The organism is Streptomyces sp. NPDC020299 (genome assembly GCF_044387825.1).
Taxonomy (GTDB): domain Bacteria; phylum Actinomycetota; class Actinomycetes; order Streptomycetales; family Streptomycetaceae; genus Streptomyces.
This window is the reverse complement of record NZ_JBIRWL010000020.1, coordinates 1,538-201,096: the sequence shown is the minus strand read 5'-3', so window position 1 is coordinate 201,096 and position 199,559 is coordinate 1,538. Positions and strand designations below refer to the sequence as shown.

The window sequence follows — 199,559 nt, the reverse complement described above, 5'->3', positions numbered from 1 at the left end:
GCTGGAACAGCTCCCACAACTCGTCTGGCACCAGCCGCTCAACAATCCCCACCACGGCCCACAGCATAACGACTCGGCCAAATGAGATGACCTCTTAGGCAGCCACTTTGGCGCGAGCCTCGAAGATCATGGCCCCAACGTCGTGCTTTACCGGGCAGGACCACGGACTGCCCGACGCGCCGGAAGCTTACGGGGCCATGATCACTCGCGCCAAAGCAGCTCCAGCCCAAAGCCGCTCCGCCGACCTACTCAGTAAGCTCACCGCTGTTCAGGACTCTTGTCGCAGAATCGTCATGATTCTTTCCTCGGCCGCCTTCAAACCGCCGGCTGCTTCAACCCCCTCCTCTGTGCGCATCTTATCTAGGGAATCCCTGATGCCACGCCGGATGAGTCGCTCACTCCTGCCGGCCAACTGTTCCCTCAGACTGTCGGCAAGTTCCACAAGACTCTTAGGGAGATAGTCATACTTCGAAACGTCAACAAGCAATGGCAAATTGATACGCTCTTCACGCTCGATATTGGTACGCAACGGCCCCAACCTCAGAAACTGAGAAAGAAAGTCGGGACTGAGCACTGGAGAGGCTGGTGCATTTTCGAGCCTACTCGAAAGCTCCCACTTCAGACGGAAAGCGACTTTATCCAGGGTCACCAACCAATACTTATCCCCCATAGGAGAAGAAGCGCCACGATTGCGCAGTTCAATGATGCCGACCGTGTTTTCCACGTCGTGGGCGACAAGCCGCTGCTTTATGGCAGGGTCCCATTCGGGACTTGCCTGTGTCTGCTTACGCCGCCTTTCGTGTGCCTCATTCCAGACTTCTTGCACTGCAGCCCTCAGCTCAATCGGCGCTGACCCTGCCTCTTCAGTGAGGTTTCTGTTCTTGATGGAGAGCTCTTCCTCTAGATAAAGAAGCACATCCTCCACCGGACGCACTGTTCCACGGAAGTTCTCGATCCACTCAAAAAATCCGGAGCGCGCACGCCCACTCAGGGCGTATGCGGCGTAGAGGAACGGTACCGAACCGTTCCACAAACGCACCTCTGTGCGACTAAATTGAAGGCATCTGTTTAGATGACGCTCCACTTCTTCGACAATGCCATCCGTAACGAATAGTCGGATTCCAGCGTCAGCCGCCGCCTTGAAGATAGTCGTATAGTGCCGCTGTGACGGATCTTCGATCAGCGTCTCTGCAATAAGCGGCAGAATCACTGACGTGTCGATCCAGAAATCACCTTCTGAGAAGAGATTTATAACTACCTTCTGCACGTCGGGGGTTTGCCGAAGGAATGAAAATAGGGTGTAGCCGTCGGCCAACCTACGCAGATGTGTCCGGACCTCTTCCGTAGGAGCGTCCAAGACATGCGCAAGGACATCAGCCACAACTTGTGTTCGGAGTTTATGATGCTTCCTGACCGGTTCGTCTCGTAGTATCTGCTCCACTCCCTCCCGATCAGCGTGGCTCATCTCGCCTGTCCGCACGGCCTCGGCAAAAGCTTCTCCTCTTTTCAGCAGAAGCCATTCCAGGCTGGCGCGAAGCTCAGAGGCTGCCCCGGCCTTTTTGTTACTGACGATCTCTCCGCCGTAGAACTCAGCGGCCTCGATCAGTTGCTCCTCCAAACACCGCTCACCCTGCACAAATTCTGCGGTCCTCTCTCGAAGACGTTTGCGCTCATCGTGCGCGAGGCAGAACAAATCCTCGGTTTTATGGTGCTTCACTCTTCCTTTTTTCCCGGAAAGCCGAAGGAGTGCCCCGTCAACCTGGCCATCCACCTGTTGCGCATGGCCGGCCGGGAGAAAGGAAGAGACCCGATCGTGCACTTGCTTGCGTGACAGCAAATTTTCGGGCGAGGTGTCATGCAATGCTGAGAGAGTCAATGATTCAAAGGATTCGCGAGTAAGCCCCTTTTCGCTGGCCTCGTCTTGGTTCTGCAGTGAGAGGTGCAGGAGCCCAAGTCGCGCCTCCTGTTCGTTAAGCGCTAGACCTACTTGCGAAGAAATTTTTTCCTTTCGCAGCAACGGATCCACAATTCGTACGCACAAGTCTTCGCTGGCGCTCGCCCTCTGTGGACTCGTTTCTCTTCGTTCCAGAAACCAGTTAGCGTCTCTAATGTCGACAACCACACCCTTTTCTCTAATGGTAGTGCCCACTAGGTCGTCCGCGGCTGGGCCGATCTCTTGATTTGTCGCGTAGATCAGTCTTCTGACATCCTGAAAGTTCTCCGCCAGTCGTTTCAGCGTTTGATTGATCTTTGACTTCCAGTCTTGAGTGACCGAGTACTGCACCATATCAGTGGGCTGTTCGTCCGGGATGAAGAGTTGCCCGTCCCGCCCCTTGTCTCCTTGGGTGGCAGCCATTGTTCTTAGGCTGGGATATTCAACTGCTAGAAAATCGGCTGCAAATTCCTCAAATACACGCCAGTCGCCGGCATCAAGGGTCTTCAGTGCTAGCCGCAGTCGCTGCCTACTCATGCGCAGAGGCTAGCTGCGCACCTCGTCATCTGTCTCGCTCTGCGCGAGAAAAATGATGGCCGTTGTGCCGAGAGGGTCACCGCTCGGCCGTCACGCGACGCGAACGCACATCAGCGTAGGGAACTCCCACGAGGGCGGCGCAACCGAGCATCGGCAAGCGCCCGCGTGCATCCGAGTGACCGGTGCACTCCCTCCCAGCTGACGGCCAGTTAGTCCGTGGTGCTAGCGGCCTCATGTTCCAGGGGTTTACGGGCCGTGAACAGGAGAGACAAGCGGCGAGGCGAAGCGAAGTCTGCTACGCCACCCCAAAGCGGACGGGCAGTGCCAGCGAATGGCGGGACTGGCACCTCCAGGTGCGCCAGCATCGAGGCCCGTGGTCGGCCAGCCCCGCGCACGAGTACCCCTCCGGGCCGTCTTGGAGGCGCTGTTGGTCTGCTGTGCCGATCAAAGGATCCCAATAGGCTTTCTACGAGAGCGCGCCCAGGCTCCGAGTGGGACTGGGCGCGCCGTTCGTGAGTGCCGACCTTCCTGGCGTCCGAATCGTTCGTACGGTGCGGCATTCTGTCTACGTGTCAGAGACCGGGCCCACTCCACAGCATGTGGGTCGACGGGCAGGCTTGATGGGAACTGGGAGCGCAGCCGTACAACGACCTGGCGGTCGTCGTGGAACAGGTCGTGATCGGCCAGCTCACCAGAGCACGGACGGCGGCCTCTCTGCGGCGGGCAGTCTGGCCTTAGCCGCAAAACTCTTTCAGTCGCCCCCACAGTCCAGCCGCGTCCTCGACGTCTTGCTCACCGGCGAGAAGGTACTTCCAGGTGACCCCTTGGACTTGTGGTGATGAGTTGGCTGTATTGGCCCATTTCTTCGCTGCGCGCCGTTTGGCCTGGACTTCCGCAGTCGACATGTCCTTATCGCTCTTCGTCTCCACGAGCCACCCGAAGCGTTTGCCGTCGATCTCCTCGATAACGACGAAGTCCGGATTGTAGTTCCTGCCGTCCGTAGTCCACTGAATCGGCACATCGTTGTTGTGCAGGCGCGCCCAAACGATGACAGAGCTGCTGCTGTCGATCAGACCGGCCGCCTGGAACTCCGGAGTGCTGTCGAACCAGGCGTGGCTGTATAGATTCTTCTGCCATCCGTTAAACGCCAGGGCCTTGTCGAACGTGCCGTCTGCGTGTCCAGCTTCCTGTTTCCGCTGCGCTTTGCGGATCTTGTCGATTGCCAACCATTCGACATCGTCTGTATACATGATCTGGGTAGGGTTGAATTCCCGGAGCGTCTTGCTGATCTGCCGGGCGAGTCGCTGTCCGCACACCTCGACAAACGCTGACAGGCACTCCTGGGCCCCGTCGCCCATGGCCTCGATGACGCAGTCAACGATCCGCTCTGCGGCCCCAAGTTCGTTCTTACGGTTCGGCACGTCCTTGGCCGACATGACGCGGCGAATCAGCGCTTTGCGGGTTTCCGAGAGCGGGATGTCCAGAGGGAGAGCGGCCTTTATGGAGTCTCGGGCAGTCTCCGCGCGAACCTGGGCCTTTTGCCAGTTGTGGCTCGCAGACAGTTTAGTGCGCCGCAGCTCCTCGGAGTGCTCGGTGATCAGAGCTCGTCCGAGGCGCTGGAACGGCCCGTAATCCTCCGGATCGATGTCGTTCAGGCTCACAATTGTCGGATGGGGTACGGACAGGAGTCGCGGGATCACGATCGGCTCCCGGTCCGGCAACGGCGGATATTCGATGATCGTGTCCGACTGCGCTTCCTTCCTCGCCTGGCGTGCCCGGTTCTCCTGGTCAACGATCTCGACGAGGGGAACTGCGTCTGTCGATGCTGTGGTTTGTTTGAGATCGCCTGGCTCTGGCGACAGCAAGAACCCCTCGCTTGTAGCAACATCTGCGGTCTGGGCCGTCGTGGAAGGTCGTGTGGCCGGGATGATCGGACTCGGCGCGGGGATGGCCGTCTGGCGGACCTCCAAGCTTCCGTCGGCCGCTCGCCGCAGGTGCGCGTAGGTGCCGTAGTCGATGAACGCCTCGTTGAGGACACTGCGCTTCTTCAGCAGATCGCCGTACTTCTCATGGGCTAGGACCTCGAGGGTGTCGAGGAACTCCACATGCGTATAGCGACCGAAGGGGAGCCGCATGCCGCGGCCAAGGGTCTGCTCAGTGAGTACTGTCGAGACGGAGGCGCGCATAGATGCGATGACGTAAACGTTCTTGACATCCCAGCCCTCCTTAAGCATCCCTATGCTGATGATGATCCGCACGGCCGAGTCGGGTTCCTCCACCGCCTGCAGGTCTGCGAGGGCTTTCTCCTTTTCATCGCCTTTCAGCTTCGAATGCACGAGCAAGGTCGTACCGACCCAGGCGCCACCGTCGAAGGAGCTGGAGTCAAGAACGTCTTGGTACTCCTTCGCTTCCTCGATAGACCCGGCAATGACCAGCATGACCGGGTTGACTCGCGGCAATCCGTGCTCGGTGCAGTACGCGTCGGCTGCTGCGCCCTTGTACCGCAAAAGGTTGACGCCGTCGAGGAGTTTGGTCTCCGTGTCTGTGCGGTCGTCACGACGCGCGACCATCACCGGGGTCTTCACCAATTCGTCCGCGATGGCTGCAGCAAGGGGGTACCTAAATGCGACCAAGTTTTCGTCGGCCCTGACGGGTGTGGCGGTCAAACCGACAACGAGTTGCGGCTTAAGGTCGGTGAGGGTTCGAGAGAATGCCGGTCCGCGGTAGCAGTGATGCTCATCGGCAAGGATCACCAGGTCCTCAAGACGAGCGAGACGCTCGAAGAACGAGGCGCCTAGGTTCTCGGAGTGAACATGGGTGGCGCGCCCCTCGCCTGTGGACGTAGTCAGCGCTTGAACGGTTAAGATGTACAGCTTTGTGACACTCGCGTCGTCCATGGCCACCCTGGTGGCCGGCGCGTTGAAATTGTCGGCGGTTACGACATACGGGGTCGAGCGCATCACGGGCCGCAGTGACTTGCGGTTTCCAGGGGTGAAGTTTTGTACCGACTTGTCGCGGATAGTGCGGCCGGGCGCCAGCAACAGGAAGTTCCGTGCCGGACTCTCGGCGCCTGCCAAGTATTCCATGAGCCCGGCCATCACATAGGTCTTTCCGACACCAGTCGCCGAGTCGACGATGCATTCGAATGGGTCGGATCTCTCTTGGATGTCGTAATGATCGGAGGCGCGGAGGATTACCGACTCGACGGCCTTGCGATTGGGTTCACGCAGGTCGAGACGGTGTGCTACCTCGTCGAGGAGATCGGCCTGGAATCGCAATTCCCCCATCAGACACTCTCCCTCTTCACCCCAGCGGGAACGGAATCGCTTGTCTCCGTCGTTGTACGAGGTGGCGGTACGGTATAGCCGGCCCCGAACGAGGCTTTCGAAGCTGACGTACGGCGGTAGTTGTCCAGGACCTTGTCTGGGATCAGCTCAAGCTTGGAGCCGGGTCGGCCAGTCCTCAGTGTCTCGGCTGCCTCGCTGTCGATCTGGGTGGCCCAGATCTCGACGACCTCACCCTCGGGCAGTCGGTCAAGAACGGACGCGATGGTCCCTTTCCCGACCATCCCATCGATCACGAGATAGCGGGTGCGGCCCTGGCGCCCAGCGAAGATGTCGTCGGGCTCGTAAGAAACGGACAGTTGAGCGCACATCGCTTCGGCGAGCGCCCCCTGGGTTGCCCAGTCGGCGAGCACCACGATGCCGGCAACCTCCTCGAACATGGACTCCCCGACGCGCAGGTGCGTGAAGCCGCCGCCTCCGTGCCAGTTCAGGGTCGTGGCGTTTCTGGTCTTGGTAGCGGCCTTCAACGCCTTGATGGTCTTCTCATCGAGGTTGGCTGAGTTCGCCTTGACCACTTTGCTGAGCACCCGGTTGAACTCCTGCGCGTTCTCCGGAGAGACCCCCTCGGGCAACTCCATATCGTCTTCGTCGTCACCGGCGACCGCGGCTATTCGCTCGGTGATGCTGGTGACGCCTCCGGGATCCTCTCCCTTGACTACCTTCGTCAGGCGAGGGCGCAGGAATCGGCTCACGTTTGCGGAGACCAGCTCACAGGTCACCCAACGGCGTCCCATCTTGTGTGCAACGGCCGCTGTCGTGCCGGATCCACCGAAGCAGTCGAGAACGATGTCGCCTGGGAGCGACCCGATATGAACAATGCGAGCGATTAGCTGCTCAGGCTTGGGGGTGGCGAACGGGTGCTCGTCCGGGAAGAGAGCCCTAACCTCGTTCTTCCCACGCATATTGCCGCCGACCTCGCTGCCCAGCCACAGGGTTTCCGGTACGCGACCTCTATCCTCAAGGTGCTTCTTGCGCTGGATCTGCTCCCCAAGGCCGAGCATGACAAGGTCCGGCCAGTGACCGGCGTCGTACCGCGCCCGGGCCTGCGCGGCAGCCTCGTCGAGCGGTATAGAAAGCATGATCGCGGGGACCCCGGGCCTTACCTCGTCCGCTGTGATGCCGCATCTCCGGGCCCGCTCTACCTCGTCACCGATGTCGCGAAGTTCATACGGTGCGTACTGCGACAGCTGTTCGAGCATCCATGACTGTGCCTTAGCCCAGTGGCGGCCTTCCCGCGGATAAATCCTCTTCCCGGTGACCGGGTGCTCAATCGCGTAGACCATCGACTGGTGCGTAGCAGCGCCGCTTGCCGTTGCGTTGTCGTCGCGCCACGGGATCGGGTCCCCGTCCCGGGACTTGTAGCGGGACGTGTTTGAGACGGCAAGCCTCGGCATGCGGTTAGGGGTCCAGGACTCGCTCTTGCGGTACACGAGGATGGTGTCCTGCGACGTCGAGAGCCGCTTGGTGTCGTTCTTGGGCGAGTCAGCCTTCTGCCAGGCGACTTCCGCGACGAAATTGTGCTCGCCCAGCTCTTCGTCCAGGACCACGCGGCAACGGTGGGACTCCGTGTGATCCAGATGGACCCACACAGAGCCGTCCTCGGCGAGCAGTGGCCTTATCTGACGGATGCGGTCTCGGAGCAGGGTGAGCCAGATCGAATGCGCGATGCTGTCTTCGTAGTGCGGGAACGCCTGCCCGGTGTTGAACGGCGGATCAATGTAGACCAGCTTCACCTTGCCGAGATACCGGTCGGCGTAAGCCGGGATCTTTGCCAGGGCATCGAGGACGTGCATAGCGTCGCCGGTGACGAGGAGGTTGTCTTCAGTCGGTTCCGGCAGCTCCGCCGGCCGCTCCTGGGGCGTGGCGGCCGTGAACCGACCGACCTCGTGGAGTAACCGAACCTCGGAGACGCGGTAGTCCGAGGAGTCGACGAATGAGTAGTCGTACCTACCGTCACCCGTGGACAGGAGAGTCTTGTCCTTGTTCGTCCAGGTGAGTTCGAGTCGTCCGCGATGACGGGACGTCAAGTATGAGGCCATGCACAGTCCTTGGGGATCGAGTCGTGATCTCATCCTGGCGCAAAGATCGTGCTGGGTACACAGGAATCATCACGTCCTCTCGAAGATCTCCGTTCTGTCGATCCGAGTGACCCGCCTGCTCGCATCGCTGCGACTCCGCTTCCTGGCAGGACGGTTGGACGTCACCAGGTGGTCTCTGATGCTCATCGGCGTCCTTCGAGAGGTCGTTGGCGAGGGACTTGTGGCCGGTTGCGAGCGGGTCGGGGTCGGCGAGTATCAAGTGGCCGTCGGCAAGACTCGTCCCACGCTGAACGCGGCGGGCAATGCTCGCAAGAGGCGCACCGCCTACCGAGAGGCGTGGGAGAGGCCCCCGCAGTGCTGATACCGCGAAGTTGGCTCAGGCCGGCGCGCTTCAGCGCCTCGCACGAAGATGCGCGTACGCTCGGACACGTCACCTAGCCGCGGGCGGATGCTGCATCCGCTGCGGCTGCCAGGCTGCTCGCCCGTTTGGAAGATCTGCCCCCGAAGGGGCAGTGCGGCCTCTCAACAACCTGGGACAGCACCCGCCCTCAACCGTCTGGCCTGCCGTGGACCATTTGTGGACGGGGAATCTTGCAGAAGGCCCTAGGGAACCCTTGACCTGCGAATATAAGAAACACGGCAGGGCCCTCCGGAGCCGTGTGCGCAGGTTCGAATCCTGCCGGGGGCACCTTGCATGAGGTGCCTAGAGACCCCGTGAACAGCGGAAACGCTGAGTACGGGGTCTTTGCTTATGTGTCAGGCGCGCGGAGCGCTGGATCGAGGGGCCCGGACGGCGAGGCCCGGGGCTGTGCTCCTATGGCCGCCTTCGTAAGCCTTCGCCATCGTAGAAATCCTCTCCAGGATGCCGACGAAGGCCCGTACTGTCGCAGAAGGGGTCCTTCCCAGGCTGCCTGAGCATCCCTACCGAGTCACGAAAGGCTTCTCCGGGCCGCCTAAGAAGTCCCTCATAGTCGTAGTACCCGTCCCCGGGTTGCCTTCGGTACCCCTTGCCGTCGTAGTAACTCTCAGTGGTGGAGTACATCCACACCTCCTGGAACAGCCACGGCGCACGGAACAACAGCAAGTACCCGGTTCACTACACCATGCCAGAGCAGTAAGAGGGTGCCCCCCATGCTCCCCCGCCATCACAAGGGCGCCCCTCGCCGCAGGGCACGCTTGGAAGCCGAGCAGATGGCCCGCCGATCATTGCCATAACGGCTTATGCGGCGGCCAACTCGCACCACACGACCTTGCCCCGGCTGCCGTCTCTGGTCAGCGGCTGCCACCCCCACAGGTCGGCGCAGGCCCGGACCAGACCCAGCCCCCGCCCTTCCTCGGCGTCGGCGACCTGTGCGAGCGGTGCGGGTGGCTCCGGTGGTTCGGGGTCGGCGTCCCAGGCCGCGATGCGGAGTACGCCTGCCGTCCAGCGCACGCGTAGTGCGGCCGGGCCTTTGGTGTGGCGTACGGCGTTGGAGACCAGCTCTGTCGCGAGGAGTTCGGCGGTGTCGACCAGGCTGATCAGGCCGTGCATGGTGAGGATGAGGCGGAGGGTGCGGCGGCTGATGGTGACGGCACGTGGATCGTTGGGGATGTAGAGGCAGTACTCCCAGGAGTCGGCCAGGGTTTCGGGCATGCGTCAGCTCCGTTTGTGGCAAGTGGGGTTGAGGGCAGGCGGTGGCATTGCCGCAGCCGTCGGGGCAGGGCGGAGCGGTGCGCTTCCGCTGCGCGTTCGTTACGTCACTGACGGTAGACCTTTATTTACATACCTAGCAAGCTGGTCGAGTAATCTCTCCCCGAACGATTTGCGTTCGCAGGCGCGTTGGATCGAGGAGCAGTTGATGGGCTTGAGGCGCGAACCAACGGCACGTCAGACGCGCCTGGGGACCGAACTGCGCAGACTTCGCGATGCCGCAGGCCTCAAGGCTCGCGAAGCGGCGGAGCTGCTCGGGGTGAGTTCCGTCCAGATCAGTCAGATCGAGTCCGGCTTTTCGGGCGTGAGTGAAGAGCGGCTGCGCCGCCTTGCGGCTCACTACATGTGCACAGACGAGGGCTTGATCTCAGCTCTTGTGGCTATGGCGACGGATCGGACGCGCGGCTGGTGGGAGGAGTACCGGTGGTCGTTGCCGAAGCCGTTTCTCGACCTGGCTGAGTTGGAGCACCACGCAGCGCTGTTGAGAGAGGTGCAGTTCCTCTACGTCCCCGGCCCGTTTCAGACAGAGGACTACGCTCGCGCCGTCTTCTCCTATCGGGTCCCTGGACTACCCCAGGATGAGGTTGAGTTGCGTGTTCGTCATCGGATGCAGCGCAAGACAGCCCTCGGAAGCACTCCGTACGAGGCAGTCATCCATGAGGCGGCACTACGCATCATGGTCAGTGATCGCACCGCCTCCCGGGTGCAGCTCTCACACCTTCTGGAACTCTCGGAAGCGGAGCACGTCACCGTGCGTGTCATCCCCTTCGACCTGGAGGGGTTCGCCGGCGCCGCGAGTGCCATGACGTACGCGGAAGGCGCCGTACCGCGGTTGGACACAGTTGTACGCGATGGTCCTCATGGCGCGGCCTTCATCGACTCCGAAGCCCAGCTCGGCGCCTTTCGAGCGCTCTTTCATAATGTGGAGGCCGTATCGCTCGCTCCCGAGCGGTCGCGCGACTTCATCCACAGGTTGACGAAGGAGCTGTGAGGCACACCATGGACACCCCCGACACGTGGCGGAAGTCGTCCTACTCAGGGCCCGGCGACGGCGACTCATGCGTGGAGATCACCAACCGCCGGACGCACATAGCCATCCGCGACTCCAAGGACCCGGCCGCCGGCATCCTCACCTTCCTGGCCGGGTCCTTCGCCCCCTTCATCGAAACCCTGAAGGACCGCGCCCTCACCGACTTCGCCAGGTTCCGCGGCTGATCCACTTCGTCACCCGAGCCATAGCCAGCTCACACGCGAACAGCGGCACTGTCGTCGCCAGCGGTGGCGGTCGCACTGTCACCACGGCGCCGAACAACGAGCGACAGGTTCGCAGCATGGCGGGAAGTGGAGAGTAAGGTCCACCTGAACCATATTTGTTTAGGTGCACCTAAACGGAATCGGGGTAGCTGTGGCTGGACAGATTCACAAGCCGGGGCGGCTGCTGGACCGCGATCACGAGTGGGCCCTCCTTAACGAGTTTCTCGCCGATCCAGCCACCGAGCTGCGGCTGGCCATCGTGTCGGGGCGTCGGAGAAACGGGAAGTCGTTCCTGCTGGAGGCACTCGCGGAAGCGGTGGGCGGGCTGTACCTGACCGCCGTGCAGGAGGAGGGCCGGGTGCCGGCGCTGCGCCGGTTCACCGAGGCGATCGCCGCGCACGCGGGTGTGCGGCCCGGGGCGATGCGGCTGGAGGACTGGCGGGATGTGCTCACCGCCGCTCTGGAGGTGGTGAACCGGACCTCGGGGGTGCCGCTGATCGTCATCGACGAGCTGCCGTACCTGCTGCAGCACTCACCGGAGATCCCCGGGTTTCTGCAGCTGCTGTACGACCAGTCGCAGTCCGGCAAGGCACCCGGCGGCCGGATCGTGCTGTGCGGCTCGGCGATGAGCGTGATGTCCGAATTGCTGTCCGGGACCAAGCCGCTACGGGGCCGGGCCGTACTGGACCTGCGCCTGCCGGCCTTCGACTACCGCACCGCCCGCACCCACTGGGGGATCGCAGACCCGGCAGTGGCACTGCAGGTCGACTCCGTGCTGGGCGGCGCCCCCGGCTACCGGCCACTGGCCGCCGGACAACCCCCGCAGAGTGAGGCCGAGTTCGCCCCCTGGGTGGAACGCACCCTGCTGGACCCGGGACGGGCCCTCTACTCCCGGGTGGAGGCGGAGTTCCTGCTGCGCGAGGACCCGCGGATCACCCACCGCACCCTGTACTACGACGTATTGTCCGCGGTCGCCCGGGGCGCCTCGACCCCGGCGAAGGTCGGCTCGATGCTGGAACGGTCCCGCTCCGCCATGGTCGCCCCGCTGGAGGTGCTCGAGTCCACCGGCTACGTCCGCAAGGAACAGGACCTGCTCAAGGCGCGGCACCCGGTCATCAGCGTGGCGGACCCGGTGATCCGCTTCAATCAGCTGATCACACTGCCCATGGTGGACATGGTGGAACGGCGGCGCGGCGCCCAGGTGTGGCAGTCTTCCCGGCCGACGTACCACTCGAAGATCCTCGGCCCGCATTTCGAGGAGACTGCCCGCGAATGGGTCCGCTCCTTCGCCATCGACGAGACAGGGCTGTCACTCGGCGCGGTGGGCACGGCGGAGATCGCCGATCCGGCGGCACGGACCAAGCACGAGGTCGACCTGCTCGCCCTGGCCCCCGGCGAACGCCCCCAGAACCCGCGAGCCGCCATCGCCCTGATCGGTGAAGCCAAGGCCACCGTCCAGCCCCGAGGGCTCAAGGACCTCGAGCGCCTCGAGCACATCCGAACCCTGCTCGCCGGCCAGGGGCACCGGTCCGATGAAGCGACGCTCGCCCTGTTCTCCCTGCACGGCTTCCACCCCGATGTCATCGACGCCGCCGGACACCGTCGCGATGTCCTCCTGGTCGACATCAGCGCGCTGTACGGCGACGGACCTGTCCGCGGCCTGACATGACATGCCCCAAGGTCACGTGACTCACCGGGCGCCCTGGTGCTGACCTCGCCGGCCGGGGCGGTATCGACTTGACTACCGGTAGAAGACAGCCACGCCGCCGTGATGTGAGCAGGCCCCCTGATGGTGTGCGGCGTACGAGTACGTACCGTCGTTGCACAGAGCCGTCGCTCCGCCGCCCGCAGAGCTGGAGCCGCCCGACGAGCTGGATCCGCCGCTGGACGACGAACCACCAGACGTCGAACTGCCGCCCGTTCCCGAACCCGCGGCAGCGGCGTGCGCGGTGACGGTCACCTTCACCTTGACCTTGACCGTCTTCGTCACCGTCGGCGCCGGCTTGGGCTTCGCGGTCTCCGTCGCCGTGGCTGTGGCTGTGACCGTAGCCGTGGCCCTCGGTTGCGCCTTGTCGTTAGCCACCGACTTTGTCGCGTTCGGGTTCTGGCCGTCGGCGCCGGCGCTGCCCACACCGATGATGAACGCGAGGCCCAGAGCGGGCAGCACGAATCGCTTACGGGCCCACTTGGGAGCGCGGCGGACGGGCGGCGGTCCAGGCGGAGGCTGGAACGGCGGCGGTTGAGGCTGGTAGTGGCTCATGGGTCCCCCCTACTTAAGTACGTGAGGGGTGAAACTACCTGCGCCAGTGCGCCAGATGTGAGGGATTGATGAAGAAAGTGATTCAGTTGTGACGTCGCGCCTCGCAACTCCCCCGCAGGTGGTCATCCGCACGCTCGATCCGCCACCGGGTGGAACACATCTGCCGATCATTGCCTATCGCTCACTCCCGAGCGGTCGCGCGGCTTCATCCACAGGCTGGCGAAGGAACTGTGAGGCACTCCATGGACACCCCGACACCTGGCGGAAGTCGTCCCACTCCGGACCCGGCGACGGCGACTCATGCGTGGAGATCGCCAACCGCCGTGCGCACATAGCCATCCGCGACTCCAAAGGCCCGGCCGCTGGCATCCTCACCTTCCCGGCCGGGTCCTTCACTCCCTTCATCGGAACCCTGAAGGACCGCTCCGCCCTCACCGACTTCGCCAGGTTCCGCGGCTGATCCACTTCGTTCACCCGAGCCATAGCCGGCTCACACGCGAACACCTCAAGCGGCACTGTCGTCACCAGCCGTTGGAATCACACCCGCTCGTCGCACTCGACTCTCCGTTGCCGCAGCAGCGGCTTTGACGACGCGGTACGGGCGCCTGGTCCTCTCGTCACCCCGGGGTGGGGAGGGTAAGACGAAGAACACCACTGCTGCTCGTCGTCACCACCCTCGCCGACCGCCAGCGCGTCGAGCCGTATCCGCCCGACGGCAAGACGGTCTCGGCTGAATGCGCCTGCGAAGCCTCGGCCTTGACGTGCGCGACGGACGAACCCGCGTGACAGAGGGTGGTGTCACCCCGCATCCGACCATTCCTCCGGGAGTTCCGGCGGGCCTGGAGCCGCTTGCCTCTCCGCTCGCCGGGCGTTCTCGCCCCGCAGTGTCGTCAGCCACGGCCAGAGGTCCGGCAGCGGTTGCCCCGAGCAGGCCAGTCGATGCTCGACACGGCACCGCTGATGCGGATCCGGCGGACACACCCCGTACACGGTTACGCATCCGTCGGACAGCACGATCCACCGATACTCCGCCGGCACCGTATGGGCCAGCGGAGTCATGTCCGGCTCCAAGAGCACCCAGTCCTGCTCGAGAGTCAGCACCCGATCCTGCAACAGCCCGCAATAAGGGCAGCGCAACTGCCCAACGTCCAATCGATGCGGCTCCTGTTCGAAAACCCCCATACCGTGAGAGTCGACAGCTCAGCCGCGTATGCGTAGACCGCGAACCGGACGGGACGCCTGAGGCGGCTGTTCGCCGGTGAAACGGGACGCGACGCGGCAGGTGCAACCAAACAACCAACAGCCGCCGGCACGCGGCTGAGAGATGACGAAGCACGGGCCCGCGCGGGCTGGGGCTGCTGTGCCTTTGTGCGTGATCACTCGTAGAGACGGGGGCGGGTGAAACCCGAGGGCAGTGGGCCGCTCCGGCGGCGCGCACCCCGCACCACCTTGTACTACCGTGTACTACATGGAGACGACCGCCCGCGAATTCAACCAGAACGCCTCGAAGATCCTCGCTGCCGCAGAACGCGGCGAGCGCGTCACGGTGACCAAGAACGGGCGGCCCGTCGCCATACTCTCTCCGGTGGCCGACGCGGACGTCCCCGTTTCCGCGTATCCGACCGATCCCATGGGTGAGGACGACGAGGCTCCGGTGTTCCGCAGCGGGGCACCCGTGGACTGGTCGGCGGGGCGCGGCCACTACCTGGAGGGGTTCGGAGCGTGACGGTACTGATCGCCGGCACGTCGGGTCTGTTCGCGTACTACGACGGAACAGACCCAGAGCACAAGGAGTGCCGCGCGGCGGTGTCCTCCGCTGCCCACCTGGTGGTGACGCCCCTGGTGCTGGCCGAGCTCGACCATCTGCTGACCACGAGGATCGGCCCCGACGCCGCGCACGGGGCGCTGGCCCACATCCGTGACCGCGTCGCCATACGACGGTACGCGGTGCCCGAGATCGAGCCGCACCTGTCGACCGCGCTGGTCACGATGCGCCGTTACCCACAGATCGGTCTGACGGACACCATGAACGTCGTCATGGCGGCCGAGTACCGCACGGACGCCGTTCTGACTCTGGACCGGCGCCACTTCCGGGCCGTACGGCCACTGACCGGGCACACCGCCTTCCGTCTGTGGCCCGCCGACCGATGATCGCCGCCCGCCCTGGAGGGGGCACCACCGGATGTGGTCGGTGACCTACCGGCCGTAGGCCCGGGTGAGGTCGGTCATGGTCTCACCCACCCGGTCGGTCTCCCCGTAGAGGCGGACGGAGGCCGGTTGTTCCGCGGCCTGTTCCGTCGTCCGGGCGCGGCGCCCGGCAGGCCGTGTACCGCCGGTTCTCGCAGTGGCTTGCGCACGGGCCGCTGCCGCGCTTGCCACTGCCGCTCTGCTTCGCACTACGAAGTATCGTATAACGTAGTAGCCGCAAGCGATGAAGGAGGTGCCTGATGCCCCGTCAACGGGACCGTGTCGGATGGGCCGAACCCGCGCTGTTGATCCTGGCCAGCCTGGCCGACGGGCCCAAGCACGGCTACGCGATCACCAAGGACGTCGAGGAACAGACGTCCATCAAGCTGGGGCCGGGCACGTTGTATGCCGCCATCGCGCGGCTGGAGGAACGTGGGCTGGTCGCGCCGCTGGACGAGGACGAGCGGCGGCGGCCCTACTGCCTCACGGCGGAAGGTCAGACCGTGCTCGACGACAAACTCCGGGCGATGGCCCGCTTCGCACGCACCGGGTTGACCCGGCTGGGGGTGGCAAACGCGTGATCAACATGGCGGGCCGGTTGGCCTTGCGGGCGTATCCTCCCTCGTTCCGGGAGCGCTACGGTGGCGAGCTTGAAGCACTCGTCGAGGACACCGGCGGTGGCCCTGGCGTCGTCGCGGACCTGCTTGTCGGTGCGCTGAAGGCATGGCTTCGCCCGGTGATGCCCGACGGGTCCGCCGAAGGGCGCCGTCGCCGTATGCAGGCGAGCGTCGCCACCACCTGGGTCACCTGGTGCGCCGCGCTGTACACCCTGCCGATACTGCACTTCATCCTGTCCGAGGAACCCTGGCCGACTCCGGGCCTGGTGGGCGGACTGGTCGACGTCGCGCAGTTCGCCATGTACGGCGCCGGGCTCGTCCTGCTGGTCGGCGCCCTCGCTCTCCTCGCGGACACCTCCAGGACCGGCAGCTGGGACGCGTGGCGCCCGCTGGTGGTTCTCATTCCGACGCTGCCCACATGGGTGATCGCGCCGTTGCTGCTGATGTTCGCCTCCATCGACCCGTTCTCCTATTGGGTCGGGGCCCTGGCGGTGCTCGGGCCGGCAGCATCCCTCGTTACCGTGGCGGTGACGCCCGCCGTCGTCGTCACCCGGTGCCAGCCATCTGCCAAGGTCCTGCGGCTACTTGCCCTGTCCGGGGTTGCGGTGGCGCTCGCCGTGACGATGACAGGCGTCGCCTGCGTCGCGGTCGTCACAGGGGTGATCATGAATACCGGGGACGCGGCCCATCTGGTCACGATGCCCATGCTCGCCGTGGCCGTCGCCATTTCTGCGGCAGCCGTGGTCAGTTCGGGGCGCGGAGCCAGGGCAGCGCTCCACAGGGAGCATCCGGTGGATCTTGGCGTTGACGTGTGAGTGGCGTGGCTGTGGCCGGTTCGGAGTCTGTGAGTGAGTGGCTGTTGTGGGGGCGAGCTACCGCCGGACGGAACCAGCGGTAGCGTGCGGGGCATGAGCGAGGCTGCCCGCACGGACTCGATCACGATGCTTCAGCTTCAGGAGGTCGCTGAAGCCGCCCGCGCTCGGAGTGGCCCCTCCGGGCTGTCTGCCTGTGTGGCCGCCCCCGTCGCGCGGCAGATCGAGCGCGACAATCTCACCGAGCTCATCCAGGCCGCGGAGGCAGAACACGGCCGCATCACCGAGGATGAGGTGCAGGCCCTGCGCGATCAGCTCAGGCATACGAGAGCGGCCCACCTCCCGAACACACGGTGAGCCGCTCTCGGTCCCTCAGGCGGGGCCAGGATCGAAGATCTCGTGTCCGCCTACCCTGCGCCAGATGACGTGCGGCTCGCCTGGACGGAGTTCATCCCCGTACTGCCAGGTGGCGCGTCCGTCGGGCGCCCAGGTCATTTCCATGAGGGGACGCTCGCCGTCAGGGAGTCTGACTCCCTGGACCGGCTTGACCCGGAGGCCGGGCCGAAACTGCCCAGTGGTCACGTCCGGTACGAACTTGTCCCGGACGGCGTCCTCGAACCGCTCCCGCTCCTGGGGAAGGAGCTTCTTGAAGTCGCGGTCGAAGCGGGCAGTCGTCGCGAAAGTCGGCAATAGGGCCTCCAGGCGAGTGGGGGTCAGTTCTCCTTGCTGAGGTGCGCGAACATGCTGTCCGCGTCCTCGTGGCGGGTCGTGCGCCCAGCCGCGATGTCCTCGCTGGCTTCGCGCTCACCGGCCTGCCACCGCTCCGTCCAGAACCATGCCTGGTCGGTGCGGATCTTCCTCAGCCCGTGAACCTCGACAACTCCGGCGTCGTTGATCTCGAACTCAAGCTCGTCACCTGGGGAGACCCCCAGCGCCTCGCGTACGCCCGCGGGCAGCGTCAGCTGCCCCTTGTCGCGCACGGTGGCCTGGAACGTAGCCGCAGCCATGGATGACCTCCACTCTCATCTTCCATGTCTCTTTCGCTACTCAGGCTACCCACGATCTAGCTAAATTGCGACTCTCCAACATTCCGACTTTCTCACAGTCTACCATCGGCGCTAGTAGGAGGGGGCATGTCCGACTCCAGCCCCACACATCACCCAGAGGGCGCCGCTCCACTCGGCGCGGCACATGCCGACGAGGCCGTCGTCCGGCTGGACGCGGCCCGCGCCTGTCACTGGCCCACTGACCCCGATGGGGCGGCTACCGGAGTTACGCGGAGCGCTTTCGGGAGGTGGCTTTCTTGGTTGTGGTCTTCTTGGCCGCGGTTTTCTTGTCGGCCGACTTCGCCGTCGTCGTCTTCTCCGCGGTCGACTTGTGGGCGGGCCGCGCCGTCTTCTTCGCCGTGGTCTTTCTGGCGGTGGATGTCGACTTCTTGCCGCCGGCCGCCTTGGGGGAGCCTGCCGCGGCCGGTGCCTCGCCTCGGGATTCCTTCGCGGCGCGGACGCTGTTCTCCAGGGCGGCCATCAGGTCGAGTACCTTGCCGCCCGTCGGGGCGGAGGGGGCCTCCGGTGGGGTCTCGCCGGCCGCCTTGGCCGCGATCACCTCCTCCAGGGCTTCGCGGTACTCGTCGTGGAGGTCCTGTAGGTCCACCTCGCCCAGGGTGTCCATCAGAGCGTCCGCCAGGTCCAGTTCCTTGTCTCGGACCGTGACGTCGACGTCGGGGGCCACGCCCTCCGGGGCACGGACCTCGTCCGGCCAGAGCAGGCCGTGCATGGCGATGGCTGCGCCCACTACGCGCAGCATGCCCAGGCGCTCGCGGCCACGTAGGGCGTACTTGGCGATGGCCACCTTATGGCTGCGCTTCAGGGCCTCGCGCAGGAGTGTGTACGGCTTGGCCGCCGGGGCGCCGCTCGCGGCGAGGTAGTACGCGGCGTCCATCTGGAGCGGGTCGATGCTCTCGGCCGGGACGAAGGCGACGATCTCGATCGTCTTCGCGGTGGGGATGGGCAGGTGGGAGAGGTCCTCGTCGCTGATCGGGATGATCGTGCCGTCCGCGTCCTCGTAGCCCTTGCCGATCTCGGCCTGGCTGACCTCACGCTCCTCCAGCTCGCACACCTTGCGGTAGCGGATGCGGCCGCCGTCCTCGGTGTGGATCTGGCGGAAGGAGATGGCGTGGCTCTCGGTGGCGTTCACCAGCTTGATCGGGATGCTGACGAGACCGAAGGAGATGGCGCCGTTCCAGATGGATCTCACGGGCAGCACCTTTTCGCCGTTTCATCATGGATTAGGACGTTGTGCGTGGGATTGTCATCTTATGACGCCTGTCACAGAGGTGGAGGGGCGGAGAGTCGCGCTCAGCAACCTGGAGAAGGTGCTGTATCCGGCGACCGGCTTCACCAAGGCCGAGCTGTTGCACTACTACGCGATCACGGCCGAAGCCTTGCTCCCTCATCTCCGTGATCGTCCGGTCTCCTTCCTGCGGTACCCGGACGGGCCGGACGGGCAGGTCTTCTTCACCAAGAACGTTCCGCCCGGTACGCCCGACTGGGTCACCACCGCCGAGGTGCCGCGCTCGGAGGGGCCGGCTCGGATGGTGCTGGTGCAGGATCTGGCCTCGTTGATGTGGGCCGCGAATCTCGTTGCGGAGTTTCATACACATCAGTGGCTGATCCAGGATCCGGGTGAAGCGGATCGGCTCGTTTTCGATCTTGATCCTGGGCCACCGGCGGGGGTGTTGCAGTGTTGCGAGGTCGCCTTGTGGTTGCGGGAGCGGCTGGCTGTGGATGGGGTCGAGGTGTTTGTGAAGACCTCCGGGTCCAAGGGGTTGCATCTGCTTGCCCCGGTGCGGGGGGCTTCCTCCGAGCGGGTGTCCGAGTACGCCAAGGGGCTGGCTGTGGAGGCTGAGCGGGCCATGCCTCGGCTGGTGGTGCATCGGATGACGCGGAGTCTGCGGGCCGGGAAGGTGTTCGTGGACTGGAGTCAGAATGCGGCGCGGAAGACTACCGCCACGGCTTACACCGTGCGGGCGCGGGCGGAGCCGTTCGTTTCGGTGCCGGTCACGTGGGAGGAGGTCGGTGCGTGCCGGTCTGCCGAGCAGCTCGTCTTCCGGGCCGGGGACGTCGCGCCGAGGTTGCAGGATTACGGGGATCTGCTGGCGCCGCTGCTGGAGGCCGGGCGGGCGGCCGTCTTGCCGCCTTGAGGGTTTTCGCCCCCGCCGCCCCTACCCTTCCCGTCCCTGGGGGCTGCCGCCCCCAGACCCCCGCTTCGGCCCTGAACGGGCCTCGTCCTCAAACGCCGGACGGGCTGTAATTTTTAGGCCTTCCCCCACGCCCCCCGATCCCGCGCCATCGCATGCAACGCCTCCACATCCGCCGGCTTCAGCACGCCCCCCAGCCGCGCCAGCCCCTCGATCTCGCTATCCCGCAGGACCCGGATCTCGCGCACCGGCACCGGTATCGACACCTCCGTCGGCTCGACCAGGGCCAGCACGGGCCGGACCTCCGCGGTCAGGGCGTGGGACGCTCGGTCGGCGTCCGCGCGGAGGCGGCGTAGCAGTGGGAGCGGCTCGCGGCGGCCGAGGGCGACCATCGGGTCGGTCACGGTGACGCGGTGGCGGCGGGCGTAGAGGGTGTGTACGGCGAAGAGGCCGCCGGGGCCGATGGCCAGGTGGTGGATTCGGTCGCCGCCGGGGAGCGGTACGGAGTGCAGGGTGTGCCAGCCGGCGGTGTCCAGGTGGTCCAGGGCCTCGCCTACCGCCTGCTCGGCCGTGAGGGCTCGGCGGCGGGGGTCGGGGCGGAGTCGGTGGGGTGGGGACGGGTCGCGGTCGAGGGCGACGAGGAGGGCCTCACCGGGGCGGTTGGGGGCCAGGTCGTCGTCGGGGTGGAGGGCGAGGCGGGCCAGTTCGGCGGGGGTCGGGACGGGGGGTGGGCCCACCGTGACGGGGCCGGTGAGGAAGGGGCCGAGGGCTTGGAGTACGTCGTCCCTGCGGTCCTCGCTCAGGAGGTTGACCCGGGCCGACTCACGGTCGTACCAGGCGACGTTGCCGCCGTCCCTTCCGCAGACGTACAGCCGTTCCTGACCGTGCCGCCAGGTCGGCACGACGCGTAGTCCGCTCATGCGCCATCACCCCTCGACCATGGGAACAGGCGGGGTGGTCCAGGGGCAAGCGCTCCGGGGTCTTTGACGGGGGTGGGGGCGACGGAAATGGCCGAAGGGTGGAGGTGCGGGGGCGGGGGCCGGGTGGCGGAGTGATCGTTTCTCCGGGCGAATAGGGTGTACTGCGCCGCCGCGCGGCCGTACCACCGAACGAATTCAGCCACCGTACGTACTCCCTGCCGGCGAACGCAGCCCCCAAGTAGTCCCCGTAGTCACCAAGTAGTCCCCGTAGTCCCCAAGTAGTCCCCAATAACTGAACGAAACCAGCCCCAGGAGCATCGTGCCCCGCACCCGCCCGACCCGCAGCGCCCTCGTCGCCGGGGTCGTCGTCCTCGTGGCGGTGACCGTGGCCGGGTGCGGTGACACGGGTGGGCTGCGCGGGGCCGGGGCGACCCCGACCGCTATCAGTCCCGCCAAGCTCTGGCCCGATCTGCGCCCGGCGTCCAGCCCGGCCTGGCCGTACGACGAGGCGAGCACGGAGACCGTGAAGGGCATAGCCGTGCCGGGCGACGACATCCACAAGGTGGACCCGGTCGCCGTCGTGCGCGCGGAGATGGCGGCGCATCCGGACGACTACGGCGGCCAGGGCGCGTATCACGCCACGGTGGCCCGGATGGACGACTGCGAGGCGGGGGGCGACTCGCGGCGGTGTCCGCTGCTGAGGGCCTACTACCGCGATCTGACCGGGGACGGGCGCGACGACATGACGCTCGGGTTCCGGCTGTATCCGACCAATCAGACGGCCGTGCGGGTGTACACCGTCCAGCACCACAAGCTGGTGCAGGTGCTGGACGACAACGACGCGATCGTCGGGGTGGAGCTGGCCGGGCGGGCCGTGATCGTCCGGTCCCCCGCCGGGATCAGCGGGTACGAGTACCGCACCACCTGGGCCTGGGATCCGGAGCAGCGGGCGATGGTCTTCTCCCGCGACGAGTTCCTGCGCACCGGCAAGCACACCGGTGGCATGCACAAGCACGCCACCCGCACGCCGTCGGCCGGACCCACCCCCGCCTTCTCCCCCTCGGCGAGCACCCGATGAGGCTCGTGCTCCCCCAGTGGGCCGGCGCGCTCGCGGTGAAGGCCGCCGTCTTCATCACGGTGATGTGCTGTTCGCTGGCCGCGCTGCTCGGTGTGCTGGTGCATGTCTCCGTGACCGATCAGACCGTGGGCCAGGCCCGTGACCAGGCGCTGGGGCGGCTGACCGACGCGACCAGGGCCTTCCAGGCGGGTGACGGCCTGTTGCCGGGCGCCGGGGTGGATCCCGAGGGGCTTCCCGCGCCGCTGCGGGCGCTGGCGGTGGCCGGGCAGCGCGGCACGATGGTCGCCACGCACCGCGGGCACCCCACGATGTGGGCGGCGGGCCCCGCCGACGGTGGCCGGGCGCTCGCGGTGGAGGTCGACTACGCGCAGCAGGCGGGCACCATAGCGGGGCTGGACCGGGCGATCCTGTGGTCGTCGGTGCTGGCCATCGGGGCGACGCTGCTGGTCGGGGCGTTCGCGGTGACCCGGGTGACGCGGCGGCTGCACGGGACGGCGCGGGTGGCCCGGCGGATCAGCGCGGGCGATCTGGACGCACGCGTGGGCGACCCCCGTACGCGGGATCGGAGCCGACCGCAGGACGAGGTGGCCGCGGTCGCGGCGGCGCTGGACTCCATGGCGTCGTCGCTGCAGAGCAAGCTGCTGAGCGAGCAGCGGTTCACCGCGGACGTGGCACACGAGCTGCGCACCCCGCTGACCGGGCTGCACGCGGCGGCCGAGCTGCTGCCGCCGGGGCGGCCGACCGAACTGGTGCGCGACCGGGTGGCGGCGCTGCTCACCCTCACCGAGGACCTGCTGGAGATCTCCCGGCTGGACGCCGGCCGGGAGCGGCTGGAGCTGGACACCGAGGAGCTGGGCGCGCTGGCCGAACGGGTGGTGGGGGCGTCGGGCACGGACACCGAGGTGCGGGCCGTGCGGGAGGTGCGGGTGGAGACCGACCGGCGGCGGCTGGAGCGGGTGCTGGGCAATCTCGTCGCCAACGCGCACAAGCACGGGCGGGCACCGGTGGAAATGAGGGTGGAGCCGGCGGCGGACGGGGCCGTCGTCACCGTACGGGACCATGGGGACGGCTATCCGGAGTACCTGGTACGGCACGGCCCGCAGCGCTTCCGTACCGAAGGCGGGGCGAAGGGGCACGGGCTCGGGCTGACCATCGCGGTGGGCCAGGCGGAGGTGCTGGGCGCCCGGCTGACCTTCGCCAACGCGCTGGACGGCGGGGCGGTGGCGACCCTGGCCCTGCCCCAGGCCCACACCCCGTACGACGTCCAGTACGACATTCAGCACGACATCCAGGCCCCGCAAGCTGACACCCCGACAGCGAGCGAGGGACAAACACGACATACGTGATCCCATATGGGTAAGTTCCGGGCATGACCAAGGCCGGATCCACCGTGGCAGCGGCGCAGACCCCCGCACCCGCCGTACACCTCAACCGGCGCCGTGGCATCGAACTCGCCCTGATCCTGCTGGCCGTCCTGCTCTCCGTGTACGGCTACTGCGCCGTCGGCCTGGCCAGATACGGCACCGTCCCGCCCGGTGCCGCCGGGTACGGCGCCGGGCTCGGTGTGCTCGCCCTGGTCGCGCATGTCGCCGTCCGGGTGCGCGCGCCCGGCGCCGATCCGCTGCCGTTACCGATCGGGGTGCTGCTCAACGGCCTCGGCCTGGTCCTGATCTACCGGCTCGACCTGGAGACGCCGGGCGACCTGGCCGCGCCCGCCCAGCTCGTGTGGTCCACGCTGGGGGTGGGCCTCTTCATCGTGGTCGTCCTGCTGCTGCGCGACCACCGGGTGCTCCAGCGCTACTCCTACGTGTGCGTGGCCGCGGCCCTCGTCCTGCTCGCGCTGCCGATCCTCTTCCCGGCCGTCAACGGCGCCCGGATCTGGATCCGGATCGCCGGATTCTCCATCCAGCCGGGCGAGTTCGCGAAGGTGCTGCTGGCGGTGTTCTTCGCCGCGTATCTGGCGGCCAACCGCACCGCGCTCGCCTACAGCGGGCGCCGGGTCTGGTGGATCATGCTGCCCACCGGGCGGGTCCTCGGGCCGATCGTCGCGATCTGGCTGCTGAGCGTCGGTGTCCTGGTCCTGGAGCGCGACCTCGGTACCTCGCTGCTGTTCTTCGGCCTGTTCGTGGTGCTGCTGTACGTGTCGACCGGCCGCACCGGCTGGATCGCGGTCGGGCTGGTGCTCGCGGTGCTCGGCGCGGTCGCGGTGGGCTGGCTGGAGCCGCATGTGCACGGCCGGGTCGAGGACTGGCTGCACCCGTTCGCCACGATCGACGCGGGCGAGGGTCCCAATCAGCTCGCGCAGTCCCTGTTCGCGTTCGCGGCGGGCGGTGTCCTCGGCACCGGGCTGGGGCTCGGCCATTCCATTCTGATCGGCTTCGCCGTCAAGTCGGACTTCATCCTGGCGACGGCCGGCGAGGAGCTGGGGCTGGCCGGGCTGTCGGCGGTCTTCCTGCTGTACGCCCTGCTCGTGGAGCGCGGCTACCGGGCGGGCCTGGCGCTGCGCGACCCCTTCGGCAGCCTCCTCGCGGTGGGGCTCGCCTCGATCCTCGCGCTCCAGGTGTTCGTGATCGCGGGCGGGGTGACCGGTCTGATCCCGCTGACCGGCATGGCGATGCCGTTCCTGGCGCAGGGCGGTTCGTCCGTCGTCACCAACTGGGCGATCGTCGCCCTGCTGATCCGGCTGAGCGACTCGGCCCGCCGGCAGGACGACGGGCAGTACGACGGGCGGGAGGCCCTGTGACGAAGTACATCCGGTACGCCGCCTTCTTCTGCGTGCTGCTGCTGGCGTCCCTGCTGGTGAACGCGGCCCGCGTCCAGGTCGTCCAGGCCGGCTCCTACGACCACAACCCGGCCAACCGCCGCCCCACGATCGCCCGTTACCACCAGCCCCGCGGGAACATCCTGGTCGGCGACGAGCCGGTCACCGGCTCCCGGGACAGCGGGGAGCAGCTGCGCTACGAACGCGCCTATCCGAACGGCCCGTTGTACGCCCCGGTCACCGGCTTCTCCTCGCAGAAGTACGGGACGACGCTGCTGGAGCACAGCCAGGACTCCGTGCTGTCCGGCACGGACCCGATGCTGTCGCCGCTGCCGCTGTGGAACGGCGCCACTCGGTCCCGGAACCCCGGCGGGAACGTGGTGACGACCCTGGACCGGAACGCGCAGGAGGCGGCGTACGAGGGGCTGGGCGCCCGGAAAGGCGCGGTGGCCGCGATCGAGCCGGCCACCGGCCGGATCCTGGCCCTGGTGTCCACCCCGTCGTACGACCCGTCCGAGCTGTCCGGGAACGGCGAGGCGGTGACCTCGGCCTGGGCGCGGCTCAACGACGACCCGGAGAAGCCGATGCTCAACCGGGCGGTGCGGCAGACGTATCCGCCGGGGTCCACCTTCAAGGTGGTGACCGCGGCGGCGGCTCTGGACGCGCGTGTGGTCCGGAACCTGGACAAGCGGACGCGTTCCCCCGATCCGTACACGCTGCCCGGCACCAGGACCAGGCTGACGAACGAGTCCGACGGCTGCGCGGACGCCTCGGTGCGGATGGCCTTCGAGAGGTCGTGCAACACGGTGTTCGCCAAGCTGGGCGTGGACACGGGCGCCGAGCACATGCTGGCCACGGCGCAGGCCTTCGGCTTCAACGACCGGGGCCTGCGGATTCCCTTCCCGGCCGCGCCGAGCACCTTCGACCCGGGCGTGGACCGGGCGCAGCTGGCGCTGTCCTCGATCGGGCAGTACAACACCCGGGCCACGCCGCTGCAGATGGCGATGGTCGCGGCTGCGGTCGCGAACGGGGGGCAGTCGCGGCCGCCGTATCTGGTGGAGCGGGCCACCCGCGCGAGTGGGGAGATCGTGGCGGAGTACGGTCCCCGTCCGGCGCGGCAGGTGATGCGGCCGTCCACGGCCGCGCGCATGCGGGAGCTGATGACCGATGCGGTGCGGGAGGGTACGGGCCGCAACGCCGCGATCCGCGGTGCCACGGTCGGCGGCAAGACCGGCACCGCCCAGCACGGCGTCGGCAACGCCGGTGTGCCGTACGCCTGGTTCGTCTCCTGGGCGCAGGCCGACGACGACCTGGAGCCGAAGGTGGCGGTCGCGGTGGTCGTGGAGGACGCGTCGGCGGACCGCGGCGACATCAGCGGCGGCGGGGATGCGGCGCCGATCGCGAAGGCGGTGATGGAGGCGGTTCTGGGGTTGTGAGAGTCGTTCACTCCGGCGGAGGCGCGACCGACGGTCGGCGGTTGATCGCGGTGAGGTCGATGGTGAGGGGGAACGGAACGGTCAGCTTCAGTCGGTCATGGTGAATGCCGGTGCTGACGTACGTGTTCGTGGACGGATCCAGCTCGTAGGTGAAGACGACCGGAAGGCCGTTGCCGTCCTCCTCCACACGCCAGAAGTACGGAATCCCCGCCGCGGCGTACTTTCGCGGCTTGGCCTCTCGGTCGCGTTCCTCCGAGTCTTCGGAGACGACTTCGACGGCGAGGACGACGGAATCGGAGTGGTGCCAGGTCTGGTGCGGGCCTGTGTCGGCTTCCGCGCGATACACCAGCACGTCAGGCTCCGGCCGGTTGCGCCTGTCGAGCTTGACGCTGAACTCTCGGTCGACGTCGTACGCTTCAGGCGCCTGGCTGAGCAGGGCGTACTCCAGAAGTCGGATAGTACGCAGGTGGAAGCGGGTCTGCGGACTCACGAAGACGAGGCTCCCGTCGATCAGCTCCGTGTGCGGAGGAAGGTTCGGGAGCCGATCCAGGTCGTCAGCCGTCCAGCCGCCCTCCGGCGGACGAGGCCACTCGTAATCCTCGTCCAGCCCGTAGTCACGCGCGGCGCTCATGATTACTCCCATGGGGCGGAGTCTGCCTGGTACGGCCAGCCTACCCAGAGGAATATGCCGATTCGCCCGTCGATCGAGTGATCAACCGCCCAGACGTTGACCCGCCTCGATCGCCTCCGTCACCTCCGCCACCCGCTCCCCCTCCTCCGCCGCGAAGCGCTCCGCGTCCAGTTTCTCGGCGATCTCCTCGTCCTGGGCCATCAGCAGGTCGAGGTTGGAGTCGCCCATCTCGAACACGCCCATGTCGACGTAGGCCTCCTGGAGGCGTTTGCCCCACAGGCCGATGTCCTTGACGCAGGGGACGATGCGGCTGAAGAGGAGCTTGCGGAAGAGCTGGAGGAACTCGGAGCGTTCGCTCAGTTCCTCCGCCTCGGCCTTCGGGATGCCGAAGTTCTCCAGCACCTCCACGCCGCGGAGGCGGTCCCGCATCAGGTAGCAGCCCTCGATGACGAACTCCTCGCGCTCGCGCAGTTCGGCGTCCGTGAGCTGCTTGTAGTAGTCGCGCAGGGCCATCCGTCCGAAGGCGACGTGCCGGGCCTCGTCCTGCATGACGTAGGCGAGGATCTGCTTGGGCAGCGGCTTGTCGGTGGTGTCGCGGATCATGCCGAAGGCGGCGAGGGCCAGGCCCTCGATGAGTACCTGCATGCCGAGGTAGGGCATGTCCCAGCGGCTGTCGCGGAGGGTGTCGCCGAGCAGCGACTGGAGGTTGTCGTTGATCGGGTAGAGCATCCCGATCTTCTCGTGCAGGAAGCGGCCGTAGATCTCGGCGTGCCGGGCCTCGTCCATGGTCTGGGTGGCGGAGTAGAACTTGGCATCCAGGTCGGGGACGGACTCCACGATCCGTGCCGCGCAGATCATCGCGCCCTGCTCGCCGTGCAGGAACTGGCTGAACTGCCAGGAGGCGTAGTGCTGCCGCAGCTCGCCCCTGTCCCGCTCGGTCATCTTCGCCCAGTGCGGGGTGCCGTAGAGGGTCATCGCCTCGTCGGGGGTGCCGAGCGGGTCGTACGGATCGACCTCCAGGTCCCAGTCGATGCGCCGCTGCCCGTCCCACTGCTTGTCCTTGCCCTTCTGGTACAGGGCGAGCAGGCGGTCGCGGCCGTCGTCGTACTCCCAGCCGAAGCGGGCCGCGCCGCTGGCCGGCACCTGCCAGTGGGGGTCGCCGGGGTCCTTGGCGTACAGGTCGTAGGTCGGCATACCTCGCAGGCTCACACGTAGACGCCGAGTCAACAAGTGGTGTGCAGGGGATTGACGCCCTTGCTGACAAGCAGTCTCATAAGAGCGCTAGGGCAAGGATGTTTTTCACTCCGGGCAACGAGGTGGGACAGCGATGACGACCGTGACGGAAGCCGACGCGCTCGCGGGACTGCGCGACGCGCTCGGCCTGCTCAAGGACCGGGAGCAGGTGGCCGAGCGGCTGCTCGTCTCTTCCGCCAAGCACTCCTTCGACCCGGACGAGGAGCTGGACTGGGACGCGCCCTTCGAGGAGGGCAAGTGGTTCTGGCCGCCGGAGCTGGTGTCGCTGTACGGCACCCCGATGTGGCGGCGGATGAGCGAGGAGCAGCGGATCCTGCTGTCGCAGCACGAGGCGGCGGCGCTGGCCTCGCTGGGCATCTGGTTCGAGATCATCCTGATGCAGCTGCTGGTCCGGCACATCTACGACAAGGCGGCGACGAGCGCGCACGTCCGGTACGCGCTGACGGAGATCGAGGACGAGTGCCGGCACTCGAAGATGTTCGCCCGGCTCATAGCGCGGGGGGACGCGCCCTGGTACCCGGTGAGCCGGGCCCACCAGAACCTGGGCCGCCTGTTCAAGACGATCTCCACCACGCCCGGCTCCTTCACGGCGACGCTGCTCGGTGAGGAGGTCCTGGACTGGATGCAGCGGCTGACGTTCCCCGACGAGCGGGTGCAGCCCCTGATCCGGGGCGTGACCCGCATCCACGTCGTGGAGGAGGCCCGCCACGTCCGCTACGCCCGCGAGGAGCTGCGCCGCCAGATGGTGACCGCGCCGCGCTGGTCCCAGGAGTTCACCCGGGTCACCTCCGGCGAGTTCGCCCGCGTCTTCTCGGTCGCCTTCGTGAACCCGGACGTGTACACCAACGTCGGCCTGGACAAGCGCGAGGCGATGGCCCAGGTGAAGGCCAGCGCTCATCGCCGCGAGGTCATGCAGACGGGCGCGAAGCGTCTGACCGACTTCTTGGACGACATCGGGGTGCTGCGGGGTGTCGGCCGGCGGCTGTGGAGGTCGTCGGGGCTGTTGGCGTAGGTGAGCGTGCCCGCCTGGGGGCGCGGGGGGCTGCGCGACCAGCCGCGACGAATCCGCGGCCGTCGGCGTTCCCGCACGCCGACGGCGATTACGCTGCGGAGCATGACCCCGCAGGCCCCCACCCCCGCCTACCGCCGGCTCAGCGTCGAGGAGCGCCGCAGTCAGCTGCTCGAGGCCGCGCTGGGCCTCTTCGCGCACCGCGTCCCCGAGGACGTCTCCCTGGACGACGTGGCGGAGGCGGCGGGGGTCTCGCGCCCGCTGGTGTACCGGTACTTCCCGGGCGGCAAGCAGCAGCTGTACGAGGCCGCCCTGCGCTCCGCCGCCGACGAGCTGGAACAGTGCTTCGACGAGCCCCACGACGGCCCCCCGCTCCCCCGCCTGGCCCGCGCCCTCGACCGTTACCTCGCCTTCGTCGACGAGCACGACGCCGGCTTCAGCGCCCTCCTCCAGGGCGGCAGCGTCGTCGAGACCTCCCGGACCACCGCCATTGTCGACGGAGTGCGCCGGGCCGCCGCCGAGCACATCCTCAGCCACCTCGGCGTCACGGAACCGGGCCCGCGGCTGCGCATGACGGTCCGGATGTGGATCACGGCCGTGGAGGCGGCCTCCCTCATCTGGCTCGACGAGGACAAGCAGCCCCCCGCCGACGAGCTCCGCGACTGGCTGGTGGAGCAGTTCGTGGCCGTGCTGACGGTGACCGCGGGCCGCGATCCGCAGACGGCGGCGCTGGTCACCGGCCTGACCGAGGATGGCTGACACTGGTCCTGTGAAGAGTCAGGACACCCCTTTCGAGGGCGGCCCCATGGACGGGCGCGTGCTCCCCGTGCTGCTGGGCATGACCGGCCACCCCCCGAAGACCTACCGCATCCCGGTCCCGGACCCGCACGGCGGCCCGCCCACGGTCCTCGTCTACCGCCGCGTGCCCCGGGCGCAGAGCAAGCGCACGGGGATGGTGCGGGGATGGAAGTACCAGTACGACCCGGAGCCCGGCACGGGCGGCAGGCTCGCCTGGCCCTGGTCCAAGCCACACAGCACGCCGGCCGGCAAGCCGGACGACACCGACGGGTGACATCGTTGCGCCGAACGGCGCAGACCTCACCACCGGCGCGCGCACTCGCCCCTCATGCTCGCGGTGCGGAAATACGAAAGGCGGATGGTCCGCCTGCCGCACCGGAGGTGATGACGTGTCAGGAAGCCTTCTGCGACTGGTGTGTACGGCCGCGGTGGCGGCCCAGGCCGTCCTCGCACCCGCACCCGCACCCGCACCCGTGGCGGTGGCGTCCACCGCTCCTCAGCCCCCACGGACCGTGGCCGAGCTGCTCACCGACCTGCAACGGCTGTACCGGCAGGCCGAGCAGGCCACCGAGACCTACGACACCGCCGAGGAGAAGCTGAAGACACAGCGCGCCGAGGTGGACCGGCTGGAGGGCGAACTCGCCCGGGCCCGCCGCTCCCTGCACGACAGCCAAGGCGATGTCGGCCGGCTGGCCCGGCAGCAGTACCAGGGCAGCACCGGCATCTCCCCGTATCTGCGCCTGCTCCTCGCCCGCGATCCGCAGCACGCGCTCGACGAGGGCCATGTCATCGGGCAGCTGGCGCGGGAGAGGGTGCGGACCGTGGGGCGGCTGGCCGGCAGCGAGCAGCGGATCGACCGGCTGGCCCACCAGTCCCGCAAAGCACTCGACGCACAGCTCACCCTCGCCGAGCAGAAGAAGAAGGCCCGCGACGACGTACGCGGCAAGCTCGCCGAGGTCGAGAAGCTGCTCGCCTCCCTCACCGCCCAACAGCTCGCCGCGCTCGCCGAGTTCGAGCAGGACGGGATCGCCGGCGCACAGCACGGATTCGTGGCGTCGGGCGCGCTCGGCGGCGAGCGTGCCCCCTCCCCCGAGGGCGACCGCGCGGTCCGCTACGCCGTGGGACAGCTCGGAAAGCCGTACCAGCCGGGCGCGCGGGGCCCGGCGTCGTACGACAGCCCGGGCCTCACCTCGAGCGCCTGGCAGCAGGCCGGAGCCCCGATCCCCCGCACCACCCGGCAGCAGTGGACCCAGCTCCAGCACATCCCCCTGGGCGAACTCCGCCCCGGAGACCTCGTCGTCTACTTCCCCGAGGCCACCCACGTCGCCCTCTACCTCGGCGACGGAATGGTCGTCCAGGCCCTGAGACCCGGCGACCGGATCATGGTCTCCCCGATCGCGACCTATCCGGTACTGGGCGCGGTACGCCCGGATCCGAAGGGAAGTCCCCTGACCCACTACACCCCGCCCGAGGTGACCTACCCAGGGGCGCGGGGCTGAGACATTGTGCGGCTCCGCCGCGTGGGCGCGACAAGCCACGAACAACCCGCAGCCGCCAGCCGCCCACGCCCCCTACGGCGTCTAGGCCCCGGCAACAGACCCCAGGTACGCCCCCGTCTTCTCCGGCTCATAGAAGAAGTTCTCGAAATCGGCCGGGTCATTGAACCCGTTCGCGAACCGATCAGCCACCGGCTGAAGCTGCCCCGCGGCACCGATCAGGTTGAGGATGTGCTCCGGCGGCGGAGCCAGCATCGCGTTGGTCCACTTGGTCACGTGCCGCGCCGTGTCCCAGTACCGCTCGAAGGTCGCCTGCATCCACTCCTCGTCGAAGGGCTTGTCGCCCTGCTCCAGGATGGAGGCGAGGTACGCGGCGGCGCACTTGGACGCCGAGTTGGAGCCCTGGCCGGTGATCGGGTCGTTGGCGACGACCACGTCGGCCACACCGAGCACCAGGCCGCCGCCGGGGAGGCGGCCGACGGGGTTGCGGACGGTCGGGGCGTAGCGGCCGGCGAGGGTGCCGCCGGCGTCGGTCAGTTCGACCCTGGTGGCCCGCGCGTACTCCCAGGGCGTGAACTTCTCCATGAGTCCCAGGGTCAGGGAGAGGTGTTCCGCCGGGTCCTTGACGCCGTTGAAGACGTCCAGCGGGCCGCCGGGTATGCCCTCCCAGAACAGGATGTCGGCGCGGCCGGAGGTGGTGAGCGTCGGCATGACGAACAGCTCGCCGACTCCGGGGACCAGGTTGCAGCGGACGGCGTCGTACTCCGGGTGCTCCGGGCGCGGGCCGAGTCCGTGCACGTACGCGACCGCCAGCGCGCGCTGCGGCTCGCTGTACGGGGACCGCTCGGGGTCGCGGGCGAACATGGACACCAGCTCGCCCTTGCCCGCCGAGACCAGCACGAGGTCGTACGTACGGGAGAAGTAGTCGAGGTCGGAGACCGCCGCGCCGTGGATGACGAGCTGGCCGCCGCGCTGGGCGAACGTCTCCATCCAGCCGGCCATCTTCACCCGCTGGTCCACCGACTGGGCGTACCCGTCGAGCTTGCCCACCCAGTCGATCGCGCGCTGCGTCGGACCGGGGTCGTGCGAGCCGGGGGCGGCCACCGAGACGCCGAGTCCTTCGATCTTCGGAGCCTGGGACTCCCAGAAGTTCAGCTGGAGGTCGCGCTCGTGCTGGAGTGCCGTGTCGAACATGCACTGGGTGGACATGACCCGGCCGGCGCGGATCTCGTCCGCGGTCCGGTTGGACATCAGGGTGACCTCGTACCCGTGCGACTGGAGGCCGAGGGCGAGCTGGAGGCCGGACTGGCCGGCTCCGACGACGAGTATCTTCCGCATGCGGGGTACTTCTCCTACTCGGGGGTTTCGTCGAGCGCGTGGCCGACGAGGGCCAGGAGGGTCTCGATCACCGAGATCCGGCGCCGCGCATCCATGATCATGACAGGTATGCGCGGGGGGATGGTCAGCGCCTCCCGCACGTCCTCCGGTTCGAACAGCTCACTGCCGTCGAAGTGGTTGACCGCGACGACGTACGGCAGTCCGCAGCTCTCGAAGTAGTCCAGCGCCGGGAAGCTGTCTCTGAGGCGGCGGGTGTCGGCCAGCACGACGGCGCCGATCGCGCCGCGCACCAGGTCGTCCCACATGAACCAGAACCGCTGCTGGCCCGGCGTGCCGAACAGGTAGAGCACCAGGTCGTCGTCGAGCGTGATGCGGCCGAAGTCCATGGCCACGGTGGTGGTCAGCTTGCCCGGCGTGGCGGTGAGGTCGTCGGTCTCCTCGCTCGCCTCGGTCATCAGCGCCTCGGTCTGCAGGGGCGTGATCTCCGAGACGGACGTGACCAGCGTGGTCTTGCCGACGCCGAAGCCGCCCGCCACGACGATCTTCGTCGCGACGGGGGCCCGGGTGCGGTCCGTCTGCCAGGACTTGAGGTCCTCGTCGGGTTCGACGAAGGGGGTCCCCGGGGTCTCCCCGAAGGGGGCGACGGCGTCAGAGACGGCGGAGTCCATTCAGCACCCTTTCCAGCAGTGCGCGGTCCGGCCGGCCGACGCCGTGGTTGGTTCCGGTTCCGTACACACGGATCTTTCCCTGGTCCGCGAGGTCGCTCAGGAGTACGCGGACCACGCCGAGCGGCATCTTCAGCAGCGCGGCGATCTCGGCCACCGTGCGCATACGGCGGCACAGTTCGACGATGGCCCGCATCTCGGGCATGACCGCCGAGAGCGGCGCACTCGTCAGCTCCTTGCGCTGCTCGGGAGCCTCGATCGCAGCCGTGGCCGCCACGAACGTCTCGACGAGCAGGACGTGGCCGAAGCGGGTACGGCCACCGGTGAGCGAGTAGGGGCGGACGCGGGCGGGCCTGCGGTCGCCGCCGCGTACCGGGAGCCTGTTCGGCGTGCCGCTGCTCATCGGACGCTCCCCGTCGGGTCGGACTCCATGGATTTACGGAGCTCGCTGCGCAGTTCGGGCGTCAGGACGTGGCCGGCGCGGCCGACGAAGAGCGCCATGTGGTACGCCACCACGCTCATGTCGCACTCCGCGGAGCCGTGTACGCCGAGCAGCGAGCCGTCGCTGATCGACATGACGAACAGGCTGCCCTCGTCCATCGCGACCATCGTGTGCTTGACGCCGCCGAACTTCATCAGCTTCGCGGCGCCGACGGTGAGGCTGCCGATGCCGGAGACGATGGTGGCGAGGTCGGCGGAGGAGCCACGGGGGCCCCTTCCTGGGCGGGCCTGGTGGGATCCCGCCGCCGCGGTGGGGTCGGAGGACAGGAGGAGCAGGCCGTCTGAGGAGACCACGGCGACGGACTGGATGCCGGGGACTTCCTCGACCAGGTTGGTCAGCAGCCAGTGCAGGTTGCGGGCCTCCCTGCTCAGTCCGAAGGTACTGGGCGCGGTCAACTGCTTGCCTCCTCGACTGTGCCCCCCGTGGCTTGTTCTGTTGTGGAGATGTCCGCCGTCTCCGCTTCCGCTCGGCGATAGCCGGCTTGGGCGCCCTGGCGGAAGCCGCCGAGCCTGCGGCGCAGGGCTTCGGCGTCTACGGAGCCGCTGCGTTGGCGTGGGGCCTGGGTGGGGGCGGTGATCTTGGGGGTGCGCTTGGGCAGGCCCTTGGCGGTCAGTTGCTCTTCGTCGGCTGTGCGGGTGTGTTCTTGGGCGGGGCCCGCCTCGGCTTCGCCTTCGGCGGGTTTGTTCCCACCCGCACCACCCGTGCCGCTTTCGTGGTCGGGTGCGGGTGGCCCCTGTGGGGGCTGCGCGCCGACGGCGGCTGCGGGTTCGTGGGTGGGGGTGCGTGGGCCCTGGAACGGCTTCGCGTCGGCGGCGGGTGCGGGTTCGGGGGACGGTTCGGGGGTGGGGGTCAGGTCTGGGAGTAGGAGTTCCATCGTGGACTCCGCGGGGGTTTCCGGGGGCTGGACCGGCTGGTGGTCCGCGGGGGCGGGTACGGGGGGCTCCGCGGCCGGTGCCTCACGTACCGCGCGCTCCGCCAGGGTGACCAGTGGGTCCCCAGACGTGGAGCGGGTGGGCAGGACGTTGGAGTTGGCCTCGGCGTTCGCGCCCGGGAGGGAGAAGGTGTGGGGGCCGCCCGCCGTGGTGGCGGGGGCGGGTACGGATGCCGTCGGCGGGGCGGTCAGCAGGGGCGCGGGCAGGACCACCACCGCCGCGATGCCGCCCTGCTTCTGTTCGCGGAGCTGGACGCGGGCGCCGTGGCGGTGGGCGAGGCGGGCCACGACGTACAGGCCGAGGCCGAGGCCCTCCTCGCCCTCCTCGTCGTAGGGCGACTCGGCGTCGAAGGCGGCGAGGCGGGAGTTGAGGCGCTCCAGGCGTTCGGTGGCCATGCCGATGCCCTCGTCCTGCACGGAGAGCATGACCTCGCCGCTCTCCAGCAGCCAGCCCGAGACCTCGACGTGCATGTCGGGCGGGGAGAACGAGGTGGCGTTCTCCATCAGTTCGGCGAGGAGGTGGGAGAGGTCGTCCGCGGCGAAGCCCGCGACGTGGGCGTGCGGGGGCAGGGCGGCGATGCGGACGCGTTCGTAGCGTTCGATCTCGCTGACCGCCGCCCGGACGACGTCGACGAGCGGGACCGGGCCCGGGTGCTGCTGAACGTGCTCGGTGCCGGCGAGGACCAGCAGGTTCTCGCTGTGGCGGCGCATGACCGTGGCGAAGTGGTCGAGCTTGAAGAGGGTGGACAGGCGCTCGGGGTCCTGCTCGCGGTCCTCCAGGCCCTCGATGACCGCGAGCTGGCGTTCGACGAGGCCGAGCGTGCGCAGGGCGAGGTTGACGAAGGTGCCGCCGATGCTGGTGCGCAGGCGCTCCAGCTGGGCGGCGGAGTCGGCGAGTTCGGCGCGCAGTTCCTCCCGGGCGTCGGCCATCCGCTGGCGCTGGCCGACCAGGTGTTTGCGGTCGGTCTCCAGGGTGGTGATCCGCTCATGGAGGGCGGCGGCATGCGCGTGCAGGGCGTTGACGGAGCGGACGACCTGGGCGAACTCGTCGTTGCGGCCGGTGAACTTCACCGGCTCCGCGGCGGTGGGGTCCTCGGCCTCGGCCAGGCGGGCCGAGCCCCGGCGCAGGACCGACAGCGGGCGGGTGAGGGTGCGGGCCATGGCGGTGGCGATGCCGACGGCGACCAGCAGCAGGGCGCCGAGGACGGCGATCCGGATCTCCAGCGCGGTGACGTCGTCGTCGCGCAGCTTGGCGAGGTCCTTGGTGCGGTGGTCGTAGAGGGCGGACTCCGCGCCCCCCATCAGGTCGACCCGGGCGGACAGGGCCGCGTCGAGCTTCTTGGCGCTGGTGCCGAGGTCGCCGTCGCTCAGCGTCGGCTGGTCGGTGAGGGAGGCGAGGTACTTCTCGGCGGAGTTGACCTCGGGGCCGGTGACGGTGGAGTCGTACGAGGAGACGGCCGTCTTGGGCGCGGTGTCGTGGAAGTCGGCGAGGGCCGCGTCCGAGCGCAGCCTGGCCTGCTGGGCGGCGGCGGTGAGGGCGTCGCGCTGCTTCTTGTCGGCCGCCGAGGTGGTGGTGGTCGTGGTGGGCAGGCCGGTGGTGGGGCTGATGACCGTCTGCTCGCTGGTCGGCACGTTGAGGGCCGCGAGGAGCAGGCCGCGGGCGGCGGCGGACTGCTGGACGGCGGTGTCCAGTTCGGCGAGCGCGTAGGCGCCGGAACCGGCCCGCGGGGGCATCTGCTCGGCCAGCTGGTCGGCGAGCCCGTGGAGTTCGGTGATGGCGGCGGAGTAGGCCTGGTGCGCTTCGAGGGCGGTGTTCTTGCCGCTGAGCGCGGCCCGGCGTACGGCCGCGATGCCGTCGAGGTCGGTGCGCAGGGAGCCGGGTGTGTCGCTCTCGGAGCGCAGGTCCTCGACCTGCCGGTCGACGCGGGCGCTGCGCTGCTCCGAAGGGGCCTTGGACTTGGGGCGGCCGGCCGCGATGTAGGAGGTGACCTCGTCGCGTTCGTCGGCGAGCGAGTGGGCGAGGGAAAGCGCGTCCTGGGTGCGCTGGGCGAGGGTCACCAGCTCCTGGGAGTCGCTCAGCTGCCCGGAGGCGGTGAGCAGGGAGGGCGCTCCCGCCCCGGCTATCGCGGCGGCCACCACGGTGACGGCGACTATCAGCCGGTTGCGTACGTGGGTGGGGCGGCCGGTGCCGACGGGGGTGCGCTCGGCGCCCTCTTCGGAGGCCGTCTGCTTGCCTGTGCGCCGAGGCCGCTTTTTCTGCACCGGTGCTCGCATTCCTGAACTCGTCTACCCATGGGCCCGGGTGGCGCCCCGTCACATCGGTGCCAAGTGGTACTCACACCCGGTACGGTCCGTCCCCCGACCCTCCCAGCGCCGGTGGTCAGTGGTCGGGCATCACCTGGCTCGCCACCCAAAGGAGTGAACATCGGCCGGGAGTTGGCGGGCAAGTTCCGCAGGCGCGTACAGGTACCTTGCGCGGTGGGCCGGTTGGACGCGGGCGGCAGGCTTTGGCAGGATTCGCCACCACGTCTTCCCGGAGGGTGTCATTCCGTCCCAAAACAGGCGCCTGACCTGCGGGGCGGCGGGAATTCCGTGACCGTTGCCAGCCTTTGGCGGACCTTGTGAAGGGGTCGTGCAGACTGGCCGAATGCGTACTGAACTCGTTTCGGAACCCGGTGACGCCACCCGACCCAACGAGGACTTCGCGGCGGTCGGGCTACCGGCCTCCGGGCAGGGTGGCTGCGTCGTCGTCCTGGACGGCGTCACCCCGCCGAAGGGCGGGACGGGGTGTCTGCATTCCGTCGCTTGGTTCACCGCCCGGCTGGGCGGCGCGCTGACCGAACTGACCGTTTCGCTGCCGGATGCGACGCTTACGGAAATACTCGCCCGGGCGATCCGCCGGACGGCCGAGGCACACGCGGCCACCTGTGACCTTTCTCACCCGCGTACCCCGCAGGCGACGGTGGTCCTGGTCCGCTGGACCCCGGACGCCGTCGACCACCTGGTCCTCTCCGACTCCGCCCTCCTCCTGCGGTCCCCGGACGGCACCGTCACCCCCGTCCTGGACGACCGCCTCGACCGCCTCCCCCGCGCCTGGCTGGTCAGCGACGCCGTCTGCGATGCCCGCGCCCGCAACAAGGAGGGCGGCTTCTTCACGGCGGCCGCGGACCCGGACGTCGCCGTCCGCGCGGTCACCGGCAGCCTCCCCCGCCACGAGGTCCGCGCCCTGGCGGCGCTGACGGACGGCGCGACCCGCTGGGTGGAGAAGTTCGGCGAGGGCGACTGGGCGGCCCTGTTCGACGTCGTCCGCAAGGAGGGCGCCCGGTCCCTGATCGACCGGGTACGCGGGCTGGAGGCGGCGGACCGGGACGAGCGGGCGTTCCTCGGGCGCAGCAAGACGCACGACGACGCGACGGTGGCGTACGTGGAGCTCTAGAGGGCCAGGAGTGGTCCCGGCCGCTCGGCCGCTTCTCGCGGCTTGTCTCGCTCGCGGCTACTTCTCCATGACCCCGTTCAGCTCGCGCAGCAGTCGCGCCAGTTCCGCCACCTCTCGCCGGTCCCAGTGGGCGAGCTGGCTGACGTAGCGCGCGCGGCGGGCCTCCCGGACCTTGCCGACCCGGCCGCGCCCCTCGTCGGTGAGGGCCACCAGCCAGGCCCGCCCGTCCGCCGGATCCGGCTCGCGGGCGACGAGGCCGAGCTCCTCCAGGGCGCGCAGCTGGCGGGACATGGTGGCCTTGCCGACGCCGATGTAGGCGGCGAGCGCCGTGGCGCGCTGGCGGCCGTGCTCGTCGAGGCGGACGAGCAGGCCGTACGCGGCCGACTCCAGGTCAGGGTGGACCTCCCGGGCCATCTCGCCCTGGTTGGCGCGGGCGCGCCGCAGGAGCACCGTCAACTCGCGTTCCAGGGCCAGGAACTCCTGGTCCGCACCGCTCGGCGTCACCTCGGCGGCCACGGGTTGCCCGCCGCCGTTCGCGTCCTCGTGCACGTCAGCACTCCTGCTCGGTTTCCCGGTCCTGAAAGTTTCTGCCAGATCTCGTCATCGCCGCAGCTACGTAAGTATTTCGCAGGCGTAGACCAACGGCGGCATCCGGACCCCCTTCCACGCCGTCTTCTACGTGCGTAGCTTCAATGGCAGGCATTCAATGGCATGCCCACGCCAGCGCTGCAGGCGTGGGTCACCGTGGGCCCCCCACTCCCCCACCTCCCCACATCTCCCCCCTCCTCGTCTCGGAGGCGCGTCATGCCCGTGCTCAGATCCGGTTCGGTCGCCGCCGCCCTGCTCGCGGCCCTCTCCCTCACCCTGCCCCTGTCGCCCGCGCACGCCGCGAGCTTCCCCGCCCGCGGCTCCGCCCGCATGGGCATGGGCGTCCTTGCCCACGACGGCCAGGACGGCAGCCCCGCCCCCACCGCCGCCGCCCAGACCGAGGGCGTCGACGTCTCCGCCTACCAGGGCAACGTCGCCTGGTCGACCCTGTGGAGCAGCGGGGTCAAGTGGGCGTACACGAAGGCGTCGGAAGGCACGTACTACACGAACCCGTACTTCGCCCAGCAGTACAACGGCTCCTACAACGTCGGCATGATCCGCGCGGCCTACCACTTCGCCACTCCGGACACCACGAGCGGGGCGGCCCAGGCCGACTACTTCGTCGCTCACGGCGGCGGCTGGTCCAAGGACGGCAGGACCCTGCCCGGCACCCTCGACATCGAGTGGAACCCGTACGGCGCCGCCTGCTACGGCAAGTCCACCAGCGCGATGGTCAGCTGGATCGCCGCCTTCCTGGACAGGTACAAGGCGCGTACGGGACGGGACGCGGTCATCTACACGGCCACCAGCTGGTGGTCCCAGTGCACGGGCGACTACGGCGGCTTCGCGTCGGACAACCCGCTGTGGATCGCGCGGTACGCGTCGGACGCGGGCACGCTGCCGTCGGGGTGGTCCTTCTACACGATGTGGCAGTACACGTCGTCCGGGCCGACGGTCGGGGACCACGACAAGTTCAACGGGGCGCTGGACCGCGTGGTCGCCCTCGCGAACGGCTGACCGGCCGGCTGGCTGACCGGCTGACGTACGGCGAGGGCCCGGGCCTCCCTCACGGGACCCGGGCCCTGCCTTTCCGGACGCGTCCGTCACGCCGCGACCGGAACCTCCGGCGTCGCCTCGCTCGTGGCGGGCGCGAGCGCCAGCTCCAGGACCTGGCGGACGTCGGTCACGGCGTGGACGGCGAGCTTGTCCAGCACCTCGGCCGGGACGTCGTCCAGGTCGGGTTCGTTGCGCTTGGGGATGATCACGGTGGTCACCCCGGCGCGGTGGGCGGCGAGCAGCTTCTGCTTCACGCCGCCGATGGGCAGGACCCGGCCGGTCAGGGAGACCTCGCCGGTCATCGCCACGTCCGTGCGGACCAGCCGGCCGGACAGGAGCGAGGCGAGTGCCGTGGTCATCGTGATGCCGGCGCTCGGGCCGTCCTTCGGGACCGCGCCCGCCGGGAAGTGGATGTGCACGCCCCGGTCCTTGAGGTCGGCGACGGGCAGTTCCAGCTCGGCGCCGTGAGAGCGCAGGAAGCTCAGCGCGATCTGCGCCGACTCCTTCATCACGTCGCCCAGCTGACCGGTGAGGGTCAGGCCCGCCGCGCCCGTCTCGGGGTCGGCGAGGGACGCCTCGACGTACAGGACGTCACCGCCCGCGCCGGTCACCGCCAGGCCGGTCGCCACGCCCGGGACCGCCGTACGGCGCTCGGCCGGGTCCTGGGCGGACTCGGGCACGTGGTGCGGCCGGCCGATCAGAGAGCGCAGGTCGCCGTCGGTGACGGTGAACGGCAGCTCCCGCTCGCCCAGTTCGTGCTGGGCCGCGACCTTGCGCAGCAGCCGGGCGATCGACCGCTCCAGGTTGCGCACGCCCGCCTCGCGCGTGTACTCGCCGGCGAGCCCCCGCAGCGCGCTCTCGTCGAGGGTGACCTCGTCCTTGTGCAGGCCCGCCCGGTCCAGCTGGCGCGGGAGCAGGTGGTCGCGGGCGATGACGACCTTCTCGTCCTCGGTGTAGCCGTCCAGCCGGACCAGCTCCATGCGGTCGAGCAGGGCCTCGGGGATGGCCTCCAGGACGTTGGCGGTGGCGAGGAAGACCACGTCCGACAGGTCCAGCTCGACCTCCAGGTAGTGGTCCCGGAAGGTGTGGTTCTGAGCCGGGTCGAGGACTTCGAGGAGGGCGGCCGCGGGGTCGCCGCGGAAGTCCGAGCCCACCTTGTCGATCTCGTCGAGCAGGACGACCGGGTTCATCGAACCGGCCTCCTTGATCGCGCGGACGATCCGGCCGGGCAGCGCGCCGACGTACGTACGCCGGTGGCCGCGGATCTCGGCCTCGTCCCGGACACCGCCGAGGGCGACGCGGACGAACTTGCGGCCCATCGCGTGGGCCACGGATTCACCGAGCGACGTCTTGCCGACGCCGGGCGGACCGACGAGGGCCAGTACGGCACCACCGCGCCGGCCGCCGATCACGCCCAGGCCCCGGTCGGTACGGCGCTTGCGCACCGCCAGGTACTCGGTGATCCGCTCCTTGACGTCCTCCAGTCCCGCGTGCTCGGCGTCCAGGACGGTCTTGGCGCCCTGGATGTCGTAGGCGTCCTCGGTCCGCTCGTTCCACGGCAGTTCGAGGATCGTGTCGAGCCAGGTGCGGATCCAGCTGCCCTCGGGCGACTGGTCACTGGCCCGCTCCAGCTTGTCGACCTCCTTCAGGGCCGCCTCGCGGACCTTCTCGGGCAGGTCGGCGGCCTCGACGCGGGCACGGTAGTCGTCGGACTCCTCGGCCGAGTCCTTGGAGTCGCCGTTCAGCTCGCGCAGTTCCTTGCGGACGGCTTCCAGCTGGCGGCGCAGCAGGAACTCGCGCTGCTGCTTGTCGACGCCCTCCTGGACGTCCTTGGCGATGGTCTCGGCCACGTCCTGCTCGGCGAGGTGGTCGCGCAGTTGCTGGGTGGCGAGCTTGAGGCGGGCGACCGGGTCGGCGGTCTCCAGCAGCTCGACCTTCTGGTCGGTGGTCAGGAACGGCGAGTAGCCGGAGTTGTCGGCGAGCGCGGAGACGTCGTCGATGGCCTGGACGCGGTCCACGACCTGCCAGGCGCCGCGCTTCTTCAGCCAGCTGCTGGCGAGGGCCTTGTACTCCTTGACGAGTTCGGCGGCCTGACCCGGCAGCGGGTCCGGCACGCTCTCGTCGATCCTCGTGCCCTCGACCCACAGGGCCGCACCCGGCCCGGTGGTCCCGGCGCCGATCCTCACCCGGCCGCGGCCGCGGATCAGGGCGCCCGGGTCGCCGTCGGCGAGCCGGCCGACCTGCTCGACCGTGCCCAGCACACCGGTCTTGGCGTACGTCCCCTCGATGCGTGGCACCAGCAGCACCTTGGGCTTCCCCGGCGCCGACCGGGCGGCGGCCTGTGCGGCCTCCACCGCGGCGCGCACCTCGGAGTCGCTCAGGTCCAGCGGGACCACCATCCCGGGCAGCACGACCTCGTCGTCGAGCGGCAGAACGGGCAGGGTGAGTGGTGTGGACGCCGTGGACTCAGCAGTCATGATCTCCCCTTGGGCAGTCAAATTGAGCTATGCCGACTCAATGCTTGTGAGCCCTTGATTGTTCCCCAAGGGGTGTTCGCTGTGAGCGATCACTTCGTCGGCCGCGACTTCGACCCCTCTTAAAAGCAGTTGCCGCCCGCCCCGGCATTCCCCGTACCGTGCCCCCGATGACGACCGACACCGCGGCGCTGCTCGCCGCCTACGACGCCCAGATACGCGCCGTTCCGCCCGCTCCGCCGCCCGGGATCACGCACGAGTACGACGGCGAACTGCTGCGGGTCGTCGGGGATTTCCGCGGCTTCCTCAGCGCGCCGCGCGATCTGGGCCTGCGCGGGCGGGAGCTGGACGAGCTGATCGCGCGGCAGCGGGACTTCTTCGCGGCGCGCGGCGAGGCGGTGGAGTGGAAGATCCGCGGCCACGACGCCCCGGCCGACCTGACCGACCGGCTGCGCGCGGCGGGGTTCGTGCCCGAGGAGCAGGAGACGGTGCTGGTGGCGCCCGTGGCGGAGCTGGCCGTGCGGCAGCCCGTACTGCCCGACGGCGTCACACTGCGCCGGGTCACCGCCGAGGCGGACATGCACCGGATCGCCGCCCTGCAGACGGCCGTATGGGACCAGGACATGAGCTGGCTCGCCGAGCATCTGATCGGGCGGCTCACGGTCGGCCCGGACGACATCTCCGTGCACGTCGCCGAGGCCGACGGTGAGATCGTCTGCGCGGCCTGGCTGCTCTTCCGCCCCGGTACGGAGTTCGCCGGCCTGCTGGGCGGCTCCACGCTCGCCGAGTGGCGCGGCAAGGGCATCTACCGCGCCATGGTCGCCACCCGCGCCGGCCTCGCCGCCGCCCGCGGCATCAGATACCTCAACGTCGACGCCTCCGCCGACAGCGCCCCGATCCTGCGCCGCCTGGGCTTCTACGCGGTGACGACGACCACGCCGTACGTGTGGTCGCCGGAGGGGCGGGCCTAGGGCCCTAGGGGGTACCTGGCGACCTGGGCCGAGAGGTCAGGAGACCGTGCGGCCCAGGAAGGCCAGCAGGCGGGTGTGTGCGGGGGCGCCGGGGGGTGCCGGGGTCTCCTCGGCGAAGATTCCGGGGACCCGGAAGGCGTCGAAGCCGTCCATCTGCCGCACCGTGCGGAGCAGTCCCTCGCACAGTTCCTCGTCGAGCAGCGCCCGCCGGTCCGTCGCGATGGCCAGGTCGACGCCGTGCACGCAGACCTCGGTGAGGTGGATCTGCGCCGCGAGCGGCCCGGGCACGGCTCCGAACGAGAGCCGGAGGGTGGTGTCGAGGGCGCCGGGCCGGTTCCAGGTCGCGCGGTCCAGCTCGGCCGCCGAGGCGTACGCGGCCTTCGGGTCGTCCGCAAGCCAGTCGGACTCGTGGTCGGCCTCGGGTTCCCTGCCGTCCAACTGGGCGGCGAAGATGCGCATGCCGCCCACGGTGTGGTTGAGCAGGGCGCGCGCGTCCCATTCCGCACACGGCGTCGGCAGCGTCCACTGCTCGTCCGAGACCCCGTTCACCACCCGCCCGGTCATCGTGATCGCCCGCTCCATACGCCGTACCGCCTCGGTCATCCGGGCCTCCCCCGTGCGCTTCCGTCATGCCTTCGCGAGGTCATCGCTACACCATCGGGACGGAGTTCATAGGCAATCCGCTGAGACTGCCGGGGGAGTGACAGCGACTCCAGGGGTCGGTACGCGGGCGGGGCCCGGGCGTCGAGCGGTGATCGCGGGCCGCCGTGGTGGCGGCCGAGGCAGCGTTCCCGGCGGCTGGGAAGACGGGGTGGCGATGGAGCCCCGTCTCGGCGGTCCGGGCGCCGGCCAGGCTACGGCTGGGCGTCGCGGCCCAGCACCTTGGCTTCGTCGACGCCTCCCGTACCGACACCCCGCCCGGTTCGCATACGTCGCCACGTGCAGCGTGCAGTGTGCAGTGCACACGAGGCCACCATCCCGGAGCGGAAGTACGCCCACGCGCGCGTGCCCGAGCGGCCGGGGCCGCCCGTCCCCTTCGAGGACGGCGTCAGGCTGGAGGGAACACCGGCCCCCGGCTGGCCAATCGCCGGCATGGCGCGAGCCCCGCGCAGCGGGAGGCGGCGGCCGGAGTCAGGTGGTGCGGGTCCGCTGCCAGTGTCTGACCAGGGGCCAGGTGGTGACGCCTATGGCCAGGGAGATCAGGTGGCCCCAGTTGGTCATCGGGTCGGTGAAGGCGATCAGGTCCTGGATGATGATGCCGCCGGCCAGGGCGAGCAGGGGCCAGCGCAGCCAGGGGGTGAGGAGGCCGGCCAGGGAGCCGACGCCGGCTGCCACGCCGAAGCTGATGCCGTAGTCCAGGCGGTGCAGGGAGCTGTGCGGCAGGTGCCCGGCGAGGACCGCGAGGCCGACGGGCACCTCGGTGGCGAGGGTGGCCAGTACGTGCCCGAGCAGGAAGATCCCGGCCGCGCGCAGTCCGCCTGTCCGCCGTTCCAGCGCGGTCAGCACGAGCACGAAGGCGAGCGCGTACGGCGAAAGGAGCCCGCCGGCGATCCACAGCGCGCTCGCCAGCAGCACCAGCACGGGCGAGCGCAGCAGATGTGCAACGTCCGTGCTGGAGGCCTGGTGGAGGGCGTGCACGAGGGACGGGTCGGCGTACTCGGTGAACAGCGAGGTCAGGGCGAGCACGGCCGCGTAGCCGACGGTGAACGGCGTTCCGGTGGGGGTGGGCAGCAGCCGCCAGGGGCGGAAGGCGGGGGCCGGGGCTGGGAGCGGGCGCGCGACCGCTGCCGCCGCGGGGCCGCTCGCCGTCGCCGGGACGCGCTGGCGCGGCACGCCGTCCAGCAGTTCGGCCAGTTCGGCGGACGGGCGGCCGTCTTCGGAGAGGGGCGGAAACGGGGCCGTCGTGGCGGCCCTCGCGGTCGGTTCCAAGGTGAGGCGCTCCCTTCCGTTCCGCCCCACCCTTCGCGCCCCACCCGTCGCTGTCTATGACCGACACCACGCGAGGCCGGATTCACAGGAACCTCTCATCCTCGTCCTGCGTCCGCGCGGGCGGCCCGCCTCCCTCTGCCGCGGCTCTCGGCCGGCACCCCGCGGGCCACCCGTAATTCGCCTGCCCGCCAAGCCCCGTTGGGGCAGGATGGCGCCATGGTAGCCACCTACGACATTCCCGTGGTCCTGGACCGTCGCGAGGGCCCGTACGGGGAGGTGGTGCTGCGCCGCCACGGCGAGTTGCTCCAGATCATCGCCAACGGCTGCTTCCTGATGGACACCTCCGACGGCCGCTCGGAGCGGCTGCTCGTGGACGCCGCGTACCGCGCGCTGGACGGCCGGCCGGAGCCGGAAGTACTGATCGGCGGGCTGGGCGTCGGTTTCTCGCTCGCGCACGCGGCGGCCGATCCGCGCTGGGGCCGGATCACGGTGGTGGAACGCGAGCGGGCCGTCATCGACTGGCACCTCGGCGGCCCCCTGTCCGCGCTCTCCGCCGCCGCGCTCGCCGACCCGCGCGCCCGGATCGTGGAAGGCGATCTCCTGGCGCACCTCGGTGAGACATGCGCCACGTACGACGCCCTGTGCCTGGACATCGACAACGGCCCCGGCTGGACTGTCACGGAGGGCAACGAGGGGCTCTACTCGTCAGTCGGACTGGCAGGCTGTGCAAGGGCTTTGAGACCCGGCGGAGTGCTCGCGGTGTGGTCGGCGCGGCCCTCCCCGGAATTTGAAGGTACCTTGCGGAATGCCGGGTTCCGGCAGGTGCGTACCGAAGAGATCCCCGTTGCCCGGGGCGTTCCGGACGCCGTGCACCTCGCCGTACGCCCTGGATAGCAAATGCGACGCCACTCCCCGTAATGTGCTTCCCTGACGCGGATCATTCAAGCGTCAATCGCAACCATGCGCAGACCGAGGAACCACCCCACTGGTTCCGGAAAGCACCTCAGGGGCGGGCGATGGAGCAGACACACACCTCCCACAACGGCGCGGCGGCGGCCACCCAGGGCGCGCAGCGCCGGGTCCTGGTCGTCGAGGACGATCCGACGATCGTCGACGCCATCGCGGCCCGGCTGCGCGCCGAGGGATTCCTGGTGCAAACCGCCGGAGACGGCCCGGCCGCCGTCGACACCGCCGAGGCCTGGCAGCCCGATCTGCTGATCCTCGACATCATGCTGCCCGGCTTCGACGGTCTGGAGGTCTGCCGTCGTGTGCAGGCCGCCCGTCCGGTGCCGGTGATGATGCTGACCGCGCGCGACGACGAGACCGACATGCTGGTCGGGCTGGGCGTCGGCGCCGACGACTACATGACCAAGCCGTTCTCGATGCGGGAGCTGGCCGCACGGGTGCATGTGCTGCTGCGCCGGGTGGAGCGGGCGGCGATCGCCGCGTCCACCCCGCGCTCGGGCATCCTGCGCCTGGGCGAGCTGGAGATCGACCACGCGCAGCGGCGCGTGCGGGTGCGTTCCGAGGACGTCCATCTGACGCCGACCGAGTTCGACCTGCTGGTCTGCCTGGCGAACACTCCGCGCGCGGTGCTCTCCCGGGAGCAGTTGCTGGCCGAGGTCTGGGACTGGGCGGACGCCTCCGGCACCCGGACCGTCGACAGCCACATCAAGGCGCTGCGCCGGAAGATCGGGGCCGAGCGGATCCGTACCGTGCACGGCGTGGGCTACGCCTTGGAGACCCCGACGCCATGAGCGACGGGCCGGCCACGCGGGGAGGTCCCGGGGATCCCTGGGGCGGCGTACGTCCGTTCTCGATCAAGACCAAGCTGGGCGCGCTCGTCGTCACGTCGGTGCTGATCACCACGGGGCTGTCGGTGATCGCGGTGCACACCAAGACGGAGCTGCGCTTCATCACGGTCTTCTCGATGATCGCCACATTGTTGATAACGCAGTTCGTGGCGCATTCGCTCACCGCGCCGCTGGACGAGATGAACACCGTGGCCCGGTCCATCGCGCACGGCGACTACACGCGCCGGGTGAGCGAGAGCCGCCGGGACGAGCTGGGCGATCTGGCCGAGACGATCAATGTCATGGCCGATGAGCTGGAGGCGCAGGATCTCCAGCGCAAGGAGCTGGTGGCGAACGTCTCGCACGAGTTGCGTACGCCCATCGCGGGGCTGCGGGCGGTGCTGGAGAACGTCGTCGACGGCATCGCGGAGGCCGACCCGGAGACCATGCGGACGGCCCTGAAGCAGACCGAGCGGCTCGGGCGGCTGGTGGAGACCCTGCTGGACCTGTCCCGGCTGGACAACGGCGTCGTACCGCTGCGCATGCGGCGCTTCGAGGTGTGGCCGTACCTCTCGGGCGTGCTGAAGGAGGCCAACATGGTCGCCTCCGCGCGCGCGGGCATGGCCTCCGGCTCCGGCAGCCACACCCGTACGGACGTCCATCTGCACCTCGACGTCTCCCCGCCGGAGCTGACCGCGCACGCGGATCCGGAGCGGATCCACCAGGTCGTGGCGAATCTCATCGACAACGCGGTCAAGCACAGCCCGCCGCACGGCCGCGTGACGGTGAAGGCGCGGCGCGGGCCGCAGCCGGAGTCGCTGGAGCTGGAGGTCCTGGACGAGGGGCCTGGGATCCCCAGGTCGGAGTGGCGCCGGGTGTTCGAGCGCTTCAACCGGGGCGCGGTACGCCGCCCGCACGGCCCGGGCAGCGACGGTGGCACCGGCCTCGGCCTCGCCATCGCCCGCTGGGCCGTCGACCTCCACGGCGGCCGGATCGGCGTAGCCGAATCCGAACGCGGCTGCCGAATCCTGGTCACCCTCCCGGGAGAACGCTCCGCCCTGAGCGGCTGATCGCACGGCGGCCGGGTCAGGGGGCCAGGTCCGGGCGGGACCGCCGAACCCCGGGCACCCTCCCCGGAGAACGCCCCGCCCTGAGCGGCTGATCACACGGCGGCCGGATCGGGGGGCCGGATCCGTACCGGGCTGCCGCCCCTTGGTCGGCCGCCCGGGAGAGCGCTCCCCCCTGAGCTGATCCGCACAGCGGCCGGATGGGTGGCCAGATGCGGGCGGGACCGCCGGCCCCTGGCCACCTGCCCCGGGGTGAGCCTTCCCGGCCCGGCCGACCGCTCACCGCCCCCGAGCGCATCCACCGGACCACGCCGAACCCGACACGGGCCACAGCATCCCGGTCAGGCCCCGCGGTCGCCCTCTCCGGGGTGGATCCGTGCCGCGGCTGGAAACCCGGTGGCCGGATTCGGTCGGGGCTGCTGGGTTCTGGTCACCCGTACGGGAGAGCCATCCGTGCCAAGTTGACGTAAAGTTCGAACCGGAGCCACATGATCCACGGGTGTCCGCGCTGACGGACACGTGTGATCAGGGAGAGGCGTGTGACGTGCCGCGCCCGGGACACGGTCGAGGCGTCCCTTTCGCGGGTGAACCACGCTTGTTTCCCGCCATATCAACCCCCGAAACACACTTTTCGATGTGACTTACACGACGATGGACGGGCCCGACCTGACCTTCGCGGTCTTGGGGGCGTAGCCTTTATTCCCGCTGTCCATCACCTTGTGAAGCGGAAGAGGGCGGTTGCCGCCGTGTCGCCACAGTCCAGTAACTCGAGCATCTCGACCGACGACCAAGCCGGGAAGAACCCCGCTGCCGCGTTCGGTCCGAACGAGTGGCTCGTCGACGAGATCTATCAGCAGTACCTCCAGGACCCGAATTCGGTAGACCGGGCCTGGTGGGACTTCTTCGCTGATTACAAGCCCGGCGCCGCCGCCGCGGGGACCGCGGAGACCCCCACCGCTGCCACTCCGGCTCCGGCCAAGCCCGCGGCTCCGGCCGCGCCGGCTGCGAGCGCCCCGGCGCCGGCACAGCCCGCCGCGCCCGCCAAGCCCGCGCAGGCCGCGCAGCCCGCGGCGAGCGCCCCGGCCCCGGCCGCCAAGCCCGCGCAGCCCGCCGCGCCCGCTCAGCCGAAGGCGAAGGCCCAGCCCGCCGCCGCGGCGGCCCCCGCTGCCGCGGACGGCCCGGAGTTCGTGACGCTGCGCGGTCCGTCCGCCGCGGTCGCCAAGAACATGAACGCCTCGCTGGAGCTGCCGACCGCCACCTCGGTCCGCGCGGTCCCGGTGAAGCTGCTGTTCGACAACCGCATCGTCATCAACAACCACCTCAAGCGGGCCCGCGGCGGGAAGATCTCCTTCACGCACATCATCGGCTACGCGATGGTGCAGGCCATCAAGGCCATGCCGTCGATGAACTGGTCGTTCGGCGAGAAGGACGGCAAGCCGACCCTCGTCAAGCCGCCGCACGTGAACCTCGGCCTGGCCATCGACCTGGTGAAGCCCAACGGCGACCGCCAGCTCGTCGTGGCCGCCATCAAGAAGGCCGAGACGCTGAACTTCTTCGAGTTCTGGCAGGCCTACGAGGACATCGTCCGTCGCGCCCGCGACAACAAGCTGACGATGGACGACTTCACCGGCGTCACGGTCTCCCTGACCAACCCCGGTGGCCTCGGCACCGTCCACTCCGTGCCGCGCCTGATGCCCGGCCAGTCGGTGATCATGGGCGTCGGCTCCATGGACTACCCGGCGGAGTTCCAGGGCACCAGCCAGGACACCCTGAACAAGCTCGGCGTCTCCAAGGTCATGACGCTCACGTCGACCTACGACCACCGGGTGATCCAGGGCGCCGCCTCCGGCGAGTTCCTGCGCGCTGTCGCCAACCTCCTGCTCGGCGACAGCGGCTTCTACGACGACATCTTCGAGGCGCTGCGCATCCCCTACGAGCCGGTCCGCTGGCTCAAGGACATCGACGCCAGCCACGACGACGACGTCACCAAGGCCGCCCGTGTCTTCGAGCTGATCCACTCCTACCGGGTCCGCGGCCACGTCATGGCCGACACCGACCCGCTGGAGTACCGCCAGCGCAAGCACCCCGACCTGGACATCGTCGAGCACGGCCTCACCCTGTGGGACCTGGAGCGCGAGTTCGCCGTCGGCGGCTTCGCCGGCAAGTCGATGATGAAGCTGCGCGACATCCTCGGCGTGCTCCGCGACTCGTACTGCCGCACCACCGGCATCGAGTTCATGCACATCCAGGACCCCAAGCAGCGCAAGTGGATCCAGGACCGTGTGGAGCGCCAGCACTCCAAGCCGGAGCGCGAGGAGCAGCTGCGCATCCTGCGCCGGCTGAACGCGGCGGAGGCCTTCGAGACCTTCCTCCAGACGAAGTACGTCGGCCAGAAGCGCTTCTCCCTGGAGGGCGGCGAGTCCGTCATCCCGCTGCTCGACGCGGTGCTGGACTCGGCCGCCGAGTCCCGCCTCGACGAGGTCGTCATCGGCATGGCCCACCGCGGCCGGCTGAACGTCCTCGCCAACATCGTCGGCAAGTCGTACGCGCAGATCTTCCGCGAGTTCGAGGGCAACCTCGACCCGAAGTCGATGCACGGCTCCGGCGACGTGAAGTACCACCTGGGCGCCGAAGGCACCTTCACCGGCCTGGACGGCGAGCAGATCACGGTCTCCCTGGCCGCGAACCCGTCCCACCTGGAGACGGTCGACCCGGTCATCGAGGGCATCAGCCGCGCCAAGCAGGACATCATCAACAAGGGCGGCACGGACTTCACGGTCCTGCCGGTGGCGATCCACGGCGACGCGGCCTTCGCGGGTCAGGGCGTGGTGGCCGAGACCCTGAACATGTCGCAGCTGCGCGGCTACCGCACCGGCGGCACGGTCCACATCGTCATCAACAACCAGGTCGGCTTCACCGCGGCCCCCGAGTCCTCGCGTTCCTCCATGTACGCGACGGACGTGGCCCGCATGATCGAGGCCCCGATCTTCCACGTGAACGGCGACGACCCGGAGGCCGTGGTCCGCGTCGCGCGGCTGGCCTTCGAGTTCCGCCAGGCGTTCAACAAGGACGTGGTGATCGACCTCATCTGCTACCGCCGCCGCGGTCACAACGAGTCGGACAACCCGGCCTTCACCCAGCCGCTGATGTACGACCTGATCGACAAGAAGCGCTCGGTGCGCAAGCTGTACACCGAGTCCCTCATCGGTCGCGGCGACATCACCCTGGAAGAGGCCGAGCAGGCCCTTCAGGACTACCAGGGCCAGCTGGAGAAGGTCTTCACGGAGGTCCGCGAGGCCACGTCCCAGCCGATCTCCGGCCCGGTGTCGGATCCGCAGGCGGACTTCCCGGTGGCCGTGAACACCGCGATCTCCACGGAGGTCGTGAAGCGGATCGCCGAGTCCCAGGTCAACATCCCCGACTCCTTCCACGTGCACCCGCGTCTGCTGCCGCAGTTGCAGCGCCGGGCGACGATGGTCGAGGACGGCACGATCGACTGGGGCATGGGCGAGACCCTCGCGGTGGGCTCCCTCCTGCTGGAGGGCACCCCGGTCCGCCTCTCCGGCCAGGACTCCCAGCGCGGCACCTTCGGCCAGCGCCACGCGGTCCTCATCGACCGCGAGACGGGTGAGGAGTTCACGCCGCTGATGTACCTCGCCGAGGAGCAGGCGCGGTACAACGTCTACAACTCCCTCCTGTCCGAGTACGCGGTCATGGGCTTCGAGTACGGCTACTCGCTGGCCCGCCCCGACGCGCTCGTGATGTGGGAGGCGCAGTTCGGCGACTTCGTCAACGGCGCGCAGACGGTGGTCGACGAGTACATCTCGGCGGCCGAGCAGAAGTGGGGCCAGACGAGCGGCGTGACGCTCCTGCTCCCCCACGGCTACGAGGGCCAGGGCCCGGACCACTCCTCGGCCCGGATCGAGCGCTTCCTCCAGCTGTGCGCGCAGAACAACATGACGGTCGCCCAGCCGACCCTGCCGTCGAACTACTTCCACCTCCTGCGGTGGCAGGTGCACAACCCGCACCACAAGCCGCTGGTGGTCTTCACCCCGAAGTCGATGCTGCGTCTGAAGGCCGCCGCGTCGAAGACGGAGGAGTTCACGACGGGTCAGTTCCGCCCGGTCATCGGTGACGCGACGGTGGACCCGGCCGCGGTCCGCAAGGTCGTCTTCTGCGCCGGCAAGCTGTACTACGACCTCGAGGCCGAGCGCGCCAAGCGCGGCAGCACGGACACCGCGATCATCCGCATCGAGCGTCTGTACCCGCTCCCGGGTGCCGAGCTCCAGGCGGAGATCGCCAAGTACCCGAACGCCGAGAAGTACCTGTGGGCCCAGGAGGAGCCGGCGAACCAGGGTGCCTGGCCGTTCATCGCCCTCAACCTGATCGACCACCTGGACCTGGCGGTCGGCGCGGACATCCCGCCGGGCGAGCGCCTGCGCCGGATCTCGCGTCCGCACTCCTCGTCCCCCGCCGTCGGTTCCGCGAAGCGGCACCAGGCGGAGCAGGAGCAGCTGGTGCGTGAGGTGTTCGACGCGTAGGTCTCCGACGGTTCCACCGCCAAGGGCCCGGCCCCGGGAGTTCTCCGGGGCCGGGCCCTCGCGGTTGCCACGTCCCGTACACGGGCGCTCCCCCGTCAGCGCGGCTTCGGGCCCTCGTCGGTGACGGCGGTCTGCCCCGGCCGGCGCGTCAGCGGTGACGTCGACGACGAGCGCGGCCGGCAGCCCGGCGCGCCGGGAGTCTGGCGCGCCGTGGAACGGGCCGCGCCGGAGGTGCTGTGCCGGGAAGCACGCCGTACCGGGAAGCACGCCGTACCGGGATGGCCTGGGGCCGTCAGGTCGTCTGGGGCTCGAAGTCCCAGTACGGGCGGTTGCGGGAGCGGGCCGAGATGGTGTGGATGTGCTGCTTGCCGAGCGTGGCCTCCAGGTCGGACAGGGCCCCCTGCTCGACCTTCTCGGCCTCCTGGACGTTCCTCAGGCCGCGCAGGTCGGCCGCGTGGGCCACCCGGGCGGACAGGGTGAGGGGGTGGGTACGGCCGAGGGACTCCGTCGCCCGGGTGATGGTGTCCCGGCTGAGCGCGGCGGCCCCCTCCGTGTCGCCCACCAGATTGCGCAGGGCCGAGGCGTTGATGGCGCAGCCCAGGGCGTAGGGGTGGTTCTCGCCCACCGCCGCGCTCATGTCGGCCAGTGCCTGCTCGACCAGCACGTGTGCCTGGTCGCGTTCACCGACCATGCGCAGGATCAGGGCGTGGTTGGCCCGGGCGCCCGCGATGAAGGGGTGCCCCTCGGTGAGCATGTGCCCGTAGCGGGCCAGGACGGCCTCGCTGTCCTCGCGGGCCTGGTCGATGTCGCCGTGCTCGCGGGCGAAGCAGCTCTGGCTGACGGCGGCGGCCAGGGTCTCCGGGTGGCGGTCGCCGACCTTGCGCTCGTAGCGTTCCAGCACCCGCGCCAGCATCGCCCCGGCGGCGGCCCGGTCCCCGCCGCGCAGCCGGCACAGCGCCAGGTTGTGCTCGGCCCGCAGCGTCTGCGGATTGTCGGTGCCCATGACGAGGCGGCACTCACGGACGTTCTTCGTCTGGACCGACTCGGCCTCGGCGTAGCGGCCCAGCAGTCTCAGGCAGGTGGCGTAGGAGGCCTCCGAGAACAGCGCCCACGGGTGCCGTGCCTTGAGCAGGCGGCGGCGCAGTTCCAGGGTCGTCTTGTCGATGTCGAGGGCCTGCTGGTAGTGGCCGAGCAGTCGGTGGGAGAAGCCCAGGTTGTTCAGCGCGTTGAGGGTGCGGGAGTCCTCCTCGCCCAGGAGGTCGCGGTAGGCCGGGTACAGCCACTGGTAGTGCGCGAGTGCCTCCTCGTACCGGCCCAGTCCCCACAGGTTGGCGCCGACGCCGTTGGCCGCCCGCAGATGGTCCAGGTCCCGTTCGCCGCGCTCCTCGCGCAGGTGGTCCATCGCCTCCCGTTCGAGGGGCTCGCTGCGCTCGTAGTCGCCGGTGGCGCGCAGCAGGTTGGCGTACTGGTAGACCAGGTCGAAGACCCTCGGGTGGAACTCGCCGAGCAGCGAGCGCCAGGCGCTCAGGGCACGCGCGCCGAGTCGGACGCCCGAGGTGTACTCGCCGGCGAAGTACATGTAGCGCAGGCAGTTCAGGACCAGGGTCTGCACCCTGCGGTCGTCGCTGTTCAGGACGTCGGCGTACTTCAGGTGCGGCACGATCTCCGCGTACGCGTCCCACAGCCGGGTGTCCGTGGCGCGGCCGGGGTCGGCCGCGGCGAGGGCGCGCCGTACGACGTCGACGAACTCCCGCCGGTCCGCCTCCGGCATGTCGCTGCGGACGATCTGGTGGACCATGCGGTGCAGGTACAGCGACTCGCCCGAGGAGGCGGAGTCGGCGCCCTGGTCGTGGGCCTCCAGGCGCACCACGGAGTACTGGCGCAGCTGGTTGATCGCCCGGTTCCACAGCAGCGGGTCCTCGAGCAGCCCGGTGAGCTGTTCGGGCAGGTCGTCGAGCGGCATCTCCCTGAGCAGTCGTACGGGGATGAAGCCGGGCGCGAAGAAGGTGCACAGCCGCAGCAGGTCGACGGACTCCGGGACGGTCTCGCGGAGTTTGTTCAGCAGTATCGACCAGGCGGTCTGGAAGGCCACGGGGAAGTCGGCGGAGACCCGGACCACGTCCTGGTCGATGCCGCCCTCCAGCAGGGCGATGTAGTCCTCGACGGAGAGGTCGGAGTCGTTGAGCCAGCCGGCCGTCTGGTCCAGCAGCAGCGGCAGGTCCTCCAGGGCCTCGGCGAGCTGGTCGGCGTCCGCCTCGGACAGCCGCGGGGCGCGGCGCCGGATGAAGGCCACCGACTCGTCGCGGGAGTAGACCGGGATCTGCAGCAGCCGGCTGTTGTGTTCGCCCCACTGCGGGTTCCGGGAGGTGATCAGCACGTGTCCGGGGCCGGTGGGGACCAGGTCCCAGATCTGGTCGGGTTCGTCGGCGCCGTCGAGGATCAGCAGCCACCGGGTGAACGGCTCGCCCCGGCGCAGCGCGTCGCGCACCGCGCGCAGCCGCTCGCCGTACTCGGCGCCGGTGGACAGGCCCAGCTTCGGGGCGAGTTCGGCCAGCAGACGGCGGTAGGTCACCCGTTTCTCGGCGTTGATCCACCACACGACGTCGTACTCGGAGCTGAACCGGTACACGTATTCGGCGGCGAGTTGTGTCTTCCCGACCCCGGACATGCCGATGAGGGTGAGCACGCCCGCGCCGGGCTCGCTGCCGTTCAGCAGGTGGTAGGCGTCGTTGAGCAGCGGCTCGCGGCCGGTGAAGCGGGTGTTGCGGCGCGGTACGCCGCCCCACACCTCGGGCATGGCCGACGGGAAGCGCGGTCCGCGGCGGGTCCCGGCGGCCTCGGGCAGCGGTTCGTACGCCAGGTCGAGCCGCTCGACGACACGCCGTTCGGCCTCGTCGGGGCCGGTGTTCACCAGGTCGACGGGCGCGAGGACGGCGGTGGCGGTGGGGATCGACGCGGTGGTCACCGAGACGGCGGCGAAGCGGGACGGGTCCGGCGCCACGACCTCGCGCAGCGCCGCGTTCCACTCCTCGTGGGTGCGCGGGCCGAGTTTGAAGTACCAGTCGCTGATCAGGATGAGGACGCGGCCCTCGGCCAGGCTCAGGTCGCGCAGCAGTTCCACCAGCGGGACCTCGGGAGGCGCGTCCCACCGCAGGTACACCACCCGCAGGCCGCGCCGCTCCAGACGGTCCCCGATCCAGGCCGCCCAGGCCCGGTTGAACCCGGCGAAGCTGATCGTGACGGTCTGCTTCGCGGCCCCCCTCTCGGTTGACCCGAACGGCCTACGACTTCCAGACATGCAGCGGCCTCCCGCTCACGATTTTAGAAGCTGGACCCGGCCCCGGGAAGGTGCGTGCCCGCGCCCGCGCCGATGCTCGTGGACCGCATCCTTTCCCGCCGGCGCATCGATCTCCACCTCCTGACACAAAGGTTGACCACCAGTCAGGGAGTCTCAGTCACGCGAGTGGCGGACATCGGCCGCATGGCGCTGCACCCACAGCCGGCGGGCGGCCCGCACGTACTCGCGGGCCCGGACGGCGTGCGCCCGGGGGACGGCGATGTCACCCATACGGGCGTGCGTGTCGACCATGACCTCGACGAACCGCCGTCCCCGCGCGGTCAGATCGTCCGAGCCGACGAGCGCCGGCAGCGCCGCCGCGACCTGCTCGTGGTAGCGCGCGAACTGCCCCCAGGCCGCGTCGCGCCCCGCGGTGTCGCCTTCGCCGAGCGCGCGGTGCTGGAAGTAGTCCGCGAGCCCGAGATGGGCGTACGCGCCCTGGAGCAGGCCGTCGTACGGCCGCGGCTCGGGACGCCAGGGCGCGAAGTACCGTGCTCGCCCGTCGGAGTGATGCAGCGTCACCATGGTGCCGAGCACGGCCAGCTTGGCGTGCTGGAGTTCGTGCACCAGGGTGGCGGCGAAGGCGGTGGCGTTCGGCGGTGTGCTGCTGAGCACGGCTCCGAAGGCCTCCTGCCGGGTGGCGCTGCACGAGCCGTGGGCGCGGCCGTCCGCCGAGTCCCCCGGCGGCACCGCGAGCGGCACCAGGCAGCGCAGCAGGGCCGACGCCTCGGTGAGCCGTCCCGGGCCGCCGAGCCGCAGCGCCGTGGCCGTGCCCGACCAGGCCTGGAGCCAGCGTTTGCGTTCGGCGTCGTCGAGGGTGACGGGGCCGCTCAGGCCGTAGTAGTGCGGTCCGCCGCCGTGCACGGTGCGGTACGGGTCCAGGTCGTCCAGCGGGATCGGGGGGCCGTCGGGCGGCAGCCCGGGCAGCGCGTACGCCGGGGTCCAGGCCCGGGAGTCGGCCCAGGCGCCGACACCGTCCTCCAGGTGGACGACGACATCGGCGGCGCCCGGACTGCGCAGGGTCAGCCGGCCGCCCCGGTGGACGGCGTCGACCGGCGTCGGCGCCGGTTCGTCCGTGCGCAGCGCTCCGAGGGACGGCAGGAAGAGCGTGCCGGCGTGGGCGGTGAGGCGTACGGCGAAGTGGATGCCGGCGCGGGCGGCGAGCGCCGCGGCCACGGCGCTGAAGTGGTCCAGGTCGGCGGACAGGTCCCGCTGCCGTTCCGGGCCGGCGGCCGAGGCGGGGCCGAGTCCGCGCAGGATGCGCTGGGCCCAGGGGCCGAGGAGGGGGTGCAGGAGGCCGGTGCGGACGGTGGGGGCGGCGGTAGCCGGTGGGCGGGGGTTCGCCGTCGCGGCCTCCGCCTCCTCCAGCAGGGCCCAGTCCTCCCGCAGCCGCCGCGGCGCGTGGGCGGAGCGGGTACGGGCCTCGCCGGCACCGTCGAGGACCGCGCGCAGGACGAGGAGCCGCCGGGTGTCCTGGTCCCGGGCCAGGAGGGCGAGGGTCTCGCTGCTGCCCCCGGTGCGGCCCAGCTCGGTGAGGGCGTGGTCGGGCAGCGACGGAAGTGTCACGGGGTGCCTCCTTCGGCCGAGGAGGCGGCCGGTACGCGTGCCGTGTCCTCGGTGAGCCGTCGCGCCACGTGCCGGATGAAGCGCTGTAGGTCCGCGCAGTACACGGAGGGGTTGGCGAAGCCGTGTCCGGCCCGGTAGCGGTGGGCGTACTGGCCGCCGCCGCACACGCGGAGCAGCGGGCAGGCGCGGCACCCGGCGGCCAGCGCGTCCTCGCCGGTCTGCCGGGCCGCCACCGCCGGGTGGCGCAGTACGTCGTCGAAGCCGTGCCGGAAGACGTCGAGACCGGTCTCGGCCGCGCCCTCGTAGCAGGACTTCAGGGAGTCGACCTGCTCGATCGATCCGTCGGTCTCCACGACGACCGATTCGAACGGCGCGAGGCCGAGGGACTCGGTGGCGGCGGGCATGCCGAGCAGCAGGGCTATGCACGCCTCGAAGAGACGGATTCTCGTCTCCCGCCGTCCCGCGTCCCACCAGCGGTCGAAGACGGCGCACAGCCACCGGCCGTGGCGTTCCTCGCCGAGGTGCGGCGGCGGGGCTGACCAGTTGCCGTGCGGCAGCAGCAGGTCGAGCGCCGGGGGACGCAGGCCGAGCAGTGACTCGTAGGTCTCCACCGGGTCCTGCGTGGGGTCCACGACCGTGAGGATGCCGGCGTACGAGCCGGGGAAGCGGTCGGCCAGCAGGCGGGCGCCGCGCGCGGCGGCGGGCCAGGACGGGCGTCCGGCGTGGTCGACGCGCTGGGCGTTGTGGCCGGGCAGGCCGCCGTCGAGGCTGATGCCGACGCGGACGCCGGCGGCGGCCAGCACGGCGAGGCGGCGCTCGGTGAGGAGGGTGGCGTTGGTCTGGACGACCGGGTGGACGACGGTGCCGGGCGGGACGCTGTCTCGGACCGAGGCGGTGAAGCGGGCCAGGGTGCCGGCGCCGGCCAGCAGGGGTTCGCCACCGTGCAGGACGAGGGCGAGCGCCGTCAGGCCGTGTGTGCTCGCGTGCTCGGCGATGCGGGTCGCGGTGCGGTCCAGGACGGCGGGGGACGCGGCCCGGGGACGGTCGCGCCAGGTGCTGTCGGGCCCCTCGTAGAGGTAGCAGTAGCGGCAGGCGAGGTTGCAGCGGCCGTGCGTCTTCACGATGAACTGCCGGAAGGGGAACGGGGCAACGGGTGCGACGCCGTACGACACTCCGCCACCCCCATGCCTTCGGCCGTCCACTGGCCGCATTCCCGACCGGGCCTCGGGCAAACTGAACTGACCTGTCGTCAAAGGGATTTGACCGGATCCCGACCCTGATCCCGACCCTGATCCCGACCCTGATCCCGACCCTGTCCGGAACGATTCAGAACGCGCTGCCGAACCCCCAGAGCATCTCGCCCGGCTGCGCGGCCCGTTCGCGCAGGTCCGCCAGCACCTCGTGCAGCACGGGGTGCTCGATCGTCCTCAACTCGGCCAGGTCCATGGCCAGTACGTCGGGCAGCGGCTCGCCCGGCCCGGGCTCCGCAAGCTCTGCGGGCTCTACGCTCATGGTCTCCCCCTTGTCCCAGTCGTGCGTCGTCGTTCGTCGTCCGGCGTCATTCCAGCTCCGCCAGCCTGCGAGCCGTGTCCTCGGCGGTGGGCTCGCCCGTGCCGACGGTGTCCTGCGGCATTCGCTGCCACTGCGACCGCGCCGCCCGGTAGGCCTCGCGGGCGGCACGCGGGCGTGCGGCCGCCTCATAGGTCCTACCCCGCCAGTGGTGCGCCTGAGCGTGCAACTCCACGGCCGCCAGCCGGCGCCGCTCGGTCTCGGCCTCCTCCTCGGCGTCCCCCGCGGCCTGGGCGGCGTCCCGGAACACGTCCACCGCCGCGTCCAGCCGGGTGGGCCGGCCAAGGCTCCGGGAGGCCTCGAAGTGGGCCTGCCCGAGCGCCAGCAGGCAGCGCGCGGCGGACAGCGCGTCGTCCGCCTCGGCCGCCGCCAGCCCGAACAGGTGCTCCGCCTCGCGCAGGTCCACCGGGTCGCCACGGGTGCCGTAGCGGGCCATCAGCGCCCGGCCGAGCGACAGCAGCCGGCCCGCGAGCCGGGGGTCACCGGGCGGGGTCTCCGTACGGCACTCGCGCAGCACCCGGATCGCCTGGGACAGCGGGCCGAGGGCCCGGGCGCCGGTTTCCAGGCCGGCGAGCCGCAGCAGCGTCCCGCCCCACTCCGCGAGGACCTCCGCGTGGACGGGCGCGTCCCGGGGCATGCCCAGGGCGGCCTGCTCGAACCGCTCGGCGGCCCCCCGCAGTTCGCGCGGGTCGCCCGATTCGCCGTGCCGTGCCACGCCGATCCGCCCCGAGCGCACCAGCAGCTCCGACCGCAGCGCCCGGTCCCGGGTGAGCCGGAGGGCCTCGTCGACCCGGTCCTGTGCCTCGTCCAGGTCGCCGCCCGAGGTCAGCAGCGCGTCGACCAGGTCGAGCCGGATGCGCACCCGCTCGCGTGGCGCCGGTTCGGTGCCGGTTTCGGCGGCGGTCTCCAGCGCGTCCCGCAGCGACCGGGCGGCCTGCTCGGCGTGGCCGCGGGCCTGTTCGGGGTCGGCCGTGGCGTCGGCCAGCCGGAGCAGGATCCGGCCGTGTGCGAGCGGCAGTTCGGGCGGGCGACGGCGACGGTCCGGCCAGGCGTCCGCGAACGCCTCCAGCATGCCGACGGCGCCCTGCAACAGCGCGCTGTCGCCGCCGAGGCGCCACTGTGTCTCCAGGGCGCGGACACGCTCCAGGGTGAGCTTCAGCGCCTCGGCCTGCCCCAGGTCCGGCGCCGCGCAGGCCACCGCGTACTCGCGGTCGGCGCGGCTGAGCAGGTCCAGCGCGCCGTGCTGGTCCCCGCGCCGCCTGCGGTCGACGGCGGCCGCGTGCAGCACGCGCGCGAGGACCGCCCGTTCGCGCAGCGCGTGCGGGTGCGCGACGGCCCGCTCCGCGGCCTGCTCCGCCTCCCGCAGCAGGTCGGCACCGCCCTGTACCTCCCACAGCCGCAGCGTGGCGTGCGCGTACTCCGCCCACAGTTCCGGGTCGGCGCCGGCGGGCCGTTCGTGCTCGGTCGCGCCGCGCAGCAGCTGTACGGCGTCGATGAGGTCCTGCACCATGCCCTCGTCGTCGAACCGCGCGAGCAACGAGCGGGCCCGGGTGACCGCCTGGTGCGTCGAGCGGGAGCCGGCCGGACCGGGCGTCGTACGGCTGCCGTAGGCCGCGAACTGCTCGGGCAGCGGCATGAACCTCTCCAGCACGCGCACGGCGACCTCCGCGAAGGGCTGCGGCACGAGCGTCGCGTCGCCGCCGTCACCGGGGTAGGTGGCACCGGGGTAGGTGGCACCGGGGTAGACGCCGCCGGGCGCGTACGGCCGTCCCGCGCCGCCGTTGCCGAGCTGGGCCAGGGCGAGGGCGGGGAAGTTCGCGCCGCCCTTGCCGTAGCGCTGCTCGATGTACTCCGAGCAGTGCTTGAGGACCAGCACCGCCTCGTCCCTGCCGAGCGTCGACAGCAGGGCCTCCTGCACGTCGGGCTCCATCTCGTACCACTGGGCGCCGTCGTCGCCGTGGCTGTCGCCCGCGCGCGTGAGGAGGCCGCTGAGCAGTACCTCGGCCAGCTCGGACGGGCCGGAGTCGGGCAGCATCGTGCGCTGGACCAGTTGCATCACCGGCAGGCAGAGCGGGGCGGCCGCCAGGCAGACGGCGAGCCGTCCGGCGGCCGGGGAGGCGGTGGAGCGGAAGCGGCCGAGGCGCTGCACCCAGGAGCGCTGCCCGGCGGGGCCCGCGGCCGGGGCGGGCGGCTGGTCGGGGCGTACCCAGCCCACGGCGCCGGCGACCGGAGCGGCGCCGGCCCCGGACAGCAGCCGGGCCCATGCGCCGAGGGCCACCGGTTCGGGGGGCAGCACGGGCACGGGCAGGGCGCCGCGCTGCTCCACGGGCGTGCCGGCCGGGGTGCGGACCCGCAGCGCGGCGGCGCCGCCCGGGATCGCGGCGCGGGTGAGTTCGCCGTACGTCACGGGCAGCCGGGTGCGGCTCCACAGGCGCTGCGGAAGCGGCTGGAGCACCGCGGCCGGGGCCTGCCGGGCCAGTTGGTGCAGCAGCCGGTGGGCCCGGCCGCTGCGCCACAGGGGGCCCGCGCAGTCGCTCACCAGGAGTGTGAGCCGCCGGCCCGTGGGGTCGCTCAGCCGGTCCCCGGTGTGCAGCGGGGCCGCGTGCGCGTCCGGGCTGCGGCTGACCACCGGCTCACCGTCCGGCCCCTCGTGCAGATGGCTGACCTGGACGTCCCCGAAGGCGCCCAACTGGGCGAAGACCTCGCCGAGTTCGGCGAACATGCGGTCCCACACGCGCATCGACGGGGAGGCGTCGAGCACCAGTTGCAGCCGGGTGTCGCCGCGGGTCACGGCCCGGTGCACGGGCATCACCAGGCCCCCTGCCCGGGCGCTGAGTTCGGCCGTCGCGGTCTCGTCGAGCTCCTTGCGCAGCGGCGGTGCGGCGCTGCGGTAGCCCTGCAACGGCCGTAAGGCGCGCTGGAGTTCGAGCGGTGCCGGCAGGGCGGAGGCGGCGGGCACCCCGACCGACAGTGCGGACGCGGGGCCCGGCGCACGCGCGCGCCGGGCCCCGCCGCGCGTCGGCGGGTACAGGGGCACGCTTCCGTCGGCCCGGACGCCGTACGCCGGCGGTACGAGCGGCTCGGGCGGCGGGGCGTCCTGGTCCGCCGTCACCGTCGGGCCGGTGGGCGAGGGCCCCCCGGTGGGGCCGGACTGCCCTTCCGTACCTGCCTGCGGCTCTCCGTCCGGATCGGGCACCTCCGCCGGCTGTGCCCAGCGGGCCAGCCAGAGGGCGTCCCTCAGCCCCTCGGCATCCGGATCGAGTCCGACCTGCCGCAGCCGTGCGACGAGTTCGGCGATCGGATCACCGGTGCGGTGCGCCTCGGGCATCAGCGCCTCACCTCGGACGGTCGAGTCGCTGGATGAGCAGGTCGGCGAGGCGGTCGCGGCTGGGCGGGGCGGCCGCGTCGGTGAGGTAGATCGCGTTCAGCAGCTGGTCGGCGGCGAGGAGTTCGCTGCGGGAGCGCTCCAGGAAGCGGGTGATCAGGTCGTCGCCCGCGCGGGCCGCCTCGTCGCCGAGGTGGGCGCGTACGAAGGTGGCGAGCCGGTTGTGGTCGGGGCGGCCCAGCTCCAGGTGGATGCAGCGGCGCATCAGCGGGGCGGGGAAGTCCCGTTCCCCGTTGCTGGTGAGGACGACGAACGGGAAGGCCCGGCAGCGTACCCGGCCGTCGCGGACGCGGACCTTGGTGCCGTCGGCGGTGAGCACCTCGGCCTCGCCGTCCGGCAGCCGGTCGGCTATGCGCTGCAGCTCGGGTATCTCGAACTCGCCCTCCTCCAGGACGTTCAGCAGGTCGTTGGGCAGGTCGATGTCGCTCTTGTCGAGTTCGTCGATGAGCAGCACGCGCGGCGTCTCGGAGGGCAGCAGGGCGGTGCCGAGCGGACCGAGGCGGATGTAGCTGCCGATGGCCTCGACGGCTCCGGGGCTGCCCGCCGCCGTGCCTCCCCCACTCTCGGCTTCTCCCCCACTCTCGGCTTCGCTCGAGCGGGGGGACCCCCATGCGCGGGAGGTGCCCCCATCTCCTTGCGCGGCGATCTGGACGTCCTGGAGCCGGGCGATGGCGTCGTAGTGGTACAGGCCGTCCTGGAGGGTGGAGCGGCTGACGATGGACCAGCGCAGTACGTCGCCCAGGCCCAGCTCGTACGCCACCGAGTGGGCCAGCGTGCTCTTGCCCGCGCCGGGGCTGCCGGTGACGAGCAGGGGGCGGCGCAGGTAGAGCGCCGCGTTGATCATCTCCAGTTCCTCGGCACCGGGCCGGTGGAGTTCCGCCAGGTGCCGGTGCGCGCCCAGCCTGCGGTCCCGGGAGCCTTCGCCGTCGCCCGCGGTGTCCCGGCCGGCGAAGTCCCGCCAGGGCGGCGGCGGGGGCAGCCGGCTCATTCCGTCGTGGGGTTCTCCGGCGCCTCGGTAGATGAGCCACTCACTGGATTCGGTCATGGTCCGGTCCTCGTCGTCACTCGTCCGCCATGGCAGCCGCCGAACGTGCATCACGGTATCGATCCGCAGGAAAGCTGGTAAGAGGCCGAGAGGTGCTCGGGGCACGTCGCATCAGGGAGCCTCCAGGAGATCTCCGGCACCGGGCAGGGGCCGGTGCGGATCGTCGTACAGGAGTGCTATTCCATCGGCCCAGTAGGCCTCCGTGAGGCCCGTGTGCCGCTTCACCCGCAGCCCGTGCACCAGGTCGGGGAGGAACACGGCACCCGCCCCGTCGTCGACGACCTGTTTGGTTCCCCGGTGGAACTCCCCGCACACGGCGTCCGGTTGGCTCCGCCGACGGCGCCACAGGACCACCCCGAAGCCGGCGCGCAGGATCCTGCCGAGCGCGGCGGCGTCGTCCTCGTAGCGCCGGTCTCCGTAGCGGCACAGCACCGGGACCGCACGGGGCGGCAGCCGGCGCAGTTCCGCGACGGTCGGCACCGGCTCGCGCACCCCGTCGTCGCAGTCCAGCACCTCGGTCCGGGCGTCGCGGGCGTGCAGCCGGCGCCAGCGGTCCTGGGGTTCCAGGTCCTCGTCCCCGGCCGCGCCCCACTCGGCGCCGGGCACCCCGTACTCACCGTCGCCCGGCAGCTGGTCGCGGTCGGAACAGCGCACGACGACCGGCCGCTCGGCGCCCAGCGGGGGGCCGTCCGGGCGCAGCCGCCAGTCGTCCACGGCCAGGCCGAGCAGCAGGTGCGGCAGGGCCGCGTGCAGGACCGCCGGCCGTCCGGGCTCGTCGCACTGGCGGAAGGCCTCGGCGAGCGGCGCGGTCACCCGGGCCGGCAGCTCCTCCAGCGAGGTCCGCTCGGCCTCGTGCAGACGGATCACGTCGCCCTCCGGGGCGGCCAGGGAGACCGACCAGTCGCAGCGATCGGGCTCCCAGCCCCTCGGCAGCACTTCGAGCAGTACGGACAGCCGGGGCCCGGCATCACCCGGCCGCTGCGGGGCCGGCTTCCCCGGCGGCGACGGGGTGCCGGGGTCGGGGGACGGCGGATCCACCGGGGCGACGACGTGGGGACGGCGGCGCAGCCCCAGCCACTGGGCGCGTCGCCGGGCCAGGCCGCTGCGGTAGCCGCTGTCGAGGCCCGTCGACGTCTGCTTCACCCATTCCCACAGCGCCTGTTCGGCGGCCAGCAGGCTGGGCGTGGCCGGGCGTTCGGCCGCCATCACCTGCATCGCGTAGTCGAGTACGAGCTTCAGCGCCCCGTCGTACCGCGCGCTCTCGTACAGCACGCCCAGTCCGTCCCGCCAGGCACGGGGGGCCGGCACCAGCGTGGGGAGCTGGAAGTTAGGCAGGGAGTCGAGGATGTCGAGCAGGCCGCGGGTGGTGGCAGGCGGCGGCAGGTCGGCGAGCCGGCCGAGCAGCTCGCAGCGTTCGTCGGGGCCGAGTGTCCGTCCCGGGCGGGCGCCGAGCTCCGCCTGGAGGTCGGCCCAGGTGGGGCGCCGGGAGTCCGAGGGCTGCTGCCGGTCGCGGTGGTAGCGGTCGTGGGCGTGGAAGACCGCCTGGTAGACGTCGTCGTGCTCGGTCCGGACGGCGTCCGGCGGCACCGGTAACGTCCGCAGGCGCTCGATCCCGGTGGAGGTGCCCCCCGCCCCGTGGTCGGCGCGCGATTTCAGCACGCCGATGACCTCGCCGCGCGCCGGGTCGATGACGGGGCCGCCCGAGACGCCCGGCGGCAGGTCGTTGTGGCCGAGCCGCATCTGCACCCCCTCCGACCAGCCGCCGATGGTCCCCTGCACGGAGAGGAACCCGTCCAGGATCTGCAGCCGGCCTCCGGTCACCGTCCAGCCCGCGTAGAACACCCTGCCCTCGCCGTAGTGCGCGGCGGGCCGCTCGGAGACGTACACGCAGTCGTGGTCGACGGGTTCACGGAGCCGGACGAGGGCCAGGTCGGGGGCCGGCCAGCTGCCGGACACAGCGCGTCCGACGTGCTCCGGGAGGGTGGCCGCCACCTGGCCGCGGACGGCGGACGGGCTCTGGCCCGGGCCGGTCTGGTAGACCACCGCCACTTCGCCCCCCTCCCCGCCGTTCACCACGTGTGCGCAGGTCAGAACCCAGTTCGGGGCGATGAAGAAGCCGCTGCCGAGAAAGCTGCCGGGTTCGTCCAGGGCATACCCGACACCTGTGCGATGAATGCGCACGGTCGCCGCCATGACGAGTTCACGCAGCGCATGGTGGGCGGCATGGGAACCGCCCGGTGCGCCCCCGTCGTATCCGTGCGTCATGCCCCGCCACCGCCGCGGGCGTCCGGGGCGCCCCCGTGCCCCGGGGCGCCGGTGGACGCATCCGCGCGCGTGGCACCGCCGCCGCCGGGCGGCGATCCGTCGCGGGGCGCACGGGGGGCGGCCGGAGGCGTGGTGGCGCCCGGGTCGTCGGGGTCCTCCGCGCGGTCCTCCGTGCGGGAGGCCGGAGCAGGGGCGGTCCCGGGAGCCGCCGGGTCCGGTGGGCCCCCGCCGTTCCAGGTCAGGGTCACCGTGATGCCGGCCTTGGCCTCCCCGTCCGCCAGCAGTCCGACGACCTTCCCGGCCTTCGCGGTCAGCTCGATCCCGAACTCGACGCTCACCTCGTCCGGACGCACCGCGCGCAGCGGGCCGGCCAGCGAGCCCGCGACCCCGGTGACGAGCGAGTGGAGGCTCTCCACGCTCGCCTCCACCCGTTCGGCGAACCCGGTGTCCGTGTACGACAGCTCTCCCGACGGCACGGCGAGCTCCTCGGCCCCCGAAATCCGGGCCCACACCGGTGTGCCGTCCGGCAGCTCGATCCGCGCCACCCGCGTCACTTCCCGCCCCATGCGACTCCCCCGTCCCCCACCGCGTCCCCTGGCCCCGGCCCGCCCGCCGGACCGCCCGCGGGACCGTCCGCCGGGCAGACCGGCCCGGGGGCCGGCTCCGCCTATCCTTTTCCTGTCCTGTCGTGGCTTCCCGGGCGGGAAGCCGGCGCCTCTCCTTCCCGCAGGGAGAGGGTTCTTCCCGCGCGGGAGCGGCCGTACCCCTGTTCACACCACGGAGCACCATCCATGTACTTCACCGACCGAGGCATCGAGGAACTGGAGAAGCGGCGCGGCGAGGAAGAGGTCACCTTCGAGTGGCTCGCCGAGCAGCTGCGCGCGTTCGTCGACCTGAACCCGGACTTCGAGGTCCCGGTGGAGCGACTGGCGACCTGGCTCGCCCGCCTGGACGACGAGGACGACGAGTAGCAGCGGGTCCGCCGAGAGGCACCCTCACCCGCCACCGGGTCCCCGAGGACGGGGCCCGGTGTCAGCCATGCCCTCGCACGCCCCCGCAAACCCTCGCATGCCCTCAAACGGGTGTCTTGACTTCCCGCAGGCACGATATATCGTGTTTCCCAGAAGACGCGATATGGCGTGTCGCGTCCCTGCGAGGAGGTCACACCCATGTCCGAGTGGTCCGTCGCCGAACCCACCAAGCTCACCTTCGACACCCCCGTCCGCGATCTGCACGTGCGCATCGTCAACGGAACAGTGAACGTCGTGGGTACGGACGAAGGTTCCGCCCGCCTCGAAGTCACGGACATCGAGGGCCCACCCCTGGTGGTCACCCAGCAGGGCGGCACCCTCACGGTGGCCTACGAGGACCTGCCCTGGAAGGGCTTGCTGAAGTGGCTGGACCGGCAGGGCTGGCGGCGCAGCGCGGTCGTCTCCCTCGCGGTCCCGGCGGACACCCGGGTGGAGGTCGGCGTGATCGGCGCCGGGGCCGTCGTCTCGGGGCTCCGCGGGCCCTCGGTGGTCAAGGGCGTCACCGGCGACACCACGCTCGTCTCCCTTGCCGGCCCGGTGCGGGCGGAAACGGTGTCCGGCAATCTCGAAGCCCAGGCCGTCACGGGCGACCTGCGGTTCAACTCCGTCTCCGGAGACCTGACCGTGGTGGAGGGCTCGGGCTCCTCCGTGCGGGCCGAGTCGGTCAGCGGCTCGATGATCGTCGATCTCGACCCGGACGGCCCGACCGACGTCGGACTGACCAGCGTCTCCGGTGAGATCGCCATCCGGCTCCCGCACCCGGCCGACGCCGACGTCGAGGCGAACACCGCGAGCGGAAGCATCTCCAACGCCTTCGACGGCCTCCGGGTGCAGGGTCACTGGGGTGCCCACAAGGTCACCGGACGGCTCGGCGCGGGCACCGGCAAGCTCAGGGCCACGACGGTCTCCGGCTCGATCGCCCTGCTCCGCCGCCCGCCCAGGGACGAAGAGGAGGCTGCCCCACCGGCCGGACCGCAGCACGACTCGGGGGACAATTCCGTTTCCGGCCCGGGCGGCCCCGCGGACAGCGGCGCCCCGGCCGACGGCACGACCGACAAGAAGGTGCTCTGACATGCCTCCCGTCTTCGCCCACGGACGCCTCCGCCTCTACCTGCTCAAGCTGCTCGACGAGGCCCCGCGCCACGGCTACGAGGTGATCCGGCTCCTCGAGGAACGCTTCCAGGGGCTGTACGCACCGTCGGCGGGCACCGTCTACCCCCGGCTGGCCAAGCTGGAGGCCGAGGGCCTGGTCACCCACACCACGGAGGGCGGCCGCAAGGTGTACGCCATCACGGACGCCGGCCGCACCGAACTCGCCGACCGCAGCGGTGAGCTCGCCGACCTGGAGCTGGAGATCCGCGAGTCGGTCGCCGAACTCGCCGCCGAGATCAAGGCCGACGTGCGCGGCGCGGCGGGCGATCTGCGGCGCGAGATGCGGGCGGCGGCCTCCGAGGCCCGACGGGGCGGCAAGGCGGGCGCCGGCGACCACGGCCCCTTCGGGGAGCACGGCGGGCCGGCCGACAAGGAGGCCTGGCGCGTCGCCAAGGAGGAGATGCGCCGGGTCAAGCAGGAGTGGAAGGAGCAGGCGCGCCGCGCCAAGGACGAGAGCCGCCGGGCCCGTGAGGAGGCCCAGCGAGCCCGCCGCCAGGCCCAGGAGGCGCAGTCCCGGGCGCGGGCCCAGGCCCAGGAGGAGATGCAGCGCATCGCCCGCCGCGTCCAGGACCACGTCCAGGACCACTTCGCGCGGGGGGACTGGCCGACCGGGGTCCGGGAGGGCCTCTCCGAACTCACCAAGGAGTTCAGCGAGTTCGGCAAGGACTTCGGCTTCGGACGCCCGGGCCCCGAGACGGGCACCGGCCCGGCGAAGTTCACCCCGGACTACTCCGAAACCCCGGAGGACTTCCCCGCCGACTACGAACCGGCCTGGGCCCATGAGGACCCCACCGGCGACCCCGCCCGCGACCTGGACCGCCTGCTCGACCGATTCCGGGACGACATCCGTGACGCGGCCCGCGACCACGGCGTCACCGCCGACCAGCTCCGCGACACCCGCCGCCACCTGTCGACAGCGGCGGCACACATCGGGGCGATACTGCGGCGGCCCGGGGCCTGAGCGCCGCAGCGTGGGCCGGGGCGGGCGCGGTCAGCCCGCCTTGGCCTCTCCTTCGCCCTCGCCGTACAGCACCCGCGTCAGCGACTCGAAGGTCACACCGTGGTCGGCGAGGACCTCGGCGGGGACGCCCGGACGGGAGGTGAGGGCGAGCAGGATGTGCTCGTCGCCGATGTGGCGATCACGGTGGCCGAGGGCGACCCTCAGGGAATCGGTCAGCAGTTCCTTGGCGCCGCGGCCGAACGGCCGCCGCCCGGATCCGCGCCGCCGCATGCCCGCCAACGCCCCCTGCCCGTGCGCCTCTTCGACCCGGTACACGATCTGTGACAGATCGATGCCGAGCCCGGACAGCGCGTCCGCGTCGGCCCGCGACAGTCCGCCGCGGCGCCGGGCCTCGGCCAGCGCCCGCACCACGCCTTCCCGTCGCCCCGCCGACAACCCGAGCGAGGTCAGGGCGAAGGATCCCCGGCTGCCCTCGCGCTCGAGCAGGGCGAGCAGGACGTGGGACTCCTCGACCTTCCCGTCGTCCAGCCGCTCGGCCTGGGCGACGGCGCCCTCGACCACGGCCCGTGCGTCCTTGGTGAACCTCTCGAACATCACTGCCTCCCGTACTTCTTGTGCACGGCCTGCCTGCTGACGCCCAGTTCGACGGCGATCTCCTGCCACGACCAGCCCTGGTTGCGCGCGCTGCGCACCTGAACCGCCTCCAGCTGCTCGAGCAGCCTGCGCAGTGCGGCGACGGCCCGCAGTCCTACCCGTGGATCGCGGTCGCCCGCACGCTCGGCGAGATCCGTTGCTTCGGTCATGACGTCAACTTAGGTTGACATCCCTCCCTTTGTCAACCATGGTTGACATACGGCGACGGCCGGCCCGGAAACCGGACCGGCCGTCGGAGAGCCGTGCGGATCAGCCTCGGGACTCAGCCGTTGGTGAGGACGATCTTGCCGAACTGGTCACCGGACTGCAGCCGTTCGAAGCCCTCGCGGGCGCGGTCGAGCGGGAGCACCTCGTCGATGACGGGGCGGACACCGGTGGCGGCGCAGAAGGAGAGCAGGTCCTCCAGTTCGTCCTTGGTGCCCATCGTGGAGCCCACGACCTTGAGCTCCAGGAAGAAGATGCGGGTCAGTTCGGCGTGCGAGGGCCGGTCGCCGCTGGTGGCGCCGGAAATGACGATCGTGCCGCCGGGCCGCAGGGACTTGATCGAGTGGGACCAGGTGGCCGCGCCCACGGTCTCGATCACGGCGTCCACCCGCTGCGGCAGCCGCGCCCCCGACTCGACCGCCTCGACGGCTCCGAGCTCCAGGGCCCGCTTCCGCTTGGCCTCGTCCCGGCTGGTGGCGAAGACCCGCAGCCCGGCCGCCTTGCCGAGCACGATCGCGGCCGTGGCGACACCGCCGCCGGCCCCCTGGACGAGGACGGAGTCACCGGGGCGTACTCCCGCGTTGGTGAACAGCATCCGGTACGCCGTCAGCCAGGCCGTGGGCAGGCAGGCGGCCTCCGCGAAGGAGAGCTCCTTGGGCTTGGGCAGGATGTTCCAGGTGGGCACGGCGACCTGCTCGGCGAAGGTGCCCTGGTAGCGCTCGGTGAGGATGGAGCGGGGTTCGTTCGGGCCGACGCCGTGGCCGGTCTGCCCGATGACGGAGTGCAGGACGACCTCGTTGCCGTCCTCGTCGACGCCGGCGGCGTCACAGCCGAGGATCATCGGCAGCTTGTCCTCCGCGAGGCCGACGCCGCGCAGGGACCAGAGGTCGTGGTGATTGAGGGAGGCGGCCCTGACGTTGACCGTGCTCCAGCCGGGACGGGCCTCGGGGGCCGGGCGCTCCCCCGACTCAAGGCCGGAAAGCGGCTGGTCGCGGTCGATTCGGGCGGCGTAGACAGCGAACATGGGCTCGACGATAGGTTCCCGGCGGGGCCGGCGGAACCACAGGGCCCTGTGACACATGCCCTCTTGCCAGCTCGGCCCGATGATCTGCACCCGGGCCCAGCATTCTCAGCCCGTCGTGGGGTCCCCCCGCTCGAGCGAAGCCGAGAGTGGGGGAGTTTGAGGACGAGGCCCCTTCAGGGCCGAAGCAGGGGTCTGGGGGGCGGCAGCCCCCAGATGGCCCCGCCCGAACGGACGGGGCCATTCAAGCTCACCTACGCGCAACGCCCTCGGCACGAGCGGCGGCGGCGACCGCCGCGGTCACCGCGGGAGCCACCCGCTCGTCGAACGGCGAGGGGATCACGTAGTCGGCGGCGAGATCGTCCCCGACGACCGCGGCGAGCGCCTCGGCCGCCGCGATCTTCATCCCCTCGGTGATCCGGGAGGCCCGCACCTGAAGCGCACCCGCGAAGATCCCGGGGAACGCCAGCACGTTGTTGATCTGGTTCGGGAAGTCCGACCGCCCGGTGGCGACGACAGCCGCGTACTTGTGCGCGACATCGGGGTGCACCTCCGGGTTCGGGTTGGCCATCGCGAACACGAAGGCGCCCTTCGCCATGGAGGCCACCGCCGCCTCGGCGACCGTGCCGCCGGAGACACCGATGAAGACGTCGGCGCCGGCCAGCGCGTCCTCCAGCGACCCGCTGATGCCCGCCTTGTTGGTAAACCCGGCCAGCTCGCGCTTGACGGAGTTCAGGTCTTCCCGGTCGGTGGACACCACACCCTTGCGGTCGGCGACCGCGACATCCCCGATGCCGGCCTCGACCAGCATCTTGGCGATGGCGACACCGGCCGCGCCGGCGCCGGAGATGACGGCCCGCAGGTCGCCGATCGACCGCCCGCTCAGCCGCGCCGCGTTCCGCAGCGCCGCCAGCGTCACCACGGCCGTGCCGTGCTGGTCGTCATGGAAGACCGGGATGTCCAGCCGCTCCTGGAGCTGCCGCTCGATCTCGAAGCACCGCGGCGCCGAGATGTCCTCCAGGTTCACCCCGCCGAAGGACGGGGCGAGCCGGACCACCGTCTCGACGATCTCGTCCACGCCCTTGCAGTCGAGCGCGATCGGCACCGCGTCCACGCCGCCGAACTGCTTGAACAGGATCGCCTTGCCCTCCATCACCGGGAGGGAGGCCTGGGGACCGATGTCCCCGAGCCCCAGCACGGCCGTACCGTCGGTCACGACGGCGACCACCGACGACTTCCACGTGTAGTCGTCCACCAGCTCGGGCTTTTCCGCGATCGCGGTGCACACGCGCGCCACACCGGGCGTGTACGCGAGGGAAAGGTCGTCCTTGTCACGGACCGGCACGGTGGCCTGCACGGCCATCTTGCCGCCGCGGTGCAGCGCGAACGCCGGATCGAAGGAATCGAGGGGCTCGGCCCCGCCGTCCTGGTCCGTATTGCTGTCGCTGCGAGGATTGACGATCTCCGCTGCCACTTTGTTTTACCCCTTAAGTATTTACGGTTGAGGGTTGACCACTCCTGGTGAGGGGTGGGCGGGGACGTGTACGGCCCGATTCACTGATACGTACGGGCGTGCGTACACGACGGGCGCGCCGCACACGCGCCCTGAGCCCCGGATGAGGGGTGTAAAGAACCTTCTTACCGGACGGACGGCACCGGCGACGAGTCCATTGGTCCAAGGTCACATCGCGGCCCTCGACGGGGCCCGGTCGTAGCCTCAGGCATCGACCACATCATGGGATGCGCCGAAGATTTTCCGGCCAGATGGCTGGATTCCCGCAGATAGCGGGTGTCGAGTGCCGAGGATGTGCCGACCTGATGTGGTTCGGGGGTCACCCGTTATCCGATTTTGACATAGTCGGTCACCTGACCGGCGTAGTCCGAATGGCAAGATGCCGTAAACCCACTAGGTCGCGACACCCGAAGGTGTGTGTTCTCGTCGACCCATCGGCATCTCCATCCATCCGCCGGAGGAACCCACAATGACCGCAAGCTCCACCCGTCGTACGACCGCCACGCACTCCCGCCTGGCCGCGGTCGGTGCGACCGCGGTCGCGGGCGCCCTGCTGCTCACCGGCTGCGGTGACCAGACCGACAAGGGCGGTTCGGACAACTCGAGCTCCTCTTCCTCCTCGGCGCCCCTCGCCGCCAAGCTCCCCGCGGACATCCGCAAGGCGGGCGTCATCCAGGTGGGTTCCGACATCGCGTACCCGCCGGTCGAGGTCATGCAGGGCGGCAAGGCCGTCGGCATCGACCCGGACATCGCGGACGCCCTCAGCAAGCAGCTGGGCGTGAAGTTCGAGTTCCAGAACGGCAAGTTCGACAACCTGATCGTGGGCCTGCAGGCCAAGCGCTTCCAGGTGCTCATGTCGGCGATGAACGACACCAAGGACCGCCAGAACGGCATCAACTCCGACACCGGCAAGAAGGTCGGCAACGGCGTCGACTTCGTCGACTACTTCACCGCCGGCACCTCGATCCTGGTCCAGAAGGGCAACCCGAAGGGCATCAAGTCGCTCGACGACCTGTGCGGCAAGGTCGTGGCCCTTCAGAAGGGCACCACGTCCGAGGGCATCGCCAAGGCGCAGAACAAGAAGTGCACCAAGGACGGCAAGAAGGCCATCGACCTGCAGACCTTCGACACCGACCCCGAGGCGCTGCTCCGTCTGAAGCAGGGCGCGTCCGTCGCCGACCTGAACGACTTCCCGGTGGCGGCCTACAACGCGAAGACCTCCGGTGGCGGCAAGGACTTCGAGGTCGTCGGCGACCAGATCGAGGCGGGCCCCTACGGCATCGCGGTCAGCAAGGAGAACACCCAGCTGCGGGACGCCCTCCAGGCCGCCATGTCCGCGATCATCAAGAGCGGCGAGTACCAGAAGATCCTGCAGAAGTGGAACGTCACGCAGGGCGCGGTCACCGAGTCGAAGATCAACGGCGGCTCCTGAAACAGCCTCGGGCAACACTGAAGGGCTGTCACTGTGACTGACACCGTCGACAAGGTTCCGGCGCCGTCGCTGCCGCCGGAGCAGATCAAGGCCATTCCGGTGCGGCACTACGGCCGCTGGGTGTCCGGCGTCGTGGTCATCGCCATCGTGGCGCTGATCGGGGTCGCGTTCTCCAACGCGAAGATCAACTACAGCGTCATCCCCGACTACGTCTTCGATCCGGGCATCGTGGCCGGCGCCTGGACCACGCTGTACATCTCCGTGCTGGCCATGGTGCTCGGCGTCGCCCTCGGCGTGATCCTCGCCGTGATGCGGCTGTCGTCGAACCCGGTCACCAGCACGGTGGCCTGGTTCTACATCTGGTTCTTCCGCGGCACCCCGGTCCTGGTCCAGCTGCTGCTCTGGTACAACATCGCGCTCGTCTTCCCCATCCTGAACCTGGGGTTCTACAAGGACGAGATGAACCAGGTGATGACGCCGGTCCTCACGGCGCTGCTGGGTCTCGGCCTGAACGAGGCCGCGTACATGTCGGAGATCGTCCGCGCCGGCATCCAGTCGGTCGACGAGGGGCAGACGGAGGCGTCGCACGCGCTGGGCATGACCCAGGGCCAGACGCTGCGCCGGGTGATCCTCCCGCAGGCCATGCGGGTCATCATCCCGCCGACCGGCAACGAGTTCATCAACATGCTGAAGACCTCGTCGCTGGCCTACGCGGTCCAGCTCCCCGAGCTGATCAAGAAGGCCACCGACATCTCCAGCGCCTCGCTGGCGGTCGTCGAGATGTACTTCGTCGCCTGCATCTGGTACCTGTTCCTGACGACGATCTTCAGCATCGTCCAGTACTACATCGAGCGCCGTTACGCCCGCGGTTCGACGCGCAACCTGCCGCCGACCCCGTTCCAGCGCCTGAAGAAGAACCTCCGCATGTTCGGTTCGTTCCGCCGTCCGGAGGTGGCCCGATGACCAGGATCAGCAAGGACCTCACGCCACCCACCAGTGGCGGGCCGATGGTCAGGGCCGAGGGCGTGCACAAGTCCTTCGGGCTGGCGCACATCCTCAAGGGCATCGACCTGGTGGTGAACCCGCGCGAGGTGTTCTGCCTGATCGGCCCGTCCGGTTCCGGCAAGTCCACCTTCCTGCGGTGCATCAACCACCTGGAGAAGATCAGCGCCGGCCGGCTGTACGTCGACGGCGACCTGGTGGGCTACCGGCAGAAGGGCGACAAGCTCTACGAGCTGAAGGAGAGGGAGGTCGCGGCGCAGCGGCGGGACATCGGCATGGTGTTCCAGCGCTTCAACCTCTTCCCGCACATGACGGCGCTGGAGAACGTCATGGAGGCGCCGCTCCAGGTCAAGCGCGAGTCCAAGGCGGTCGCCCGGGAGCGCGCGGAGCGGCTCCTCGACCGGGTGGGCCTCGGCGACCGCAAGGGCCACTACCCGGCCCAGCTCTCCGGCGGTCAGCAGCAGCGTGTCGCGATCGCCCGGGCGCTGGCGATGCAGCCGAAGCTGATGCTCTTCGACGAGCCGACCTCGGCTCTCGACCCCGAGCTGGTCGGCGAGGTGCTCGACGTGATGCGGGACCTCGCTCAGGACGGCATGACGATGATCGTCGTGACGCACGAGATGGGCTTCGCCCGCGAGGTCGGGGACTCCCTGGTGTTCATGGACGACGGTGTGGTGGTCGAGTCGGGCCACCCCCGGGAGGTCCTGACGAACCCGCAGCACGACCGGACGAAGTCGTTCCTGTCCAAGGTGCTGTGACAAGGGTGCTCTGACGCTGCGCTGAGCGAGAGGGGCGGTACGGGTGTCCGTACCGCCCCTCTGTCACTACCGCCCCGCTGTCACTTCAGCGCCAGCAGCAGGGTGTCCGAGGGCGAGCACCACACCGCGCGGGCCTCGTCGAAGCCCTTCTCCCGCAGGACACGCGCGTGCCACGCGGCGGGCGGCATGTCGCCGTCGGCGTGCTCACCGTAGATCTCGAAGCGGCGGGCGGTCGGCCCGGCCAGGGCCGGGTCCTCGGCCGCCAGCTGCCACCACTCGGCCCAGTCCAGGGCGCCCGCGGCCCTGGCCTGATCCATGCGGGCGTGGCGCTGGGCGCGCTCGGCCGCGTTGATCCGGGGCGTGGTGTCGTCGATCATGTGGTCCGCGTTCATGAAGACACCGCCGTCGCGGACGAGTCCCGCGACCTGACCGTAGAGGGCCGCGAGGGGGTCGCTGTGCAGCCAGTGCAGGGCCGTGGCGGTCAGGACGGCGTCGTAGGAGTCGTACGGCAGTCTCGCCGGCCAGTCGGGGTCCTTGAGGTCGGCCGTGACGAGGGTGACCCGCTCGTCGCCCGCGAAGGTGCCCTCGGCGATGGCGAGGAGGGCCGGGTCGAGGTCGACGCCGACGCTGGTGGCGCCGGGGAACCGGGCGAGCAGCCGGGCGGTGATGCTGCCGGTGCCGCAGGCGAGGTCGAGAACGCGCGGCGCGGTGCCGGCGAGCGCCTCCACCATGTCGAGCATGATGCGGAAGCGTTCCTCGCGGTCCGGCATGTACCACTCCTGCTGCCGGTCCCAGCTCTCCTGCCAGGCCGCCCAGTCGGTTCCGGTACTGGTGGTCATGGAAACCCTGTCTCCCCTCGCCCGCGTAATACCCTGGAAGCGCGACCGGCTGTTACCCGACCGCACGCGAAACCATAGAGCGCCCCCGTAAGGACTACAAGTGGAACTGGCCTATTACTCGGACTACGCCGTGCGTCTCGTCAACAGCGAGGAACCGGTCCGGGGCAAGGACACCCTGACCTCGGTCGACGCGGTCCGCGATCTGTTCGGCGCCAACTCCTCCGCGGCCCGCCGCACCACCGACGCGGACGTCACGCGGTTCCGCTCGGTCCGCGCCCGGCTGCGCGCGGTCTTCGAGGCGGCCGACACCGGCGACGAGACCCTGGCCGTCGACCTGCTGAACTCCCTGCTCCTGGAGTTCCCGGTGAGCCCGCAGATCTCCGGGCACGACCACCGGGACGAGGACGGCCGCCCGCTGTGGCACATGCATCTGGCCGACCACCCGTCGAACGCCACCGCGGGCTACGCGGCGATCGCCGCGATGGGCCTCGCCTTCCACCTCACGGAGTACGGCGTCGACCGCCTCGGCCTGTGCGAGGCGGCGCCCTGCCGCAACGCCTACCTCGACACGTCCACCAACCGCTCCCGGCGCTACTGCTCGGACCGCTGCGCGACCCGCGCCAACGTGGCCGCCTACCGCGCCCGCAAGCGCCTGGAGGCCGACCGGTCGGCGAAGACCGGCCGCGCGGCCGACAACGCCCAGCGGGCCACTGCCAGCGGCGAGCGCTGACCGGCCTTGAGCGGCCGGAACCGCAACCGGACCCGCCCGAGGACCAGCTCCTGAGGCACGGCCCCGTAGTCGGTGCTGTCCCCTCCCGCGTACGTGTTGTCCCCGAGCACCCACCAGCCGCCCTCGCGCAGCTCCACCGCGCGCTTGACGACGAGCAGGTCCTGCTGGAACGGATGGCGCAGGACGACCACGTCCCCGGGCCTGATCCTGGCGCCGTAGTGCACCACGAGCCGGTCCCCGTGGTAGAGCGTGGGCACCATGGACGGCCCGGTCACCTCGGCCAGCCCGAAGGGCGCGGCGGCCCTCCCCCGTTCGGTCTCCTGCGACAGCTCCGGCATCCCCGGCACCTCCCCGGTCCGTTCCTCCACCAGTCTCAGTCTGACCCCGGACTTTTGTCCTAAGCCCAAGGGGGCACTCGCGAAAACCCGTCCCTCAGGGAGTAATGTCCCACCTGAGAAGACGATCACGAGGAAGGAATGCTCCATGCTTTCCCGCCTGTTTGCCCCCAAGGTCAAGGTCAGCGCGCACTGCGACCTGCCCTGTGGCGTGTACGACCCGGCCCAGGCCCGCATCGAGGCGGAGTCGGTGAAGGCCGTCCAGGAGAAGATGGCCGCCAACGACGACCCGCACTTCCAGGCGCGCGCCACCGTCATCAAGGAGCAGCGCGCGGAGCTCGCCAAGCACCACGTCTCCGTGCTCTGGAGCGACTACTTCAAGCCCCCGCACTTCGAGAAGTACCCGGAGCTGCACCAGCTGGTCAACGACACCCTGAAGGCCCTCTCGGCCGCCAAGGGCTCCACCGACCCGGCGACGGGCCAGAAGGCCCTGGACTACATCGCCCAGATCGACAAGATCTTCTGGGAGACCAAGAAGGCTTGATCTACAACTAGGCCGTTTGACCTGCGGTTTCGCGGGTCGCATCGCCTACTTGTCCGCACCCGGTCCGCAGGCCGCCGAGCACGGCGTCCATGACGGTCCGGGTGCGGTCTTCTTCGCCCGGCCACAGATGGGCGTAGATCCGCGGCGTGATGACGGCGGACGCGTGGCCGAGGACCAGCTGGACCTGCTTGACGCTCGCTCCGCCGGCGATGAGGGCGGAGGCGCCGCAGGTCGTGGGTCACCATGTGGGGCAGCTCGACGGGCTCGCGGCCCTCGCGTACGGCTGCCCCGTCCTCCACTGCTTGGAGCGCCCTGCGGGCGCAGTTCCACCCCGTGACCTGTCCGCACGGCAACGGACCAGCCGTCGGCGGCGGCATCGGGGGAACTGGTTCCAGCGGGCCGTCCGCCTGCCCACCGAGCAGCTCGAAGTCCAGCTCGCGTTCCCCGCCGTCCTCGACCCGGTGGTCTGGGGCACCGGGACCTCGATGACCGCAGAAGCTGCCCCGCTGCGGACCCGGCCCGTCCGCAGCGACGAGGGTGAGCTGCGGCAACTCACGTGGATCACGACCACACCCGTACTGCACGCTCGGAACCGTCTTGAGTGGCGGTTCCGGTCCAGGTCCGAACGCGACACAGATCAAGAGGAATTCAAGTGATCGACGTGCGGCCCAGCCAAGGAAGCCCTGGGCGCCCTTGCCATCGAGATCGACAGGAAGCACGGAGTCCGTGACAGCCCACAATGGGATTGAAGGTCATCTGCCCTGATCACGTATGACATGCCACGTTTGGCGTAATGGGCGCATTGGGTTGGTCGGCCGCGTCACTCTGGAAGGGTTGATCACGGTCGTGTCAGGAGCCCTGTGTACGGATCACGTGAGAGGGTCGAGGGGATCGGCCATGGCCGCCGGACGGGCCCGAGCGTGTCCGGTCGGGCGCTGCATCCACGGCACGAGGTCGGCGGAAACATGGTGACCGAGACTTCGAGGACACCGGCGCAGGGGCCCGGCCATGGCACAAGGTGAGCGGCGGCCGGACAACGGCATGACGGACCGTTCGGAAGGGTTCGGTGAGCGGCTGCTGGGGGTGCTGCTGGACCGGGCACACGAGATGCCGCCGCAGCTGATCGCCCCGCTGATCGCGGAAGAGGTGGCCAGGGTCGGTGGCCGCGACGTCTCGATCCTGCTGCAGGACTACGGCCAGCTGGTGCTGGTGCCGCTGCCGGGTCGGCGGCTGATGGTCGGCGAGCCAGAGCCGATCGGTGGCTCTCCCGCCGGCACCGCCTTCCTGCAGGCGACCACTGTCGAGGTGCCGCGGCCCGACGGCGTCCGGATGTACCTACCGCTGCTGGACGGCAGCGACCAGGTGGGAGTGATGGGCCTCACCCTGGATGCCGTCGATGACGACGACCGGCGGCTACTGCGCAGGCTTGCCGGTCTGGTCGCCGACATGCTGGTCACCAAGCACAGCTACACCGACCAGTTCTTCCTCGCCCGGCGTCGCGAACCGATGAGCGTGGCCGCCGAGATCCAGTGGTCTCTGCTGCCGCCGCTGGCGATGTCCGTCCCACAGGCAGCGGTGGCCGGGATCCTGGAGCCCGCCTACAGCGTCGCAGGCGACAGCTTCGACTACGCCCTCAACGAGGACATCCTGCACCTGGCCATGGTCGATGCGATGGGCCACGGCCTGGACGCCGCCACGATGGCGACCGTCGCCGTCGGGGCCTACCGGCACGCCAGACGTGCCGACATCGGTCTGTCCGGGATCTACGCGTTCATGGACCGGGCCATCGCGGAGCAGTTCGGGCCCGAGCACTTCGTCACCGCGCAGATGATGCGCCTGAACATCGCGACGGGCCACCTGCAGTGGGTCAACGCGGGCCACCCCGCGCCACTGCTGATCCGCGACCACCAGGTCGTGCGGCAACTGACGGGCCCGACCACCCTGCCGGTCGGCTTCGGCGGTGAAGAACCCCGGATCAGCGAGCAGATGCTCCAATCCGGCGACCGGGTGCTGTGCTTCACCGACGGCCTGATCGAGGAGCACCAAGCCGGTGAAGCACAGTTCGGCGAGGAGCAACTCATCCACTGGGTCAACCGCATCGAACACACGGAGAAGGGAGTACGCGCGGTGGTGCGCGCACTCTCCCACGCTCTGAAGCAGCAACGGGGCGGCCGCACCAGCGACGACGCGACCCTCTTCCTGATCGAATGGCGCGGGGGCGCCGCCGACCACCTCGCCATCCTGGAGTGAGGCGCCTCAAACCGCCATAAAGGCGGCTTGGTTCAGGCCGGGTGACGCTAGACGGGCCGGATTCGCGGCGCTTCCTGTGCCTTCCGCCGGGGTCGGCACATGGTCATTGACCGCTCTGGCAGGGGTATGTGAGGTCACGGCAGCGGGCGTCATGCCCGCCTTCGGATTCCCAGACCGCCTCCCGCATCGAGTCCGCGTCGGCCTCGTCCTCTGTCATGGCCCGGAAGCTTTCGGCCTCATGCATCAGGCCGCTCGCCGTGCGGTTCCGTGACGGGTCGGTGGCCGTGGCCATGAGCCGGGCCGCGGTGGCCGGCTCCGTCTCCGGTGGAATCACCAGCAGGTCCCAGCGGCCGAAGGTGTAGGACAGCAGCAACAGCTTGTGCGGGTCCTGCCCGGCGTTGGACCAGCCGACGCGCACCATGTGGCCGTGCGCGGGCACTTCTCCCGGAATGACCGGCCAGAACGTGCGGCTCACCGCTACCCGGGTGATCCGCCCCCACAGCGGGTCGAGATATTCGACGAGCGCCGGGAGCTGCTCCGTCAGGTTGCGCGAACGGGGCCACCAGGCACCGTCGATCAGGGCCGGAGGAGCGCCGGCCCGCGCCAGGGTGAGTCGAAGCGGTGAAGCAGAAGGAGCCCGGCCTTCGACCGCGGGTGTGAACGGAATGGTCGCGGTCATGGCGCGGACCCAACCCCGGGCCGGTCACGGCCGGCCCGGTTGTCGTGAATCGCCGAGAACGACGTCAGCGTTGAAGCCGGTGTACGAGATGCTCTCGGTAATCACCAGGATACTCCTCGCCGACGCCCGGCGGGCTGATGGAGAGCGATGTGCTGAACGGAACACGAGGAACACCTCCCACGTGACACAGCCGAGGAGTGCCGGGCCAGGGCATGCGGGCCGTCAGGCGTGAGACCGGTCCGGCAACCGGCATACGTCATGCCCCGCCACCCGCAGCGCGCCCCCGCCGGTATCGACAGCCGCTTCACGGATTGCGGCGTCGTCTCCTCAACCGCCGCGGCGTGTGCGGAGTACCGTGGACACCACCGAGGGCATTTCGCACACCGGCTTCCACGCCGGGGTCGTTCTCGGCGAGAGATGAAGCCCGGGTCGCCGTGAAGGCGGCCCGGAGACGGGTCCGCATCATGTCGGCGACCTTGCACCAACCCCTGCCACACCACGAGCCCGCCGCGGCCCCGGCCGCACGTCTCGCCCTGAAGACCGACGGCATGTCTCGCGGCCTCCTGGACGGTGCCTGGTGGCCCCGCTCCCGGGACCTGCTGAGCGAGCTGCCCGCACTGACCGAAGTACTGGACGCCTTGTGGGGCCGCATTACCCGCATCGCCGTCAACCCGATGTACTGGCCGGTCATCCCGCACGAGATTCCCGTGAGCGGTCATGTCGTCAAGGTCGGCTGGTTCACCCCGGAGATCGACCCGCACAAGCTGCTGCTGCGCTCCTACGGCACCGGCCGCTGGGATCTGCTGGTCGTCCCGCCCGAAACCGAGGCGGAGTCGGCGGCCCGCCTGATGGCGGCCGTGTGCGACTGCGACGGTCCGCCGCTGACCGCAAGCGCTCTCATCGCCGCGGACGAGACCCGGCGTGCCGTCTCCGCTGCCGACCGGCCACTCGAACCGGACGAGGCAGGGAAGTACGAGGGCCGCCCCTCCTCTGCGACCGTTCCGGCACAGACCGGTCGTCCGGCACAGACCGGTCGCGTCAGTCGCCTGATCATCGGCATGTGAGACAGCCGCCATGAACACCTTCCTGACGACCGGCTGCCTCCTGGTCCTCATCGCAGCGGCGGCATTCGTGATCCACCGGCTCGACATCGGGCACCCGGAAGGGATCGCCGTGCACCGGTACAGTCGCGCCCTGCCCGACGGTCCGCGCCGCGCCACCGACGCGGCACGTCCCCCTGCGGGACCACCACTGTCCAAGTCGCCGGCCGTCGGCGGACGACGTGACCACCGTGACGGGGGCCGCGGCCGCTTCCCACCGCGCCGCCGCCGCGACCGCACCACTCACCACGGGTGACGAGGCGGTGTCCCCGCCCCCGCGCACCAACCGTCGGCACGGCCCGTACAGACGGGTTTCGGACCCGCCTCACGAACCGCCGCAGGCACATGCAGGGGTCTCGACCGGCGGGTCCCGGCCCCACGTGGTCCTCGTCCCGAGGAGCAGCACATGCAAGCCCTGATCGTTCTCATCGTCGTGATCGTACTGCTGGCCGTCCTGGCCCTCGCCCTGTCCGTGAAGGTCGTCAAGCAGTACGAGAAGGGAGTGCTGTTCCGCTTCGGCCGACTCGTCGGAACACGCTCCCCGGGGCTGCGGTTCATCATCCCGTTCGTCGACTCCCTGCACCGGGTGTCGCTGCGGGTCGTCACCATGCCGATCCAGTCCCAGGGCATCATCACCCGGGACAACGTGAGCGTGGACGTGTCGGCGGTCGCCTACTTCCGGGTCGTCGACGCCGTGAAGTCGGTCGTCGCCGTCGAGAACGTCAACGCGGCGATCAATCAGATCGCCCAGACCACCCTGCGGAAGGTCGTCGGCCGGCACACGCTCGACGAGACGCTGTCGGAGACGGACCGTATCAACCTGGACATCCGCCAGATCCTCGACGTCACCACCGTCGACTGGGGTGTGCAGGTCACGCTGGTCGAGCTCAAGGACATCCAGCTGCCCGACACCATGAAGCGCGCCATGGCCCGCCAGGCCGAGGCGGAGCGGGAGAAGCGAGCGAAGATCATCAATGCGGAGGGCGAGTCCCTGGCCGCAGCCGCGCTCGGCGACGCCTCGGACACCATGATGGCCCACCCCTTGGCCCTTCAACTGCGCAATCTCCAGAGCCTGGTGGAGATCGGTGTCGACCAGAACACCACCGTCGTCTTCCCAGCCCCCCTCATGAGCACGATCGGCGAGCTCGGATCCTTCCTCGCCCGGGAAACCGCTGCCGCCGCACCCGCCGCGGCAGCGCCACCGGCCGGCACCGGCCGCACCGACAAGTCCCTCAGCCCGGCCGGCACCGCGCCCGGCACCGCGGCGTGACCCGACTACGGCCCGAGCGATCCGTGCCGCCAGGGCGGACTCGTGGCCGACGCCTGTCGCGCGCGTCCTCCGGGCATCGGCTGATGATGGGAGTACGGCCGAACACGCGGAGCTGATCATGACGGGTTGGCGGGTCAGGGACTACACCCAGGACGATCTCGAAGCGGTGATCCGCGTCGACATGGAGAGCAGTACGACCGAGGAGCCGCCGCTCTTCCCGCTCTCGGACGCCGTGACGGCCCTCCAGGCCCGCCACCCGGCTGTGGTGGCCACGGCCGACGACGTGCTGATCGGCGCCGCGGTGAGCAGGGTGGAGGACGAACGGGCATGGGTCCTGCGCATCTGCATGGCGCCCGGCTGGCGGCAGCGCGGGCTGGGCAGTGCCCTGATCACCGCCCTTGAGCAACGGCTCTTCGCCGCCGGCGTCCGAGCGGTGCACGCCGTCCTGCCCGAGGGCGAGACCGGTGCCACCGCCCTGCGCAACAGCGACTACGGCGCCCGCCCCGGGCTGGTCTTCTTCGAAAAGCGCGGGCCGGTGACCCCGCAGTCGGCCGGCACGCTGTCCTCGCTCGGAGCGGAGCTGCCGCCAGGGGGACTGTGGCAGAAGGTCGCGGGCATGCAACGGGAGAAGCAGCTCATCGAGCGGCGCCTGGTCCTGCCGCTGGCCCATCCCGAACTGGCCGCCCAGCACGGAGTGGAACTGCCACGGGCGGTGATGCTGTTCGGCCCGCCCGGGACCGGCAAGAGCACGTTCGCGCACGCGATCGCCGGCCGCCTGGGATGGCCCTTCCTCGAACTGTTCCCCGCCCGTCTGGCCGCCGAGTACGGCCTGGCGACCGGGCTGAACCGGCGCTTCGACGAGATCGCCCGGCTCGACCACGTCCTCGTCTTCATCGACGAGGTCGAGGAGGTCGCCGGCGAGCGCGGTGGCGCGGACGCGACCGCTGTCGGTGTCGTCAACGAACTGCTCAAGGCGATCGTCCGGTTCCGAAGCCAGGACGGACGGCTGCTCGTCTGCGCCACGAACAACGTGACCACGCTCGACTCCGCGTTCCTGCGGCACGGCCGCTTCGACTACGTGCTGCCGATCGGCCCTCCCGACCACACCGCCAGGACCGCGCTGTGGGAGAGCTACCTGGCCCGAGCGGGCGCGCGGGCCGACAGCGCGGTACTCGCGTCCGCCAGCGAGGGGTTCACCCCCGCCGACATCGCCCACGCGGCGCGCACCGTCTCCCAGGCCCAGTTCGAGCGCACCTTCGACACCGGGACCCGGACCACCTCCACCACTGACGACTACCTGGACACGATCCGCGACACCAAGCCCACGGTCAGCGCCGCCATGGCCCAGGAATTCGCCCAGCAGACGGGAAAGTTCGCCCGCATCTAGCGTCCAGGCCAGCGGGGAGTCGATCCCGCCACGGAGGCTTCAGGCCGGCGTAGGTGGCGTGTCGCCGCCCGTATCGATGAGGATCTGTCTGGCCTCGGTGACGTTGTCGGCCCGTACGGCCTTGGCCATCGCGGCGCGTGCCGCGTCGGGCGACGTGTCCGGAGGGACCAGCATCAGGGAGAAATGGTCCCGGTCGCCCCGGGTGATGAGGACGGTGTCGTCACCTACCGGGAAGGAATCGATGTGGACGACTCGGCCGTCGACCATCACCCGGGTCGGCAGTTCGTCCCAGGAACTGCCGTCCAGACCGACCCGGGTGACAGTTCCGAGGTGCTCGGTCAGCGCGGTGATCAGCGAGGGGAGTTCGGCACTGATGCGCCGGGACCGCGGCCACCATGCGCCGTCCAGGATTCCCTCGCGTGCGCGTGTCGTCTCCAGCCGCAGCAGGGCCGTCCCGGGTTTCACCGACCGGTGGACGGCGTCCGGCAGGAGCCCGGGGAGGTCGGGGGTGTCTGAGTCGGCCATGGTGTCCGCCCGTCCGCAGAGAGCAGTGCGACCGCAGGGCGTGCGACCACGATACGACCCTGCTACCTCACGGTACTCCGCACGACGTTCCCGCGAGCGCTTCGCCGCCGGGCGCGGTTGCGGAAACAGACAACGGCTCCGGCGTATACCCGCCGGAGCCGCCCTTCCGGGTCATTGCACGTGAGCGTGCGCCGACCCGCTTTCCAGGTTACGTCAAAGGGATTAATCCGTCGTAAGCAATCCTTGCGAGGGTTCACTTCGGTCCGGGAAGCCGACGCGGCTCAGCCACGCCCTTCCTCTTCCATCTCCATCTGCCGGATCCCCTGGTGCGTCAGCGTGATCATCGCGGGCGTGTTGCCCCTCTCCCAGTCCACGACGACCCAGCCTTCACCTGCCAGGTACATACAGGCAGCGGCCATGTCCTGCTCAGGGATACCCAGGTCGGTGCGGAGCTTCGCCCCATCGACGCCCAGGAGGCGATTGCCCTCGGCGGCTTGGTACAGAGCCTGCATGATCCTCTCGCGGTACGTCTTCCGGTCTCGCAATATCGCCATGACGCGCCTGCCTCTACTGCTCACGGTCGGGCCGAAGTCGATGTCATCCGCGGCCGCCCTCGCGGTGGGGCGCGTCGCAACGGTGGCGTCCACCACCAACCGACGGTGCCTCCGGGGCCGACGCCCGATCCCCGGCAGAACATCGCTGTAGGGGAAGGCTGCGATCCGTTCGTTGTGCTGAGAGTTGAGCTGGTGGATCAGAACGGCTCCGACGGCGATCAGAAGGAGCAGCACGGCCACGGCGATGACTGTCATGGTTCTCTCGCCTCCGCCGACCGGCGGGCCGAAGGCCCTGTCGAGCCGGCGTCGACGCCTTCGCCCGCCATCAGCTGCGCGGCGGCATCCGCACCGGTTTCCGGCGGAATCACCAGGACGTCTCGGTGACCGTCGGGTAGGGAGAGAGTCAGTCTGTGCGGGTCCTGGGCCTCGGTGGACCAGCCCACCTGCACGGTTCGCCCGGCGACGGACACCCAGTGCGGGATGACGGGCCAGTGGGCCGGGTGCACGGTGACACCTGTGATGCGGCCCCAACGCTCGACCAGTGCGGCCGCCAGGGTGGGCAGCTCACGGGTGAGGGCACGGGAGCGGGGCCACCACATGCCGTCCAGCCCGCCCGGCGCGGGCGTCAGGGACAGCCGGGCCGACTGCGGCGGCGCGCGCCTGCTCGATGTCGTACGGTCAATGGTCACGGGCATGGCGCGGACCTGTCCCCGGGCTCGGGTGCGGCCCGGCATTGTCGATCACCGGAAACGGCACCCGCGGCGGAGCGGTACGCGAAGAACTCCCGGTGTCTTCACACTACTCCGCTCACCCGCCCGAAAAGCCGGGGGTGACCAGGTATTTTCCTGCCTTCGGAGCCTGGTCTCCGGCGCCCGGCACCGGGCCGGTCAGAGCCAGTCCTCGGGCTTGAACGTCAGATACAGCACAGCGGACAGGACCACGATGACGGCTGCCGAGGTGATGAATCCGGACTGGCGGCCGAACCCGGGGGAGGGGAGATTCTGGCCGTAGTAGGGACCGACGTCGGATCGGCGAGATGCGCGGCGACGTCACTGGCGGGAAAGTCCTCCAGGACGAGAGTGCCGTCGTGACACAGCCGGGTGCGCGCCTCGATCATCCCACTTCATCCCTATGGCCGGCGCGGCAGGCGCTGCAGATCACCGGCGGTCGGCGCACCCCGCAGACATGCCGGCACCGGCCCGCCGAGGGTCCGGCAGCGTCAGCCGCTTACGCCCCCGGACGGGACAGCAGTCCGCACACAGTCCGCAGGACACCCGATCAGGACCGTCGCACCCCATCGCCGCGCGCGCTCATCGGCGGCAGAGCAGGATGCCGCCCTTGCTGTTGACCGTGAACGCCCCGTTCCGGGCGATGTGACCGTCGAGGATGGCACGGGCCCTGTCGATGGTCGCGTCGAAGGGCACATCGTGCTGGTCCGCCCATGCCCGGTACGAGGCCATGTGCGCGATGACCGGCCCGGGGTCGCGGACCGTGATGGTGCCGGGCAGCTCGATCGTCTCCACGCGGCCGAACTCCGCCCCCAGGAAGGCCCGGGCCTTCTCCAGTGGGAAGCGGGCGCTGAGCGAGATACGGGCCGGGCCGCGTCCGGTGCCGAGGACGTCGCCGGCGGCCCGCTGCCACAACTCGTCGAGTTCGGCCTTGTCCCGGTCGCTGTTGGTGGAGGCGATCACCAGCCCGTCACGGGCGACGACGCGGGACAGCTCCCTGACCGCCTGGGGGATGTCAGGGACGTGGTAGAGCATGTGCAGCGCCAGGGCGGCGTCGACGCTCGCCGTGGCCAGCGGCAGGCGGGTGGCATCCGCCACGGCGACGGGGCCGGGCACACCGGCGAGGATGCCGGGAGCGACGTCCAGGCCGAGCAGGGCCAGATCGGGCCGGTCCGCACGGAGCCGCTGGATGAACCTGCCGTTGCCGCAGCCGACATCGACCACGCGCCCGCGTACGCCGCCCAGCTTCTCGGCGACGATGCCGGGCAGGTCGTGACGGGGCGTCTGCCACTGGTAGAGCGACTGGCGGACGGCCAGGTCCCGGTCGCTGTTGTAGGCGCTTCCCGCGAGGCGGGCCCGGTCGGTGACGGCGGCGGCGTGTGCGGCGGACTGTTCGGTCACGTCGGCAGCTCCGGAGGGTGGGCGGCGGGTGAGGCCGCGAGGGCGACCGTGCGCTGGAGCCGTTCACGCGGGCGTGCGGCCCGCGCGGCTCCACCGTACTGCGGCCCGCCCAACTCCCGCCCCGGCCCAGCAGGTTCACTTCTCGCCGTCGTCGTCCTCCCCGGCCTCCAGGGGGCCGGCCGCCGCGCCCACGACGCGGGGGTCGGGGCGGCCGACGATCTCCGTCCTTGTCGGTGTAGTCGAAACGGGCGAGGACGCTGCGCATGGCCTCGACCCGGGCGCGTTTGGCTGACCGGAGGCGAAGGGTCCGTCGAAGTGAGGCGCACCGTATGCGCATCCGCCGTGCCATGCTGTCCGGGTGACGCGCGAAGACCTCGTCCGCCTGCGCCGGACCCGCGACCGCATGAACCGCGAGTACGCCGAGCCGCTCGACATGGCCGAGCTCGCGCGTACCGCCCTGATGTCCCCCGGCCACTTCCAGCGCAGCTTCCGCAAGGCCTTCGGGGAGACCCCGTACAGCTACCTCATGACCCGCCGCATCGAACGCGCGAAGGCCCTGCTGCGCCGCGGCGACCTCAGCGTCACCGAGGTCTGCATCGCCGTGGGCTGTACCTCCCTGGGCTCGTTCAGTTCCCGCTTCACCGAGCTGGTCGGCGAGACCCCGAGCGCGTACCGGGCCCGCTCGCACGAGGAGACCGCGGTGATCCCGTCCTGCGTGGCCCGCACCTTCACCCGGCCCCGGCGCCGCCCCTACTGACCGCCACTCCCCGCTCGCCCCGCCCTACACTGGTCCTTTCCCAACAGCGTTGCGTAGCAGGGTCATTGAGGAAGTCGGGGGAGCCGTGGTGACTGCACTCATCTCCGTCCGGAGCGAGGACCCGGTCAGGGACGCCGAGTCCCTGACCGACTGGCTCAGAGGCGAACCGGCACTCGCCGGGAAGGTCCGGCTGACCGGGAGCGCCCCGCGGCCGGGACAACTGGGCACCGCCCTGGACACGGTGACCGTGCTGCTCGGGGCAGGCGGCCCGCTGACCGTGCTCGCCTCCTGCCTGCGCACCTGGATCACCCAGCCGCGCCGCAGCGACGTACGCCTGAAGGTCGAGCTGGACGGCGGGCGTGTCGTCGAGATCGACGCCAAGCGGGTCGGCGCCGAGGACGTGGAGCGGCTCCTGCGGCAGGCCCGCGAGGAGGAGCCGGACCAGGACGCGCGGGACTGACGTGCGCCTTCCCGACCCCCACCGCTCCCGGGTCGTGCTGATCGGCGCCAGTCGCTACTCCGACCCGGCGCTGCCCGATCTCCCTGCCGTGGACCGCACCATCACCGACCTGGCCGGCCTGTTCACCGACCAGTACTACGGGCTGGTTCCCGACAGCCACTGCACGAAGCTGCTGGACGAGGGCGACCTCAGGACCGTCGGAGGACGACTACGGGCCGCCGTGGCCGAGGCGGAGGACCTGCTCCTCGTGTACTACACGGGGCACGGGCTGGTCAGCGGCCGACGCCATGAGCTGTACCTGGCACTGCCCGACAGCGAGTGGGCGGCGCCGGAGTTCAACTCCCTCGAGTACGACAAGCTGCGCGACGCCGTGCTCGACAGCCCCGCCGAGACCAAGGTGGTCGTCCTCGACTGCTGTTTCTCCGGCCGGGCCGTCTCCGACTCCCTCTCCGGCGGCGGGGGCGAGCGGATCGGGCAGCTCGAGGTGGCCGGCACCTATGTGCTGACCTCGGCGCAGCGCGACCAGGTCGCCCTCGCGCTGCCGGAGGAGGACCACACCGCGTTCTCCGGCCGGTTCATGCGGCTGCTGCGCGAGGGTGTGGTCGGCGGCCCCGAACTGCTCACGATCGACGACCTGTACCAGCGGCTGCGGGCGATCATGGAGGCCGAGGGCCTGCCCACCCCGCTCAACCGCGGCGCCGGCGGCGCGCACCGGATCGCGCTCGGCATCAACCGCGCCTTCGCCGCGACCGCCGGTCCCGACCTGCGCAGACGGCATGTCGCCGCGGTGGAGCAGGGCAAGGGCGGGGACTGGAAGGGCGCGGCCGGTCAGCTTCAGAAGATCCTCGACGAACAGACCAGGGTCCTCGGTCCCGACGACCCCGACACCCTGCGCACCCGCCAGTCCTACGCGCACAGCCTGGGCGGCGCCGGCACCCCGGTGGAGGCCGCCGGGCTGCTCCGGCACCTGCTCGCCGACCAGCTCCGGCTCCTCGGCCCCGATCACGAGGACACCCTGCGCACCCGGCAGTTCCTCGCCGTCAACCTCGGCGAGGCCGGTCACCGTGCGGAGGCCATCGGCATGCTGCGGGTACTGCTGGCCGACCGGGGCCGCGTCCTGGGCGCCGAGCACCCGCACACCCTGCGCACCCGGCACATCCTGGCCCGCAACCTCGCCCTGACCGGCGCCCGGGACGAGGCGGTGGCACTGCTGCGGCAGCTGGTGGCGGAGCGGGAGCGGGTGCTGGGGGCGGAGCATGCGCATACGCGCAGGGCTCGGGGGGATCTGGCGGCGATGGAAGGGCAGGGGGTGGGCTGATGCCTGAGCGGTTCAAAGGGGACTCGCGGTTCAGCCAGGAGGCGCTGTCGGTCGTGAGTTGCGCGGAGCGCAACGCCCGGACTCTCCGACACCGGAACATCGGCACGGAACACCTGCTTCTCGCGCTGATCGAAGAGGCCGGTCGGGCAGGTACCGGCGAGGACCTCGAGGCATTGCTGGGTGTCTCGTCGGCGCAGATCCGCGGATCGGTGCTGGGGGCGCGTGGCCTGGGCCGCATCAAGCCGCCACAGGCCCTCCCTTACAGCGCCCGGGCCAAGGCCGTACTCGAGCAAGCGCCCCTGGAGGCCACTCTGCTCGGCGCCGCCGACGTGGAACCGATGCACATCGTTCTCGCCCTGACCGCCGTGGACGGCGGCACCGCGGTGGACGTCCTGCGGGCGAACGGGGTGAACATGGACCGCGTACGGCAGGCGGCCATCGAGGGTGCGCGCCCCGGTCCCACCGAGTCCACCGAGTCCGCCGGCCTCCTCGCCGCCCTCACCCGCGTGCTCGTCCCGCGCCCCGTCGTCGGGCGCGCCACCGAGATCGACCGGGTGCTCCAGGTACTCACCCGCCACCACCGCAACGTCCCCGTGCTGGTCGGGGAGCCCGGCGTCGGCAAGAAGTCCGTGGCCGTCGGTGTCGCCTCGGCGATCGCGGAGGGACGCCTGCCGGCGGTGCTGCGGGACCACACCGTCCGCGCGCTGGATCTGGGCACCGCCCTCGCCGACCCGCAGCACCGGGCCCGGGGCGGCGCTCTCATCGCCGACCTGCTCGACGAGTTCAGGAACAGCCCGCACGTCGTCCTCTACCTCGACGGCGCCCTCACCCCCCTGCACCTGCCCGACGGCGTCACCACACCCCTGAACCTGTTCCGCCCCCTGCTCGACACCCCCGACGTCTTCGTCTTCGGCGACTGCGGGCGGGCGCAGTACGAGCGCCGGGTGCCCGATCCCGGCCTCGACCGGCTCGTCCAGCCGGTGCCCGTCGAAGAGCCGTCCGACGACGACGTGCGGCACATCCTCCGCGCCGTCGCCAATCGCGTGGCGAGCCACCACGACGCCGTGTTCACCGTCGACGCCCTGGAGGCCGCCGCCACCCTCGCGCGGGACCACGTGCCCGACCAGTCCCTGCCCGGTTCGGCGATCGGCCTGCTGGACGAGGCCGCCGCGCTGGTGCGGATGCAGGCCGCACGGTCGGACACGCCCGCGGACATGCTCTCGTCCGTCCACGAGAGCGACGTCCGCGCGGCCCTCGCCGCCTACTCCGGCATCCGGACCGCCACGCCCCGCTCCTCCCCCGCACCCGGTCCCGTCCCCACCGAACACGACCCCTACATCTGGGCCATGAGCTGAGGCAGCGCGGCCCGTCGTCCCGAACTAGCGTGAGCACATGGACCTGAAACTCAAGCAGTGCTTCATCGCCGTCGACGACCACGACAAGGCGCTCCACTTCTACGTCGACATCCTGGGCATGGAGGTCCGCAACGACGTCGGCTTCGAGGGGATGCGCTGGGTGACCGTCGGCTCGCCGCTCCAGCCGGACGTGGAGATCGTGCTGGAGCCGCCGGGCATGAACCCGGACGCCTCGCCCGCCGACCGGCAGGCGATGGCCGAGCTGCTCGCCAAGGGCATGCTGCGCGGGGTCATCTTCACCACCCGTGACTGCGACGCCCTGTACGCGCGGGTCGAGGAGGCCGGCGGTGAGGTGCTGCAGGAGCCGACGGACCAGCCGTACGGCATGCGCGACTGCGCGTTCCGCGATCCGGCCGGGAACATGCTGCGGTTCATCGAGCGGCCGGACGCGTGAACATCCGCTGGACGTACGCCTTCGTCGACCGGCCGGCCCGCCGCCTCGACCGCGCCCGGGAGTTCTGGACGGCCGTCACCGGGACCCGGCTGTCCGAACCCCGGGGCGAGCGGGGCGAGTTCGTGACACTCCTCCCCGAGGACGGCGCCGACCCCTGCGTGAAGCTCCAGGGCGTCGGCGCGGGCGCCGGCGGCGCGCATCTCGACCTCTGTGCCGAGGACGTGCCGGCGCTGGTGAAGTCGGCCCGGGAGCTCGGCGCGAATGTGGTCGCGGAGCACGACGGGTGGGCCGTGCTGAGGTCGCCCGCCGGGCATTCGTTCTGCGCGGTGCCGTGGCACGGCGAGTCGGCGCGGCCGGCGGAGGTGGGCGGCAGCAGGCTGGACCAGGTGTGCCTGGACGTGCCGCCGTCCGCGTACGACGCCGAGGCCGTCTTCTGGGCGGAACTGACCGGCTGGGACCTGCGGGCGGGATCACGGTCGGAGTTCCGGGTGCTCGGGCCGCCGCCCGGCCTGCCGGTACGCGTCCTGCTCCAGCGGCTCGGCGAGGAGGGGCCCGCCTCCGGACACCTCGACATGGCCTGCGCGGACATCATGGCCAGTCGCGCACGCCACGAGCGCCTGGGCGCCTCCTTCGTCGCCGACGGCCCGCACTGGACGGTGATGCGCGATCCGGCGGGCGGGATCTACTGCCTGACCGGCCGGGACCCGCGGACGGGCGCGCTGCCGCCCGGGTAGGACGCCCGCGTGGAGCCCCGTCACCCCCAGGGCTCCACCTCCACCACGGCGTCGACCGGCACGGGCCCGTACACGTGGGGGAACTCCTCGCCGCCCGGTTCCATGGCCTCGTACTTCACGGGCACGCCGACCCGGCCGGGGTCGACGACCAGGACGACCAGCTCGTCGGGGCCTTCGTAGGAGCCGTACAGGAAGGCGGCGATGCGCGGGAGCTGGTCGCGGGTGGAGAAGTGGATGAAGCCCTCCTCCTGGAGGGTGCGGCCGCGGGTCGACACCTCGTAGGTGCCGCGCTCGCGGGCCGCGTCCCACAGGGAGCGTTCAGTGATGTGCACGATGTACGGCAGTTTCGTCATACGGCCACGCTACGGGCCGGGTTCCTGCCGCGCCGGATCATTTTCGGGGGGCGCCGGGGGTGTGGGCCGCTCCTCGGGCGCGGGTTCGGCATGCGTGGGGCAGTCGGGGTTGCGGCAGGGCCCGGGCACCCACAGCGGGACCCAGGCGCCCAGCGTCTTGTGGCGCCGGATCACCGTCTCGACAGGCCGTCCGCAGGCCGGACAGACATGCCCCTCGCTGCCCATGCTCCTCAGCCTAGGAGACGAAGGGCGGGGCCCGCACACCGTGGGGATGTGCGGGACCCGCCTGGCCGGAGCCCCCGGTGACCGTGCGGGGTCAGGAGCCGCACGGCCCCAAAGGCTCCGGGGTCTCTTCTCAGCTGCTGCGCCGGGTCACGAACTCCGCCAGCGCCAGCAGACCGCCCGCCGCCTCCGGATCCGGGACGGCCCGGGCCAGCTCCTGCATCGCCCGGGCCATCCGGTCGGCCGCCTGGGCCTGCGCCCAGTCCCGGCCGCCGGCCCGTTCCACGACCTGCGCCGTGCGGGCGATCCCTTCGGTGTCCCCCTCCTCGTACGGCTTCCCGTACAGCTCGGCGAGCTCGGCGGCGGCCGGGGTGCCCGAGGTGAGCGCCGCGACGACGGGCAGCGACTTCTTGCGGGCCGCGAGGTCGGCTCCGGCCGGCTTGCCGGTGCGCGCGGGGTCGCCCCATATGCCGATGACGTCGTCGATCAGCTGGAAGGCGAGCCCCGCCTGGCGGCCGAAGGCGTCCAGTGCCGCCACGTCCTGAGCCGTCGCCCCCGCGTACAGGGCGCCGAGCGCGCAGGCGCACCCCAGCAGCGCGCCGGTCTTGGCCTCGGCCATCACGAGCACCTCGTCGAGCGTGACCTCGCCCGGGGCCCGCTTCTCCATGGCCGTGTCCGCGTGCTGCCCGGCGCACAGTTCGACGACGCAGTCCGCGAGCCGGGCCGCCGCCTGTCCGGACGCCGGATGCGGGTCCCCGGCGAGCAGCCGGAGGGCGAGCGCCTGGAGGGCGTCCCCGGCGAGGATCGCGTCGGCGTCGCCGAACACCGTCCACGCGGTGGGCCGGTGCCGACGGGAGGTGTCGCGGTCCATCACGTCGTCGTGCAGCAGCGTGAAGTTGTGGACCAGTTCCACCGCCGCTGCCGCCCGCAGGGACGCGGCCCGGGCCCCCTGTCCGCCCAGCGCCTCGGCCGCCGCGAGGACGAGCGCGGGACGTATGGCCTTGCCCGCGCCGCCGGTCGCCGGGGTACCGTCCGCGTGCCGCCACCCGAAGTGGTACTGCGCGATCCGCCGCATCGAGCCGGGCAAGGACTCGACGGCGGCACGCAGTTCGGGGTCGACCGAGGCGCGGGCCCGGTCCAGGATCGCCGCTGCCTCGTGCCCGTCGAGCGGGTCCAGCACTCCGGCGGGCCGCGGCGATCCCCCTGGGCGCTGCTTCGTACCCGTCATGAACTCGGCCATGGGTCCCCCTCGTGAAGCCCGCGGACCGTGGCGTTTCCGCCCCGACTGAGCGCGTACCCGGAGGGTCTACCCGTCCCGGCCGACGGGGACACGGCGGCCGGGTGCCGAAACGTCACCTCCAGCGGCCGATCTCGACGTTCTCCAGCACACCCAGCGCGTCCGGTACCAGGACCGCCGCCGAGTAGTAGGCCGTGACCAGGTATTTGATGATGGCCTGTTCATTGATGCCCATGAAGCGCACGGACAGGCTGGGCTCGATCTCGTCGGGGATGCCCGCCTGGCGCAGCCCGATGACGCCCTGTTCCTCCTCTCCCAGGCGCATGGCGATGATGGAGCTCGTCCGTGCCTCGCTGACCGGGATCTTGTTGCACGGGTAGATCGGCACCCCGCGCCAGGTGGGGATGCGGTTGCCGCCCATGTCGATCGTCTCCGGGACGAGTCCGCGCTTGTTCAGCTCGCGGCCGAACGCGGAGATCGCGCGCGGGTGGGCGAGGAACAGCTTGGTGCCGCGCCGGCGACTGAGCAGTTCGTCCATGTCGTCCGGGCTGGGCACGCCGTCGTGCGGCTGGAGCCGCTGGTCGTACTGGCAGTTGCTGAGCAGGCCGAACTCACGGTTGTTGATCAGCTCGTGCTCCTGGCGCTCCTTCAACGCCTCGACGGTGAGCCGGAGTTGCTGCTCGGTCTGGTTCATCGGCTGGTTGTAGAGGTCGGCCACACGCGTGTGGATGCGCAGCACGGTCTGCGCGATGCTCAGCTCGTACTCGCGCGGGCTGGCCTCGTAGTCGACGAAGGTGTGCGGGATGTCCGGCTCGCCGCTGTGGCCGGCCGCGAGGTCGACCGCCTTCTCGCCGTACTTGTTGGTGCGCTGGTGCGGGATCGAACGCTGCTGGCGGACGTGCTCGCGCAGGGAGTCGGAGCGCTCGGCGACCTGCTCGAAGTCCTCGCGGGAGAGGATGAGCACCGTGCAGGCGGTGTCCGCGCGCGCGGTGTACTCCCAGATGGCGTCCGGGTCGAGGAGTACCTGCTCGCCGAAGTACGCGCCGTCGGCGAGGACGCCCAGGACCGCGTCGTCGCCGTACGGACCCGTGCCGACCTTCTCGATCCTGCCGTGGGCGAGCAGGTAGACCTTGTCGGCCCGGCTGCCGAAGGAGGCGATCACCTCCCCCGGGGCGAAGTCCCGCCGGTGGCAGCGCTGGGCGAGCTCCGAGAACACCTCCTGATCGTCGTAGGACCGCAGGGCCGGCAGTTCGGCCAGTTCGCCGGGGATGACCTCGACGCGCTCGCCGGTCTTCACGAAGGTGATGCGCCCGTCGCCGAGCGCGTACGTCAGTCGCCGGTTGACCCGGTACGTGCCGCCCTGGACGTTCACCCATGGCAGCGTCCGCAGCAGCCAGCGGGAGCTGATCTCCTGCATCTGGGGTGCGGACTTGGTGGTCGTGGCCAGGTTCCGCGCCGCCGCGGTGTTCAGACTCTGCTGCGGCTTGTTCTGTTCCTCGCGGACCTCTTCGCCTACCGACATAGAGAATTGCCCTCCCGGTCATGCTCCGGCGCCGAACTGCGCCGGGCATCGATCTCGCAGCCAGACTCTCATCACTCAACGTGTCGACACCATTACCCGAAAGAGCGGGATTGGATCATCGGACTACCGGGCAAACAGAGGGACCGCGCCCACCGCTTGCCGGGAATGCGGGGGTTGTCCTGATCGGCTCGCACAGTGTGCGAACCATGCATACCGGGACGTCCGGTTTCGGTAGAGAAGCAGCTGTACGAGGCGGTCGCGACCGGCTGCCGCCCGGCACAGCACGAAGGAGGCGATCATGGCCTCACCCATGTCCGCGAGCGGTTTCCTCAACGCCCTGCGAGCCGAAGGGCTCACCGTCGTGGAGGTCGGCGACTGGGAACACCACAACCGCGACCACAAGGGGCCCTGGGGCCCGGTGCACGGCGTGATGATCCACCACACGGTGACCAGGGGCAGCGAGCGGACGGTGGAACTCTGCCGGGACGGCTACGCCGAGCTGCCGGGCCCGTTGTGCCACGGCGTGATCACCAAGGACGGCCGTGTCCACCTCGTCGGCTACGGCCGCGCCAACCACGCCGGGCTCGGCGACGACGACGTGCTGCGCGCCGTGATCGCCGAGAAGGGACTGCCGCCGGACAACGAGGCCGACACCGACGGCAACCGGCACTTCTACGGCTTCGAGTGCGAGAACCTCGGCGACGGTGACGACCCCTGGCCCGAGGCCCAGCTGGCGGCCATCGAGAAGGCCGCCGCGGCGGTCTGCCGCCACCACGGCTGGACGGAGCGCTCGGTCATCGGCCACCTGGAGTGGCAGCCCGGGAAGGTGGACCCGAGGGGCTTCACGATGAGCTGGATGAGGGAGCGGATCAGGGCACGCCTGAAGGCGTAGCGACCGGACCGTCCCGGGCGACAATGAACCCGTGACCAGCCCCGACACCCTCCGCCCCCGCCTGCCCTCCCCCCTGCGGGAGGTGACCGACGAGCGGTTCACGAGGCACGGCGTGCGTCTCCTGCTCAAGCGGGACGATCTGATCCACCCGGACCTGATCGGCAACAAGTGGCGCAAGCTGGTCCCGAACATCGAGGCGGCGGCCGGCCGCACGATCGTGACCTTCGGCGGCGCGTACTCCAACCATCTGCGGGCCACCGCCGCCGCGGGCCGCCTCCTCGGCCTGGCCACGGTCGGTGTGGTCCGCGGCCAGGAGCTGGCCGACCGGCCCCGCAACCCGTCCCTGGCCCGCTGCGAGGCCGACGGCATGCGCCTGCACTTCATCGACAGGTCGACATATCGCCGCAAGGCCGAACCCGGCACCCTGGACGCCGTCCTGCGCGCCGTCGGCGAGCCGGACGCCTACGTCGTCCCGGAGGGCGGCAGCAACGCCGAGGCGGTCCGCGGCTGCCAGGCCCTCGGCCGGGAACTGCGCGGCGACGGCGACCTCGGCGATGGAGTCGGTGTGGCCGATGTGGTCGCCCTCGCCTGCGGCACCGGCGGCACCCTCGCCGGTACGGCCGCCGGCCTGGGCCCTGACCAGCGCGCCCTGGGCATACCCGTCCTGAAGGGCGGCTTCCTGGCCGCCGAGATACGGGGCCTCCAGGAGCGTGCCTTCGGCGGCCCCCGGGGCACCTGGTCGCTCGACGACCGCTTCCACTTCGGCGGCTACGCCCGCGTCCCCGCGGGGCTCGAAGCCTTCGCCGCGGACTTCGAGGACCGCCACGGCCTGCCCGTGGAGCGGCTGTATGTCGCCAAGTTGCTCCACGCTCTCGTCACCCTCACCGGCGAAGGCGCCTTCCCACGCGGGACGACGGTCACCGCCGTCATCACCGGCCGCCCCTTCCCATGACCGACCCGTCCCGTTCCCACCCGGTCGCGGGACCAGCCCTTCCCGTGACCGGCTCGTCCCGTGACTGTGCTGCCCCGAGGCCAGCCCGCTCCGACACTGTCCCGCCGCGAGGCCAGCCCCTCCCGTGACCAGCCCGTCCCGTTCCCACCCGTCGCGGGACCAGCCGGCTCGTTCCCGCCTGCCGCGGGAGCAGCCCGTCCCGCGACCGGCCCGCCCCGGCCTCGCCCCGTAGCGGGACCACCCCCCCCCTCGTGACCGCCATCTCCTCGTGGCCGCCCCATCCCGCCTCGCCCCGAGCACCCCATCCCACGCACAGCCCGCCCCGCGAGCGCCCCCTCCCGCGACCAGCCCGCGCCCCGGACAACCCGCGTCGCCAGTGCCTACGCCGCCTCCCGGTAAGCCGCCGCCTCCTCCAGGTCCAGCCTGCGCAGCAGTGTGCGCAGCATCTCGTCGTCGATGTAGCGGTGGTCGCGCAGCCGGACGAAGACCTCGCGCTCGGCGCTGATCATGTCCCGGGACAGGCGGCGGTAGGTGTCGTCGACCGTCTCCCCGGTCACGGGGTTCACCGCGCCGAGCCGCTCCCAGACGGCGTTGCGGCGGCGCTCCAGGACCATGCGCAGGCGGTCGGCGAGCGGCGGGGGCAGGGCGTTGCGCTCGTCCGAGAGGAGTTCCTCGAGGCGCTCCTCGGCGACCCGGGAGGCCTGCGCCTGGGCGTTGGCCTCGGCGAGTGTCTCGGCCTGCGCGTCCCGGCCGGGGAACCTCAGCAGGCGGATCAGCGGGGGCAGGGACAGTCCCTGCACCACCAGTGTCCCGATCACCGTGGTGAAGGTCAGGAACAGGATCAGGTTGCGCTGCGGGAAGGGGCCGCCGCCGTGCACCGTGAGCGGGATGGAGAAGGCGATGGCCAGCGAGACCACGCCCCGCATCCCGGCCCACGAGGTGACCATCGCGCCTTTCCAGGTGGGGTTCGCCTCCCGCTCCCTGATCCGCGACGACAGCAGCCGCGGCACGAAGGTCGCCGGATACACCCACACGAACCGGGCCGCGACCACCACCAGGAAGACGGCCACCGCGTACCAGGTGGCGTCGACGCCCTCGTACTCCCCGAGGCCCTTGAGGACGACCGGCAGCTGGAGTCCGATGAGCGCGAAGACCGCGGACTCCAGGACGAAGGCGACCATCTTCCACACCGCCTCCTCCTGGAGCCGGGTGGCGAAGTCGACCTCCCACGCGCGGTGGCCGAGGTAGAGGGCGACGACCACGACCGCGAGGACTCCGGAGGCGTGCAGCTGCTCGGCGACGCCATAGGCGACGAACGGGATGAGCAGGGAGAGCGTGTTCTGCAGCAGCGGCTCCTTCAGGTGCGTGCGCAGCCAGTGGAGCGGAGCCATCAGGACCAGGCCGACGCCGACGCCCCCGACCGCCGCGAGCAGGAACTCTCCGATGCCGCCGAGCCAGGTGGCGCCCTCGCCGACGGCCGCGGCGAGGGCGACCTTGTAGGCGGTGATCGCGGTGGCGTCGTTCAGCAGGGACTCGCCCTGGAGGATCGTGGTGATCCGCGAGGGCAGGCCCACGCGCCGGGCGACCGCGGTCGCCGCGACCGCGTCCGGCGGCGCCACCACGGCGCCCAGCACCAGCGCGGCGGTCAGCGGCATCCCGGGGACGATCAGATAAACGGCCCAGCCGACGACGAAGGTCGCGAAGAGCACGTATCCCACCGACAGCAGCGCCACCGGCCGCAGCTGGGCCCGCAGGTCGAGGTAGGAGCTGTCGGTCGCCGACGTGTACAGCAGCGGGGGCAGCAGGAGGGGGAGCACCACCTCGGGGTCGAGGGTGTAGTCGGGCATCCCGGGGACGTACGAGACCAGCAGGCCGACCGCGACCAGCAGCAGCGGCGCCGGCACCGGCGTCCGCCGGGCCGCCCCCGCGATCGCGGCACTCCCCGCCACCAGCAGCAGCAGCGGCATCACGTCCATCGTCCTCGCCCGCCCTCGTTTTCCGCGCGGTCACCCGCACGCCCGTCGTAATCTGGCAATCATGAAACAGTGCACGCACGCCGGCGCGCTGCCGCATCCGGAGCCCGAACCGCAGAACGAGACCTGTCCGGAGTGTCTCGCGAACGGTACGCACCCGGTGCAGTTGCGGAAGTGTCTGACCTGTGGCCACGTCGGCTGCTGTGACTCCTCACCCGGGAGGCATGCCACGGAACATCACGAGAAGTCCGGTCATCCTGTGATGCGGACCTTCGAACCCGGAGAGAGCTGGCGCTGGTGCTTCGTGGACCACGTACTCGTGTGACCCTGTAAGCAGGCGCCGGTCCGGACGGTTCGAGCGTCTGACGTCTGGGTACGTCAACCCGGCGCGCGCTCTCCCCAATTGGGACCGCCGACCCTCTAGACACGGAGCGTATCCACAGCTTTACTGTGAGTGACGCCAGGGGGTTGGGGTCCCGGGGACAGGAACGTTCGGAGCGCGATAGCGTCACCGCTGAACCACATATCGCGTTACCCCGAGGGGCGACCCTCGGCCCCCTAAAGCTTGTACCACCATGGAGGTGAGGGTGTCCCAGATCGCAGGCGAGCCCGCGACCCAGGACTTCGTGGAAGTCCGGCTGCCGGCTGCGGGTGCCTACCTGTCGGTGCTGCGTACGGCGACGGCCGGTCTCGCCGCCCGCTTGGACTTCACCCTGGACGAGATCGAGGACCTGCGCATCGCCGTGGACGAGGCGTGCGCGATCCTGCTCCAGCAGGCCGTGCCCGGCTCCGTGCTCAGTTGTGTCTTCCGGCTCGTCGACGACTCGCTCGAGGTCACGGTCTCGGCGCCGACCACGGACGGGCACGCTCCCTCACGGGACACCTTCGCGTGGACCGTGCTGTCGGCCCTGGCGGGCAAGGTCTCCTCAGCCGTCGACGAGGACAGGACCGTGTCGATCAGCCTCTACAAACAGCGCGGCGCGGGACCCGGGCCGGCGTGAGGAACGGGGACGGTCCGGTGCGGGACGAAGAGCGCGGCACACGTGAGCTGCCGGTCGGAGGCGCGAGCTCTCCGGACGGTTTCGCACGCATGCGGGACGGCATCGACGGGATCCCCGAGCAGGCCAGGCCCCACCCGGAGGACCACTCCGCGGAGGCCGGCTTCCCGGACGACGGGCAGCGGGATCGGGATGGTGCCGTGCAGAGCGCGCCTCTGGAGCGGCCAAGCGGGGTGTCCCCGGCCCGGACGGAGGCGAGGGCTCGGGGAAGGGCGACGGGCGGGACGATGAGCGAGCACGAACGGGACGACGACGAGGTGAACGCACAGGCCGTGCCGGTCCTGCGGGGCGCGCAGCACGACCCCCACGACCGCAGCGGGGCGCGTGCGATGTTCGTCGAGCTGCGGGCGCTGAGCAACGGCAGCCCGGAGTACGCGGAGCTGCGCAACCAGCTGGTCCGTATGCACCTGCCGCTCGTCGAGCACCTCGCGCGCCGCTTCCGCAACCGTGGTGAGCCGCTGGACGACCTCACCCAGGTCGCCACCATCGGGCTGATCAAGTCGGTCGACCGCTTCGACCCGGACCGGGGCGTGGAGTTCTCCACGTATGCCACTCCGACCGTCGTCGGCGAGATCAAGCGGCATTTCCGTGACAAGGGCTGGGCGGTCCGCGTGCCGCGCCGGCTTCAGGAGCTGCGCCTTTCGCTGACCACGGCCACGGCCGAGCTGTCCCAGCAGCACGGGCGCTCGCCCACGGTGCACGAGCTGGCCGAGAAGCTCGCGATCTCCGAGGAGGAGGTCCTGGAGGGCCTGGAGTCGGCGAACGCCTACTCCACGCTGTCCCTGGACGTGCCCGACACGGACGACGAGTCCCCGGCGGTGGCCGACACCCTCGGTGCGGAGGACGAGGCCCTGGAGGGCGTCGAGTACCGCGAGTCCCTCAAGCCCCTGCTGGAGGATCTCCCGCCCCGGGAGAAGCGGATTCTTCTTCTCCGCTTCTTCGGCAACATGACCCAGTCCCAGATCGCCCAGGAAGTCGGCATCTCCCAGATGCACGTCTCCCGCCTCCTGGCCCGCACCCTGGCCCAGCTACGGGAAAAGCTGCTGGTGGAGGAGTAGCAGGAGCTACTCCTCAGACTACTCAGGCTGCCCGGACTACTCCGCCCGGCCCGGTCCCTTGATGCCCAGGGCCCTGGTCGTGGCGGGGTTCAGCAGGAGGACCAGTGCGGTCAGCGCGACGGCGGCGAGGGCGATGCCGGCCGGGATCGCGAGGCTGTCGGCCTGGAGGAGGCTGTAGGCGACCGGGAGGGCCATGATCTGTGTGATCACGGCGGGGCCCCGGCTCCAGCCGCGCCGCAGCAGCAGGCCGCGCGCGGCGAGCAGCGGCAGCAGGGCGAGCACGATCAGGGTGATGGCCAGGGTGACGGCCTGCTGCCGGTCGTCCGGGTCGCCGGTGATGCCGAGTACGAGCGTCCACACACCGCCTACCACCAGCGCGGCCCCCTCCAGCGCGGCCAGCGCCGCCGCGTAGGTCAGCCGGCGCGGACGGGGTCCGTCGGCCTCCGCGAGGATCTCGGGGGTGGGGTTCTGCTCACTGCTCACCCCTGCAGGGTAGCCGTCGCCCCGGAGCCCGGGGTGTCCAGGCTCACGTCCCCTCTTCTTACCGGATCCCTACCTCGGTCTTCGCCGAGTACCACCCAGTAGGTAACCTGCAACCCATGCGTGCACTTCTCGTGGTCAATCCGGCGGCAACCACCACAAGCGCACGTAGGCGTGACGTGCTGATCCACGCGCTGGCGAGCGAGATGAAGCTCGAGGCGGTGACCACCGAGTACCGCGGCCACGCCCGCGACCTGGGCCGGCAGGCGGCGGAGAGCGACGACATCGACCTGGTCGTGGCCCTCGGCGGCGACGGCACCGTCAACGAGGTGGTCAACGGCCTGCTGCACGCCGGCCCCGACCCGGACCGGCTGCCCGGCCTCGCCGTGGTCCCCGGCGGCTCCACCAACGTCTTCGCCCGAGCCCTGGGTCTGCCCAACGACAACGTCGAGGCCACCGGCGCCCTGCTGGACGCGCTGCGCGAGGGCCGCGAGCGCGTCGTCGGCCTCGGCCTGGCCTCCGGCACGCCCGGCACGGAGGACGAGGCGGTCCCCTCCCGCTGGTTCACTTTCAACGCGGGCCTCGGGTTCGACGCGGGCGTGGTCGGCCGGGTCGAGCAGCAGCGCGAGCGCGGCAAGAAGTCGACGCACGCCTTGTACGTGCGCCAGGTGGTCCGGCAGTTCCTCGGCGAGCCGCACCGCCGGCACGGCACGATCACGCTCGAACACCCCGGCGGGGACCCCGTCACCGATCTTGTCGTGGCGATAGTCTCGAACACGTCGCCTTGGACCTATCTCGGCAATCGCCCGATGTACACGTCGCCTAAGGCCTCGTTCGATAAAGGCCTCGACGTGCTCGGTCTCAGCCGTCTGTCCACAGCCGCGGTTGCCCGGTATGGCACCCAGTTGCTCACTTCGTCCCCCGAGCGCGGCCCCCACGGCAAGCACGCCGCCTCCCTGCACGACCTGGACGGCTTCACCTTGCATTCGAAGGTGCCACTCCCCCTTCAGATGGACGGCGACCACCTGGGACTGCGTACCAGCGTGACGTTCACAGGCGTACGCCGCGCACTGCGTGTGATTGTGTGAGCGGAACGGGCTAAAGTCCTTTCACTCGAACGTTTAGGCCAGGATCCACCCCATGGAAGTACGGCTGTGACCCAGTCGACACCGAGGAATCAAAAAAAACTTTCCGGAAGGGGTTGTATCCGCCGCTGAGGTTTGCGAGTCTCTACGTGGCGATCAGGACGGCCCGCAACACCGGCCTCCAGTGATCACCGGAACCCCTCTTCAAACATCAGGACCACGCCGGGGAGACTCGACGGTCGGCCCTTCACTTGTTGAGGGATTCGTGAAAGCGTTCACATTCACAAGCAATCTGCATGTAATACCAAGGAGAGGTAGCAGCCATGGACTGGCGTCACAACGCCGTTTGCCGCGAGGAAGACCCCGAGCTCTTCTTCCCCATCGGCAACACCGGTCCTGCGCTGCTGCAGATCGAGGAAGCCAAGGCCGTCTGCCGTCGCTGCCCGGTTATGGAGCAGTGTCTGCAGTGGGCGCTCGAGTCCGGCCAGGACTCCGGCGTCTGGGGTGGTCTCAGCGAGGACGAGCGTCGCGCGATGAAGCGCCGCGCCGCCCGCAACCGGGCTCGTCAGGCCTCCGCCTGACAACCCACCCCTACTGACAGCCTGAGCTTGGCGGCGCGTACAGCGAGTACGCATCTCCCGCCCCCGAGCCGCAGCGCGCAGGACCCCCGATGCGCTTGACAGAGCAGCAACGAGCTTAGGCCCCGGATCACTTGTGGTCCGGGGCTCAATGCTGTCCGGGGTACCTCCGTCGCCTCCGCGCCTACTTCTGCGCCCGCACCGGAATGTCGAGGATCACCCGCGTCCCCCGCTCCGGCGCCGGGACCATGTCGAAGGTGCCGCCCAACTCGCCCTCCACCAGGGTCCGTACGATCTGCAGGCCCAGGTTGCCCGAGCGGTGGGGGTCGAAGCCGTCGGGGAGGCCGACGCCGTCGTCCTGGACGGTGACCAGGAGGCGGGCCTCCTTGGCGGTGCCGCCGCGGACCGCGGAGACCTCGACGGTGCCGGTGTCGCCCTCGCGGAAGCCGTGCTCCAGGGCGTTCTGCAGGATCTCGGTCAGGACCATGGACAGCGGGGTGGCGACCTCGGCGTCGAGTATGCCGAAGCGGCCGGTGCGCCGGCCGGTCACCTTGCCCGGCGAGATCTCGGCGACCATCGCGAGCACACGGTCGGCGATCTCGTCGAACTCCACCCGCTCGTCCAGGTTCTGGGACAGCGTCTCGTGCACGATCGCGATGGAGCCGACCCGCCGCACGGCCTCCTCCAGCGCCTCCCGGCCGCGCTCGGAGTCGATGCGACGGGCCTGGAGGCGGAGCAGCGCGGCCACCGTCTGGAGGTTGTTCTTCACCCGGTGGTGGATCTCCCGGATGGTGGCGTCCTTGGTTATCAACTCGCGTTCGCGGCGCCGCAGTTCGGTGACGTCCCGCAGCAGGACCAGCGAACCGATGCGCGTTCCCTTGGGTTTGAGCGGGATCGCCCGGAACTGGATCACGCCGTCGTGGGCCTCGATCTCGAACTCCCGCGGCGCCCATCCGCTCGCGACCTTGGCCAGCGCCTCGTCCACCGGCCCCCGGGTCGGGGCGAGTTCGGCGGTGGTCGTGCCCAGCTCCTGGCCGACCAGGTCGGCGGCGAGACCGAGGCGGTGGTAGGCGGACAGGGCGTTCGGCGAGGCGTACTGGACGATGCCGTCCGCGTCCAGCCGGATCAGGCCGTCACCGACACGCGGCGAGGCGTCCATGTCGACCTGCTGGTCGGGGAACGGGAAGGAACCGGCCGCGATCATCTGCGCCAGGTCGGAGGCGCTCTGGAGGTAGGTGAGCTCCAGGCGGCTCGGGGTGCGCACGGTCAGCAGATTGGTGTTGCGGGCGATGACGCCGAGGACCCGCCCGTCCCGTCGTACGGGGATCGACTCGACCCGCACCGGGACCTCCTCGCGCCACTCCGGGTCGCCCTCGCGCACGATCCGGCCCTCGTCCAGCGCCGCGTCCAGCATGGGACGCCGGCCGCGCGGGACCAGATGGCCGACCATGTCGTCCTGGTAGGAGGTCGGGCCGGTGTTGGGGCGCATCTGGGCCACCGAGACGTACCGCGTGCCGTCGCGGGTGGGTACCCACAGGACCAGGTCCGCGAAGGAGAGGTCGGAGAGCAGCTGCCACTCCGAGACCAGCAGGTGGAGCCACTCGAGGTCGGAGTCGTCGAGGGCGGTGTGCTGGCGTACGAGTTCGTTCATGGAGGGCACTCTGCGAGCGTACCCGGGGGCTCGGACCTGCCCGAAAAACACCCGCGGGCCGCGGCGCCTGGGAGGGACCCTCAACCCTCCCGGCACCGCAGCCCGGAGCAGCAACGGCCGTGGGGTGTGCGGTCCCGGTCGGCCGATGGATGAGGATCCGGGGCAGTCAGGGCAGAGAGCTCCGGTTCCTCGGTCCGCCTTCCTGTGCGGGGAAGACGGAAGTATGCGTCCCTACGCATTGTGGACTAGACCAGCAGGTGTGTCCATGCGTCGGGAGTTGTTGCAACTTGGCGGTTCGAAGCCTAGCCCGCCCGGGTCACCTACGGGACCAGATGGTCATGGCAATTTCCGGGAACGCGGCCACGGGGGCTCCATGACGAGGTCAGAGGGTACGCGGTACCATTCTTTCGAATGGTCTAAACCACACTGACCGGTAACCACACAGATCGGCAGGCCCAGCGTGGAAGTTGTCATCGTTCCGGACGCCGAGTCGGGCGGCGAGATCATCGCCGAGGCCATGGCACAGCTGCTGCGGCGCAAGCCCGAGGCCCTGCTCGGTGTGGCCACCGGCTCGACCCCGCTGCCCATCTACCGGGCCCTGGCGGCCAGGGTGCGGGCCGGGGCCGTGGACACCTCACGGGCGCGCATAGCGCAGCTCGACGAGTACGTGGGCCTGCCCGCCGAGCACCCCGAGTCCTACCGGTCCGTGCTCCGCCGGGAGGTGCTGGAACCGCTCGGGATCGGGATGGACGCGTTCATGGGCCCGGACGGCACCGACAAGGACGTACAGGGCGCGTCCGAGGCGTACGACCGGGCGCTCGCCGAAGCCGGGGGCGTGGACCTCCAGCTGCTCGGGATCGGCACCGACGGGCACATCGGGTTCAACGAGCCCTGCTCCTCGCTCGCCTCGCGCACACGTATCAAGACGCTCACCGAGCAGACCCGCGTCGACAACGCCCGCTTCTTCGACGGCGACATCGAACAGGTGCCGCACCACGTCATCACCCAGGGCATCGGCACCATCCTGGAGGCCCGCCACCTGGTGCTGCTCGCCACCGGCGAGGGCAAGGCGGACGCGGTGGCGGCGACGGTCGAGGGACCGGTCGCGGCCGTGTGCCCCGCCTCTGCGCTACAGCTGCACCCCCACGCCACGGTCGTCGTCAACGAGGCCGCGGCGTCGAAACTCAAGCTCGCGGACTACTTCCGGCACACCTACTCCAACAAGCCGGACTGGCAGGGCATCTGAGGCCGGCAGGGGGCCGGTCCGAGGCCCGGCGACCGCAGCCATGGACTAGACCAGCGGGGATCACAACGGTATACAGAGGAGATCACGGAGCGTACGGGTGGACCCCCGGCACGCTGAGCCGTGCCACGATGTGAGCCGTGGCCGACGGGCATGTCGGTCGCTTGGGCACCGGGAGCCGGGAAGGCAGAGCATGAGCACCGACGTCAGCAGTGCGGAGAACGAGAGTGGCGCCACCGTCCGTACCGCGCGCGTGCCCAAGTACTACCGTCTGAAGAAGCACCTGCTCGACATGACGGAGACCCAGGCGCCGGGCACCCCCGTCCCGCCCGAGCGCACGCTGGCCGCCGAGTTCGACACCTCGCGCACCACCGTCCGCCAGGCCCTTCAGGAGCTGGTCGTCGAGGGCCGGCTGGAGCGCATCCAGGGCAAGGGCACCTTCGTCGCCAAGCCGAAGGTCTCGCAGGCGCTGCAACTCACCAGCTACACCGAGGACATGCGCGCCCAGGGCCTGGAGCCGACCTCGCAGCTGCTGGACGTCGGCTACATCACCGCCGACGAGCGGCTCGCCGAGCTGCTCGACATCACGGCGGGCGGCCGGGTGCTGCGCATCGAGCGGCTGCGCATGGCCAACGGCGAGCCGATGGCCATAGAGACCACGCACCTTTCGGCCAAGCGCTTCCCCGCGCTGCGCCGCAGCCTCGTGAAGTACACCTCGCTCTACACCGCCCTCGCCGAGGTCTACGACATCCACCTCGCCGAGGCCGAGGAGACCATCGAGACCTCGCTGGCCACCCCGCGCGAGGCGGGCCTGCTCGGTACGGACGTGGGCCTGCCGATGCTGATGCTCTCCCGGCACTCCCTGGACCGCGAGGGCAAGCCGGTGGAGTGGGTGCGGTCGGTGTACCGGGGGGATCGCTACAAGTTCGTGGCGAGACTCAAGCGGCCGCAGGAGTAGGCGAGTCGGCGTCTTCACGCCACGACCCCGAAATCGACATACCGATATGCGGATGAGGTCTTCCGCCGGCATGACACTGTCGCCTAGATTGCCTGCGCATTACACAGGTGATCAGTGAGGGGACGGAGCTGCGGCATGTCCGAAACGCCTGAAGTGAAACCACCGGCCGCGACACCGGTCGTGACACCGGTCCGGGTGATCATCGGCCTGTGTCTCGTCGCGCCCTTCGTGGCGATGCTGTGGGTCGGCTCCTACGCGAAGGCGGACCCCGCCTTCATAGGGATCCCGTTCTTCTACTGGTACCAGATGCTGTGGGTGCTGGTCTCCACCGCGCTGACCATGACCGCCTACCAGTTGTGGCGCCGTGACCAGCGGTCCCGCGAGACCGCGAAGGGGGGTGCGGCGGAATGAAGGACGGCGTGAACGGCGTCGCGCTCGGCGTCTTCATCTTCTTCTTCCTGGCCGTCACGGCCATGGGCTTCCTCGCCGCGCGCTGGCGCAAGGCCGACGACGAGCACAGCCTCGACGAATGGGGCCTGGGCGGCCGGTCGTTCGGAACCTGGATCACCTGGTTCCTGCTCGGCGGCGACCTGTACACCGCCTACACCTTCGTCGCGGTGCCGGCGGCGATCTACGCGGCGGGCGCGGCGGGCTTCTTCGCGGTGCCGTACACCATCCTCGTCTACCCGTTGATCTTCACGTTCCTGCCCCGCCTGTGGTCGGTCTCGCACAAGCACGGCTATGTGACGACCTCGGACTTCGTGCGCGGCCGGTTCGGTTCCAAGGGCCTGTCGCTGGCGGTGGCGCTGACCGGCATCCTGGCGACGATGCCGTACATCGCGCTCCAGCTGGTCGGCATCCAGGCCGTGCTGGACGTGATGGGCGTCGGCGGCGGCGAGAACACCAACTGGTTCGTGAAGGACCTGCCGCTGCTGATCGCCTTCGGCGTGCTGGCCGCGTACACGTACTCGTCGGGCCTGAGGGCGCCCGCGCTGATCGCGTTCGTCAAGGACGGGCTGATCTACATCGTCATCGCCGTCGCGATCATCTACATCCCGATCAAGCTGGGCGGGTTCGACGACGTCTTCGCCAAGGCGGGCCACGCGTTCAGCCAGGTCAACCCGGCGACCGGGAAACCGCGCGGCGCGCTCGTGCCGCCGGAGGCGGGCCAGTGGACGTACGCCACGCTGGCGTTGGGCTCGGCGCTGGCGCTGTTCATGTACCCGCACTCGATCACCGCGACGCTGTCCTCGCGCAGCCGTGAGGTGATCCGCCGCAACACCACGATCCTGCCGCTGTACTCCCTGATGCTGGGCCTGCTGGCGCTGCTGGGCTTCATGGCGATCGCGGCCGGGGTGAAGGTCACCAACGGCCAGCTGGCCATCCCGCAGCTGTTCGAGAACATGTTCCCGGACTGGTTCGCGGGCGTGGCCTTCGCGGCGATCGGCATCGGCGCGCTGGTGCCGGCGGCGATCATGTCGATCGCGGCGGCCAACCTCTTCACCCGCAACATCTACAAGGACTTCATCAAGCCGGACGCCACGCCGAAGGAGGAGACCCGGGTCTCCAAGCTCGTGTCGCTGCTGGTGAAGGTGGGCGCGCTGGTCTTCGTCCTGACCATGGACAAGACGGTCGCCATCAACTTCCAGCTGCTCGGCGGCATCTGGATCCTGCAGACCTTCCCGGCCCTGGTCGGCGGCCTGTTCACCCGCTGGTTCCACCGCTGGGCCCTGCTGGCCGGCTGGGCGGTCGGCATGGTGTACGGCACGTTCGCCGCGTACGGGGTGGCCTCGCCGACGCAAGCGCACTTCGGCGGCTCGGCGAAGGAGATCCCCGGGATCGGCGAGATCGGCTACATCGGCCTCACGGCGTTCGTCATGAACGTCGTGGTCACCGTGGTCCTGACCTTCGTCCTGAAGGCGGCGAAGGCCCCCGAGGGCGTCGACGAGACCAAGCCGGAGGACTACACGGCGGACGCGGGCGACCCGGGCGTCGAGGTGGAACTGCCCCCGGCGACGGCTGGAGCTTCCCACTAGCGGGGCCCACCGGGCAGGGCTGTCGGCGGGCCGTCGGAAAATCCGGCGGCCCGCCGTCGTGTGCGTGGGGCACACTGCGCGCCATGGACATCCGGATCCGCGAAGCGAAACCCGACGAGTACGACGCCCTGGGTGAGATCACCGGCCAGGCATATCTCCAGGACGGTCTCCTCGACTTCGGGGAGAGCGACTGGTACCTCGGCGAGCTGAGGGACGTGGCCAAGCGGGCCGGGGCCGCCGATGTGCTGGTCGCGGTGGCGGACGGGAGCCTGCTCGGCGGGGTCACGTTCGTGCCGTCCGGCGGTCCCATGGCCGACATCGCCCAGCCGGGCGAGGCCGAGATACGGATGCTCGCGGTCGCCCGGGCGGCGCGCGGCCGGGGCGCCGGCGAGACCCTCGTCCGGGCCTGCGTCGACCGTGCGCGGGCCACCGAGGGGTGCGTACGGGTCGTCCTGTCGACCCAGCGCACCATGCGCGCCGCCCATCGCATCTACGAACGACTCGGCTTCGTCCGTGCCCCCGAGCGGGACTGGAACCCGATCCCGGACCTCGACGACATCACGCTCCTCGCCTATGAGTTGACGCTATGAAGCCGAGGCAACACAACATCTGGGGGTGACACCACAGCCCGGCACAAGATGTATGCTCATGCTCGCTGTCGCCGCAGGGGAATCCGGTGCGAATCCGGAACTGTCCCGCAACGGTGTACTTGTGCATGTTCTGTGCACAGGAGTCAGTCCGAGGACCTGTCGACAGCGCGCCCGGCCGTCCGGCCCGGGTGCTTGACGTCCGGGCCTCGTGGAGTGGGCCGGTGGACGCGACGCCGTGCGCGCTCGTGTGCTGCCCCCTGCCCTCCGCCAGGCCCCCTGCCGAGCGAGGGAGTGCCCCACGTGACCATCGCGCCAGCCGACCCGGCTTCAGCCATCCCGGCGACCGAGGCGACCCCGGTGGAGTCCGACGGTCCCGGTGCCGCGCTGTTGCGGACCCTGACCGAGCTGACCGCCGACCTGCCCGACGCCGACCCCGGCCGGGTCGCCGCCGCCGCGTTGCGCGGCCGGTCCGCCCGTGCCGACGAGGCGGAACTGCGCGAACTGGCCACGGAGGCGGCCGCCGGCCTGATCTCCGAGGACCCGGCCTACTCGCGGCTGGCCGCCCGGCTGCTGACGATCAGCATCGCCGCGGAGGCCGCCTCCCAGGGCGTCACCTCGTTCACCGGGTCCGTGGCCGTCGGCCACCGCGAGGGCCTCATCGCCGACCGCACCGCCGACTTCGTACGGCTGCACGCGGCCCGCCTGGACGCGCTGATCGACACCGGCGCCGACGACCGCTTCGGCTACTTCGGCCTGCGCACCCTGCACAGCCGCTACCTCCTGCGGCACCCCCACACCCGCAAGGTCGTCGAGACGCCCCAGCACTTCCTGCTGCGGGTGGCCAGCGGCCTCGCCGAGGACGAGACGGCCCGCGCTGTCGACGAGGTCGCCGCGCTCTACGGCCTGATGAGCCGCCTCGACTACCTGCCCTCCTCCCCCACCCTGTTCAACTCCGGCACCCGGCACCCCCAGATGTCGTCCTGCTACCTCCTCGACTCCCCCAGGGACGAGCTGGACTCCATCTACGACCGCTACCACCAGGTCGCCCGGCTCTCCAAGCACGCCGGCGGCATCGGTCTGTCGTACAGCCGGATCCGTTCGCGCGGCTCCCTCATCCGCGGCACCAACGGGCACTCCAACGGCATCGTCCCGTTCCTGAAGACCCTCGACGCGTCGGTGGCGGCCGTGAACCAGGGCGGCCGGCGCAAGGGCGCCGCCGCGGTCTACCTGGAGACCTGGCACTCCGACATCGAGGAGTTCCTGGAGCTGCGCGACAACACCGGCGAGGACGCCCGCCGTACCCACAACCTCAACCTCGCGCACTGGATCCCGGACGAGTTCATGCGCCGCGTGAACGCCGACGGGCAGTGGTCCCTGTTCTCCCCGGCCGACGTGCCCGAGCTGGTCGACCTGTGGGGCGAGGAGTTCGACGCGGCGTACCGCAAGGCCGAGGCCGAGGGCCTCGCGAAGAAGACCATTCCGGCCCGTGATCTGTACGGCCGTATGATGCGCACGCTCGCGCAGACCGGCAACGGCTGGATGACCTTCAAGGACGCCGCCAACCGCACCGCCAACCAGACGGCCGAGCCGGGCCACGTCGTGCACTCCTCGAACCTGTGCACGGAGATCCTGGAGGTCACGGACGACGGGGAGACCGCGGTCTGCAACCTGGGTTCGGTCAACCTCGGCGCCTTCGTCGACACCGCGACCGGCGACATCGACTGGGAGCGGCTGGACGACACCGTCCGTACCGCCGTCACCTTCCTCGACCGCGTCGTCGACATCAACTTCTACCCGACCGAGCAGGCCGGCCGCTCCAACGCCAGGTGGCGCCCGGTCGGCCTCGGCGCGATGGGTCTGCAGGACGTCTTCTTCAAGCTGCGGCTGCCCTTCGACTCGCCGGAGGCGAAGGCACTGTCCACGCGTATCGCCGAGCGCGTCATGCTCGCCGCGTACGAGGCCTCCGCCGACCTCGCCGAGCGGGGCGGCCCGCTGCCCGCCTGGGAGAAGACCCGTACGGCCCGGGGTGTGCTGCACCCCGACCACTACGACGCCGAGCTGACCTGGCCGGAGCGCTGGGCGGCGCTGCGCGAGCGCGTCGCGACGACCGGCATGCGCAACTCGCTGCTGCTGGCCATCGCCCCCACCGCCACCATCGCCTCCATCGCCGGCGTCTACGAGTGCATCGAGCCGCAGGTCTCCAACCTGTTCAAGCGCGAGACGCTGTCCGGCGAGTTCCTCCAGGTGAACTCGTACCTGGTGAAGGAGCTCAAGGAGCTCGGCGTCTGGGACGCCCGCACCCGTGAGGCGCTGCGCGAAGCGAACGGCTCGGTGCAGGACTTCGCCTGGATCCCGGCCGACGTGCGGGCGCTGTACCGCACGGCCTGGGAGATCCCGCAGCGCGGCCTGATCGACATGGCCGCGGCCCGCACCCCGTTCCTGGACCAGTCCCAGTCCCTGAACCTGTTCCTGGAGACGCCGACCATCGGCAAGCTCTCCTCGATGTACGCGTACGCCTGGAAGCAGGGCCTGAAGACGACGTACTACCTGCGTTCCCGCCCGGCGACCCGCATCGCCCGCGCCGCCCGGGCCACCCTCCCCGTCCAGCAGGCCGCCGACCCCGACGCGGTCGCCTGCTCCCTGGAAAACCCTGAGTCCTGCGAGGCCTGCCAGTAATGCCCAACCAGAATTTGCTCGATCCCGGCTTCGAGCTGACGCTGCGCCCCATGCGCTACCCCGACTTCTACGAGCGCTACCGGGACGCCATCAAGAACACCTGGACCGTGGAGGAGGTCGACCTCCACTCGGACGTGGCCGACCTCGCGAAGCTGACTCCGGCGGAGCAGCACCTGATCGGCCGTCTGGTCGCGTTCTTCGCGACGGGCGACTCGATCGTGGCGAACAACCTGGTGCTGACCCTCTACAAGCACATCAACTCCCCCGAGGCGCGGCTGTACCTGAGCCGCCAGCTCTTCGAGGAGGCCGTGCACGTCCAGTTCTATCTGACGCTCCTGGACACCTACCTGCCCGACCCGGAGGACCGCGCCGCCGCCTTCGCGGCCGTGGAGAACATCCCGTCCATCCGTGAGAAGGCCGGGTTCTGCTTCAAGTGGATCAACGAGGTCGAGAAGCTGGACCGGCTGGAGACGATGGCGGACCGCCGCCGCTTCCTGCTCAACCTCATCTGCTTCGCCGCGTGCATCGAGGGCCTGTTCTTCTACGGCGCCTTCGCGTACGTCTACTGGTTCCGCAGCCGGGGTCTGCTGCACGGGCTGGCCACCGGCACCAACTGGGTGTTCCGCGACGAGACGATGCACATGTCCTTCGCCTTCGACGTCGTGGACACCGTCCGCAAGGAGGAGCCGGAGCTCTTCGACGACGAGCTCCGGCAGCAGGTCACCGGCATGCTGCGGGAGGCCGTCGAGGCCGAGCTGCAGTTCGCGCGCGACCTGTGCGGTGACGGCCTCCCGGGTATGAACACCGACTCGATGCGACAGTACCTGGAGTGCGTCGCCGACCAGCGTCTGACGCGCCTCGGCTTCGCCCCGGTGTACGGCTCCGAGAACCCCTTCTCCTTCATGGAGCTCCAGGGTGTTCAGGAGCTGACCAACTTCTTCGAGCGGCGTCCTTCGGCGTACCAGGTGGCGGTGGAGGGCACCGTCGACCTGGACGAGGACTTCTGATCCGCGGACTCCTCCCGTGCCTGCTGGGCCTCCCTGATCCGACGGTCGACGCGCCGGTCGTGCGCGATGCCGATCAGTGACGGGAGGGCCATCAGGACGAGGATCCCGAGGACGACGAGCATCGCGGTCAGGCCTTGTGTCTGTGCTGTAGTCATGACACCACTGTCGCGCCGGATACTGCTTACCGTGAGTGGCAGGACTGCCGTACACCTTCAAATTCCTGCCACTGCGGGGGCAGACTGGCAGCATGCTGAAGAACGTGGCGGCCGTGCTGCTGGACGGTGTGCATCCCTTCGAGCTCGGCGTGGTCTGCGAGGTGTTCGGCATCGACCGCAGCGACGAGGGGCTGCCGGTGTACGACTTCGCGGTGGTCTCGGCCGAGGGCCCGGCGCTGGGCACGCCCGTCGGCGGGCTGACCGTGTCCACGCCGTACGGTCTCGACCGGCTCGACCAGGCCGATCTGATCACGGTGCCGGCCGGTAACGAGTTCCACCACCGGGAGTACCCGCCCGCCCTCCTCGACGCCCTGGTGCGGGCCGTGGAGCGCGGGGCCCGGGTGCTGAGCGTGTGCTCCGGGGTGTTCGTGCTCGGTGCCGCCGGGCTGCTGGACGGGCGGCGCTGCGCGGTGCACTGGCACCACGCGGACGAGCTGACCCGGCAGTACCCGCGCGCGCTCGTCGAACCCGACGTGCTCTACGTCGACGCGGACCCGGTGATCACCTCGGCCGGCACCGCCGCCGGCATCGACGCCTGTCTGCACATCGTGCGCAAGGAGCAGGGCCCGGAGGTCGCCAACAAGATCGCCCGGCGCATGGTGGTGCCGCCGCACCGGGACGGCGGGCAGGCGCAGTACATCGAGCGGCCACTGCCGAAGAGCTCCTGCGACACCGTGGGCGAGGTGCTGGCGTGGATGGAGCAGCACCTCGACGAGGAGGTCACCGTGGAGCAGCTCGCGGCCCGCGCCCATATGGCCCCGCGCACCTTCGCCCGCCGCTTCCAGCAGGAGACGGGCACCACCCCCTACCGCTGGATCCTGCGCCAACGGGTGCTGCTGGCCCAGGAGTTGCTCGAGGGTACGGACGAGACGATGGACGCGATCGCCTGGCGGACCGGGTTCGGCACGGCGGCCGCGCTGCGCCACCAGTTCGTCCGGGCGCTGGGCACGACGCCGAACGCCTACCGGCGCGCGTTCCGGGGCCCTGAGGCCGCCTGAGCGCGCGCCGGTACCGGCAGGCGTCACACCGGGCGCGTCACCACCGCTCGGGCTTGAGCAGCAGCCGGTGCGGGCGGAGCGTGATGCCCACCCGGGTCGCGTCGCTCGACCCGCTGACCTGCTCGAAGCGGTACCTCGCGGACACCGCGGCGGTGATCAGGGTCAGCTGTGCCATGGAGAAGTGGTCGCTGGGGCACTTGCGGTTGCCGACACTGAAGGGGCTCATCGCGTGCTTGGGCACGTCCTTGGCCCGCTCCGGCAGCCAGCGGTCGGGGTCGAAGCCGAGGTGGTCCGGGTAGGAACGCGCGTCGCGCTGGATGGCGTACGGGCTGTAGACGATGTCCGCCCCCGCAGGAATGCGATAGCCGCCGAGCGCGGTGTCGGTCACCGCCCGGCGCGTCAATATCCATACGGCGGGACGCAAACGCAGGGCCTCGACGACGAGATTGTTCGTGTGGGTCAGCCGCCGCACGTCGTCGAATCCGACGGGCCGGCCGCCGGTCACGGATTCGACCTCGGTGCGCACCCTGGCGGCGTGTTCCGGGTGTTCGGCGAGGACCTGGAGGAGCCACATGATCGTGGAGGCGACTGTTTCGCTTCCGGGGGTGAGTATCGCCACCACCTGATCGTGGATCTCCTGTTCCCCGATGGGGTCGCCATTGTCGTCCTTCGCCTCCAGCAATGCCGTCAGCAAATCGTCCGGCCTTTGACCAGATGCCCGGCGTTCGGCGACGATCTCGTCGACCAGGAGATGCAAATCGGCCAGCGCCCGGTTGAATTCCCGGTTGGCCGGCAGCGGCAGCCGGTAGAGCGGTCCGAGCGGGACGACCATCCGGCGGTACATGCCCCTGAAGACGGTGGCGAGGGCGACGCACAGCCGCTCGGCCCGCTCGTCCATGTACTGGCCGCGCAGCAGACAGCGGGCCGCGATGCGCACGGCGACGCGGAAGGACTCCGAGGTGCAGTCGAGGGTCTCGCCGGGCCGCCAGCGCTCGGTCAGCGCGTGCGCCTCCTCCTCCATGACCGGCCCGTAGGCGGGGATCGCGTCGAGCCGGAAGGCGGGCTGGATGATGCGCCGCTGGCGGCGGTGCCGGGAGCCGTTGGCGGTGGCCACGCCCTCCTTGCCGAGCAGGCCCTCCAGGGACTCCCACAGCGGTCCGGCGATGATGTAGTCGGGGCTGAGCGCCAGCGCGCCGGTGAGCTCCGGCGTGGTGACGGCGTACACCGTCTTGGGGCCGAGCCTGAGGCGTACGACGTCACCGTCGTCGCGCAGCCGGGACATGAACGCCAGCGGGTCGCGGACCAGCTTCCAGCCGTGGCCCAGGCCCGGGACGGCGCCCCCGGCGAGGGGCGGTTCCCGCAGCTCCGGCGCGTCGGGCGTCAGGGGCTTCACGGATTCGACGGTCATTTCTCACCTGCCGCTTCGTTGTTGACGTACGGGGGCGTGGACCGGTCGTCCCAGCTGTCGACCATGTACCGGCCGGACTCGTGGTGGAACCAGTAGACGGAGCTGAACCAGTTCCGCATATTGCCGAGGCAGGCCCGTACGGCGGCGCCGAGTTCCTTTCCCGGCACCGTGCCGTCGTCGAGTCCGTCGGCGAACAGCAGCGCGGTCCGCTCCGCGACCAGGAATTCGTCGACGCATTCCTCGACGCGACGCCTGACTTCTCCGACCGCCTCTTCCAGGGTGAGTTCCTGGTGGGTGATCAGACTGATTCCGAGATTGTGCACCTCGTCGCCCGCTATTTCCTTCGGCAGCGAGCAGAGGTCGTTGTACCACGCGGCGAATTCCTGGCTCAGCAGGGCCGGGCGGCGGTATGCCGGGTGTTTCCGTACGGCGTCCGGGAGTTCGAGTCCCGCGCTCGGCTCCAGCAGGTCCGTCCAGATCGAGTGGGCGAATGTCAGGCGCCTGAGGGCGAGGTATTCCTCGACCTCGGGGACGTGTCCGTCGGTGCGGTTGCGGAACTCCCGGTCGTACGCCTCGATCACCGCGTGGAAGTGCCGGGCGAACCGTGCGTTCCAGGTGCCCGGCAGGAACGAGTACAGCCGCAGCACGCTCTCCGCGAAGCCTGCCACCAGGGGGTCCGGGTGGCGCAGCTGGTGCCTGGGTGAGTCGAGGGCCGTGTGCAGACGGAACCTGAGCCGCCGCCAGTCGCCCGCGCGGCCGTGGACGATGTCACGGTCGTGGCGGTCGTCCCAGACGAAGAACCACGCGCTGTAGTCGGCTATGGCCTGGAGCACCTCGTCGGGCGCGCCGAGGTAGTACCCGGCCATGAGGTCGGTGTAGCACAGTCCGTCGGCATATTCCTCCACCTTGTCCGCCGGCATGAGCCGTTTTTCGAGCAGCCACAGGCGGGTCTTCTCCTGAAGCTTTGGCCAATACGGGTGCAGGTTCCGGGGAAACGCGTCCTCGATCACCGGAAGGGCGAGCGACGGCGGAACCGCGACCGCCGCCGGTGTCGATGTGGTGCCGCGTGGGAAAGCATGCACGAACAAACCCCTCTCCGCCGCCAGTTACGCACGCCCCTCCCGCTGTGCCGGGCGTGCGCCGTTGCGTATCCCCGCACTTCCATTCAGCACCACAACTGACCACTCTGGGAACGGATTTGCCCCACCCATCACCCCAAGATGCCGGAAATCATGCGACGAACAAACGAACGACGCCCGGTCGGGACGGATCCTGACCGGGCGTCGTCGCTGCTCCCGTACGGTCCCCGCAGGCGCGGAGCGGGTACTCAGTCGTTGGCGACCACGGGGTAGCGTGGCTCGTTCTCGGCCATCTGCCGCAGCGCGTCCTTGCGTTCGCGCTTGGAGAGACGGTCGATGTAGAGGTAGCCGTACAGGTGGTCGGTCTCGTGCTGCAAACAGCGAGCGAAGTAGCCGGTGCCCCGCACCTTGACCGGGTTGCCCTTCTCGTCCTGCCCGGTGACCTCGGCGTAGTCGGGGCGCGCGAGCGGCGCGTACGCGGTCGGGACGGACAGGCAGCCCTCGTTGCTGTCGTCCAGCCGGCGCTTGTCGGCGGGCAGGTCGACGACCTTCGGGTTGCAGACCACGCCGACGTGCCGCACGCCCTCGTCGTCCTGGCAGTCGTAGACGAAGACCTTCAGGTCGACGCCGATCTGGTTGGCGGCCAGGCCCACGCCCTCGGCGGTGCGCTGGCTGGCGAACATGTCGGCGACCAGCTGTTCGAGCTCCGCGCCGAACTCGGTGACGTCCTTGCACTCCTTGTGCAGCACCGGGTTGCCGACGACCGTGATCGGCCGCGAGGTGCCGCGCTCGCGCCAGGCGGTCTCGCGCTCCTCACAGTCCTCCGTGTCGACGACGAAGCCCTCCTCGTCGACGGGGAGCACGCCCGCGTGCTGCTGATCGGTGTCCTGCTGGGCCATGACCGACGTACGCCTTCCTCGGAAAAACTGGGGTGCACACCACAGGTGTGGTGCTGATACAGAGTACGGCGAACGCTCAGCAGACCTCTTCCAGATCCCGCCAGTCACGCGAGTCCGGACTGTCCGCCACCCAGCCGTCCAGCAGCCCCCGCACCAGTGCGGCGGGCGCCGCGACGCCACACTCCCGCTCCGGCACCCACAGCTGCCCGTCGGTCCGGTGGCCCAGCGGGCCCGGGTGTCCCGGCTCGCTGTGGTCGTGGGGGTCCAGATGGACACCGTCGCCCTCGTCGGACGGCATCCGGGACTCGGAGCACATCCGGCACAGCAGCCGCACCGACGACGACCAGTCCTCCGCCGCGAAACCGGCGTCGGCGGCGAGCTGCTCCAGGGCGTCCCGGTCGGCCTCGGTGGCGGCCTCCAGGAGCACCACCCAGGTGGGCACCGGCGAGGGCGCCCACAGCTCGATCTCGTCGAAGACGGGGTAGGCGTGCCCGGCGGCCGTGGTCCGCTCGCCGTGCGGCACACCGTCGTGGAGCACTACCTCGCCCCAGCGCCGCCCGGACGAGGGAAGCGGAATCGACAGCACCTCGATCCGCGCCGGATCGAGCCTGCGGCCCCACACGACCTCGGCCTCGCCCTCCGGCGACAGCCGTACGGCCGCGCTGCCCAGGTCCATCCCCAGCGGCTCCCCGGAAGCGGTGGCCCCTCCCCCAGCCTTCGGCCGGGAGGTGCCCCCAGGCACCTTCAGCCCGTAGGCCTGCCAGGCCCGGCGGGCCAGCGGCCAGTCCTGGAGGGCGGTGGCGGCGATGCCCACGTTCCACCAGTCGGGCGCCCCGGTCTCCCGGTCGAGCAGCGCCACGGCCCTCAGGCCCGCCGCCCGCGCCTGTTCCCAGTCGTGCCGGAACTTGTGCAGCAGGGCGAGGTTGAACCAGGACTCCGACAGCCAGGGCTCCAGGTCGGCGGCGCGCGTCAGCAGCTCGCCCGCGTCCTCGTACCGGCCGTCCCCGATCAGCGTGAACGCCCGGTCGGTGGCCTGCCGCCAGGAGGCGGAGGGCCGGTGCCGTCCCTTGCCGAAGATCCTCACGATTCCCGCCTGCCAGTTCCAGTTCCGCACAGTGGGCTGGCTTGTGCCCCCGGACACCCTCTCCCTCGCATCCAACCACGTACGCAGGCCAGGGCGCTCATTACCCATGGGTTACCCAGCCCTCGGCACGGTCAGACAGGCTCCCGCCGCCCCGCTGCTGCCACAGCACCCGTGCGAGGGACTCCACGACCTCGGGCGCGTACTCTCCGGCAGTGCCGAGCCGCAGCTCCTCCAGCGCCTTCAGCGGCCCGCCGGGCCCGGCGTCCCGGGTCTTCTCCTCGTAGGCGTTCACGGCCCGGACGATCCGCGCGGCGAGCGGCTGCTCCGGACAGGGGTCGGCCTGCCGCTCCACGACCACGGCGACCGCCGAGTCCACCCCGGTCTGCCGGACGACGGCCCCGCCGAGCAGCGCGATGCGCCGCTGCTCCTCGGCGGGCAGCACCGCGGTGGCTCCGGCCGGCACCGGGTCGACGAGGCTGAGCTGGCCGATGTCGTGCATGAGGGCCGCGTACTCAAGGACGGTCAGCTCGGGCCGGGTCAGCCCCAGGTCGCGGCCGACGGCCCGGCTGAGCGCGGCGACCCGGTGGGCGTGCCCGGCCGGGGTGTAGCCGGCTATCTCGGTGGCCCGCGCGAGGGAGGCGATGGTCTGCCGGTAGGTGGCGCGCACGGCCGCGTACCGGCGCAGCGACTGCTGGGTGAGCAGCAGGGGCAGGCAGAAGACGGGCAGCGCCCACAGGCCCGCGACGGCGATGGCGAGCGCGATCACCGCGCCCGTCGCGCACACGGCGGACCCGATCCCGACGAGTCCCCGCAGCTCGTCCCTGAGGAGCGGGCCGAACGGCCAGCGGCTGCGGGAGTGCGCCAGCGCCGCGGCCAGCAGGGCGTCGCACAGCGCGGTGAGGGAGAGCAGCGCGATCAGCAGCAGCGCGTAGGCCGGTCCGCCCCAGTTCTCGAACACGCCCCGGTTGTAGAGGGGTTGGAAGCAGACGGCGGCGAAGCCGACGGTGAGGACGCGGCGGGCCAGATGGTCGAGGGTCGGGGTCCGCCCGCTCCAGATGTGCGGCACGCTGCCCAGCAGGGAGGCGGCGAGCACGACGGCGACGACCTGGGGCGCGTCGTGCCGGGTGGCGTGTCCCGCGTCCTGACCGAGCAGCGCGTACGCCAGCGCCCCGGCGGCGCCGATCGGTGCGGCCTCCCTGACCCGGGCGCCCGTCCACCGGCTGAGTTCACCGACCGTGACGAGGACGCCGAAGGCGAGGGCGGCACCGCGTTCGTCCAGGCCGCTCCAGAGGGTGTCGGCGAGGGCGGCGGTGGCGACGAGGGCGGCGGCGGCGTGGATGAGACGCAGCGCGGTCATCGCCGCGCTCCGGTCCGGCCCGCGACGGGTTCGGGTGGTGCCGTGGCGCACTCCGGCTCGTCGGCGGTGACCGCGGGACGCCAGCCGTGCCGTCCCAGGGCCCGGGCCAGCGCGGAGACCATCCGGGTGTCGAACTGCGTCCCCGCGCACCGCTGGAGCTCCTCCAGGGCGGCCGGTACGGGCCGGGCCCTGCGGTAGGACCGGGTGGAGGTCATCGCGTCGAAGGCGTCCGCGACGGCGACGACCCGGGCACACTCCGGGATCTGGCCGCCCACCAGCCCGTAGGGGTATCCGCCGCCGTCCATGCGCTCGTGGTGGTGCAGGATCGCCGCGCGCGCCTCGCCGAGGAAGGAGATGCCGCGCACCATCTCGTGCCCGTACTCGGGGTGCAGTTCGATGATCCGCCGCTCCTCGGGGGTGAGCGGTCCGTCCTTGCGGAGCAGCCGCGTGGGCACGCCGAGTTTGCCGACGTCGTGCAGGATCCCGGCGAAGCGCAGCACCTCGACCCGCTCGTCGTCCATGCCCAGTTCACGGGCGATCAGCACGGACGCCTGTCCGACGCGCTCGCTGTGCCCGCGGGTGTAGCCGTCCTTGATGTCGACGGCCTGCACCAGTGCGCGGATGGTCGCCTGGTGGGCGGCGCGCTCCCGGTGGTACTGGGCGAAGACCCACCAGGACACGCACATCGGCAGCAGTACGAGCAGCGCGGCGACCGGCCCGTACGGGCTGCGCCACAGCACGGCCATCATCAGCCCGGCCAGCCCGTGCACCCCGGTCGGCGCCAGGGACCGCCACAGCAGTCCCCGCCAGGCCCGGCGCGCCGGCACCCGGCCCTCGACGGCGAGCATCCCGCCGTCGAGGGCCGCCAGCACCAGGCAGAACGCCGGCACGGCGGCCACGGCGGGCAGCAGGGCGTACGGGAAGTCGGAGGCGACGACCGCGGCCTGGCCGCCCAGCGCCCAGTGCACCTGGGCCGCGCCCCACACGGCGAGCGCCAGCCGGGCGGCCCGCCAGATCCGCCGCGCGGTCGCGGGACGCCGCCCCACGCGGGACAGCAACGCGCCCGGCAGCGGTACGAGCGCGGCGGCGGCCGGGGGCAGCAGGAACGCCCCGGCGAGCAGGACGGGGTAGACGGGGTGGAACGTGCCCGGGAAACGCCGCCGCACGACGTGCTCGCAGGCCGTGTACAGCGCGGCGAGCAGGGCGACGGCCCACCAGGGGGTGTGGAGTGCCGGCAGCGGCAGCGGCGGCAGCAGCAGACAGAGCGGCGCGAGCAGGGCGACACCGGCCACATAGCCGCGTACCCGTGCCGGAACCGCCTCCATGACCCCTCCCCCGACCATGCCCTTCCAGGCGTTCGGAGCCTAGGGCGGTAGTCGGGGGGTACGGGGGCCTATGACCAGAGGATTAGCACGTTCGGGTGATGACCCGAGGGTAGGGACCGGGTCGGAACCGGGTCAGGACTCCTGGGGCGTGACCGGGGCGGCCGTCACGTCGTGCTGGGGAACGGCCTGCCCGGAGCGGATCAGGTCGAGCCGCCCCAGGACCTTGGCGCGCAGGTCGGTCGGCACGTCGTCATGCCCGCAGCACCGCTTGACCAGCTTCTTCACGGCCTCTTCCAGGCCGTACTTCTCCAGGCACGGCGAGCACTCCTGGAAGTGCTGCTTGAACTTGTCGCGATCGACGTCCGGCATCTCACTGTCGAGGAACTCGTACAGATGGTCCAGGACCTCACTGCAGTCCGTCTCGTGCGGCTCTCCGCAGCTCATGAGCCCGAGCCTTTCGCTTCGTTCGACTCCCCGGCGCCGGCCGGGACCAGCCCACGCTCGCGGGCGTAGTCCTCGAGCATGCCGCGCAGTTGACGGCGGCCCCGGTGCAGCCGGGACATCACCGTACCGATGGGTGTCCCCATGATGTCCGCGATCTCCTTGTACGCAAAGCCCTCGACGTCCGCGAGATAGACGGCGATGCGGAATTCCTCGGGGATCGCCTGCAGCGCTTCCTTCACGTCCGAGTCGGGCAGATGGTCGAGCGCCTGCGACTCGGCGGAGCGCAGACCGGTCGACATGTGCGACTCGGCACGGGCGAGCTGCCAGTCCTCGATCTCCTCGGCCGCGCTGCGCTGGGGCTCGCGCTGCTTCTTGCGGTACGAGTTGATGAAGGTGTTGGTGAGGATCCGGTACAGCCACGCCTTGAGGTTGGTGCCCTCGCGGAACTGGTGGAAGGACGCGTACGCCTTGGCGTACGTCTCCTGCACCAGGTCCTCGGCGTCGGCCGGGTTGCGCGTCATGCGCAGGGCGGCCGAATACATCTGGTCGAGGAATTCCAGCGCGTCCCGTTCGAAGCGCGCGCTGCGCTCCACGGTCGACTCCGCGCCGGCGCCCTGGCCCTCGGGCAGCTCCGCCTGGCCGTTGTCGGTCCCTGCGTCTGTCCCAGTGACCGGACCCACCTCCTCAAGATCGTGCGTGAGGCCGAAACCGGTCCCACTCGATTCGGAGGATAGACGACGACCGGTGCCTGCCGCCGCTCGAATAGGAGCGGTCCTGGCCGCGTGCAGCACTGTCCAGTCCAGGTCAGTACGGCTGCTGCGGCTCGGGCAGATGGTCGAACCCATGCGGCGGACTTCCTCTCCTACGACATCCGTGCTGGTGGTTCAGCACTTCCGTCCGCCACAACAGTGCCGCGGTGCCCCGCATTCCCGGCGGTCAGCCGAGTGACGCGGTCCACTGGACGACCGCGTCACTGATGACCTCGAGTGCCCGCTCCTGGGTGATCTCCGCGCGTTTGGGCACGGCGAAGCCGTGATCGCCGTACGGCACCTCGACGAGGTCCGTCCCGTCCGGGAACTCCTCCGGCCTCCCGAACGGATCGTTGCCGCCCTGCACGACGAGCGTCGGCACCCCGGCGCCCAGCAGTTCGCCCGCGCGGGACTTCTCGGGCCTGCCCGGCGGGTGCAGGGGGAAACTGAGCGCGAGAACAGCGTGCGCCCCCAGCTCTCCGGCCGTACGGCAGGCGACCCGCGCCCCCGCACTCCGCCCGCCGGAGACCACCGGCAGCCCCTGCTTGCCGAGCACCGGCCAGACCCCGCGCCACCCGGCATCCAGCGTCCTGGGCGCGGGCGCCACCTTCTTCCCGGCCACCCGCCACGGCTGCTCGACCAGCGCCACGCTCACCCCGTGCCCCGGCAGCACCCCGGCGAGCACCTGCAGATCCCGCGCCTCGATCCCACCACCGGCCCCATGACCGACGGCCAGCACAAGCCTCGGCTTCCTGGCCGGGTGCCAGGTGATACGGGCGGCCCCGGCATCGGTGTCGACGATCTCGGTACGGGTCACGATCTCCACACCCGCCAGCCTAGCTGCGGGCAGTCGTGCCGCTGGGGCGGCACGGGTGGGCGGAGGGGGTCCCCCCGCTCGAGCGAAGCCGAGAGTGGGGGAGGCACCCCGTAACGCCGGGCTGCGCGACCCCCGCCCCAGCGCCAACCCCGCGCACCCCCGAACCCCGCTCAGAACAGCGTGCCCACCTCCGGCCCCTCCAGCTCCTTCAACAGGTCGGCACCGTTGTTGCGCACATTACTGACGGCAGTCGAAACGGGATACGCCCGCATGAGCCCCGCAGGAGGCGGCACCAGCAGCGACCGCAGATCCTCGACATCGGTACGCGACGGGTCCAGCCACGCGTCCCACCGATCCGCCGTGAGCATCAGCGGCATCCGGGGATGAATCTCCGCCAGCGAACGCGGCCCCTCCGGGGGCGCGACGGCCAGCGGCGTCTGCTCCGCCTCCGTGGTGATCACCGAGCACGTCACCCACCAGGCCCGCGGGTGATCGTCCGGCAGCGTCCGGTCCCGCCAGAACTCGTACAGCCCGGCCATCGCGAAGACCGACCCGTCGGCGGGCAGCACGAAGTACGGCTGCTTGCGCGGCCGCTTCTTCTTCCCCTCGACCTCCAGGTCCCGCTCCTGTGTGCCGGTGACCCACTCGTAGTAGCCGTCGGCGGGCACGATGCAGCGCCGGGCGGCGAAGGCGCGGCGGTAGGACGGCTTCTCGTGCACGGTCTCCGCCCGCGCGTTGATCATCCGCGCGCCGCCCTCGGGCGACTTGGCCCAGGAGGGGACCAGCCCCCACTTGAGCTTGCGCAGCTGGCGAACCGGGCGCGGGGTCTCGGCGTCCTTCACAGGACGGTCCAGGACCGCGTAGACCTCCTTGGTCGGAGCCACGTTGTAATCCGGCTCCAGGGTCTCCTCGGGCTCCCACTTCTCGACTTCAAAGATTCCCGCGAGATCCTCGGGCCTACGACTCGCCGCATACCGTCCGCACATACGTGCCACACTGCCAGACTCCGCACAGCAAGAGGGAGCAACCACCGAACATGGAGAGCACCGCCGCCACCGCGCTGCCCGACGTCTGGGACCGTCTCATGGGGACCCAGCCGGACCCCGATCTGTGGGTGGTGCTCGCCACCCTGGGCGCGGCGCTCGCGGTGGTCGTCCCGCACACCGTGTGGCGTGTCTCCCGCAACGCGATCACCATCGCCCACGAGGGCGGCCACGGACTCGTCGCGCTGCTCACCGGCCGGCAGCTCACCGGCATACGGCTGCACTCCGACACCAGCGGCCTCACCGTCAGCCGCGGCAAGCCGTACGGCATCGGCATGATCCTCACCGCCGCCTCCGGTTACACCGCTCCCCCGCTCCTGGGCCTGGGCGGCGCCGCCCTGCTGGCCGCCGGGCGGATCACGCTGCTGCTGTGGCTGGCGACCGCGCTCCTGGTGGTGATGCTGGTGATGATCCGCAACGCGTACGGCGTGCTGACGGTGGTCCTGACGGGCGGCGCCTTCCTCCTGGTCTCGTGGCTGGCCGGACCCCAGGTGCAGGCCGCGTTCGCCTACGCGGTGGTGTGGTTCCTGCTCTTCGGAGGGGTCCGCCCGGCGTTCGAGCTCCAGGCGAAGCGGGCGCGCGGCGGCGCGGGCGACTCCGACGCCGACCAGCTGTCCCGGCTCACGCACGTCCCGGCGGGTCTGTGGCTGTTCCTGTTCCATGTGGTGTCGTTGTGCTCGCTGATCGGTGGCGGCCGCTGGCTGCTGGAGGTCTGAGGCTCACGCGACCAGCCCCGACGGGCCCGCTGCCGCGCAACACCCCGGACCGTCCCCCACTAAAGTGGGCCCCATGGCCCCGAACGACGCACACACCGCCCTCTGGCCCGCCCCGCACGCGAGCGGAGCCGTCGACGCGACGGTCCACGTGCCCGGGTCCAAGTCGGTCACCAACCGCGCCCTGGTGCTCGCCGCCCTCGCCTCCGAGCCCGGCTGGCTGCGCCGCCCGCTGCGCTCCCGCGACACGCTCCTGATGGCCGGCGCCCTGCGTGCGATGGGCGTGGAGATCGAGGAAGGGGTGGGCCCGGACGGCACGGGCGAGGCCTGGCGCGTGCTCCCGACGGGCCTGCACGGCCCGGCCACGGTCGACGTCGGCAACGCCGGCACCGTCATGCGCTTCCTGCCGCCCGTGGCCGCGCTGGCCGACGGTCCCGTCCGCTTCGACGGCGATCCCAGGTCGTACGAGCGTCCCCTGAACGGCGTGATCGACGCGCTGCGCGTGCTCGGCGCCCGGATCGACGACGACGGCCGGGGCGCGCTGCCGCTGACCGTGCACGGCGGCGGCGCGCTGGACGGCGGCCCGGTGTCGGTCGACGCCTCGTCCTCGTCCCAGTTCGTCTCGGCGCTGCTGCTGTCCGGCCCCCGGTTCAACCAGGGCGTCGAGGTCCGCCACACCGGCGCGACGCTGCCCTCCATGCCGCACATCCGGATGACGGTCGACATGCTGCGTGCCGTTGGCGCCCAGGTGGACACCCCGGAGTCGGGCGGCGAGCCGAACGTCTGGCGGGTGACCCCGGGCGCGCTGCTCGGCCGTGACCTGACCGTCGAGCCGGACCTGTCCAACGCCCAGCCTTTCCTGGCGGCGGCGCTGGTCACCGGCGGCAAGGTGCTGATCCCGGACTGGCCGGCCAGGACCACCCAGCCGGGTGACCGGCTGCGCGAGATCTTCACCGAGATGGGCGGTTCCTGCGAGCTGACCGAGTACGGCCTGGTCTTCACCGGCTCCGGCTCGGTGCACGGCATCGACGTGGACCTGGGCGACGTCGGCGAGCTGACCCCGGGCATCGCCGCGGTCGCCGCGCTCGCGGACTCCCCCTCGACGCTGCGGGGCGTGGCCCATCTGCGGCTGCACGAGACGGACCGGCTGGCCGCGCTGACCAAGGAGATCAACGAGCTGGGCGGTGACGTCACCGAGACGGCCGACGGCCTGCACATCCGGCCGCGCCCGCTGCACGGCGGCACCTTCCACACGTACGAGGACCACCGCATGGCGACGGCCGGTGCGATCATCGGCCTGGCGGTGGACGGCGTGCGGATCGAGAACGTGGCGACCACGGCGAAGACCCTGCCCGACTTTCCCGAGCTGTGGACCGGGATGCTCGGGAGCGAGCGGGCGTAGGGGAGTCACCGCCATGCGCCGCTACGGCAAGCACACCGACGAGGACGACATCCGCAGCCGCCCCAACCGCAAGGGCAACCGACCCCGCACCCACATCCGGCCCAAGCACGAGGACGCGGCCGAAGGCATGGTCCTCACCGTCGACCGGGGCCGTCTGACCTGCCTCGTCGATGGCCGTACCATCATGGCGATGAAGGCCCGCGAGCTGGGCCGCAAGGCCGCCGTGGTGGGCGACCGCGTGGCACTCGTCGGTGACCTCTCCGGGAAGAAGGACACGCTCGCCCGGATCGTGCGCATCGAGGAGCGCGCCTCGGTCCTGCGCCGCACGGCGGACGACGACGACCCGTTCGAGCGGGTGGTCGTCGCCAACGCCGACCAGCTGGCCATCGTCACGGCCCTGGCCGACCCCGAGCCGCGCCCGCGTCTGATCGACCGCTGCCTGGTCGCGGCCTACGACGGCGGCCTCGAGCCCCTGCTGGTGATGACCAAGTCGGACCTGGCACCGCCGGACAAGCTGCTGGAGCTGTACGGCGCCCTGGACATCCCGTACGTCGTCACCAGCCGCGAGGAGCTGGCGGACGGCGGCGCGGCCGATCGGGTGCGGGAGCAGCTGGACGGCCGGATCACGGCCTTCGTCGGCCACTCGGGCGTCGGCAAGACGACCCTCGTCAACGCGCTGGTCCCCGAGGACCGCCGCCGCACGACGGGCCATGTGAACGCGGTGACGGGCCGCGGCCGTCACACCACGACATCGGCCCTCGCCCTGCCCCTGGCGGCCGAGGGGGGCTGGGTGATCGACACCCCGGGGGTACGGTCCTTCGGTCTCGCTCACATCGACCCCTCCCGCGTCATCCACGCCTTCCCGGACCTCGAACCCGGCACGGAGGGCTGCCCGCGCGCGTGCAGCCACGACGAGCCGGACTGCGCGCTGGACGCCTGGGTGGCCGACGGCCACGCCGACCCGGCACGGCTGTACTCGCTGCGCAGGCTGCTGGCCACCCGTGAGCGCACGGAAGGCGACTGACGGCCGCGTTGTTTGGAGGGACCCGAGTCCGGTAAGTGCATAATCGCACCGAGCCGGACCAACGGGAGGACAGCACATGGCGTGGCTGCTGGTCATCGTGGCCGGAATGCTCGAGACCGGCTTCGCCGTGTGCCTCAAGCTCTCCCACGGTTTCACCCGGCTGTGGCCGACGATCGCCTTCTGCTGCTTCGCCCTCGGCAGCTTCGGCCTGCTCACCCTCTCCCTGAAGAAGCTGGACGTGGGCCCGGCCTACGCGGTGTGGACCGGCATCGGCGCGGCGGGCACCGCGATCTACGGCATGGTCTTCCTCGGAGACCTGGTCTCCACCCTGAAGATCGTCTCCATCAGCCTGGTCATCGTCGGCGTGATCGGCCTGCAACTGTCGGGGTCGGCGCGCTAGTACCGGCCACCCGGCCTTACCCCGGAGGTAATCGCCGGGCACGGGCCCTCGTCGCTACGTTCGGCACGCCCTCCCGCGGGGGGGGGCGTGCACGAGCGAGCGAAGGAGCGTGCCGTGGCCGCCTATGGCTTCGCGCATCTGCGCGACCGTCGTCATCACCCGGACGTGCTGGAGTACTTGGAGCGCATCCAGGACACCCTCGACCCCTTCCACGGGCGTTTCGTCATCCACGGCCCGCCGGCCGAGGTGGTGGAGGGCGACTGGCGGGGCAGCATGGTGCTGATCGAGTTCCCCGGGCTGGCCGAGGCGCGCGCCTGGTACGCCTCCCCCGCCTACCAGGCGATCCTCCGGCTGCGGACCGACCACATCGTGGGCGACCTGCTGCTGATCGAGGGCGTCGGCCCGGACTACGACCCCCGGCAACGGGCCGAGAAGCTGCGGGCCGAAGCCGCCTAGAGGACCTCCCGTACCCGTGGGAAGTGGCAGGCCACCCCGTCTCCGTCGCCATCTCCGCCGCCGTCTCCGTCTCTGTCCACGTCCGCGTCCAGCACCGGCACATCGTGGGCGCACCGCTTCCGCTCCTCCTCCGCGAGCTTCGCGTACAGCGGGCAGCGGGTCCGGAACCGGCAGCCGTCGTGGCGGCGGGTGGGGCTCGGCGGGTCGCCGGCGAGCAGGATCCGCGTCCGCCGCCGCTCCCGCTCCGGGTCGGGCAGGGGTACCGCGGACAGCAGAGCCTGGGTGTAGGGGTGCCGGGGGCGGGCGAAGACCTCGTCGACCGGGCCAGCCTCGACCGTGCGGCCGAGGTAGACCACGCTGACGCGGTCCGCGATGTTCCGGACGACGGACAGGTCGTGGGAGACGAAGAGGTAGGCCAGCCCCAGTTCCTCCTTCAACTGCTGGAGCAACTCCAGCACCCCGGCCTGGACCGAGACGTCGAGGGCGGAGACCGGCTCGTCCAGGACGAGCAGTTCCGGCTCGACGGACAGGGCGCGGGCGATGCCGACGCGCTGGCGCTGGCCGCCGGAGAACTCGTGCGGGAAGCGGTCCGCGCGCGCCGGGTCGAGGCCCACCCGGGCGAGCAGTTCGGGCACCCGGCGGGCGATCGTGGCCCGGTCGGCGCCCTGGGTGCGCAGCGGCTCGGCGACGATGTCCCCGACGGTCAGCCGCGGGTCGAGGGAGGCCATCGGGTCCTGGAAGACGATCTGGATCCGCCGCCGCAACGCCTTGACCTGGGCCTTGGTGAGCGTGCCGAGGCGCTGCCCGAACAGCTCGACGGATCCGCCTTCCGGAGCGGCCAGTTCGAGCAGTTCGAAGAGGGTGGTCGACTTCCCGGACCCGGACTCGCCGACCAGGGCGAGGGTCTCGCCGCGCCGGACGTCGAGGTCGACGCCGTCGACGGCGTACACCGTGCCGACGCGGCGTTTGAAGGCGGTGCCCTTGAGGACGGGGAAGGTGCGGGTCAGCCCGCGCACCCGCACCACCGGCTCCCCGGTGGCCCGTTGCGTCCGGCGCGGGGTGTCGAGGCGCGGGACGGCCGCCAGGAGGCGCTGGGTGTACGGCTCCTTCGGGTGCCGGAAGACCTCCACCGCGGTGCCCGACTCGACGACCCGGCCCTCCTGCATGACGGCGACCCGGTCGGCCGTCCGGGCGATCACCCCGAGGTCGTGGCTGACCAGCAGCACTGCGGCGCCGGTCTCGCGCTGGGCGGTGCGCAGGACGTCGAGGACCTGGGCCTGGATGGTGACGTCCAGGGCGGTGGTCGGTTCGTCCGCCAGGATCAGGTCGGGTGCGTTGGCCATCGCCATGGCGATCATGGCGCGCTGACGCATGCCGCCGGAGAACTCGTGCGGGAACGCCCTGGCCCGCAGGGCGGGTTCGGGGATGCCTACGAGGTCGAGCAGTTCGACGGCCCGGGTGGACGCCTGCTCCCGGGAGACGTCCTGGTGGGCGCGGACGGCCTCGGCGATCTGGTCGCCGATCCGGTACACGGGCGTGAACGCGGACAGCGGGTCCTGGAAGACCATCGAGACCCGGCGGCCCCGGATCCGGGTCAGCGCCCGCTCGGGTGCGCCGAGGAGTTCGGTGCCGTCGAGCCGTACGGACCCGCGTACCGACGCGTTGCCCGGCAGCAGCCCGAGGAGGGCGAGCGCGGTCGCGGACTTGCCGGAGCCGGACTCGCCGACCAGACCGAGGACCTGGCCGCGTTCGAGGGCGAGGTTCACCGAGCGGACCGCGGGTCTGCCGTCGAAGTCGACGTCCAGACCTGTCACTTCCAGCAACGGGCTCACCTGGAGGCCCCCTTCGAGGTGGGGTCCAGGGCGTCCCGCAGCCCGTCGCCCACCAGGTTCACGGCCAGCACGAACACGACCAGCAGCCCGGCCGCGAAGAAGAACATCCACGGGTACGTCACCGCCGCGCCCGTCCCCGAGGCGATGAGCGTGCCCAGGGACACGTCGGGCGGCTGCACGCCGAAGCCGAAGTAGGACAGCGCGGTCTCGCTCATCACCGCGCCGCCGACCTGAATGGTGGCGTCGATGATGAGGAAGGAGGCGACGTTGGGCAGCACGTGCCGCCAGATGATCCGGAAGGGCCCCACGCCCATGTACCGCGCCGCCCGCACGAACTCGCGCTCCTTGAGCGAGAGCGTCATCGACCGCACCACCCGGGCGGTGATCATCCACCCGAACACGGCGAGCAGTCCGACGAAGGCGAACCAGCCCCCCGAACGCAGCCGGGGCGAGACGATCGCGATGATCAGGAAGGACGGGAAGACCAGCAGCAGGTCGACGAAGAACATCAGCAGCCGGTCGGTCCAGCCGCCGAAATAGCCCGCCGAGGCCCCGACCAGCGAGGCGAGCCCCGTGGACAGCACGGCCACGAGCAACCCGATGACCAGTGACTTCTGAAGCCCGCGCACGGTCTGCGCGAACACGTCCTGACCGATCCGGTTGGTACCCCACCAGTGGTCCGCGCCGGGCGCGGCGCGCAGAGCCGTGTAGTCGATGTGACTGTACGACCACGGGGTGACGTACGGCCCGGCGAAGGCCAGCAGGAAGAGCAGCACGAGGACGACGGCGCCGGCGAGGGCGGTGCGGTTGCGGACGAAGCGACGCAGCACGACACCGGCGCGGCCGGCGGGCGCGGGGGCTTCGGTGACGTCGACGGCGTCGGGGATCGTGGCGGTCATGACGCCTGCCTGATGCGCGGATCGAGGGCGGCGTGCAGGAGGTCGGCGAGGAAGCCGGAGGCCAGCACGGTGACGGCGGCGAAGATGTTGACGGCGACGACCGAGTTGACGTCGTTCTTCCCGATCGAGGCCACGAACCACTCGCCCATGCCGTGCCAGCCGAAGATCGTCTCGGTGAAGGTGGCGCCGGTGAACAGCGCGAGGAAGCCGTAGGAGAAGTAGGTCGACATGGGGATGAGGGCCGTACGCAGCCCGTGCCTGAGCAGCACCGCGCGTCGCCCGAGCCCCTTGGCCCGCGCGGTGCGCAGATAGTCCGAGCCGAGCACGTCGAGCATGGTGTTGCGCTGGTAGCGGCTGTATCCCGCGACGGTGAAGAGGGCGACGGAGAAGGTGGGCAGCAGCAGGTGCACGGCCCGGTCCTCCAGCACCGCCCAGAAGCCGCCGTCGAGCCCGGGGCTCTTCTCCCCGGTGAACTGGATGAGTTCGGTCCCGGTGGTCTGGTTGAACCAGATCGCGCCGGTCTTCAGCAGGATCGCCAGCAGGAACACGGGGGTCGACAGCAGCGCGAAGGACGCCACGGTGACCGCCCGGTCGCTGAAGCGGTACTGCCGTACGGCCGTCCAGGCTCCGGCGAGCACGCCCGCCACCGTCCCGAGGACCGTTCCGGCGAGCAGCAGCCGCAGGCTGACCCCGATGCGGCGGCCGAACTCGGCGTTGACGGAGGTTCCGTCGATGGTCTCACCGAGGTCGCCGCGTACGGCGTGCCCGGCCCAGCCGAGGAAGCGGCGCGGGAGCGGTTCGTGGTCGTTGACGCCCAGAGCCGTCAGGTGGTGGTCCACCGAGGCCGGCGACAGGGGTGGCTGGCGGCCCTCGTAGTAGGCACGGGGGTCGAGCGCCAGGGACGCCAGTACGTAGGACAGGCACACGGCGACCAGTAACAGGGCCGCGTAGTAGCCGAGGCGTTTGACCAGGTAGGAGGGCACAGGACAGATGCTCCAGTCCTCCTGTTGCCACAATATGAAGAGAACATGTCAGCTACCCCGGAGCGCCTCCCGGCGGTCGTGGCGCGTTCTACGTTCGGCGCATCCATCGTCGCCCCCGAAGGACACCGACATGCGCCACACTCCCGCCGCCGCCTGGGTCGCCGCCACCGCGGCCACCGCACTGCTGGTGACCGGCTGCGGCTCCTCCGACGACGGCACCCCGTCGAAGAAGGCCGCCGCGCCCAAGGCCGACGGGCAGGACATCAACGCCCATCCGCTGAGCGACATCAGACAGGGAGGTCAGCTGAAGGTTCCGATCACCCAGTGGATCACGCAGTACAACTACAACACCGTCGACGGAGCGCAGGGCGACGCCCAGGAGATCGCCTCGGATGTCCTGCCCGATCTGTTCGACTACGACGCCAAGGGCGCCGCGCACGCGAATCCGAACTTCCTCGTCTCCGCGAAGGTCACCTCGACCAGCCCCCAGACCGTCGAGTACGAACTGAACCCCAAGGCCGAGTGGTCCGACGGCAAGGCGCTGAGCTGGCAGGACTTCCAGGCCCAGTGGAAGGCCCTGAACGGCACCGACAAGGCGTACGAGGCCGCCGACACCTCGGGCTACGACCAGATATCCAAGGTGGAACAGGGCCGGGGCGCGCACGGGGTCAGGATCACCTTCAAGAAGCCGTACGCGGACTGGCAGCGGCTGTTCGACCCGCTGTACCCGGCGGCCTACATCGACACTCCGGAGAAGTTCAACAAGGGCTGGTCCGAGAAGGTGCCGGTCACCGGGAACGCCTTCAAGGTCGGCACGTACGACAAGACCGCGCAGACGATCACGATCGTCCCCGACTCCAAGTGGTGGGGCACCAGGCCCAGGCTGGACGCGATCGTCTACCGCGTCCTCGACTTCACCGCTTACACGGACGCCTACCTCAACAAGGAGATCGACCTGGCGACCGCGCTCCTGCCCGAGGACTACAAACGGCTGGTCAAGGCGTCGGACACCGACATCCGGCGGGGCGCGCGCTGGGACGAGGTGCACATCACGCTCAACGGCGGCCACGGCCCGCTGAAGGACCTCCGGGTCCGCCAGGCCATCCAGCACGCCATCGACCGCGAGGGCATCGACGCGGCCTTCGCCAAGGACCTCTCCTTCGAGCTGAAGCCGCTCAACAACCACTTCTTCATGCCCAACCAGCAGGGCTACAAGGACAATTCGGGCGGGTACGCGGCGTACGACCTGTCCGCGGCCAAGAAACTGCTGGACGAGGCCGGCTGGAAGGACAGCGGCGGGGACGGGCCGCGCACCAAGGGCGGCAAGCAGCTGGCCCTCGACTACGTGCTCAGCTCGGGCAGCAGCACCGCCCAGATCGACCAGGCGGAACTGGTGCAGCAGCAGCTCGCGCAGGCGGGCGTGAAGCTGAACCTGAAGAAGGTTCCGGCGAACGACTACTTCAACAAGTTCGTCAACACGGGCAACTTCGACCTGACCAGCTTCCGCAACGTCGACGCCGTCTTCCTGAGCATGCTGACCCCGGTCTTCCTGGAGCCCCAGGGCAAGAACCTCTTCCAGAACTTCGGCTCGGTCGGCTCCTCGAAGATCGACGCCCTGCTGAAGCAGGCCGGGGCGACCACCGACCGCACCACGGCGATCCGGCTGTACAACGAGGCCGACGCGGAGATCTGGAAGCTCGGCCACTCCATCGAGCTCTACCAGCGCCCGCAGATCGTCGCCGTCCGCAAGGGCCTCGCCAACTACGGAGCGGAGGGCCTCGCGAGCGTCGACTACACGAAGGTCGGCTGGCTCAAGAAGTAGTCGGCTGGCTCAAGGAGTAACCGCCGCCCCTCACACCGCCTGCCGCGGGAGGACCGCCCGCACCAGCTCCCCCACCCCGCCCTCCCCCGGCGGAGCCGCCACGCAGGACAGGGCCAGCCGTACGGCCAGTTCGCAGGACCTGACGAGCTCGGCGGTGTCCGCCGGGGCCGCGCCGGGGCCGGCCAGCACCGCGACCGCCCGGTCGCGCACGATCTGCACGAAGTCGCCGGGCGAGGGCAGCGGGCCGTCCGCCCGGCGCTGCGCCGGTACGGCGGAGGAGGACGGCACGGCGGACAGCGTCGGCGCGGGCAGGCGTTCGCTCCAGCAGCCCGTGAGCATGGCCCGCACCAGCGCGTTGTCCCGGGCGGTCGACGTCATCCACTCGGCGGTGGCGGTGAGCCGGTCGCCCGGGTCGGTGTGCGCGGCGAGCGCCCGCTCCACCCCGGCGACGTACCCGTCGGCCTCTCTCCGTACCAGTGCTCTGGCCAGCCCTTCCTTGCTGCCGAACTCGTTGTACAGCGTCTGCCGGGACACTCCGGCCGCCGCGGCCACGTCCACCATCCGCACGGCGGACCACGGCCGACGCGCAAGCGCCGTGTAGGCGGCGTCCAGTAGGGATTCCCGCGCTGCAGGCATCATCGCCTCCCTCGGGCGAGCGGCTCTGCGCCCAGATTTGACGCGCAGACAGGCACTGTCAAGGGTTCACGAAGGCACTGGGGGGCGCCTTCGAACCGCCGCGCGCGTGCCGCCGGCCCCCTCCGCACCCCGGCCCGGCACACCCCCTTACCTCATGTCCCCCCGCCCCCCCGGTAGCCCCACCCCGAGTCACCCGGATACGGTTCCTGCATGCCCGACTACCTCGACGACCTCCGCCTCGCCCACGTCCTCGCGGACGCGGCCGACGCCGCGACGACGGCTCGCTTCAAGGCCCTCGACCTCAAGGTGGAGACCAAGCCGGACATGACCCCGGTGAGCGAGGCGGACAGGGCCGCCGAGGAGCTCATCCGCGGCCACCTACAGCGCGCCCGCCCCAGGGACGCGATCCTCGGCGAGGAGTACGGCATCGAGGGCACCGGCCCCCGCCGCTGGGTGATCGACCCGATCGACGGCACCAAGAACTATGTCCGCGGTGTCCCCGTCTGGGCCACCCTCATCTCCCTGATGGAGGCGGCGGAGGGCGGCTACCAGCCCGTCGTCGGCCTCGTCTCCGCCCCTGCCCTCGGCCGCCGCTGGTGGGCCGCGAAGGGCCACGGCGCCTTCACCGGCCGCAACCTGACCTCCGCCACCCGCCTGCGTGTCTCCAGCGTGTCGAAGCTCGCCGACGCCTCCTTCGCGTACTCCTCGCTCACTGGCTGGGAGGAGCGGGGCAGCCTGAACGGCTTCCTCGACCTCACCCGCGAGGTCTGGCGCACGCGCGCGTACGGCGACTTCTGGCCCTACATGATGGTCGCCGAGGGCTCGGTCGACCTCTGCGCCGAGCCCGAGCTGTCCCTGTGGGACATGGCCGCCAACGCGATCATCGTCACCGAGGCCGGCGGCACCTTCACCGGCCTCGACGGCCGCCCGGGCCCGCACAGCGGCAACGCGGCCGCGTCGAACGGCCTGCTGCACGACGAGTTGCTGGGGTATCTCAACCAGCGCTACTGAGCAGCACGGGGTGATCACGCACGCCCTCAACTGGCTGCGCGCGCCCTCTTGTTGACCCGCCCTTTACCTGGGACGCTGAGAGCACCCTCATTTGTGAACTTGTGAATCGATGAACTTGTCCTTCACGGGTTCAGCTGATTCGTAGGAGGTGCCTCCATCCCATGCTCGTCCGAGACGCCATGAGCACGGTGGTCCTCACCGTCGGCCCCGCCCACACCCTCCGCCAAGCCGCCGCCCTGATGTCCGCCCGCCGGGTCGGCGCCGCCATCGTCCTCGACCCGGACGCCGGCGGTATCGGGATCCTGACCGAGCGGGACATCCTCAACTCCGTGGGCCTGGGCCAGAACCCGGACACAGAACGCATCGACGCCCACACCACCAACAACGTCGTGTTCGCCGCCCCGACCTGGACCCTGGAGGAGGCCGCCCGCGCCATGGCCCACGGCGGCTTCCGCCACCTCGTCGTGCTCGACCGCGGCGAACCCGCCGGGATCGTCTCGGTCCGCGACATCATCCGTTGCTGGGCACCGGCACCCGCCCGGCCGCACGTCGTACCGGTCTGAACGCGCGACGGGCCGGGCCCCGCGAGGAGCCCGGCCCGTCACCGGTGCGCGTCAGCCGCGCAGGGCCTGGACCGCGACCTCCAGCCGCTTGCCGAAGTCCCCGTCGGCCCGGCGGAAGTTGTCGATCGCACGCTCGGCGATGTCGTCCCGCGAGACCTGCGCCAGGGCGCCCGCGAGGTTCTTGACCAGGCGCTCCTTCTCGTCTTCCGCCATCAACCGGTAGAGATTGCCGGCCTGGACGAAGTCGTCGTCCTCGGCGTGCACCGGGGCCGCGTGGTCGCCGGTGGCACCGGAGACCGGGACCGGCTGCCAGAGCGGACGGTCCGTCTGGGAGGGGCCGCCGAAGCTGTTCGGCTCGTAGTTCCTGGCGCCCTTGTGGCGGCCGTCGTACAGGTGGCCGTCACGGGAGTTGGTACGCGCCTCGGTGGCGTGCAGGCGGTTCACCGGCAGTTGGCCGGCGTTGATGCCGACGCGGTAGCGGTGGGCGTCGCCGTAGGCGAAGAGGCGGCCCTGGAGCATCTTGTCCGGGGACGGGCCGATGCCGGGCACGAAGTGCGCCGGGGAGAAGATCGACTGCTCGACCTCGGCGAAGATGTTCTCCGGGTTGCGGTTGAGCTCCAGCTTGCCGATCTCGACGACCGGGTAGTCCGCGTGCGGCCAGACCTTGGTCAGGTCGAAGGGGTTGAAGCGGTAGGTCCGGGCCTCGGCGGCGGGCATGATCTGCACGCCGACCGTCCAGGTCGGGTACTCGCCACGCTCGACGGCCTCGCGCAGGTCGCGCTGGTGGGAGTCGGGGTCCTCACCGGCGACCCTGGCGGCCTCCTCGGCCGTCAGGTTCCTGACCCCCTGGTCGGTCTTGAAGTGGTACTTCACCCAGAAGACCTCCCCAGCTTCGTTGTTCCACTGGAAGGTGTGCGAGCCGAAGCCGTCCATGTGGCGGTAGGACGCCGGGATGCCGCGATCGCCGAACAGCCAGGTCACCTGGTGGGTCGACTCGGGGGACAGCCCCCAGAAGTCCCAGACGTTGTCCGCCTCCTGCGAGCCGGTGTACGGGTCGCGCTTCTGCGTGTGGATGAAGTCCGGGAACTTGATGGCGTCCTTGATGAAGAACACCGGGGTGTTGTTGCCGACGAGGTCGTAGTTGCCCTCCCCGGTGTAGAACTTCAGCGCGAAGCCACGCGGGTCACGGACGGCGTCCGCGGCGCCCAGATTGCCGGCGACGGTCGAGAAGCGCAGGAAGACCTCGGTCTGCTTGCCGACCGCGGAGAGGAAGGCGGCGCGCGTGTACGGGGTGACGTCGGCGGTCACCGTGAACGTGCCGTAGGCGCCCGCGCCCCGGGCGTGCACCACCCGCTCCGGTATGCGCTCGCGGTTGAAGTGGGCCAGCTTCTCCAGCAGGAGCTGGTCCTGCACGAGCACCGGGCCGCCGGCGCCGGCGGTCTCGCTGTTCTGGTTGTCGGCCACCGGTGCGCCGGACTCCGTGGTGAGCGGTCCCTGCATCACTACTACCCCATCCTGAATCTCAACCAATTCCACCGCCGATCCTACATTAGACAAAATACAAATCAACTACAGCTCCAAAGTCACACCTGTTCGGAAACTGGTCCTCTTGCTGTTAAGCTGGTTCGCATGAGCGACCTTCTGGAACGACTGCGCGGACGCGGATGGCGGATGACCGCGCAGCGACGCGTCGTGGCCGAGGTCCTCGACGGCGAACACGTCCATCTGACGGCCGACGAGGTCCACGCCCGGGCTGTCGCCAAGCTGCCCGAGATCTCCCGGGCGACCGTCTACAACACCCTCGGTGAACTGGTCTCCCTCGGCGAGGTGATCGAGGTCTCCACGGACCAGCGGGCCAAGCGGTACGACCCGAACGCGCACCAGCCGCATCAGCACCTGGTCTGCGCCCGCTGCGGCGCGATCCGCGACGTCCACCCGATCGGCAACCCGCTGACCGACCTCCCCGACTCGGAGCGCTTCGGCTTCACGGTCTCGGACGTCGAGGTGACCTACCGCGGCCTCTGCCCCAACTGCGCGGCAGCCTGATCCACACCCCGAAGCCCCGGCCCCCTGCGGGGGGCCGGGGCTTCGCACTGCCCCCCGCCTCCAAAACACCAAGGGCCGGAACCCATTCCTGGATTCCGGCCCTCAGTCTTCAGTAGCGGGGACAGGATTTGAACCTGCGACCTCTGGGTTATGAGCCCAGCGAGCTACCGAGCTGCTCCACCCCGCGTCGGTGAACCAGACATTACGTGAAGGGAGCGCCGGGAAGCAAATCGCTTTGGATCATCCAGGCTGTGCGGCGACCGGCGACCGGCGACCGGCGCGGGGAGCGGGGGCCCACGGGGCACAGCCCCCGGTGGGGTCGAAGGGGCACAGCCCCTGGGGACGGGAATGGGGAGGGGCGGCGGGGGCGAGACGCCCGGCGCCGGCCACAGCCCCACCCGCACACCCGGCGGAGCCGCTACGCCGACAACTCCTCCCGCAGAGCGTCCCGCAACCGCGCAGCCCGCGCGGCGACGGCCTCCGGCCCGAGCGTCACCGCCCGGTCGGCCCACCGCTGCCCCACCGCCAGCTCCCCCCGACGCGCGTAGACCAGGGCCAGCCGAAGCGCCGCCCGCCCGTGCCCGGCGTCCGCGGCCCGCTCCCACCACACCGCCGCCTCGGGCTCACTGCCCTCCCGGGCCAGCAGCAGCCCCAGATTGAACGCCCCGTTCCGCGACCCGGCCTCCGCCGCCGCCCGGTACCACCGCGCCGCCTCGACCACGTCCCCCCGGGCCGCCGCCAGCATCCCGACCCGCACCTGTGCCCGCCGGTGCCCCTGGCAAGCCGCCCGCTCGTACCACTCCTCGCACTCGGTCTTCTCGTGCACGACCTCACCGAGCTCGTGCGCCGACTCGGCCGGCCGTCGCGCGTCGAGCACGGTCGCCAGCCGGTACGCGGCCTCCGCGCTCCCGCCTCCCGCCGCGCACCGCAGATGCCGCTCGGCCTCCTGCTCGTCGCCCTCCCGCAGCCGCGCGATCCCGACCTGCAGCGCCGCCTCCGTGTGCCCGGCCGCAGCCGCCCGCTCGTACCAGCCCAGCGCGACTACGTCCTCGCCCCGCCCGGCGTAGAGGATCCCCAGGTTGAACGCGGCGTCCACGCTCCCGGCCTCGGCCGCCTTGGAGAACCACGGCTCCGCGCCCGTCGTGTCGCCGCCCTGCAGCAGCAGGATCGCAAGCGCGTTCGCCGCCTCCCGGTGCCCGGCGTACGCGGCCCGCCGGTACCACTGCTCGGCCTGCGCGGTCCGGCCCTGCTCGGCGCAGAGCAGGGCGAGGTTGTAGGCACCGTTGTCGTCACCAGCGTCCGTCGCCGCCCGGTACCACCGCTCGGCGGTCTGCGTCTCGCCGCGTTCGGCGTGCAGCGCGCCGAGCGCGTTGGCCGCGTTGCCGTCGCCGTCCTGCGCGGCCCTGAGCCACCACACGGCCGCGCTCTCGGTGTCCCCGGCGTCGCGCAGCAGGAAGCCGAGCGCGCAGGCGGCGCGCGCCTCGCCGTCCTTGGCGGAGGTCAGGTACCAGCGCCCGGCCTCCTTCAGTTCGCCCCGCTTCTCCAGGATCGCGCCGAGCTGCAGCGCGGCCCGCCGGTGCCCGCGTGCGGCGGCCTGGCGGTACCACTGCTCGATCTCCTCGACAGCGTTGTCAGCGCCGGTCTCCTCCTCGTTCGCGGCTCTGCGGTCGAGTACGCGCGCCAGCCGGTACGCGGCCTCCCGGTGGCCGCGCTCGGCGGCGGCCCGCATCCACTGCTCGGCGGCGGGCTCGTCCCCGCGGTGCTCGAGCAGGTCGGCGAGCGCGTACGCGCCCAGTGCGTGTCCCTGTTCGGCGGACTGCCGCAGCCAGTACTCGGCGGCGGGCTCGTCCCCGCGCTCGCGGTGGTGCCGGCCCAGCGCGTGCGCGGCCGCCGCGGAGCCGGCGACGGCGGCGATCCGCCACCATCCGGCGGCCTCGTCGGCGTACCCGCGCTGGTGCAGCAGGACGCCCAGGTTGTTGGCGGCGGCCCGGTCACCGGCCGCCGTGGCGGCACGCAGATGGGGTTCGGCGCCGTCGAGGTCGCCCCGGCGCAGCAGCATGGCTCCGAGGACGCTCATCGCCTCGGCGTCACCGGCCTGCGCGGCGAGCCGCTGACGCGCCTCCTCCGCGGCCTCACCGGCCTCGTCGCGGTCGACTGACGGCACGAGGTCGGCGGGCAGCACAACGTCGGCATCCTGCGCAAAGTCAGCAGGATGCACAAAAGGCCCTGTATCCAACAGAGATGCCTTGTCCCCCATAACGTCCATCGTCGCACCACCTACAACCGGGGTACACCCGGTATACCGCAGCCCGTGAGGTCACTTCAGCGTTTTGTCGACATGCCCACAGAGAGACAAGTCAAACACAGATCGCCGAACTCCCCACGGCGGCGCGGCGACTCCACGCACCGGAAAATGCGTTCGCGGCCCCCTCCGCACACCACGAAGGCCCGGATCCATAACTGGATCCGGGCCTTCGATTTCAGTAGCGGGGACAGGATTTGAACCTGCGACCTCTGGGTTATGAGCCCAGCGAGCTACCGAGCTGCTCCACCCCGCGCCGTTGTGTGCCAACCGTATCACGGCGCGGGGGTCCTCTTGATCAGCCCGGTCAGCCGCCGCTGGTCTTGTCCGGCTTGGACTGCGCTTCCGCTGCCTGCTTCAGCGCTTCCTGGAGGTCCTTCTGCGCCTGGCCGTACGCCGTCCAGTCGTTCTTCTTCAGGGCCTCCTGGCCCTCGTCGAACGCCTTCTGGGCGTCCTTCAGGGCCTGCTGGACCGTCGGGTTGCCGGACGTGGGCGGGTTGGCGTTGCCGGTGCCGGTGTCCGTGTCGGACGGTGTGCTCGACGGCTTGGTTCCGAAGACCACGTCGAGGGCTTCGTCGAGGGTGTCCTTGAAGGCGGTCTTGCCCCCGTAGGTCACCAGCACCTTCTTCAGCAGCGGGTACTTGAGGCCGCCACCGCGCACATAGACCGGCTCCGCGTACAGCAGGCCTCCGTCGAGCGGCACCGTCAGCAGATTGCCGTACTCGATGTCGGAGTCGCCGCCCTTGAGCAGCTTGATGGCCGCGGCGATCTCCTGTTCGGAGTTGAACTTGCTCTGGACCTGTTTCGGTCCTTCGACCGCCGTGCTCGTCGGCAGTTTCAACACTCTGATCTTGCCGTAGTCGCTCGTTCCCGCCTCGGCGTCGACCGACATGAAGGCGCTCATGTTGTCCCGGCCGTTCGGCGTGAACGTCGTCGACAGCGAGAACGCCTGCGACGCCTGACCGGGCATCCTCATGCTCAGGTAGTACGGCGGCACCGCGTTGCCCGACTTGTTGGTCGGGTCGTTCGGCACCTGCCACACCTCGCTGCCGGTCAGGAAGGTCTGCGCGTCGGTCACGTGGTAGCGGGTGAGCAGCTCGCGCTGGACCTTGAACAGGTCCTGCGGGTACCGCAGATGGGACATCAGGGTGTCGGAGATGGCGGTCCTCGGCTTCACCGTGCCGGGGAAGGCCTTCATCCAGGTCTTCAGGACCGGGTCCTTGGTGTCCCACTGGTAGAGCTTGACCTCGCCGGTGTACGCGTCGACGGTCGCCTTCACCGAGTTGCGGATGTAGTTGACCTGGTTCTGCTGGGCCACCACCGCGCGGTTGTTGTTGGTGGCGGTCAGCGAGTCGGCGGTCGTGTCGCCGAGGGTCGTACGGGAGGCGTAGGGGTATCCGTTCGTCGTCGTGTACGCGTCGACGATCCACTGGATACGGCCGTCCACGACCGCCGGATAGGCGTCACCGTCGATGGTCAGCCAGGGGGCGACCGCCTCCACGCGCTCCTTGGGCGTGCGGTTGTAGAGGATCCGCGAACCCTTGCCGATCGCGCCCGAGTAGAGCATCTGCGGCTCGTTGAAGGCCACCGCGTAGGCGGCGCGGTTGATCGGGCTGGAGAGGCTGACCCCGCTCTTCGCCTGGTAGCTGGTGGTCTTCTCGCCCTGGTCGTCGGAGTAGTCGACCTCCTTCTGGGGGCCGCCGACGATGGAGTACGTGGTGGTCTTCTCGCCGTAGTAGACGCGCTGCTGGTACGTCGGGAGGTCGCCCTTGGACGGCAGGTTCTTCTCGGTGTAGACCGGCTGCCCCTCGGAGTCCGCCTCGGTGCCCTTGGCGGCGACCACGCCGTAGCCGTGGGTGTAGCGGAAGTGGTTGTTGATCCAGTTCTTCTTGGGGATGCCGGCGAGGTTCAGCTCGCGCAGGCCGATGACGGTGTCCTGGTCCTTACCGTCCTCGCCGTCCTTGCCGTACCGGTCGACGTCGAGGTTGGTCGGGAAACCGTAGTAGTTCCGCATCTGCTGCATCTGCTGGAACGTGGGCGAGACGATGTTCGGATCGAGGATCCGGATGCTCGCCGCCTTGCCGACGTCGTCGCGCAGGGTCGTCTTGTCCTTGGTGGTGCTCTCGCCCGCGTACTCGGAGACGTCCGCGTCGTCGATGCCGTACGCCTCGCGCGTGGCCTTGATGTTCTTCTCGACGTACGGCGCTTCCTTGGCCTGCTCGTTCGGCTGGACCTGGAACTTCTGGACGATCGCCGGGTACAGGCCGCCGATGAGGATCGCGGAGAGCACCATCAGGCCGAAGCCGATCATGGGCAGCTGCCAGGTGCGCCGCCACAGGGTGGCGAAGAACAGCAGGGCGCAGATGACGGCGATGCAGAACAGGATCGTCTTGGCGGGCAGATAGGCGTTGGCGTCGACGTACCTCAGGCCGGTCCAGTGGTCGCTGGCCTTGAAGTCGCTGGACTTGACCGCCAGCCCGTACCGGTCGAGCCAGTAGGCGACCGCCTTCAGGGCGACGAAGACGCCGAGGAGCACCGACAGGTGCCCGGTCGCCGCGGCCGTGGCGCGCGCGCCCGGGCTGGTGACGCGCAGCCCGCCGTACAGGTAGTGGGTGAGCGCGGCGGCGATCAGGGACAGGATCGCGGCGGCGAAGCCGAAGCCGAGCAGGAACCGGTACCAGGGCAGGTCGAAGGCGTAGAACGAGACGTCCAGATGGAACTGGGGGTCCTTCTGGTGGAAGGGCACGCCGTTGACCCACATCAGCCAGGTCCGCCACTGCCCGGCCGCGGACGCGCCCGCGATCAGGCCCACCAGGGCGGTGATGGCGAACAGCAGCCACTTCTTGTACGGCGCGATACCCATGCGGTAGCGGTCGAGGCTCTGCTGTTCCATGGACATGGCGCTCAGCGGGGGCCGCATCCGGTGGGCGAGCCAGATGTTGAAGCCGACCGCTATGGCCATCAGCAGCCCGAAGACGAAGAACAGGCCGGTCTTCGTCCACAGGGTGGTGGTGAACACGGACGAGTAGTGCACCGAGCGGTACCAGAGCCAGTCCGTCCAGAAGCCGGCGAACATGGTGAACGCCATGCCGAGCGCGGCGAGGACCCCCAAGGTCATGAGCAGGGTCCGGGCGCGCCGGGACGGGCGGCCCACTCTGATCCGCGGTCCCGTCGGTCCTCCGCCGCGGTCCGGCATCTGGAAAGCCAAGGTGCGCCCCTCGAAGTTCGCTGTCGATCCGTCAGGCCCTCGTGTTCTCGGGCCGTCCGTGGTCCCCCGTGATCGCGGTCCCACACCTATGCAACTTACTCACGGTTTACTCGGTTCCCGATTCCGGCCGGGAACGAGGCAGGATTGTGACCATGTCCAACACTCCCATGGCAGCGAGCCCGCTCACCCGGGCCGTACTCGAGATCGACGAGTACGCCTCCGGCCTCGGCTGGGACCAGCCCGCTCGCCTTTTCGCCCTCGTAGACACCGCGCGACTGCGGGCCCAGGAACCCTCGCTCGCGGCGCAGCTCGGCCTGCAGGACGAGCCGGAGACCACCGGTCTCACCCCGATCGAGCAGGACGAGGTTCCAACGGACCGGCCGCTCGACGAGTTCCTCGGCACCATCGCCTGGCCCGACGCGGTGGCCGGCTGCGCGCTGACCGTGGAACGTCTGATGCTGCCGCCGTCCGCCGAGGCCCAGGTTCCCGAGGGCCTGAACGATGCGAAGCTGGCGAAGTGGGTGGCCGCCCACCCCGAGCGCCAGGAGGTCCGTATGACGGTGGCGGTGCTGCGCGACGGCACCCGCGAGTCGGCGCTGCGGCTGCGCGAGAAGGACTCCGCGACGGAGGTCCTCACCGGCCCCGAACTGGTGCCGGGGCTGGCGGAGGCGCTGAGGGCGACGTTCGAGGAGTGAGCTGACTGATTCCCCCGGCTGCCGGGGTCAGCCCTTGGCGGTGCACTTCGGCAGGTCGGCGGTGTCGCCGGCGCGGATGTCCTTGAGGGCTCCGAGGGCGTCCTTGATGGTGTGCACCTTGACCAGCCGGAGTCCACTCGGGGTGTCCTTGGCGGCGGCGGCGCAGTTCTCGGCGGGCGTCAGGAAGTACTGGGCGCCCTTGCCGCGCGCGCCGACGGTCTTCATGTCGATGCCGCCGATCGGCCCGACCTTGCCGTCGTCGTCGATGGTGCCTGTGCCGGCGACGAACTTGCCGCCGGTCAGGTCGCCCGGGGTGAGCTTGTCGTAGATACCGAGGGAGAACATCAGGCCGGCGCTGGGGCCGCCGACGTCGGCGAGCTTGATGTCGATGGTGAACGGGAAGGTGTGGTCGGTCCCGGCGGAGATGCCGACGATGGCGCGCTTGGCTCCGCTGTCGTGGGAGGTCGCCGTGGTGATCGTGACGTCCTTGGTGGTGGTCGCCGTCCGGTGCTCCTTCTCGGCGGCGGCCTGGTCCTTGGCCGGGATGATCTTGAATACGACGTTCTGGCCGGGCTTGTGCTTGGTCACCAGCTTGGCGACGTCGTCCGGCTTCTTGACCGCCGTACCGTCCACGGCCTTGATCACGTCACCGGCGTGCAGCCTGCCCTCGGCCGGGGAGCCCTTGACGACCGTGGCGACGATCACCCAGGACGTCACCGGGACGCCCAGTTCCTTCAGGGCGGCGACCTTGGCGCTCTCCTGCGACTGGGTGAACTCCTCGGCGTTCTCCTGGGTGGACTGCTCCTCCGTCTTGCCGTCCGGGTAGAGCGTGTCGTGCGGCACGACCTTGCCGTCGCGGGCCAGCCATCCATAGACGGCCTCCACCAGGTTCATCCGGTAGTCGGCGCTGGTGACCCTGACGGTGGTCATGTTGAGGTGCCCCGAGGCCGCGTACGTCTTGTGCCCGGAGATCTGCAGCACCGGCTCGCCGTCGTGGTCCCCCAGGGTGTTCACGGTCGGCCCCGGCGACATCTCCGAGTACGGCACGGGGATGAAGACTCCCGCGCACAGGAGCGCGATCAGCATCAGGGTGGAGGCGAGCATCGTCGCGGTGCGGCGTGGCATGTCTCGACAGTACGGGACGCCCCTGTCGGCGCACCGTCAGGGCCGCCTTTGTACCGTTCCCGTCAAGTACGGGAGTGGGACCTCTCCATGGCCTCACGGAAACGGGCGTATCCGTCCAGCTCGGGGCCGTCGCTGCGGACCTTCCGTGTCCGGCTGGCCCAACTGCCCCAGAGACCGGCGGCGATGGCAGCCACCAGCGGAATCAGCAACCAGGCGAGCGCCGCCATGGCGACCTCCCAACCCCTTGTGAGCATCCGGACTGACTGATCAGCAGATTAACCTTCCGCACTGACAACGCTCACGGGAGGGGTCCGGTTACGCAAGCCGGGGTACGGCAGGTGGCTCAGCAGGCGCCGACCCACTCCTCGGTACCGTCCGAGAACTTCTGGTGCTTCCAGATCGGCACCTCGTGCTTGAGGTCGTCGATCAGCTTCCGGCAGGCCTCGAAGGCCTCCGCCCGGTGCGGGCACGCGACCGCTACGACGACGGCGAGATCACCGACCGCCAGGTCACCCACACGGTGTACGGCGGCCAGCGCCCGCACCGGATAGTCCGCGACGACCTTCTCCGCGATGCGCCGCATCTCCGCCTCGGCGCTCGGATGACACGAATACCCCAGCGTGTCGACGTCCGCACCCCCGTCGTGATTCCGCACCGTCCCCACGAACAGCGCGATCCCCCCGGCGGCATCGTCCCCGACGGCCCGGAACACCTCGTCCACGGAAAGGGCACCCTCCCGCACACCGATCAACCTGATGGGATCCCGACCGGCCCGCTCTCCGGGATGCTCACTCCTGGCTTCCATACGACCATCGTGCCGCACCCCACGAACAACACGAAACAGCCCACCCACGCCGGAGCCCCGCCGATCCCCACGGCACAACGCAACCAGACCAATACCGCCGCCCGCCCCGAAGGGCCCCGCCGGGGCGCGGTAGACAGAGCCCGGCTGCACCACAGGCCACAGCCCCAGAGGGCCGAGCCGCCAACGGGGCACAGGGGCACACCCCCTGCCGAGGCCCAGCGGGCCCGACCCTCGGCGGGGCGCAGGGGCGCAGCCCCGCAGAGGCCCAGGGGGCGCAGCCCCGGTGGGGTCCAGGGGCGCAGCCCCTGGGGTTGGGAAGGGTAGGGGCGGCGGGGGCGAGAACCCCTCCTCAGATGCGGCGCCGCGCCTTCCGGGCCCGCCGCACCACGGCGGCGGCGCCCAGCAGAGCCACCGTCGCCCCCGCGGCCCCCGCCGCCGTCGCGTCCTTCCGCCCCAGCCGTCGCCCGGCCACCGTATGCCGCCCGGAGACCTCCTCCAGCAGCTCCTCGAGGACCTCCTCATTGGTCCACTTCGGCCGCCACCCGGCGTCATGCAGCCGGCTCCCGCTCACCACCCACGGGTACATCGTGTACGCGAGATCCCCCGCCGGAGACGGAGTCAGCCCGATCCGGTGCAACCGCGCCGCCGCCCCCAGCGCAACCGCCGACGGCAGCTCCATCCGCCGGATCCCGCTGAGCTCCTCGACCTCCTCCTGCTCCAGCCACCCGTCGCACCCGACGGCCAGCTCCCCGTCGACCTTTTCCAGAACGGCGTACTCCAGCGCCCCGCACAGATCCTCGACGTGACAGAACTGCCAGGCCGGCCGCGACCCGGCCACCACCAGCAGCCGAGGCGACTCGAAGTACCGGGTCAGCGCGGTGTCGGTGCCCCCGACCAGCACAGCGGGCCGCACGACGGTGACGTTCAGCCCGGGATGCGCCCGCGGAGCGCGCCGCGCCAGCCGCTCGATCTCCAGCAGGTCCCCGACCCCGGTCGCCTCGGCCGTCGCCCGCAGCTCCGCGTCCTCCGACAGCGGCAGCTCGTTGTCCGGCAGCGCCCCGTAGACCATCGCGGAGGTGCACAGCACCACACGGTGCACCCCGGCCGCCGCGGCCGCGGTCAGCACGGTCTGCGTCCCCCGGACGTTGTAGGCCGTACGCGCCGCCGGATCGGTCTCCAGATCCAGGTCGAGCGCGAGGTGGACGACGACATCGGCGCCGCGCAGCTTGTCCGCGATCGCCGGGTCCCGCACGTCGAGGATGTGCCACTGCGCCGCCGCGCACTCCCCTCGCCGCTCGTCGATGGCGACGACCTGCTTGACCTCGTCCGACGCGGCGAGCCGCTCGGTGAGCAGCGCCCCGACCCCGGTCGCGGCACCGGTGACGGCGACGACGGGCCCGCGCGTGGCAGGACCGGTTGAGTGGTTTCGCGCTGCGCGAACCTGCGGATCTGGGGAACTCACCAGGCGTCTCCAGCGGTTGTCTTCAGTACGAGCGTGAGTGACGCGTACGTACCAGGTGGCATCCATCCTGCCGCAGGCCGAGAGTCGGCGAAGCACCGAGGCCCTATCGGGTCGGGGTGTCTACGCTGGGTGGTGTTGTCGGGCAGCCGCGCCGCCGGGAGAACCGGTGGCCTTACCAGCCGAGGAATCCCGTGAGTGACACCCCATTCGGATTCGGCCTTCCGCCGGAGGAGCCGGAAGACGGCGACGAGGGCAAGAAGAAGGACCAGCAGAGCGGTGGTGGGCAGGGACCGGCCAACCCGTTCGGTTTCGGCGCGCCCGGAGCCGGCGGCTTCGGCGGCCCCGGTGCCGATAATCCGCTCGCAGCCATGTTCGGTTCGCTGAACCCCACCGACCTGGGCGCCGCCTTCCAGCAGCTGGGCCAGATGCTCTCCTACGAGGGCGGCCCGGTGAACTGGGACATGGCCAAGCAGATCGCCCGCCAGACGGTCTCCCAGGGCACCCCGGACGGCGTCAAGGACGCGAGCGTCGGCCCCTCCGAGCGCCAGTCCGTGCAGGAGTCCGTCCGTCTGGCCGATCTGTGGCTGGACGACGCGACGTCCCTGCCGTCCGGTGCCGGCACCGCGGTGGCCTGGTCGCGCGCGGAGTGGGTCGAGGCGACCCTGCCGGCCTGGCAGGAGCTCGTCGACCCGGTCGCCGAGCGGGTCGGCGCGGCCATGGGCGACGTCCTGCCGGAGGAGATGCAGGCCATGGCGGGCCCGCTGATCGGCATGATGCGCTCGATGGGCGGTGCCATGTTCGGCACGCAGATCGGGCAGGCCGTCGGCGTACTCGCGGGCGAGGTCGTCGGCTCCACCGACATCGGCCTGCCGCTGAGCCCGGTCGGCAAGGCCGCGCTGCTGCCGGCGAACGTCGAGGCGTTCGGCAAGGACCTTGGCGTGCCGAAGGAGGAGGTGCGGCTCTATCTCGCCCTGCGCGAGGCCGCCCACCAGCGCCTGTTCGCGCATGTGCCGTGGCTGCGCTCGCACCTGTTCGGCGCCGTCGACGGCTACGCGCGCGGGATCAAGGTCGACACCGCCAAGCTGGAGGACGTGGTCGGCCAGTTCGACCCGCAGAATCCCGAGCAGCTGCAGGACGCCCTCCAGCAGGGCATGTTCCAGCCGGAGGACACGCCCGAGCAGAAGGCGGCCCTGGCCCGCCTGGAGACCGCGCTGGCGCTCGTCGAGGGCTGGGTCGACGCGGTGGTCCACGCGGCCGCGAAGCCCCGCCTGTCGTCCGCCGACGCACTGCGCGAGACCCTGCGCCGCCGCCGCGCCACCGGCGGCCCGGCCGAGCAGACGTTCGCCACGCTGATCGGCCTGGAGCTGCGCCCCCGTCGTCTGCGTGACGCCTCCCGGCTGTGGGCCTCGCTCACCGACGCGCGCGGCGTGGACGGCCGGGACGCCCTGTGGGCCCACCCGGACATGCTGCCCACGGCCACCGACCTGGACGACCCGGACGGCTTCGTCCACCGCGAGCAGCTCGACTTCTCCGAGCTGGACAAGATGCTCGGCGAGGCGGCCGACAAGCCGGACCTGCGGAAGAAGGACGACGGCGAGGCGAAGGACGACGACGCCGAGTGAGCCTCCACGACGACGCGGTCCTCGTACTGAAGGGGTACGAGGACCAGGAGGTGCTGCGCCAGGTCTATCTGGAGCACCTGGACGCACATCCGGACGGGATGTGGAAGGCCTGCGGGGACGGGCACATCACGGCAAGCGCCCTGGTGATCGACCCGGAGCACGGGCGGGTGCTGCTGACCCTCCACAAGAAGCTGCGGATGTGGCTGCAGATGGGCGGTCACTGCGAACCGGCCGACACCGTGCTGGCGGATGCCGCCCTGCGCGAGGCGACGGAGGAGTCGGGCATCGTGGGGCTCGCACTGCTGCCTGGAGGGCCGGTGCGCCTGGACCGCCATCTCACGCCGTGCGCCTGGCACCTCGACGTCCAGTACGCGGCGCTCGCTCCGGTGGGTGCCGTGGAGGCGATCAGCGACGAGTCCCTCGACCTGCGCTGGTTCGCGTACGACGAGGTGGCGGACGTGGCGGACGACTCGGTCGTACGACTGCTCGAGGCCACGCGCGCCAGGCTCTGACGACGTAGGGGGCAAGAGGTAAGGGGTGGCCGCCATAGCGGTCACCCCTTACACGTGCTCAGCTCCAGACGTTCCCCTGGTTCTGTCCACGCGCCCCCTGCTGCCCCATCCCGAACTGCGCGGCGATGCCCTGCCCGATCTGGGCGTTCTGCGGCGGCAGCAGTTCACTCGGCTGGACCAGCGCGAAGCCGCTGCCCATGAAGCTGAGCTCCCAGCCCTCACCGGTGTTGCCCCGGCGCCGCCACACCCCGGAGGAGTGCGTCTGGGCCTGCATCTGCACGCGCAGGCCGGTGGACCAGGCGACGATCGCGTCGGCGTCGCAGTTGACGTACTTCTCGGGCGTGACCTGCATCAGCAGCGGGGCGCCCGAGGTCATCAGGGCGACCTTGCCACGCCCGGTGATGTTGAGCTGGTACTTCCCGGAGCCGGAGATGCCGTACAGGCTGTCGACGGCGATGACCTCGTGGTGCAGCGAGGAGTCCATGGCGAGGACGTAGCTGCTGTCGACCGTCAGCCCGTCCTGCTCCACCTCCATGACGTGGACGTGCTGGGCGAGGTTGGCCAGGTAGACCGTGCCCTGCCCGTGGCAGCGCATCAGGTCCAGACCCTCGCCGGTGTACGCACGCGCGCGTGCCTGGTTGTTGCTGCGGTACTCGGCGTCGAACTCGACGAGTCCCTGGTAGGCGACCATGGTGCCCTTGCGGGCGAGGATGTCGTCGTGCCCCTCCAGGGTGACGCGGAGCATCTGCTTGTTCTGCAGGCTCCAGCGCTCCTGCGTCTGCAGGTCGTTGTGGGCGAAAAGCGGGCTCTGCATGGTGTGTGTGCTCCCCCTCAGCCCCGGAACCGGAGGCGGTCGGTGCTGTCCTCGCTGGGCTGGACGACGACGATGCCCTGGCCGGAGAAGGCCATCTGGTACGCCTCGCCGCTGCCCCGGCCGATGAGCGACTGGGCCTTGAAGCTGCGCTTGCCCTTGACCTTGAGGTTCGGGGACCAGGCGACGAGCGCGTCCGGGTCGACGTACGTCTCGTCCTCGCCGCCGCCGCAGTCGACGACGATCGGCTTGCCCCGCGAGGTCAGGGCGACCCAGCCCTGGCCGGAGATCTTCGTGTTCCACATGCCCTGACCGGCGAACTTCGCCAGGCCCTTGACCCGCTCGACGCCCCAGGTGAGATGGGCGTCGAAGGCGAGCAGGTTGGTGGCGTTGACGGAGATGCCGTCGCCGTTGAGATTGATCACGACGACGTCGGCGCCGTAGTCGGCGAGGTAGAGCAGACCGTCCCCGGTGCACTTCATCAGGGGGGCGCCCTCGCCGGTGATCCAGTCGCGGGCGATCTGGCGCACGGCCGGCGGGTTGGGCTCGTACTGGATGAAGCCCTCGTAGGCGACCATCGAGCCCACGCGCGCGAGGAGGTCGTTCCCGGTCTGCATGGCGACCTTCAGCATGTGGTTGCCGTGGTTCTCCATGCGGGCGGTGACGGGGGCGGGGGCGTAGCCCGCGAGCTGCTGGTTCATGACGGGCTCCCTCAGACCTCGTACGGCTGGACGACGATGAAGTTCCCGGGCGCGCCCCGGAACTGCAGGTTGACGCTCTCCCCGGTGTCGCCGGGATAGGCGTTGCGGCGCATGCGCACCTGGCTGGAGACGATCACCTGGGAGGCGGCCGACCAGGCGACCACCGCGTTGCAGTCGGCGAACGTGGTCGGCGTGACCGGCAGGACGACGGGGGTGCCGTGCGTCTTGACGACGATCGTGCCGGTGCCCTGGAACTGCATGGTGAACAGGGCGCCGCCGGGGATGCCGTGGCCCTCGATGCGGCGGACCTCGTACTGCAGGCTCTCGTCGAAGGCGAGGACGTTCTCGGCGGAGACACAGATCGCGTCGCCCTGGAGTTCGACCGGGTGCAGGTGGGTGGAGTTCTCGGCGAGGAACACCTGGCCCTGGCCGGTGCAGCGCATCAGCTGCATCTCCTGGCCGGTCGCGTTGCCGACGATCCGTCCGGCGAAGCCCGCGCCCTTGTAGCTGAAGTCGACCTTGCCCTGGTAGAGCACCATGCTGCCCTGGCGGGCGAGCACGGGGTGGCCGCCGATGCCGAGGTCGACGCGGATGAGCTTCTTGTTCTGCTGCGTCCAGCGCTGCCCGGTGGGCGTCTCCTTGAACTGCTGGAGCGCGGCGCTGACACCGGCGCCCTGGGGGGCGCCCTGGGGCACGCCGTACGGCGCGGTCTGCTGGCCCGGGACCTGGCCGAACGGCGGCTGCTGGCCGTAGCCGGGGGGCGGTGTGGGCTGGCCGTAGCCCGGTGGCGGGGTCGGAGCGTGCGGGGCCTGCGGCTGGCCGTAGCCGGGGGGCGGGGGCGCGCTCGGGGCGGCGGGCCGGCCGAACTGGGGGGCCGGGGCCGGCGGCGGGACCGGGCCGGTGGGCGGGGTCAGGGGGGCGATGACGGTCGGCGCGGCATGCACGTTGGGCGCGGGTGCCGGAGCCGGGGGCTGGGGGGCCGCGGGCGGCGGCGTGAAGCCCTGCGGGGCGGGTGCCGGAGCGGGCTGCGGCACGGGTGCCGGAGCGGGTGCGGCCGGGACGCCGAACGCGGGTGGCGCGGGGGTCTGGGCGGGCGGGGCGAAGCCGGGCGCGGCCCCGGTCTGCGGCTGCTGCGGGGCGGCGGGCGCCTCCTCCTCGAGCACCTCGCCACCGAAGTTCTTCAGCAGCGCGTCGAGGCCGCCGTCGAAGCCCTGTCCGACGGCGGCGAACCGCCACACGTCCTTCAGGTAGAAGTCGCCCAGCATCACGGCCCGTTCGGTGGAGAACTCCGATCCGTCGAACGAGTACCGGGCCACCTCCTCGCCACCCGCAACGATGCGCAGGTATCCGGGGCCGACCTGCGACATCTGGCCGACGCCGTCGACGGTCGCCGTGAACGACAGCTTCTGGATCTGCGGCGGGACACGGTCCAGCGTGATCCGGAAGGATTCCGTGTCACCCGCCTGCGCGCCCAGGAGCTGGACGGCCTCCTCGGGGGACTTCGGCTGGTTGAAGAAGATGAAGTACCGGTCGTCGGAGAGACGTTCGTCGGCGTCGAGACCGAAGCAGCTGATGTTGAAGGTCAGCCCGGGGGCGGAGATCTGCACGCCTACGTACAGATCGGTGCCCGCCGTGAGGTCACTGATCCTGGCCTTGTGGCCCCGTTGGAATTCCCTGGCCATGCGTTACGACCGTCCCCCATCCCGAATGTGAGTGCGTCGCGCCAGGCTAACGGCAAACCCCGAGACCGGACGAAGTCGGTACAGACCCGGTACACAACCGTGGTCGGCGTCCCCGCGGGGATCGCGGCACACCGGCCGGTCAACTCATCTCGTACCGGGCACATGAGGCAACCGCTCGGCGGCCACCACTCCTTCGAGGTAACCGCGGGCCCTTTCGGTGCGCGGGTAGGCCTCCAGCAGCTGCCAGAAGCGCGGGCCATGGCCGGGTACGAGCAGGTGTGCGAGTTCGTGGAGGAGGACGTAGTCGACGACGTACTCGGGCATGCCCTGCAGCCGGTGCGAGAGCCGGATGCTGCCCTCGGCCGGGGTGCACGAGCCCCAGCGCGTGTTCTGGTTGGTGACCCAGCGCACGGTGGCAGGCCGGGCCCGGCCGCCGAGGTACTGGGCCGACAGCCGCTGCGCACGCTCGGCCAGTTCGGTGTCGTCCAGTACCCGCTTGCTCTCCTGGGCCGCCAGTTTGTCGAGCATGACGGTCACCCAGCGCTGCTCCTCCGCCTCGGACATCCGGGCAGGGATCAGTACTACGGTGCGATCGCCCTCGCGGTACGCGGAGACCGTCCGGCGTCGCCGGGTGCTCCTGCGGACCTCGATCGCGCTCGCCCCCGAGCCGCTCGGCGGCTGGCTCGTCGTGCTGCGCAGTGGCTTTCCGGCGCGGTGCAGTGGGTCGGCGGGCACGCCCCGACGTTACCCGGTGCGCATGCGGGAAGTCCCGGGTCCGGAAGGGTTCCCGGCCGATCCCCCGCCACGCGTTTGATTCGTACGACCGCTACGGGCGGGAGAATTATATGACGAACCGCGCCGCTTGTGGACAACTTGGGGCACTCGCCCGCCGGACCGGGCATGCTGGCACCCGTCGATGGAGCGCGACCGGCTCCACCGCACGGGAAGACGTTCGGGACTTTTCCAGGACTACGGGGGCCTGTGATGCATCCGATGGTGAAACCCGCGCTGCGGCGCGGCTGGCGCGACCTCAATACCGTGCAGTTCGGGATGACTCCGGCGCACGCGATGACACTCGGTCCGATGGACACGGCGACCGGCAGTTTCCTGGACCTGCTCAACGGCACTCGCGGGCTGCCTCTTCTGCGCGAGGAGGGACGCCGTATGGACCTGCCCGACGGCCATGTCGACGGGCTCGTGCGGCAACTGACGGGAGCGGGTCTCCTGGACGACGCACAGGGGGGCGGGGCGGGTGCCGACGCGCTGCGCGCAAAGCCGGACATCCTCGACCGGCTGCGACCGGACCTGGCGTCCCTGTCGCTGACCGCGTCCGAGCCGGGAGAGGCGATCGCCCGGCTGGCGGCCCGCCGCTCGCAGCGCGTGCAGATCAGGGGCACCGGCCGGGTCGGTGCCCTCCTGGCCTCGCTGCTGTCGGGTGCGGGCGTCGGCGAGGTGGACGTGCGTGACGTCGGATGTGTCGAGCCGTGGGACGTGGGGCCGGGCGGGTTGCCGGTCGAGTCCGTCGGCGAGCGCCGGACGGAGGCCGCGCGACAGGCGGTGCGCGGAGCGGCCCCGGGGCGGCCGCCGCGTCGTGGCCGGCGGTCACCGTCGGAGAGCGGTGAGCCGGGCTTCTCCCTGGTGCTCCTCACCCCTCGGGACGATGTGACCGTGTACGCCCCCGACCCGTCCACGGCCGAGCCCCTGATGGCCTCCGGGACGCCTCATCTGTATGCGGGTGTCGTGGAGGGAACCGGCATCGCGGGCCCACTCGTCCTGCCCGGCGAGACGGGCTGCGCCGGGTGCCTGCACGAGGGCCGTACGGACCGGGACCCGGCCTGGCCCCGCCTGGTCGCGCAGTGGCGTTCCGGGAGGGCCCGGCCGGTGCCGCCGTGCGACCTGGCCCTGGCGACGACGGTCGCGGGACTCGCGGCCGCGCACGCCCTGGCCTTCCTGGACGGTGGATCACCGTCGAGCGCGGGGGCACGCTGGGAGGTCTCCGTACCCGGCCTGAACTGGCACGCCCGGCCGGTCTGGGCACATCCGGCATGCCCGTGCGGGGCCGCGGACAGAGGTAAAGAGTCACACTTCTCCACGAACGGGGAGCCGCACGAGACAATGGCGGTGCAACGGCCGTCGACGAATCGACGAAGCACAGAAGACGCGGCGCGGCCGACTGGGACTTGGAGGGCTCATGTCTGATCTTCCCCGGAAGGCGGTCACCCGGACCGCCAAGCTCGCCGCGCTCCCGCTCGGCTTCGCCGGGCGGGCCACCTGGGGCCTGGGCAAGCGGATCGTGGGCGAGTCGGCGGAGATCGTCGGCCGTGAGCTGCAACAGCGGACGGCCGAGCAGCTGTTCAAGGTCCTCGGCGAGCTCAAGGGCGGGGCCATGAAGTTCGGGCAGGCGATGTCCGTCTTCGAGTCGGCCCTGCCCGAGGAGATCGCCGGCCCCTACCGGGCCGCCCTGACGAAGCTGCAGGACGCGGCTCCGCCGATGCCGACCCGTACGGTGCACTCGGTGCTGGAGGAGCGGCTGGGGCCGCAGTGGCGTGAGCTGTTCCTGGAGTTCGAGGACAAGCCCGCGGCGGCGGCCTCGATCGGGCAGGTGCACCGTGGGCTGTGGCACGACGGCCGCGAAGTGGCAGTCAAGGTGCAGTATCCCGGCGCGGGCGAAGCCCTCCTGTCCGACCTGAACCAGTTGAGCCGTTTCGCCCGTCTGCTGGGCCCGCTCATCCCCGGCATGGACATCAAGCCGCTGATCACGGAACTGCGGGACCGCGTCTCCGAGGAGCTGGACTACGGCCTGGAGGCGCAGGCCCAGCAGGCCCACGCGGAGGAGTTCACGGACGACCCCGACGTCGTGGTCCCTGCGGTGGTGCACCAGTGCGATCAGGTGCTGGTCACGGAGTGGATCGACGGCATCCCGCTCTCGGAAGTGATCTCGGACGGCAGCACGGAGCAGCGCGACCGCGCCGGCCAGCTCCTGGCCCGCTTCCTGTTCTCCGGCCCGGCCCGCACGGGCCTGCTGCACGCCGACCCGCATCCGGGCAACTTCCGCCTGCTGCCCGACGGCGAGGACAGCTGGCGCCTGGGCGTCCTGGACTTCGGTACCGTCGACCGCCTCCCGGGGGGCCTGCCGACTCCGATCGGCGACTCCCTGCGAATGACCCTGGAGGGCAGGGCCGAGGAGGTCTACGAACTGCTGTGCACCGAGGGCTTCGTCAAGGAGTCCATAGAGCTGGATCCGGACGCGGTCCTGGATTACCTCCTGCCGATCATCGAGCCGGCCCGGGCGGACGAGTTCACCTTCACCCGCTCCTGGATGCGCAGCCAGGCGGCCCGCATCGCCGACCCCCGCTCCCCCGCCTACCAGCTGGGCAAACAGCTCAACCTGCCCCCCGCATACCTCCTCATACACCGGGTGACTCTGAGCACCATCGGGGTCCTGTGCCAGCTGGGGGCGACGGTACGGCTCCGCGAGGAGCTGCAGGAGTGGCTGCCGGGGTTCGTCGAGTCCGAGGAAGAGACGGAGGAGCCGGCGGCGGAGGCGTGAGCGATGGGCAATGCGCAACTATCTAGTTGCACATGAGGTCCTGGTGTGCAACCTTTAGGTAGCACTTCCGGACGAGAAGAGGTTGCCATGGTTCCCAACACGATCGAACGCGGCATAGTGATCAACGCCTCGCCGGCACGGGTCTGGTCGGTGCTCACCGAGCCCGCCTTCCTCGGTCGCTGGTTCGGCAACGGGCAACCGGTCAAGATCGATCTGCGCCCCGGTGGTCTGCTGCTCTTCGATCATGGCGCGCACGGCACCATTCCCGCCCGCATCGAGCGGGTCGAGCCGCCGCGCGCCCTGTCCTGGCGCTGGTCCCAGGGCGCGGCCGGAGAGGAGCCGGACGACACCAATGCCACCCTGGTCGAGTTCACCCTGACCGCGGTGAACTCCACCGGAGCCACCCGGCTCACCATGGTCGAAAGCGGCTTCGCGCGGCTCGGGCTGCCGGGCGAGGAGGCAGCCGTCCGCCACCGCGCGAACAGCGGGAACTGGCCCGGCAAACTCGACCACCTGCGCACGGACTGCGAGCACGACACGACATGACCCCCAGCACCGACCCCGAAGGGGCCCCTGAGGACATCCTGGTGGCCCTGGCCGACCCGATCCGTCGTCAGATCCTGGCCACCCTTGCCGGACAGGGCGGCACCACCTCGACGTCGCTGGCGGCAGGGCTGCCCGTCACACGGCAGGCGGTCGCCAAACACCTGGCCGTCCTCGACCGCGCCGGGCTCGTCCGCGCCCACCGCACCGGACGCGAGGTCCGCTACGAAGCCGAATTGCACCCCATGAAACGGGCTACACGCTGGATGGACGCGCTGGCCACCCAGTGGGAGCACCGTCTGCGGGCGATCAAGGAGTTGGCGGAAGAGACTCCGGGACCCTGAAACTCCGCCACAACGCACCGCGGGGGCCGGTCCGTTCGGACGGACCGGCCCCCGCGGGGAGCTACCGCCTCCCGTGCCGGGGAGGCCACCGCTTCAGGTGTGATCGGTTACTGCATGACCGCCATGGCGAGCGCACGGCGGGCGCGCAGCGAGGCGCGCTCGGCCCGGCGCTGCATCCGGCGGGCGGTCACCAGGCGTACTGACTGGCGTTCCCGCTCGGCCTCATGCAGTCGCTCGTGCATATGCGCACGAGCCAGGGCTTCTGGGATGAGTTGCATCTCTCGGGTCCTGTTCTGACGCGAGTCGGTCGCGCCGGTGGTGGAGAAGTCTGGAGTCGCGGAGCCGGTGGGCTCGCTGGTGGACGGCTTCATCGGGGCCTGCTTCTTGGGGTCGTGCGTGAGGGGGCGGTCGATCGTTCCTGCGGTGTTCATGCCGTGACCGGGTTCTTGCGCGGGCGGCCACGCGGCCGCTTCCGGGCGACGACGACACCCTGGACGAACAGCTCGCCACCCCAGACGCCCCAGGGCTCGCGCCGCTCCTTGGCCCCGGCGAGGCAGGCCTCGATCAGCGGGCAGGTACGGCAGAGGGATTTGGCGTACTCGACGTCCGCCGGCGACTCGGCGAAGAAGACCTCCGGGTCGTAGGAACGGCACGGGACGGGCACGCCGAGGTTCTCGATGGCGTCGTCGAGCGCGGTGAGCGCGGTGAGCGGGATCAAGGTGGAGTCCTCCGTGAGGCCGGGCGGGGGGATCGTTTCGGAAGGCGGTACGGACGGGGCGTGCGCTTCGAGTTGCACGGTTCGTCTTCCTCGTCTGGTCGGTCCGGCCTGTTGACCGGGTGTCGGCTTGGTACCGGGTTCTTTTCTTGTCCCGAGGCCCCTTCGTTCCGCTCTCCCCGTTCGGGGAAAACAGAAGGGCCGCGGATCCCGGGTGGGGTTCCGCGGCCCTGAAGGCGCCGGCCTGATCGGCGATCAGGCTGGATCACTCCAGGGTTCTGGCCCACGGAAGGCCCACATCAGGTGGTGCTGCGTCGTCTGCTTCCGGAATCCGGCACCGGCTGCCGCAAAGGCATAGGCCTGGGCCTGTGCCTCTACTGCTTCCAGTGCCTTGGTCGGTCGCTCATTGCGCTCATGGACGGGAAGGCCCGCGATGGCAACGGAGGACGCCGGACGCACGGCGGAGATGCCGGACAGACCGGTGCCCAGGTTCGAGACGCCGAGCATGCACAGGGAGACGGCCGAGCGATCGGTCAGTTTGGCCGTGCTGATGGTGCTGGTGTTGATGCTGATCACTGGACTCGCCTCCTCTCGGCGTCTCAGGGACTGGGGTGAACCAGCCCGTTCGGATATGCAAGTACATCACGGAATCAGGGCTTTGGAGAAGGCCGCCGCTTCCGTGCCTAGAACCTATGGGGATTGCCGGGGCATGCGCAAACTATTTTTTCGACGAGTTCGCATCAGCCACCCTCACTGTCTCAATCAGCCTGCTGGCCTGCGCAGATGGCCAGGACATCGGCTCCGTAGCGGTTGAGCTTGCGCACGCCGACGCCGGGGATGCGGGCCAGCTCCCCGTCGTCCTCGGGGACGGTCTCGGCGATGGCCATCAGCGTCTTGTCGGTGAAAACGCAGAACGGCGGCTGTCCGCTGCTCCGGGCCTGCTCCGCGCGCCACTCGCGCAGTCGCTCGTAGAGACCCTCGTCCATGTCGGAGGGGCAGTCCTCACAGCGCATCAGCTTCATCTCGCCCGCGTCGGTGAGCGTGCGGCCGCACACCCGGCAGCGGGCCGGGGTGCGCTGGGTCCGCCGCGGGGCCGCTGCCGTGGCGCCGTACACCGCGCCGCGCTCGACGCCCCCGAAGGCCCCGGCCCCGGCGGCCGGCCGGCCGAGGGAGGCGGACGAGCCGGGGCGCAGGCCGTCCAGGAAGCGGCTGGGCCGGCGGACGGGGCGGCCGCCGGGCGATCGAGCCAGTGCCCAGGAGACGTGGAGCCGTTCTCTGGCGCGGGTCACGCCTACGTAGAGCAGGCGCCGCTCCTCCTCGATCTGCTCCTCCGTCTTCGCGTAGGTGATCGGCATCATGCCCTCGGCGACACCGACCAGGAAGACGACGTCCCACTCCAGGCCCTTGGCGGAGTGCAGCGAGGCGAGGGTGACTCCCTGGACGGTCGGGGCGTGCTGGGCGCCCGCCCGCTCGTCGAGTTCGGCGACGAAGTCCCCGAGTGTGGCGTCGGGTCTGGCGGCGGCGAAGTCCTGGGCGAGGTTGACCAGCGCGGCCAGCGACTCCCAGCGCTCCCTGACGGCGCCGGAGCCGGCCGGGGGCTCGCTGGTCCAGCCCTCGCCGGAGAGCACCGCACGCACCTGGGACGGCAGGGTCACGACGTCGTCCAGGAGGGAGTCGTTGCCGCCGAAGCGGGCCGCGCCACGCAGCGCGACGCCCGCCTTGCGGACCTCGGGACGGTCGAAGAAGCGCTCGGCGCCGCGCAGCTGGTACGGGACCGCGACGTCGGCGAGGGCCTGCTCGTAGGTCTCGGACTGGGCGTTCGTGCGGAACAGGATGGCGATCTCGGCGGCCGGGACGCCCGCGTCGATGAGCTCGCGGACACGGCGGGCGGCGCCTTCGGCCTCGGCGGGCTCGTCGGCGTACTCGGCGTAGCCGGGCTCGGGGCCGGGGGCCCGCTGGGAGACCAGTTCCAGCCGGTGGTCGGCGGCCCGGCCGTGCGCCTGGGCGAGCAGACCGTTGGCGAGGCGGACGACCTGGGGGGTGGAGCGGTAGTCGCGGACCAGTTTGACCACCGTGGCACCGGGGTGCCGGGTGCGGAAGTCGAGGAGGTGGTCGGGGGTGGCACCGGTGAAGGAGTAGATCGTCTGGTTGGCGTCCCCGACGACGCAGAGGCTGTCCCGCTCGCCGAGCCACAGCTCCAGGAGGCGCTGCTGGAGGGGGCTGACGTCCTGGTACTCGTCGACCACGAAGTGCTGGTACTGGGAGCGGACCTGGTCGGCGATGTCGTTGCGGTCCTGGAGGACGGCGACCGTCAGCAGCAGGACGTCCTCGAAGTCGATGACCGCGCGGTCACGCTTGAGGTCCTCGTAGACGGAGTAGAGCTGGGCGACCTCGGCCGGATCGCGGGGGGCCGCGCGGCCGGCCTTGGCGGCGGCGAGCGCGTAGTCGGCGGGCACGGTCTGGGTGACCTTGGACCACTCGATCTCGGCGGTGACGTCCCGCAGCTCGCCCCGGTCGAGGCGGATGCGGCAGGCGGCGGCGGCGTCCGCGACGAGCTGGATCTTGCGGTCCACGAGCCGGGGCATGGAGCCACCGATCGCTTTCGGCCAGAAGTACTGGAGCTGCCGCAGCGCGGCGGAGTGGAAGGTGCGGGCCTGGACGCCGTGCGCGCCGAGCTGGCGGAGCCGGCCGCGCATCTCGCCGGCGGCGCGGTTGGTGAAGGTGACGGCGAGCACGCTGGAGGGCTGGAGAACCCCGGCGCGCACCCCATAGGCGATGCGGTGGGTGATCGCCCGGGTCTTGCCCGTGCCGGCGCCCGCCAGCACGCACACCGGACCGTGCAGGGCGGTGGCCACCTCGCGCTGCTCGGGGTCGAGCCCTTCGAGCACCGCGTCGGCAGAGTCCGGTACCTGCGGGAAAAGGGTGGAGTGCGTTGCTGCTGTCACATGGCCATGCTGCCAGGTCGCCGGAGACGGCTGGGACGGTTGTCCACAGGGAAGACCCCGCAGTCGTACTAATGCGGCAGGCGTCACGTCGGGCCGCATACCCCCTGTGGGAATGGTGGCCCGGTCGCGTGCGTTCCCTCCCTGGACGACCTTCCCCGAGCTGCCAGAGGAGCGCGAGCGAGATGCAGGGCACTGTGACGATGTACAGCACCACGTGGTGCGGCTACTGCCGCCGGCTGAAGAGCCAGATGGACCGCGAGGGCATTGCGTACACCGAGATCAACATCGAGCAGGACCCGGAGTCCGCGGCGTTCGTCGAGAAGGCGAATGGCGGAAACCAGACGGTCCCGACGGTGCTCTTCGCCGACGGCTCGACGCTGACGAACCCGTCGCTGGCCCAGGTGAAGCAGAAGATCAGCGCCTGAGCACAGCGCGGCAGCCGAAAAGGGCGGTACCCGGGGCCTCTCGGGTACCGCCCTTTCACATGCTGCGGCTCACACGAAGCTGCGCGTCGGCAGCGGCTTGCCGTACCAGAGCTCGATCAGGCGGGCGGCGATGGAGATGCCGTACGGGGGCAGCACCTCGCCGGATTCGAAGGCCGCGCGCAGCTCCTCGCGGGAGAACCAGCGGGCCTCGTGGATCTCGTCGCCGTCGACGTCGATGTCGGTCGAGGTGGCGCGGGCCATGAAGCCCAGCATGAGGCTGGACGGGAAGGGCCAGGGCTGGCTGGCGACGTACTCGACCTGGCCGACGTTGATGCCGACCTCTTCCTGGACCTCGCGGCGCACCGACTGCTCGATGGACTCGCCGGGCTCGACGAAGCCGGCCAGCGTGGAGAAGCGGCCCTCGGGCCAGTGGACCTGGCGGCCGAGCAGGATGCGGTCCTCCTGGTCGGTGACGGCCATGATCACGGCGGGGTCGGTGCGCGGGTAGTGCTCGGCGCCGCAGGCCGCGCAGCGGCGGATGTGGCCGGCGGCGGCGATGACCGTGCGTTCGCCGCAGCGGGAGCAGAAGCGGTGGGTGCGCTGCCAGTTCTCCAGTCCGACCGCGTGCACCATGAGGCCCGTGTCGCGCGCGGAGAGCAGCAGGCCCGCCTCGCGCAGGCCCGCCGGGCGCGCGGACTGGTCGATGCGGCCGGGCAGCGAGTCCTTCTGGAGCGCGAAGTAGCTGACGCCTTCCTCGTCGATGCCGAGGAAGTAGCGGTGTGCCTCGGTGAGCGGCGCCTCGAAGGAGGGGGTCATGACGAGTTCGGTCCGGCCGTCCGCCGTCTCGTCGATGAGGACCTGACCGCCGGAGACCACGAAGCAGCGGGTCGTGGGGTGGCTCCATGCCGCGGCGAGCCAGGCCTCGTCGAGCCGGTGGTGTGCGGCGCGGTCGATGCCGCTCGGGGCGGTGAGCGAGATGGGTCGGTCGGCGGTGTGGTCGGTCCAGGTGGTCACGGGTGCTTCCAACTCCCCCGGTGGAACGGATGTGTGTCGGCGGGCGGTTCAACGGGACATAGGGCGGGAAACGACGTGGGGCGGTCAGGGCGCATGGCGCCAGTGCTCGGCGAGGTCCCCCCACAGGTAGGCGCTGGTCTCGACGCCCTTGAGGAGGAGGTCGAGCTCCACCTTCTCGTTCGGGGCGTGCCAGCCGTCGGAGGGGACCGAGATGCCCAGGAAGAGCACGGGTGCGCCGAGGACCTCCTGGAGGTCGGCCGCGGGCCCGGAGCCGCCCTCGCGGGTGAAGCGGACGGGCTGCTGGAACGCGCGGCCCATGGCGCGGACCACGGACTGCAGTGCGGGGTGGTCCAGCGGGGTCAGGCACGGGCGGGTGGCCGAGCCGAAGGTGATCTCGTGCCGGATGCCTGCGGGCACCTGGTCGGCGGCCCAGGCCCGCACCGCCTTCTCCACCTGGTCCGGGTCCTGCCCGGCGACCAGGCGGAAGGAGAGCTTCACCATGGCCGTGGACGGGATGATCGTCTTGCTGCCGGGGCCCTGGTAGCCGCCACCGATGCCGTTGACCTCGGCGGTGGGGCGCGCCCAGATGCGCTCCAGGGTGGTGTGTCCGGCCTCGCCGTGGGTGGCGTACGACTTGGCGGTGTGCAGCCACCTCTGCTCGTCGAAGGGGAGTTCGGCGAAGAGGGCGCGCTCGCGGTCGGTGAGCTCGACGATGCCGTCGTAGAAGCCGGGGACGGCCACGCGCGCGTGCTCGTCGTGCAGGGCGGCGACCAGGCGGGCGGCGGCGGTCGCCGGGTTGGGGACGGCACCGCCGAAGGAGCCGGAGTGGATGTCCTGGTCGGGGCCGTACAGATGGATCTCGCATTCGGCGAGGCCGCGCATGCCGGTGCAGACGGTGGGGGTGTCCTCGGCCCACATGCCGGTGTCGGAGACGATCACGGCGTCGGCGGCGAGGCGGTCCGCGTGCTCCTCGGCGAGGGCCCGGAAGTGCGGGGAGCCGGACTCCTCCTCGCCCTCGATCAGGAGCTTGAGGTGGACGGCGGGGGCGGTGCGGCCGGTGGCGGCGAGGTGGGCGCGGACGCCGAGTGTGTGGAAGAACACCTGGCCCTTGTCGTCCGCCGCCCCGCGCGCGTAGAGGCGGTTTCCGCGGACGACGGGTTCGAAGGGCCCGCTGTCCCAGCCGTCCTCGCGGGCGGCGGGCTGGACGTCGTGGTGGCCGTAGACGAGGACGGTCGGCGCCTGTGGGTCCGCGGCGGGCCACTCCGCGAAGACCGCGGGGGCGCCCGGGGTCTCCCAGACCTCGGCGGTCGGGAAGCCGGTCTCCGTGAGCTTGGCGGCGAGCCAGTCGGCGCTGCGGCGTACATCGTGCGCGTGGTCGGGCTGGGCCGACACGGAAGGGATGCGCAGCCACTCGGCGAGGTCGTCGAGGAAGGCGGCGCGGTGCTGCTCGATGTACGCGCGGACGGCGCTGACGTCACTGTCAACGGGATGGCTCATGCTCACGAGCCTATCGGCCCGTACCGGCATCCTCGGCGGGCGGTTCGTCACACTCTGCCTGCCCCAGGAGCGATCTCTCCAGTTCCTCCCGCCCGGGCAGATGCGCGGGCCGGACGACCTCGCCGCTGCGCACGTACAGGAACGCGGCCGTGACCGACTCCGGTGGCACTCCCTGCTGCTCGGCCCAGGCGAGCCGGTACACGGCGAGCTGGAGCGGGTCGGCGGTGCGGCCTCGGCCGGTCTTCCAGTCGACGATCTCGTACGTGGTCCGCACGCCGTCGTCATGCCGGTAGACGGCGTCGATACGGCCCCTGACGACGCGGCCGGCGAGGGCGATCTGGAAGGGGGCCTCGACGCGGTAGGGCGTTCGGCGTGCGTACTCGGTGCGCTCGAAGGCGTCCTTGAGGGCCTCGAGGTCGCGTTCGTCGGCGATCTCCGCCTCGCCGCCGGGCAGCTCCTCGGGTTCCAGCATGGGCAGCGTCAACTCTTCGAAGCGGGATTCCACCCAGGCATGGAATCGGGTGCCCCGGCGCGCGGCCGGTTGCGGGGGGCGCGGCATGGGGCGCGCGAGTTCCTGCGCGAATCCGTCGGGGTCGGCGGTCAGACGCAGCAGCTGGGACGCGGTCAGTGTGGTCGGCAGGGGGACCTCCGTGACGCTCTCCCGGGCGCGCAGGAGTTCCCCGGTGAGGGCGTCCAGGTCGCGGTCCCAGGAGGCTACGGTGCGGGCCTCCTCGGGGGTGAGGGACGGTTCGGCGGTGAGGGGAGGTTCGGGTGCCGTGGCCTGGTGCGGGATCGTGGGCCGGTCGGTGGTCCACGCGTCCCAGTCGGCCGGATCTTCTTCGAAGGGGTCGGGTTCGTCGTGCGGGGGCGGCTCGTCGTATGCGAGCTCTTCGTCGTCCGGCGGGGCAGGCCAGTCCGGGTCGTCGTGGGTGTCAGGGTCGTGGGTGGCCGCCGGGTGGCCGACGTCCCCGGTGGCGAGGGTCTCGAGGTGGGCGAGGACGGTCTCGGCCGCGGCGCGGCGGCGGGTCAGGGCGGCGTCGTCCAGGGGCAGCGGCCATGCATGGTCGGCGGTCCCCCGGTTGAGCGCGGGGTTCTCCTCGTCCTCCTCGGGTGCGTCGGCCCAGGCCTCGATCTCGCCGTGCCCTGCGGTGCAGTGGTCGTACAGGGCCATGAGGAAGTCGGACGGGCCGCGGGGTTTCTTCTGGCTGGGGCCCCACCAGTGGCCGGAGCCGAGGAGCAGGGAGCGGGGGCGGGTGAAGGTGACGTAGCCGAGGCGGAGCTCCTCGGTGTGCTGGTGGTCCTTCATGGCCTCGTGGAAGGCCTTCATGCCCCGGGAGTCCCAGGTCTCGATGTCGGGCAGGGTGTCGGCGTCGCCGCGCAGCCCGTGCGGCAGCACCTTGGCCTGGGTGGTCCACTTCTCGCGGCCCTGGCTGCTGGGGAAGGTGCCGGTGACCAGGCCGGGGACGACGACGACGTCCCACTCCAGACCCTTGGACTTGTGCGCGGTGAGCACCTTGACGGTGTTCTCCCCGCCGGGGAGGGCGTTGTCGAGGCCCTTTTCGTACTGGGCCGCGGTACGCAGGAAGCCGAGGAAGGCCAGCAGGCTCGCCTCGCTCTCGTGCGCGGCGAAGGACGCGGCGATGTCCAGGAAGTTGGACAGCGTCTCGCGGCGGCGCGCGGCGAGGGCGTGCGGGGAGGCCGAGAGCTCCACCTCCAGGCCGGTGACGGTGAGGACGCGGTGCAGGACGTCCATCAGCGGGTCGGCCAGTGAGCGGCGCAGTTCGCGCAGCTCGGCCGCCAGCCGGGCGAACCGCACGCGTGCCTCGGGCGAGAAGGGCAGCCCGTCGTCGTCCCCGGCGCCGGCCACGGGTGACACGGGCGATTCGAGGAACGTGTCGAGCGCGTCCGCGAGCGAGATCACCTCGGACGGGTCGACCCCTTCGACGGCCTCGGCGAGCCGGCGGTCGGGGTCGTCCTCGGCGTCCACGCGCGCGTGGGACACGAGCAGGCGGGCGCGCCGCCCCAGCAGGGCGAGGTCGCGGGGGCCGATGCGCCAGCGCGGGCCGGTCAGCAGGCGGACCAGGGAGGCGTTGGCGCCGGGGTCCTGGAGCACCTCGCAGACGGCGACGAGGTCGGCGACCTCGGGCAGGTGCAGCAACCCTGAGAGGCCGACCACCTCGACGGGGATGTCCCGGGCGACGAGGGCGCCCTGGATCTGGGCGAAGTCGGTCGCCGTGCGGCACAGTACGGCGATCTCGCCGGGCGCCTTCCCCGTGTGGACGAGGTGGGCGATGGAGTCGGCGACCCAGTCGATCTCCTCGGCGTGGGTGCCCAGCAGGGCGCAGCGGACCGTGCCGTCCCGCTCGGCGCCGGGGGCCGGGCGCAGGGCCTCCACGCCCGCGTGCATGGCGCGCAGGGGCTCGGCGAGGCCGTTGGCGAGGTCGAGGAGGCGGCCGCCGCTGCGGCGGTTCTCGCTGAGCGCCTGGCGGGTGGCGGGGCGCCCGTCGGGGTGCGCGAAGTGCTCGGGGAAGTCGTCGAGGTTGGCGACGGAGGCGCCGCGCCAGCCGTAGATGGCCTGGCAGGGGTCGCCGACCGCGGTCACCGGGTGGCCGGTGCCGCCGCCGAACATGCCCGCCAGGAGGACGCGCTGGGCCACCGAGGTGTCCTGGTACTCGTCGAGGAGCACCACGCGGAATTCCTCGCGCAGGGCCCGGCCCACTTCGGGGAGCTGGGCGAGGGCCGCGGAGAGGGCGATCTGGTCGCCGAAGTCGAGCAGGTCCCGCTCGCGCTTGGTGCCCCGGTAGCGCAGCACCAGCTCGGCGAGTTCGCGCCGGGCGGCGGCCGTCTCGGGGACCTTGCGCAGGTCGGCGTTGGTGAGCTTGGCACCGGCGAGGGTGCGCAGCAGATCGGCGTCCCAGGCACGCAGGTCCTCGGGGCGTACGAGGTGTTCGGCGAGCTCGGCGTCGAGGGTGAGGAGGTCGCTGACGAGGTCGGCGAAGGAGCGGGTCAGCGCCGGGTATGGGCCGGGCGCCTCCCGCAGTACGCGCGCGGCGAGCTGGTAGCGGGTGGCGTCGGCGAGCAGGCGGGACGTGGGTTCGAGACCGATGCGCAGGCCGTGGTCGGTCAGCAGCCGGCCGGCGAAGGCGTGGTAGGTGGAGATCACCGGTTCGCCGGGCGGGTTGTCCGGGTCGATGATGTCGGGGTCGGTGACGCCGGCTCTGATCAGGGCCTTGCGGACGCGTTCGGCGAGTTCGCCGGCGGCCTTGTTGGTGAAGGTCAGGCCGAGGACCTGTTCGGGGGCGACCTGGCCGGTGCCGACCAGCCACACCACGCGCGCGGCCATCACCGTGGTCTTGCCCGAACCGGCTCCGGCCACGATCACCTGCGGAGCGGGCGGTGCGGTGACGCAGGCCATCTGCTCCGGGGTGAACGGGATGCCGAGGAGCTCCTTGAGCTGCTCGGGGTCGCTGATACGGGCGGGCATGTCGTCAGAGGCTAGCGGCGGGCACTGACAGTCAGTGCCCGCTCGCCCCTCCGAGCGGGCGGAGGCGCTGGTCAGCAGGGGTGGTGCGATGCGTCACGTGCATCACGCGATCACGTGCCATCACTCGATCGATCACGTGCCGCATCACTCGATCACGTGCCGTCCTTCGGGCTGTGCGCTGCACGATGCCCGGAACGCGCAGTGGGTGCAGTGCTGGCCCGTGCTCGGCGTGAACCGCTCGTCGAGCACCTTCCCGGCGGCGGTCGCCAGCAGTTCGCCGACCCACTCGCCCTCCAGCGGCTCCTGGGCCTGCACCTTGGGCAGGCTGTCGCCGCCGTCCCGCTGGGCGGCGCCCTGTCGCAGGTGAACCAGTTCGGCGCCGCCGGGCTCGGGCCGCACGCCGTCGAAGGCGTCGTCCACAGCGCCCTCGCGGATCGCGAGCTGGTAGACGGCCAGCTGCGGGTGCCGCTCCACCTCGCGGGCGGTCGGGGCCTGTTTGCCGGTCTTGAAGTCGACGACGTACGCCCGTCCCTCTCCGTCCGCTTCGACCCGGTCCATCTGGCCGCGGATGCGCACCTCGTAGTCGCCCGCTTCGAGGCTGACGTCGAAGTCGTGCTCGCTCGCCAGCGGTGTCCGCCCGGTCCGGTCCAGCACATGCCAGCGCAGGAAGCGTTCGAGCGCCACGCGCGCGTGCTCCTTCTCCTGCGCCGACTTCCAGGGTGCGTCGAAGGCGAGCGCGTTCCACACCGACTCCAGGCGTTCCATGAGGACGTCGAGGTCGGCGGGCGTGCGTCCGGAGGCGACCTCGTCGGCCAGGACGTGGACGACGTTGCCGAAGCCCTGCGCGGCGGTGGCGGGGGCGTCGGCCTTCACCTCGCGGCCCAGGAACCACTGGAGGGCGCAGGTGTTGGCGAGCTGGTCGAGCGCGCTGCCGGACAGCACGACCGGCTGGTCGCGGCTGCGCAGGGGCACCTTGCTCTCGGTCGGCTCGAACATGCCCCACCAGCGGTAGGGGTGCGCGGAGGGGACCAGTGGGCGGCCGTCCTGGTCGGCGAGGGCGGCGAGCCGGGCGAGGCGGAGGGCGGCGGCCTCACGCAGGGCCGCCGACACGCGCGGGTCGACCGTCGTGGCGCGCAGTTCGGCGACCAGCGCGGCCACGGACAGCGGGCGGCGCGGACGGCCGGTGACGTCCCGCGGCTCGACGCCGAGTTCGGTGAGGAACCGGGAGGGCTGGTCACCGTCGTCGGCGGGCGCCTTCACCGCGGTGACGACGAGGCGCTCACGCGCGCGCGTGGCGGCCACGTAGAAGAGGCGGCGCTCCTCGGCGAGGAGTGCTCCAGGAGTGAGCGGTTCGGCGAGTCCGTCGCGGCCGATGCGGTCGGCCTCCAGCAGGGAGCCGCGGCGGCGCAGGTCGGGCCACAGCCCTTCCTGGACGCCGGCGACTACGACCAGGCGCCACTGAAGGCCCTTGGAGCGGTGCGCGGTCATCAGGCGGACGGCGTCCGGCCGCAGCGCACGCCGGGTCAGCGTGTCGGCGGCGATGTCCTCGGCCGCGATCTGCTCGAGGAAGTTGAGCGCGCCCCGCCCTCCCGTGCGTTCCTCCGCGCGCGCGGCGGTCGCGAACAGGGCGCACACCGCGTCCAGGTCGCGGTCGGCGTTGCGGCCTGCCGCGCCGCCGCGCCGGGCGGCCCGCTCCAGGCGGGCAGGCCACGGCGTGCCCGCCCACAGCTCCCACAGCGCCTCCTCGGCCGTACCGCCGCCCGCCAGGCGCTCCCGGGCCTTCCTGAGCAGCGCGCCGAGGCGCTGGGCCCCGCGCGCGTACCCGGGGTCGTGCGCGACCAGGCGCTCGGGTTCGGCGAGGGCCCGCGCGAGCAGTTCGTCCGAGGGCGGCGGCAGCGGGCTGCCGGCCGCCCGTTCCTCCTCGCGCAGGGCACGGCCGAGGCGGCGCAGATCGGCGGCGTCCATTCCGGCGAGAGGGGAGGCGAGCAGGGTGAGGGCGGTCTCGGTGTCGAGCCAGCAGGGGTCCTGGCCGAGCCGCTCGGAGTCGGAGCCCGAGTCCTGAGCGGTGTCCTGGCCCGAGTCCTGACCGGTGTCCTGGCCGGGGTGTGCCGCCGCCTCCGCCGCGGCCACCGCGCGGAGCGCTGTCAGCAGCGGTGCCACCGCCGGTTCGTGGCGCAGGGGCAGGTCGTCGCCGTCGATGTCCAGGGGGACGCCGGCCGCCGAGAGGGCGCGGCGCAGCGTCGGGATGGTGCGGGACCCGGCGCGTACGAGGACGGCCATGTCGCTCCAGGGCACGCCGTCCTCCAGGTGTGCCCTGCGGAGGATGTCGGCGACGTTGTCGAGCTCCGTACCGGATGTGGGGTACGTGTAGACCTCGACGCGGCCCGAGTCCCGTACCGGGGTCAGCTCGCGGTGGGCGCGGACCTTGTCGGCGGGGAGGCGGGTCAGCGGCATGCGCTGGGTCAGCAGGCGGGTCGCGGCCAGCAGGGCCGCACCGGACCGGCGGGAGGTGCGCAGGACCTCCACGGCAGCCGGACGGCCGTCCGCGCGCGGGAAGGCCTGCGGGAAGTCGAGGATGCCGTTCACGTCGGCGCCCCGGAACGCGTAGATCGACTGGTCGGGATCGCCGAAGGCGACCAGGGTACGGCCGCCGCCGGCCAGGGCGTGCAGCAGGCGTACCTGGGCCGGGTCGGTGTCCTGGTACTCGTCGATGTACACGGCGTCGTACCGGGCGGCGAGGCGTGCGGCGGTCTCCGGGCGGCGGGCGAGGAGTACCGCGCGGTGGACGAGTTCGGCGTAGTCCAGCACGCCTTGCAGGTCGATGACGTCGAGGTACTCGGCGAGGAAGGCCGCCGCGGCCTGCCAGTCGGGGCGGCCGATGCGCCGGGCGAAGGCGTCCAGGGCGGCGGGGCCCAGGCCGAGCTCGCGGCTGCGGGCGAGGACCGCGCGGACCTCGTCGGCGAAGCCCCGGGTGGTCAGGCAGGCGCGCAACTCGTCCGGCCAGCGCACATGCTTCAGCCCGAGCCGCTCCAGCTCCGGCTGGCCCGCGAGCAGCTCGCGGACGGTGACGTCCTGCTCGGGGCCGGAGAGCAGGCGCAGTGGCTCCACGAAAAGGTCGCTGTCCTGGTGGGCGCGGACCAGGGCGTAGCAGTACGAGTGGAAAGTGGTCGCCTGGGGGGCGCGGGCCGCCCCTATGCGCCGGGCCATGCGGTCGCGCAGGTCGACGGCCGCCTTGCGGCTGAACGTCAGCACCAGGATGCGCTCGGGGTCCCCGCCACGGGCGATCCGCGCGGCCACGGACTCGACGAGCGTGGTGGTCTTGCCGGTGCCGGGACCTGCGAGGACGAGCAGCGGGCCGGCCGTGTGGTCAACCACGGCGCGCTGAGCGGCGTCCAGACGGAGGGGAGCCGGCTCGGTCGGAGGGGTACGCACCAGTCGGTAAGCGCCACTGTTCCCCTGCCACACCGGGGGGTGCGGCAGGCGCCTGGTGGAGGAAGAGGAGCTCACGTGGTTCGCCGGTCCTGGTGGGTGTGCTGGTTGGCAGGCGGTCACGCGTGCGTGACGGTGGCCGCGGGGTGAGGGGAACGCGCGCAGCCGACGCTACGCCGGTGACGCCGACGAAAGGCACGGAAGCAGGGCTTCCGGTTCATCCCGCACGGCGCTCGCGCCACGCGAGTCCCTTGCCTCACGAACGTACGTCATGCCACGGGCGTGCCCCGTTTCCCCCTTATGGGCCATGGGCTCCCCTCGGGGGCGTCCGATGGCGGAAGCTGTCAGGTGTGACCTTCCGCGCTCTCGCCGCCGTCCCATCTGGCCCGCCTCATGTCGAGGCGGGGCAGGTGGCCCTCGGCCGCTCTGCCCGCCTCCTTCAGCGGAGTGCCCTCGGCGCGGTAGTGCTCGAGGGCCCGCAGTTCGTGGCCGGGCAGCAGGACACCGTCGGCGCGGACGACCCGCCACCACGGGACGGCTCCGCCGTAGAGGGCCATGACCCGGCCCACCTGTCGCGGGCCGCCCTCCTGGAGCCACTCCGCGACGTCCCCGTACGTCATGATCCGCCCGGGCGGGATCCGATCGGCGACGTCGAGGACCCGCTCGGCGTACTCCGGCAGCGCGTCCGCATATCCCGTGCGCGTGTCCTCCGGATGCCTCTGCTCGCTCATCCGCCCCATCCTGCCCCACCCCACCGACAATGTGACGCGGACGACGGCAGGACGCTCTCTCGCCCTCCGGCGACGCTTCCGGCAGACTGTGCGCCCCCGCATTTGCACCCTGATGCCCCCGTGTGTCGGTGCGGCATGCCACCATCGTGCGGGCGGTGACTGGTGATACGAGATCAAGAAGAGACGATGAAGCAGCAGGGCGTGCACCCCGAAGGCGCGGAGGGCACCTCTGCCGCGGCGTCACGCCCGGACTCCGCCGAAGCAAGCGCCGAGCACCCGGCCCCCAAGGACACGCGGCGCCCCGACGACGCCGCGGCGCCCGGCACCGACCCGGATGACGGGATGCACGCCGACGCCGTCGAGGGCGACGAACCGCTGCTCCCCGCGCGCGTGCACCGCCCTTCCGACCTGATGCGTCTGCTGGTGGGCGTGCTCGCCATCGCCGTACTGCTGGCGATCGCCGCGTTCGCGCACGGGACCACCTCGGGGTTCGAACAGGACATCAACAAGGGCACCGGCCAGGCACCCGATCTGCTGATCAGGGTCGCGGGGCTGGCGTCCAGCATCGCGATCCTCCTGGTGCCGGTCGCGTTCGCGATCGAGCGGCTGATCAAACGTGACGGGCTGCGCATCGCCGACGGCGTGCTCGCGGCGGTCCTCGCGCACGGTGTGACACTCGCCACCGACCTGTGGGTCGCCCGGGCCGCCCCCGGTTCCATCCAGGAGGCGCTCACCCAGCCCTCCCCCGGTGACATCCACGCCCTGACCGACCCGGTGCACGGCTACCTCGCCCCCGTCATCGCCTATATGACGGCCGTCGGCATGTCCCGGCGGCCCCGCTGGCGCGCGGTGCTGTGGATCGTGCTGTTGCTCGACGCCTTCTCGATGCTGGTCACCGGCTACACCACCCCCTTCTCGATCATGCTGACCGTGCTCATCGGCTGGACGGTGGCCTACGGCACGCTGTACGCGGTCGGCTCCCCCAATATCCGGCCCACCGGCCAGACCCTGATGGCGGGGCTGCGGCACGTCGGGTTCCACCCGGTCAGCGCGGCCCGCGACGAGGCCCCGGACACCGAGAACGCGGACCGCGGCCGACGCTACTTCGTGACCCTGGAGGACGGCCCTCCGCTGGACGTCACGGTCGTCGACCGGGAGCAGCAGGCCCAGGGCTTCTTCTACCGTGCGTGGCGCAACCTCACCCTGCGCGGCTTCGCCACTCGCTCCAGTCTCCAGTCGCTGCGCCAGGCGCTGGAGCAGGAGGCACTGCTGGCGTACGCGGCGATCGCGGCGGGTGCCAACGCCCCCAAGCTGATCGCCACGTCCGAACTGGGCCCCGACGCCGTGATGCTCGTCTACGAGCACACCGGCGCGCGCAGCCTCGACTCGGTGGCCGACGACGAGATCACCGACGACCTGCTGCGCAGCACCTGGCACCAGGTGCGGGCCCTGCAGTCCCGGCGCATCGCGCACCGCAGGCTCGCGGGTGACGCGATTCTGGTGGATCGTTCCGGCACGGTGATCCTCACCGATCTGCGCGGCGGCGAGATCGCGGCCGGTGACCTGCTGCTGCGCATGGACGTCGCCCAGCTGGTCACCACGCTCGGCCTGCGGGTGGGCGCCGAACGTGCGGTGGCCTCCGCGGTCGGCGTCCTCGGACCCGACGCGGTCGCCGACTGCCTGCCGATGCTGCAGCCGATCGCACTGACCCGCTCCACCCGTGCGACGCTGCGAAAACTGGCCCGGGAACGGGCCGAACGCGAGCGCGAAGCGGTCCTCGAAGCGTCCCGGCAGGCCAAGCAGGCCCGCCTGGAGGAAGCCTCGGAGGACACCAGACCCGCTCTGGAGAAGCCCGACAAGAAGACCGTGCGCGCCGAGCAGCGGGCCGAGAAGCGGGCCATCGACGAGGCCCTGGAGGAAGCGCGCGAGGAGGATCTGCTCACCCAGATCCGGCACCAGGTGCTGCGGATCAGGCCACAGGCGCCGGTGGAGCCGGCCCGGCTGGAGCGGGTGCGACCGCGCACGCTGATCAGTTTCATCGCCGGCGCGATCGGTGCGTACTTCCTGCTGACGCAGCTCACGCACATCGAGTTCGGTCCGCTGGTCGCCAATGCCCAGTGGGGCTGGGTGGCCGCGGCCGTGCTGTTCTCGGCGGCGAGCTACTTCGCGGCGGCGATGGCCCTGCTGGGCTTCGTGCCCGAGCGGGTGCCCTTCCTGCGGACCGTGGCCGCGCAGGTCGCCGGCTCGTTCGTGAAGATCGTGGCGCCGGCCGCGGTCGGTGGTGTCGCGCTCAACACGCGCTTCCTGCAGCGCGCGAGCGTGCGCCCGGGGCTCGCGGTGGCGAGCGTCGGCGCCTCTCAGCTGTTCGGGCTCGGCTGCCACATCCTGATGCTGCTGTCCTTCGGCTATCTGACCGGCACCGAGAAGACACCGTCGCTGTCTCCGTCCCGGACGGTCATCGCCGGTCTGCTGACGGTGGCGGTGCTCGTGCTCGTGGTGACCTCGGTGCCGTTCCTGCGGAAGTTCGTCGTCACGCGCGTGAGGTCGCTGTTCGCGGGTGTCGTGCCGCGCATGCTGGACGTTCTGCAGCGGCCGCAGAAGCTGGTCACCGGCATCGGCGGCATGCTCCTGCTGACCGCCTGCTTCGTGATGTGCCTGGACGCGTCGATCCGGGCGTTCGGCGACAACACGACCTCGCTGAGCATCGCCAGCGTCGCCGTGGTCTTCCTGGCAGGCAACGCGCTCGGCTCCGCGGCGCCCACCCCGGGCGGCGTCGGCGCGGTCGAAGCCACCCTGACCGTCGGACTGATCGCCGTCGGCCTCCCCAAGGAGGTCGCCGCACCGGCCGTCCTGCTGTTCCGGCTGCTAACACTGTGGCTGCCGGTCCTGCCGGGCTGGCTGGCCTTCAACCACCTGTCGCGCAAGGGCGCACTTTAACGCCCGGTGCGGGGCGTACCTCGTACGGCTCGCGTCCCGCGCGCCCGGCGTCACGCGGCCGCAGGATGGAAACATGCCGAACCCCTCCCGGATCCGAGCCGCCGCCGCCCTGGCCTCGGCGGTGCTGCTGTCCTCACTGCTGGCGGGGTGCGGTCAGGGCGAGACGGACGGGGACCTGACGGCACAGAAGCTGGACTGGCAGGACTGCCCGGCCCCCTCGGCGGCCGAGGGCGGCGGCAGCGCCCCGTCGCCGCTGCCGGGCGGCGCCAAGTGGCAGTGCGCCACGATGAAGGCACCCCTCGACTGGAGCGAGCCCAAGGGCGACACCATCGACCTCGCGTTGATCCGGGCCAGGGCGAGCGGGGCGGCGAGCGAGCGGATCGGCTCGCTCGTGTTCAACTTCGGCGGCCCCGGCGGCAGCGGCGTCACCACGCTGCCCGCGTTCGGCGAGGACTACGCGCAGCTGCGCACCCGCTACGACCTGGTGAGCTTCGACCCGCGCGGGGTGGGCCGCAGCGCGCCCGTGGAGTGCGAGAGCGACGCGCAGCTCGACGAGTACTTCCAGCAGGACGCCACACCGGACGACAGCGCGGAGCGCACCCAGCTCCTGGACCGCACCAAGCAGTTCAACGCGGCCTGCGAGAAGAACTCCGAGAAGATCCTGCCGCACGTGCGCACCACGGACGCGGCCCGTGACATGGACCTGATGCGACAGGTCCTCGGCGACGCCAAGCTGTACTACTTCGGCATCTCCTACGGCACCGAACTCGGCGGCGTCTACGCCCACCTGTTCCCCAGGAACGTCGGCCGCGCCGTCTTCGACGCCGTCGTCGACCCCACCCAGGATCCCGAGCAGAGTTCGCTCGGGCAGGCGAGGGGCTTCCAGCTGGCGCTCGACAACTTCGCCGAGGACTGCACCTCGAAGACCACCGACTGCCCGATCGGCGACACCGCGCAGGACGTCAAGGACCGCATCGCCAAGCTGCTGGCCGACCTCGACCGCAAACCGATCCCCGGCATCCTCCCGCGCGAGCTGACACAGAGCGACGCGACCAACGGCATCGCGCAGTCGCTGTACTCGAAGGACTTCTGGGAGTACCTCACCGAGGGGCTGGAGCAGGCCTACGACAGCGACGGCAGGATCCTGATGCTGCTGTCCGACTCGATGAACGGACGCAACGAGAACGGCGAGTACAGCAACATCGCCGCCGCGAACACCGCGATCAACTGCTCCGACGCGAAACCGCGCTACACCACCGCCGACGTCCAGCAGAAGCTGCCGGAATTCCGCGCCGCCTCCGCCCTGTTCGGGGACTACCTGGCCTGGGGCATGATCGGCTGCACCAACTGGGCCGTGCCGGGCGCCGCCGGCCACCCCGACGTCAGCGCGCCCGGGTCGGCGCCGATCCTCGTCGTCGGCAACACCGGTGACCCGGCGACGCCGTACGGGGGCGCGAAGAAGATGGTGGACGCGCTCGGCAGGGGTGTCGGCGTCGAACTGACGTACAGGGGACAGGGGCACGGCGCGTACGACAGCAAGGACAAGTGCGTGCAGGCCGCGGTGAACGGCTATCTGCTGGACGGCAAGGTCCCCCCGGCGGGCACGGTCTGCTCCTGACCCACCGCTCCCGACCCACCCCTCCTGATCCACCCCTCCTGATCCAACTCGCGTCCACGACAGAAAGCCGCAGGTCAGAAGGTTATCCACAGGTCAAAACGGGCTCGGGAAGATCCGCCTACCATGGCTTGACCGCTCACCGCGACCGAGACGCGGAGGGCTTGGCAAGGGGGTGTGCATGTCGCGTTTCGTACGGTGGTCGGCCGTGGTCGCCGCCGCGATGCTGGTGGCCGGGTGCGGCGGCGGGCCGGGCGGGAGCGGGGACGACGCGAAGCGGCGGTCCGATGTGCCATCGGCGTCGCCGACCGCCCCCTCCGCCGCCGGCCTCCCCTCCTCGCTCACGTCCCAGAAGCCCGACTGGGGCGGCTGCAAGGCCACCGGGAACTCCCCGGCGCCGAGCAGCGAGTGGCAGTGCGCGACGATGAAGGTGCCGCTCGACTGGAGCAAGCCCGAGGGAGCCACCATCGGCCTGCCGCTGATCCGGGCGAAGGCCACCGGGGACGACCGCATCGGCTCGCTGCTGTTCAACTTCGGCGGGCCGGGCGGCTCGGGAGTCTCCACGATGCCCGCCTTCGGGCCCACCATGTCCGCGCTGCGTGAGCGGTACGACCTGGTGAGCTGGGACCCGCGCGGGGTCGGGGCCGGCGACGGCATCCGCTGCCGCAGCGACAAGGACGTCCAGGCCGCCGAGACGGTGGACGCCACCCCCGACACCCCGGCCGAGGAGAAGGCGTACCTCCAGGACGCCACCGACTTCGGCAAGGGCTGCTCGCGAGCCGCCGGGAAACTGATGGCCCACGTCTCGACCACCGACACCGCCCGCGACATGGACCTGATCCGCCAGGTGCTCGGTGACGCCAAGACGCACTACTTCGGCTTCTCCTACGGCACCGAACTGGGCGGCGTCTACGCCCACTTGTTCCCGAGGAGCGTCGGGCGCCTGGTCCTCGACGGGGTGGTCGACCCGAGCGCGGATTCGGTGGGCCATGCGGAGAACCAGGCCAAGGGCTTCCAGCGGGCACTCGACGACTACCTGAAGTCGAAGGGCGAGGACCCCACGCAGGGGTCGCGGAAGATCGTGAACCTGCTGAAGCGGATCGACGCGAGGCCGCTGCCCACGTCCTCCGAGCGGAAGCTGACTCAGACACTGGCCGTCACCGGCATCATCCTGCCGCTGTACAGCGAGTCCCGCTGGCCGGAGCTGACCAACGCTCTCACAGCGGCGGAAGAGGGAGACGGGACGCGACTGCTGTCGCTCGCCGACGACTACGACGACCGGGACCCCTCCGGGCACTACGGCACGACGACCCAGGCCCAACGGGTCATATCGTGCCTGGACGACAAGGAGCGGCCCACGCTCCAGGAGACGAGGAAACTGCTGCCCCGCTTCGAGAAGATCTCGCCGGTCTTCGGAGACTTCCTGGGCTGGGACGCAGTCGGCTGGTGCCACAACTGGCCGGTACCCGGGCAGTACGAGACCCCCGAGGTGAGCGCACCGGGCGCGGCACCGATCCTGCTGGTCGGCAACACCGGCGACCCGGCGACGCCGTACGAGGGCACCCGCAGGATGGCCGACGAACTGGGCCGGGGCGTCGGCGTCGAGCTCACCTGGAAGGGGGAGGGACACGTCTCGTACGGCCGAGGGAGCGACTGCGTCGACTCGACGGTGAACGCCTACCTGCTGAACGGCACGGTACCCAAGGACGGCAGGACCTGCTCATGACGACGGCGGGGGCCCCGCGCACCCACGGTGCGCGAAACCCCCGCCGTCGAAAGACCGGGACGAGCCGTAGCTCAGTAGACCGGCTTGTCCGGTTCGATCTGGTTGACCCAGCCGATGACACCGCCGCCGACGTGGACGGCGTCGGCGAAGCCCGCGGACTTCAGGACGGCGAGGACTTCCGCACTGCGGACACCCGTCTTGCAGTGCAGGACGATCTTCTTGTCCTGAGGAAGGCCCTCGAGGGCGGTGCCCATGAGGAACTCATTCTTCGGGATCAGGCGGGCGCCGGGGATGGAGACGATCTCGTACTCGTTCGGCTCGCGGACGTCGATGATCTCGATGTTCTCGCCGTCGTCGATCCACTCCTTGAGCTGCTTGGGAGTGATCGTGGCACCGGCCGCCGCCTGCTGGGCCTCCTCGGAGACGACGCCGCAGAAGGCCTCGTAGTCGATGAGCTCGGTGACGGTCGGGTTCTCACCGCAGACCGCGCAGTTCGGGTCCTTGCGGACCTTGACCTGGCGGTACTGCATCTCCAGGGCGTCGTAGATCATCAGGCGGCCGACCAGCGGCTCGCCGATGCCCGCGAGGAGCTTGATGGCCTCGTTGACCTGGATGGAACCGATGGACGCGCACAGCACGCCCAGCACGCCGCCCTCGGCGCAGGAGGGGACCATGCCGGGGGGCGGGGGCTCCGGGTAGAGGCAGCGGTAGCAGGGGCCGTGCTCGGACCAGAAGACCGAGGCCTGGCCGTCGAAGCGGTAGATCGAACCCCAGACGTAGGGCTTGTTCAGCAGCACGCACGCGTCGTTGACCAGGTAGCGGGTCGCGAAGTTGTCCGTGCCGTCGACGATCAGGTCGTACTGGCTGAAGATGTCCATCACGTTGTCGGCCTCGAGCCGCTCCTCGTGAAGGATCACGTTCACGTACGGGTTGATGCCGAGGACGGAGTCGCGGGCGGACTCGGCCTTGGAGCGGCCGATGTCGGACTGGCTGTGAATGATCTGGCGCTGCAGGTTCGACTCGTCGACCTCGTCGAACTCCACGATGCCGAGCGTGCCGACGCCCGCGGCGGCCAGGTACATCAGCGCCGGCGAGCCCAGGCCGCCGGCGCCCACACAGAGCACCTTGGCGTTCTTCAGCCGCTTCTGCCCGTCCATCCCGACATCGGGGATGATCAGGTGGCGGGAGTACCTGCGGACCTCGTCTACGGTGAGCTCAGAAGCCGGCTCGACCAGGGGTGGCAGCGACACGGGGACTCCGTTGGTCGGTCAAACAGTACGGTTGTTCTCCGCGTAACACTGCCACGGCCTTTTTCATTCCGAGACACCCGTTCCGACACGCGAGACGATTTCGTCCCAGTAGCCGGGCATGCCCTCCCACGGGTCGACGCGATCCCCTCGACCGCCACGACCGCCACGACCGGTGTGGTCGGTGAACCAGATGGTCGCCGCGCCCTGCCAGCGGGCTATGCGGAGCGCCTCGTCGAGGTGGCCGCGAGGCACGCCGTGCACGAAGTGGCAGAAGCGGTCGGGCGGGTAGTCGGCGGTCCACTCGGCGACCTGCGACCAGCGGTAGTCGCTCCAGGAGCCGGAGAAGGTCACCAGCTGGTCGGCGTTCTCGGCGTATCCCGGATAGGGGTGGGTGCCGTGGCCGAGGACTATGTGGGCGCCGTCACGGATCGCGCGCAGCGTGCTCACCGTGCGGCGGACCTCGCCGAGCGCGGTGCGCTCGGCGGGGCAGCGGTCGAGCAGGAAGCCGTCGACCTGGTACCAGTCGAGGAAGCGGTGCGCGTCCGCGACCAGCTCGCCGAAGGGGCGGAGACCGTACCTGGCGTCCAGGTGACCGAGGACGCGCACGCCCGCGTTGCGCAGGCGCCCGGCCGCCTGGAGGCAGTGCGGGTCAGGGCGGGTGCCGGGGCCCTGGGCGACGTTGAGGACGACCCAGTGCAGGGGTGCGCCGGGGCGAGTCAGCGCGGCCCACTCGGCCTGGGCGACGAGCGGGTGGGCGTAGCCCGGGACGCCGAAGCCGGTGCGGATGCCGGTGGTCGCGGTGTCCGGCCTGGTGCTGGTCAGATGCGGCATGCCGCCTCCATCCAGATGTCGGCGAGGGACTCCTCGAGGTTGATCCGGGGGCGCCAGCCGAGCCGGTCCCGGGCGGTGCGCACATCGGCCTGCTGCCAGCTGCCGCAGCCGTCCGGGTACGGGTACGCGACCGGGGAGGCGTGGTCGGCGTCGGAGCGCGGGTGGCCGATGGCGGTCCGCAGCGGGCCGGGCGGGCCGTCGAGCTCGTGCAGGGCGCCGCCGTACCCGGCCACCCGGGCGAGGACGGTGGCGGCGTCCCGCAGGCGCACGGCGCGGCCCGAGCCGATGTTGATGACTCCTTGCGCGGCGGACAGCGAGGCGGCGTGTACGGCGCGGGCGACGTCGCGTACGTCGACGAAGTCCCGCTGGACGCCGAGGCCGCCGAGTTTGAGTTCGCCGTCACCTGACTGCATGGCGCGGCGCATCGCCTCGGCGAGGCGGCCGAGCGGGGAGCCGGCCGGGGTGCCGGGGCCGGCGGGCGAGAAGACGCGGAGCACGACGGCGTCGAGGCCGGAGCCGAGGACGAGCTCGGTGGCGGCGAGCTTGCTGACGCCGTACGGGCCGCCGGGGCGGGGGACGGCGTCCTCGGCCGTGGATGAGCCGGGCTGGCTCGGACCGTACTCGGAGCTGCAGCCGATCTGCACCAGACGCGCGCCGCAGCCGCTGCGGCGCAGGGCCTCGCAGACGGTGGCGACCGCGACGGTGTTGTGCCGGGTGAGCTCGCGGGCGCCGCCGCGGGTGGCGCCCGCGCAGTTGACGACGACTCCGGGGTGGACCGCGTCGAGGAAGCGGGTGAGGGCGCCGGGGCTGCCCGTCGCCAAGTCGAAGCGGACGTCGGCGTCGTCGCCGCGGCCGAGTGCGGTGAGCTGGACGGCCGGGTCGGCGAGCAGGCGGTCGGCGACGAAGCGGCCGAGGTAGCCGTTGACTCCGATCAGCAGGACTCTCATCGGGCCGCTCCCGGGGTGATCGCTCCGGCTGTTCCGGTGGCTCCGGACGCGCCGGGTCGGGAGGTGGTCATCTGGTGTTCTCCTTCGAGGGGGTGGTGCGGTTGCCTGCGGCGGCTGGGTGAGGTCATGGCTGGTCTGCCGTCCGGTCCTCCGCGGGCGCGTGGGCCGAGGCCCGGGTCAGGGTGCGGCTCGCGTGGACCAGCAGGGCCAGAGCCGCGGTCGCGCAGGCGAGGGTGGGCACGCTGCCCGGGCCCCAGGTGTCCACGAGCGATTCGACGGGGGCCGCCACGAAGGCGCAGCCGGGCAGCCGGCCCGTGAGGTCCAGGGCACAGGCCGCCGCCTCCGTCACGGCCGCGGCGGCCAAGGCCAGGGCCGGGGCGTGGCGATGGCGGTGGACGGTGAGCAGGCGGGCGAGCAGGAGGAGGGCGCCCAGGGTGAGGGCCTGGGGGTAGGCGGCGGGCTGGTGCAGGGCCGCGCCGCACAGGGCGAGCAGGGCCGTGAGGAGGGCCAGGAACAGGGCGAACGTGCCGAACAGCGCCGGTCGGGTGGCGGCGGCGAACTCCTCCAGGCCGCGGCTGGCCGTGAGCCTGCGGTGGGCCCGCACGGCGAACAGGTGGGCGCACCAGGCCGCCGGGGCGCAGCTCAGGAAGAGGGCCAGTACGGGTGCGGTGGCCGGGGGCCAGGGGCCGTCCGCGGTGCCGGTCGGCAGCTCGTCGGGGCCGCCGTCCAGGACGGCTCGGAGCAGGCCGTCGCCGAGCAGGGCGTAGGCGAGCAGCCAGACGGTCGACGCGCGCGTGCGGGTCGCCGCGCGCCACGCGCGTGTGCCGGCCGGTGTGCTCAGCGGGCCCCGGCTCAGTGCCGCACGCACCGCGAGGGCCAGGGCGAGGAGGCCCACGGCGGCGACCAGCAGGCGCGGCCGGCCGTGGGTGAGGCGCAGGCCGGTGACCACCGCCGCGCCGAGGACGCCCGGCAGGAGGGTGAGCAGGGCCCAGTCGAGACGGGGCCGGGGAAGGGCGGCGGTGTCGGCGGGCGGGTGGGCGTCGCCGTCGCGGGACGCGCGCGCGAACATCTCCTCGGCCAGCGAGAAGACGTCCCGGTGGCGAAAGCTCGCGGCGGTCCGGTCGGTGACTCCGTGTGCCTCGAGGCCCGCCGCGATCTCCAGCGGGTCCACGGCCCGCTCGCACAACTCGCGGTGACGGTGCATCAGTGCCTTGACCGGGTCGGCGGCGCCTCGGCGGGCAGCGGGCCCGGGGGTGCCGCCCACGGGGGCCGGGAGCGGCGCAGGTGAGTCCGGGGTCGCATCCGGCATCGGCCTCTCCTCCGCCAGCCACTCCTGCGACCGCGAGTCCCACGCGCCGGGGTTGTCGGGGGTTCCAGGGCGGTCCAGTTCGCCCAGGCCGCTCATCGCGCCGCCTCCGTCGCCGCCGTCCGGGTGGCCCGCACCGGTGCGCCGGTCGCCCAGCCGGTGCCGCCGCGGGCCACGACGCGGGCCGTGGGGCCGGTCCAGCGACTGGGGACGCGGGCCTCGGCGGGGACGGCGAAGGGGAGGGGCTCGCCGGCCTTGCCGGTGATCACGCGGCGTACGGGACAGCGCGAGACGATCTCCAGGTAGATGCTGTGGAATGCGGCGATGTTCTGCTCGACGGTGAAGAGTTCGAGCGCGCGGGCGCGGGCGGCGGCGCCCAGGCGCGCACGACGCTCGGGGTCGCGCAGCAGCGCCACGCACGCCTCGGCGAGCGCTCGCGGATTGCGCGGCGGCACGACCAGTCCGGTGCCGCCGACGGCCTCGACCACCGCCCCGACGTCCGTGGACACCGTCGCCCGGCCGCAGAGCATGGCCTCGACCAGGCTGATCGGGAAGCCCTCGACGACGCTGGACAGGACGACGACGGCGCCCGCCGCGTAGGCGTCGGCGAGGGTCGGGGCCTCGGGACCCCCGATCTCCTCGAAGGAGACGGGGTTCTCGCCGACCGCGTGCGCGCCCTCCGCCTCGTCCGGGAAGAGCTGGGCGGCCAGCACCTCGCAGTGCCCCAGATACGCCTGGGCCTCGGGTCCGGTAGCCGTGCCCACGATGCGCAGCCGTGCCGTGGGCTCGGCCCTGCGCACCTCGGCGAAGGCGTGCAGCAGGGACAGCAGGTCCTTGGCGGGATCCACCCGGCCGACCCAGACCAGCGTGCCCGGGTCGGCGCGGTCCGGGGACTCGCCGGCCTCCGCGAAACGGGACGCCTCCATGCCCGGGTGGACGGTGCGGATCCTGACGCGGTCCGCGCCGCAGCGTTCCTGCCAGCGGCGGGCGTGTGCGTTGCCCGGGGTGATGATCGCGGCCCGCCGGTAGATCTCGGCGGCGAGCAGGCGGTGGAAGGAGGCGAGCAGGGTCCGTACGGCGGGGGCCGCGGTGCCGGGGCCGGAGGTCAGGTAGTGGGAGCGCAGCTGTACGCCGTACTCGGTGACCAGCAGCGGCACCTCGCAGAAGTGGCCGGCGAGGAGTCCGGCCAGGGCCGCCGGGCCGCCTGTCGTGGCGTGGCACAGGTCGGCCGCGCCGAGGTCCTCGTCCTCGTACCAGTCGAGGGAGAGGGGCCGCAGGGCGCGTTCGAGGTGTGCGGCGACGGTGAGCAGTTCGGGGACGCGGGCCTCGCGCGCGGTGCGCAGGGCGCCCGGTGCGCGACAGGCGCGCTCCAGGGCGCGTACGGCGGTTTCGGAGCGCAGCGCGCCGGGCAGTCCGCCCTCGTCGCGGGCGAGTTCGGCGAGTCCGTACAGCGCGCTGCCGAAACGGTCCGCCAGGGCATGGGGATCGGCGTCCGAGGCCGCGCAGACCGCCTCCGCGAGTTCCTCGTAGCATGCGGCGAAGCGTCGGCGTGCGCGTCGCCCGTGCATCGCCGCGTCGTCCTCGACGGCCCACAGCGGTGCGGTTCGTACCCGGCTGACCTGTGGTGGAAGCGGGATCCAGCCCTCGTCCTCCTGCCGCTGGGTGCGGCTGAACGCGTAGATGTCGAACTCGTGCTGGCCGAGCCCGCGCACGAGCCGGTCGCACCAGAGTCCGGCGTCACCGCTCACATACGGATAGCCACCTTCCGTCAGCAGTCCGATGCGCACGTGTGCACCCCCGATCATCTCCCGTCCGGGGAGCCGCCGTTGTGCCGACGGCTCGTAGCGGGGACGAACGTATGCGGACAAGCCGGTGGCGCGACGGACGGTTGTCCATCGCGCCACCAAAAGGGGTGAACGGTCGTAACTTTCCCGTGCGGGTCGCGTTGTGTCGCGCTATGAGATCAAGCGGACGCGTACGGTCATGCCGCGGCGAGTTCCCGGCGGGCGGCCCGCCGCTCGGCCGCGACCTGGGGGTCCAGGGCGGGTACGGCGGCCAGCAATTGCCTGGTGTAGGGCTCCCGCGGGTTGTCGTAGACCTCGTCGGCGGGTCCGTACTCCACGACCCGCCCGCGGCGCATGACCGCGACCCGGTCGCTCACCTGTCGTACGACGGCGAGGTCGTGCGCGACGAAGACCAGTGCGAGCCCGAGTTCGCGTTGCAACTCGCCGAGCAGGCCCACGACCTGGGCCTGCGTGGTGACGTCGAGGGCGGAGACGGGCTCGTCGCAGACGATGACGCGCGGGTCGGCCGCGAGCGCCCGCGCGATGCCCACGCGCTGGCGCTGTCCGCCGCTGAACTCGTGCGGGTAGCGGTCGTAGTGCGCCCCTTCGAGTCCCACGCGCTCCAGCAGTTCCCTCACGCGACCCCGAATGCTCTTCTCGTCCCTTTCTCCACGCGCGCGGAGCGGGTCGGCGATGGATTCGCCCACGCTGCGGCGGGGGTTGAGGGAGGAGACGGGGTCCTGGAAGACCATCTGCACGGCCGGGTTCACACCGCTCACCGCACGGCCCTCGAAACGGACCCCGCCCGCCGTCGGCTCCAGCAGCCCCACCAGCATGCGCCCGAGTGTCGTCTTGCCGCTGCCGCTCTCGCCCACGATGCCGAGGGTCTCGCCCCGGCGGACGGTCAGCGACACGTCGTCGACGGCCGTGACCGCCCCCTTGCCGCGGCCGAACGCGCGCCGGAGGCCGGTCGCCTCCAGGACGACCTCCTCGGTCGCCCGCGAGGCGGCACGCGGCGCGTCCACGCGCGGCACCGCGCCGAGCAGCTCCCGGGTGTACGGCTCGCCGGGCGTTCCCAGGACGGTGCCGGCCGGCCCATGCTCGACCGCCCTGCCGTGCCGCATGACCAGCACCTCGTCGACGCTCTCGGCGGCCACGCCGACATCGTGGGTGACGAGGAGGAGCCCCATGCCGGTGTCCTCGCGCAGGGTGTGCAGCAGGTCGAGGATCTGGGCCTGCACGGTCACGTCCAGCGCGGTGGTCGGCTCGTCGGCGATGAGCAGTTCCGGCTCACAGGCGAGCGCCATGGCGATCAGGGCACGCTGGCGCATGCCGCCGCTGAACTCGTGCGGGCGCGAGCGGGACCGCCGTACCGCGTCCGGGATTCCCACCCGGTCGAGGACCTCGACGGCACGCGCGCGTGCCGCCCGACGTGACACGCGCGTGTGCACGCGGTGCACCTCGGCGATCTGGTCGCCGATCGCGTAGTAGGGGTCGAGCGAGGACAGCGGGTCCTGGAAGACCATGGCGGCCTTCGCCCCGCGCAGCCGCCGCAGTTCCTCGTCGGAGGCGCCCTGTACGTCGGTGCCGGCGACGTGGACCGAGCCGCCGACCCGGGCTCCCGTGCCCCGGTGCAGGCCCAGCAGGGCGCCGGCGACCGTGGACTTGCCGGAGCCGGACTCGCCGACCAGGGCGAGGGCCGCGCCGGGCTCCAGGCGGAACGACAGCCCGTCCACGGCCCTGAGGGGCCCGAACCCGACGCTCAGGTCCGTCACTTCCACCAGGCTCATGCGAGCACCACCCGTCGGTCGGCCACCGCGTACAGCACGTCCGCGGCGGCGTTGGCGAGGACCACGAAGAAGCCGACGACCAGGACCATGCCGACAACCACCGGCAGGTCGACGACGTTCACCGCGTGCACCAGCTCCTGACCGATGCCGGGCAGGCCGAACAGGGTCTCGGTGAGGACCGCGCCGCCGACGGCCGAGCCGAAGTTGTTGGCGTTCAGCGCGATGACGGGCGCCAGCGCGCCGCGCAGGGCGTGCCGTCCGACGATCGACCGCTCCCCCACGCCGTACGCGCGGAAGGTGCGGATGTGGTCCTCGGCGAGCGTCTCCAACATGGCCGCCCTGGTGAGTCGCGCGAACGCGGCGGCCTCGATCAGGGCCAGCGAGAGCCAGGGCAGCAGCAGGTTCCAGGCCCACTGCTCGGGGTCGTCGGCGAACTTCACGTACTGCGGGAAGGGCAGCAGCTGGAGTTCGCCGCAGACGACGATCATCAGGATCAGGCCGATGACGAAGACCGGCGTGGCCCAGCCGGCCAGGGTCAGGGCCGTCAGCACCCGTTCGGTGAGCCGGCCGCGCCGCCACGCGGAGAGGATGCCGGTGCCGACCCCGAGGACGAGCCACAGCACCATCGCGCCGAGCACGAGGGACAGGCTGACCGGGAGCTTGGTCAGGATGATGTCGGTGACCTGCTGGTCGCTCTGGTACGACAGCCCGAGGCAGGGGGCCGGGCAGTGCGCGACGGACGTTCCCGTCGAGTAGTCCTGGCCCGCGACGATGCCCAGCAGGAAGTGCCAGTAGCGCACGTACAGCGGGTCGTCGAGCTTCAGTTGCTGGGCGACCTGGTGCACCTGCTCCGGCGAGCAGCGCGGGCCGCAGGTGATCTGGGCGACGTTGCCGGGAGTGACGTAGAAGACGACGTAGACGATCACCGAGAGGACGAACAGGGTGACCAGGGCGCCGGCGGCGCGGCGCAGGACGAATCCTCCGAAGCCGTTCATGCCTTGGCCTCCCGCTTGCGGCCGGTGCCGACGCGCAGTCGCGAGGCCGCGCGCGGGTCGAGGGCCGTACGCACGCCGTCGCCGAGGACGGTGAGGGCGAGGACGGTGACGAACAGCGCGCCGGCGGGCAGCAGCAGGTACTGCGGTGCCGCCTGGTACCAGACGTCGGCGGCGGTGAGCATCTGCCCCCAGGAGGGCGTGGGCGGCTTCACGCCGACGCCGAGGAAGGACAGGGCCGCCTCGATGGAGATGTTCGTGGGGACGAGCAGCGCCGCGTAGGTGATGACGGGTGCGGCGAGGCCCGGCAAAAGCTCCCTGCGGGCGATGCGCCACGTTCCCCAGCCGCTCAGCCGGGCGGCGGAGACGTAGTCGAGCCCCTTCAGGGTGAGGGTCTGGGCACGCGTGATCTTCGCGATGTTGCCCCACGAGATGAGGCCGATGACCAGGGTGACCAGGACCGGCCGCGGGAAGCTGGAGGGGACGATCGCGAGCAGCGCCAGGGACATGATCATCAGCGGCATGGAGACGATGACGTCGGTGGCCCGGCTCAACAGTTGATCAACCCATCGGGTGCCGAGCGCGGACGCGATGCCGATCGTGACGCCGAGGGTCACCTGCAGCACCGTCGCCGCCAGCGCGACCCCGAGGGAGACCCGCGCCCCGTACACCAGCCGCGCGAACAGGTCGCGTCCGGTCTGCGGTTCGACGCCCAGCCAGTGGCCGCCGCCGGCCCCGCCGAACGAGCCGACGGGCACGCCCCCGCGCGCGGAGTCGATGAGGGACGGGTGGTACGTGGTCGGGTCCTGGCCCTCGATCGCGGTGAGCAGCGGCGCGGCGAGCGCGACCAGGACGAGCAGCGCGACGACGACGGCCGCGACGAGGGCGGCGCGCTGCTGCCGCAGCCGCCGCCAGAACTGACGGGCCCCCGAGACCGCCGGGACGGAAGTGTCCGTCCCGGCGGTCTCGACGGCGACAAGTGCCTCACTCACGGCGCTACTTCACCGCGACCTGGGAGATGTCGAGGACGCCGGTCCAGTCGCTGATCACGACGTTCTTGATGTCGTCGCCGACCAGGCGCTTGTAGACGGGGTGGAACAGCGGCACGGTCAGCGCCTGCTCGCCGATCTTCTTGTCCAGTGCACCCCACCGCTTGGCGGCGGCGTCAAGGTCCGTCAACTTGTTGATCGCGTCAATCTCGGCATTGACCGACTTGTCGTTCAGCAGGCCGGTGTTGAAGTTCGCGCCGTCCTTGACGATCTGCCGGCCGTCGAAGATCGGGGCGAGGAAGGGACCGCCGGAGGGCCAGTCGGCACCCCAGTGGGCGAGGAAGAAGCCGGGCTCGGTCTTCACACTGTGGATCTTGTCGCGGTAGTCGTTGTCCTCCAGGCCCTGGAGCTTGACCGTGATGCCGGCCTTCTTGAGCGCGTCCTGGACGGCGGTCGCGATCTCCGGGCTGGTCTCGGAGTCCTTGCTGTTGGAGTGCGTGAGGCTCACCGAGAGCCCGTTCTTGTAACCGGCCTCCTTCAGCAGCTCCTTGGCCTTCGCCGCGTTGCCGGTCTTCCCGCCCGGGAAGAGGTCGTACGGCGTGTAGCCGAAGGACTTCTGGTTCGGCAGGTAGGTGGTCGCGGGCTCGGCGAGCGCGGAACCGCCCGCCGCGTTGACGACGGACGACCGGTCGATGGCGTAGGAGATCGCCTGGCGCACCTTGGCGTTGTCGAACGGCTTGACCTTCGGGTTGAACGCGATGTAGTTCGTGTAGCCGAAGTGGCCGGTGCCCACGCGCGCGGCCAGTGCCTTGTCGCCGGTCACCTTGGCGAGTTCGGCCGGGCCGAGGTTGGTGTCGGTGGTGACCGCGGCGGCGTCCGTGCCCTGGGACGCGGCCAGCCGCTGGTTGATCACCGAGGAGTCCAGCCCGGAGCGTACGTCGACCTTGTCCGGGTAGGCCTTGCGCTCCGGGTCCGTCGCCGGCGACCAGTACGTGTTGCGCTCCAGGAGCAGGTGTTCGCCGTCGTTCTCGTTCTTGACGACCTTGTACGGACCCGAGGAGACGGGGTGCTCCTCGTACTTGGTGCCCGTGTCCTTGCCCTTGGGGACAGGCGTGAACTGCGTCTGGGTGGCCAGGTACGGGAACTCGCCCTCGGGCTTGTTCAGATGGAAGACGATGGTCCGGCTGTCCGGCGTCTCGATCGCGGACAGGCCCTTCTTGTCCTTGTACGGCCCCTGGTAGCCGGCGGCGCCGACCAGCCAGTCCCGCAGGTAGGGGGCGCCGCCGGAGAGTTCGGGGGCGAAGGAGCGCTCTATGCCGTACTTGATGTCGGCCGAGGTGATCGGGGTGCCGTCCTCGTACTTGAGGCCCTTCTTCAGGGTGTACGTCCACACGGTCGCGTCCTTGTTCGGGCGCCCGGTGTCGGTGGCCAGGTCGGGGACGACCTTGGCGCCGGCCGCGCCGTTCTCGCGGTTGCGGGTGGTGAGCGTGCGGAAGACGAGGGAGGGGACGTTGCCGCCGCCGGAGGTGTACAGGCGGGCGGGGTCGAAGTCCGTCTGCGCCTCGGAGTTCAGGACCGTGAGGGTGCCGCCCTTGTGGGGCGTGGAGTCGCCGCCGGATGCCTTGGCATCGTTGTCCTTCGGCCCGCAGGCGGCGGCGCCCGCTGCCACGACCAGGCTGACGGACGCCGCGGCCACGCGGCGCGCTCTGCGGGACGGTTGACGCATCGGAGTGACGACCTCTCGGTTGGCTTGTCGGCTGTCTCTCGAGTCTTCTCGGATGGTGAGACAGGTGGACGAGGAGTGAGACGAAAATGAACAGACGTCTGCCCCGGCGCCGGGTCGTCGAAAAGGCCGTGATCACATCACGGAGAAGCGGTGGAATCGCGACGCGAACGCCAGGAGGCGGCGTCAGCGACAGTGGATGTCGGCCACGCAGAGCGCGGTCACGCCGAAGAGCGCCAGCTCGATGGCGGCGCTGCTGTCGGCGGCATGACTAGACCACATGCGCAGAAATATGAACGAACTTTCGGCACATGTCAATGTGAGGTAAGCGCTGCCTGTCAACTCCTGGGATAGGGCCAGGGGTTGGGCAGACAGTGGATGCCGTCGTGGTCCAGGAACTTGGTCTGCTGCTGCATCACGGGGGCCAGTTCGCCGTTCTTGTCGCAGGTGACGTGGCCGTAGCCGAGCCGGTGGCCGACCTCGTGGTTGATGAGCATCTGACGGTAGGCGTGGATCTTGTCGCCGTACGTCTTCGAGCCCTGTGCCCAGCGATAGGCGTTGATCATCACGCGCTCGGTGGCGGCCGAGTCGCAGGAGACGTTGTCCTCCGTGGTGTCCAGGTTGGACTTGGCGCACCAGGTGGCGGTGGTGCCGGGGCTGGCGAGGGTGATGACGAAGTCGGGCTTGCCGGAGGAGACGCGCTCGAAGGTGCGGGCGCCGTCGTGGGCCCAGCTGCGGTCGTCGTTGAGCGTCTTCTGCACGGCCTCGGCGAAGAGCTCGCCGTCCAGGCCGAGCCCCTGCTCGACGTCCACACGGTAGGTGTACTTGCGCCCCTTGCCGGGCGCCTTGGCCGCACCGGGGACCGCGCCGAACTTCCCCGGACCCTTCAGGGTGGCGCTGAGCGGGTACTTCTCGGCCATTTTCTGGTCGTACGTCAGCGGCACCGCGTTCGGGGATCCGGAAGTCGTAGGCCGGTCGTCCCCGCGCGAGGCGGAGTCGCGGGACCCGTCGGTGGCGGACCTGGACTGCGCACCGGTGTCGTCCTGGCCGTCGGTGACCTGGCCGGCCACGATCACCGCCAGCACGGTGGTGACGGCGGCCGCGGCGATACCGGTGAAGGTCCGCCCCTTGATCCGCTTGCTCTGCGCGGGATCGGCGGTCGCGGGGGCGACTTCGTCCGTGCCGGCGGTCCCGGGTGCCCGGGCCGGCGCGGGTACGTACGACTCCGTCGGCTCCGTATGCCGCGTGGCGGCCCCCGACCGGGGGGCGAAGACATCCTCGTCCTCGTCGGGCCCGCCGTCGAAGGCGTCCAGGTACTCCTTCCGGGGCCCGCCGGGCACCTTCCGCCGCTGCCGCGGCACGGCGGCCCCGGGCCCGGCCGCGCCGGAGCGCGTGTCCAGGCCGCCTTCCCGACTGCCCGCGAACTCGCCCCAGCCACCGCCGGGTTCCCGCTGCTCGGGGTGAGCGCCACGGGCCTGGGGTGCCCCGTCCTGTGAACGGGGCACCCCGCGCGTCTGAGTACCGTCCTGCATACGTGGCATACCACGCGCCGGAGTACCCCCCTGCATACGCGGCACACCGCGCGCGGGAGTGCCGTCAGGCATACGAGGGACACCCCGAGCGGGCGTGCCCTGAGCAGGCGTCCCGCCGGGGCCGCGCGGCACGCCGTGCCCCGGTCCCCCGTCCACCGGCGCCCGGCGCTGCCCCGGCACCGGTACGGGACCCGCACCTGGCCGGCCGCCCGGCATCACCCCCGGAGCCGTGCCCGGCTCCCGCCCGTCCCGGGCAGCGCCCTGCCCGGTGCGGCTCCCGCCGGAGGTCTGTGCTGTTGTGGCCGCGGAGCCGGAGTCACCCTTGGGTGCCTTCCCGCGGCGGCTGTGGCGTCCCACGTCGCCCCTCAGCCCCCCGAACCCGTGCCGACGGAGCCGTCCGCGACGGCGGCGTCCGGGCCGCCCTCGGGCACCAACTCGCCTGCCTCGGCGAGAAGTTCCCGGAAGGCCCCGGCCACCGTGTCCGGGTACTCCATCATCGCCACGTGCCCGGCGTCCGGCAGGGACAGCAGACGGGAGTCACGGAAGGCACGGGCCGCCTTCTGGGCCATGCGGTAGCCGACCAGCTGGTCACGGCCGCCGTAGATCAGGAGCGTCGGGGCGAGGACGCGTTCGGCCTGGCGCCACAGGTTGTGCTGGCCGCCGAGTGTGTAGGCGTTGACGATCCCGCGCGCGGAGCGCGTCATGGCGTCCCAGAAGTACGGCAGCCGCAGCCGTCGCTCCAGTTCCTCCACGGCGTGCCGGAACGCCTCGGGCGACACCCGCCCGGGGTCGCCGTAACACAGGGCCGTGACGCCCCGGACGCGCTGCTCGGCCGACCACTCCCTGGTGACGCGGGTGAAGAGCGCTGCCACACCGGGCACGCCCAGCAGCGCCGTCGGCACCGCCGTCCGCTGCACGCGCAGTTCGGGAAGCGCGGGCGAGACCAGCGTGAGGGTGCGGACGAGATCGGGCCGCACCGCGGCCACGCGCGTGGTGACCGCGCCGCCCAGGGAGTTGCCGAAGAGGTGGACGGGGCCGCGGCCGGTCGCGTCGAGATAGCGGATGACCGCGCGCGCGTGTCCGGTGACGGAGTAGTCGCCGTCGTCCGGTGGCGGGGAGTCCCCGAAGCCCGGCAGGTCGACCGCCTCGCCGTCGACGACGCCGTCGAGCTCGAGCATCAGCGCCGACCAGTTCTGCGAGGAACCGCCGAGCCCGTGCACGTACAGCGCGGGCGGCAGCCCCTCGCGCGCGGGTGGTCTCGACCGGACCGTCAGCGTGACCCCCGGCAGACCCACCGACCTGAGCCGCTCGCCCTCCGCGACCCTCACGGGCGACACCCTTGGCAGGACGCTCGCGGCCGGCACGGACGGCAACTCGGTCGAAGACATGCGGCAATGTTACGAGACGATCACGTAGTGGTTCATGTGTTCGCCGTCACAGAGTGGAACGCTCCCCACCGGTGAGTCGGCCGATGAGCCGCACAACTATCGGGGGCAGATGGCATAGCGTCCGCATCGGGTGTCTCCTACGCTCGTACAAAGGGCACCCGAATGTGGCCCCTGCTGCTTCCGGGGACGTTCGTAGGAAGGGAGCCCACCATGGCCTATGACCCCAGCGATCCCGAGGCGTTCCAGGAACTCGAGACCGAGGACGACCTGAGGGAGATCGACGTCGAGGCCCCCGAGGTCGACGCCGCCGAGCAGCACACGGACCTCGCCCCGGACCACGACGACCCCCTCACGGGGGTGGATCCCGACCGCGCGAACGAGGCGGACCTCATCGAACAGGCACGGGTCGTCACCCTCGACGAGGACGACTATCGCTGACCGCCGGCCGGCCATCCCTGACCAGGCGGGCGGCGACCTGCCCGGTTTTGCGGTCGTCCGTACCCCTTTCGCCGTCGTCCGGTACGTGAAATTCTGCGCTCTCACCGCGCACAGCACGGTTACCGAAAAGTACGATGGCCGCGCGGCGCACACCGCATGTGGACGTGATTTTGGGAGGCGGCGTGACAGCCATCGAGCAGACAGAGGCGGCACGCCCGCGGGGCACTCGCCTGCCGCGCCGTGCCCGCCGGAACCAGCTCCTGGGTGCCGCCCAGGAAGTCTTCGTGGCCCAGGGGTACCACGCGGCCGCCATGGACGACATCGCCGAACGCGCCGGCGTCAGCAAGCCGGTGCTCTACCAGCACTTCCCCGGCAAGCTGGACCTCTACCTCGCCCTGCTGGACCAGCACTGCGAGTCGCTGATCCAGTCCGTACGGAACGCACTCGCGTCGACGTCCGACAACAAGCAGCGCGTGCGGGCGACGATGGACGCCTACTTCGCGTACGTGGAGGACGACGGCGGCGCCTTCCGCCTGGTCTTCGAGTCGGACCTGACGAACGAGCCCGCGGTGCGCGAGCGCGTCGACAAGGTCACGACCGAGTGCGCCGAGGCGATCTGCGAAGTGATCGCCGAGGACACGGGCCTGTCGCGGGCCGAGTCGATGCTGCTGGCCTCCGGCCTCGGCGGGCTCGCCCAGGTGGTGGCGCGCTCCTGGCTGCACAGCGACCGCAGCGTCCCGCGCGACCAGGCGGTGCAGCTGCTGGCCTCGCTGGCCTGGCGGGGCATCGCAGGCTTCCCGCTGCACGGCACCGAGCACCACTGAGCACGCACGCGCGTGGCGGGGCGGGAGAGGTTTGTTCCCGCCCGCTGTTCGCTTCTGGCGTTCTCGCGCTGAACATGTACGTCCCCTTACCGGGCTAGTGTGTGCTGGTACGGCGCGGAAGGTCGCGCACTCACTGACCGTCGGAGGGACATAGCCGTGGAGGTCAAGATCGGCGTGCAGCACGCGCCCCGCGAGATCGTTCTGGAGAGCGGTCAGAGTGCGGAGGAGGTCGAGCGCGTGGTGGCCGAGGCGCTGGCCGGCAAGACGCCTCTGCTGAGCCTCGAGGACGAGAAGGGCCGCAAGGTCCTGGTCCCGTCGGACCGCTTGGCGTACGTCGAGCTCGGCGAGCCTTCCGTCCGGAAGGTGGGTTTCGGCCCGCTGTAGTCCGCACGCGGAAGACGTCCTACGCACACGGGAAGGGGCCCGGCGGCGAGCTGCCGCCGGGCCCCTTCCCGTGTCCGGACCCGCTCCACAAAGCGAGCACAAGTCATCCACAGGGGAGGATTGCATTCCGCAGGTCACGGGTATGACGGGCTACGACCGTGAAGCGCAGCCGGCCGCGTGGGAGGGACCCGCACATGATCCTGGAAGCTCTCGGCTCCGCCCTGCTCGGTCTGGCGCTGGCCTGGGCCGCGGTGCACCGGCTCGCCCACCGGCTGCCCGCCCGCGCCCTGGTGTTCGGCACGGGCGTCGCCGGAGCCCTCTTCGGTGACTTCGTCACCCACAGCGCGCTGGGCACCGGCACCGTACTGCCGAGCCTGCTCGGCGCGGCAGCCGTCTCCGCGGCGTCGCTCTCACTCCTGCTGCGCCCGGCCGGCCGCCTGCGCCGACGATCAGCGACGGCGTAGGGGCATCCGCCCCCGCCCCGCTCAGGGGTGCTACGCCGCCAGGCCCAGCGCAGCCATCCGCTTGGTGTGGGCCTCGGTGATGCGGGAGAACATCCTGCCGACCTCGGCGAGGTCGAAGCCGTCCGCCACGCCGCCGACGAGCATCGTGGACAGGGCGTCCCGGTCGGCGACGACCCGCTGCGACTGCGACAGCGCCTCGCCCATCAGACGCCGCGCCCACAGGGCGAGCCGGCCGCCCACGCGCGGGTCCGCGTCGATGGCGGCGCGCACCTTCTCCACCGCGAAGCCGGCGTGCCCGGTGTCGTCGAGGACGGCCAGCACCAGCTCGCGGGTGTCGGAGTCGAGGCGTGCCGCGACCTCCCGGTAGAAGTCGCTGGCGATCGAGTCGCCGACGTACGCCTTGACCAGGCCCTCCAGCCAGTCCGAGGGCGCGGTCTGCTTGTGGAAGCCGTCGAGTGCCGCGACGAACGGCTCCATGGCGAGGGTCGGTTCCGCGCCGATCTCGGTGAGCCGGTCCCGCAGCCGCTCGAAGTGGTGGAACTCCGCCGACGCCATCTTCGCCAGCTCCGCCTTGTCCTCCAGCGTGGGCGCCAGCTTGGCGTCCTCCGCGAGACGCTCGAACGCCGCGAGCTCCCCGTAGGCGAGCGCGCCGAGCAGGTCCACGACCGCGGCGCGGTACTGCGGGTCGCCGGAGGCCTTGGCCCAGTCCTGGGCGGCGACGCCGGTGTGTTCGGCAGTGGCGTTGTCAGGCTTGTCAGAGCTCGTCATGAAGCGCACAATAGCCCGCTCGCCGCCTGGATGAAGCCCCTGGTCAACCACTGTGACGACGACTACGTGACCAAATCGGCCATCACATGTGCACGATTCCGGGGTATGGTGGTAATGCGCCTGCTGGGTGGGTCGACAGTGCTCGACGTGCCGCGACAGGCCGCACGCATGAGGATGCCCGGTCGGTGGCCCGATCGGCTCCGACCCGACAGCCCTCCCCGGCCGTACGCCACCGTGCGTACGACGACCGGAGGGACACCCTCAGCGGTACGAGCGCTAGAGCGTCGGCAGAGGTCCCGTGCCATACGGCTAACCCGAGTGGTTTGCCCGTACGGCAGCCGACGTCCCCCGGCATGGTCCGACACGACCCCCGCGCTCGCCTCGCGCCGCACACACAGAAGAGGCAGCACCCTGACTACGTTTCGTGAACTCGGAATCCTTCCCGAGACCGCCGAGGCCCTGGAGGCCGTCGGCATCACCGCTCCCTTCCCCATCCAGGAGATGACGCTCCCCGTGGCCCTCTCGGGCACGGACGTCATCGGCCAGGCCAAGACCGGCACCGGCAAGACGCTGGGCTTCGGCCTTCCGCTCCTCGAGCGCGTGACCGTCCCCGCCGACGTGGAGGCGGGCCGCGCCCGGCCCGAGGCCCTCACCGACGCCCCGCAGGCGCTCGTCGTCGTCCCGACGCGCGAGCTGTGCCAGCAGGTCACCAACGACCTGCTGACCGCGGGCAAGGTGCGCAATGTGCGCGTCACCGCGATCTACGGCGGCCGGGCCTATGAGCCCCAGGTGGAGGCCCTGAGGAAGGGCGTCGACGTGGTCGTCGGCACCCCGGGCCGACTGCTGGACCTGGCCGGGCAGAAGAAGCTGGACCTGAAGCACATCAAGAGCCTCGTCCTCGACGAGGCCGACGAGATGCTCGACCTGGGCTTCCTGCCCGACGTCGAGAAGATCATCAACATGCTTCCGGTCAAGCGCCAGACCATGCTGTTCTCGGCCACCATGCCCGGCGCGGTCATCGGCCTCGCGCGCCGGTACATGTCCCAGCCCACCCACATCCGCGCCACCGCGCCGGACGACGAGGGCGCGACGGTCGCGAACATCAAGCAGTTCGTGTACCGCGCCCACTCCATGGACAAGCCGGAGATGGTCGCCCGCATACTGCAGGCCGACGGCCGCGGGCTGGCGATGATCTTCTGCCGCACCAAGCGCACGGCGGCCGACATCGCCGAGCAGCTCCAGCGCCGCGGGTTCGCCTCCGGCGCGGTCCACGGCGACCTCGGCCAGGGCGCCCGCGAGCAGGCGCTGCGCGCCTTCCGCAACGGCAAGGTGGACGTCCTCGTCTGCACCGACGTGGCCGCGCGCGGCATCGACGTCGAGGGCGTCACCCACGTCATCAACTACCAGTCCCCCGAGGACGAGAAGACGTACCTGCACCGGGTCGGCCGTACGGGCCGCGCGGGCGCGAAGGGTACGGCGATCACGTTCGTCGACTGGGACGACATCCCGCGCTGGCAGCTGATCAACAAGGCGCTGGAGCTGGACTTCAACGACCCGGTGGAGACCTACTCGAGCTCTCCGCACCTGTTCTCGGACCTCTCCATCCCCGAGGGCACCAAGGGCGTCCTGCCGCGCTCGGAGCGTACGCGCGCCGGGCTGGACGCGGAGGAGCTGGAGGACCTCGGCGAGACCGGTGGCCGCGGTGCACGCGGTCGCGGTGGCCGGGGCGGCCGGGGTGACTCCCGTGGCGACTCCCGTGGCGGTGACGCCCGTACCGCCGAGCGCGAGCGTCCGGCGCGTACGCCGCGCAGTCGCCGTCGCACGCGCGGCGGGGCCGCGCTGGACTCCGCGTCGCCGGCCGCCGAGACGGGCACGGTGGAGGAGACCAGCGCGCCGCGCACGCTGCGCCGCCGCCGCCGTACGCGCGGCGGGGCTCCGGCGGAGACGGCCCCGGCCGTCGTGGCCGCCGAGACCGTGGTGGCCGAGGTCGCCCCGGCCGCGGAGGCCGTCGTGGCGACGGCGGAGGGTGCGGCCACGGCCGACACCGCCGAGAAGCCGCGTCGCCGCCGCACCCGCAAGACGGCGGAGCCGGTCGTCGTCCCGGCCGAGGCAGTGCCCGCGGCCGAGGCCGAGGTGACCCCCGTCGCGGAGACTCCGGAGGAGAAGCCGCGCCGGACCCGCACCCGCAAGACGGCGGCTCCCGCCGAGGCCACGGTCGACACCGCCGAGGCCACCGAGGCCAAGCCGCGTCGCCGCACCCGCAAGGCCACCGCCGAGCCGGCCCCGGCCGAGGTCGCGGCCCCGGAGACGGTGGAGGCGGCTCCCACGGCCGAGGCCACCGAGACCAAGCCGCGCCGGACCCGGGCCCGCAAGACGGCGGCTCCCGCCGAGGCCGCGGTCGACACCGCCGAGGCCACGGAGGCCAAGCCCCGCCGCACCCGCAAGACCGCGGCCACCACGGCAACCGCGCCGACCACCACCGAAGCCCCGGCAGACGTGACGGCCGAAGCGGAGGCCAAGCCCAAGGCACGCCGCACCCGCAAGACGGCGGCTCCCGCCGAGGCCGCGGTCGACACCGCCGAGGCCACGGAGGCCAAGCCCCGCCGCACCCGCAAGACCGCGGCCACCACGG

Annotated in this window: 179 protein-coding genes, 2 tRNA genes, 2 pseudogenes and 1 riboswitch; of the genes and pseudogenes, 84 read left to right on the top strand and 99 right to left on the bottom strand. The window is 70.8% G+C overall.

Annotated features, from left to right (window positions below):
- Positions 1-268 precede the first annotated feature (268 nt).
- From ACH45E_RS38065 to ACH45E_RS38050, 4 genes are all read right to left on the bottom strand, one after another.
- Entirely contained in the window at positions 269-2,470 is a 2,202-nt protein-coding gene (locus ACH45E_RS38065; RefSeq protein ID WP_361450255.1) for a hypothetical protein, read from the bottom strand.
- Positions 2,471-3,204: 734 nt separating this feature from the next.
- Positions 3,205-5,757 carry a DEAD/DEAH box helicase family protein gene (locus ACH45E_RS38060; protein ID WP_361450252.1) on the bottom strand — a complete coding sequence of 851 codons (2,553 nt, stop codon included), beginning with the start codon at positions 5,755-5,757 and terminating at the stop codon, positions 3,205-3,207.
- Positions 5,757-7,853 (bottom strand): site-specific DNA-methyltransferase, encoded by a 2,097-nt coding sequence (locus ACH45E_RS38055; protein WP_361450249.1) that lies wholly within the window; start codon positions 7,851-7,853, stop codon positions 5,757-5,759. The genes ACH45E_RS38060 and ACH45E_RS38055 overlap by 1 nt, the downstream gene beginning before the upstream one ends.
- A 1,219-nt stretch (positions 7,854-9,072) precedes the next feature.
- Positions 9,073-9,486, bottom strand: coding sequence for an ATP-binding protein (locus tag ACH45E_RS38050; protein WP_361450246.1), 414 nt, complete (start codon positions 9,484-9,486; stop codon positions 9,073-9,075).
- Positions 9,487-9,691: 205 nt separating this feature from the next.
- Between ACH45E_RS38050 and ACH45E_RS38045 the strand changes: the two genes are divergently transcribed.
- From ACH45E_RS38045 to ACH45E_RS38035, 3 genes are all read left to right on the top strand, one after another.
- Entirely contained in the window at positions 9,692-10,534 is an 843-nt protein-coding gene (locus ACH45E_RS38045) for a helix-turn-helix transcriptional regulator (protein WP_361450243.1), read from the top strand.
- A gap of 8 nt (positions 10,535-10,542) precedes the next feature.
- Positions 10,543-10,758 (top strand): DUF397 domain-containing protein, encoded by a 216-nt coding sequence (locus tag ACH45E_RS38040; protein WP_361450240.1) that lies wholly within the window; start codon positions 10,543-10,545, stop codon positions 10,756-10,758.
- Between the two features lie 190 nt (positions 10,759-10,948).
- Positions 10,949-12,466: an ATP-binding protein gene (locus tag ACH45E_RS38035; RefSeq protein WP_361450237.1), complete on the top strand. Its 1,518-nt coding sequence runs from the start codon at positions 10,949-10,951 to the stop codon at positions 12,464-12,466.
- Positions 12,467-12,538: 72 nt separating this feature from the next.
- Here ACH45E_RS38035 and ACH45E_RS38030 read toward each other — a convergent pair whose 3' ends face one another.
- Positions 12,539-13,057: a flagellar motor protein MotB gene (locus ACH45E_RS38030; RefSeq protein ID WP_399042395.1), complete on the bottom strand. Its 519-nt coding sequence runs from the start codon at positions 13,055-13,057 to the stop codon at positions 12,539-12,541.
- A gap of 88 nt (positions 13,058-13,145) precedes the next feature.
- Between ACH45E_RS38030 and ACH45E_RS38025 the strand changes: the two genes are divergently transcribed.
- Entirely contained in the window at positions 13,146-13,517 is a 372-nt protein-coding gene (locus tag ACH45E_RS38025; RefSeq protein ID WP_361450231.1) for a DUF397 domain-containing protein, read from the top strand.
- A gap of 338 nt (positions 13,518-13,855) precedes the next feature.
- Here the strand turns inward: ACH45E_RS38025 and ACH45E_RS38020 are convergent, their stop codons facing one another.
- Complete coding sequence (locus tag ACH45E_RS38020) at positions 13,856-14,239, bottom strand: DUF6083 domain-containing protein (protein WP_361450228.1); 384 nt, start codon at positions 14,237-14,239, stop codon at positions 13,856-13,858.
- A gap of 286 nt (positions 14,240-14,525) precedes the next feature.
- Here ACH45E_RS38020 and ACH45E_RS38015 point away from each other — a divergent pair, with 286 nt between their 5' ends.
- The 5 genes from ACH45E_RS38015 (at position 14,526) to ACH45E_RS37995 (ending at position 17,030) form a co-directional block, all read left to right on the top strand.
- Positions 14,526-14,783 (top strand): type II toxin-antitoxin system prevent-host-death family antitoxin, encoded by a 258-nt coding sequence (locus ACH45E_RS38015; protein WP_361450225.1) that lies wholly within the window; start codon positions 14,526-14,528, stop codon positions 14,781-14,783.
- Positions 14,780-15,208 (top strand): PIN domain-containing protein, encoded by a 429-nt coding sequence (locus ACH45E_RS38010; protein ID WP_361450222.1) that lies wholly within the window; start codon positions 14,780-14,782, stop codon positions 15,206-15,208. The genes ACH45E_RS38015 and ACH45E_RS38010 overlap by 4 nt, the downstream gene beginning before the upstream one ends.
- A 296-nt stretch (positions 15,209-15,504) precedes the next feature.
- Entirely contained in the window at positions 15,505-15,825 is a 321-nt protein-coding gene (locus tag ACH45E_RS38005; protein ID WP_361450220.1) for a PadR family transcriptional regulator, read from the top strand.
- Positions 15,822-16,676, top strand: coding sequence for a hypothetical protein (locus tag ACH45E_RS38000; protein ID WP_361450217.1), 855 nt, complete (start codon positions 15,822-15,824; stop codon positions 16,674-16,676). The genes ACH45E_RS38005 and ACH45E_RS38000 overlap by 4 nt, the downstream gene beginning before the upstream one ends.
- Before the next feature lie 93 nt (positions 16,677-16,769).
- Positions 16,770-17,030 carry a CopG family transcriptional regulator gene (locus ACH45E_RS37995; RefSeq protein ID WP_361450214.1) on the top strand — a complete coding sequence of 87 codons (261 nt, stop codon included), beginning with the start codon at positions 16,770-16,772 and terminating at the stop codon, positions 17,028-17,030.
- A 15-nt stretch (positions 17,031-17,045) separates the two neighbouring features.
- On the opposite strand, the gene ACH45E_RS37990 is transcribed toward ACH45E_RS37995, so the two are convergent.
- From ACH45E_RS37990 to ACH45E_RS37980, 3 genes are all read right to left on the bottom strand, one after another.
- Positions 17,046-17,363, bottom strand: coding sequence for a hypothetical protein (locus ACH45E_RS37990; RefSeq protein WP_361450211.1), 318 nt, complete (start codon positions 17,361-17,363; stop codon positions 17,046-17,048).
- Positions 17,364-17,386: 23 nt separating this feature from the next.
- Entirely contained in the window at positions 17,387-17,680 is a 294-nt protein-coding gene (locus ACH45E_RS37985; RefSeq protein ID WP_361450208.1) for an AbrB/MazE/SpoVT family DNA-binding domain-containing protein, read from the bottom strand.
- Between the two features lie 265 nt (positions 17,681-17,945).
- The gene (locus ACH45E_RS37980; protein WP_361450205.1) at positions 17,946-18,938 is read right to left on the bottom strand and encodes a Ku protein; all 993 of its coding nucleotides are present in this window, start codon (positions 18,936-18,938) and stop codon (positions 17,946-17,948) included.
- Positions 18,939-18,990: 52 nt separating this feature from the next.
- On the opposite strand from ACH45E_RS37980, the gene ligD reads away from it, so the two are divergent.
- Positions 18,991-19,875, top strand: a complete 885-nt coding sequence (gene ligD, locus ACH45E_RS37975; protein WP_361450202.1) for a non-homologous end-joining DNA ligase — start codon at positions 18,991-18,993, stop codon at positions 19,873-19,875.
- A 113-nt stretch (positions 19,876-19,988) separates the two neighbouring features.
- Here the strand turns inward: ligD and ACH45E_RS37970 are convergent, their stop codons facing one another.
- Positions 19,989-20,792 (bottom strand): nuclease-related domain-containing protein, encoded by an 804-nt coding sequence (locus tag ACH45E_RS37970; protein ID WP_361450199.1) that lies wholly within the window; start codon positions 20,790-20,792, stop codon positions 19,989-19,991.
- A 316-nt stretch (positions 20,793-21,108) separates the two neighbouring features.
- On the opposite strand from ACH45E_RS37970, the gene ACH45E_RS37965 reads away from it, so the two are divergent.
- The 4 genes from ACH45E_RS37965 to ACH45E_RS37950 are packed head-to-tail and all read left to right on the top strand — an operon-like array spanning position 21,109 to position 26,067.
- A complete protein-coding gene (locus ACH45E_RS37965; protein ID WP_361450276.1) occupies positions 21,109-21,870 on the top strand; it encodes a hypothetical protein in 762 nt (253 codons plus the stop codon).
- Complete coding sequence (locus ACH45E_RS37960) at positions 21,867-23,216, top strand: HAMP domain-containing sensor histidine kinase (protein WP_361450196.1); 1,350 nt, start codon at positions 21,867-21,869, stop codon at positions 23,214-23,216. The genes ACH45E_RS37965 and ACH45E_RS37960 overlap by 4 nt, the downstream gene beginning before the upstream one ends.
- Before the next feature lie 23 nt (positions 23,217-23,239).
- A complete protein-coding gene (locus ACH45E_RS37955) occupies positions 23,240-24,613 on the top strand; it encodes an FtsW/RodA/SpoVE family cell cycle protein (RefSeq protein WP_361450193.1) in 1,374 nt (457 codons plus the stop codon).
- Positions 24,610-26,067, top strand: coding sequence for a penicillin-binding transpeptidase domain-containing protein (locus ACH45E_RS37950; RefSeq protein WP_361450190.1), 1,458 nt, complete (start codon positions 24,610-24,612; stop codon positions 26,065-26,067). The genes ACH45E_RS37955 and ACH45E_RS37950 overlap by 4 nt, the downstream gene beginning before the upstream one ends.
- Before the next feature lie 7 nt (positions 26,068-26,074).
- Here the strand turns inward: ACH45E_RS37950 and ACH45E_RS37945 are convergent, their stop codons facing one another.
- Positions 26,075-26,698: a Uma2 family endonuclease gene (locus ACH45E_RS37945; RefSeq protein WP_361450187.1), complete on the bottom strand. Its 624-nt coding sequence runs from the start codon at positions 26,696-26,698 to the stop codon at positions 26,075-26,077.
- An 81-nt stretch (positions 26,699-26,779) separates the two neighbouring features.
- Positions 26,780-27,892, bottom strand: a complete 1,113-nt coding sequence (locus ACH45E_RS37940) for a ferritin-like domain-containing protein (protein ID WP_361450184.1) — start codon at positions 27,890-27,892, stop codon at positions 26,780-26,782.
- Positions 27,893-28,025: 133 nt separating this feature from the next.
- On the opposite strand from ACH45E_RS37940, the gene ACH45E_RS37935 reads away from it, so the two are divergent.
- The 4 genes from ACH45E_RS37935 to ACH45E_RS37920 all read left to right on the top strand — a co-directional run bounded on the left by ACH45E_RS37935 (position 28,026) and on the right by ACH45E_RS37920 (position 31,258).
- Complete coding sequence (locus ACH45E_RS37935; protein ID WP_361450181.1) at positions 28,026-28,964, top strand: diiron oxygenase; 939 nt, start codon at positions 28,026-28,028, stop codon at positions 28,962-28,964.
- Between the two features lie 102 nt (positions 28,965-29,066).
- Positions 29,067-29,720 (top strand): TetR/AcrR family transcriptional regulator, encoded by a 654-nt coding sequence (locus tag ACH45E_RS37930; protein WP_361450178.1) that lies wholly within the window; start codon positions 29,067-29,069, stop codon positions 29,718-29,720.
- Entirely contained in the window at positions 29,713-30,033 is a 321-nt protein-coding gene (locus ACH45E_RS37925; RefSeq protein ID WP_361450175.1) for a hypothetical protein, read from the top strand. The genes ACH45E_RS37930 and ACH45E_RS37925 overlap by 8 nt, the downstream gene beginning before the upstream one ends.
- 115 nt (positions 30,034-30,148) lie before the next feature.
- Entirely contained in the window at positions 30,149-31,258 is a 1,110-nt protein-coding gene (locus tag ACH45E_RS37920; RefSeq protein WP_361450172.1) for an NlpC/P60 family protein, read from the top strand.
- Positions 31,259-31,339: 81 nt separating this feature from the next.
- Here the strand turns inward: ACH45E_RS37920 and ACH45E_RS37915 are convergent, their stop codons facing one another.
- Genes ACH45E_RS37915 through ACH45E_RS37895 form a run of 5 tightly spaced genes read right to left on the bottom strand, consistent with a single transcriptional unit; the run spans position 31,340 to position 36,965 of the window.
- Positions 31,340-32,593 (bottom strand): styrene monooxygenase/indole monooxygenase family protein, encoded by a 1,254-nt coding sequence (locus ACH45E_RS37915; protein ID WP_361450169.1) that lies wholly within the window; start codon positions 32,591-32,593, stop codon positions 31,340-31,342.
- Positions 32,594-32,607: 14 nt separating this feature from the next.
- Positions 32,608-33,261 carry an ATP/GTP-binding protein gene (locus ACH45E_RS37910; RefSeq protein ID WP_361450166.1) on the bottom strand — a complete coding sequence of 218 codons (654 nt, stop codon included), beginning with the start codon at positions 33,259-33,261 and terminating at the stop codon, positions 32,608-32,610.
- Positions 33,242-33,661: a DUF742 domain-containing protein gene (locus ACH45E_RS37905; protein WP_361450163.1), complete on the bottom strand. Its 420-nt coding sequence runs from the start codon at positions 33,659-33,661 to the stop codon at positions 33,242-33,244. Before ACH45E_RS37905 ends, ACH45E_RS37910 begins: the two co-directional genes overlap by 20 nt.
- Positions 33,658-34,155: a roadblock/LC7 domain-containing protein gene (locus tag ACH45E_RS37900; protein WP_361450160.1), complete on the bottom strand. Its 498-nt coding sequence runs from the start codon at positions 34,153-34,155 to the stop codon at positions 33,658-33,660. The genes ACH45E_RS37905 and ACH45E_RS37900 overlap by 4 nt, the downstream gene beginning before the upstream one ends.
- On the bottom strand, positions 34,152-36,965 hold the full coding sequence (locus tag ACH45E_RS37895; protein ID WP_361450157.1) for a nitrate- and nitrite sensing domain-containing protein: 2,814 nt from the start codon (positions 36,963-36,965) through the stop codon (positions 34,152-34,154). Before ACH45E_RS37895 ends, ACH45E_RS37900 begins: the two co-directional genes overlap by 4 nt.
- 373 nt (positions 36,966-37,338) lie before the next feature.
- Between ACH45E_RS37895 and ACH45E_RS37890 the strand changes: the two genes are divergently transcribed.
- Positions 37,339-38,127 (top strand): protein phosphatase 2C domain-containing protein, encoded by a 789-nt coding sequence (locus ACH45E_RS37890; RefSeq protein ID WP_361450154.1) that lies wholly within the window; start codon positions 37,339-37,341, stop codon positions 38,125-38,127.
- Positions 38,128-38,184: 57 nt separating this feature from the next.
- On the opposite strand, the gene ACH45E_RS37885 is transcribed toward ACH45E_RS37890, so the two are convergent.
- Positions 38,185-38,676, bottom strand: coding sequence for a MarR family transcriptional regulator (locus tag ACH45E_RS37885; RefSeq protein WP_361450151.1), 492 nt, complete (start codon positions 38,674-38,676; stop codon positions 38,185-38,187).
- Between the two features lie 255 nt (positions 38,677-38,931).
- On the opposite strand from ACH45E_RS37885, the gene ACH45E_RS37880 reads away from it, so the two are divergent.
- Positions 38,932-39,732: a lysozyme gene (locus tag ACH45E_RS37880; protein ID WP_361450148.1), complete on the top strand. Its 801-nt coding sequence runs from the start codon at positions 38,932-38,934 to the stop codon at positions 39,730-39,732.
- 86 nt (positions 39,733-39,818) lie between these two features.
- Here ACH45E_RS37880 and lon read toward each other — a convergent pair whose 3' ends face one another.
- Entirely contained in the window at positions 39,819-42,248 is a 2,430-nt protein-coding gene (lon, locus tag ACH45E_RS37875) for an endopeptidase La (RefSeq protein ID WP_361450145.1), read from the bottom strand.
- 167 nt (positions 42,249-42,415) lie between these two features.
- Between lon and ACH45E_RS37870 the strand changes: the two genes are divergently transcribed.
- Entirely contained in the window at positions 42,416-43,216 is an 801-nt protein-coding gene (locus ACH45E_RS37870) for a GNAT family N-acetyltransferase (RefSeq protein WP_361450142.1), read from the top strand.
- 36 nt (positions 43,217-43,252) lie between these two features.
- On the opposite strand, the gene ACH45E_RS37865 is transcribed toward ACH45E_RS37870, so the two are convergent.
- Both ACH45E_RS37865 and ACH45E_RS37860 read right to left on the bottom strand, forming a co-directional pair.
- Positions 43,253-43,819 carry a TIGR03086 family metal-binding protein gene (locus ACH45E_RS37865; RefSeq protein ID WP_361450139.1) on the bottom strand — a complete coding sequence of 189 codons (567 nt, stop codon included), beginning with the start codon at positions 43,817-43,819 and terminating at the stop codon, positions 43,253-43,255.
- 528 nt (positions 43,820-44,347) lie between these two features.
- On the bottom strand, positions 44,348-45,145 hold the full coding sequence (locus tag ACH45E_RS37860; protein ID WP_361450136.1) for a rhomboid-like protein: 798 nt from the start codon (positions 45,143-45,145) through the stop codon (positions 44,348-44,350).
- A gap of 216 nt (positions 45,146-45,361) precedes the next feature.
- On the opposite strand from ACH45E_RS37860, the gene ACH45E_RS37855 reads away from it, so the two are divergent.
- The 4 genes from ACH45E_RS37855 (at position 45,362) to ACH45E_RS37840 (ending at position 52,546) form a co-directional block, all read left to right on the top strand.
- A complete protein-coding gene (locus ACH45E_RS37855; protein ID WP_361450133.1) occupies positions 45,362-46,039 on the top strand; it encodes a spermidine synthase in 678 nt (225 codons plus the stop codon).
- A gap of 122 nt (positions 46,040-46,161) precedes the next feature.
- Positions 46,162-46,902 carry a response regulator transcription factor gene (locus ACH45E_RS37850; RefSeq protein WP_361450130.1) on the top strand — a complete coding sequence of 247 codons (741 nt, stop codon included), beginning with the start codon at positions 46,162-46,164 and terminating at the stop codon, positions 46,900-46,902.
- Positions 46,899-48,008, top strand: a complete 1,110-nt coding sequence (locus tag ACH45E_RS37845) for an ATP-binding protein (RefSeq protein WP_399042384.1) — start codon at positions 46,899-46,901, stop codon at positions 48,006-48,008. The genes ACH45E_RS37850 and ACH45E_RS37845 overlap by 4 nt, the downstream gene beginning before the upstream one ends.
- Before the next feature lie 743 nt (positions 48,009-48,751).
- On the top strand, positions 48,752-52,546 hold the full coding sequence (locus ACH45E_RS37840; RefSeq protein ID WP_361450124.1) for a multifunctional oxoglutarate decarboxylase/oxoglutarate dehydrogenase thiamine pyrophosphate-binding subunit/dihydrolipoyllysine-residue succinyltransferase subunit: 3,795 nt from the start codon (positions 48,752-48,754) through the stop codon (positions 52,544-52,546).
- A gap of 292 nt (positions 52,547-52,838) precedes the next feature.
- On the opposite strand, the gene fxsT is transcribed toward ACH45E_RS37840, so the two are convergent.
- From fxsT to ACH45E_RS37800, 8 genes are all read right to left on the bottom strand, one after another.
- A complete protein-coding gene (fxsT, locus tag ACH45E_RS37835; protein WP_361450121.1) occupies positions 52,839-55,844 on the bottom strand; it encodes an FxSxx-COOH system tetratricopeptide repeat protein in 3,006 nt (1,001 codons plus the stop codon).
- 153 nt (positions 55,845-55,997) lie between these two features.
- Entirely contained in the window at positions 55,998-57,449 is a 1,452-nt protein-coding gene (locus tag ACH45E_RS37830) for an aKG-HExxH-type peptide beta-hydroxylase (RefSeq protein WP_361450118.1), read from the bottom strand.
- On the bottom strand, positions 57,446-58,660 hold the full coding sequence (locus ACH45E_RS37825; protein ID WP_399042382.1) for an FxsB family cyclophane-forming radical SAM/SPASM peptide maturase: 1,215 nt from the start codon (positions 58,658-58,660) through the stop codon (positions 57,446-57,448). Before ACH45E_RS37825 ends, ACH45E_RS37830 begins: the two co-directional genes overlap by 4 nt.
- Before the next feature lie 115 nt (positions 58,661-58,775).
- Positions 58,776-58,961: an FxSxx-COOH cyclophane-containing RiPP peptide gene (gene fxsA, locus ACH45E_RS37820; RefSeq protein ID WP_361450112.1), complete on the bottom strand. Its 186-nt coding sequence runs from the start codon at positions 58,959-58,961 to the stop codon at positions 58,776-58,778.
- A 46-nt stretch (positions 58,962-59,007) separates the two neighbouring features.
- On the bottom strand, positions 59,008-62,346 hold the full coding sequence (locus ACH45E_RS37815) for an SAV_2336 N-terminal domain-related protein (RefSeq protein WP_361450109.1): 3,339 nt from the start codon (positions 62,344-62,346) through the stop codon (positions 59,008-59,010).
- A 7-nt stretch (positions 62,347-62,353) separates the two neighbouring features.
- Positions 62,354-63,448 (bottom strand): MoxR family ATPase, encoded by a 1,095-nt coding sequence (locus tag ACH45E_RS37810; RefSeq protein ID WP_361450106.1) that lies wholly within the window; start codon positions 63,446-63,448, stop codon positions 62,354-62,356.
- A 111-nt stretch (positions 63,449-63,559) separates the two neighbouring features.
- Positions 63,560-65,713: a trypsin-like peptidase domain-containing protein gene (locus ACH45E_RS37805; protein ID WP_361450103.1), complete on the bottom strand. Its 2,154-nt coding sequence runs from the start codon at positions 65,711-65,713 to the stop codon at positions 63,560-63,562.
- Positions 65,710-66,279, bottom strand: coding sequence for a CU044_2847 family protein (locus ACH45E_RS37800; protein WP_361450100.1), 570 nt, complete (start codon positions 66,277-66,279; stop codon positions 65,710-65,712). The genes ACH45E_RS37805 and ACH45E_RS37800 overlap by 4 nt, the downstream gene beginning before the upstream one ends.
- 225 nt (positions 66,280-66,504) lie before the next feature.
- On the opposite strand from ACH45E_RS37800, the gene ACH45E_RS37795 reads away from it, so the two are divergent.
- The 3 genes from ACH45E_RS37795 to ACH45E_RS37785 all read left to right on the top strand — a co-directional run bounded on the left by ACH45E_RS37795 (position 66,505) and on the right by ACH45E_RS37785 (position 68,857).
- The gene (locus ACH45E_RS37795; RefSeq protein WP_153482227.1) at positions 66,505-66,684 is read left to right on the top strand and encodes a DUF6104 family protein; all 180 of its coding nucleotides are present in this window, start codon (positions 66,505-66,507) and stop codon (positions 66,682-66,684) included.
- Between the two features lie 198 nt (positions 66,685-66,882).
- Positions 66,883-67,815 carry a DUF4097 family beta strand repeat-containing protein gene (locus ACH45E_RS37790; RefSeq protein ID WP_361450097.1) on the top strand — a complete coding sequence of 311 codons (933 nt, stop codon included), beginning with the start codon at positions 66,883-66,885 and terminating at the stop codon, positions 67,813-67,815.
- A gap of 1 nt (position 67,816) precedes the next feature.
- Positions 67,817-68,857, top strand: a complete 1,041-nt coding sequence (locus ACH45E_RS37785; protein ID WP_361450094.1) for a helix-turn-helix transcriptional regulator — start codon at positions 67,817-67,819, stop codon at positions 68,855-68,857.
- 30 nt (positions 68,858-68,887) lie between these two features.
- Here ACH45E_RS37785 and ACH45E_RS37780 read toward each other — a convergent pair whose 3' ends face one another.
- The 4 genes from ACH45E_RS37780 to ACH45E_RS37765 form a co-directional block, all read right to left on the bottom strand.
- Entirely contained in the window at positions 68,888-69,451 is a 564-nt protein-coding gene (locus ACH45E_RS37780) for a Clp protease N-terminal domain-containing protein (RefSeq protein WP_361450091.1), read from the bottom strand.
- Positions 69,451-69,660, bottom strand: a complete 210-nt coding sequence (locus ACH45E_RS37775) for an HTH domain-containing protein (protein WP_361450088.1) — start codon at positions 69,658-69,660, stop codon at positions 69,451-69,453. Before ACH45E_RS37775 ends, ACH45E_RS37780 begins: the two co-directional genes overlap by 1 nt.
- A 113-nt stretch (positions 69,661-69,773) precedes the next feature.
- Positions 69,774-70,739, bottom strand: a complete 966-nt coding sequence (locus ACH45E_RS37770; RefSeq protein ID WP_361450085.1) for a zinc-binding dehydrogenase — start codon at positions 70,737-70,739, stop codon at positions 69,774-69,776.
- A 247-nt stretch (positions 70,740-70,986) separates the two neighbouring features.
- A complete protein-coding gene (locus tag ACH45E_RS37765; RefSeq protein WP_361450082.1) occupies positions 70,987-72,210 on the bottom strand; it encodes an NADP-dependent malic enzyme in 1,224 nt (407 codons plus the stop codon).
- Between the two features lie 508 nt (positions 72,211-72,718).
- Here ACH45E_RS37765 and ACH45E_RS37760 point away from each other — a divergent pair.
- The 3 genes from ACH45E_RS37760 to ACH45E_RS37750 are packed head-to-tail and all read left to right on the top strand — an operon-like array spanning position 72,719 to position 75,441.
- Positions 72,719-73,681, top strand: a complete 963-nt coding sequence (locus ACH45E_RS37760; RefSeq protein WP_361450079.1) for an ABC transporter substrate-binding protein — start codon at positions 72,719-72,721, stop codon at positions 73,679-73,681.
- 33 nt (positions 73,682-73,714) lie between these two features.
- The gene (locus ACH45E_RS37755) at positions 73,715-74,644 is read left to right on the top strand and encodes an amino acid ABC transporter permease (protein WP_361450076.1); all 930 of its coding nucleotides are present in this window, start codon (positions 73,715-73,717) and stop codon (positions 74,642-74,644) included.
- A complete protein-coding gene (locus tag ACH45E_RS37750; protein ID WP_361450073.1) occupies positions 74,641-75,441 on the top strand; it encodes an amino acid ABC transporter ATP-binding protein in 801 nt (266 codons plus the stop codon). The genes ACH45E_RS37755 and ACH45E_RS37750 overlap by 4 nt, the downstream gene beginning before the upstream one ends.
- A gap of 80 nt (positions 75,442-75,521) precedes the next feature.
- Here ACH45E_RS37750 and ACH45E_RS37745 read toward each other — a convergent pair whose 3' ends face one another.
- Positions 75,522-76,280 (bottom strand): class I SAM-dependent methyltransferase, encoded by a 759-nt coding sequence (locus ACH45E_RS37745; protein ID WP_361450070.1) that lies wholly within the window; start codon positions 76,278-76,280, stop codon positions 75,522-75,524.
- 100 nt (positions 76,281-76,380) lie between these two features.
- Between ACH45E_RS37745 and ACH45E_RS37740 the strand changes: the two genes are divergently transcribed.
- Positions 76,381-77,010, top strand: a complete 630-nt coding sequence (locus ACH45E_RS37740; protein WP_361450067.1) for a CGNR zinc finger domain-containing protein — start codon at positions 76,381-76,383, stop codon at positions 77,008-77,010.
- Here ACH45E_RS37740 and sodX read toward each other — a convergent pair.
- A complete protein-coding gene (gene sodX / locus ACH45E_RS37735) occupies positions 76,914-77,348 on the bottom strand; it encodes a nickel-type superoxide dismutase maturation protease (RefSeq protein WP_361450273.1) in 435 nt (144 codons plus the stop codon). The genes ACH45E_RS37740 and sodX overlap by 97 nt on opposite strands.
- Positions 77,349-77,493: 145 nt before the next feature.
- On the opposite strand from sodX, the gene sodN reads away from it, so the two are divergent.
- Positions 77,494-77,889, top strand: coding sequence for a superoxide dismutase, Ni (sodN, locus tag ACH45E_RS37730; protein ID WP_031140564.1), 396 nt, complete (start codon positions 77,494-77,496; stop codon positions 77,887-77,889).
- A gap of 7 nt (positions 77,890-77,896) precedes the next feature.
- On the opposite strand, the pseudogene ACH45E_RS37725 reads toward sodN, so the two are convergent.
- Positions 77,897-78,224, bottom strand: a pseudogene (locus tag ACH45E_RS37725) (tyrosine-type recombinase/integrase); the annotation flags it as partial.
- Between the two features lie 673 nt (positions 78,225-78,897).
- On the opposite strand from ACH45E_RS37725, the gene ACH45E_RS37720 reads away from it, so the two are divergent.
- Positions 78,898-80,139, top strand: coding sequence for a PP2C family protein-serine/threonine phosphatase (locus ACH45E_RS37720; protein ID WP_361450064.1), 1,242 nt, complete (start codon positions 78,898-78,900; stop codon positions 80,137-80,139).
- 103 nt (positions 80,140-80,242) lie between these two features.
- On the opposite strand, the gene ACH45E_RS37715 is transcribed toward ACH45E_RS37720, so the two are convergent.
- Positions 80,243-80,818, bottom strand: coding sequence for a DUF5994 family protein (locus ACH45E_RS37715; protein WP_361450061.1), 576 nt, complete (start codon positions 80,816-80,818; stop codon positions 80,243-80,245).
- 464 nt (positions 80,819-81,282) lie between these two features.
- On the opposite strand from ACH45E_RS37715, the gene ACH45E_RS37710 reads away from it, so the two are divergent.
- The 4 genes from ACH45E_RS37710 to ACH45E_RS37695 all read left to right on the top strand — a co-directional run bounded on the left by ACH45E_RS37710 (position 81,283) and on the right by ACH45E_RS37695 (position 84,575).
- A complete protein-coding gene (locus tag ACH45E_RS37710) occupies positions 81,283-81,882 on the top strand; it encodes a DUF5994 family protein (RefSeq protein WP_361450058.1) in 600 nt (199 codons plus the stop codon).
- A 10-nt stretch (positions 81,883-81,892) separates the two neighbouring features.
- Positions 81,893-82,174, top strand: coding sequence for a hypothetical protein (locus ACH45E_RS37705; protein WP_361450055.1), 282 nt, complete (start codon positions 81,893-81,895; stop codon positions 82,172-82,174).
- Between the two features lie 150 nt (positions 82,175-82,324).
- Complete coding sequence (locus ACH45E_RS37700; protein WP_361450052.1) at positions 82,325-83,188, top strand: slipin family protein; 864 nt, start codon at positions 82,325-82,327, stop codon at positions 83,186-83,188.
- Between the two features lie 118 nt (positions 83,189-83,306).
- On the top strand, positions 83,307-84,575 hold the full coding sequence (locus tag ACH45E_RS37695; RefSeq protein ID WP_361450049.1) for a bifunctional GNAT family N-acetyltransferase/ATP-binding protein: 1,269 nt from the start codon (positions 83,307-83,309) through the stop codon (positions 84,573-84,575).
- A 39-nt stretch (positions 84,576-84,614) separates the two neighbouring features.
- Here ACH45E_RS37695 and ACH45E_RS37690 read toward each other — a convergent pair whose 3' ends face one another.
- The 5 genes and pseudogenes from ACH45E_RS37690 to ACH45E_RS37670 form a co-directional block, all read right to left on the bottom strand.
- A complete protein-coding gene (locus ACH45E_RS37690; protein ID WP_361450046.1) occupies positions 84,615-85,100 on the bottom strand; it encodes a DUF5994 family protein in 486 nt (161 codons plus the stop codon).
- Between the two features lie 281 nt (positions 85,101-85,381).
- Positions 85,382-85,654, bottom strand: coding sequence for a hypothetical protein (locus ACH45E_RS37685; protein ID WP_361450270.1), 273 nt, complete (start codon positions 85,652-85,654; stop codon positions 85,382-85,384).
- 251 nt (positions 85,655-85,905) lie between these two features.
- On the bottom strand, positions 85,906-86,349 hold the full coding sequence (locus ACH45E_RS37680) for a DUF5994 family protein (protein ID WP_361450043.1): 444 nt from the start codon (positions 86,347-86,349) through the stop codon (positions 85,906-85,908).
- Positions 86,350-86,964: 615 nt separating this feature from the next.
- Positions 86,965-87,783: a class I SAM-dependent methyltransferase gene (locus tag ACH45E_RS37675; RefSeq protein WP_361450040.1), complete on the bottom strand. Its 819-nt coding sequence runs from the start codon at positions 87,781-87,783 to the stop codon at positions 86,965-86,967.
- 135 nt (positions 87,784-87,918) lie between these two features.
- Positions 87,919-88,069, bottom strand: a pseudogene (locus ACH45E_RS37670) (polyphosphate kinase 2); the annotation flags it as partial.
- 72 nt (positions 88,070-88,141) lie between these two features.
- Here ACH45E_RS37670 and ACH45E_RS37665 point away from each other — a divergent pair.
- The 6 genes from ACH45E_RS37665 to ACH45E_RS37640 all read left to right on the top strand — a co-directional run bounded on the left by ACH45E_RS37665 (position 88,142) and on the right by ACH45E_RS37640 (position 92,861).
- Positions 88,142-88,540, top strand: coding sequence for a helix-turn-helix transcriptional regulator (locus ACH45E_RS37665; protein WP_361450037.1), 399 nt, complete (start codon positions 88,142-88,144; stop codon positions 88,538-88,540).
- 88 nt (positions 88,541-88,628) lie between these two features.
- Positions 88,629-89,000 carry a hypothetical protein gene (locus ACH45E_RS37660; RefSeq protein ID WP_361450035.1) on the top strand — a complete coding sequence of 124 codons (372 nt, stop codon included), beginning with the start codon at positions 88,629-88,631 and terminating at the stop codon, positions 88,998-89,000.
- A 1-nt stretch (position 89,001) separates the two neighbouring features.
- Positions 89,002-90,318 carry a tetratricopeptide repeat protein gene (locus ACH45E_RS37655; RefSeq protein WP_361450032.1) on the top strand — a complete coding sequence of 439 codons (1,317 nt, stop codon included), beginning with the start codon at positions 89,002-89,004 and terminating at the stop codon, positions 90,316-90,318.
- The gene (locus ACH45E_RS37650) at positions 90,318-91,673 is read left to right on the top strand and encodes a Clp protease N-terminal domain-containing protein (RefSeq protein ID WP_361450029.1); all 1,356 of its coding nucleotides are present in this window, start codon (positions 90,318-90,320) and stop codon (positions 91,671-91,673) included. The genes ACH45E_RS37655 and ACH45E_RS37650 overlap by 1 nt, the downstream gene beginning before the upstream one ends.
- A gap of 37 nt (positions 91,674-91,710) precedes the next feature.
- Positions 91,711-92,127 (top strand): VOC family protein, encoded by a 417-nt coding sequence (locus tag ACH45E_RS37645; protein WP_361450026.1) that lies wholly within the window; start codon positions 91,711-91,713, stop codon positions 92,125-92,127.
- The gene (locus tag ACH45E_RS37640; protein ID WP_361450023.1) at positions 92,124-92,861 is read left to right on the top strand and encodes a VOC family protein; all 738 of its coding nucleotides are present in this window, start codon (positions 92,124-92,126) and stop codon (positions 92,859-92,861) included. The genes ACH45E_RS37645 and ACH45E_RS37640 overlap by 4 nt, the downstream gene beginning before the upstream one ends.
- 20 nt (positions 92,862-92,881) lie before the next feature.
- Here the strand turns inward: ACH45E_RS37640 and ACH45E_RS37635 are convergent, their stop codons facing one another.
- The 4 genes from ACH45E_RS37635 to ACH45E_RS37620 all read right to left on the bottom strand — a co-directional run bounded on the left by ACH45E_RS37635 (position 92,882) and on the right by ACH45E_RS37620 (position 96,195).
- Complete coding sequence (locus tag ACH45E_RS37635) at positions 92,882-93,214, bottom strand: DUF952 domain-containing protein (protein ID WP_361450020.1); 333 nt, start codon at positions 93,212-93,214, stop codon at positions 92,882-92,884.
- A gap of 9 nt (positions 93,215-93,223) precedes the next feature.
- On the bottom strand, positions 93,224-93,439 hold the full coding sequence (locus ACH45E_RS37630; RefSeq protein ID WP_361450017.1) for a hypothetical protein: 216 nt from the start codon (positions 93,437-93,439) through the stop codon (positions 93,224-93,226).
- 130 nt (positions 93,440-93,569) lie between these two features.
- Positions 93,570-94,676: a family 2 encapsulin nanocompartment cargo protein polyprenyl transferase gene (locus ACH45E_RS37625; protein WP_361450014.1), complete on the bottom strand. Its 1,107-nt coding sequence runs from the start codon at positions 94,674-94,676 to the stop codon at positions 93,570-93,572.
- Positions 94,677-94,788: 112 nt separating this feature from the next.
- Positions 94,789-96,195, bottom strand: coding sequence for a family 2B encapsulin nanocompartment shell protein (locus ACH45E_RS37620; protein WP_361450011.1), 1,407 nt, complete (start codon positions 96,193-96,195; stop codon positions 94,789-94,791).
- 298 nt (positions 96,196-96,493) lie between these two features.
- Here ACH45E_RS37620 and ACH45E_RS37615 point away from each other — a divergent pair, with 298 nt between their 5' ends.
- Positions 96,494-97,087, top strand: a complete 594-nt coding sequence (locus ACH45E_RS37615) for an N-acetylmuramoyl-L-alanine amidase (protein WP_361450009.1) — start codon at positions 96,494-96,496, stop codon at positions 97,085-97,087.
- A gap of 31 nt (positions 97,088-97,118) precedes the next feature.
- Positions 97,119-98,039 (top strand): pyridoxal-phosphate dependent enzyme, encoded by a 921-nt coding sequence (locus ACH45E_RS37610; RefSeq protein ID WP_361450006.1) that lies wholly within the window; start codon positions 97,119-97,121, stop codon positions 98,037-98,039.
- Positions 98,040-98,419: 380 nt separating this feature from the next.
- Here the strand turns inward: ACH45E_RS37610 and ACH45E_RS37605 are convergent, their stop codons facing one another.
- Complete coding sequence (locus tag ACH45E_RS37605; RefSeq protein WP_361450003.1) at positions 98,420-100,015, bottom strand: Na+/H+ antiporter; 1,596 nt, start codon at positions 100,013-100,015, stop codon at positions 98,420-98,422.
- A gap of 61 nt (positions 100,016-100,076) precedes the next feature.
- Between ACH45E_RS37605 and ACH45E_RS37600 the strand changes: the two genes are divergently transcribed.
- The 3 genes from ACH45E_RS37600 (at position 100,077) to ACH45E_RS37590 (ending at position 102,128) form a co-directional block, all read left to right on the top strand.
- Positions 100,077-100,337, top strand: coding sequence for a UBP-type zinc finger domain-containing protein (locus tag ACH45E_RS37600; protein ID WP_361450000.1), 261 nt, complete (start codon positions 100,077-100,079; stop codon positions 100,335-100,337).
- A 262-nt stretch (positions 100,338-100,599) separates the two neighbouring features.
- On the top strand, positions 100,600-101,013 hold the full coding sequence (locus ACH45E_RS37595; protein WP_006136266.1) for an anti-sigma factor: 414 nt from the start codon (positions 100,600-100,602) through the stop codon (positions 101,011-101,013).
- Entirely contained in the window at positions 101,010-102,128 is a 1,119-nt protein-coding gene (locus ACH45E_RS37590; RefSeq protein ID WP_361449996.1) for an RNA polymerase sigma factor SigF, read from the top strand. Before ACH45E_RS37595 ends, ACH45E_RS37590 begins: the two co-directional genes overlap by 4 nt.
- Before the next feature lie 36 nt (positions 102,129-102,164).
- Here ACH45E_RS37590 and ACH45E_RS37585 read toward each other — a convergent pair whose 3' ends face one another.
- Positions 102,165-102,611, bottom strand: a complete 447-nt coding sequence (locus ACH45E_RS37585; RefSeq protein ID WP_361449993.1) for a hypothetical protein — start codon at positions 102,609-102,611, stop codon at positions 102,165-102,167.
- 116 nt (positions 102,612-102,727) lie between these two features.
- Here ACH45E_RS37585 and ACH45E_RS37580 point away from each other — a divergent pair, with 116 nt between their 5' ends.
- Positions 102,728-103,696, top strand: coding sequence for a diacylglycerol kinase family protein (locus ACH45E_RS37580; protein WP_361449990.1), 969 nt, complete (start codon positions 102,728-102,730; stop codon positions 103,694-103,696).
- 320 nt (positions 103,697-104,016) lie between these two features.
- Positions 104,017-104,274 carry a WhiB family transcriptional regulator gene (locus ACH45E_RS37575; RefSeq protein ID WP_016639615.1) on the top strand — a complete coding sequence of 86 codons (258 nt, stop codon included), beginning with the start codon at positions 104,017-104,019 and terminating at the stop codon, positions 104,272-104,274.
- 181 nt (positions 104,275-104,455) lie between these two features.
- On the opposite strand, the gene ACH45E_RS37570 is transcribed toward ACH45E_RS37575, so the two are convergent.
- Positions 104,456-105,922 carry a PAS domain-containing sensor histidine kinase gene (locus ACH45E_RS37570; RefSeq protein ID WP_361449987.1) on the bottom strand — a complete coding sequence of 489 codons (1,467 nt, stop codon included), beginning with the start codon at positions 105,920-105,922 and terminating at the stop codon, positions 104,456-104,458.
- 460 nt (positions 105,923-106,382) lie between these two features.
- On the opposite strand from ACH45E_RS37570, the gene nagB reads away from it, so the two are divergent.
- The 7 genes from nagB (at position 106,383) to ACH45E_RS37535 (ending at position 114,432) form a co-directional block, all read left to right on the top strand.
- Complete coding sequence (gene nagB, locus ACH45E_RS37565) at positions 106,383-107,168, top strand: glucosamine-6-phosphate deaminase (protein WP_361449984.1); 786 nt, start codon at positions 106,383-106,385, stop codon at positions 107,166-107,168.
- 190 nt (positions 107,169-107,358) lie between these two features.
- Entirely contained in the window at positions 107,359-108,123 is a 765-nt protein-coding gene (locus tag ACH45E_RS37560; RefSeq protein ID WP_361449981.1) for a GntR family transcriptional regulator, read from the top strand.
- 135 nt (positions 108,124-108,258) lie between these two features.
- Positions 108,259-108,534 carry a DUF3311 domain-containing protein gene (locus tag ACH45E_RS37555; RefSeq protein ID WP_361449978.1) on the top strand — a complete coding sequence of 92 codons (276 nt, stop codon included), beginning with the start codon at positions 108,259-108,261 and terminating at the stop codon, positions 108,532-108,534.
- Positions 108,531-110,159 carry a monocarboxylate uptake permease MctP gene (gene mctP / locus ACH45E_RS37550; protein ID WP_361449975.1) on the top strand — a complete coding sequence of 543 codons (1,629 nt, stop codon included), beginning with the start codon at positions 108,531-108,533 and terminating at the stop codon, positions 110,157-110,159. The genes ACH45E_RS37555 and mctP overlap by 4 nt, the downstream gene beginning before the upstream one ends.
- A gap of 83 nt (positions 110,160-110,242) precedes the next feature.
- The gene (locus ACH45E_RS37545; protein WP_361449972.1) at positions 110,243-110,749 is read left to right on the top strand and encodes a GNAT family N-acetyltransferase; all 507 of its coding nucleotides are present in this window, start codon (positions 110,243-110,245) and stop codon (positions 110,747-110,749) included.
- A 77-nt stretch (positions 110,750-110,826) separates the two neighbouring features.
- A riboswitch (cobalamin riboswitch) is annotated at positions 110,827-110,906 on the top strand.
- Between the two features lie 143 nt (positions 110,907-111,049).
- The gene (locus tag ACH45E_RS37540) at positions 111,050-113,425 is read left to right on the top strand and encodes a ribonucleoside-diphosphate reductase subunit alpha (RefSeq protein ID WP_361449969.1); all 2,376 of its coding nucleotides are present in this window, start codon (positions 111,050-111,052) and stop codon (positions 113,423-113,425) included.
- The gene (locus ACH45E_RS37535) at positions 113,425-114,432 is read left to right on the top strand and encodes a ribonucleotide-diphosphate reductase subunit beta (protein ID WP_361449966.1); all 1,008 of its coding nucleotides are present in this window, start codon (positions 113,425-113,427) and stop codon (positions 114,430-114,432) included. Before ACH45E_RS37540 ends, ACH45E_RS37535 begins: the two co-directional genes overlap by 1 nt.
- On the opposite strand, the gene ACH45E_RS37530 is transcribed toward ACH45E_RS37535, so the two are convergent.
- The gene (locus ACH45E_RS37530; RefSeq protein ID WP_361449963.1) at positions 114,345-114,587 is read right to left on the bottom strand and encodes a hypothetical protein; all 243 of its coding nucleotides are present in this window, start codon (positions 114,585-114,587) and stop codon (positions 114,345-114,347) included. The two genes, ACH45E_RS37535 and ACH45E_RS37530, sit on opposite strands and share 88 nt — an antisense overlap.
- A 92-nt stretch (positions 114,588-114,679) precedes the next feature.
- On the opposite strand from ACH45E_RS37530, the gene ACH45E_RS37525 reads away from it, so the two are divergent.
- Complete coding sequence (locus tag ACH45E_RS37525) at positions 114,680-115,645, top strand: helix-turn-helix domain-containing protein (protein ID WP_361449960.1); 966 nt, start codon at positions 114,680-114,682, stop codon at positions 115,643-115,645.
- A 37-nt stretch (positions 115,646-115,682) separates the two neighbouring features.
- Here ACH45E_RS37525 and ACH45E_RS37520 read toward each other — a convergent pair whose 3' ends face one another.
- The 10 genes from ACH45E_RS37520 to ACH45E_RS37475 all read right to left on the bottom strand — a co-directional run bounded on the left by ACH45E_RS37520 (position 115,683) and on the right by ACH45E_RS37475 (position 125,793).
- Positions 115,683-117,053, bottom strand: a complete 1,371-nt coding sequence (locus ACH45E_RS37520) for a cytochrome P450 (RefSeq protein ID WP_361449957.1) — start codon at positions 117,051-117,053, stop codon at positions 115,683-115,685.
- The gene (gene cyc1 / locus ACH45E_RS37515) at positions 117,050-118,135 is read right to left on the bottom strand and encodes an epi-isozizaene synthase (RefSeq protein ID WP_361449954.1); all 1,086 of its coding nucleotides are present in this window, start codon (positions 118,133-118,135) and stop codon (positions 117,050-117,052) included. The genes ACH45E_RS37520 and cyc1 overlap by 4 nt, the downstream gene beginning before the upstream one ends.
- 245 nt (positions 118,136-118,380) lie before the next feature.
- On the bottom strand, positions 118,381-119,031 hold the full coding sequence (gene def, locus ACH45E_RS37510; RefSeq protein WP_361449951.1) for a peptide deformylase: 651 nt from the start codon (positions 119,029-119,031) through the stop codon (positions 118,381-118,383).
- A 76-nt stretch (positions 119,032-119,107) separates the two neighbouring features.
- Positions 119,108-120,115, bottom strand: coding sequence for a hypothetical protein (locus ACH45E_RS37505; protein WP_361449948.1), 1,008 nt, complete (start codon positions 120,113-120,115; stop codon positions 119,108-119,110).
- Between the two features lie 100 nt (positions 120,116-120,215).
- The gene (locus ACH45E_RS37500; RefSeq protein WP_361449945.1) at positions 120,216-121,472 is read right to left on the bottom strand and encodes an HD domain-containing protein; all 1,257 of its coding nucleotides are present in this window, start codon (positions 121,470-121,472) and stop codon (positions 120,216-120,218) included.
- Complete coding sequence (locus ACH45E_RS37495; RefSeq protein WP_361449942.1) at positions 121,469-122,797, bottom strand: HD-GYP domain-containing protein; 1,329 nt, start codon at positions 122,795-122,797, stop codon at positions 121,469-121,471. The genes ACH45E_RS37500 and ACH45E_RS37495 overlap by 4 nt, the downstream gene beginning before the upstream one ends.
- A gap of 132 nt (positions 122,798-122,929) precedes the next feature.
- The gene (rsrA, locus tag ACH45E_RS37490) at positions 122,930-123,241 is read right to left on the bottom strand and encodes a mycothiol system anti-sigma-R factor (protein WP_361449939.1); all 312 of its coding nucleotides are present in this window, start codon (positions 123,239-123,241) and stop codon (positions 122,930-122,932) included.
- Complete coding sequence (gene sigR, locus ACH45E_RS37485; protein ID WP_207927702.1) at positions 123,238-123,921, bottom strand: RNA polymerase sigma factor SigR; 684 nt, start codon at positions 123,919-123,921, stop codon at positions 123,238-123,240. The genes rsrA and sigR overlap by 4 nt, the downstream gene beginning before the upstream one ends.
- 256 nt (positions 123,922-124,177) lie before the next feature.
- Entirely contained in the window at positions 124,178-124,825 is a 648-nt protein-coding gene (locus ACH45E_RS37480; protein WP_399042400.1) for an alpha/beta family hydrolase, read from the bottom strand.
- Between the two features lie 152 nt (positions 124,826-124,977).
- Positions 124,978-125,793: an SOS response-associated peptidase gene (locus ACH45E_RS37475; protein ID WP_361449936.1), complete on the bottom strand. Its 816-nt coding sequence runs from the start codon at positions 125,791-125,793 to the stop codon at positions 124,978-124,980.
- Between the two features lie 50 nt (positions 125,794-125,843).
- Here ACH45E_RS37475 and ACH45E_RS37470 point away from each other — a divergent pair, with 50 nt between their 5' ends.
- The 5 genes from ACH45E_RS37470 (at position 125,844) to ACH45E_RS37450 (ending at position 129,845) form a co-directional block, all read left to right on the top strand.
- A complete protein-coding gene (locus ACH45E_RS37470; protein WP_361449933.1) occupies positions 125,844-126,566 on the top strand; it encodes a M50 family metallopeptidase in 723 nt (240 codons plus the stop codon).
- 73 nt (positions 126,567-126,639) lie between these two features.
- Positions 126,640-127,965 (top strand): 3-phosphoshikimate 1-carboxyvinyltransferase, encoded by a 1,326-nt coding sequence (aroA, locus tag ACH45E_RS37465; RefSeq protein WP_361449930.1) that lies wholly within the window; start codon positions 126,640-126,642, stop codon positions 127,963-127,965.
- Positions 127,966-127,978: 13 nt separating this feature from the next.
- On the top strand, positions 127,979-128,989 hold the full coding sequence (rsgA, locus tag ACH45E_RS37460; RefSeq protein WP_361449927.1) for a ribosome small subunit-dependent GTPase A: 1,011 nt from the start codon (positions 127,979-127,981) through the stop codon (positions 128,987-128,989).
- A gap of 76 nt (positions 128,990-129,065) precedes the next feature.
- A complete protein-coding gene (locus tag ACH45E_RS37455; RefSeq protein WP_361449924.1) occupies positions 129,066-129,389 on the top strand; it encodes a multidrug efflux SMR transporter in 324 nt (107 codons plus the stop codon).
- Between the two features lie 114 nt (positions 129,390-129,503).
- Positions 129,504-129,845, top strand: a complete 342-nt coding sequence (locus ACH45E_RS37450) for a DUF1330 domain-containing protein (protein ID WP_361449921.1) — start codon at positions 129,504-129,506, stop codon at positions 129,843-129,845.
- On the opposite strand, the gene ACH45E_RS37445 is transcribed toward ACH45E_RS37450, so the two are convergent.
- Genes ACH45E_RS37445 through ACH45E_RS37435 form a run of 3 tightly spaced genes read right to left on the bottom strand, consistent with a single transcriptional unit; the run spans position 129,842 to position 133,559 of the window.
- A complete protein-coding gene (locus tag ACH45E_RS37445; RefSeq protein WP_361449918.1) occupies positions 129,842-131,677 on the bottom strand; it encodes an ABC transporter ATP-binding protein in 1,836 nt (611 codons plus the stop codon). The genes ACH45E_RS37450 and ACH45E_RS37445 overlap by 4 nt on opposite strands.
- A complete protein-coding gene (locus tag ACH45E_RS37440) occupies positions 131,674-132,576 on the bottom strand; it encodes an ABC transporter permease (RefSeq protein ID WP_361449916.1) in 903 nt (300 codons plus the stop codon). Before ACH45E_RS37440 ends, ACH45E_RS37445 begins: the two co-directional genes overlap by 4 nt.
- Positions 132,573-133,559 carry an ABC transporter permease gene (locus ACH45E_RS37435; protein ID WP_361449913.1) on the bottom strand — a complete coding sequence of 329 codons (987 nt, stop codon included), beginning with the start codon at positions 133,557-133,559 and terminating at the stop codon, positions 132,573-132,575. The genes ACH45E_RS37440 and ACH45E_RS37435 overlap by 4 nt, the downstream gene beginning before the upstream one ends.
- Positions 133,560-133,689: 130 nt before the next feature.
- Here ACH45E_RS37435 and ACH45E_RS37430 point away from each other — a divergent pair, with 130 nt between their 5' ends.
- Positions 133,690-135,381, top strand: a complete 1,692-nt coding sequence (locus tag ACH45E_RS37430; RefSeq protein WP_361449911.1) for an ABC transporter family substrate-binding protein — start codon at positions 133,690-133,692, stop codon at positions 135,379-135,381.
- Positions 135,382-135,411: 30 nt separating this feature from the next.
- Here ACH45E_RS37430 and ACH45E_RS37425 read toward each other — a convergent pair whose 3' ends face one another.
- Positions 135,412-136,017: a TetR/AcrR family transcriptional regulator gene (locus tag ACH45E_RS37425; RefSeq protein WP_361450264.1), complete on the bottom strand. Its 606-nt coding sequence runs from the start codon at positions 136,015-136,017 to the stop codon at positions 135,412-135,414.
- Between the two features lie 210 nt (positions 136,018-136,227).
- On the opposite strand from ACH45E_RS37425, the gene hisN reads away from it, so the two are divergent.
- Both hisN and ACH45E_RS37415 read left to right on the top strand, forming a co-directional pair.
- Complete coding sequence (gene hisN / locus ACH45E_RS37420) at positions 136,228-137,028, top strand: histidinol-phosphatase (RefSeq protein ID WP_361449908.1); 801 nt, start codon at positions 136,228-136,230, stop codon at positions 137,026-137,028.
- 161 nt (positions 137,029-137,189) lie between these two features.
- Positions 137,190-137,591 (top strand): CBS domain-containing protein, encoded by a 402-nt coding sequence (locus ACH45E_RS37415; protein WP_361449906.1) that lies wholly within the window; start codon positions 137,190-137,192, stop codon positions 137,589-137,591.
- 51 nt (positions 137,592-137,642) lie between these two features.
- Here the strand turns inward: ACH45E_RS37415 and ACH45E_RS37410 are convergent, their stop codons facing one another.
- Positions 137,643-139,094 carry a catalase gene (locus ACH45E_RS37410; RefSeq protein WP_361449904.1) on the bottom strand — a complete coding sequence of 484 codons (1,452 nt, stop codon included), beginning with the start codon at positions 139,092-139,094 and terminating at the stop codon, positions 137,643-137,645.
- A 126-nt stretch (positions 139,095-139,220) separates the two neighbouring features.
- Between ACH45E_RS37410 and ACH45E_RS37405 the strand changes: the two genes are divergently transcribed.
- Positions 139,221-139,637, top strand: coding sequence for a Fur family transcriptional regulator (locus ACH45E_RS37405; RefSeq protein ID WP_361449901.1), 417 nt, complete (start codon positions 139,221-139,223; stop codon positions 139,635-139,637).
- A gap of 113 nt (positions 139,638-139,750) precedes the next feature.
- On the opposite strand, the gene ACH45E_RS37400 is transcribed toward ACH45E_RS37405, so the two are convergent.
- From ACH45E_RS37400 to ACH45E_RS37385, 4 genes are all read right to left on the bottom strand, one after another.
- Positions 139,751-139,824, bottom strand: a tRNA-Met gene (locus ACH45E_RS37400).
- A gap of 231 nt (positions 139,825-140,055) precedes the next feature.
- The gene (locus ACH45E_RS37395; protein WP_361449898.1) at positions 140,056-141,903 is read right to left on the bottom strand and encodes a tetratricopeptide repeat protein; all 1,848 of its coding nucleotides are present in this window, start codon (positions 141,901-141,903) and stop codon (positions 140,056-140,058) included.
- Between the two features lie 218 nt (positions 141,904-142,121).
- Positions 142,122-142,195, bottom strand: a tRNA-Met gene (locus ACH45E_RS37390).
- Positions 142,196-142,246: 51 nt separating this feature from the next.
- The gene (locus tag ACH45E_RS37385; RefSeq protein ID WP_361450261.1) at positions 142,247-145,135 is read right to left on the bottom strand and encodes a UPF0182 family protein; all 2,889 of its coding nucleotides are present in this window, start codon (positions 145,133-145,135) and stop codon (positions 142,247-142,249) included.
- A 164-nt stretch (positions 145,136-145,299) separates the two neighbouring features.
- Between ACH45E_RS37385 and ACH45E_RS37380 the strand changes: the two genes are divergently transcribed.
- A complete protein-coding gene (locus tag ACH45E_RS37380) occupies positions 145,300-145,842 on the top strand; it encodes a PPA1309 family protein (protein WP_361449895.1) in 543 nt (180 codons plus the stop codon).
- Positions 145,843-145,869: 27 nt separating this feature from the next.
- Here ACH45E_RS37380 and ACH45E_RS37375 read toward each other — a convergent pair whose 3' ends face one another.
- From ACH45E_RS37375 to ACH45E_RS37360, 4 genes are all read right to left on the bottom strand, one after another.
- Positions 145,870-146,967, bottom strand: coding sequence for a PDZ domain-containing protein (locus tag ACH45E_RS37375; RefSeq protein ID WP_361449892.1), 1,098 nt, complete (start codon positions 146,965-146,967; stop codon positions 145,870-145,872).
- Between the two features lie 62 nt (positions 146,968-147,029).
- Entirely contained in the window at positions 147,030-147,221 is a 192-nt protein-coding gene (locus tag ACH45E_RS37370) for a hypothetical protein (RefSeq protein WP_361450279.1), read from the bottom strand.
- Between the two features lie 89 nt (positions 147,222-147,310).
- Positions 147,311-147,772 carry a molybdenum cofactor biosynthesis protein MoaE gene (locus tag ACH45E_RS37365; RefSeq protein ID WP_361449889.1) on the bottom strand — a complete coding sequence of 154 codons (462 nt, stop codon included), beginning with the start codon at positions 147,770-147,772 and terminating at the stop codon, positions 147,311-147,313.
- A gap of 349 nt (positions 147,773-148,121) precedes the next feature.
- Positions 148,122-149,234: an SDR family oxidoreductase gene (locus ACH45E_RS37360; protein ID WP_132853266.1), complete on the bottom strand. Its 1,113-nt coding sequence runs from the start codon at positions 149,232-149,234 to the stop codon at positions 148,122-148,124.
- 191 nt (positions 149,235-149,425) lie between these two features.
- Between ACH45E_RS37360 and ACH45E_RS37355 the strand changes: the two genes are divergently transcribed.
- Positions 149,426-150,856: a zinc-dependent metalloprotease gene (locus ACH45E_RS37355; protein WP_361449885.1), complete on the top strand. Its 1,431-nt coding sequence runs from the start codon at positions 149,426-149,428 to the stop codon at positions 150,854-150,856.
- Positions 150,853-151,368 (top strand): NUDIX hydrolase, encoded by a 516-nt coding sequence (locus ACH45E_RS37350; protein ID WP_361449882.1) that lies wholly within the window; start codon positions 150,853-150,855, stop codon positions 151,366-151,368. The genes ACH45E_RS37355 and ACH45E_RS37350 overlap by 4 nt, the downstream gene beginning before the upstream one ends.
- A gap of 58 nt (positions 151,369-151,426) precedes the next feature.
- On the opposite strand, the gene ACH45E_RS37345 is transcribed toward ACH45E_RS37350, so the two are convergent.
- The 4 genes from ACH45E_RS37345 to ACH45E_RS37330 form a co-directional block, all read right to left on the bottom strand.
- Complete coding sequence (locus ACH45E_RS37345; RefSeq protein ID WP_361449879.1) at positions 151,427-152,182, bottom strand: AIM24 family protein; 756 nt, start codon at positions 152,180-152,182, stop codon at positions 151,427-151,429.
- Between the two features lie 17 nt (positions 152,183-152,199).
- Positions 152,200-152,880: an AIM24 family protein gene (locus tag ACH45E_RS37340; protein WP_361449876.1), complete on the bottom strand. Its 681-nt coding sequence runs from the start codon at positions 152,878-152,880 to the stop codon at positions 152,200-152,202.
- Between the two features lie 11 nt (positions 152,881-152,891).
- Positions 152,892-154,562, bottom strand: coding sequence for a TerD family protein (locus tag ACH45E_RS37335; RefSeq protein WP_361449873.1), 1,671 nt, complete (start codon positions 154,560-154,562; stop codon positions 152,892-152,894).
- 144 nt (positions 154,563-154,706) lie between these two features.
- Positions 154,707-155,297 carry a M48 family metallopeptidase gene (locus ACH45E_RS37330; protein WP_361449870.1) on the bottom strand — a complete coding sequence of 197 codons (591 nt, stop codon included), beginning with the start codon at positions 155,295-155,297 and terminating at the stop codon, positions 154,707-154,709.
- Positions 155,298-155,546: 249 nt separating this feature from the next.
- Here ACH45E_RS37330 and ACH45E_RS37325 point away from each other — a divergent pair, with 249 nt between their 5' ends.
- The 4 genes from ACH45E_RS37325 (at position 155,547) to ACH45E_RS37310 (ending at position 158,999) form a co-directional block, all read left to right on the top strand.
- Positions 155,547-156,761 carry a TOMM precursor leader peptide-binding protein gene (locus tag ACH45E_RS37325; RefSeq protein ID WP_361449867.1) on the top strand — a complete coding sequence of 405 codons (1,215 nt, stop codon included), beginning with the start codon at positions 155,547-155,549 and terminating at the stop codon, positions 156,759-156,761.
- Complete coding sequence (locus ACH45E_RS37320; protein WP_361449865.1) at positions 156,754-158,112, top strand: AarF/ABC1/UbiB kinase family protein; 1,359 nt, start codon at positions 156,754-156,756, stop codon at positions 158,110-158,112. Before ACH45E_RS37325 ends, ACH45E_RS37320 begins: the two co-directional genes overlap by 8 nt.
- Positions 158,113-158,199: 87 nt before the next feature.
- Positions 158,200-158,658 (top strand): SRPBCC domain-containing protein, encoded by a 459-nt coding sequence (locus ACH45E_RS37315; RefSeq protein ID WP_361449862.1) that lies wholly within the window; start codon positions 158,200-158,202, stop codon positions 158,656-158,658.
- Entirely contained in the window at positions 158,655-158,999 is a 345-nt protein-coding gene (locus tag ACH45E_RS37310; protein ID WP_361449859.1) for a metalloregulator ArsR/SmtB family transcription factor, read from the top strand. Before ACH45E_RS37315 ends, ACH45E_RS37310 begins: the two co-directional genes overlap by 4 nt.
- Positions 159,000-159,106: 107 nt before the next feature.
- Here the strand turns inward: ACH45E_RS37310 and ACH45E_RS37305 are convergent, their stop codons facing one another.
- From ACH45E_RS37305 to ACH45E_RS37290, 4 genes are all read right to left on the bottom strand, one after another.
- Positions 159,107-159,430 (bottom strand): hypothetical protein, encoded by a 324-nt coding sequence (locus tag ACH45E_RS37305; protein ID WP_361449856.1) that lies wholly within the window; start codon positions 159,428-159,430, stop codon positions 159,107-159,109.
- Entirely contained in the window at positions 159,427-159,795 is a 369-nt protein-coding gene (locus ACH45E_RS37300; RefSeq protein ID WP_010984500.1) for a WhiB family transcriptional regulator, read from the bottom strand. Before ACH45E_RS37300 ends, ACH45E_RS37305 begins: the two co-directional genes overlap by 4 nt.
- 174 nt (positions 159,796-159,969) lie before the next feature.
- On the bottom strand, positions 159,970-160,290 hold the full coding sequence (locus tag ACH45E_RS37295) for a hypothetical protein (protein ID WP_361449853.1): 321 nt from the start codon (positions 160,288-160,290) through the stop codon (positions 159,970-159,972).
- A 182-nt stretch (positions 160,291-160,472) separates the two neighbouring features.
- Entirely contained in the window at positions 160,473-162,659 is a 2,187-nt protein-coding gene (locus tag ACH45E_RS37290; protein ID WP_361449850.1) for an ATP-dependent DNA helicase UvrD2, read from the bottom strand.
- Positions 162,660-162,841: 182 nt separating this feature from the next.
- On the opposite strand from ACH45E_RS37290, the gene ACH45E_RS37285 reads away from it, so the two are divergent.
- Positions 162,842-163,084 (top strand): mycoredoxin, encoded by a 243-nt coding sequence (locus ACH45E_RS37285; RefSeq protein ID WP_361449847.1) that lies wholly within the window; start codon positions 162,842-162,844, stop codon positions 163,082-163,084.
- A gap of 69 nt (positions 163,085-163,153) precedes the next feature.
- On the opposite strand, the gene nudC is transcribed toward ACH45E_RS37285, so the two are convergent.
- From nudC to ACH45E_RS37260, 5 genes are all read right to left on the bottom strand, one after another.
- On the bottom strand, positions 163,154-164,098 hold the full coding sequence (gene nudC / locus ACH45E_RS37280; RefSeq protein WP_361449844.1) for an NAD(+) diphosphatase: 945 nt from the start codon (positions 164,096-164,098) through the stop codon (positions 163,154-163,156).
- 84 nt (positions 164,099-164,182) lie between these two features.
- Entirely contained in the window at positions 164,183-165,595 is a 1,413-nt protein-coding gene (locus tag ACH45E_RS37275) for a dipeptidase (protein ID WP_361449841.1), read from the bottom strand.
- 10 nt (positions 165,596-165,605) lie between these two features.
- Complete coding sequence (locus ACH45E_RS37270; protein ID WP_361449838.1) at positions 165,606-169,079, bottom strand: ATP-dependent DNA helicase; 3,474 nt, start codon at positions 169,077-169,079, stop codon at positions 165,606-165,608.
- A gap of 144 nt (positions 169,080-169,223) precedes the next feature.
- Positions 169,224-172,586 carry an ATP-dependent DNA helicase gene (locus tag ACH45E_RS37265; RefSeq protein ID WP_361449835.1) on the bottom strand — a complete coding sequence of 1,121 codons (3,363 nt, stop codon included), beginning with the start codon at positions 172,584-172,586 and terminating at the stop codon, positions 169,224-169,226.
- 266 nt (positions 172,587-172,852) lie between these two features.
- Positions 172,853-173,239 (bottom strand): MGMT family protein, encoded by a 387-nt coding sequence (locus tag ACH45E_RS37260; RefSeq protein ID WP_361449832.1) that lies wholly within the window; start codon positions 173,237-173,239, stop codon positions 172,853-172,855.
- 186 nt (positions 173,240-173,425) lie between these two features.
- On the opposite strand from ACH45E_RS37260, the gene ACH45E_RS37255 reads away from it, so the two are divergent.
- The 3 genes from ACH45E_RS37255 to ACH45E_RS37245 all read left to right on the top strand — a co-directional run bounded on the left by ACH45E_RS37255 (position 173,426) and on the right by ACH45E_RS37245 (position 179,517).
- The gene (locus ACH45E_RS37255) at positions 173,426-176,176 is read left to right on the top strand and encodes a lysylphosphatidylglycerol synthase transmembrane domain-containing protein (RefSeq protein ID WP_361449829.1); all 2,751 of its coding nucleotides are present in this window, start codon (positions 173,426-173,428) and stop codon (positions 176,174-176,176) included.
- A 73-nt stretch (positions 176,177-176,249) separates the two neighbouring features.
- Positions 176,250-177,794 (top strand): alpha/beta hydrolase, encoded by a 1,545-nt coding sequence (locus tag ACH45E_RS37250; protein WP_361449826.1) that lies wholly within the window; start codon positions 176,250-176,252, stop codon positions 177,792-177,794.
- A gap of 178 nt (positions 177,795-177,972) precedes the next feature.
- The gene (locus ACH45E_RS37245) at positions 177,973-179,517 is read left to right on the top strand and encodes an alpha/beta hydrolase (protein ID WP_361449823.1); all 1,545 of its coding nucleotides are present in this window, start codon (positions 177,973-177,975) and stop codon (positions 179,515-179,517) included.
- 71 nt (positions 179,518-179,588) lie between these two features.
- Here the strand turns inward: ACH45E_RS37245 and moeZ are convergent, their stop codons facing one another.
- The 12 genes from moeZ to ACH45E_RS37185 form a co-directional block, all read right to left on the bottom strand.
- Positions 179,589-180,767, bottom strand: coding sequence for an adenylyltransferase/sulfurtransferase MoeZ (moeZ, locus tag ACH45E_RS37240; RefSeq protein ID WP_361449820.1), 1,179 nt, complete (start codon positions 180,765-180,767; stop codon positions 179,589-179,591).
- Between the two features lie 63 nt (positions 180,768-180,830).
- Positions 180,831-181,598 carry a spherulation-specific family 4 protein gene (locus ACH45E_RS37235; RefSeq protein ID WP_361449817.1) on the bottom strand — a complete coding sequence of 256 codons (768 nt, stop codon included), beginning with the start codon at positions 181,596-181,598 and terminating at the stop codon, positions 180,831-180,833.
- Positions 181,586-182,545, bottom strand: a complete 960-nt coding sequence (locus ACH45E_RS37230) for an NAD-dependent epimerase/dehydratase family protein (RefSeq protein WP_361449814.1) — start codon at positions 182,543-182,545, stop codon at positions 181,586-181,588. The genes ACH45E_RS37235 and ACH45E_RS37230 overlap by 13 nt, the downstream gene beginning before the upstream one ends.
- Before the next feature lie 124 nt (positions 182,546-182,669).
- On the bottom strand, positions 182,670-183,950 hold the full coding sequence (locus tag ACH45E_RS37225) for a hypothetical protein (protein WP_361449811.1): 1,281 nt from the start codon (positions 183,948-183,950) through the stop codon (positions 182,670-182,672).
- Entirely contained in the window at positions 183,947-185,638 is a 1,692-nt protein-coding gene (locus ACH45E_RS37220) for a DUF3492 domain-containing protein (RefSeq protein WP_361449808.1), read from the bottom strand. The genes ACH45E_RS37225 and ACH45E_RS37220 overlap by 4 nt, the downstream gene beginning before the upstream one ends.
- 194 nt (positions 185,639-185,832) lie before the next feature.
- On the bottom strand, positions 185,833-187,425 hold the full coding sequence (locus ACH45E_RS37215; RefSeq protein ID WP_361449805.1) for an ABC transporter ATP-binding protein: 1,593 nt from the start codon (positions 187,423-187,425) through the stop codon (positions 185,833-185,835).
- Positions 187,422-188,420, bottom strand: coding sequence for an ABC transporter permease (locus tag ACH45E_RS37210; protein WP_361449802.1), 999 nt, complete (start codon positions 188,418-188,420; stop codon positions 187,422-187,424). Before ACH45E_RS37210 ends, ACH45E_RS37215 begins: the two co-directional genes overlap by 4 nt.
- Positions 188,417-189,409, bottom strand: a complete 993-nt coding sequence (locus ACH45E_RS37205) for an ABC transporter permease (protein WP_361449799.1) — start codon at positions 189,407-189,409, stop codon at positions 188,417-188,419. Before ACH45E_RS37205 ends, ACH45E_RS37210 begins: the two co-directional genes overlap by 4 nt.
- Before the next feature lie 4 nt (positions 189,410-189,413).
- Positions 189,414-191,132 (bottom strand): ABC transporter substrate-binding protein, encoded by a 1,719-nt coding sequence (locus ACH45E_RS37200; RefSeq protein WP_361449796.1) that lies wholly within the window; start codon positions 191,130-191,132, stop codon positions 189,414-189,416.
- 183 nt (positions 191,133-191,315) lie between these two features.
- Entirely contained in the window at positions 191,316-191,411 is a 96-nt protein-coding gene (locus ACH45E_RS37195) for an Ms4533A family Cys-rich leader peptide (protein WP_361449793.1), read from the bottom strand.
- Between the two features lie 56 nt (positions 191,412-191,467).
- Positions 191,468-193,018, bottom strand: coding sequence for a DUF3152 domain-containing protein (locus tag ACH45E_RS37190; protein ID WP_361449790.1), 1,551 nt, complete (start codon positions 193,016-193,018; stop codon positions 191,468-191,470).
- Positions 193,019-193,026: 8 nt separating this feature from the next.
- The gene (locus ACH45E_RS37185) at positions 193,027-194,049 is read right to left on the bottom strand and encodes an alpha/beta hydrolase (RefSeq protein WP_361449787.1); all 1,023 of its coding nucleotides are present in this window, start codon (positions 194,047-194,049) and stop codon (positions 193,027-193,029) included.
- A 210-nt stretch (positions 194,050-194,259) separates the two neighbouring features.
- Here ACH45E_RS37185 and ACH45E_RS37180 point away from each other — a divergent pair, with 210 nt between their 5' ends.
- From ACH45E_RS37180 to ACH45E_RS37165, 4 genes are all read left to right on the top strand, one after another.
- Entirely contained in the window at positions 194,260-194,487 is a 228-nt protein-coding gene (locus tag ACH45E_RS37180) for a hypothetical protein (protein ID WP_361449784.1), read from the top strand.
- A gap of 182 nt (positions 194,488-194,669) precedes the next feature.
- Positions 194,670-195,311: a TetR/AcrR family transcriptional regulator gene (locus ACH45E_RS37175; protein WP_361449781.1), complete on the top strand. Its 642-nt coding sequence runs from the start codon at positions 194,670-194,672 to the stop codon at positions 195,309-195,311.
- A gap of 156 nt (positions 195,312-195,467) precedes the next feature.
- Positions 195,468-195,695, top strand: a complete 228-nt coding sequence (locus tag ACH45E_RS37170; protein WP_361449778.1) for a DUF3107 domain-containing protein — start codon at positions 195,468-195,470, stop codon at positions 195,693-195,695.
- A 194-nt stretch (positions 195,696-195,889) separates the two neighbouring features.
- On the top strand, positions 195,890-196,159 hold the full coding sequence (locus ACH45E_RS37165; RefSeq protein ID WP_361449775.1) for a hypothetical protein: 270 nt from the start codon (positions 195,890-195,892) through the stop codon (positions 196,157-196,159).
- Between the two features lie 30 nt (positions 196,160-196,189).
- On the opposite strand, the gene ACH45E_RS37160 is transcribed toward ACH45E_RS37165, so the two are convergent.
- Positions 196,190-196,936, bottom strand: a complete 747-nt coding sequence (locus tag ACH45E_RS37160; RefSeq protein ID WP_361449772.1) for a ferritin-like fold-containing protein — start codon at positions 196,934-196,936, stop codon at positions 196,190-196,192.
- A 492-nt stretch (positions 196,937-197,428) separates the two neighbouring features.
- Here ACH45E_RS37160 and ACH45E_RS37155 point away from each other — a divergent pair.
- The coding region (locus ACH45E_RS37155; RefSeq protein WP_399042347.1) for a DEAD/DEAH box helicase at positions 197,429-199,559 on the top strand (2,131 nt) is incomplete at its 3' end.

Bases quoted from the DNA above. Each gene is read 5' to 3' on its own strand.
- ACH45E_RS37825 (WP_399042382.1), bottom strand. From the start codon at position 58,660: ATGCGGCCAGTGGACGGCCGAAGGCATGGGGGTGGCGGAGTGTCGTAC.
- ACH45E_RS37925 (WP_361450175.1), top strand. From the start codon at position 29,713: ATGGCTGACACTGGTCCTGTGAAGAGTCAGGACACCCCTTTCGAGGGC.
- ACH45E_RS37940 (WP_361450184.1), bottom strand. From the start codon at position 27,892: ATGCCGACCTACGACCTGTACGCCAAGGACCCCGGCGACCCCCACTGG.
- ACH45E_RS37275 (WP_361449841.1), bottom strand. From the start codon at position 165,595: ATGAGCCATCCCGTTGACAGTGACGTCAGCGCCGTCCGCGCGTACATC.
- ACH45E_RS37890 (WP_361450154.1), top strand. From the start codon at position 37,339: ATGCGTACTGAACTCGTTTCGGAACCCGGTGACGCCACCCGACCCAAC.
- ACH45E_RS37785 (WP_361450094.1), top strand. From the start codon at position 67,817: ATGCCTCCCGTCTTCGCCCACGGACGCCTCCGCCTCTACCTGCTCAAG.
- ACH45E_RS38055 (WP_361450249.1), bottom strand. From the start codon at position 7,853: ATGGCCTCATACTTGACGTCCCGTCATCGCGGACGACTCGAACTCACC.
- ACH45E_RS37580 (WP_361449990.1), top strand. From the start codon at position 102,728: ATGCGTGCACTTCTCGTGGTCAATCCGGCGGCAACCACCACAAGCGCA.
- ACH45E_RS37905 (WP_361450163.1), bottom strand. From the start codon at position 33,661: ATGAGCAGCGGCACGCCGAACAGGCTCCCGGTACGCGGCGGCGACCGC.
- ACH45E_RS37475 (WP_361449936.1), bottom strand. From the start codon at position 125,793: ATGTGCGGACGGTATGCGGCGAGTCGTAGGCCCGAGGATCTCGCGGGA.
- ACH45E_RS37260 (WP_361449832.1), bottom strand. From the start codon at position 173,239: ATGAGCGAGCAGAGGCATCCGGAGGACACGCGCACGGGATATGCGGAC.
- ACH45E_RS37375 (WP_361449892.1), bottom strand. From the start codon at position 146,967: ATGCCACGCCGCACCGCGACGATGCTCGCCTCCACCCTGATGCTGATC.
- ACH45E_RS38060 (WP_361450252.1), bottom strand. From the start codon at position 5,757: ATGGGGGAATTGCGATTCCAGGCCGATCTCCTCGACGAGGTAGCACAC.
- def (WP_361449951.1), bottom strand. From the start codon at position 119,031: ATGGCCCAGCAGGACACCGATCAGCAGCACGCGGGCGTGCTCCCCGTC.
- ACH45E_RS37395 (WP_361449898.1), bottom strand. From the start codon at position 141,903: ATGGACGTTATGGGGGACAAGGCATCTCTGTTGGATACAGGGCCTTTT.
- ACH45E_RS37575 (WP_016639615.1), top strand. From the start codon at position 104,017: ATGGACTGGCGTCACAACGCCGTTTGCCGCGAGGAAGACCCCGAGCTC.
- rsgA (WP_361449927.1), top strand. From the start codon at position 127,979: ATGCGCCGCTACGGCAAGCACACCGACGAGGACGACATCCGCAGCCGC.
- ACH45E_RS37710 (WP_361450058.1), top strand. From the start codon at position 81,283: ATGTCGGCGACCTTGCACCAACCCCTGCCACACCACGAGCCCGCCGCG.
- ACH45E_RS38065 (WP_361450255.1), bottom strand. From the start codon at position 2,470: ATGAGTAGGCAGCGACTGCGGCTAGCACTGAAGACCCTTGATGCCGGC.
- ACH45E_RS37365 (WP_361449889.1), bottom strand. From the start codon at position 147,772: ATGGAAGCCAGGAGTGAGCATCCCGGAGAGCGGGCCGGTCGGGATCCC.
- ACH45E_RS37625 (WP_361450014.1), bottom strand. From the start codon at position 94,676: ATGGCCGAGTTCATGACGGGTACGAAGCAGCGCCCAGGGGGATCGCCG.
- ACH45E_RS37650 (WP_361450029.1), top strand. From the start codon at position 90,318: ATGCCTGAGCGGTTCAAAGGGGACTCGCGGTTCAGCCAGGAGGCGCTG.
- ACH45E_RS37385 (WP_361450261.1), bottom strand. From the start codon at position 145,135: ATGCCGGACCGCGGCGGAGGACCGACGGGACCGCGGATCAGAGTGGGC.
- ACH45E_RS37600 (WP_361450000.1), top strand. From the start codon at position 100,077: ATGAAACAGTGCACGCACGCCGGCGCGCTGCCGCATCCGGAGCCCGAA.
- ACH45E_RS37645 (WP_361450026.1), top strand. From the start codon at position 91,711: ATGGACCTGAAACTCAAGCAGTGCTTCATCGCCGTCGACGACCACGAC.
- ACH45E_RS37855 (WP_361450133.1), top strand. From the start codon at position 45,362: ATGGTAGCCACCTACGACATTCCCGTGGTCCTGGACCGTCGCGAGGGC.
- ACH45E_RS37880 (WP_361450148.1), top strand. From the start codon at position 38,932: ATGCCCGTGCTCAGATCCGGTTCGGTCGCCGCCGCCCTGCTCGCGGCC.
- ACH45E_RS37615 (WP_361450009.1), top strand. From the start codon at position 96,494: ATGGCCTCACCCATGTCCGCGAGCGGTTTCCTCAACGCCCTGCGAGCC.
- ACH45E_RS37865 (WP_361450139.1), bottom strand. From the start codon at position 43,819: ATGACCGAGGCGGTACGGCGTATGGAGCGGGCGATCACGATGACCGGG.
- ACH45E_RS38005 (WP_361450220.1), top strand. From the start codon at position 15,505: ATGCCCCGTCAACGGGACCGTGTCGGATGGGCCGAACCCGCGCTGTTG.
- ACH45E_RS37560 (WP_361449981.1), top strand. From the start codon at position 107,359: ATGAGCACCGACGTCAGCAGTGCGGAGAACGAGAGTGGCGCCACCGTC.
- ACH45E_RS37335 (WP_361449873.1), bottom strand. From the start codon at position 154,562: ATGGCCAGGGAATTCCAACGGGGCCACAAGGCCAGGATCAGTGACCTC.
- ACH45E_RS37215 (WP_361449805.1), bottom strand. From the start codon at position 187,425: ATGAGCCTGGTGGAAGTGACGGACCTGAGCGTCGGGTTCGGGCCCCTC.
- rsrA (WP_361449939.1), bottom strand. From the start codon at position 123,241: ATGAGCTGCGGAGAGCCGCACGAGACGGACTGCAGTGAGGTCCTGGAC.
- ACH45E_RS37605 (WP_361450003.1), bottom strand. From the start codon at position 100,015: ATGGACGTGATGCCGCTGCTGCTGCTGGTGGCGGGGAGTGCCGCGATC.
- ACH45E_RS37545 (WP_361449972.1), top strand. From the start codon at position 110,243: ATGGACATCCGGATCCGCGAAGCGAAACCCGACGAGTACGACGCCCTG.
- ACH45E_RS37225 (WP_361449811.1), bottom strand. From the start codon at position 183,950: ATGAGCGGCCTGGGCGAACTGGACCGCCCTGGAACCCCCGACAACCCC.
- ACH45E_RS37775 (WP_361450088.1), bottom strand. From the start codon at position 69,660: ATGACCGAAGCAACGGATCTCGCCGAGCGTGCGGGCGACCGCGATCCA.
- ACH45E_RS37985 (WP_361450208.1), bottom strand. From the start codon at position 17,680: ATGGCTGCGGCTACGTTCCAGGCCACCGTGCGCGACAAGGGGCAGCTG.
- ACH45E_RS37405 (WP_361449901.1), top strand. From the start codon at position 139,221: ATGAGCGACCTTCTGGAACGACTGCGCGGACGCGGATGGCGGATGACC.
- ACH45E_RS37315 (WP_361449862.1), top strand. From the start codon at position 158,200: ATGGTTCCCAACACGATCGAACGCGGCATAGTGATCAACGCCTCGCCG.
- ACH45E_RS37235 (WP_361449817.1), bottom strand. From the start codon at position 181,598: ATGCCGCATCTGACCAGCACCAGGCCGGACACCGCGACCACCGGCATC.
- lon (WP_361450145.1), bottom strand. From the start codon at position 42,248: ATGACTGCTGAGTCCACGGCGTCCACACCACTCACCCTGCCCGTTCTG.
- ACH45E_RS37245 (WP_361449823.1), top strand. From the start codon at position 177,973: ATGTCGCGTTTCGTACGGTGGTCGGCCGTGGTCGCCGCCGCGATGCTG.
- ACH45E_RS37200 (WP_361449796.1), bottom strand. From the start codon at position 191,132: ATGCGTCAACCGTCCCGCAGAGCGCGCCGCGTGGCCGCGGCGTCCGTC.
- ACH45E_RS37520 (WP_361449957.1), bottom strand. From the start codon at position 117,053: ATGACCGTCGAATCCGTGAAGCCCCTGACGCCCGACGCGCCGGAGCTG.
- ACH45E_RS38050 (WP_361450246.1), bottom strand. From the start codon at position 9,486: ATGCCCGAAACCCTGGCCGACTCCTGGGAGTACTGCCTCTACATCCCC.
- ACH45E_RS37705 (WP_361450055.1), top strand. From the start codon at position 81,893: ATGAACACCTTCCTGACGACCGGCTGCCTCCTGGTCCTCATCGCAGCG.
- ACH45E_RS37325 (WP_361449867.1), top strand. From the start codon at position 155,547: ATGCATCCGATGGTGAAACCCGCGCTGCGGCGCGGCTGGCGCGACCTC.
- mctP (WP_361449975.1), top strand. From the start codon at position 108,531: ATGAAGGACGGCGTGAACGGCGTCGCGCTCGGCGTCTTCATCTTCTTC.
- ACH45E_RS37345 (WP_361449879.1), bottom strand. From the start codon at position 152,182: ATGCAGAGCCCGCTTTTCGCCCACAACGACCTGCAGACGCAGGAGCGC.
- ACH45E_RS37455 (WP_361449924.1), top strand. From the start codon at position 129,066: ATGGCGTGGCTGCTGGTCATCGTGGCCGGAATGCTCGAGACCGGCTTC.
- ACH45E_RS37870 (WP_361450142.1), top strand. From the start codon at position 42,416: ATGACGACCGACACCGCGGCGCTGCTCGCCGCCTACGACGCCCAGATA.
- ACH45E_RS37555 (WP_361449978.1), top strand. From the start codon at position 108,259: ATGTCCGAAACGCCTGAAGTGAAACCACCGGCCGCGACACCGGTCGTG.
- ACH45E_RS37495 (WP_361449942.1), bottom strand. From the start codon at position 122,797: ATGGAGGCGGTTCCGGCACGGGTACGCGGCTATGTGGCCGGTGTCGCC.
- ACH45E_RS37500 (WP_361449945.1), bottom strand. From the start codon at position 121,472: ATGACCGCGCTGCGTCTCATCCACGCCGCCGCCGCCCTCGTCGCCACC.
- ACH45E_RS37770 (WP_361450085.1), bottom strand. From the start codon at position 70,739: ATGTTCGCTGTCTACGCCGCCCGAATCGACCGCGACCAGCCGCTTTCC.
- ACH45E_RS37945 (WP_361450187.1), bottom strand. From the start codon at position 26,698: ATGAGCGCCGCGCGTGACTACGGGCTGGACGAGGATTACGAGTGGCCT.
- ACH45E_RS37910 (WP_361450166.1), bottom strand. From the start codon at position 33,261: ATGGACTCCGCCGTCTCTGACGCCGTCGCCCCCTTCGGGGAGACCCCG.
- ligD (WP_361450202.1), top strand. From the start codon at position 18,991: ATGACGCCTGTCACAGAGGTGGAGGGGCGGAGAGTCGCGCTCAGCAAC.
- ACH45E_RS37800 (WP_361450100.1), bottom strand. From the start codon at position 66,279: ATGGGGCGGGAAGTGACGCGGGTGGCGCGGATCGAGCTGCCGGACGGC.
- ACH45E_RS37415 (WP_361449906.1), top strand. From the start codon at position 137,190: ATGCTCGTCCGAGACGCCATGAGCACGGTGGTCCTCACCGTCGGCCCC.
- ACH45E_RS37805 (WP_361450103.1), bottom strand. From the start codon at position 65,713: ATGACGCACGGATACGACGGGGGCGCACCGGGCGGTTCCCATGCCGCC.
- sodN (WP_031140564.1), top strand. From the start codon at position 77,494: ATGCTTTCCCGCCTGTTTGCCCCCAAGGTCAAGGTCAGCGCGCACTGC.
- ACH45E_RS37180 (WP_361449784.1), top strand. From the start codon at position 194,260: ATGGCCTATGACCCCAGCGATCCCGAGGCGTTCCAGGAACTCGAGACC.
- ACH45E_RS37255 (WP_361449829.1), top strand. From the start codon at position 173,426: ATGAAGCAGCAGGGCGTGCACCCCGAAGGCGCGGAGGGCACCTCTGCC.
- ACH45E_RS37630 (WP_361450017.1), bottom strand. From the start codon at position 93,439: ATGGGCAGCGAGGGGCATGTCTGTCCGGCCTGCGGACGGCCTGTCGAG.
- ACH45E_RS37845 (WP_399042384.1), top strand. From the start codon at position 46,899: ATGAGCGACGGGCCGGCCACGCGGGGAGGTCCCGGGGATCCCTGGGGC.
- ACH45E_RS37750 (WP_361450073.1), top strand. From the start codon at position 74,641: ATGACCAGGATCAGCAAGGACCTCACGCCACCCACCAGTGGCGGGCCG.
- ACH45E_RS37895 (WP_361450157.1), bottom strand. From the start codon at position 36,965: ATGCGAGCACCGGTGCAGAAAAAGCGGCCTCGGCGCACAGGCAAGCAG.
- sodX (WP_361450273.1), bottom strand. From the start codon at position 77,348: ATGCCGGAGCTGTCGCAGGAGACCGAACGGGGGAGGGCCGCCGCGCCC.
- ACH45E_RS37700 (WP_361450052.1), top strand. From the start codon at position 82,325: ATGCAAGCCCTGATCGTTCTCATCGTCGTGATCGTACTGCTGGCCGTC.
- ACH45E_RS38015 (WP_361450225.1), top strand. From the start codon at position 14,526: ATGGAGACGACCGCCCGCGAATTCAACCAGAACGCCTCGAAGATCCTC.
- ACH45E_RS37695 (WP_361450049.1), top strand. From the start codon at position 83,307: ATGACGGGTTGGCGGGTCAGGGACTACACCCAGGACGATCTCGAAGCG.
- ACH45E_RS37535 (WP_361449966.1), top strand. From the start codon at position 113,425: ATGCCCAACCAGAATTTGCTCGATCCCGGCTTCGAGCTGACGCTGCGC.
- ACH45E_RS37250 (WP_361449826.1), top strand. From the start codon at position 176,250: ATGCCGAACCCCTCCCGGATCCGAGCCGCCGCCGCCCTGGCCTCGGCG.
- ACH45E_RS37995 (WP_361450214.1), top strand. From the start codon at position 16,770: ATGAGCGAGGCTGCCCGCACGGACTCGATCACGATGCTTCAGCTTCAG.
- ACH45E_RS37685 (WP_361450270.1), bottom strand. From the start codon at position 85,654: ATGGCGATATTGCGAGACCGGAAGACGTACCGCGAGAGGATCATGCAG.
- ACH45E_RS37960 (WP_361450196.1), top strand. From the start codon at position 21,867: ATGAGGCTCGTGCTCCCCCAGTGGGCCGGCGCGCTCGCGGTGAAGGCC.
- ACH45E_RS37320 (WP_361449865.1), top strand. From the start codon at position 156,754: ATGTCTGATCTTCCCCGGAAGGCGGTCACCCGGACCGCCAAGCTCGCC.
- ACH45E_RS38045 (WP_361450243.1), top strand. From the start codon at position 9,692: ATGGGCTTGAGGCGCGAACCAACGGCACGTCAGACGCGCCTGGGGACC.
- ACH45E_RS37955 (WP_361450193.1), top strand. From the start codon at position 23,240: ATGACCAAGGCCGGATCCACCGTGGCAGCGGCGCAGACCCCCGCACCC.
- ACH45E_RS38030 (WP_399042395.1), bottom strand. From the start codon at position 13,057: ATGAGCCACTACCAGCCTCAACCGCCGCCGTTCCAGCCTCCGCCTGGA.
- ACH45E_RS37930 (WP_361450178.1), top strand. From the start codon at position 29,067: ATGACCCCGCAGGCCCCCACCCCCGCCTACCGCCGGCTCAGCGTCGAG.
- ACH45E_RS37570 (WP_361449987.1), bottom strand. From the start codon at position 105,922: ATGAACGAACTCGTACGCCAGCACACCGCCCTCGACGACTCCGACCTC.
- hisN (WP_361449908.1), top strand. From the start codon at position 136,228: ATGCCCGACTACCTCGACGACCTCCGCCTCGCCCACGTCCTCGCGGAC.
- ACH45E_RS37680 (WP_361450043.1), bottom strand. From the start codon at position 86,349: ATGCCCGTGACCATTGACCGTACGACATCGAGCAGGCGCGCGCCGCCG.
- ACH45E_RS38040 (WP_361450240.1), top strand. From the start codon at position 10,543: ATGGACACCCCCGACACGTGGCGGAAGTCGTCCTACTCAGGGCCCGGC.
- ACH45E_RS37970 (WP_361450199.1), bottom strand. From the start codon at position 20,792: ATGAGCGGACTACGCGTCGTGCCGACCTGGCGGCACGGTCAGGAACGG.
- ACH45E_RS37185 (WP_361449787.1), bottom strand. From the start codon at position 194,049: ATGTCTTCGACCGAGTTGCCGTCCGTGCCGGCCGCGAGCGTCCTGCCA.
- ACH45E_RS37165 (WP_361449775.1), top strand. From the start codon at position 195,890: ATGATCCTGGAAGCTCTCGGCTCCGCCCTGCTCGGTCTGGCGCTGGCC.
- ACH45E_RS37850 (WP_361450130.1), top strand. From the start codon at position 46,162: ATGGAGCAGACACACACCTCCCACAACGGCGCGGCGGCGGCCACCCAG.
- ACH45E_RS37810 (WP_361450106.1), bottom strand. From the start codon at position 63,448: ATGACCGAATCCAGTGAGTGGCTCATCTACCGAGGCGCCGGAGAACCC.
- ACH45E_RS37285 (WP_361449847.1), top strand. From the start codon at position 162,842: ATGCAGGGCACTGTGACGATGTACAGCACCACGTGGTGCGGCTACTGC.
- ACH45E_RS37815 (WP_361450109.1), bottom strand. From the start codon at position 62,346: ATGCCCGAGGCGCACCGCACCGGTGATCCGATCGCCGAACTCGTCGCA.
- ACH45E_RS37425 (WP_361450264.1), bottom strand. From the start codon at position 136,017: ATGCCTGCAGCGCGGGAATCCCTACTGGACGCCGCCTACACGGCGCTT.
- ACH45E_RS37690 (WP_361450046.1), bottom strand. From the start codon at position 85,100: ATGGCCGACTCAGACACCCCCGACCTCCCCGGGCTCCTGCCGGACGCC.
- ACH45E_RS37470 (WP_361449933.1), top strand. From the start codon at position 125,844: ATGGAGAGCACCGCCGCCACCGCGCTGCCCGACGTCTGGGACCGTCTC.
- ACH45E_RS37525 (WP_361449960.1), top strand. From the start codon at position 114,680: ATGCTGAAGAACGTGGCGGCCGTGCTGCTGGACGGTGTGCATCCCTTC.
- ACH45E_RS37620 (WP_361450011.1), bottom strand. From the start codon at position 96,195: ATGTCGGTAGGCGAAGAGGTCCGCGAGGAACAGAACAAGCCGCAGCAG.
- ACH45E_RS37720 (WP_361450064.1), top strand. From the start codon at position 78,898: ATGGCACAAGGTGAGCGGCGGCCGGACAACGGCATGACGGACCGTTCG.
- ACH45E_RS37310 (WP_361449859.1), top strand. From the start codon at position 158,655: ATGACCCCCAGCACCGACCCCGAAGGGGCCCCTGAGGACATCCTGGTG.
- ACH45E_RS37795 (WP_153482227.1), top strand. From the start codon at position 66,505: ATGTACTTCACCGACCGAGGCATCGAGGAACTGGAGAAGCGGCGCGGC.
- ACH45E_RS37915 (WP_361450169.1), bottom strand. From the start codon at position 32,593: ATGCGGAAGATACTCGTCGTCGGAGCCGGCCAGTCCGGCCTCCAGCTC.
- ACH45E_RS37440 (WP_361449916.1), bottom strand. From the start codon at position 132,576: ATGACCGCCACGATCCCCGACGCCGTCGACGTCACCGAAGCCCCCGCG.
- ACH45E_RS38020 (WP_361450228.1), bottom strand. From the start codon at position 14,239: ATGGGGGTTTTCGAACAGGAGCCGCATCGATTGGACGTTGGGCAGTTG.
- ACH45E_RS37270 (WP_361449838.1), bottom strand. From the start codon at position 169,079: ATGCCCGCCCGTATCAGCGACCCCGAGCAGCTCAAGGAGCTCCTCGGC.
- ACH45E_RS37340 (WP_361449876.1), bottom strand. From the start codon at position 152,880: ATGAACCAGCAGCTCGCGGGCTACGCCCCCGCCCCCGTCACCGCCCGC.
- ACH45E_RS37195 (WP_361449793.1), bottom strand. From the start codon at position 191,411: ATGTGGTCTAGTCATGCCGCCGACAGCAGCGCCGCCATCGAGCTGGCG.
- ACH45E_RS37635 (WP_361450020.1), bottom strand. From the start codon at position 93,214: ATGACGAAACTGCCGTACATCGTGCACATCACTGAACGCTCCCTGTGG.
- ACH45E_RS37430 (WP_361449911.1), top strand. From the start codon at position 133,690: ATGCGCCACACTCCCGCCGCCGCCTGGGTCGCCGCCACCGCGGCCACC.
- ACH45E_RS37210 (WP_361449802.1), bottom strand. From the start codon at position 188,420: ATGAACGGCTTCGGAGGATTCGTCCTGCGCCGCGCCGCCGGCGCCCTG.
- fxsA (WP_361450112.1), bottom strand. From the start codon at position 58,961: ATGAGCGTAGAGCCCGCAGAGCTTGCGGAGCCCGGGCCGGGCGAGCCG.
- ACH45E_RS37790 (WP_361450097.1), top strand. From the start codon at position 66,883: ATGTCCGAGTGGTCCGTCGCCGAACCCACCAAGCTCACCTTCGACACC.
- ACH45E_RS37370 (WP_361450279.1), bottom strand. From the start codon at position 147,221: ATGCTCACAAGGGGTTGGGAGGTCGCCATGGCGGCGCTCGCCTGGTTG.
- aroA (WP_361449930.1), top strand. From the start codon at position 126,640: ATGGCCCCGAACGACGCACACACCGCCCTCTGGCCCGCCCCGCACGCG.
- ACH45E_RS37780 (WP_361450091.1), bottom strand. From the start codon at position 69,451: ATGTTCGAGAGGTTCACCAAGGACGCACGGGCCGTGGTCGAGGGCGCC.
- ACH45E_RS37715 (WP_361450061.1), bottom strand. From the start codon at position 80,818: ATGACCGCGACCATTCCGTTCACACCCGCGGTCGAAGGCCGGGCTCCT.
- fxsT (WP_361450121.1), bottom strand. From the start codon at position 55,844: ATGTCTGGAAGTCGTAGGCCGTTCGGGTCAACCGAGAGGGGGGCCGCG.
- ACH45E_RS37760 (WP_361450079.1), top strand. From the start codon at position 72,719: ATGACCGCAAGCTCCACCCGTCGTACGACCGCCACGCACTCCCGCCTG.
- ACH45E_RS37745 (WP_361450070.1), bottom strand. From the start codon at position 76,280: ATGACCACCAGTACCGGAACCGACTGGGCGGCCTGGCAGGAGAGCTGG.
- ACH45E_RS37305 (WP_361449856.1), bottom strand. From the start codon at position 159,430: ATGAACACCGCAGGAACGATCGACCGCCCCCTCACGCACGACCCCAAG.
- ACH45E_RS37380 (WP_361449895.1), top strand. From the start codon at position 145,300: ATGTCCAACACTCCCATGGCAGCGAGCCCGCTCACCCGGGCCGTACTC.
- ACH45E_RS37530 (WP_361449963.1), bottom strand. From the start codon at position 114,587: ATGACTACAGCACAGACACAAGGCCTGACCGCGATGCTCGTCGTCCTC.
- ACH45E_RS37935 (WP_361450181.1), top strand. From the start codon at position 28,026: ATGACGACCGTGACGGAAGCCGACGCGCTCGCGGGACTGCGCGACGCG.
- ACH45E_RS37230 (WP_361449814.1), bottom strand. From the start codon at position 182,545: ATGAGAGTCCTGCTGATCGGAGTCAACGGCTACCTCGGCCGCTTCGTC.